General features: G+C 35.6%; 201 protein-coding genes, 3 tRNA genes, 18 pseudogenes and 1 riboswitch (2 of these 223 only partly in view). Of the genes and pseudogenes, 92 read left to right on the forward strand and 130 right to left on the reverse strand.

What is annotated here, in order from left to right; genetic code table 11:
- The 8 genes and pseudogenes from L0Z58_RS01800 to L0Z58_RS07025 form a co-directional block, all read left to right on the forward strand.
- Positions 1-783: the 3' portion of a metal ABC transporter permease gene (locus tag L0Z58_RS01800; RefSeq protein WP_010962536.1), read on the forward strand. Its footprint begins 18 nt before the window's first position; only the last 783 of its 801 coding nucleotides appear in the window; its start codon lies off the left edge, out of view; it ends in the stop codon at positions 781-783.
- 131 nt (positions 784-914) lie between these two features.
- Positions 915-1,094 (forward strand): hypothetical protein, encoded by a 180-nt coding sequence (locus L0Z58_RS01805; protein ID WP_010082539.1) that lies wholly within the window; start codon positions 915-917, stop codon positions 1,092-1,094.
- Positions 1,095-1,099: 5 nt separating this feature from the next.
- A complete protein-coding gene (gene holA, locus L0Z58_RS01810) occupies positions 1,100-2,092 on the forward strand; it encodes a DNA polymerase III subunit delta (protein ID WP_010962537.1) in 993 nt (330 codons plus the stop codon).
- Between the two features lie 169 nt (positions 2,093-2,261).
- Positions 2,262-3,308 carry a Fic family protein gene (locus tag L0Z58_RS01815; protein WP_010082541.1) on the forward strand — a complete coding sequence of 349 codons (1,047 nt, stop codon included), beginning with the start codon at positions 2,262-2,264 and terminating at the stop codon, positions 3,306-3,308.
- Positions 3,309-3,653: 345 nt separating this feature from the next.
- A complete protein-coding gene (locus L0Z58_RS01820; RefSeq protein WP_010962540.1) occupies positions 3,654-3,866 on the forward strand; it encodes a hypothetical protein in 213 nt (70 codons plus the stop codon).
- Positions 3,867-3,932: 66 nt separating this feature from the next.
- Positions 3,933-4,718, forward strand: coding sequence for a 4-hydroxy-tetrahydrodipicolinate reductase (gene dapB, locus L0Z58_RS01825; RefSeq protein ID WP_010962542.1), 786 nt, complete (start codon positions 3,933-3,935; stop codon positions 4,716-4,718).
- Complete coding sequence (pstB, locus tag L0Z58_RS01830; RefSeq protein ID WP_010962543.1) at positions 4,715-5,473, forward strand: phosphate ABC transporter ATP-binding protein PstB; 759 nt, start codon at positions 4,715-4,717, stop codon at positions 5,471-5,473. Before dapB ends, pstB begins: the two co-directional genes overlap by 4 nt.
- A 78-nt stretch (positions 5,474-5,551) precedes the next feature.
- A pseudogene (locus tag L0Z58_RS07025) lies at positions 5,552-6,638 on the forward strand (IS3 family transposase).
- 136 nt (positions 6,639-6,774) lie between these two features.
- Here the strand turns inward: L0Z58_RS07025 and prfB are convergent.
- Positions 6,775-7,879 (reverse strand): peptide chain release factor 2 gene (prfB, locus tag L0Z58_RS01855; RefSeq protein WP_179943604.1). Its coding sequence is split into 2 segments (ribosomal slippage): positions 6,775-7,803 and positions 7,805-7,879, totalling 1,104 coding nucleotides; the frame shifts between segments, so codons are not numbered across the junction.
- Between the two features lie 153 nt (positions 7,880-8,032).
- Between prfB and mgtE the strand changes: the two genes are divergently transcribed.
- Positions 8,033-9,403, forward strand: a complete 1,371-nt coding sequence (mgtE, locus tag L0Z58_RS01860) for a magnesium transporter (RefSeq protein ID WP_010962545.1) — start codon at positions 8,033-8,035, stop codon at positions 9,401-9,403.
- 255 nt (positions 9,404-9,658) lie between these two features.
- Here the strand turns inward: mgtE and L0Z58_RS01865 are convergent, their stop codons facing one another.
- Together L0Z58_RS01865 and L0Z58_RS01870 are read right to left on the reverse strand one after the other, a co-directional pair.
- Positions 9,659-10,717, reverse strand: coding sequence for a TrkH family potassium uptake protein (locus tag L0Z58_RS01865; RefSeq protein ID WP_233406923.1), 1,059 nt, complete (start codon positions 10,715-10,717; stop codon positions 9,659-9,661).
- The gene (locus tag L0Z58_RS01870; RefSeq protein WP_227738622.1) at positions 10,687-11,118 is read right to left on the reverse strand and encodes a hypothetical protein; all 432 of its coding nucleotides are present in this window, start codon (positions 11,116-11,118) and stop codon (positions 10,687-10,689) included. Before L0Z58_RS01870 ends, L0Z58_RS01865 begins: the two co-directional genes overlap by 31 nt.
- Positions 11,119-11,384: 266 nt before the next feature.
- Here L0Z58_RS01870 and L0Z58_RS01875 point away from each other — a divergent pair, with 266 nt between their 5' ends.
- Positions 11,385-12,317, forward strand: a complete 933-nt coding sequence (locus tag L0Z58_RS01875) for a hypothetical protein (RefSeq protein ID WP_010082544.1) — start codon at positions 11,385-11,387, stop codon at positions 12,315-12,317.
- 72 nt (positions 12,318-12,389) lie between these two features.
- On the opposite strand, the gene L0Z58_RS01880 is transcribed toward L0Z58_RS01875, so the two are convergent.
- Complete coding sequence (locus tag L0Z58_RS01880; RefSeq protein ID WP_010962546.1) at positions 12,390-13,406, reverse strand: substrate-binding domain-containing protein; 1,017 nt, start codon at positions 13,404-13,406, stop codon at positions 12,390-12,392.
- Between the two features lie 141 nt (positions 13,407-13,547).
- On the opposite strand from L0Z58_RS01880, the gene dcd reads away from it, so the two are divergent.
- The gene (gene dcd, locus L0Z58_RS01885) at positions 13,548-14,105 is read left to right on the forward strand and encodes a dCTP deaminase (RefSeq protein ID WP_006280485.1); all 558 of its coding nucleotides are present in this window, start codon (positions 13,548-13,550) and stop codon (positions 14,103-14,105) included.
- Here the strand turns inward: dcd and L0Z58_RS01890 are convergent, their stop codons facing one another.
- Together L0Z58_RS01890 and L0Z58_RS01895 are read right to left on the reverse strand one after the other, a co-directional pair.
- A complete protein-coding gene (locus L0Z58_RS01890; protein WP_010962547.1) occupies positions 14,106-14,465 on the reverse strand; it encodes a hypothetical protein in 360 nt (119 codons plus the stop codon).
- An 81-nt stretch (positions 14,466-14,546) separates the two neighbouring features.
- Complete coding sequence (locus L0Z58_RS01895) at positions 14,547-15,116, reverse strand: hypothetical protein (RefSeq protein WP_010962548.1); 570 nt, start codon at positions 15,114-15,116, stop codon at positions 14,547-14,549.
- 281 nt (positions 15,117-15,397) lie between these two features.
- Between L0Z58_RS01895 and L0Z58_RS01900 the strand changes: the two genes are divergently transcribed.
- The 4 genes from L0Z58_RS01900 (at position 15,398) to L0Z58_RS01915 (ending at position 22,926) form a co-directional block, all read left to right on the forward strand.
- The gene (locus tag L0Z58_RS01900) at positions 15,398-18,733 is read left to right on the forward strand and encodes a glycoside hydrolase/phage tail family protein (RefSeq protein ID WP_010962549.1); all 3,336 of its coding nucleotides are present in this window, start codon (positions 15,398-15,400) and stop codon (positions 18,731-18,733) included.
- Positions 18,734-18,790: 57 nt separating this feature from the next.
- A complete protein-coding gene (locus tag L0Z58_RS01905; protein ID WP_022626257.1) occupies positions 18,791-19,606 on the forward strand; it encodes a hypothetical protein in 816 nt (271 codons plus the stop codon).
- A gap of 355 nt (positions 19,607-19,961) precedes the next feature.
- Positions 19,962-21,164, forward strand: coding sequence for a multidrug effflux MFS transporter (locus L0Z58_RS01910; RefSeq protein ID WP_010962551.1), 1,203 nt, complete (start codon positions 19,962-19,964; stop codon positions 21,162-21,164).
- Between the two features lie 133 nt (positions 21,165-21,297).
- Positions 21,298-22,926, forward strand: coding sequence for an ankyrin repeat domain-containing protein (locus L0Z58_RS01915; protein WP_010962552.1), 1,629 nt, complete (start codon positions 21,298-21,300; stop codon positions 22,924-22,926).
- A gap of 30 nt (positions 22,927-22,956) precedes the next feature.
- Here the strand turns inward: L0Z58_RS01915 and L0Z58_RS01920 are convergent, their stop codons facing one another.
- Positions 22,957-23,163, reverse strand: coding sequence for a hypothetical protein (locus L0Z58_RS01920; protein ID WP_138264940.1), 207 nt, complete (start codon positions 23,161-23,163; stop codon positions 22,957-22,959).
- 17 nt (positions 23,164-23,180) lie between these two features.
- Positions 23,181-25,253 carry a transketolase gene (tkt, locus tag L0Z58_RS01925; protein ID WP_010962554.1) on the reverse strand — a complete coding sequence of 691 codons (2,073 nt, stop codon included), beginning with the start codon at positions 25,251-25,253 and terminating at the stop codon, positions 23,181-23,183.
- Between the two features lie 113 nt (positions 25,254-25,366).
- Between tkt and rpsD the strand changes: the two genes are divergently transcribed.
- The 8 genes from rpsD to L0Z58_RS01965 all read left to right on the forward strand — a co-directional run bounded on the left by rpsD (position 25,367) and on the right by L0Z58_RS01965 (position 30,186).
- Positions 25,367-25,981: a 30S ribosomal protein S4 gene (gene rpsD / locus L0Z58_RS01930; RefSeq protein WP_010962555.1), complete on the forward strand. Its 615-nt coding sequence runs from the start codon at positions 25,367-25,369 to the stop codon at positions 25,979-25,981.
- 9 nt (positions 25,982-25,990) lie between these two features.
- Positions 25,991-26,077 (forward strand) — tRNA-Leu (locus L0Z58_RS01935).
- 30 nt (positions 26,078-26,107) lie between these two features.
- Positions 26,108-26,308, forward strand: coding sequence for a Fe-S cluster assembly protein IscX (gene iscX, locus L0Z58_RS01940; RefSeq protein ID WP_010962556.1), 201 nt, complete (start codon positions 26,108-26,110; stop codon positions 26,306-26,308).
- 446 nt (positions 26,309-26,754) lie between these two features.
- Complete coding sequence (locus tag L0Z58_RS01945) at positions 26,755-27,096, forward strand: DciA family protein (protein WP_010082513.1); 342 nt, start codon at positions 26,755-26,757, stop codon at positions 27,094-27,096.
- Between the two features lie 37 nt (positions 27,097-27,133).
- Positions 27,134-27,448, forward strand: coding sequence for a 50S ribosomal protein L28 (gene rpmB / locus L0Z58_RS01950; RefSeq protein WP_006279619.1), 315 nt, complete (start codon positions 27,134-27,136; stop codon positions 27,446-27,448).
- Positions 27,441-28,304 carry a lipoyl synthase gene (gene lipA, locus L0Z58_RS01955; RefSeq protein ID WP_010082514.1) on the forward strand — a complete coding sequence of 288 codons (864 nt, stop codon included), beginning with the start codon at positions 27,441-27,443 and terminating at the stop codon, positions 28,302-28,304. Before rpmB ends, lipA begins: the two co-directional genes overlap by 8 nt.
- Positions 28,305-28,357: 53 nt before the next feature.
- Positions 28,358-29,074: a bifunctional demethylmenaquinone methyltransferase/2-methoxy-6-polyprenyl-1,4-benzoquinol methylase UbiE gene (gene ubiE / locus L0Z58_RS01960; RefSeq protein ID WP_010962557.1), complete on the forward strand. Its 717-nt coding sequence runs from the start codon at positions 28,358-28,360 to the stop codon at positions 29,072-29,074.
- Positions 29,071-30,186 carry an FtsW/RodA/SpoVE family cell cycle protein gene (locus tag L0Z58_RS01965; RefSeq protein WP_010962558.1) on the forward strand — a complete coding sequence of 372 codons (1,116 nt, stop codon included), beginning with the start codon at positions 29,071-29,073 and terminating at the stop codon, positions 30,184-30,186. Before ubiE ends, L0Z58_RS01965 begins: the two co-directional genes overlap by 4 nt.
- A gap of 370 nt (positions 30,187-30,556) precedes the next feature.
- On the opposite strand, the gene L0Z58_RS01970 is transcribed toward L0Z58_RS01965, so the two are convergent.
- The 5 genes and pseudogenes from L0Z58_RS01970 to L0Z58_RS06755 form a co-directional block, all read right to left on the reverse strand.
- Positions 30,557-31,297, reverse strand: a complete 741-nt coding sequence (locus L0Z58_RS01970; RefSeq protein ID WP_010962559.1) for an Rpn family recombination-promoting nuclease/putative transposase — start codon at positions 31,295-31,297, stop codon at positions 30,557-30,559.
- Entirely contained in the window at positions 31,294-31,479 is a 186-nt protein-coding gene (locus tag L0Z58_RS01975) for a hypothetical protein (RefSeq protein ID WP_084741732.1), read from the reverse strand. The genes L0Z58_RS01970 and L0Z58_RS01975 overlap by 4 nt, the downstream gene beginning before the upstream one ends.
- Positions 31,480-31,545: 66 nt before the next feature.
- Positions 31,546-32,841 (reverse strand): group II intron reverse transcriptase/maturase, encoded by a 1,296-nt coding sequence (gene ltrA / locus L0Z58_RS01980; RefSeq protein WP_227738623.1) that lies wholly within the window; start codon positions 32,839-32,841, stop codon positions 31,546-31,548.
- 37 nt (positions 32,842-32,878) lie between these two features.
- On the reverse strand, positions 32,879-33,022 hold the full coding sequence (locus L0Z58_RS01985; RefSeq protein ID WP_173862902.1) for a hypothetical protein: 144 nt from the start codon (positions 33,020-33,022) through the stop codon (positions 32,879-32,881).
- A gap of 446 nt (positions 33,023-33,468) precedes the next feature.
- Positions 33,469-33,714: pseudogene (locus L0Z58_RS06755) on the reverse strand (PD-(D/E)XK nuclease family transposase); the annotation flags it as partial.
- 1,020 nt (positions 33,715-34,734) lie between these two features.
- On the opposite strand from L0Z58_RS06755, the gene L0Z58_RS01995 reads away from it, so the two are divergent.
- The 6 genes from L0Z58_RS01995 (at position 34,735) to L0Z58_RS02020 (ending at position 39,736) form a co-directional block, all read left to right on the forward strand.
- Positions 34,735-36,441 (forward strand): ABC transporter ATP-binding protein, encoded by a 1,707-nt coding sequence (locus L0Z58_RS01995; RefSeq protein ID WP_010962562.1) that lies wholly within the window; start codon positions 34,735-34,737, stop codon positions 36,439-36,441.
- 195 nt (positions 36,442-36,636) lie between these two features.
- On the forward strand, positions 36,637-36,855 hold the full coding sequence (locus L0Z58_RS02000) for a hypothetical protein (protein ID WP_010962563.1): 219 nt from the start codon (positions 36,637-36,639) through the stop codon (positions 36,853-36,855).
- A 93-nt stretch (positions 36,856-36,948) separates the two neighbouring features.
- Positions 36,949-38,655, forward strand: a complete 1,707-nt coding sequence (argS, locus tag L0Z58_RS02005; protein WP_010962564.1) for an arginine--tRNA ligase — start codon at positions 36,949-36,951, stop codon at positions 38,653-38,655.
- 94 nt (positions 38,656-38,749) lie between these two features.
- Positions 38,750-38,974 carry a hypothetical protein gene (locus L0Z58_RS02010; RefSeq protein WP_010962565.1) on the forward strand — a complete coding sequence of 75 codons (225 nt, stop codon included), beginning with the start codon at positions 38,750-38,752 and terminating at the stop codon, positions 38,972-38,974.
- Positions 38,955-39,254 (forward strand): type II toxin-antitoxin system RelE family toxin, encoded by a 300-nt coding sequence (locus L0Z58_RS02015; protein ID WP_010962566.1) that lies wholly within the window; start codon positions 38,955-38,957, stop codon positions 39,252-39,254. Before L0Z58_RS02010 ends, L0Z58_RS02015 begins: the two co-directional genes overlap by 20 nt.
- Positions 39,255-39,580: 326 nt before the next feature.
- On the forward strand, positions 39,581-39,736 hold the full coding sequence (locus tag L0Z58_RS02020) for a hypothetical protein (RefSeq protein ID WP_167513690.1): 156 nt from the start codon (positions 39,581-39,583) through the stop codon (positions 39,734-39,736).
- A 519-nt stretch (positions 39,737-40,255) separates the two neighbouring features.
- Here L0Z58_RS02020 and L0Z58_RS02025 read toward each other — a convergent pair.
- Positions 40,256-41,551, reverse strand: a complete 1,296-nt coding sequence (locus tag L0Z58_RS02025; protein WP_006280467.1) for a Na+/H+ antiporter NhaC family protein — start codon at positions 41,549-41,551, stop codon at positions 40,256-40,258.
- 203 nt (positions 41,552-41,754) lie between these two features.
- Here L0Z58_RS02025 and L0Z58_RS02030 point away from each other — a divergent pair, with 203 nt between their 5' ends.
- On the forward strand, positions 41,755-41,922 hold the full coding sequence (locus L0Z58_RS02030; RefSeq protein WP_155975180.1) for a hypothetical protein: 168 nt from the start codon (positions 41,755-41,757) through the stop codon (positions 41,920-41,922).
- A 657-nt stretch (positions 41,923-42,579) separates the two neighbouring features.
- On the opposite strand, the gene ccmA is transcribed toward L0Z58_RS02030, so the two are convergent.
- Together ccmA and L0Z58_RS02040 are read right to left on the reverse strand one after the other, a co-directional pair.
- Positions 42,580-43,203 carry a heme ABC exporter ATP-binding protein CcmA gene (gene ccmA, locus L0Z58_RS02035; RefSeq protein ID WP_007548816.1) on the reverse strand — a complete coding sequence of 208 codons (624 nt, stop codon included), beginning with the start codon at positions 43,201-43,203 and terminating at the stop codon, positions 42,580-42,582.
- Between the two features lie 3 nt (positions 43,204-43,206).
- Positions 43,207-43,638: a hypothetical protein gene (locus tag L0Z58_RS02040; protein ID WP_010962571.1), complete on the reverse strand. Its 432-nt coding sequence runs from the start codon at positions 43,636-43,638 to the stop codon at positions 43,207-43,209.
- Between the two features lie 190 nt (positions 43,639-43,828).
- On the opposite strand from L0Z58_RS02040, the gene aspS reads away from it, so the two are divergent.
- Both aspS and L0Z58_RS02050 read left to right on the forward strand, forming a co-directional pair.
- On the forward strand, positions 43,829-45,631 hold the full coding sequence (gene aspS / locus L0Z58_RS02045; RefSeq protein ID WP_010962572.1) for an aspartate--tRNA ligase: 1,803 nt from the start codon (positions 43,829-43,831) through the stop codon (positions 45,629-45,631).
- 61 nt (positions 45,632-45,692) lie between these two features.
- A complete protein-coding gene (locus tag L0Z58_RS02050) occupies positions 45,693-46,955 on the forward strand; it encodes an MFS transporter (protein ID WP_006280528.1) in 1,263 nt (420 codons plus the stop codon).
- Positions 46,956-46,962: 7 nt separating this feature from the next.
- Here the strand turns inward: L0Z58_RS02050 and L0Z58_RS02055 are convergent, their stop codons facing one another.
- Together L0Z58_RS02055 and pdhA are read right to left on the reverse strand one after the other, a co-directional pair.
- Positions 46,963-47,886, reverse strand: a complete 924-nt coding sequence (locus L0Z58_RS02055; protein ID WP_010962573.1) for an RluA family pseudouridine synthase — start codon at positions 47,884-47,886, stop codon at positions 46,963-46,965.
- 390 nt (positions 47,887-48,276) lie between these two features.
- Positions 48,277-49,257 carry a pyruvate dehydrogenase (acetyl-transferring) E1 component subunit alpha gene (pdhA, locus tag L0Z58_RS02060; RefSeq protein ID WP_006279887.1) on the reverse strand — a complete coding sequence of 327 codons (981 nt, stop codon included), beginning with the start codon at positions 49,255-49,257 and terminating at the stop codon, positions 48,277-48,279.
- A 55-nt stretch (positions 49,258-49,312) separates the two neighbouring features.
- Between pdhA and hemJ the strand changes: the two genes are divergently transcribed.
- The 3 genes from hemJ to miaB all read left to right on the forward strand — a co-directional run bounded on the left by hemJ (position 49,313) and on the right by miaB (position 52,006).
- Complete coding sequence (gene hemJ, locus L0Z58_RS02065) at positions 49,313-49,741, forward strand: protoporphyrinogen oxidase HemJ (RefSeq protein WP_010962574.1); 429 nt, start codon at positions 49,313-49,315, stop codon at positions 49,739-49,741.
- Positions 49,742-49,794: 53 nt separating this feature from the next.
- On the forward strand, positions 49,795-50,073 hold the full coding sequence (locus tag L0Z58_RS02070; RefSeq protein ID WP_147155099.1) for a hypothetical protein: 279 nt from the start codon (positions 49,795-49,797) through the stop codon (positions 50,071-50,073).
- 613 nt (positions 50,074-50,686) lie between these two features.
- Positions 50,687-52,006: a tRNA (N6-isopentenyl adenosine(37)-C2)-methylthiotransferase MiaB gene (miaB, locus tag L0Z58_RS02075; protein WP_010962578.1), complete on the forward strand. Its 1,320-nt coding sequence runs from the start codon at positions 50,687-50,689 to the stop codon at positions 52,004-52,006.
- Positions 52,007-52,145: 139 nt separating this feature from the next.
- On the opposite strand, the pseudogene L0Z58_RS06765 reads toward miaB, so the two are convergent.
- Positions 52,146-53,611: pseudogene (locus L0Z58_RS06765) on the reverse strand (peptide MFS transporter).
- A gap of 176 nt (positions 53,612-53,787) precedes the next feature.
- Between L0Z58_RS06765 and L0Z58_RS02090 the strand changes: the two are divergent.
- Both L0Z58_RS02090 and L0Z58_RS02095 read left to right on the forward strand, forming a co-directional pair.
- Complete coding sequence (locus L0Z58_RS02090; protein WP_010962579.1) at positions 53,788-57,123, forward strand: isoleucine--tRNA ligase; 3,336 nt, start codon at positions 53,788-53,790, stop codon at positions 57,121-57,123.
- 68 nt (positions 57,124-57,191) lie between these two features.
- On the forward strand, positions 57,192-59,681 hold the full coding sequence (locus L0Z58_RS02095; protein WP_022626289.1) for a hypothetical protein: 2,490 nt from the start codon (positions 57,192-57,194) through the stop codon (positions 59,679-59,681).
- On the opposite strand, the gene pheT is transcribed toward L0Z58_RS02095, so the two are convergent.
- Both pheT and L0Z58_RS02105 read right to left on the reverse strand, forming a co-directional pair.
- A complete protein-coding gene (gene pheT, locus L0Z58_RS02100; protein WP_010962581.1) occupies positions 59,672-62,011 on the reverse strand; it encodes a phenylalanine--tRNA ligase subunit beta in 2,340 nt (779 codons plus the stop codon). The two genes, L0Z58_RS02095 and pheT, sit on opposite strands and share 10 nt — an antisense overlap.
- A 112-nt stretch (positions 62,012-62,123) precedes the next feature.
- Complete coding sequence (locus tag L0Z58_RS02105) at positions 62,124-62,387, reverse strand: hypothetical protein (RefSeq protein WP_010962582.1); 264 nt, start codon at positions 62,385-62,387, stop codon at positions 62,124-62,126.
- 229 nt (positions 62,388-62,616) lie between these two features.
- Here L0Z58_RS02105 and L0Z58_RS02110 point away from each other — a divergent pair, with 229 nt between their 5' ends.
- Genes L0Z58_RS02110 through L0Z58_RS02135 form a run of 6 tightly spaced genes read left to right on the forward strand, consistent with a single transcriptional unit; the run spans position 62,617 to position 67,211 of the window.
- Entirely contained in the window at positions 62,617-63,342 is a 726-nt protein-coding gene (locus L0Z58_RS02110; protein ID WP_010962583.1) for a F0F1 ATP synthase subunit A, read from the forward strand.
- 59 nt (positions 63,343-63,401) lie between these two features.
- Complete coding sequence (locus L0Z58_RS02115; protein ID WP_006014985.1) at positions 63,402-63,629, forward strand: F0F1 ATP synthase subunit C; 228 nt, start codon at positions 63,402-63,404, stop codon at positions 63,627-63,629.
- 3 nt (positions 63,630-63,632) lie between these two features.
- A complete protein-coding gene (locus L0Z58_RS02120; RefSeq protein WP_010962584.1) occupies positions 63,633-64,112 on the forward strand; it encodes a F0F1 ATP synthase subunit B family protein in 480 nt (159 codons plus the stop codon).
- An 8-nt stretch (positions 64,113-64,120) separates the two neighbouring features.
- The gene (locus L0Z58_RS02125; protein ID WP_010962585.1) at positions 64,121-64,597 is read left to right on the forward strand and encodes a F0F1 ATP synthase subunit B family protein; all 477 of its coding nucleotides are present in this window, start codon (positions 64,121-64,123) and stop codon (positions 64,595-64,597) included.
- A gap of 5 nt (positions 64,598-64,602) precedes the next feature.
- A complete protein-coding gene (locus L0Z58_RS02130) occupies positions 64,603-66,201 on the forward strand; it encodes a glycosyltransferase family 2 protein (RefSeq protein ID WP_010962586.1) in 1,599 nt (532 codons plus the stop codon).
- Positions 66,183-67,211: a COX15/CtaA family protein gene (locus L0Z58_RS02135; protein ID WP_022626285.1), complete on the forward strand. Its 1,029-nt coding sequence runs from the start codon at positions 66,183-66,185 to the stop codon at positions 67,209-67,211. Before L0Z58_RS02130 ends, L0Z58_RS02135 begins: the two co-directional genes overlap by 19 nt.
- Here L0Z58_RS02135 and L0Z58_RS02140 read toward each other — a convergent pair.
- Positions 67,160-69,235 (reverse strand): acetyl-CoA carboxylase biotin carboxylase subunit, encoded by a 2,076-nt coding sequence (locus L0Z58_RS02140; RefSeq protein ID WP_010962588.1) that lies wholly within the window; start codon positions 69,233-69,235, stop codon positions 67,160-67,162. The genes L0Z58_RS02135 and L0Z58_RS02140 overlap by 52 nt on opposite strands.
- Positions 69,236-69,307: 72 nt before the next feature.
- Positions 69,308-70,063 (reverse strand): ankyrin repeat domain-containing protein, encoded by a 756-nt coding sequence (locus L0Z58_RS02145; RefSeq protein WP_010962589.1) that lies wholly within the window; start codon positions 70,061-70,063, stop codon positions 69,308-69,310.
- A 149-nt stretch (positions 70,064-70,212) separates the two neighbouring features.
- Here L0Z58_RS02145 and gltX point away from each other — a divergent pair, with 149 nt between their 5' ends.
- On the forward strand, positions 70,213-71,634 hold the full coding sequence (gene gltX / locus L0Z58_RS02150) for a glutamate--tRNA ligase (protein ID WP_010962590.1): 1,422 nt from the start codon (positions 70,213-70,215) through the stop codon (positions 71,632-71,634).
- A gap of 690 nt (positions 71,635-72,324) precedes the next feature.
- Positions 72,325-74,124, forward strand: coding sequence for a succinate dehydrogenase flavoprotein subunit (sdhA, locus tag L0Z58_RS02155; RefSeq protein ID WP_010962592.1), 1,800 nt, complete (start codon positions 72,325-72,327; stop codon positions 74,122-74,124).
- Here sdhA and L0Z58_RS02160 read toward each other — a convergent pair.
- The 6 genes from L0Z58_RS02160 to ychF all read right to left on the reverse strand — a co-directional run bounded on the left by L0Z58_RS02160 (position 74,096) and on the right by ychF (position 81,231).
- A complete protein-coding gene (locus tag L0Z58_RS02160; protein ID WP_010962593.1) occupies positions 74,096-75,994 on the reverse strand; it encodes an ankyrin repeat domain-containing protein in 1,899 nt (632 codons plus the stop codon). The two genes, sdhA and L0Z58_RS02160, sit on opposite strands and share 29 nt — an antisense overlap.
- Positions 75,995-76,288: 294 nt before the next feature.
- Complete coding sequence (gene gmk / locus L0Z58_RS02165) at positions 76,289-76,894, reverse strand: guanylate kinase (RefSeq protein WP_022626283.1); 606 nt, start codon at positions 76,892-76,894, stop codon at positions 76,289-76,291.
- The gene (locus tag L0Z58_RS02170) at positions 76,878-78,683 is read right to left on the reverse strand and encodes a pentapeptide repeat-containing protein (protein WP_010962595.1); all 1,806 of its coding nucleotides are present in this window, start codon (positions 78,681-78,683) and stop codon (positions 76,878-76,880) included. Before L0Z58_RS02170 ends, gmk begins: the two co-directional genes overlap by 17 nt.
- Entirely contained in the window at positions 78,676-79,869 is a 1,194-nt protein-coding gene (locus L0Z58_RS02175; protein WP_022626282.1) for an ankyrin repeat domain-containing protein, read from the reverse strand. The genes L0Z58_RS02170 and L0Z58_RS02175 overlap by 8 nt, the downstream gene beginning before the upstream one ends.
- A 146-nt stretch (positions 79,870-80,015) precedes the next feature.
- Positions 80,016-80,144, reverse strand: a complete 129-nt coding sequence (locus L0Z58_RS06895; protein WP_348994354.1) for a hypothetical protein — start codon at positions 80,142-80,144, stop codon at positions 80,016-80,018.
- Complete coding sequence (ychF, locus tag L0Z58_RS02185) at positions 80,137-81,231, reverse strand: redox-regulated ATPase YchF (protein ID WP_010962597.1); 1,095 nt, start codon at positions 81,229-81,231, stop codon at positions 80,137-80,139. The genes L0Z58_RS06895 and ychF overlap by 8 nt, the downstream gene beginning before the upstream one ends.
- Before the next feature lie 117 nt (positions 81,232-81,348).
- Here ychF and L0Z58_RS02190 point away from each other — a divergent pair, with 117 nt between their 5' ends.
- Together L0Z58_RS02190 and L0Z58_RS02195 are read left to right on the forward strand one after the other, a co-directional pair.
- Positions 81,349-82,254, forward strand: a complete 906-nt coding sequence (locus L0Z58_RS02190; protein ID WP_010962598.1) for an OTU domain-containing protein — start codon at positions 81,349-81,351, stop codon at positions 82,252-82,254.
- Positions 82,255-82,329: 75 nt separating this feature from the next.
- On the forward strand, positions 82,330-83,505 hold the full coding sequence (locus L0Z58_RS02195; RefSeq protein WP_010962599.1) for a CCA tRNA nucleotidyltransferase: 1,176 nt from the start codon (positions 82,330-82,332) through the stop codon (positions 83,503-83,505).
- On the opposite strand, the gene L0Z58_RS02200 is transcribed toward L0Z58_RS02195, so the two are convergent.
- The 3 genes from L0Z58_RS02200 to L0Z58_RS02210 all read right to left on the reverse strand — a co-directional run bounded on the left by L0Z58_RS02200 (position 83,489) and on the right by L0Z58_RS02210 (position 85,933).
- Positions 83,489-84,736 carry a hypothetical protein gene (locus tag L0Z58_RS02200; RefSeq protein ID WP_010962600.1) on the reverse strand — a complete coding sequence of 416 codons (1,248 nt, stop codon included), beginning with the start codon at positions 84,734-84,736 and terminating at the stop codon, positions 83,489-83,491. The two genes, L0Z58_RS02195 and L0Z58_RS02200, sit on opposite strands and share 17 nt — an antisense overlap.
- Before the next feature lie 159 nt (positions 84,737-84,895).
- Complete coding sequence (locus L0Z58_RS02205; protein WP_010962601.1) at positions 84,896-85,264, reverse strand: hypothetical protein; 369 nt, start codon at positions 85,262-85,264, stop codon at positions 84,896-84,898.
- A 135-nt stretch (positions 85,265-85,399) separates the two neighbouring features.
- A complete protein-coding gene (locus L0Z58_RS02210; RefSeq protein ID WP_010962602.1) occupies positions 85,400-85,933 on the reverse strand; it encodes an HK97 family phage prohead protease in 534 nt (177 codons plus the stop codon).
- Between the two features lie 568 nt (positions 85,934-86,501).
- Between L0Z58_RS02210 and L0Z58_RS07030 the strand changes: the two are divergent.
- The 3 genes and pseudogenes from L0Z58_RS07030 to tatC form a co-directional block, all read left to right on the forward strand.
- Positions 86,502-86,582 (forward strand): annotated as a pseudogene (locus L0Z58_RS07030) (WPE palindromic element domain-containing protein); the annotation flags it as partial.
- 603 nt (positions 86,583-87,185) lie between these two features.
- The gene (locus L0Z58_RS02220; protein WP_010962604.1) at positions 87,186-88,283 is read left to right on the forward strand and encodes a type I glyceraldehyde-3-phosphate dehydrogenase; all 1,098 of its coding nucleotides are present in this window, start codon (positions 87,186-87,188) and stop codon (positions 88,281-88,283) included.
- Positions 88,280-89,041 carry a twin-arginine translocase subunit TatC gene (tatC, locus tag L0Z58_RS02225; RefSeq protein ID WP_010962605.1) on the forward strand — a complete coding sequence of 254 codons (762 nt, stop codon included), beginning with the start codon at positions 88,280-88,282 and terminating at the stop codon, positions 89,039-89,041. The genes L0Z58_RS02220 and tatC overlap by 4 nt, the downstream gene beginning before the upstream one ends.
- Before the next feature lie 53 nt (positions 89,042-89,094).
- Here the strand turns inward: tatC and L0Z58_RS02230 are convergent, their stop codons facing one another.
- Complete coding sequence (locus L0Z58_RS02230) at positions 89,095-89,550, reverse strand: arginine repressor (protein WP_010081874.1); 456 nt, start codon at positions 89,548-89,550, stop codon at positions 89,095-89,097.
- Between the two features lie 125 nt (positions 89,551-89,675).
- Here L0Z58_RS02230 and L0Z58_RS02235 point away from each other — a divergent pair, with 125 nt between their 5' ends.
- The 4 genes from L0Z58_RS02235 (at position 89,676) to L0Z58_RS02250 (ending at position 92,617) form a co-directional block, all read left to right on the forward strand.
- Positions 89,676-90,410 carry an ABC transporter substrate-binding protein gene (locus L0Z58_RS02235; protein WP_022626280.1) on the forward strand — a complete coding sequence of 245 codons (735 nt, stop codon included), beginning with the start codon at positions 89,676-89,678 and terminating at the stop codon, positions 90,408-90,410.
- Positions 90,410-91,057, forward strand: coding sequence for an amino acid ABC transporter permease (locus L0Z58_RS02240; protein ID WP_022626279.1), 648 nt, complete (start codon positions 90,410-90,412; stop codon positions 91,055-91,057). The genes L0Z58_RS02235 and L0Z58_RS02240 overlap by 1 nt, the downstream gene beginning before the upstream one ends.
- Entirely contained in the window at positions 91,041-91,682 is a 642-nt protein-coding gene (locus L0Z58_RS02245) for an amino acid ABC transporter ATP-binding protein (protein ID WP_010962606.1), read from the forward strand. The genes L0Z58_RS02240 and L0Z58_RS02245 overlap by 17 nt, the downstream gene beginning before the upstream one ends.
- 102 nt (positions 91,683-91,784) lie before the next feature.
- Positions 91,785-92,617 (forward strand): IS5 family transposase gene (locus tag L0Z58_RS02250; RefSeq protein WP_233395575.1). Its coding sequence is split into 2 segments (ribosomal slippage): positions 91,785-92,130 and positions 92,130-92,617, totalling 834 coding nucleotides; the frame shifts between segments, so codons are not numbered across the junction.
- Between the two features lie 374 nt (positions 92,618-92,991).
- On the opposite strand, the gene L0Z58_RS02255 is transcribed toward L0Z58_RS02250, so the two are convergent.
- Positions 92,992-94,191 carry a phage major capsid protein gene (locus L0Z58_RS02255; RefSeq protein ID WP_010962607.1) on the reverse strand — a complete coding sequence of 400 codons (1,200 nt, stop codon included), beginning with the start codon at positions 94,189-94,191 and terminating at the stop codon, positions 92,992-92,994.
- Between the two features lie 48 nt (positions 94,192-94,239).
- Between L0Z58_RS02255 and L0Z58_RS02260 the strand changes: the two genes are divergently transcribed.
- A complete protein-coding gene (locus L0Z58_RS02260; RefSeq protein WP_010962608.1) occupies positions 94,240-94,533 on the forward strand; it encodes a hypothetical protein in 294 nt (97 codons plus the stop codon).
- Between the two features lie 192 nt (positions 94,534-94,725).
- Here the strand turns inward: L0Z58_RS02260 and L0Z58_RS02265 are convergent, their stop codons facing one another.
- From L0Z58_RS02265 to L0Z58_RS02290, 6 genes are all read right to left on the reverse strand, one after another.
- Complete coding sequence (locus tag L0Z58_RS02265) at positions 94,726-95,523, reverse strand: hypothetical protein (protein WP_010962609.1); 798 nt, start codon at positions 95,521-95,523, stop codon at positions 94,726-94,728.
- Between the two features lie 49 nt (positions 95,524-95,572).
- The gene (gene pyrF / locus L0Z58_RS02270; RefSeq protein WP_010082622.1) at positions 95,573-96,247 is read right to left on the reverse strand and encodes an orotidine-5'-phosphate decarboxylase; all 675 of its coding nucleotides are present in this window, start codon (positions 96,245-96,247) and stop codon (positions 95,573-95,575) included.
- 30 nt (positions 96,248-96,277) lie between these two features.
- On the reverse strand, positions 96,278-97,600 hold the full coding sequence (locus L0Z58_RS02275) for a coiled-coil domain-containing protein (protein ID WP_010962610.1): 1,323 nt from the start codon (positions 97,598-97,600) through the stop codon (positions 96,278-96,280).
- 176 nt (positions 97,601-97,776) lie between these two features.
- Positions 97,777-98,019 carry a hypothetical protein gene (locus L0Z58_RS02280; protein ID WP_022626278.1) on the reverse strand — a complete coding sequence of 81 codons (243 nt, stop codon included), beginning with the start codon at positions 98,017-98,019 and terminating at the stop codon, positions 97,777-97,779.
- 41 nt (positions 98,020-98,060) lie between these two features.
- Entirely contained in the window at positions 98,061-99,275 is a 1,215-nt protein-coding gene (locus tag L0Z58_RS02285; RefSeq protein WP_010962611.1) for an ATP-binding protein, read from the reverse strand.
- Between the two features lie 66 nt (positions 99,276-99,341).
- Positions 99,342-101,936 carry a valine--tRNA ligase gene (locus L0Z58_RS02290; protein ID WP_010962612.1) on the reverse strand — a complete coding sequence of 865 codons (2,595 nt, stop codon included), beginning with the start codon at positions 101,934-101,936 and terminating at the stop codon, positions 99,342-99,344.
- Positions 101,937-102,185: 249 nt separating this feature from the next.
- On the opposite strand from L0Z58_RS02290, the gene L0Z58_RS02295 reads away from it, so the two are divergent.
- Entirely contained in the window at positions 102,186-103,295 is a 1,110-nt protein-coding gene (locus L0Z58_RS02295) for a coiled-coil domain-containing protein (RefSeq protein ID WP_022626277.1), read from the forward strand.
- A 50-nt stretch (positions 103,296-103,345) separates the two neighbouring features.
- Here the strand turns inward: L0Z58_RS02295 and L0Z58_RS02300 are convergent, their stop codons facing one another.
- Positions 103,346-103,861 (reverse strand): gamma carbonic anhydrase family protein, encoded by a 516-nt coding sequence (locus L0Z58_RS02300; protein ID WP_010962614.1) that lies wholly within the window; start codon positions 103,859-103,861, stop codon positions 103,346-103,348.
- A gap of 144 nt (positions 103,862-104,005) precedes the next feature.
- Between L0Z58_RS02300 and secG the strand changes: the two genes are divergently transcribed.
- Genes secG through L0Z58_RS02315 form a run of 3 tightly spaced genes read left to right on the forward strand, consistent with a single transcriptional unit; the run spans position 104,006 to position 106,348 of the window.
- Positions 104,006-104,326 carry a preprotein translocase subunit SecG gene (secG, locus tag L0Z58_RS02305; protein WP_010962615.1) on the forward strand — a complete coding sequence of 107 codons (321 nt, stop codon included), beginning with the start codon at positions 104,006-104,008 and terminating at the stop codon, positions 104,324-104,326.
- Complete coding sequence (locus tag L0Z58_RS02310; RefSeq protein WP_010962616.1) at positions 104,326-105,915, forward strand: CTP synthase; 1,590 nt, start codon at positions 104,326-104,328, stop codon at positions 105,913-105,915. Before secG ends, L0Z58_RS02310 begins: the two co-directional genes overlap by 1 nt.
- Positions 105,916-105,940: 25 nt before the next feature.
- Positions 105,941-106,348: a nucleoside deaminase gene (locus L0Z58_RS02315; protein WP_010962617.1), complete on the forward strand. Its 408-nt coding sequence runs from the start codon at positions 105,941-105,943 to the stop codon at positions 106,346-106,348.
- A 40-nt stretch (positions 106,349-106,388) separates the two neighbouring features.
- Here L0Z58_RS02315 and L0Z58_RS02320 read toward each other — a convergent pair whose 3' ends face one another.
- Entirely contained in the window at positions 106,389-107,651 is a 1,263-nt protein-coding gene (locus L0Z58_RS02320; RefSeq protein ID WP_010962618.1) for an MFS transporter, read from the reverse strand.
- 118 nt (positions 107,652-107,769) lie between these two features.
- Positions 107,770-108,036, reverse strand: a complete 267-nt coding sequence (locus tag L0Z58_RS02325) for a hypothetical protein (protein WP_022626274.1) — start codon at positions 108,034-108,036, stop codon at positions 107,770-107,772.
- A gap of 714 nt (positions 108,037-108,750) precedes the next feature.
- On the opposite strand from L0Z58_RS02325, the gene L0Z58_RS02330 reads away from it, so the two are divergent.
- A complete protein-coding gene (locus tag L0Z58_RS02330) occupies positions 108,751-109,851 on the forward strand; it encodes an ATP-binding protein (protein ID WP_010962620.1) in 1,101 nt (366 codons plus the stop codon).
- A 547-nt stretch (positions 109,852-110,398) separates the two neighbouring features.
- On the forward strand, positions 110,399-111,397 hold the full coding sequence (locus L0Z58_RS02335; protein WP_010962621.1) for a pyruvate dehydrogenase complex E1 component subunit beta: 999 nt from the start codon (positions 110,399-110,401) through the stop codon (positions 111,395-111,397).
- Here L0Z58_RS02335 and L0Z58_RS02340 read toward each other — a convergent pair.
- The 11 genes from L0Z58_RS02340 to pgsA all read right to left on the reverse strand — a co-directional run bounded on the left by L0Z58_RS02340 (position 111,373) and on the right by pgsA (position 122,810).
- The gene (locus L0Z58_RS02340; protein WP_006279664.1) at positions 111,373-111,747 is read right to left on the reverse strand and encodes a TrbC/VirB2 family protein; all 375 of its coding nucleotides are present in this window, start codon (positions 111,745-111,747) and stop codon (positions 111,373-111,375) included. The genes L0Z58_RS02335 and L0Z58_RS02340 overlap by 25 nt on opposite strands.
- Before the next feature lie 699 nt (positions 111,748-112,446).
- Positions 112,447-114,243: a translation elongation factor 4 gene (gene lepA / locus L0Z58_RS02345; protein ID WP_010082651.1), complete on the reverse strand. Its 1,797-nt coding sequence runs from the start codon at positions 114,241-114,243 to the stop codon at positions 112,447-112,449.
- Positions 114,244-114,318: 75 nt separating this feature from the next.
- Complete coding sequence (locus L0Z58_RS02350; protein ID WP_010962622.1) at positions 114,319-115,713, reverse strand: malonyl-CoA decarboxylase; 1,395 nt, start codon at positions 115,711-115,713, stop codon at positions 114,319-114,321.
- A 1,022-nt stretch (positions 115,714-116,735) separates the two neighbouring features.
- Entirely contained in the window at positions 116,736-117,428 is a 693-nt protein-coding gene (locus tag L0Z58_RS02355; RefSeq protein WP_010962623.1) for a thiamine diphosphokinase, read from the reverse strand.
- Positions 117,409-117,684: a SemiSWEET family sugar transporter gene (locus tag L0Z58_RS02360; protein ID WP_006280002.1), complete on the reverse strand. Its 276-nt coding sequence runs from the start codon at positions 117,682-117,684 to the stop codon at positions 117,409-117,411. Before L0Z58_RS02360 ends, L0Z58_RS02355 begins: the two co-directional genes overlap by 20 nt.
- A riboswitch (TPP riboswitch) is annotated at positions 117,673-117,775 on the reverse strand. It overlaps the preceding gene by 12 nt.
- 76 nt (positions 117,776-117,851) lie before the next feature.
- Entirely contained in the window at positions 117,852-118,697 is an 846-nt protein-coding gene (locus L0Z58_RS02365; RefSeq protein ID WP_010962624.1) for an SPFH domain-containing protein, read from the reverse strand.
- Between the two features lie 7 nt (positions 118,698-118,704).
- The gene (locus L0Z58_RS02370) at positions 118,705-119,643 is read right to left on the reverse strand and encodes a M23 family metallopeptidase (protein WP_010962625.1); all 939 of its coding nucleotides are present in this window, start codon (positions 119,641-119,643) and stop codon (positions 118,705-118,707) included.
- Positions 119,644-119,646: 3 nt separating this feature from the next.
- Positions 119,647-120,387: a YebC/PmpR family DNA-binding transcriptional regulator gene (locus L0Z58_RS02375; RefSeq protein ID WP_010962626.1), complete on the reverse strand. Its 741-nt coding sequence runs from the start codon at positions 120,385-120,387 to the stop codon at positions 119,647-119,649.
- Between the two features lie 59 nt (positions 120,388-120,446).
- Positions 120,447-121,154 (reverse strand): outer membrane protein assembly factor BamD, encoded by a 708-nt coding sequence (locus tag L0Z58_RS02380; RefSeq protein WP_010962627.1) that lies wholly within the window; start codon positions 121,152-121,154, stop codon positions 120,447-120,449.
- 60 nt (positions 121,155-121,214) lie between these two features.
- On the reverse strand, positions 121,215-122,156 hold the full coding sequence (locus L0Z58_RS02385) for a hypothetical protein (protein WP_010962628.1): 942 nt from the start codon (positions 122,154-122,156) through the stop codon (positions 121,215-121,217).
- A 120-nt stretch (positions 122,157-122,276) separates the two neighbouring features.
- Entirely contained in the window at positions 122,277-122,810 is a 534-nt protein-coding gene (gene pgsA, locus L0Z58_RS02390) for a CDP-diacylglycerol--glycerol-3-phosphate 3-phosphatidyltransferase (protein WP_010962629.1), read from the reverse strand.
- A 134-nt stretch (positions 122,811-122,944) separates the two neighbouring features.
- On the opposite strand from pgsA, the gene L0Z58_RS02395 reads away from it, so the two are divergent.
- Positions 122,945-124,267, forward strand: a complete 1,323-nt coding sequence (locus L0Z58_RS02395) for a malic enzyme-like NAD(P)-binding protein (protein ID WP_010962630.1) — start codon at positions 122,945-122,947, stop codon at positions 124,265-124,267.
- Positions 124,268-124,281: 14 nt separating this feature from the next.
- Here the strand turns inward: L0Z58_RS02395 and L0Z58_RS02400 are convergent, their stop codons facing one another.
- Positions 124,282-125,208, reverse strand: a complete 927-nt coding sequence (locus L0Z58_RS02400) for a P44/Msp2 family outer membrane protein (RefSeq protein ID WP_010962631.1) — start codon at positions 125,206-125,208, stop codon at positions 124,282-124,284.
- 111 nt (positions 125,209-125,319) lie between these two features.
- Here L0Z58_RS02400 and L0Z58_RS02405 point away from each other — a divergent pair, with 111 nt between their 5' ends.
- Both L0Z58_RS02405 and grxD read left to right on the forward strand, forming a co-directional pair.
- A complete protein-coding gene (locus tag L0Z58_RS02405) occupies positions 125,320-125,538 on the forward strand; it encodes a BolA/IbaG family iron-sulfur metabolism protein (protein ID WP_006280012.1) in 219 nt (72 codons plus the stop codon).
- Positions 125,539-125,553: 15 nt separating this feature from the next.
- The gene (grxD, locus tag L0Z58_RS02410; RefSeq protein WP_006280013.1) at positions 125,554-125,877 is read left to right on the forward strand and encodes a Grx4 family monothiol glutaredoxin; all 324 of its coding nucleotides are present in this window, start codon (positions 125,554-125,556) and stop codon (positions 125,875-125,877) included.
- Positions 125,878-126,071: 194 nt separating this feature from the next.
- Here the strand turns inward: grxD and fumC are convergent, their stop codons facing one another.
- From fumC to murC, 5 genes are all read right to left on the reverse strand, one after another.
- Positions 126,072-127,466: a class II fumarate hydratase gene (gene fumC / locus L0Z58_RS02415; protein ID WP_010962632.1), complete on the reverse strand. Its 1,395-nt coding sequence runs from the start codon at positions 127,464-127,466 to the stop codon at positions 126,072-126,074.
- Between the two features lie 221 nt (positions 127,467-127,687).
- Complete coding sequence (locus L0Z58_RS02420; protein ID WP_179943761.1) at positions 127,688-127,843, reverse strand: hypothetical protein; 156 nt, start codon at positions 127,841-127,843, stop codon at positions 127,688-127,690.
- 15 nt (positions 127,844-127,858) lie between these two features.
- A complete protein-coding gene (gene cgtA, locus L0Z58_RS02425; RefSeq protein WP_010962633.1) occupies positions 127,859-128,881 on the reverse strand; it encodes an Obg family GTPase CgtA in 1,023 nt (340 codons plus the stop codon).
- Positions 128,869-130,143 carry a phosphopyruvate hydratase gene (gene eno / locus L0Z58_RS02430; protein ID WP_010962634.1) on the reverse strand — a complete coding sequence of 425 codons (1,275 nt, stop codon included), beginning with the start codon at positions 130,141-130,143 and terminating at the stop codon, positions 128,869-128,871. The genes cgtA and eno overlap by 13 nt, the downstream gene beginning before the upstream one ends.
- Positions 130,144-130,147: 4 nt before the next feature.
- Positions 130,148-131,644 (reverse strand): UDP-N-acetylmuramate--L-alanine ligase, encoded by a 1,497-nt coding sequence (gene murC, locus L0Z58_RS02435; protein WP_010962635.1) that lies wholly within the window; start codon positions 131,642-131,644, stop codon positions 130,148-130,150.
- Between the two features lie 26 nt (positions 131,645-131,670).
- Between murC and L0Z58_RS02440 the strand changes: the two genes are divergently transcribed.
- The 3 genes and pseudogenes from L0Z58_RS02440 (at position 131,671) to L0Z58_RS02455 (ending at position 136,181) form a co-directional block, all read left to right on the forward strand.
- Positions 131,671-132,345, forward strand: coding sequence for a septal ring lytic transglycosylase RlpA family protein (locus L0Z58_RS02440; RefSeq protein ID WP_010082236.1), 675 nt, complete (start codon positions 131,671-131,673; stop codon positions 132,343-132,345).
- 849 nt (positions 132,346-133,194) lie between these two features.
- Positions 133,195-134,559, forward strand: a pseudogene (locus tag L0Z58_RS02445) (ankyrin repeat domain-containing protein).
- A 134-nt stretch (positions 134,560-134,693) separates the two neighbouring features.
- Complete coding sequence (locus L0Z58_RS02455) at positions 134,694-136,181, forward strand: type II secretion system protein GspD (RefSeq protein ID WP_022626270.1); 1,488 nt, start codon at positions 134,694-134,696, stop codon at positions 136,179-136,181.
- 7 nt (positions 136,182-136,188) lie between these two features.
- On the opposite strand, the gene L0Z58_RS02460 is transcribed toward L0Z58_RS02455, so the two are convergent.
- Both L0Z58_RS02460 and mtaB read right to left on the reverse strand, forming a co-directional pair.
- Positions 136,189-137,100, reverse strand: a complete 912-nt coding sequence (locus L0Z58_RS02460) for an outer membrane protein (protein WP_038228260.1) — start codon at positions 137,098-137,100, stop codon at positions 136,189-136,191.
- 66 nt (positions 137,101-137,166) lie between these two features.
- Positions 137,167-138,393 carry a tRNA (N(6)-L-threonylcarbamoyladenosine(37)-C(2))-methylthiotransferase MtaB gene (mtaB, locus tag L0Z58_RS02465; protein WP_010962641.1) on the reverse strand — a complete coding sequence of 409 codons (1,227 nt, stop codon included), beginning with the start codon at positions 138,391-138,393 and terminating at the stop codon, positions 137,167-137,169.
- A 389-nt stretch (positions 138,394-138,782) separates the two neighbouring features.
- On the opposite strand from mtaB, the gene gatA reads away from it, so the two are divergent.
- Entirely contained in the window at positions 138,783-140,252 is a 1,470-nt protein-coding gene (gene gatA, locus L0Z58_RS02470; protein WP_010962643.1) for an Asp-tRNA(Asn)/Glu-tRNA(Gln) amidotransferase subunit GatA, read from the forward strand.
- A gap of 361 nt (positions 140,253-140,613) precedes the next feature.
- On the opposite strand, the gene ltrA (L0Z58_RS02475) is transcribed toward gatA, so the two are convergent.
- The 7 genes and pseudogenes from ltrA (L0Z58_RS02475) to rnhA form a co-directional block, all read right to left on the reverse strand.
- Positions 140,614-141,690, reverse strand: coding sequence for a group II intron reverse transcriptase/maturase (ltrA, locus tag L0Z58_RS02475; RefSeq protein WP_233700146.1), 1,077 nt, complete (start codon positions 141,688-141,690; stop codon positions 140,614-140,616).
- Complete coding sequence (locus L0Z58_RS02480; RefSeq protein ID WP_227738621.1) at positions 141,687-141,926, reverse strand: hypothetical protein; 240 nt, start codon at positions 141,924-141,926, stop codon at positions 141,687-141,689. Before L0Z58_RS02480 ends, ltrA (L0Z58_RS02475) begins: the two co-directional genes overlap by 4 nt.
- Positions 141,889-142,017 carry a hypothetical protein gene (locus tag L0Z58_RS06615; protein WP_255324786.1) on the reverse strand — a complete coding sequence of 43 codons (129 nt, stop codon included), beginning with the start codon at positions 142,015-142,017 and terminating at the stop codon, positions 141,889-141,891. Before L0Z58_RS06615 ends, L0Z58_RS02480 begins: the two co-directional genes overlap by 38 nt.
- Positions 142,018-142,407: 390 nt before the next feature.
- Positions 142,408-142,776 (reverse strand): annotated as a pseudogene (locus tag L0Z58_RS02485) (DNA repair protein RadC); the annotation flags it as partial.
- A gap of 169 nt (positions 142,777-142,945) precedes the next feature.
- Entirely contained in the window at positions 142,946-143,884 is a 939-nt protein-coding gene (gene wmk / locus L0Z58_RS02490; RefSeq protein ID WP_010962645.1) for a WO male-killing family protein Wmk, read from the reverse strand.
- A gap of 68 nt (positions 143,885-143,952) precedes the next feature.
- Positions 143,953-145,749, reverse strand: coding sequence for a DNA mismatch repair endonuclease MutL (gene mutL, locus L0Z58_RS02495; protein ID WP_010962646.1), 1,797 nt, complete (start codon positions 145,747-145,749; stop codon positions 143,953-143,955).
- Between the two features lie 89 nt (positions 145,750-145,838).
- A pseudogene (gene rnhA, locus L0Z58_RS02500) lies at positions 145,839-146,260 on the reverse strand (ribonuclease HI); the annotation flags it as partial.
- Between the two features lie 409 nt (positions 146,261-146,669).
- Between rnhA and L0Z58_RS02505 the strand changes: the two are divergent.
- Positions 146,670-147,599 (forward strand): Rpn family recombination-promoting nuclease/putative transposase, encoded by a 930-nt coding sequence (locus L0Z58_RS02505; protein WP_010962647.1) that lies wholly within the window; start codon positions 146,670-146,672, stop codon positions 147,597-147,599.
- 319 nt (positions 147,600-147,918) lie between these two features.
- Here the strand turns inward: L0Z58_RS02505 and L0Z58_RS02510 are convergent, their stop codons facing one another.
- The 9 genes from L0Z58_RS02510 to L0Z58_RS02545 all read right to left on the reverse strand — a co-directional run bounded on the left by L0Z58_RS02510 (position 147,919) and on the right by L0Z58_RS02545 (position 164,799).
- Positions 147,919-151,281, reverse strand: a complete 3,363-nt coding sequence (locus L0Z58_RS02510) for a latrotoxin-related protein (RefSeq protein ID WP_010962648.1) — start codon at positions 151,279-151,281, stop codon at positions 147,919-147,921.
- Complete coding sequence (locus tag L0Z58_RS02515) at positions 151,196-159,727, reverse strand: RHS repeat domain-containing protein (protein ID WP_010962649.1); 8,532 nt, start codon at positions 159,725-159,727, stop codon at positions 151,196-151,198. The genes L0Z58_RS02510 and L0Z58_RS02515 overlap by 86 nt, the downstream gene beginning before the upstream one ends.
- Before the next feature lie 35 nt (positions 159,728-159,762).
- The gene (locus L0Z58_RS02520; protein ID WP_010962650.1) at positions 159,763-161,172 is read right to left on the reverse strand and encodes an ankyrin repeat domain-containing protein; all 1,410 of its coding nucleotides are present in this window, start codon (positions 161,170-161,172) and stop codon (positions 159,763-159,765) included.
- A 379-nt stretch (positions 161,173-161,551) separates the two neighbouring features.
- Positions 161,552-161,932 (reverse strand): hypothetical protein, encoded by a 381-nt coding sequence (locus L0Z58_RS02525; RefSeq protein ID WP_010962651.1) that lies wholly within the window; start codon positions 161,930-161,932, stop codon positions 161,552-161,554.
- Positions 161,925-162,757 (reverse strand): IS5-like element ISWpi1 family transposase gene (locus L0Z58_RS02530; protein WP_099606204.1). Its coding sequence is split into 2 segments (ribosomal slippage): positions 161,925-162,388 and positions 162,388-162,757, totalling 834 coding nucleotides; the frame shifts between segments, so codons are not numbered across the junction. The genes L0Z58_RS02525 and L0Z58_RS02530 overlap by 8 nt, the downstream gene beginning before the upstream one ends.
- A gap of 37 nt (positions 162,758-162,794) precedes the next feature.
- On the reverse strand, positions 162,795-163,547 hold the full coding sequence (locus tag L0Z58_RS02535; RefSeq protein WP_227738624.1) for a reverse transcriptase domain-containing protein: 753 nt from the start codon (positions 163,545-163,547) through the stop codon (positions 162,795-162,797).
- A complete protein-coding gene (locus tag L0Z58_RS02540) occupies positions 163,544-163,783 on the reverse strand; it encodes a hypothetical protein (protein ID WP_227738621.1) in 240 nt (79 codons plus the stop codon). The genes L0Z58_RS02535 and L0Z58_RS02540 overlap by 4 nt, the downstream gene beginning before the upstream one ends.
- Positions 163,746-163,874 carry a hypothetical protein gene (locus tag L0Z58_RS06620; protein WP_255324786.1) on the reverse strand — a complete coding sequence of 43 codons (129 nt, stop codon included), beginning with the start codon at positions 163,872-163,874 and terminating at the stop codon, positions 163,746-163,748. The genes L0Z58_RS02540 and L0Z58_RS06620 overlap by 38 nt, the downstream gene beginning before the upstream one ends.
- A 382-nt stretch (positions 163,875-164,256) precedes the next feature.
- Positions 164,257-164,799, reverse strand: coding sequence for a hypothetical protein (locus L0Z58_RS02545; protein ID WP_010962652.1), 543 nt, complete (start codon positions 164,797-164,799; stop codon positions 164,257-164,259).
- Between the two features lie 85 nt (positions 164,800-164,884).
- Between L0Z58_RS02545 and L0Z58_RS07035 the strand changes: the two are divergent.
- Positions 164,885-165,978 (forward strand): annotated as a pseudogene (locus L0Z58_RS07035) (IS3 family transposase).
- 46 nt (positions 165,979-166,024) lie between these two features.
- Here the strand turns inward: L0Z58_RS07035 and L0Z58_RS02565 are convergent.
- The 3 genes and pseudogenes from L0Z58_RS02565 to L0Z58_RS02575 form a co-directional block, all read right to left on the reverse strand.
- Positions 166,025-166,403: pseudogene (locus tag L0Z58_RS02565) on the reverse strand (IS4-like element ISWosp8 family transposase); the annotation flags it as partial.
- Positions 166,404-166,624: 221 nt separating this feature from the next.
- The gene (locus tag L0Z58_RS02570; protein ID WP_022626263.1) at positions 166,625-167,488 is read right to left on the reverse strand and encodes a gamma-glutamyl-gamma-aminobutyrate hydrolase family protein; all 864 of its coding nucleotides are present in this window, start codon (positions 167,486-167,488) and stop codon (positions 166,625-166,627) included.
- Between the two features lie 218 nt (positions 167,489-167,706).
- Positions 167,707-167,779 (reverse strand) — tRNA-Phe (locus L0Z58_RS02575).
- Between the two features lie 79 nt (positions 167,780-167,858).
- Between L0Z58_RS02575 and coaD the strand changes: the two genes are divergently transcribed.
- On the forward strand, positions 167,859-168,365 hold the full coding sequence (coaD, locus tag L0Z58_RS02580) for a pantetheine-phosphate adenylyltransferase (RefSeq protein ID WP_006279325.1): 507 nt from the start codon (positions 167,859-167,861) through the stop codon (positions 168,363-168,365).
- A 68-nt stretch (positions 168,366-168,433) separates the two neighbouring features.
- A complete protein-coding gene (locus tag L0Z58_RS02585) occupies positions 168,434-168,625 on the forward strand; it encodes a zinc-finger domain-containing protein (RefSeq protein ID WP_010962656.1) in 192 nt (63 codons plus the stop codon).
- A 16-nt stretch (positions 168,626-168,641) separates the two neighbouring features.
- Here the strand turns inward: L0Z58_RS02585 and L0Z58_RS02590 are convergent, their stop codons facing one another.
- The 7 genes from L0Z58_RS02590 to rpsB are packed head-to-tail and all read right to left on the reverse strand — an operon-like array spanning position 168,642 to position 173,237.
- Positions 168,642-169,268, reverse strand: a complete 627-nt coding sequence (locus L0Z58_RS02590; protein ID WP_010082212.1) for a phosphatidate cytidylyltransferase — start codon at positions 169,266-169,268, stop codon at positions 168,642-168,644.
- Positions 169,258-169,953, reverse strand: coding sequence for a polyprenyl diphosphate synthase (gene uppS / locus L0Z58_RS02595; RefSeq protein ID WP_006279327.1), 696 nt, complete (start codon positions 169,951-169,953; stop codon positions 169,258-169,260). Before uppS ends, L0Z58_RS02590 begins: the two co-directional genes overlap by 11 nt.
- Positions 169,954-169,959: 6 nt before the next feature.
- Positions 169,960-170,223, reverse strand: coding sequence for a hypothetical protein (locus tag L0Z58_RS06900; RefSeq protein ID WP_010962657.1), 264 nt, complete (start codon positions 170,221-170,223; stop codon positions 169,960-169,962).
- Between the two features lie 5 nt (positions 170,224-170,228).
- Positions 170,229-170,786 carry a ribosome recycling factor gene (frr, locus tag L0Z58_RS02605; protein ID WP_010962658.1) on the reverse strand — a complete coding sequence of 186 codons (558 nt, stop codon included), beginning with the start codon at positions 170,784-170,786 and terminating at the stop codon, positions 170,229-170,231.
- A gap of 7 nt (positions 170,787-170,793) precedes the next feature.
- Complete coding sequence (pyrH, locus tag L0Z58_RS02610; RefSeq protein WP_369800661.1) at positions 170,794-171,531, reverse strand: UMP kinase; 738 nt, start codon at positions 171,529-171,531, stop codon at positions 170,794-170,796.
- A 16-nt stretch (positions 171,532-171,547) separates the two neighbouring features.
- Complete coding sequence (gene tsf, locus L0Z58_RS02615; protein ID WP_010962660.1) at positions 171,548-172,408, reverse strand: translation elongation factor Ts; 861 nt, start codon at positions 172,406-172,408, stop codon at positions 171,548-171,550.
- Positions 172,389-173,237 carry a 30S ribosomal protein S2 gene (gene rpsB, locus L0Z58_RS02620; protein WP_010962661.1) on the reverse strand — a complete coding sequence of 283 codons (849 nt, stop codon included), beginning with the start codon at positions 173,235-173,237 and terminating at the stop codon, positions 172,389-172,391. Before rpsB ends, tsf begins: the two co-directional genes overlap by 20 nt.
- 191 nt (positions 173,238-173,428) lie before the next feature.
- Here rpsB and L0Z58_RS02625 point away from each other — a divergent pair.
- The 8 genes and pseudogenes from L0Z58_RS02625 to L0Z58_RS02660 all read left to right on the forward strand — a co-directional run bounded on the left by L0Z58_RS02625 (position 173,429) and on the right by L0Z58_RS02660 (position 179,473).
- Positions 173,429-173,505, forward strand: a tRNA-Asp gene (locus L0Z58_RS02625).
- A gap of 137 nt (positions 173,506-173,642) precedes the next feature.
- A complete protein-coding gene (gene yajC / locus L0Z58_RS02630; RefSeq protein ID WP_010081840.1) occupies positions 173,643-174,014 on the forward strand; it encodes a preprotein translocase subunit YajC in 372 nt (123 codons plus the stop codon).
- A gap of 80 nt (positions 174,015-174,094) precedes the next feature.
- The gene (glmS, locus tag L0Z58_RS02635) at positions 174,095-175,915 is read left to right on the forward strand and encodes a glutamine--fructose-6-phosphate transaminase (isomerizing) (RefSeq protein WP_010962662.1); all 1,821 of its coding nucleotides are present in this window, start codon (positions 174,095-174,097) and stop codon (positions 175,913-175,915) included.
- A 307-nt stretch (positions 175,916-176,222) separates the two neighbouring features.
- A pseudogene (locus tag L0Z58_RS06775) lies at positions 176,223-176,468 on the forward strand (PD-(D/E)XK nuclease family transposase); the annotation flags it as partial.
- A 446-nt stretch (positions 176,469-176,914) separates the two neighbouring features.
- Positions 176,915-177,058: a hypothetical protein gene (locus tag L0Z58_RS02645; protein ID WP_173862902.1), complete on the forward strand. Its 144-nt coding sequence runs from the start codon at positions 176,915-176,917 to the stop codon at positions 177,056-177,058.
- Between the two features lie 37 nt (positions 177,059-177,095).
- On the forward strand, positions 177,096-178,391 hold the full coding sequence (gene ltrA, locus L0Z58_RS02650; RefSeq protein ID WP_227738623.1) for a group II intron reverse transcriptase/maturase: 1,296 nt from the start codon (positions 177,096-177,098) through the stop codon (positions 178,389-178,391).
- A gap of 66 nt (positions 178,392-178,457) precedes the next feature.
- A complete protein-coding gene (locus L0Z58_RS02655) occupies positions 178,458-178,643 on the forward strand; it encodes a hypothetical protein (RefSeq protein ID WP_084741732.1) in 186 nt (61 codons plus the stop codon).
- On the forward strand, positions 178,640-179,473 hold the full coding sequence (locus L0Z58_RS02660) for an Rpn family recombination-promoting nuclease/putative transposase (RefSeq protein ID WP_010962664.1): 834 nt from the start codon (positions 178,640-178,642) through the stop codon (positions 179,471-179,473). The genes L0Z58_RS02655 and L0Z58_RS02660 overlap by 4 nt, the downstream gene beginning before the upstream one ends.
- A gap of 114 nt (positions 179,474-179,587) precedes the next feature.
- Here L0Z58_RS02660 and L0Z58_RS02665 read toward each other — a convergent pair whose 3' ends face one another.
- From L0Z58_RS02665 to hemC, 3 genes are all read right to left on the reverse strand, one after another.
- Positions 179,588-179,779: a hypothetical protein gene (locus L0Z58_RS02665; RefSeq protein ID WP_010962665.1), complete on the reverse strand. Its 192-nt coding sequence runs from the start codon at positions 179,777-179,779 to the stop codon at positions 179,588-179,590.
- Positions 179,780-179,875: 96 nt separating this feature from the next.
- Positions 179,876-180,763 (reverse strand): UDP-N-acetylmuramate dehydrogenase, encoded by an 888-nt coding sequence (murB, locus tag L0Z58_RS02670; RefSeq protein WP_010082163.1) that lies wholly within the window; start codon positions 180,761-180,763, stop codon positions 179,876-179,878.
- Positions 180,754-181,632, reverse strand: coding sequence for a hydroxymethylbilane synthase (hemC, locus tag L0Z58_RS02675; protein ID WP_010962666.1), 879 nt, complete (start codon positions 181,630-181,632; stop codon positions 180,754-180,756). The genes murB and hemC overlap by 10 nt, the downstream gene beginning before the upstream one ends.
- Before the next feature lie 955 nt (positions 181,633-182,587).
- Here hemC and odhB point away from each other — a divergent pair.
- Positions 182,588-183,760, forward strand: coding sequence for a 2-oxoglutarate dehydrogenase complex dihydrolipoyllysine-residue succinyltransferase (odhB, locus tag L0Z58_RS02680; protein WP_010962667.1), 1,173 nt, complete (start codon positions 182,588-182,590; stop codon positions 183,758-183,760).
- A 38-nt stretch (positions 183,761-183,798) separates the two neighbouring features.
- On the opposite strand, the gene L0Z58_RS02685 is transcribed toward odhB, so the two are convergent.
- Together L0Z58_RS02685 and L0Z58_RS02690 are read right to left on the reverse strand one after the other, a co-directional pair.
- A complete protein-coding gene (locus L0Z58_RS02685; protein ID WP_022626293.1) occupies positions 183,799-185,757 on the reverse strand; it encodes a tetratricopeptide repeat protein in 1,959 nt (652 codons plus the stop codon).
- Entirely contained in the window at positions 185,754-186,206 is a 453-nt protein-coding gene (locus L0Z58_RS02690; RefSeq protein WP_050707712.1) for an ATP-binding protein, read from the reverse strand. Before L0Z58_RS02690 ends, L0Z58_RS02685 begins: the two co-directional genes overlap by 4 nt.
- An 80-nt stretch (positions 186,207-186,286) precedes the next feature.
- Here L0Z58_RS02690 and L0Z58_RS02695 point away from each other — a divergent pair.
- A pseudogene (locus tag L0Z58_RS02695) lies at positions 186,287-187,119 on the forward strand (IS5 family transposase).
- Here the strand turns inward: L0Z58_RS02695 and L0Z58_RS02700 are convergent.
- Positions 187,099-188,067, reverse strand: coding sequence for a hypothetical protein (locus tag L0Z58_RS02700; RefSeq protein ID WP_041580627.1), 969 nt, complete (start codon positions 188,065-188,067; stop codon positions 187,099-187,101). The pseudogene L0Z58_RS02695 and the gene L0Z58_RS02700 sit on opposite strands and share 21 nt — an antisense overlap.
- Positions 188,068-188,316: 249 nt before the next feature.
- Between L0Z58_RS02700 and secA the strand changes: the two genes are divergently transcribed.
- Positions 188,317-190,977 (forward strand): preprotein translocase subunit SecA, encoded by a 2,661-nt coding sequence (gene secA, locus L0Z58_RS02705; RefSeq protein ID WP_022626296.1) that lies wholly within the window; start codon positions 188,317-188,319, stop codon positions 190,975-190,977.
- A gap of 88 nt (positions 190,978-191,065) precedes the next feature.
- Here secA and L0Z58_RS02710 read toward each other — a convergent pair whose 3' ends face one another.
- The 3 genes from L0Z58_RS02710 to L0Z58_RS02720 form a co-directional block, all read right to left on the reverse strand.
- Entirely contained in the window at positions 191,066-192,055 is a 990-nt protein-coding gene (locus L0Z58_RS02710) for an ankyrin repeat domain-containing protein (protein ID WP_010962670.1), read from the reverse strand.
- A gap of 337 nt (positions 192,056-192,392) precedes the next feature.
- The gene (fsa, locus tag L0Z58_RS02715; RefSeq protein ID WP_010962671.1) at positions 192,393-193,034 is read right to left on the reverse strand and encodes a fructose-6-phosphate aldolase; all 642 of its coding nucleotides are present in this window, start codon (positions 193,032-193,034) and stop codon (positions 192,393-192,395) included.
- Positions 193,035-193,073: 39 nt separating this feature from the next.
- Positions 193,074-193,415 carry a hypothetical protein gene (locus L0Z58_RS02720; RefSeq protein WP_010082297.1) on the reverse strand — a complete coding sequence of 114 codons (342 nt, stop codon included), beginning with the start codon at positions 193,413-193,415 and terminating at the stop codon, positions 193,074-193,076.
- A gap of 270 nt (positions 193,416-193,685) precedes the next feature.
- On the opposite strand from L0Z58_RS02720, the pseudogene L0Z58_RS07040 reads away from it, so the two are divergent.
- A pseudogene (locus L0Z58_RS07040) lies at positions 193,686-194,780 on the forward strand (IS3 family transposase).
- Between the two features lie 480 nt (positions 194,781-195,260).
- Here L0Z58_RS07040 and folD read toward each other — a convergent pair.
- The 5 genes from folD to L0Z58_RS02760 form a co-directional block, all read right to left on the reverse strand.
- A complete protein-coding gene (gene folD, locus L0Z58_RS02740) occupies positions 195,261-196,139 on the reverse strand; it encodes a bifunctional methylenetetrahydrofolate dehydrogenase/methenyltetrahydrofolate cyclohydrolase FolD (RefSeq protein WP_010082295.1) in 879 nt (292 codons plus the stop codon).
- The gene (locus L0Z58_RS02745; RefSeq protein ID WP_010962673.1) at positions 196,123-196,698 is read right to left on the reverse strand and encodes a UbiX family flavin prenyltransferase; all 576 of its coding nucleotides are present in this window, start codon (positions 196,696-196,698) and stop codon (positions 196,123-196,125) included. Before L0Z58_RS02745 ends, folD begins: the two co-directional genes overlap by 17 nt.
- Complete coding sequence (locus tag L0Z58_RS02750; RefSeq protein ID WP_010082293.1) at positions 196,691-196,957, reverse strand: DUF2312 domain-containing protein; 267 nt, start codon at positions 196,955-196,957, stop codon at positions 196,691-196,693. Before L0Z58_RS02750 ends, L0Z58_RS02745 begins: the two co-directional genes overlap by 8 nt.
- Positions 196,958-196,970: 13 nt before the next feature.
- On the reverse strand, positions 196,971-198,254 hold the full coding sequence (locus L0Z58_RS02755) for an HlyC/CorC family transporter (protein WP_010962674.1): 1,284 nt from the start codon (positions 198,252-198,254) through the stop codon (positions 196,971-196,973).
- 88 nt (positions 198,255-198,342) lie between these two features.
- The gene (locus L0Z58_RS02760) at positions 198,343-199,521 is read right to left on the reverse strand and encodes an aspartate aminotransferase family protein (protein WP_010962675.1); all 1,179 of its coding nucleotides are present in this window, start codon (positions 199,519-199,521) and stop codon (positions 198,343-198,345) included.
- Between the two features lie 275 nt (positions 199,522-199,796).
- Between L0Z58_RS02760 and L0Z58_RS02765 the strand changes: the two genes are divergently transcribed.
- Positions 199,797-200,969 carry an NADH-quinone oxidoreductase subunit D gene (locus tag L0Z58_RS02765; protein WP_010962676.1) on the forward strand — a complete coding sequence of 391 codons (1,173 nt, stop codon included), beginning with the start codon at positions 199,797-199,799 and terminating at the stop codon, positions 200,967-200,969.
- A 27-nt stretch (positions 200,970-200,996) separates the two neighbouring features.
- Here the strand turns inward: L0Z58_RS02765 and L0Z58_RS02770 are convergent, their stop codons facing one another.
- Together L0Z58_RS02770 and L0Z58_RS02775 are read right to left on the reverse strand one after the other, a co-directional pair.
- Positions 200,997-201,140 (reverse strand): hypothetical protein, encoded by a 144-nt coding sequence (locus L0Z58_RS02770; RefSeq protein ID WP_153296793.1) that lies wholly within the window; start codon positions 201,138-201,140, stop codon positions 200,997-200,999.
- A gap of 589 nt (positions 201,141-201,729) precedes the next feature.
- Positions 201,730-201,924: pseudogene (locus L0Z58_RS02775) on the reverse strand (IS256 family transposase); the annotation flags it as partial.
- 154 nt (positions 201,925-202,078) lie between these two features.
- Between L0Z58_RS02775 and L0Z58_RS02780 the strand changes: the two are divergent.
- Both L0Z58_RS02780 and L0Z58_RS02785 read left to right on the forward strand, forming a co-directional pair.
- Positions 202,079-203,407: an IS4-like element ISWen1 family transposase gene (locus tag L0Z58_RS02780; RefSeq protein ID WP_010962373.1), complete on the forward strand. Its 1,329-nt coding sequence runs from the start codon at positions 202,079-202,081 to the stop codon at positions 203,405-203,407.
- A gap of 18 nt (positions 203,408-203,425) precedes the next feature.
- Positions 203,426-203,761, forward strand: a pseudogene (locus tag L0Z58_RS02785) (WO male-killing family protein Wmk); the annotation flags it as partial.
- A gap of 92 nt (positions 203,762-203,853) precedes the next feature.
- On the opposite strand, the gene L0Z58_RS02790 reads toward L0Z58_RS02785, so the two are convergent.
- The 26 genes and pseudogenes from L0Z58_RS02790 to L0Z58_RS02920 all read right to left on the reverse strand — a co-directional run bounded on the left by L0Z58_RS02790 (position 203,854) and on the right by L0Z58_RS02920 (position 225,085).
- Complete coding sequence (locus tag L0Z58_RS02790; protein WP_010962679.1) at positions 203,854-204,762, reverse strand: patatin-like phospholipase family protein; 909 nt, start codon at positions 204,760-204,762, stop codon at positions 203,854-203,856.
- A 15-nt stretch (positions 204,763-204,777) separates the two neighbouring features.
- A complete protein-coding gene (locus L0Z58_RS02795) occupies positions 204,778-204,993 on the reverse strand; it encodes a hypothetical protein (RefSeq protein WP_022626301.1) in 216 nt (71 codons plus the stop codon).
- 54 nt (positions 204,994-205,047) lie between these two features.
- On the reverse strand, positions 205,048-205,569 hold the full coding sequence (locus tag L0Z58_RS02800; RefSeq protein ID WP_010962680.1) for an ankyrin repeat domain-containing protein: 522 nt from the start codon (positions 205,567-205,569) through the stop codon (positions 205,048-205,050).
- 56 nt (positions 205,570-205,625) lie between these two features.
- Positions 205,626-206,570: a contractile injection system protein, VgrG/Pvc8 family gene (locus L0Z58_RS02805; RefSeq protein ID WP_010962681.1), complete on the reverse strand. Its 945-nt coding sequence runs from the start codon at positions 206,568-206,570 to the stop codon at positions 205,626-205,628.
- A complete protein-coding gene (locus L0Z58_RS02810; protein ID WP_010081876.1) occupies positions 206,571-206,780 on the reverse strand; it encodes a tail protein X in 210 nt (69 codons plus the stop codon).
- On the reverse strand, positions 206,777-207,124 hold the full coding sequence (locus tag L0Z58_RS02815; RefSeq protein WP_022626303.1) for a phage tail protein: 348 nt from the start codon (positions 207,122-207,124) through the stop codon (positions 206,777-206,779). The genes L0Z58_RS02810 and L0Z58_RS02815 overlap by 4 nt, the downstream gene beginning before the upstream one ends.
- Positions 207,124-209,388 (reverse strand): annotated as a pseudogene (locus L0Z58_RS02820) (phage tail tape measure protein). Before L0Z58_RS02820 ends, L0Z58_RS02815 begins: the two are co-directional and overlap by 1 nt.
- Positions 209,389-209,497: 109 nt before the next feature.
- Positions 209,498-209,755 (reverse strand): phage tail assembly protein, encoded by a 258-nt coding sequence (locus tag L0Z58_RS02830; protein ID WP_010962685.1) that lies wholly within the window; start codon positions 209,753-209,755, stop codon positions 209,498-209,500.
- A 340-nt stretch (positions 209,756-210,095) separates the two neighbouring features.
- Complete coding sequence (locus L0Z58_RS02835; protein WP_007303020.1) at positions 210,096-210,296, reverse strand: hypothetical protein; 201 nt, start codon at positions 210,294-210,296, stop codon at positions 210,096-210,098.
- Between the two features lie 61 nt (positions 210,297-210,357).
- Positions 210,358-210,855 (reverse strand): phage major tail tube protein, encoded by a 498-nt coding sequence (locus L0Z58_RS02840; RefSeq protein ID WP_010082216.1) that lies wholly within the window; start codon positions 210,853-210,855, stop codon positions 210,358-210,360.
- 11 nt (positions 210,856-210,866) lie between these two features.
- Positions 210,867-212,053 (reverse strand): annotated as a pseudogene (locus L0Z58_RS02845) (phage tail sheath subtilisin-like domain-containing protein).
- Positions 212,046-212,597 carry a hypothetical protein gene (locus tag L0Z58_RS02850; RefSeq protein ID WP_010962686.1) on the reverse strand — a complete coding sequence of 184 codons (552 nt, stop codon included), beginning with the start codon at positions 212,595-212,597 and terminating at the stop codon, positions 212,046-212,048. The pseudogene L0Z58_RS02845 and the gene L0Z58_RS02850 overlap by 8 nt, the downstream one beginning before the upstream one ends.
- A gap of 6 nt (positions 212,598-212,603) precedes the next feature.
- Complete coding sequence (locus L0Z58_RS02855; protein WP_022626305.1) at positions 212,604-214,034, reverse strand: hypothetical protein; 1,431 nt, start codon at positions 214,032-214,034, stop codon at positions 212,604-212,606.
- Positions 214,031-214,225, reverse strand: a complete 195-nt coding sequence (locus L0Z58_RS02860; protein ID WP_010962688.1) for a hypothetical protein — start codon at positions 214,223-214,225, stop codon at positions 214,031-214,033. The genes L0Z58_RS02855 and L0Z58_RS02860 overlap by 4 nt, the downstream gene beginning before the upstream one ends.
- Positions 214,226-214,229: 4 nt before the next feature.
- Entirely contained in the window at positions 214,230-215,408 is a 1,179-nt protein-coding gene (locus L0Z58_RS02865; protein ID WP_010962689.1) for a hypothetical protein, read from the reverse strand.
- 9 nt (positions 215,409-215,417) lie between these two features.
- The gene (locus L0Z58_RS02870; protein ID WP_010962690.1) at positions 215,418-217,346 is read right to left on the reverse strand and encodes a DUF4815 domain-containing protein; all 1,929 of its coding nucleotides are present in this window, start codon (positions 217,344-217,346) and stop codon (positions 215,418-215,420) included.
- 16 nt (positions 217,347-217,362) lie between these two features.
- On the reverse strand, positions 217,363-218,064 hold the full coding sequence (locus L0Z58_RS02875) for a hypothetical protein (protein ID WP_010962691.1): 702 nt from the start codon (positions 218,062-218,064) through the stop codon (positions 217,363-217,365).
- An 82-nt stretch (positions 218,065-218,146) separates the two neighbouring features.
- Entirely contained in the window at positions 218,147-220,195 is a 2,049-nt protein-coding gene (locus tag L0Z58_RS02880; RefSeq protein WP_010962692.1) for an AAA family ATPase, read from the reverse strand.
- A gap of 17 nt (positions 220,196-220,212) precedes the next feature.
- On the reverse strand, positions 220,213-221,097 hold the full coding sequence (locus L0Z58_RS02885; protein ID WP_022626306.1) for an AAA family ATPase: 885 nt from the start codon (positions 221,095-221,097) through the stop codon (positions 220,213-220,215).
- Entirely contained in the window at positions 221,015-221,440 is a 426-nt protein-coding gene (locus tag L0Z58_RS02890) for a hypothetical protein (RefSeq protein ID WP_010962694.1), read from the reverse strand. The genes L0Z58_RS02885 and L0Z58_RS02890 overlap by 83 nt, the downstream gene beginning before the upstream one ends.
- Positions 221,425-221,925 (reverse strand): hypothetical protein, encoded by a 501-nt coding sequence (locus L0Z58_RS02895; RefSeq protein WP_010962695.1) that lies wholly within the window; start codon positions 221,923-221,925, stop codon positions 221,425-221,427. The genes L0Z58_RS02890 and L0Z58_RS02895 overlap by 16 nt, the downstream gene beginning before the upstream one ends.
- A 37-nt stretch (positions 221,926-221,962) precedes the next feature.
- A pseudogene (locus L0Z58_RS02900) lies at positions 221,963-222,202 on the reverse strand (AAA family ATPase); the annotation flags it as partial.
- Positions 222,203-222,213: 11 nt separating this feature from the next.
- Positions 222,214-223,046, reverse strand: a protein-coding gene (locus tag L0Z58_RS02905) for an IS5-like element ISWpi1 family transposase (protein WP_099606204.1) whose coding sequence is annotated in 2 segments (ribosomal slippage) — positions 222,214-222,677 and positions 222,677-223,046 — 834 coding nt in all. Because the reading frame shifts where the segments join, the coding sequence is not laid out codon by codon here.
- 60 nt (positions 223,047-223,106) lie between these two features.
- A pseudogene (locus tag L0Z58_RS02910) lies at positions 223,107-223,664 on the reverse strand (AAA family ATPase); the annotation flags it as partial.
- 11 nt (positions 223,665-223,675) lie between these two features.
- On the reverse strand, positions 223,676-224,497 hold the full coding sequence (locus L0Z58_RS02915; RefSeq protein WP_010962698.1) for an ATP-binding protein: 822 nt from the start codon (positions 224,495-224,497) through the stop codon (positions 223,676-223,678).
- Positions 224,498-224,590: 93 nt separating this feature from the next.
- Entirely contained in the window at positions 224,591-225,085 is a 495-nt protein-coding gene (locus L0Z58_RS02920) for a sigma-70 family RNA polymerase sigma factor (RefSeq protein ID WP_010962699.1), read from the reverse strand.
- Positions 225,086-225,667: 582 nt separating this feature from the next.
- Here L0Z58_RS02920 and L0Z58_RS02925 point away from each other — a divergent pair.
- The 5 genes from L0Z58_RS02925 to L0Z58_RS02945 all read left to right on the forward strand — a co-directional run.
- Positions 225,668-226,117, forward strand: a complete 450-nt coding sequence (locus L0Z58_RS02925) for a crossover junction endodeoxyribonuclease RuvC (RefSeq protein ID WP_038228276.1) — start codon at positions 225,668-225,670, stop codon at positions 226,115-226,117.
- 113 nt (positions 226,118-226,230) lie between these two features.
- Entirely contained in the window at positions 226,231-227,457 is a 1,227-nt protein-coding gene (locus tag L0Z58_RS02930; protein ID WP_010962700.1) for a DNA modification methylase, read from the forward strand.
- 13 nt (positions 227,458-227,470) lie between these two features.
- Positions 227,471-227,950: a hypothetical protein gene (locus L0Z58_RS02935; protein WP_010962701.1), complete on the forward strand. Its 480-nt coding sequence runs from the start codon at positions 227,471-227,473 to the stop codon at positions 227,948-227,950.
- 3 nt (positions 227,951-227,953) lie between these two features.
- Positions 227,954-229,435, forward strand: a complete 1,482-nt coding sequence (locus tag L0Z58_RS02940) for an ankyrin repeat domain-containing protein (RefSeq protein WP_010962702.1) — start codon at positions 227,954-227,956, stop codon at positions 229,433-229,435.
- Positions 229,432-230,686 carry the 5' portion of a phage terminase large subunit family protein gene (locus L0Z58_RS02945; protein ID WP_010962703.1) on the forward strand. 569 nt of this gene lie beyond the right edge of the window, so the window shows 1,255 of its 1,824 coding nt (coding positions 1-1,255); it begins with the start codon at positions 229,432-229,434; its stop codon lies beyond the right edge, outside the window. Before L0Z58_RS02940 ends, L0Z58_RS02945 begins: the two co-directional genes overlap by 4 nt.

Below are 230,686 nucleotides of genomic sequence, written 5' to 3' on the forward strand. Positions count from 1 at the left end.
TTCATCAACAGTCTAGTTGCAGTAGTTGTAATTAGCCTAGTAACAGGCGCTTTAGGATCGTTTATGATATGGCAAAGGTTATCTTATCTTGGTGATAGTTTGTCCCATTCTTCGTTGCTTGGTGTTGCACTTGCTTTAATCTTTAAGATTAGCCCATCGCTTAGCATAATGCTCATTGCAATTACATTTGCTATACTACTTTCTCTTAATTTTAACAGATTATATTCTGCTGATACGATATTGAACATTGTTACCAATGTAGTTTTATCATCGAGTTTAATACTTATGTCTTTTCTTCCATCTGGCAATAATAGTATTATTAGCTCACTGTTTGGTGATATATTAACGCTCGATCAAAGTGATATAGTATTGATTTTTTTAACCTCTGCAGTAGTTACTTTGATATTAATATTTAGATGGCGTTATTGGTTAATGATTTCAATTAATCAAGATTTAGCAGTAGTTGAAAAAATTAATGTTACCTTTGTTAGACTAGAATTTTTAATCACTCTTGCTATATTTATAGCAATTGCTGCCCAACTAATAGGAATATTACTCATTGCTGCATTTTTGCTAATACCAGCAGCATCTGCAAGGCTCATTTCGAAAACTCCAATGCAGATGATTATTGTTGCAACAGTTTTTTCTGTGATCTCTGGGATATCAGGTCTCATGTTATCTGCAAGTTTTGATTTGTTAACTGGACCTGCAATTATACTTGTTGCAGCGGTATATTTAATTATCGCTTATTTTATAAGGCTAGTATTAAGCAGGTTGGCTTAATTTTGATCTCGAATGTTAATAATTTTGTAATATACTCATTATAAAACATCACTATCTTAGCACAAAATAGTTTTTGCTATACTATTATTTGTATGCTAATGATAAGTTGTTAATTTTATGGAGTAAGCAATATGAGCGAAGAAGGATTTTTTTCCAAATATATATCTCAACCTGTGAAAAAATTTTATAATTATATTACAGGAAAAACAGAAGAGTCAGATGATGTAGCAGGTGATGTGCATAATATTGCACAAGGAGACTCAGAGTCTTTGGATACTCATGTACAGTCAAATGAGAATGATATCATATAGATAGCATGAGGGTCACACCATCCAAAGTTAAAAAATTCCTAGAGAAACCTGATGCTTTACGTGGTGTGTTAATTCATGGAAGTGATAACAGTAGGGTTGATTTTTATGTACAAGAAATAATTGCTAATTTGGGTGAGTATTCAGTTCAGGTGATGGATTTTGCAATAGTGAATAAGTCACCCAGTTTACTGTTTTCTGAATTGGCAAACGTTTCGATGTTTACCAGCAAAAAATTAATTAAGCTGATAAATGTGAGTGGAGGTATATCCAAGGAGTTAAAAAATGTATTGGATTATAACGCAAGTGGTCATTATGTAATGATGGTAGCAAATGATCTTCCATATAATTCTGCGACTAAAAGTTATATGGAGAGTTCAAAAATTTTTGGTGTGATTGCTTGCTATAAGGACAGCAACAGCAATCTTTATGACATTATATCAAGTTACTTAAAACAAAATGATATAAAATGCACAAATGAGATAATCTACCATTTGCAATCTTACTTTAATCATAGCAAGCTGCCTATATGTTCAGAACTTGAGAAGTTAGTTTTATACTTAGGGGAGAGAAAAGACCTAAAACTTACTGATATAGAATTATGCTTTTCAACTTCCGGCAACGACTATGCTACACTTGATGATCTATGCTCTGCCATAGCAAGTAAAGATATGTCGCGTTTCATTAGAATTTCTGATGCATTGATATCGCAAGAAAATTTTTCACCGATAGCACTAATTCGCATTATATCAAATTATTTCCTACGCCTTGAAAACGTTTTGCTGTCAGTGCAAGGTGGAATGAGTGAGCAGGCTGCGATTGATCAGCTAAGCCCTCCATTGTTTTTTAAACAATTGCAGAGTTTTAAATCTCATTTGAAAAGTTTGCAACTTTCAGAACTTAAGAAGATCTTGGAAAAATTGATAAGCTTAGAAGTTACCTGTAAAAAAACTGATTTAGATCATAAAATGATTTTTCAACATGCACTGACAGGTAGCTGACTACTCGGATCCAGCCTTTCTTATAATTTCATCAAAATGTTGTATTTTAACATAAAATAGCTGCTTTTATGCCTACCAAAATTCATTCTTTAGTGTGTGTCTCATAAGTATTCTTTGCTAATAGGATATTTTCGAATATAATTGAATATAACTAGATAAAAATACAGATATGTTTGACATTTCAAAAATTGTAATAACACCTGAAATGTTAAAATTAGTTGCTGAAATTGATGAATTTAAAGGAGCATGGCAATTGTTTGGTAATTTAGCTCCAGAACGTTTACAAATGCTCAAGAAAATTGCAACAATTGAAAGTATTGGTTCTTCTACTCGTATTGAAGGGGCAAGATTATCAGACCGTGAAGTTGAGCAATTACTATCCAAACTTGATACACGCTCATTTCGTTCTCTAGATGAACGAGAAATAGCCGGATATGCGTATGTGTGTGAAGAAGTATTTCAAAACTTTAACAAGATGCCATTTACAGAAAACACTATAAAACAGTTTCACATCTGGCTTTTACAATTTTCATATAAAGATCAAAGGCACATGGGAGAATATAAAAAATTCCCCAATCATGTTGAAGCGTTTGATGAATCTGGAAAAAGCTTGGGCATAGTTTTTGAAACAGCCTCTCCATTTGAGACAGCAACACAAATGCAAGAACTTATTTATTGGACTAGCCAGCAATTAGAGGTGAAATCGTTACACCCTCTATTAATTATTGGCATTTTTATAGTTACTTTTTTAGCTATTCATCCCTTCCAGGATGGAAATGGCAGATTATCACGCATTCTCACAACTTTCTTGTTACTAAAGTTAGGGTATATCTATGTACCTTACAGTTCCCTTGAAAGTATAATTGAAAGTAATAAGGAGAGTTACTACTTAGCTTTGCGTCGTACTCAACAATCCTTGAAGACGAGCAGCTATGATTTTAATCCATGGCTTATATTCTTTTTAAGGTCACTACAAAAGCAAAAATTTCATCTTGAACAAAAGGTGTCACATGAAAAAGTGTTAAATCTCTATTTACCACCACTTTCTGCTAAAGTATTAGCACTACTCAGCAAACATGGACGTCTTACAATTAAGGATTTGGAAAATATTACTAAAGCAAACTGCAATACCTTAAAGAAGCACGTATCTAATCTCGTAAAGAGTAATCACATCACTCAGCATGGAAAAGGCAAAGCAACCTGGTATGTAATATAGAGCTCAATAGGATATGTATTCATTTTGAATTGTTAAATTATTCAGCTATAGAATATAGATCACAGCTGTACAAACATTGTAGTTTGAGCCCACTAGATCCCAGTGCCCTATTCTTGTCATCCCAGTGCCCAGACACTGGGATCTCATTTTACTTTATAATGATGTCATGAAAGTAGCTGACACTGGGATCCAGAAAACTTAATTTCAACCAAATAATAAAGGCTAGATCCCAGTGTCACGCACTGGGATGACAAAAAAAGGAGCACTGGAATGACAGTAGTCCTACGTCATACCGCGATTCATTCGCGGTATCTTTTAGCATAGATCCCGCTAACAAGTAGCGGGATGACGGTTGTCAGGGTGTCATCCCAGTGCCCAGACACTGGGATCCAGAAAAGTTTGCTTGTAAGCAAGCAAACTAGCATAGAAAAACGTTTTCGATTAGATTGCAGAAAGGCTAGATTCCAGACTGGAATGACATCGTTCACTATGTACCATATTGCAATAGTTGTGGTCAAGGCACTGGGATCTGAAATTGCAGTGTTCGTACAGCTATAGAATATAGATCAGAAGTGACAGAGCTTAAAAAAAGGCCTAACATTCTTAATAAACGTAAAAAGCTTTATGAAAATCAGAGTTGGAGTAATAGGCTGCTTAGGCAGAATGGGCAAAAAAATACTCAATGAATTAATTACAAATACCAAAGTGGAAATAGCAGGTGCTGTTGCCCGTTCAGGTAGTAAGTACATAGATTCAGATATTGGACCAATTATAGCCAATCTAGGAATTAAAGTTACAAGTTCTATTAGTGGCATATTTGAGTCATCTGACGTTGTAATAGATTTTACAACTAAAGAATGTATGTTAGACTGTCTTAAAGCAGCTGTAAAATTTAAAACACCGCTGGTTAGTGGCACAACTGGAATAGAAGGTGTCGATTTGAAAGAATATGCTGCTGAAGTTCCAATATTATGGTCAGCAAATATGAGTGTTGGGGTTAATGTGTTGCTGAAATTGGTAAAAAAAGCTGCTGAGCTTTTAGGTAATGAATATGACGTTGAGATTTGGGAAATGCATCATAACTTAAAAAAGGATTCACCATCTGGAACAGCTATAGAACTTGGCAAAACAATTGCTAACGCTTCAAAAGTGGATTTTCAGTCCAATCAATATTTACATAGTGGTTCAAACATAAGGAAAAAGGGGGGAATAGGTTTTGCAGTATCTCGTGGAGGTGGAGTAATAGGAGATCACAGCGTGATGTTTGTTAATTCTGATGAACGGATAGAACTAAACCACAAAGCAATTGATCGCACAACATTTGCTAGAGGAGCTGTTCAAGCAGCAGTATGGCTATACGAAAATAAAAGAGAAATTCCGGGGCTCTATTCAATGCAGGATGTGATATGAGCAATACACGTGCCTCTGTTAAAGATTTAAATCTCTGGTACGGCTCTAAGCAAGTTTTATTCGATATAAATTTGAATATTTATAAAAGAAAAGTTACTACTTTTATCGGACCATCCGGGTGCGGTAAATCAACATTTTTGCGTTGTTTTAATCGTATGAATGACTATGTACCAGGTTGCAAAACTGTTGGTGAATTAGATATCGATGGGCTGGGTGATATATATTCACGCGATATGGATGTTGTACTACTTAGAGCAAAAGTTGGTATGGTATTTCAAAAGCCAAATCCTTTTCCAAAATCAATATATGATAATGTTGCTTGTGGGCCAAAATTGCATGGTATGGCGAAGGATAAGCAAAAATTGAATGAGATGGTGGAAAATAGTTTAACCAAGGTTGGTTTATGGGAAGAATTGAAGGACAGATTGCAAGATAGCGCACTCAATTTATCCGGTGGCCAACAACAGAGGCTATGCATCGCTCGCGCAATTGCAGTGAAGCCAACTATTTTATTAATGGATGAACCGTGCTCTGCTCTTGATCCAATGGCAACCAATGCAATCGAAAATCTTATACAAGAGCTAAAATTAAGATTTACTATAATTATGGTGACTCATTCAATGAAGCAAGCTAAAAAGTTATCTGATAGTGTAATTTTCTTTCATAATGGCAGAATTGTTGAGTCTGGAAGCACTCAAGAAATATTCGAAAATGCTCAATCTCTCTTAACAAAGGAGTATATCCTGGATCATTAAATTTCTGACCTTACCCAGAAAAAGTGGAGAGAAAGAAAAGAGTTTTTTTGGGTAAAATAAAATTTTGGAGGATTAGAAATGGTAAGAGAATATACAGCAGAATTCAAATTGGAAGCTGTTAAACTGGCAAATGAACAAAAAAAGGTAGGTCAACCAGTTGCAAAAGTAGCAAGAGATCTAGGAATAAGGGATAGTGTATTAGGAAAATGGATGAAGAAATATAACGAAAAAAAGTCAGCGGCAAATGCATTTCCAGGTAGAGGTAACATGGCTCCTTACGACAAAGAGAGGTTTGATTTACAAAGCAAGAGTAACAAGGGAAAGAGACATTTAAAAAAAAGCCCTGGCCAGTCAAAAAGAGTAAAATATTTTTTTATATAGTAACTGCTATAAAGTACAGGAATTATGTAGGATTTTCTGCTAGTGGCTACTATAAGTGGACCACAAGAAAAATAAGCAGTAGAGAATCAGCAAATAAAGAGCTACTCGCAGCTATTCAAAAAATATATCAAGTTTCTAAATGTAGATATGGAGCTCCTAAAATTCATGCTGAATTGAAGGCTTTGGGTAAAAGTTGCAATTTGAAAACGGTGCAAAGTATTATGCAGAAAAATGACATCAGGGCTATACTGAGAAGAAAGTTTAAAATTAAAAAACAACAAACAGATAATAGAGCTGTAGCTCCCAATATACTAGATCAAAACTTTATTGTTGATCAACCAAATAAAGTATGGGATTACTTACATCAAAACCAAGGAGGGATGGCTATATTTGGCAGCAATAATTCTCACGTATGGTAGTTAATGAGTAGTGCAATAAATAAACAATTGGTTATGAACTCTTTATTAATGGCCATTAATAGGCGTAAACCTGTTAAAAATCTACTGCTGCACAGTGACCAAGGTTCACAATATACTGCGCAAGGGTATCAATATCTCTTAGCTGTAAAGAATATAGATGAGTAATAAAGGCTGTTGTTACGACAATTCTGTTGCAGAAAGCTTCTTTAGCTCATTGAAAAGAGAAATACTTATTGATACTTCACAACACTCTGCTCAACAAACTAGAACTGCAATATTTGAATACATAGAAATTTTTTATAACAAACAACGTCACTATTAACTATTGCATTCCAGAACAATTTGATGCATCATTCTTTTTGTAAAAAACATTCCACACTTTCTCTCCACTTTTTCTGGGTAAGGTCACTTTTCCACTGATCATATTTAATCGCCATAACTTTACTCCTACTTTAACAATATTTTAATTATCATATATTATGGCAAGAAAGTCAACCCTACCTAATTTTGCTTAGTAAGCACACTAACTATGAAACAATCTATATTACCATCAAAAACAGAATTTATATTGCCCACTTCATGTCCGGTTCTTAAATCCTTCACCATTTGATATGGATGCATAACGTACGATCTGATCTGATTGCCCCAGCCTATATCGCATTTTTTACCATATTCTTCAGCCATTTTCTGTTCTTTTTTTTCCAGTTCAATTTGGTATAAACGTCCTTTAAGTAATTTTAACGCCTCATCTTTATTTCTGTGTTGAGAACGACCATTTTGGCATTGAACTACAACACCAGTTGGAATATGCGTAATGCGTACCGCACTTTCAGTCTTGTTCACATGCTGACCGCCTGCTCCGGAAGCACGATAGGTGTCGATCTTTAGATCCTTTTCATCCACAGCAATATCAATTGAATCTTCTATCACTGGAGTTACTCCTACACTTGCAAAACTGGTATGACGTTTACCATTTGCATCAAATGGCGATATTCTAACCAGCCTGTGAATTCCACTTTCACTTTTTGCCCACCCATAAGCTTTTTCTCCAACGATTTTTATCATTGCAGACTTTATACCAACTGACTCTCCTTCTAATTTTTCTACAACTTCAACTTTAAAGTTGTGATAAATTTCTGCCCACCTTATATACATGCGCATCAGCATTTCAGCCCAATCATTGCTCTCGGTTCCGCCAGCTCCTGAGTGGATTTCTAAAAAGCAGTTATTATTATCTGCTTCACCAGTAAATAAGGACTCTGTTTCTTTATACTTGATTAATTTCTCTAGCTTAGCTAATTCATTTTCAACTTCAGAGAAAAATTCTTCATCATTTTCATCAATAGCAGACTTCATTAAGCTGATGGCATCGTTGTAATCGCTTTCCAGCTTTAAAAACGACTCTACGTCATTCTTAATTTTAGAACGTTCTTTTAAAACTTCTTGTGCTTTTTGGTTATCTTGCCATAGGTCATCATTCGACGCTTGGGAGTCAAGCTCTTCAAGACGCAACTTTAATTTTTCTATGTCAAAGACACCTCCTGATAAGAGAAATACTTTTATTTAAGCTTTGAAGGTGTTCAAGAATTTCTGGATAAGTTTTCATTATACTTTAGATTTTAATATATTTACTATCAATAACAATAACAGTAAACAAAATAGAAATTTAACCATATGATAGTTAATTTAAATAATTTCATTATACTTTAATGTTTAAGGAAATCAAGCGCGTATATTTATTAAAAAACAAGGTAAAGTAATGAATATTGAAATAAGTTCCCATTATGGCTTATACAAAAAGGCTATTGATGACTTAATAGAGTCACTTGATAACGAGGAGCTAGAGAATGTTCGTAATATTGTAAAAACGATAGACAGTGTTCAGTTAGCTTATTTTTTATCTACTTCGATCAGTGATCACAGGGAGAAATTAGTTAATATCCTCGATCAACATTTGTTAAGTGATGCCCTAGTGCATGTAGTGCCAGATTTACAAATAGAGATCATAGAAACATTGGGAATAGAAAATACAGCAAAGTTACTAATGCTCCTTGATGTAGAAGATATAGTAACCATAGTGAAAGATTTAGATAGAAAGTCTGTAGAAAATATACTTTACTATTTGCCCAGCAAAACTCAGAAATCGGTAGAGGAGTTGCTATCATATCCAGAAGAAAGTGCAGGAAGGTTAATACATAAAGATATGGTTATAGCTCCATATTATTGGACAATAAATCAACTGACAGAATTTGTGTGCAACTATAAAAAAATACCAGAAAAATTTCACCAGATATTCATTATCAACTCAAAATTAGAGCCTATAGGCAGTGTTAATTTAAATAAGGTAATATCTCACTCAGGAGACACAATAATAAAAGAGATAATGGATCATGACATAAAAATCATTAAAACTGGAATAGACCAAGAGGAAGTAGCAAGAATATTTAAAGATTACTCTCTATTATCGGCTCCGGTAGTAAATAAGAATGGTAAAATTATTGGTGTGATCTTAATTGAAGATGTGATAAAAGTTGTTCAACAAGAAACAGAAGAGGATGTACTCAAAATAAGCGGTGTATCTTCTAAAGCCGATATAAATGCCCCTATACATAAAACTATAATTAAAAGGCTACCTTGGTTACTGTTTAACCTCTTAGCTGCAACAATGTGTTCCATAGTAGTTGGCTTTTTCGATGATGTAATAAAAAGTTTTATAGTGCTGCCAATAATCATGCCGATAATTGCATCAATGAGCGGAAATGCAGGATCCCAAACAGTAACGCTAACCATCCGGGCAATCGCAACAAAATATCTAACTGAGCAAAATGCAAAAAGAATACTGATGAAAGAATTTTTAATAGGTCTTATAAACGGGGTGATCTTATCTACTATTTCATTAGTAGTGTTAGCAATAAGGTTTCACAACTTCAAAGTGGAGATGATTTTTGTGGTCTCCATGATTATGATGTCAATTATTGCAACGTTCATCGGAACTTTCATTCCTATAATGCTTCATCGCTTAAAGTCTGACCCTGCCGTTTCTTCTTCAATCCTAACATCGGCAACAACTGATATTCTCTCAGCTTTTATATTTCTTGGTTTAGCTACGATCTTTTTATTAAATAGCTAATACTATCTATAGCTATACCGCCGCGAACCGTCATGCCGCGATTCATTCGCGGTATCTCTTAGCATAGATCCCGCTAACAAGTAGCGGGATGACGAGAAAGGGGCTACTTGGATGACATTCTTCTTGGTGTGCCCAAATCACAATGTTCGTACATCTGTGGATTTATTCGCGGTATAGATATCGCTAACGAGTAGCGGAATGACGGTTTTTCAAATTGTCGTAAGTCAGTTTAGCTATAATATCAAGTTTCACCAACTATTTCTCTCTATTAAATAAGAATAAATTACCTATACAAAAATAGATTGGCAATATTTCAAGTCTGCCAAGCAGCATTAAAAACGATAGAAATAATTTTACTTCATTACTGAAAGAAGAATAGTTACCTGAAGGACCTATTAAGTTGCTGAACCCTGGACCAGAGTTTGTAAGCGTTGCAGAGACTGAACTGACGCTAGTTATAAAGTCTGCATTGCTTAAGTAAGACATCACTATTGATGAAATGGTAAACGTTAACATGAAAATTGCAAAAAATATAAAGACAGAGTGAATTTCATCATTCTCCAGGGTTTTTCCATTGAATTTTACTCCATTGTCTGCATCAGGGTTTAATAAAAGGTAAAAGTAATTTCTTATAGACCTTAAAAGAACAATCAAGCGGAAGATTTTGACACCACCACTTGAAGAACCACTACATCCACCAACAAAGGTGAGAAAAAAAGCTAAGACTGAAATGAAACTCCAATCTATATGATTACAGATTGCATAACCAGTTGACGTAATCAAGGAAGTGATGGTAAATGTGCTGCATCTAAATGATAATGACACTCCTAAATCAACATTTTTATACAACCAAAAACAAGCAAATAAAGATGAGATAGTAGCTATCTTAACAAAGTAAGAGACCTGTTCATCATAGCAAATGTCTAACCGTCTTATAATTTTTAAATAGCTAAGAAAAGGCAGAGAACCCAAAATCATAAAAATGATCGTTATGACTTCTAACATAGGGTTATTATAGTGCCCTATAGAATCATTATAGTTAGCAAATCCACCAGTTGATACAGAGGACATTCCGTGGCATATTGCATCAAACAGTGGCATACCAGCTAGATAATAGGAAAATATACATAACAAAATTAAGCCATAATATATTGCCGTAACATGAATCACTACGCTTCGCGTATTCGGCAACTTCCTTTTGGTAGCATCTGAATACTCAGAATAAAGTAAATTATTTAGGCTGAGAACCTTAAACATAGGAAAAACTGCAATTCCTAAAGTGATTACACCAAAACCCCCCATGCCATGTAGCATTGCTCTCCATAGCAGTATTCCTGGAGATTGTTTTTCAATATCATTAATATAGTTGCTCCTGTGGTTGTGATGCCAGATATCGTTTCAAACAATGCATCAACATAGCTCAGATTATCAAAATAGAAAGGAATAGCTGCAAACAGAGACAAGGCAATCCAGGTGCAACTAGTAATCGCAAAAATTGCTGGCATTCCATGCAATCTACTTAATTTACCGAGTAAAATAAAAATTGCGCCAGATGTGCAGGTAATTATGAATCCAGCGAGGAAATTTTTCCATTTGTAGCTGAGACATTTATTAGTAATAGCAGGAATAAGCATTGCTAAGCTAAACAGCAATAGGAATATTCCCACAATAAATACAATTGAACGCAAATTTTGTAAACGTTGATGATTTTTCATAGAATTACTTCCTCGCTATACAAAGCCATAAAAGCTACTCTAACGTCAAGCATTTTGTTGGCCTTTATTAACAGTTATTAACAATATACTTGATTTACTTGTAAATATGTGTGATAATTAAATTTTTATTAGAGGTAAGATATGGTTGAATTAACTGATATACAAAAAAAATTCGAGCTTCATTAATTATAGCAATTAGCAATAACTACCCTCAAAAGGTCCAGGGCATATTCGACAATAATGAATGTGATAATATACAAGCAGTTTTGAACCACGAGGGGATTGGGGCTGGTTACAAAGATAATTTTTTAGATTTTGCTATTATTGGTCTTGACGCTGGAGTTAAAGTTCAAGGAGAAATTGGAGAAAACGTAGAGATCATTAAACAAATTTGGAAAGTTGCTAATCAGAAAACTCGTGATTTTGTGTGTTGTCGTGCAATAGAGAGTTTTCGAGGATTTGGCCTTTATAACATACCTGCTCTTAAAACAGTTATTCAAGAAATAGAAGAGCACAAGAGGGTAATGGATCTTGATATGGCACTAAGGCGTGCAATAAGAAGTCTTAATGTTGATCAAGTTAAAACAGCACTAGAGAATTGCGGTGAAGATGTAGAAAGTGTTTTGACGCGAAATGTATATTGGAGTGATGCTACTGATATTGATTGCTTGTTAATTTATCCTCTGATGGTTGACTATGAAAGAAACCTTGGCAAAGAAGAATTTGAAAAGATAAAAGAGATCACTAAACTTCTTTGGGATAAAGCTTCCCCTGATGTTCGTAACTTCTGGCTTGAAGACCACATGGTTAATAGAGAAGGTCAAAATACAGAAGATAACTATATAATAGGTTCTCTTGAAAAGCAACAAAAAGAGTATGCTAATATAGCTGGTGAGGGATGGCTTGAAGACTTTATTCAAGAAGTTAAGGGTTATAAAAAGGACAGAGAAATAAAGCTTAATGAATACAAAGGGAAGATCGCTCTAGGCGTTGTTGGACTATGCGTAGTTGGTGCTATTGCAGCCTATGTGCTGGCATATCCTGTAGTTGCATTAGTTTTAGAAGTTTCAGCAGTTTCAGCATTGGCTGTACTAGCTTATATTGGAGGAGTTTGTGAGAAATCAGAAAGTCCAAATACGAAAAGTTTGAACCCGGTTGTTTCTGGGTGTTGCAACAACGCAGAACTGCCTAATCAGTAATCCATTGTCATCCCAGCGCGCCGCGCTGGGTCTGACTACGCTAGAACAAAGAATATAAAAGAAACGTTGCCGTCACGTTATATCATAAACCTTTGCTGAAGCTTTCTTTATATCTTCACTTGAAAGTGGAATTAGACCAAGCCTAGATAGGTACCCATCTTCAATGCCGATCGAATCTATAATTTCTTTTACGAATTCTCTTAATCCATCAACAGTATCCAAGTGTTTCCTCTTTATGTAAAGGTATAGAGGTCTTGCTAATATATATTTTCCCGATGATATATTTTCGTAAGTTGGCTCAATTCCTGCAATTGTGCTCCCTTGTATTTTATCTTGATTCCTCATTAAAAAGCTGAAACTAAATATCCCTAAGGCGTTCTTGTTACTTTTCAATTTTTGTATTATTATATTTTCATTAATTCCAACTTCTATATACCTTCCGTCATCCCTTATATTACCACATGCTTTCTTTCTTTCTTCCTGATCTTTATAATTCTCTTTGAAAATTCTCGAGTTCATGCATGAATATTGATCAAGCATAATAGAATTAACCAAAGTTTCGTATGTACCTGTATTTTGATGTGGACCATAAATTTCAATTTCTGTTTTTGGTAAGGCTTGATTGACATTAGACCAAAACTTCTTATTATTTTTTACTAATTTATCATTTTCTTGAGAATATGCAGATAAAGTTTCAAATAAGTCCTTCTTTGTGAAATCAAATCTATGGCTTTGATTTGAATTTGCAATGACAACTCCATCATAGCCAATGATGATTTCTATCACTTCATTAATTTTATTCCTTTTACATAGTTCTCTTTCTACTTCCTTCATAGGGCGAGATGAAGTGGTGATGTCTGGAGTGTCTTCCCCTATTCCTGAGCAAAACATTTTGAATCCTGATCCACTTCCTATCGATTCCACAACTGGAGTCTTAAAGGAGAATACACGGTTGAACTCTTCGGCTATAAACGAGATAAAAGGAAAAACAGTTGAAGATCCAACAATTCTGATGTATTTCCTGGCATCAGCATTTGATAGCGGCGTGAATAATACGAATACAAAAATCAGGAGAAAGTTTCTAAGCATTATTTTTAGTTAAGAACATAAATCTAATTATTGTAATAAAAAATCAAACTGAAAAGCTTTAATTGCATGACAAAAGCTACAGTTTACATTTAAATTTTATTTTATATTATTGTAAGTATTACACAACTTTAAGGGGCAATTATGGCAGTTATGCCAGATAAATGGATAAGAGAAAAAGCTGAAAATTTTGGAATGATAGAACCTTTTGTGAACCACAAAAGCAGCAAAGGTGTTATATCTTTCGGACTATCATCTTATGGTTACGATGCAAGAGTGGATAATAAATTTAAAATTTTTACTAACGTTAATTCAGCCATCGTGGACCCTAAAAATTTTTCTGAGAATAGTTTCATAGATAAGGAGACAGACGTATGTATAATTCCACCAAATAGCTTTGTGCTTGCAAGTACAGTGGAATATTTTCGTATACCAAGGAATGTACTGGTCATTTGTGTTGGTAAATCAACTTACGCAAGATGTGGAATTATAGTAAACGTTACTCCCTTAGAACCTGGATGGGAAGGTCATGTCACACTCGAATTCTCAAACACCACTCCACTTCCTGCGAAAATTTACGCTAATGAAGGCGCATGCCAATTCGTATTTTTAAGCGGCGAAAGTGAATGCGAGAAATCATATGATGATATGAAAGGAAAATATATGAATCAGCATGGTATTACTTTGCCGCTGGTGAAATAATTACTGCTTTCGTTGTGAGCTACCAAACTGCTCTATAGACAATATTCCACTATCACCAGACAGCAAAGTTCGCGCTGATTCACTTTGCTTAAGATGTTTAATTGCTTGCTTTTTGTCAGTTCCAGTGCGCATACTGCAGCCAAGTTGGAAATCTATTCCATTTTCAACAATGTTACATGAAAACCCCATAGCAGTAGCGAAACCTTCTTGTTTATTAGTAGCATTTCCGGTAACAACACCACAAGCAGTGAAGTTACGATCATTTCCAACTGTTCGCATCATCATTCCACCATCTCGTATACCATCATTATTTATATCCTTTGCTATAACAGTCTGGTCTACAAATCGCGTATTACCCACTTCTCGAGATATTACTTCTACAGTCGGTTGATTATGTAGTTGACCATTACTTACTAATGCTTGATTATATGCTGAATGGTGTTATTCTGAATTACTTTGACTATTACTCCTTAGTTCATTTTGCTCGTGCTCTTTATTATTTTGATGTTGGTCAGTTCCTGATATTCTAGCTTCTTTTTCAACACGCTCATTGTATTCTTTATCATTACTTATCTCAACTTTATTTACTGGTTGACCTTGACTGTTTTCTATGTCTTTTTGACTAAACATGTCTTTATTAATGTAATAAAAAATAAGACCAGGTATCAGTGAAATTATTAGATTTAATACAATGCACGGAATTAAAACCACGGTAGCAGCTATATAGATTAGAGAGCTAACTATAAACTTTATTACTTTAGATAATTTAGAATCATCTTTTTGAACATTAACAGCATTCAAAAAAAGCATAGTTAAGCTAAGAGATAATGCTGTTATAGCAGTAGGCACGATGATTGGAACAAGTAAAAAAGCATTGATTAATTTTTTTCCAGAACTAGTTGGTTTAGTGCTATTATTCAGTGATGTAAGATAGTTTTGACCAACATTAGTAATCCATTTTGTACCAGACAAGACTCTTTTACTATTTTCTTCCGACATTTCAAATTTCATTGGCACCCCCAGATTATAATGCTAAATTGTACTAAAAATTAATATAAAATCAACATAAATTTTTCACTTCCGCACTTTTTCATTGTTGCTTACAATAACTATAGCTACACGATTTACTTGTGTGCTTTTCTTAATTAAAAACTTCAACTATCCATTGTAAGCTACTGAATTTCTTATCATAGTATCTGTCATCCCAGTACCACTTTCTTGTCATCCAAGTAGCGTGACACTTGGATCTTCTCTCAACAATTTCAAAAAAATCTATCAAAAGGAGGATTACCATGTCTACAATAATTTTATCATCAATTTTTGGTCAGGCAGGCAGCATTTTTGGTCCAATTGGCCGGATTATCGGCTCAGAACTCGGTGCTCTTCTTGGTGCACAGCTAGATGGGGCAATGTTCGGCCTTGATGCCGAGCAAAAAGTAACGCATGGTGCGAGACTAAAAAATCTGCAAGTTCAAACCTCAACCTACGGCAGAACGATTCCAATTATCTATGGCACTGCTCGTGTTGCAGGGAACATTATTTGGTCACAGCCAATAAAAGAAGAGGCGATAACCACCAAAAGCAAAATTGGAAGAGGTATGAACGTTACATATAATTACTACGCAACGCTTGCAATTGCGATCTGCAAGGGGAAAGTAGAAAAATTAAACAGAATCTGGGCAGATACAACATCACTTAGCTTTGATGAAATAGATTATACTTTTTACAGCGGCAGAGAAGACCAAAATCCTGATCCATTTATGTCATCAATTGAAGGAGAGGGGAATGTGCCGGCTTATAGGGGAATATCTTACATAGTCATCAAGAATTTTCCTTTAGCAGACTATAACAATCGCGTCCCGATATTTACATTTGAAGTGCGAACTACATTAAAGCCCGTTGGGTTTTCAATAGCGGAAAATATTCGGAATATCAATATCATACCAGGTTCAGGTGAGTTTGTATATGATACAAAAATACAGAAGAAAATCGCGCAAGAGAAAATAAGCAGCAACCAATATATCCCATATGGGCTGGCGCAAAGGGTAAATCACAACAACCACACTAAAAAGAGCGATGCAATGCTTTCTTTGGATCAATTAAAAGAAGATTTGCCAAATGTTGAGTTGGTGTCGGTGGTAGTCAATTGGTTTGTGAATGATCTGAACATTAAAGATTGTAAAATATATCCTGCAGTTGAATTTCAAGATGATTCCGCAATATTACCTGATGATTGGCAAGTAGGGGGTGTAACCAGAGATAATGCTCAGCTAATTTCAAAAGATGCGAGTGGAAACCCAAGGTATGGTGGCACAGTTAGTGATGCAGCGTTGATAAGATATATAGAAGAGCTACACAGCAGAGGCTACAAGGTGATGCTCTATCCAATGCCCTTACTTGACACAAAGAACAAAGAGTGGCGAGGAAAATTGAGCGGGACCCCTGGGGATATAAGTGATTTTTTTGAGAATCAATATAACAAATTTATAGAGCATTATGCAAGCATTGCCAAACAAACTAAAGTGGAAGGGTTTATCATCGGATCTGAATTTGCGCAACTTACCAAAATCAGGGATGAACAAGGGAATTACCCTGCCGTTATAGAGCTAGTTAAGCTTGCAAAGCGAATAAAACTTCAGCTTGGAAAAGAAGTAACGGTAACTTACGCTGCTGATTGGAGTGAATACCATTCATATGATGGTTGGTATAATATGGATGAGCTTTGGTCTTCAGAGTACATCGACGTTATTGGCATAGATGCTTATTTTCCACTGACTGATGGTCCAGAGCCTCCTTTTGGTTATTCCGTGGAAGATGTAATGGGTGGTTGGAGCAGTGGAGTGGGGTATGATTATTTCTATGATTACTCAAAGAGTGAACCTGAAAAAGTAAAGTATAACGACAGCAGGTATGCGTGGAAAAATATAGAGAAATGGTGGAGTGAAACTCACATAAACCCCAGTGGTAGTAAAACGAAATGGCAACCAAAAATGAAAAAAATATGGTTTACTGAGTATGGATTTCCCAGTATGAACGGCTGCACTAATGAGCCAAATGTGTTTGTTGATAAAGGCAGCATAGAGAGCAAATATCCACGATATTCAAACGGAGAGGTGAGCTTTCTTTCGCAAAAAATTGCAATTGAAGGAACGCTAAAGAAGTGGCAAAGCTCGGAAATGGTAGAAAAAATGTTTCTCTGGGCATGGGATGCAAGGCCATTTCCTTATTTCCCCAATTTGTGTGATATGTGGACTGACTGCCATAATTGGCAGACAGGACATTGGATTCAGGGAAAGCTTTCACAGCTTAATATTTCCAATGTTTTATCGGATCTATTACAAAAAGCAGGTTTAAAAAGCGATCAGTTCGATACGAGTGATGTTAAAGGATTATTGTCTGGATATGTAATAAATGACCAGCAATCGGTACGTTCAATTATTAAAATGCTGCAAAGTTGCTATTTTTTTGATGTGGTTGAACAGGACTCTAAACTGAAATTTGTCCAAAAGGGCAGGGGAGTTACGACTGAAATACCAATTGGTGAAACGGTTTTCAGTAACAATTCAAAACTTGCTAATATCAGTCAATTAGATTTAAACAATAAAGTTAACGTCGTTTATTTTAATCGCAATTTTGGCTATCCAATTGATGTTAAATATGCTGAGTTGCCAAAGCAAGGCGCTGCTATAACAGTTGAAATACCGCTCATTATGGAGGAGGGAGAGGCGCAAAATATCGCTGAGGTTTTACTTTATTCTTCGTGGCAAGAGAGAAATATATACAATTTCAAGCTACCGATAAAATATGCGTGGCTTGTGCCAAGTGATGTAATAACGATTTTAGACAGTGAGAAAAAACATACGGTGAGAATTATAAAAACGAAATTTGAAAGCATGTCCATTCAAGTAATTGGCGTTGGTTATGATCACTCTATATATAAGCTTTCTTTTCCTTCAACAAGGTCACTTATGCTGAAGGAATACCCTCCTTCTCATATCAGCAAAATCATCGTAGAAATGATAGATTTACCGGATATTAAAGGTAATAGTGCAAGCTTTACTTTAATTAGTGAGGAAAAGAATTGGAAAGGAGCAACACTCTTTATTTCGTACAACGATAAGGATTATAAGCCTATCGCAAACACAAACAAGCAGTCTACTTACGGATATGTAATGGAATCTACCGACGAGGGGCTTATAGTAGTGTTACGTTTTGGTGTATTGAGTTCTTCATATAACCATTATTTAAGTGATGGTGTCATTCCAGCGCTTGACCATATTTCTCCTGGATCCCAGTGTCTGGGCACTGGGATGACAGAAGAGGGTTTTACAAGCACTAATGTTAGTACTATAAATGTAAGCAATTTAGCACTGGTTGGAAAAGAGATAGTAAAATTTCAGAGTGCCGAACTTATAGATAAAAATAAATATAAGCTTAGCAACCTAATTAGAGGGCAAGAGGGCACCAAAGAGTATCAGCACACCGCAGGTGAAAAATTTACTCTGCTTGATGATTCAGTAATATCTTTCGAAGTGCAAAGGGGAAAAAAGTTTTACCTAAAAGCAGTGACTTACGGTGACTCGCTGGAAAATACGGAAGTGAAAGTGATAAATTCATTTAGTAATTGAAATTTAATAAAGTAAGTGCTAGAATTAATATACAGGTATTAATGGTAGAGATATAACATGTCAAAGGAGATGGTCAATGCGTTGAAAGCTGAAGTGAAGAAGCTCAAATATGCTGATTTCAAAGCTAACACTTGGGACGAAGTAATTTCTGGTGAGGGAACATATAAGGATCTTAATAGAACACACGGCCTTGCTATTAACGGACAAAAAATAACTAACGAATTTATTAACAATCTGTATTCAAAACATAAAAATCTAATTCTACGGGATGAAAACGGAAAAGGGAATTATCGTCCATTTCTCAGACAAATTTTTACAGAAATGTTTAAACACGTTGGTGCAACAATTCCCAATAACTCTATTATTGAGGAGTTAATAAATAACTATTATCAGGGCGGATATACTCATTTTCTTCCTAATGATATGAGTCAAGCTCTTGGATCTTTTCATTTGTCAACGCAAAGCAACTGTATGACAAGAGAGTATATTATGGATTGTCGTGAACCCAATTGTATAAAGCTTAGTTTTAGCATGAAATATACAAAAATGCTTAACTATGATGATTGTACATATATCGAAACACCAGGTTTTTGCAGTTCAGCGGAGTTTAAACTGAAATGTGAAGATAAAAATGTAACATATGAAGATGGTAAAGTACTTCTTACCATTCCTAAAGAGCTAAAAAACTACAAAGTAAGTGGTAAGAATTTGTTTGATGTTATTGTTGAATATTTTCAGAAGCTTTGCGAAAAATTGGGCTTTAAATTTGAGACAAAAGTGGAACATAGCCTTGGTGAACCACTAAAGGTAGTAAGTGAGGCAAATGCATCTTCTGTTGAAGACTTAAAGCTTAAAGTGAATAATCAAAGGTAAGATATTGAAATTCGTGCTTTTCATGATTTTAGCTTAAGATTTCAGTGTCAAAGCACATAACTGTACGAACATTGTGATTTGAATCCACTAGGAGGGTGTCATCTAAGTAGCCTCCTTCTCCTGTCATCCCAGTGCCATGACTACTTGGATCCAGAAACTTAATTGCAAGTAAGTAAACTGCTTTGATGAAATTGTATAATGGAAACTAGATCCAAGTAGTCATGGCACTGACCTACTGGATAGAGCCTTCACAGGCTTTTTCTTGAATAGCTACTCTTAATTTCAGTAGTTAATTTAATATACTAATGAAAAAAATACATTATAATTAAGTATATTTAATCCAGTAAATCATTAAGTGAAAACAGCTCTTTCGCAAAATATCATCTCTCTTATTATGATATTGTCTGTAGCAATTGTCGATATGGCAACTGACCTATACTCAGTTGCACTACCAAGCATTGCCAATTATTTTAAAGTAGAAGGCAGTGTAGTGCAGCTTACAATTAGCTTAAATCTAGTTGGATTTGCGGTATCTGGCTTAATTTATGGTCCATTATCGGACCATTATGGTAGGCGTCCAATGATGCTGATTGGTATGACAATTTTTACTTTGGCAAGTGTCATGTGTTATATAGCCGACAGTATTATGCTCTTGATACTAATTCGCTTCATACAAGGGGCAGGAGCTGGTGTTGCAGGTGTTGTTGGGTATGCAGCAATAAGGGATATGTACTCGGGTAGTGAATACTCGAGAGTAATTTCAAAATTAAATATGGTTGTGGCACTCTCACCTGGAATAGCTCCAGTGGTGGGCAGTTATATAATTTCACATGGGTATCATTGGAAATTTTTGTTTTTTATTATGTCACTCGCGGCAATTGCTATACTTATTTTTATCTACTTTAAGTTACAAGAAACACTCACTGTAAATAAAAATGAAACCAGTATAACTAACATAACTACTAATATCTTCAAGCAATATATATCAATATTTAGAAATTATCGTTTCCTTGGGTTTTCAGCCATTCATGGATTAACTTTCATGTGGCTTTGGGCATATATTGCTAACTACCCGTTCATATTTGAATCGATGGGCATTGAAGTACAGTATTTTGGCTACCTCATATCGATCATAGTCATATTCTACATAATTGGAACTTTAATTAATAGAAGGTATGTACCAAAAGTAGGGGTTAGCAAAATGCTAATAATAGGTTTGGTGTTACCGATAATATCCAATAGTTTATTGGTATATTTTTATTTCGCGGACAAGTTGAATATATTCATTCTTCAAACTGCTTGGATTCCAGCCAATATCGGACTTGCATTAATAATAAGCAATAACGTAACTTCTGCTTTAGAAACGATCAAAGGTATAGGGCTTGGTAGTGCAGTCCTCTCATTCTGCAATATGATGTTTGGGGCTATTGGAATATATATAGTAGGAAAATTTTTTCGCTATGGTATTTTACCAAATTTACTATTAACAATAGCATGCTCTACAATTGCGATTCTTATGTACAGCCAGCTCAAATGTACTGAAAAACACAGGGAATAATCATTATTTGCGTGATCCAGAGCTCATGGGTTATTAATGACTTTATCATGATAATATAATTTTACAGGGGGTGAGAGCTCATAGATTATTAACGACTTTATCATAACAATATAGTTTTACAAAGAGGTGTAGGATGAGTAGTTCACAAAGTAGAAATAATTTTTTTAAGGCTGTTGAAAGAGGTGATATTGATGCAGTAAACCGTCTAATAAGTGAAGGAGCAGATGTTAAGGTAGAAAATGATAAAGGAGAGACTCCTTTACATATTGCTGCTGTATGGGGCCATAAAGAGGTAGTAGAAGCTCTATTGGACAAAGGGGCAAATGTTAATGCAGAAGATGAAGAGGGAAACACTCCCTTAGTTTTAACTACTGACGAAGAAATAAAAACTCTATTACAAAGCACAGCTAAATTACTTGAGGTTGCTAAAAGCGGTAATATTCAGGAAGTAAACAGTCTAATAAGTGAAGGAGCAAAGGTTAATGTAAAAGATCAAGATAACAAGACTCCTCTACATTGGGCTGCTGAAAAGGGCCATAAAGAGGTAGTAGAAGCTCTATTGGACAAAGGGGCAAATGTTGATGCAGAAGATGAAAATGGAGACACTCCTTTAGATTTAGCCACTACTCAAGACATACGAACTCTATTACAAAACACAGATGAATTACTTAAGGCTGCTGGAAGAGGTGATATCGATACAGTAAACGATCTAATAAATCAAGGAGCAAGTGTTAATGCAACAGATCAAGATGGCAAGACTCCTCTACATTGTGCTGCTAAAAATAGCCATGAAGAGGTAGTAGAAGCCCTATTGGGAAAAGATGGAATCGATGTTAATTTAGCAGATAAGAATAAAGATACTCCTTTACATTCTGTTCTTAAAAAGGGCAACATAGATATAAATGTATTGAACGCTCTACTTAGAAAAGAGGGAATTGATGTTAATTTAGCAGATAAGAATAAAGATACTCCTTTACATTCTGTTCTTAAAAAGGACAACATAGATATAAATGTATTGAACGCTCTACTGGGAGCAAAAGAAATCAATGTTAATGCACAAGATAAAGATGACAGGACTCCTTTGCATTTGGCTGCTAAAAAGGACAACATAGATATAAATGTATTGAACGCTCTACTGGGAGCAGAAGGAATCGATGTTAATATAAAAGATAAACTTGCAGAACAGACTCCTTTACATTGGGCCGTTGTAAAGGGCCATAAAGAGGCAGTAGAAGCCCTATTGGGAAAAGATGGAATCGATGTTAATATAGAAGATAAACATGGAAACACTCCTTTCAAATTAGCCACTGATGAAGGAATAAAAACTCTATTGCAACCCGCAGAAAAATCTGATGATGGTTCAGCGGGTGGATCATCGACAGATAGTGAAGGGGGTCAAGAGGAAGAAAAACGAGTAGGTGATGATACTGAACTACAATCAGATAATAGCAAAGAAGGGGAAAAAACCAGCACCACCAGTGCAGAACAAGGAACTGATGTACAAGACAACGATGTAGGTCCTGTTGCTTCCACAGAACCTGCACAAACAGAAGAACAGCCGAGCTCTTTTTTTGGTAGTTTGTTTAGTATACTTATGAAGCCTTTTTCATTAATTGCATCATTTTTTGGTGGTTTTTTTCATGGTTGTTTGGGTCTGACGAAGAAAAGTCTGACACACAACCTTATGATGATTCTTCTTCACCTGGGGTCGATCAATCAGTTGAACAAAATAATGGTGATCATAATGACCAGAGCAATGTGATTTGATAGTGATCTTCTACCGGAAAAGGTGTCATCCCAGTGCTTGACACTGGGATCCAGGAAACTTAATTGCAAGTAATGCATTGGGTTTGGTGAGTATGGGTTTTGCGTTATAGAATGAAGCACTTTTGGTGAATTTGTAAAGAAAACTAGATGCCAGTGTCAAGTGCTGGAATGACATCATCTTGGATGGAAATAACGTCACGTACTGGGATGACAAAGAAGAGTGGGCTTTCATATGGTTATGCAAGAAGTCTACTGAATGTAAACCAGTTTCTCACACACACATTTTACCACATGATCTGCGCTGATATTAAAATGCTCATAGAGTGTTTTATAAGGTGCTGATTCTCCGAAGCTTTTCATGCCAATAAATATACCGTTTGAACCTATATATTTATGCCAACCCATTTCACTTCCGGCTTCAATTGCAACTTTAATGCTGTCATTATTTAATATTGCCGCTTTATATTCATCGCTTTGCTCGTCAAAAAGCCTCCAGCATGGCATAGAAACAATCCTTGTACCTATACCCTTTTCCTGCAATTTCTCCCTTGCTTCAACTGCAATTTCAACCTCGGACCCCGTAGCAAATATCGTCACTTTTAATTCTTTTGAACATTCACACAAAATATATGCACCAAACTTCGATAAATTAGCAGATTGATCGATATCAGAGTAGAACTTGCGCATGTAACTTACGTTTTGCCTTGAGAGCGCAAACAGTGCTGGAGATTCTTTCTTTTCGAGTGCAATGCTAACACACTCCAGAGTTTCAACTGCATCGGCTGGCCTAAAAACATATAGATTTGGTATAGCACGCAAAGAGGCTAAATGCTCTATTGGCTGATGAGTCGGGCCATCTTCTCCCACTCCAATTGAGTCGTGAGTCATGACATACATAACCTGCTGCTTCATCAGAGCTGAAAGACGTATAGCAGGACGACAATAGTCGGAAAATACCAAAAAAGTGCCGCCATAAGGAAGAATCGCGCCGTGAAGTGCCATACCATTCATACATGCTGCCATAGCGTGCTCTCTCACTCCATAGTGGACATAAGAGCCACTATAATTATTGCTATTTATTACCTGCATGTGCTCATATTTAGTGCAATTTGACCCGGTAAGATCAGCAGAACCGCCGATTAATTCCGGCATAGACTCAGTTAAAAGTTCCATTACTCTGCCGAAAGAAGATCGAGTAGCTTCGTTTGGCATTAGCTCACATATTTGTTTCTTCAGGTCAGCTAAAACACCAGCGATATTATCTGGTAGATGTTTATCTAACCGTCTTTGAAGTTCTGCATGATACCCTGTCATCCCAGCATTCTCTTCTGTCATCCCAGTACTCTCTCTTGTCATCCCAGTGCTTGACACTGGGATCCATTCTTTTTCTTCTTTCCTGGATTCCAGCGTCACGCGCTGGAATGACATCGTGTAGTTTTGTTTTGCTCTCTCAACAGTTTTCTTCCAGGCATTTTTCACATCTTCTGGTACATGGAATGGTTCATAATTCCAGTTTAATTTCTCTCTCATCTGTTTTATGTCTTCCTCCGAAAAAGCACCACTGTGAGCAGAGGATGTGCCAGCACGGCTTGAAAATTTTCCGATAATAGTTTTGCAGCAGATCATTGTAGGTTTATCAGACTTTTTTGCTTGCTCTATTGCAAGGGATATGGCATCAAAATCATGGCCATCAATTTTGTCAACATTCCATCCATACGCTAAGAAGCGTTTCTCTACATCGTCAGAACAGGAAAGGCAAGTAGCGCCATCTATAGAAATATCATTATCATCAAAAAGAGCTATAAGCTTATTCAATTTAAGATGCCCAGCAAGTGATGCTGCTTCATGGCTTATTCCTTCCATAAGAGAGCCATCCCCTAGCATCACATAAGTGTAGTGATTGATTCTAAACTGCTTTTCAAGTATCGATTCAGCAAGTGCCATGCCAACAGCAGCGGCAAACCCCTGACCGAGCGGGCCTGTTGTTGCCTCTACCCCGGAAGTCAAGCCGAACTCTGGATGACCTGGGGTCTTGGATCCCATTTGTCTGAAGTTTTTTAGCTCATCTACGCTAATATAACCTGTCAAATATAATATTGAGTATAGTAACATTGACCCATGACCGTTTGATAAAACAAAGCGATCTCTATTGAACCATTTAGAATCATCAGGATTATGATTCAGATATTTAGCAAACAAAACAGTTGCAACATCTGCCATGCCAAGTGGCATACCTGGGTGTCCAGAGTTTGCTTTTTGTACTGCATCAATTGATAAAAAACGGATGGCGTTTGCCATAGATTTTAAATGTGAATGATTCATGTGTTAATAGAAAAACTTAAAAATGAAGTATAAAAGATTATATCAGCAAAAACAAGTTGACACTGAGTGCTAAAATCCTTAATAATCTAAAGTTAAATCGTGAGAGTTTTTATATGACAACTGTTATCACTAGAAAGTATAGGATTAGCCGTAGACTTGGTGTAAATTTATGGGGTAGAGCTAAAGACCCAGTAAACAAAAGGAAATACCCTCCAGGTCAACATGGTATTCTTGGATTCAAGAAGTTATCCGACTTTGGTAAGCAGTTTGCTGCGCATAAGAAATTTAAGTTTTACTATGCGATTTCAAGTAAGCAGCTCAGACGTACATTTTTAGATGCTTATAACAGAAAGGGTTATACGGCTGATAATTTTATCGGTATCTTAGAATCGAGATTAAGTTCTGTTTTATACCACTCTGGTCTTGTTCCAACAATTTACTCAGCAAAGCAGCTCATATCTCACAAGCACGTTACAGTTAATGATAAGGTGGTTAACATATCGAGTTATCGAGTGAAGCCAGGTGATATAATAAAAATAAGAGAAAGGGCAGCAAAAATCCCTGTAGTAGTAGAGGCTGAACAAAAACAAGAGCGCAAGGCTCCGGATTATTTAGAAGCAGATAGTAAAGAGCATTCAGTGAAGTATTTGAGGTCACCTCAATATTCTGAGGTTCCTTATTCAGCAGACATGGAAGTCAATTTAGTAGTAGAGTTTTACTCTAGATAGATAAAAAAAGCCCGTGTGGCGGAATCGGTAGACGCAGCGGACTTAAAATCCGTGGGTTTTGCGACCTTGGGAGTTCAAGTCTCCCCATGGGCACCAATTTAACTTAGCAGATAAATACAAAAAAGTATGAAATGGCTTGATATAGAAGATATTGTAGAAGCTCTGGAAGAAAAATTTCCAGATGAGAATATAATTAGTATTAGATTCACTGAGCTTAAAAAAAAGGTATTGAGTTTAGAGGAATTTGATGATGATGAAAAACGCTGTAACGAAAAAATACTCGAAGCTATTCAAGCAGCTTGGATTGAGGAAAGATTAACTGCATAGCAATAAACCATACGCAAACGTGATTTCTATTGCAATTTGCATATTGATTATGCTATTTTTTGGATCTAACCTGGCAAGTTAATAATAATTTAACCAATTACAATTAAAACAGCTATAAGGTTAATTATGAGGCAAAACAAAAATTTTTGAATGGAACGATCTTGACAAGTGCTACGTTGAGATAAGTTTTGCATAAAAATACTGCTTTTACGTTGTGAGGCCAGAGGGTAGAGCCTTTGTAAAGCAGTTAGAAGGTTGTCATCTAAGTAGCGTGACCAGAGCTAGATTCCGCGAACACGCCGCGGAATGACGACTATGCAATATGCGTTGCGGAGTGACGATTATGGTCATACCGTCACGGTATCTCACAAACATGTAGCAGTAATGACAAAATCTCAAGTTATATGTATACTTTTATATTATCTACTTACTAAAAAAACAGAAAAATGCTCAAACGTAGCGGTCCAAAAAAATTAAAGTCTATAATTGAAAACTATGCATTAAAATGCATGAAAAATAAGATTAGTAAAAATGAAATACGTCTTATTTTAAACTGGCGAAATATAGTAGGGAAAGAAATAGCAGAGTGTACAAAACCGAAAAAGATCTCATATGCACAGAATATAAATTCGGGTGTGTTGCATCTGGTAGTAACAAATGGCAGCAAAGCATTGGAAATTCAGCATATGATTTCTCTTATAATAGAAAAAATTACGATATTTTTTGGTTATAAAGCAGTATATGGTATAAAAATTAAGCAAGAGAGTATTGACTATTTGACTATATAAGGTAATCTAAGTACATAGAATAATTTGGTATATTGAAGTGAGTAGAGTTTGTGAATTAACAAATAGAAAAAAATCTTTTGGTAATAAGGTATCACATTCGAATCGTAAAACAAAGCGTACCTTTCTTTTAAATTTACATAAGGTTACGTTGACAAGTGATATATTGAATAAAAAGTTTAGATTTCGTGTGGCAACAAGAACTTTGAGAACTATAGATTACAAAGGTGATTTAGATGCTTTTTTGCTCAACACAAGAACGATTAAACTAAGTGAGAAAGCGCAGAAGATAAAAAGAAGGTTGAAAAAAGTTTTAGTAAAGCAAGAGGTAGAGTTAGCAGTTTCAGATGCATAGCAAACCTCAATGGCTCAGAGCAAAAGCTCCGACCGGTGAAGTATTCAATGAGACCTTAAACATCGTTAAACTGCATAACTTGCATACAGTGTGCGAAGAGGCTGCATGTCCAAACATTGGTGAATGTTGGAATAAACGTCATGCTACTGTGATGATTCTCGGTTCTGTTTGCACTCGTGCTTGTGCATTTTGCAACGTTGCAACTGGCATTCCTGATAAACTAGATCCTCATGAACCAGAAAATTTAGCAAAAGCAATAAAAAAGTTAAACTTAAAACATGTTGTCATTACTTCCGTTGATCGTGATGATTTGCCAGATGGTGGCGCAAATCAGTTTATACAGTGCATAGAAGAAATTAGAAAGATAACTTCAGAAACAACAATAGAGATTTTAACTCCTGATTTTTTAAATAAGAAAGGAGCATTTGAAGCAATCGCTGTTGCATCACCTGATGTCTATAACCACAATATTGAAACAGTGCCGAGATTGTATGCAAAAATAAGACCACGAGCTCGCTATTTTCATTCACTATATTTGTTGAAGATGGTAAAGCAGATTAATCCTAAAGTTTTCACAAAGTCAGGGCTTATGGTTGGTCTTGGAGAAACAAAAGAGGAAATACTTCAGGTTATGGACGATTTGCGCAGTGCTGAGGTTGATTTTATTACAATTGGTCAATATCTACAACCAACTCCAAAACATGCAAAACTTGATAGGTATGTTACCCCAGAAGAGTTTGAGCATTATAAATACATTGCTTACTCCAAAGGTTTCTTAGTGGTTGCATCAAGCCCACTAACTCGGTCATCATACCACGCTGAAGAAGATTTTAACAGGCTCAAGGCCTGTCGTTGACATTTGTGTTAATTCAAATTAATTTTTACTAATTATAAAGGAGTTTTTACGTAATGTCTACTATAAAAATCGAGAAGAAATCACAATTAGTTAAAGAGGTATTCGATTCCGTGGCAAGTCGCTACGACACCATGAATGATATAATGAGCCTCGGAATGCACAGATTATGGAAAGATAAGATGGTAAATAGTGTGCATTTTACAAAAAACTCTAAGGTTTTAGATGTTGCTGGAGGAACTGGAGATATAGCAATAAGAGTAGTAAGAAAAGAGCCAAGTGCTAAGGTTACAGTATGCGATATAAATCAAAACATGCTAAACAGAGGACGTGATAAAGCTATAAATTCAAACCAAATTAATTTTGATTGGGTATGTGCAAGTGCAGAAAGTTTACCATTTGAAGACTCCGAATTTGATTATTGCACAATAGCTTTTGGCATTCGAAATGTTTCTGACCGCAAGAAGGCTTTAAATGAGGCGCACAGGGTATTAAAACCACATGGGAAATTTATCTGCTTAGAATTTGCCCCTATGCACTATCAAAATGAGATATTTACCAAACTTTATGACTTATATTCATTTAAAGTAATTCCTAAAATTGGCAGCATAGTTGCTAAAGACAAGAGTTCTTATGAATATTTAGTGAGGAGCATTAGAGAGTTTCCAACTCAGGCTGATTTTAAAATGGAAATTGAAGAGGTAGGCTTTAAGAATGTTGAGTTTCATAATATGAGCTATGGAATAGTGGCATTACACATTGGAACAAAATGAATATTAAACTCTGGTATAGAACGCTGGATTATTATCTCATCCTTCCAGTGTTTTTTTTGCTCACTATAAGCTTCATTCTTGTTTATTCAGCAAGCCCTGTAATTGCGCAGCGTCTTTCTCTACCACAGGATTATTTTATACGGCGCCATACAATTTATATAGTCCTGTCACTAATTACCTTGGTGACATTTTCTTTTCTCAACACAAGAACTATACTTAACCTCTCATTCGCAGGTTTCGCTTTATTTACTATTCTAGTAGCAACTGCGATAATACTTGGTATAGAGGTAAAAGGTGCGAAACGATGGTTACATATTGTCAAAATTTCTGTTCAACCATCTGAGTTCGTAAGGCCATTTTTTTCTGTTGTTATAGCTAGTATCTTGGCCAGCGAAATGAAGTTTAAAATACACATATCAATCATAATATTTCTGTTAGTTTTTGTGTTGTTACTTTTGCAACCTGATTTCAGTATGTCTATGCTTTTAACATATTCTTTTATCGGTCAAATGTTTATTGCATGTATACCATTTTTATACTTTCTATGCATAATAGGAATGGCCACAACTGGAACTACAATAGCTTACTTATGCCTCCCACATATAAAGCAAAGGATTTACAATTTTGTCTTTTTTACGCAGCGCGATAACTTTCAAGTCACAAAATCATTAGAAGCATTCAAAAGAGGTCAATTAACTGGAGTTGGACCTGGTGAAGGTAGCGTAAAAGCCTCTCTTCCTGATTGTCATACAGATTTTGTGTTTTCTGTTTTAGCAGAAGAATTTGGTTTGATTACGTGCTTAGCCACATTGATGTTATTTGGCATCATTTCCGCCCGCTTGCTTTACATTGCATATAGGGAAAATGAATTATTTAATCTGTTGGTGATTCTCGGTATCTCAATGCAATTCATTACACAATTCATAATAAACATAGGGGTAACATTGAGTGTTTTTCCTACCACCGGCATAACCCTGCCGTTACTTAGCTATGGTGGTTCTTCTCTTTTATCTTCGAGCATCGCACTTGGCATAATGCTGTCTTTCAGTAGAAACCAAGCTATCGCATTAAAGTTTCGTGAGCGTGTTATGCTTGGAAGGTATATGGACTAAACTTGTACCGCTCACAACTATTATTGGTATCCCTCCAAAATGGGTATCTGTTCAGATGAGTGGCAAAATAAGGTAGACGAGAAAAGCAACTATAGGAACAAATGGGTGTCATGCAAGTAGCTGACACTGGTATCCAGTCCTTTTGCACAGTTCCATCAAAAACGTTGTAAAGCGCTTTCGTGTTTACCAACTTAGTGCCCAATCTGGATCCCAGACTGGGATGACAAAAAAAGGAGCACTGGAATTTTTGTTTCAGCATTAGCCATGCATCTGAACAGATACCAGAAAATATTCCACTGACATGCTGAACAACAAATACATCACTATGTCGTTTATCGCAAAAACTTATATTTTTCGTAACCATTCACACTTAATTCTGCAATTCTTTGATCTCACTCATAGAAAGACCAGTAGTTTGAGCTATAATATTAAAAGAAACACCTGCTTTAAGTAGATTCTTTGCGACTTCAATTTCCCTCTCTTTTCTACCTTCCTCTTTAGCAAGATCAAGTCTGTATTCAAGAATGGCTTCTTCTTTGCGCAGATCCATTATTCTTTCTTCATAAGTTATTAGATCTTTTTCATTCCAGTGAAACTTATCTAATTCATCATATGCTAGCTTTATTATTGGTGATTTTTCCGCAATTTTTCTGAGATCTTCGTCCGTTGTTTCATCTGCATATTTGAAAAAAAATAGCCAACGGTCTACTACACTTTCTAGTTGTTCTTCTCTACTCTTAGGAAATTTTGGCAGCTCTATGAAGATAAATTGAAAATCTTTTAAGTCATGCTCATTGGTTTTTTCATCTCTTATGGTATGGCTAGATATATAGTCAAGCTTATCAGGGAATAAGGTACAATTTGAAATCGCGATAAAGAAAATCTTCTTTAAATCAACGTATTTACCAGATTTATCAGCTTGTCTTGAGTAAGCCTTAGCAGCATAAAGTTGTGCGCGTTTTTCAAAGCCTTTAGTTTTGGCAACTTGGTTAGGTAAGGAAGTAGTATTGCTACTACTCCCTCCCTTAGAAACGCAGCATGCAGGTTTCCCCACACTACGCTTGAGCCCCTTATCTAAGTCCTTCTTTTCTCGAACCGGCTTGTCCTTCATGATTCCTCAGAAAACATCATTCTTAATGGTGACACCAACAGTAGAGAACCTTCTCTTGAGAAAGAGCTTGCTAACATTTTTGTTTGTTTCACTCTTTCATCAAAATACTTTTTCCATTTTAAGTCAAGTGGATTTGCATCCGCCCTGATTTTAACATGTCGTCTGATAGGTATATCAATCAACCTCAGCAGTCTTAAATACCTTATCTCTTTCGGTTTGTTCTTGCATATGGGTGCAGCAAAGACCCATTAGCGTTGTTTCATTACCTTGAAGTAACGATTCTTTATCCAACGTAATCCTTTACGAGGATGTCTTTTCTTTGCCCATTTCCATAGAGCACACATAATTTCATGGTCTATTTTGTTAAAAGCTCTTTTCGCACACACATGGCTGTAGTAATTTCCCCATCCCCTTAATAGGGAATTGAGCAACTTGATTAGTACGGCCTGAGTGTTCGCTATGTTTGCCTTTATCAATGTACGTGCTTTATTAAGAAGTTTCTTAATACTTTCTTTTGAAGGTTTTATAATTAACTTCTTATTATACCTGCGTACATTACAACCAAGAAAGTCAAACCCTGTTGTAATAGATGTAATTTTTGTTTTCTCTTCGGAAAGGATAAGACCTCTCTCCTGAAGAAAGGACGATACTAGAGGTTTTACTTCATTTTCCAGTACTTCACGTGTGATTCCTGAAATGATAAAGTCATCTGCGTACCTGATTACATTTACTCCACTTCTGATTTTGCTTCTTCTTTTACTGCCAAGTTTACCAAATTGACTTTCCAATGATTTTTCAAGTCCATTTAGGGCTAGATTTGCTAGTATTGGAGAGATGATACTACCTTGTGGGGTACCTGCAGTTGTGGAATACAGAGTTTTTGATTCTAGGAAGCCAGCTTTTAACCAGCTATGAAGAATTTTCTTCTCCATAGGAATATGCTTCATGAGCCATTCATGGTTAATGTTATCAAAACACCATTTAATATCACCTTTGAGTATCCATTGTAGTTGGTTACGGCTTGCCAGTAACAAGTGACAAGCCACAGTAGCGTCTGCGCAGGATCTTTTTGGTCTAAAACCATAAGAGTGACGATCACTGATCGTTTCAGCTATCGGTTCCAAAGCAAACAAGTATAATGCTTGCATGGCTCTATCTTTTATCGTAGGGATTCCAAGAGGTCTTCTTTTGCCATTAGACTTACTGATGTATATCCGTTTTAGCGGAGAAGGTTTGTATCCTCTTTGTTTTAATAGCTTTATTCCTTGAAATTTTGTGTTGCAAGTTGACCATATTTGACGATCTACACCTGCTGTGTTTTTTCCTTGGTTTTCAGTTACTCTCTTAACCGCCAAAGCTTTGCCGCTAAAAGAGCGTGTGAGAAGGTGTTGTAAAGTTTTCACCTTACCCCATCTGCCTTGTTGGACAGCCTTAACAATACGCCTCTGTAGCCTCATAACAACTTTTTGGCATTTCTTCCAGGGTAACTGGTTCCATGCTTCGGAGTTATTGGTAGGTGCACTTACAGTTGTACTTGTAATCATCTGCTTTCCTACCTTAAGTGGTTAACAAAGTTTCTTGTCATGAGGGACCAAATGGAAGTCTGCTCGTTTTCACGCGAATTAATGTTACAAATTCTATCCATTTCGTTACAAAATGGCATTCGCTTTCTCCATTATCCTTTACCTGCACATCCATCAGCATTCCTTGCGGGTTGCCTGCCATATAGGCGAAAATACAGGCTTATCCTGTTCCTTTTGTCATACAATAGTGGGTTAGGTGGCTTCTCTATACCGGTGGAATTATTATTTGCGTACATCCAGAAATGAAAAATGTCACATTACCTTTTGGTCGGAGCTTATCAGCATCTTTAGCTCTTTAATCGTTACGATACTTATGAAGCTTCACTTACGTTCACCATACCACTAAGCCTAGCCCTCCAACCACATGATGCTTGTAGTTTATGCTTTCTCTCACGATTGAGCATCTTCTTTATCAAGAGGAGGTTCATTGTCCGCGTCGCTCGGCACCAACTGGTTACCCAATTCGCACTGATGCGTAGACTCAGATGGCAAAACATCTGGTTCAATAAGCTTTAGAATCCTTTCAGTTTCTTTCTGAATGAATTCCTCTCCTTTTAAACAATATGACCGAAGGCTTTCAGGTCGCACCATCTCAATTATATACCTGTTCCCACTAGAATCTCTGCAAAGAACATCAACAATGCTTTGTTTATCAGAAGCAATTTCAGGGTCCATAATGGTGCTTAAGAATTCTACTTCTTGTATAGTGTTGACTTCAGTACATCCTAAAATATCGTTTAAAAAATGGATAAGAATATTCTTATTTTTTTCAGTGCCAAAGATTTTCTTAAATGTTAAATCTAACTTTGGATCGAGAAATTTAGAAAGAGCCATAGTAAAAATACTGAGAAAAGATTAATAATTATACACTATTATTAACAACTATTCAACCATATTTTTAAGTATAGCTATACCGCCGCGGCGCTAACACGTAGCGGGATGACGAGGTTATCGTCACGCTGCCACGAACCGTCATACCGCCGCGGCGCTAACAAGAGATCCCGCTAACACGTAGCGGGATGACGAGCTTATCGTCACGCCGCCACGAACCGTCATACCTTAACATAGATCCCGCTAACAAGTAGCGGGATGACGAGGTCATGCCACCGCGCGAACCGTCATACCGTCACGGTATCTCTAGATCCAGCTAACACGTAGGGGAATGACGAGGTCATGCCGCCGCAAACCGTCATACCGCCGCGGTATCTCTTAGCCGCTAACACGTAGCGGGATGACGGTTGTCGTTTAGCTACAAACGTTAAGAAATTTACCAAATGAAAAAAAAGGCAAAAGAAGCCCTGGGGTTATTATCCGCTTTAAAATATTGGCGTTTTTTATGTTTTAAACGCTTGACAAGCAAGATTAAGCTGCTTTTAATTGCAACTAACTTACGCTGCAAATGTTTAAGAAGTTTACTAAGCAGAAAAAAAGACAAAGAATCCCCGAGTTAGCTAGTCTTTTACTATCTCTGTCGAGTATTGGCATTTTTTGATGTCTTGTAACGCTTTATAAGCGCGTTCAGCTTATTTAGATAAAAATCTAGATGTAGATGAAGTTTTGTAAAGACATACAGTATCTATGTACTGCAAAAAATTAAACATAAGACGCCGATACATTAAGTAATCCTTACCTTTTAATCTGCAGATTGGCGAAAGCAAATACAATAGCTTCAATTTTATGATAAGGGGGCTGGCGGAGTTTGTCAAGTAAGTTTTTTGTTTCTGCGAGCTACTACCCTTTCTTGGTGGACTAAAATCACAACAGCTGCAGAACCTAAATTGCTTCATACTACACCTTTCCCCTTTCCCCTGAAACTAAAATCTATATACTTAACTTTAGAAACTTTAAAATAAGATGCGATCTAATATTAGGCAGTTATTTTACTATATAAAGCCTAATCTATCCTATTTTGTCATAGCTTTTATTGCAGTTTTATTTTCAGCCTTAACGATCCTCCTCTTTGGCAGAGGCTTAAGCAATATAATTGATTCTGGCACAGAGCACGATTTTACTACCAAACTATTAGTTGCAATACTTATAGTTTTAGCCATTTCTCTCACTGCATTTACTCGGTTATATTTCATTGGCATTGGCAGCGAGAAAGTTATCGCAAGAATCAGATATGACTTATATAGCAGTATCACTAACTTGCAACCAAGTTTCTTTGAGAACACAGGCGTACAAGATGTTATCTCAGCGTTAATTACTGATACCTCTGTGCTGCAATCAATAATAAACAGCAGCTTACTAACCATATTACGAAATTTTGTGATTCTGATTGGCAGTGTTGCTATGTTATTATATACAAATATACAACTAACTGCGTATGCAGCCGCAATAATACCTATACTACTCATTATCATGACCTCACTTGGAAAAAAAGTGCGTAGCTATGCACGCTTTGCCCAGGATAAATTAAGTGAGCTTGCGTCATTTAGTGAGGAAAATTTTAGATCTATAGTGACTATCAAATCGTTTGTACTTGAAGAAAATGAAAAAACCCGTTTTAAGGAGTATTTAAACTCAGTATCAAAATCATACGTAAAATTAGTACTCTTGCGTGCTATTCTAGTAACTCTAGTTATCACGTGTGTGATAGGTTCACTAGTTGTTTTGCTCTTTTTTGGTATTAAAGAAGTCTTAAGCAATAATATAACTATTGGAGAACTCTCCTCATTTGTGTTTTATTCAGCGCTTGCGGCAGGAGCTATAAATAATTTGAGCGATAATATCAGTGATTTACAACGAGGTCTTGGAATAGTAGAGCGTTTATTTGAATTTAAAAATATGAAAAGCTCTATAGTAGATGCCGATGATCCTATAAAAATTTATAGTGTTCAAAAAGGAATTTCGTTTAATGGTGTAACATTTTTTTATGCTGATAAGCCAGCATTAGATAACGTATCATTTTCTATAGAGGCAGGTCAAGCAGTATCAATTGTTGGACCATCTGGCAGTGGTAAAAGCACCATTTTAAAGCTTCTGCTCCGTTTTCATGATCCAAACAAAGGTAGCATTACTATCGATGGGCACAATATTAAGTCAATTGCGCTAAATGACCTCAGATCGTTGTTTGGCTTAGTGCCACAAGATCACATGATATTTTCTTGCTCAATAATGGAAAATATACTATATGGCAAACCAGGTGCCGAATATGAGGAAGTGAAGCAAGCAGCCATCAGCGCTTATGCGATGGAATTTATTGATAAGCTGCCTGATAAATTTGATACATTTGTAGGAAAAAGAGGATTAAAACTTTCTGAAGGACAAAAACAACGTATTGTAATAGCAAGGGCCATACTCAACAATCCTCAGGTTTTAATACTGGATGAAGCAACCTCTGCCCTTGATTACAAAAGTGAGAACCTCGTGCAAAAAGCATTGAGCAAGTTAATGCAAAACAGAACAACAATCGTAATTACACACAGGCTATCAACCGCACTCAAGACTGACAAGATTATAGTAATTAATCATGGAAAAGTAGAAGAAGTAGGAACTCATGACTTTCTAATGAGTAAAGACGGGCTGTATGCAAAACTGGCGAAGATACAGTGGAATTGAAAGAAAATTTAAATCATACCGTTAGTTGATATGCTAGATTTATAATTAAAATTATTAAATTTTTAATTTTATTATTTTATAATGGTTCCATAGTTATCCGGAAATTTCGTGATCTGTAGTTTCTTTCATTCACGTTATATTCATAGCTTGTTCTATCTTAATGTAATTCCAATTTTGACTGTATAGGAGGTCTCTATGTTAAAACATAACTATAGTGATAAAATCAATAATCGCTATTCATATACTAACAAATTTTCTTATAGTGATGAGGGTGTAGACGAGACGATCAAGGATAAAATCACAACTGAAGATCAGGTAGTAACTGATGATGTTGAAGAGCCTGATGCTGGTAATGATGGTTACAGCGAAGGTATGGCTTTCTCTTACCATGGTTACGGCAACGACTTAATATAAACTCTGATCCAGGAAGATAAAATAGTTAAGATAAACCTTCAACTAGTCCCACTTATTCACTATACTGCTATAGATTTTATAGCAATATAGTGAATGAACATTTTTAAGCAGATTTCCTCTCTAATCTTTAGTAAATTGAATGAGTTGAAACAAAGGGGTGTTATAAGCACAAGTGCAGCAAACTTTATCATAGAGCCTCCAAGCAATAGAGTCCATGGAGACATTTACACAAATGTTGCTATGGTGCTTGCAAAGCATGAAAAGAAGAATCCCATTGAAATTGCAGAGGTTTTAGCCAAAGAATTTGAACTTTTTGATGAAGTTGCAAAAGTGGAAATAGCAGGCTCTGGTTTCATCAACATGCACTTAAAAATAGAAGTGTGGCATGGAATTTTAAAACAAATAAATGAGCTAAAAACAGAGTTTGGCACCCTAGATATAGGGAACAATCAGGCCATTAATGTTGAATTTGTATCTGCAAATCCAACTGGTCCACTGCATATTGGTCATGCAAGAGGGGCAGTATTTGGTGACGTTCTGGCAAATTTATTGAAAAAAGTTGGTTATAAAGTTACTAAGGAATACTATATTAATGATGCTGGAGCGCAGATAGATACGCTAATTCGGTCAGTATATTTGCGGTATAAGGAAGCTCTGGGAGAAAAAATCAGCATCGAAAAAGGTTTATACCCAGGTGAATATTTAAAACCAATAGGGACTGGGCTGGCCAAAAAATATGGCGCAGAGCTTCTAGAAAAGCAAGATAATCAAGTGATTAGAGACTATACTTTAAGTTCTATCTTAGAAATCATAAAGGAAGACATGAACTTACTTGGAGTAAATCATGATGTTTTTACTTCAGAGTATGAGCTACAAAAAAGTGGCAAAATTGAAGAGAGTATAAAGATATTGTCTGACAAGGGTCTAGTGTATGAAGGGTACCTGGAGAAACCAAAAGGCAAAGAAAGCGAAAATTGGACTTCCAGAAAAGAGATGCTATTTCGCTCTACAAAATTTGGTGATGACGTTGACCGTGCATTGAAGAAAGAGGACGGCAGTTGGACTTATTTTGCCTCGGATATCGCTTACCATTTTGATAAGATATCGCGTGGTTTTAACAATATGATCGTAGAGCTTGGTAGTGACCACGGCGGTTATGTCAAAAGACTCAAAGCAGTCGTCTCTGCGCTCAGTGATGATCAAGCAAAAATAGAGGTAAAACTGCATAATATTGTGAATTTTTTCGAGAACGGCAAACCTGTTAAGATGTCCAAAAGATCAGGAAACTTCCTAACAGCAAGAGATGTAGTGGAAGAAGTTGGCAGGGACATAACTCGTTTTATAATGCTAACACGCAAGAATGATATGGTCTTGGACTTTGATTTTGCTAAAGTTAAAGAACAGTCAAAAGACAACCCTATTTTTTACGTGCAATATGCGCATGCTCGTGCTCATTCGTTAATGCGTAATGCTCCAAAAGAGCTCCCAACAGCAGATCCTTCACTTTTAAGGACAGGTGGAGAGCTCTTCCTCATAAAAACCTTAGCAAAGTGGCCAGATGTGGTAGAAATTGCAGCAAGGCTTTGTGAGCCACACAGAATTACTTTCTACTTACTTGAAGTTGCAGAAGCGTTTCACGTTTTATGGGGGTATGGCAAGAGTGATTTAAACATGCGTTTCATACTGGAAGACAACTTAAACCTCACCGCTGCAAGAATGTTTCTCGTGCAGGCCTTAGCACACGTCATCGCTTCTGGACTTTCTATCTTCAATATAGAGCCTTTGGAAGAGATGAGTTGATTTTTTTATGCAAGATTGTTTTTTCAACGAATAGAGAAGTTGACAAAATTAAGTAAAAATGTTATAGTTTATAGTAGTATTTTCTGGTTAATATATGGCTCACAGTCAAAAAAAGCTCAATGTTAATGTAAGTTTTGACAGTAAATTGGCTCAGTATCTTACAGAAATGGCAGAGACTCAAAATAAAACTATTCCTGAAGTTTTAGTAGATTTAGTGGAAGAAGAGTTCGAAGAAGATGTAGAGCTATCCAAAATAGCTGACGATCGCCTCTCTGAAGGTGAAGAAGAAGTAGAGGATGATGAAAACATCTGGAAATAAAACTTACACTATAAAATTCTTAAAAAATGTTATTGAAAAAGAAATTCCAGCTCTTCCGGCAAAGATTAAATTAATGGTTCAGGAGGCCATAAAGAAACGCCTTACAGTTGATCCTTTTAATCTAGGAAAGCCTTTATGTCATAGCTTTAGAGGGCAATATAGGATAAGGGTTAGCAACTACCGTATAATTTACATCATAAATCATTCAGAACGTAAAGTACTTATTACTGCAGTGGGGTATAGAAAAAACATTTACAAACACAGAAGATTACACAATTAAAAATATAAGAAAGATCTCACCGCTGCAACTTGTCCAAGCCTTAGCACACGTCATTGCTTCTGGACTTTCTATCTTTAATATAGAGCCGTTAGAAGAAATGAGTTGATTTTTTTTTGTTACAATATGTAATGATCAAAATATTATTCAAAGTAGGGTAAAGTTATGACGATCAGTTTTAGGGAGTATTCAACTGTATTCACTGAAGTTGCGGAACAGACAGATTTAAATGGAAATAACATAATTGAAAGAATAAAAGGGCATTAGCATAGATCCCGCTAACAAGCAGCGGGATGACGGTTGTCAGGGTGTCAGGCTAGTACCTTCTCTTGTCATCCCAGTGCCCAGACACTGGGATCCAGAAAAGTTTGCTTGTGAACAAGCAAACTAGCATGGAAAGTGGTTACAACATTTTCGATGAGATTATATGGAAAACTGTATTCCAGTGTCAAGCACTGGAATACATCACAGGGGCACTGGAATGACACCCTTTACGGGCTCTTAAATTGCAACTATAAATGTTTAAGAAATTTACCAAATGAAAAAAAAGGCAAAAGAAGCCCCATGGTGGTTGGCTATTTACTATGTACTAAAATATCGGCGTTTTTTTTATTCTAAAACGCTTGATTAAGAGCGATTTAGCTGCTTTTAACTTGCAACTAACCTACACCGCAAGTGTTTAAGAAATTTACTAAGCAGGAAAAAAGGCAAAGAAACCCCGTAGTAGCTAGCATTCAAATTCTCCCTTGTCAATTTGACGTTTTTTGCTGTCTTAAACGCTTTGTAAGCGCGTTTCGGCTTATATAGGTAAAAACCCAGAAATTTTTAAAGACATGCGATGCACGTAGTGCGAAAAATTAAACATGAGACGCCAAATACCCTAAGTTTTTTGTCATTAACCTGCACAGATTGCGAAGATAAATAAATAGCTTCAGTTTCATGATAAGGGGGTTGGCGAAGGATGTCAAGTAATTCCGTTCCTTATGGGTAAAAAAAGAGAAACTCTAAGTTGCAGCCGCACAATGTTTCTCTTTTCTGCTGTTGATGATTATTTCGCCTATTGTAACTGCCGCTAGAATAAAGCAATAATATACCTGTGTTAATAAAGAAATAGGTGATACAGAGGCGATGCTACCTGCTAGCAATAGTTGGGAACCATAAGGTAAGATACCTTTTGTAGCACAAGCAAAAACATCTAATAAGTATGCGCTGCGATGTGGCGCAATACTGTGTTTTTGTGCAAGCCTTTTTGCAATGCCACCACTTAGTAAAATAGCAATGGTATTATTGGCAACTAAGGTAGTAAACATAGACGCAATTCCTGCTATCACAAATTCAGCTTTAGTTTTTGTGATATTGCTTTCATCGATGAGTTTATGCAACGCTTTTTGACCTTGCTTGTACATTATATGGCTCAATCCACCGATAAATAGAGCAAATATCACTATTTCGTTTACTTTTTTGAAACCGTCATACACGTCATGAGGAAATTGAATGATAGCATAGTCAAAAAAAGTTATTCCTAGCACACCAGCAATAATTATGTTTATAGTTATTGTTACTAAAGTGGCGACTTCAAGCAGCCCCATGATTATTAAAGAAATGTAAGGAATAATTTTTATTATAGAATAATAATCTAAATTTGATATAGAAATAATTTTTGTACTATTTGAGGCAACTGCTAGGTAGATGAGTGTTATAATGCTGGCAATAAGTGCAACTTTAGAGTTCATTTTAAGTTTATCTTTTGCTGAAGCTTCCTGTGAAGAAACAGATGCAATGGTGGTATCAGATATCATCGAAAGGTTATCGCCAAACACGGCACCACCTACTACAGTTGCAGTTCCTATTTCGAGACCAAAAGCTCCACTTTTTGCCAGATTAACAGCTATAGGTACCATCAGCGCAACAACTCCCATAGATGTGCCAATTGCAGTTGAAATAAAAGCAGAAGCCAAAAATACTCCAGGCAGCAGTAATCTTGCTGGAAGGAAATTAAGAATTAAATTAGCAACAGTGTCTGCGCTACCGATTGATTGAGTCACCGCAGAAAATGCTCCAGAAAATAAAAAAATTAAACACATAGTAAGGGTGTTTTTGTCACCCATGCCCTTGATAACAGTATCGATGTTATGCTGAATTTTATTTGTACCACGTGAGACAGCAAAAAATAGTGCTGGTAATAAGCAGATTACTGGTGAAACCTGATGAAGTGGATTATCAGTTCCGATAAAAGAAAAATAAGCACCACTTCCAAGATACAAGATTAAAAAAATAATCAAGGGGACAAAAGCTGTCATTTTACTGTACCTAAACTTATAACTATAACTAATTAAGTGGTTTTAAGCAAGTTTGGTTTTCACTAGTTCTACAGGAAGTCAATAGCAGAGTTTTAAACTTCATATTTAATCTACTAAATAAATAGCACATGTAGCTTATTGCTTGACAATAGGATCTAATTGTTGTCTAGATTCCAGCATCACGCGCACAACTGTACGAACATTTGTTTGCGAAGAAATGTTATAGCTGGTTTTGCCTCAAACACAAAGATGTCATCCGAGTAGCTGACTACTTGGATCCAGAAAATTTTGCTGCGAGTAAGCAAATTTGTTTGGTGAGCATAGAAAGTGGAATGTGTAAGCGCAGCCTCAACAGGTTGTCATCCAAGTAGCTGACTACTTGGATCCAGATTGGATACTGAGTTGGTGAGTATAAAAGTATAGCTAACGCGAGCTCTACGTCATACCGCCGCAGAATAGTTAACCGTCATACCGCGATTCATTCGCAGTATCCCTTCGCGGTATCCCTTAGCCGCTAACAAGCAGCGGGATGACGGTTGTCGTTTAGCTATAAATATTTAAGAAATTTACTAAACAGAAAAAAAGGCAAAAGAAGTCCCGTAGTTGGCTAATTACTTACATTATACTTTCAAGTATGGCGTTTTTTTATTCTAAACGCTTAATAACCGCGACTCAGCTGCTTTTAAATGCAACTAACCTTAGCTATAAATATTTAAGAAATTTACTAAACAGAAAAAAAGGCAAAAGAAACCCTAGGGTAGCTAGTTATTCACTATCCATTTTTTAAGTTGGCGTTTTTTTATGTTTTAAACGCTTTATAAGCGCGTTTCAGCTTATGTAGGTAGAAGTTTGATAAAGACATAAGGTGCACATAGTGCAAAAAATTAAACATGAGACGCCAGATACGTGAGTTTTTTTGTCATTTAATCTGTACAGAGAAGATAAATAAATAGTTTCAGTGTTTATGATAAGGGGGCTGGCGGAGTTTGTCAAGCAAGTTTTTTATTTCTAGCGGTTGTTGCCAAAAACTATACAAGAAGTCTATTGAAATTACGTATATCAATCGTTGTAAAATCACACAATTGCTCTGTAGAGCTATGCCCTGTAATAATTACTATACCATTTTGCTCAGAGCGTATTGAGATTAGGTTCAGCACTAATTCACACGTTGCACTATCAAGATTACAAAATGGTTCATCTATCAGCCAAACGTTTGCATTAGAAATCAAGAGGCGAGCAAGCGCAACTCTCCTTTTCCAGCCTGCAGAAAGTTCGCCATATCTAATATTAAGTACAGGTTGCAACTGCAAGCAACAAATAGCTGCCACAATCAATTCTCTAGTATTTCGTATTCCTGCCCAGAATTCTACGTTTTGAGCAACAGTTAAGCTATCTTTACAGGCATTCTTATGGCCTATATAGACCATAGAAGATATATAGGATTTTGGATCATCATATATATCTTTTCCGCAGTGCCTTATATTGCCTGATACCGGCGGTAAAAGTCCAGATAAACTTCTAATTAAGCTGGTTTTACCACTACCATTTGGACCAGTGATTAGAATCTTTGATTTTAGCTCAGCTTTAAAACTGAGATTCTTAAATAGTACCTTATTATTACGAGTGCAGGATAAATTTTCACATTCAAGCATGGATTATCTGCCCTTTCCCTTATGTTTACCTTGAGTTGAAGCCTGAGCTTTTACAAACAGCTTCCAAAATCCTTTCTGTCCGCCTTCTCTATGTATCAATTGTGCAAAACGCTGCATTAAACCATTACCCATCATAACCATCTTTGTCCATTTACCTACCGGTTTTGCTATGTCAACTATTTCTGGATCTTCTTTATAAACTTGCACATCTTTTTGCTTCTCACGCAGTATTTCCTGTTGTTTCATCAACTCTTTTTGCTTATTTTTTTGATATAATTCATTGAATTTTCTGTCTTCTTCCCACTCTTCTTTAAAAACTTTTCTAGGAAATATGATTTTTCTAATGCGATTTTTGTATATTTTTCTCAAAAAGAGAAATACTTTGACTATAGCAAGTAATGCTATACTATATATAATAATTTGTCCGAAAGACATTTTCTGTACTCAGCTTACGCCACATTATATTATACCATAATTATAGAAATTGTGCAATTTTTGTGTGAGTAAAGACAGTATAAAAGTAATACTGCTCTATTTCGTAAACTGGACAAATATCTGACGAATGGGCTTGTATGTGGTAAGGTTTATTTCTATACTTTTTAAAGAATTTAGAAGTGAAACAAATATGAACTGCTACAAGACTCACACGTGTGAAGAATTAAGAAAGAATGATGTAGAAAAGGAAGTTACCCTTTCTGGATGGTTATATCGTAAGCGCGACCATGGTAACCTAATTTTTGTTGATTTAAGAGACTTCTACGGAATCACTCAGCTAGTATTTAATAATGACAAAGACTTTTTTGATGAGATATCAAATTTAAAATTGGAGAGTGTAATTACTGTTACAGGAATAGTTGAAGCTAGAACTGAAGATACGGTAAACAGCTCTATTTCTACCGGAGAAATCGAGGTGATAGTCAACAATTTGCGCGTTGAGTCGGAAGTTGAGTTCCACTTTGATGAAGAAATAGCAAAAGAAGAAAGAAGTATATTGGTAAGCATTACCGGCGAGCAAGAATACCCAGAAAACATGAGATTTAAATATCGATTTCTTGACTTAAGACGTGAAAAAGTCCGCAACAATATTATTTTGCGCTCACAAATTATTGCAGAGCTCCGCAAGCTCATGATAGAGCGAGGATTTTTAGAGATTCAAACTCCAATACTCACTGCTTCCTCTCCTGAAGGAGCACGCGACTACCTAGTGCCAAGCAGGCTAAATCCTGGCAAGTTCTATGCATTGCCACAAGCTCCGCAGATTTTCAAACAGTTGCTCATGGTTTCAGGGTTTGATAAATATTTCCAAATTGCACCGTGTTTTCGTGATGAAGACGCAAGGGCTGACCGTTCTCCGGGAGAGTTTTATCAGCTAGATCTTGAAATGTCTTTTGTAACTCAAGAAGACATCTTTCAGATTATTGAGTCTACCTTATATAGAGTGTTTGCTAAATTTTCTCGCAAGTCTGTCGATAAAGATTTTCCACGCATTACATACAAAGAGGCAATGCTTAAGTATGGTTCTGACAAGCCAGATTTGCGTAATCCACTATTAATCAGCGATGTTACAGAAATTTTTCGTGATTCAGGGTTCAATATTTTCAAAAGCAATATTGAGCGTGGTATGGTAGTGAGAGCCATCCCTGCACCTAAAACAGCAGAGGAACCACGCAGCTTCTTTGATAAAAAGATAGAACATGCGCAAAAAGAATTCGGTGCTAAGGGTCTCGGATATATAACGTTTGATAAAGATGGAACTGCGAAAGGCCCAATTGCTAAATTTCTTGATGAAAATAGGCTAAACCACATAAGAGAAGCAACAAACATAGAGCCAGGAGATAGTGTATTTTTTGCTTCTGACAAAGAGAATGAGGCGGCAAACATTGCAGGAAAAGTACGCACTCTTTTAGGGTCAGAACTCAGTCTTATAGATGATAATATCTTCAGGTTTTGTTGGATCATTGATTTTCCATATTTTGTATATGACGATAAAAGTAAAAAAATCGATTTCTTTCATAACCCATTCTCCATGCCACACGGTGGTCTGAAAGATTTAGAGGACAAAAATCCACTGGATATCCTTGCTTACCAATATGATCTTGTTTGCAATGGAATAGAACTGTCAAGTGGGGCGATTCGTAATAACAAACTGGATATCATGTATAAAGCTTTTGCCATTGCAGGTTATAGCCGGGGAGAAGTTGATACAAGATTCGGTGCACTTGTACGTGCATTCAGATTTGGTGTTCCTCCTCATGGTGGAATAGCACCAGGAGTTGATAGAATAGTTATGCTGCTTGCTGATGAGCCAAATATTCGTGAAGTAATCTGTTTTCCTATGAACCAGCAAGGTGAAGATGTTCTAATGGGTGCTCCTTCCAAGGTGGAGGATAAGCATTTACGTGAATTATCCTTGAAGGTTATTGAATGAAAAATTTTATAGCAAGGAGCACCGGTTAATGATATATTAGGTTATGTTAAATTGAAAGACCATGAATAATATCCAAAAAGCAATACTATCGGGCATGATCTGTAACATGATTGTGTGGTATGAACTCACTCTTTTTGGAGTATTAACAGATACAATCATCAACGTTTTTTTCCCATCAGAAGATCATTATTTGAGTACACTCAAATTCCTTGGTGTTTTTGCAATTGGTTTTGCGTTTAGACCAATTGGTGCAGTAATTTTTGGTTATATGGGAGATAAGTATGGCAGAAGAAAGACTTTACTTACTTCAGTAATATTAATTTCAATATCATCCACAATTATGGGAATTATACCTGGGTATAAAGAAATAGGGTTGCTTTCACCTGTATTGCTTGTGTTTTGTAGAATAGTGCAAGGAATAACTGCAGGAGGTGAAACAAGCATTAATACAGCATTTACGATAGAGCATTCAAAAGATAAAAAAAATCTAGGTTTCTTAGGAAGTATGAAGCCCTTTAGCGGAGCCCTTGGAACGCTCTTATGCATAACAATGATATTTATCTGCAAAAGAGTTACAGGTGAGAACTATGAAATATGGGGATGGAAGTTGCTTTTTTATTTTTGCTTTTTTTTGGGGACAATAGGTTTTTTAACTAGGTACATATTAAAAGAAAGCTTAGCATATAAAACTAATAAGTACGCTAATAATTTAGCACATTCACCATTGTTAGAACTAGTAAGAAACTATAAAAGACCGCTTATTATTTCAATCAATCTGGGAATTGCTCAGAATGCAATTGTCTACGCAGCAATAATGTTTTATAATATATCAATAAAAGAGCTAGTTATTTTATCTATTAGTGTTAAAGATTTAATGAGGATAGTAATACAGGTTGTATTTGCAGCATCTGCGGTACTTTTTGCAATTTTATCTGATAAAGTTGGAAGAAAACGCGTAATGATTCCTGTACTGATTATGCTATCTCTGATTGGTACATGTGTATTACCATTATTATCTTCCGTTAACCACTATGTCGTAATAATAACTTACTTATTGATTACTATACCAGTAGGTGCATCTTTTGGAATATATGGTTCTGTTATTTGTGAACTGTTTCCAACAAAAGTAAGATGCACTGGCGTAAGCTTAGCAAATAATATATCTGCAGGAATTTTTGGTGGCCTTTCTCCATACATATGCATGTGGCTTATAGAAAAAACCGAAACAAAACTTGCAGCAGGCATTTATCTTACTGCCTGCGCATTAATTAGCCTAATATCTGTGCTTCAAATTAAAGCCAAAGACAGAAAAGTTGATTGGTGAAATCGTTTCAGTCGAAAAATAGCGCTTCAATGGATTTTTCGATGTGTTTAGTGATAGGAGCGGTGATAGTGATTTCTTTATTGTTTGGCAGTTTTAAAGATAAAGAATGCGAATGAAGGTGAATTTTATTTGCTATCCCATCAATAAAAGCTTTTTTACCACCATATTTACCGTCACCAAGAATAGGGCAATTTATATGAGCTAAATGTGCACGTAACTGATGGGTTCTGCCGGTAATTGGTTGTAATTTTAAATAAGCAACATTGTGTTTGGATTTTGCTATAATTGAAAAATGCGTAGTGGCATTCTGAGGTGAATTTTCATCAACGACCACTTTTTCTTGACCTGAAACATATTTTTTCACCAATGGATAGTCTATTGTTCCACTATCCTTGCTCGGTATGCCAGAAGTTAATGCTAAATAAGTTTTTTTTACTCTTCGTCCTTTAAATTCTTCCATAAGGTATCTGGCAACATTAGCGTTGCGTGCGAATATTATCACTCCACTCGTATCTCTATCTAGCCTATGGACAATTTTAAATGTTTCTCCCTCTCTTATTTGGTCAAGCAAATCACTCATGCTAATCTTTACTTTTACGCCACCTTGAACGATGACCCCTGCGGGTTTGTTTATAGCTAGTATATATTCGTCTTCATATAATATGTTCTCTCTTAGTAGATTCACTAACTTTTCATTATATTTGCGATCAGAATTAGCGTTTTCAATATAATTCAAGTGCTTCAGCGTTATAGTTTGCCCAGAATTTACTCTATCACTGGACTTTGCTTTGCAATCATTAACTTTGATTAATCCTTTCCTTAAAGATTTTTCAATTACAGATTGCTTTAGATCAGGAAAGATTCTTCTGATGTACCTATCCAGCCTAACGTTATCGTCTTCTATTAATATGGTTTTTATACTTTGTAGCATTCCATTATTTATAATGAATATCTAGTGAAATGTCAATTATTGGTGTCATTCCAGTGTCAAGCACTGGAATGACACCGAAGGGGCTACTGCCGTCATAAAGGAACCAGTGTCAGCTACTCGGATGACAGGAGAAGGAGACTACTGAGATGACAGCTAGCCTGACAACCGTCATCCCGCTGCTTGTTAGCGGGATCTAGAGATACCGCGAATGAATCGCGGCATGACGTAGAGCTTGCGTTAGCTATACTTTTATACTCACTAACTCAGCTGGATCCAAGTAGTCAGAGCACTGGGATGACAAAAAAAGGAGGGCACTTGGATGACGGGAGAAGGAGCTATTTGGATGACATCGTTTACTATACAATGTTTGTACAGTTCTGGATAAAAAAATTAGCTAACAAATTTATAAACATCAGTATACAGCTCATCAACGCTTGGTTCTTTACTATTTTTGGCAAAATCTTCCGACTTTTTTACTAAATCACGTATTTCCTTATCAATTACTTTGCACTCTTCTTCTGAAGCCATTTTATTATCTGTCATGTATTTCTTTAAAGTGCTTATAGGGTCATGATTTTGCTTCATATCTTCAACTTCTTCTTTTAAGCGATAAGTAGCAGGATCTGACATTGAGTGACCGCGATATCGATATGTCTTCATTTCAAGCAGGATAGGCCCTTTTCCGCTGCGTGTGTGTTCCGCTGCTTCGCTTGTAGCCTCATAAACAGAGAAAAAATCCATTCCATCAACTTGTTTTCCAGGAATACCAAAACTTTCTCCTCTTTTATATAACTCTGTTACTAAAGTTGACCTTTGCACGGAGGTTCCCATTGCGTATTCATTATTTTCTATGATGTAAACCACAGGCAACTCCCACAAAGATGCCATATTAAACGATTCATATACTTGTCCTTGATTTGCAGCACCGTCGCCAAAATATGTAAATACCACATTATCTTTTTTCTTATATTTATTAGCAAATGCTATTCCTGTGCCAATTGGAACTTGTGCTCCCACTATTCCATGCCCGCCGAAGAATTTTTTTTCAACGTCAAATACGTGCATCGAACCACCTTTACCTTTTGAGCATCCTGTTTCTTTGCCGGTAAGCTCTGCCATTACAACATTTGGATCAGAATCACATGCGAGCATTAAGCCATGGTCTCTATAACTTGTGATAAAAGCGTCACCTAATTTTGATGCAGCTTGAGTTCCAACTGCAACTGCTTCTTGTCCTATTGATAGGTGACAGAACCCGCCTATTAATCCCATCCCATATAATTGTCCTGCTTTTTCCTCAAATCTGCGTATGAGTAGCATTTTCCTGTAGAATCCAATTATCTGTTCTTTAGTGAAATTTTCTGCTTTCATATCGATTTCTTTTTCATTAAACTAACACAATACCAGGAATTTTAAATTTTTGCTAATGAACTATTACCACTGGCTTGAGGCTTTTCACGTTATCTCTGTTATCATGTGGATGGCAGGTATGCTTTATTTACCCAGGCTTTATGTCTACCATGCAACTGTAAAACCGGGATCGGAAAATGATAGCTTGCTTCAAACAATGGAAAAGAGGCTACTTAGATATATCATAAACCCTGCAATGCTTTTCTCACTTGGTCTTGGAATTACACTAATGGTTATTAGGGAAGCATATCGTGAAGGATGGTTTCATGTAAAAGCATTTGCAATACTTTTGATGTTAATTATTCATATGCTACTTGCAAAATATAGGAAAAATTTTGCAATGGGTTCGAATAAGAAGTCACATATTTATTTTCGCGTTTTAAATGAAGCAGTTACAGCATTGATAATAGTTATAGTTATTATGGTTGTTGTAAAACCTTTTTGACTGACCTTACCCAAAAAAAGCAGAAAGCTCGTATCTGTTCAGATGCATGGCTAATGTACAATACTGAAATAAAAATTCCAGTGCTCCCTTTCTTGTCATCCCAGTGCTTGACACTGGGATCCAGCTTTCTTTACAAATTCACCAAAAGTGCTTCATTCTATAACGCAAAACCCATACTCACCAAACTCAATGCATTACTTGCAATTAAGTCTCCTGGATGCCAGTGTCAAGCTACTCGGATGACACCATTCTTTTTCCTGGATCCCAGTGTTAGCTACTTGCATGACACCATTCTTTTTCCTGGATCCCAGTCGGCTTTGTTGCATCGCTAGCTATGATGGATAAAGATAAAAAAGGTAGAGAATATCAGTAGCTTATTATTCTAGTATTTATAACAAGAACGGTCAGTGAATACCTAAATTTGAGTAAAAGAAATTTCACTACCACTCACTAATCCGGCTAAAATTCAAGAATTTCAATGCTTTAGCTATTTTCAATAGAATTAAATTTATTAATATAAATAATAAATTACTATTCTTAAATTTGATCAGATTGATTGCAAAAAAACAAGATTTTCAATAGGTTGCTTATAATCCTAACTATAGTTAGCCTTTCATAAGTAGCGATGCAACAAAGCCATCCCAGTGTCAAGCACTGGGATGACAAGAAGAGGGCACTGCCCTCTTGGATGGAAGCCAGTGTTAGCTACTTTCATGACACCCTGACAACCGTCATCCCGCTACTTGTTAGCGGGATCTAGAGATACCGTGATGGTATGACGTAGGGGTTGCCGAGAACTTGTCATCCCAGTGCTTGACACTGGGATCCAGTTTTTTGTATAATTTTGTCAAAATCTATTGTGCTAGCAAGTTCACTAGCGTCACGCGCTGGTCTGTTAGACATTTACGTGTAGGGTGAAGAAATTTTGAAAAAGACATACCAAATATGAAAGGCCTATATATTAAAACTTACGGCTGTCAGATGAACGTTTATGACTCCGTTTTAATGGAAAATGTAATTAAACCTTTGGGGTTCAACGTTGTTAGTGATGCAGGGAAAGCCGATTTAGTGATACTGAATACTTGTCACATTAGAGAGAAGGCAGCAGAAAAACTTTACTCAGAGCTTGGGAAGATTCATTCGTTACGAAAAGAAATGACTATAGTGGTGGCTGGGTGTGTAGCGCAAGCAGAGGGAGAAGAAGTGTTCAGAAGGGCTCCTTTTGTTGATATTGTTGTTGGTCCGCAGAGTATCGCTACCTTACCGGAGCTGATAGTCAAAGCAAGCAGAAGTAAAGGTCATGTAATAAACACTGATTTTCCTGAAGTTGCAAAGTTTGATAAATTGCCAGATGAATGCTATGGCAATAGCCAGGGGTCTTCTGCGTTTCTTGCCATACAAGAGGGTTGTGATAAATTTTGTACGTTTTGTGTAGTGCCCTATACTCGTGGAGCTGAGTATTCACGGCCAGTGAATGAAATATTTCGTGAAGCATTGAAATTAGTTGCAAATGGGGCAAATGAGATCAATTTGCTTGGTCAGAACGTCAATGCTTACCATGGGGAGTGCGAAGGGGAAGTGTGGGATTTAGGAAAATTAATTAGTCATATTGCTAAAATTGAAAAGCTAGAGAGGATTCGTTATACAACTTCTCATCCAAGAGATATGCATGAATCTCTCTACTTGGCACATGCGGAAGAGCCAAAGCTCATGCCGTTTGTTCACCTGCCTGTGCAGTCTGGTTCGAATAAAATATTGCACGCGATGAACAGGAAACACACTGCAGAGGAGTATTTGGAAATAATAGACAGATTTCGCAAATTGAAACCTGAAATCGAATTTTCTTCTGATTTTATTGTTGGTTTTCCTGGAGAAACCGAAAAAGATTTTGAAGAAACTATGAAATTAGTAGAAAAAGTTAGATATGCTCAGGCTTATAGTTTTAAATACAGCCCAAGACCAGGCACACCGGGAGCGGAAAGAAAAGATCAAGTACCAGAAGAGGTTAAAACAGAGCGCCTTCTTCGTTTACAGAAATTAATTAGTAAGCAACAACTTGAGTTTAACCAGAGTATGGTAGGTAAAACTATACCTGTTCTATTTAGCGATAAAAAAGGTAAACACCAAAACCAAATTATTGGTAAAAGCCCATATATGCAATCAGTGTGCATTGATGATTCTGAAGATAAATACAGGGACAAAATAGTAAATGTGAAAGTGTTGGAAGCTCGGCAGAGTAGTTTGCTGGGGTGTGCATTTCACTGATTTTAAGCAGCGTTAAATATAAATCTTAAGCAAAGAGTATTGAAAAAATGCAATCATAATCTTTTTCAAAAGTTACAAAGTTTAATTGCTACCTCTGCTGAACGGGTACCTTAAACCTACAAATTTGAGCTTACCTATATCAATTTTTTGTACAAGATGAGTTAGTAACAACTTTATGTATAAAATTGAAGAAGAATAAAAATACAATAACGAGCATTAAATTAAATATTCCCACCTTTAAAAAACCCTCTTTATATATTTCTAAAGATTCTAAATAATTTATTTTACCATTTACTGAAGGAACTGACATAAATTTTGATATTGCAACTCCGGCTAGGTTAGAAAACGCTAATGACAGCATTACTATACCCATCACTACTCCTCTAAGGTTTTTGGGGGCTAGTGTAGTTGCTTGTTCTTGGACTAATGGAGCAATACATAATTCTCCCAGTCCCATAAAGGAGATAGCAATTATTAAATATAAGTATTCTACTTTACCTTCAATGTTAGAGTTTAAACATCCTATGTACAGTGTGAAAAAACACATAGCCATTGTCAGAAGGCCAAGGGTAAACATGAAAGTTGCATATTTTTGCTTAAACTTCATGTATGTTCCAAAAAGAAAGCCAAATATTATAATTGACAAAGGATTTATGGCTTGAGAAACTGAAGCTGGGATTGTTATACCTAATACATTGTTAATAACGTTTCTTTCGGTGAATAAGTTAACCAAAGAGCCAAGCTGCATTTCTAAAGCAAAAAAACACAAGAAAAATACCACAAGAATAGATAATGCCACTAATTTTCGTCTTTGTTCTGCTGATAATTTAGATATTATATAAATAAATATGCCCAGAGCTGTTATTCCAATAAGTATGAGCATATTAGTAAAAAATTCACTATGTATAAGCATTTTAGCAATTATTGATGATGACAGAAAGCTTCCTATCAATACTATACCAAAAATTTTAATCCCTAATATGCGCTTATTCATAAGCTCTGGATAAGGAGAAAGGCCGCTATCTCCTAAAAGATTCTGAAATTTGAGAAAAAAGATTAGCCCTATAGACATCCCAATACCAGCTAAACCAAACCGTAGTGCCAGCCAAACAAGTGGGCTACATAACCACATGAAATAGAAGCCAATATTGCTCCAATATTCACACCTACGTAAAATAAAGTAAAGCCTCTGCTACGTTCAGGATCGTCTTTGCCATAGCATGAACTAAGTAAGTTAGTTACGTTCTCTTTAAACATACCAGTACCTATGGCTATTAGAGATAAACCTAAATATAATAAACCTGGTTCAAACTTAACCAATGACATGCAAGCATGACCTGCTATCATCACTATCCCTCCAAGCAACACCATGTTGCGGAATCCCATCAACTTATCAGCTAAAAAACCTCCAAGTATTGGTATAGCATAACCTGTTGCAGCAAATAATGAGTAAATAGTAAAGGCCCTCTCATCAGTGAAACCTAAGTGAGAAGTCAAAAATAGGACCAAAAGTGCCCTCATTCCATAGTAAGAGAAACGTTCCCACATTTCAACAAAGCACAACATTTTTAAAAATTGTGGAAACTTATCTGTCTTCTGATCCATAAAATACCCCTAAAGCTTGGGTTAATGTTAAGTAAAACAATAAAAACTGCAAGTAAAACTTAAAAAAAGGTATTGGAAGCTCGGCAGAATAGTTTGTTGGGGTGTGAGCTACGGAAATATTTTTGAATTTGTAATTTTTCAGAAAGCCCTATATTCTTTAATTTTACATAGCGAACATGAAGTCAAAGCATTATCCTGATACAGTAAGTAGTCCTGATTTTTTATCGTTAGAAAAGGAAATCATAAAATTTTGGCAGGAAAACAAAGTTTTTGAGCGGTCAGTTGAAGAACGTTCCAAGGATAATTGTTTTGTCTTTTACGATGGGCCTCCGTTTGCAAATGGACTTCCGCATTATGGACATTTACTCACTGGTTTCATCAAAGACGCATTTGCAAGATATCAAACTATGCTTCAAAAAAGGGTTGAACGTAGATTTGGCTGGGATTGCCATGGATTGCCGGCTGAGATGGGTGCAGAAAAAGAACTTGGAATATCTGGTAGAACTGAGATAGAGAAGTTTGGTATAGATAAATTTAACGATCATTGCCGTACTTCTGTGATGAAATTTTCATCAGAGTGGGAGAAGTATGTAAATAGGCAAGCAAGGTGGGTAGACTTTCACAATGACTATAAGACTATGGATAAATCATTCATGGAGTCGGTCATGTGGGCATTCAAGCAGCTTTATGATAAGGGTCTGGTGTATGAATCAGTGCGCGTTGTACCATATAGCTGGGCATGCGAAACTCCATTATCTAATTTCGAAACAAGGCTTGATAACGCGTATAGAGAAAAAGTTAGCAAAGCTGTAACTGTTGCATTTGAGCTTTTAGAAAACCCACAGCAATTTAAAAGTGTTAAACGAAAGTGTAAATTACTTGCTTGGACTACAACTCCTTGGACGTTGCCGAGCAACTTGGCTTTAGCAATAGGAAAAGATATTAAGTATTGTGCAGTGTCAGTCCACCCTTTGATGTCATTCCAGCGCGTGACGCTGGAATCTATTTCTGGATCCCAGTGTCTGGGCACTGGGATGACAGGGAGTAGTGAAGGAAGTTCAATGAATGGTGAAATATACATTTTTGCTGAAAGCTACTTAGAGAAATTTATCAGCCACTCTGAACAAAACAATATTCCATATGAAAACTGCAATATAAAACTTAAAGCGAATGATCTTGCAGGTCTTTCTTACAAACCACTGTTTGACTATTTTAAAGACACAAAAAATGCATTTCGCGTTTTTATTGCTGATTATGTGACGGAAGAAGACGGTACTGGCGTTGTGCATACTGCTCCTGGATTTGGTGAGGAAGATTTTTACCTTTGCCAAAGCCATGATATTCCAGTTATTTGTCCAATTGATAACAGTGGAAAATTTACTGCTGAAGTTTCAGATTTGGCAGGGGTTCATGTTTTTGATGCCAATGATACAGTAATAAAAAAATTGAAAGGGCAGGGAAGTTGGTTTAAGACTGAGCAATATATTCACAATTATCCACACTGCTGGAGAACTGACACTCCTTTGATCTATCGAACTATGCCTTCTTGGTATGTTGCTGTTACAAAATTCAAAAGCAGAATGGTAGAGCTAAATAAGAGAGTTAATTGGATACCAAACCACATTAGAGATGGTCAATTTGGAAAATGGCTTGAAGGGGCACACGACTGGTCAATTTCACGCAATCGATTCTGGGGTACGCCAATCCCTGTATGGAAATCAGATGATGCGAGATATCCAAGAGTAGATGTATATGGTTCAATAGAAGAACTGGAGAGAGATTTTAATGTTAAAATAGACGACTTGCACAGACCATTTATCGATACTTTAACAAGACTAAATCCTGATGATCCAACAGGAAAATCAGTTATGCGCCGTGTACCTGACGTGTTTGACTGCTGGTTTGAATCTGGCTCGATGCCATTTGCGCAAATCCACTATCCGTTTGAAAATAAGGAGTGGTTTGAATCTGCGGATTTTATCACTGAATACATAGCGCAAACCAGGGGGTGGTTTTATACGCTCTTTGTATTGTCCACTGCTTTGTTTAATAGGGAACCATTTAAGAACTGCATATGCCACGGTGTTGTTTTGGATGTAAAAGGGCAAAAATTGTCCAAACGTTTGAATAACTATGCAGATCCAATGGAGGTTTTTGATAGATACGGTTCTGATGCACTGCGTTTTCTTATGCTTTCTGGATCTATTATTTGTGGTGGTAATTTGCTACTCGATAAAGAAGGAAACTCAATACGAGATGTTCTGAAAAACGTAATAAAACCTATTTGGAACAGTTATCACTTTTTTACTATGTATGCAAATGCAGATGGAATTAAAGCTGAAGTTTGTAAGGATTATCAAAGTACTATTGATCGCTACATGATTTCCAAATGTTTTGAAGCTGTAGAAAGTATCCAAGCTTCTATGAACAGCTATAGCTCCCAAGAGGCTTGCAAAATTCTGATAGATTTTTTTGAAGTGCTGAATAACTGGTATATTCGTCGCAGTCGCGAGCGTTTTTGGAAAAGTGATTTGGATCAGGATAAAACTGATGCTTATAATGTTCTATATACGGTTTTTTATTACATACTAAGAGCTGCAGCTCCTTTGTTGCCACTTATAACAGAGAATATATGGCAAGGGCTTAAGTATGAAGAAACATCTGTTCATTTGGCTAATTTTCCACAATTAGAGAAGTTTGATAGTCAGCTCATTGCCAAGATGGATCTAGTGAGAGAGGTGTGCAACTCTGCACTTTCGATCAGAAACACTTTTAATATACGTATCAGACAGCCGCTTGGCAGTATGATCATTTATCATCAGTCTTCCTGTAGTTTTCTTGAAGGTGAACCGCTTTCTGTCATCCCAGAGTTCTTTCCTGTTATCCAAGTAGCTGACACTGGGATCCAGTGTGCTGCAGATTCAAATGAGTACCAGGAGATGATAAAAGATGAGGTGAATGTAAAAAGCTTGGAATTAGTAAACAGACTTGAAGGTATTGCATCACTAGAGTTAAAGCTAAATTTCCCACTGCTTGGGAAAAGAATTCCAGACAAAATCAAGAAGCTAGTTCAATATGTCAAGGAGGGAAAATGGAAGCAAGTTGAGAATGAGCAGATATTTCTAGGAGACGAATCAGAGAACTATATTATAGAAAAAGGCGAATATGAACTATTGTTAAAAGCAAACAGTGAATATTCCTCTGTATTTGATAACAATAAAGGGATTGTCATTCTAAATACTGAACTAAATGATGAATTAATTCTAGAAGGGTTAGCGAGAGATGTCGTGAGGCTCATTCAAGAAACCAGAAAACAAGCTGATTTTCATATATCAGATAGAATCAGAGTAATAATCAAAACAGAAGAAGAGAAAATTAAGGAAGCAATAAATACGTGGTTTGAATATATAAAAGAGCAGACCCTTGCCTTATCTTTGGACATTAATACAGAAATTGGAACTAACTTCTATTCTAAGGAATATCAGGATTTAAGTGTTAGTATTGAGCGTTAAATTTTTAATAAAGTTGCAAGATTGTCAGTATTTATGCTATACTTAAGGTAATTGGATAAGGTTATAATATGAATAAAGCTGTTGCAGATGATTATGAAGAAGTTGTTAACAATAGTGGTGGTTTAGGTAAAGCAGAATCTGTTGTTACTTTGGAGGAGGAAGAAGAGTTTTTTGATGCTATGGAAGCTGTTTCTAATGTAGAAGAAGGGAATAATTTAGGTCTTGCTACTTCAGAAGAGGAAGAAGAATTTTTTGATGCTGTGGAAGAACAAGAGCCGTTAGCTAATTTTAACGTTCCACTCAGTATATTTCATTATAAAGATTATAACTCTGATTTTTTTACTTCCTGGTATAATATATCAAGCGAAATATTTAAGGAAATAAATAGAACTTGCCCAGAAAAGAAAATATTAAATTTAGCTCTGTCAGTTTTAATGCTTCCTTATATTGCTTTTACTGCACTGGGATTAGTCGTATGCAGTAGATTTCAAGCAAACAGCAAGACACAAGACAGTGTAGGGGAAGATAAGACAAAAAAGAGTGAAACTGGCGTGCCAAAAAGATTGGCATATGGTGTTCTTGCTACAATAGCAATTTTTGTTAATATGGCTGTACTTGTAGCCTTAGTTGTTCCTGCAACAATTGCTTTGGCTACTTTTTATCTTTTAAATAGAGATTTATCTCACTCTTTAGTTACTGCTCTTAAAATAAGTATGGGGCGGTATTCTAATAAGCATCAAAATATTGAGGTGTCTTTTCATGAAAAGGAAGTTACTGGACCAAATATTGCGTGGGATATGGAAATAGAATTTCCACCGCAATTTAAACGATTGCTTAGAGATTTGTATGAAAATGAAAATAACAAGTGGTTTGATGTGACGCGGAATTCAGAGCATAGCATCGTACTGAAATTGTCAACTAACATCAATTTAAAAAATGGTCTTAAGCCCTTACGCAATGAAATCAAGGATGTGCTTGCAACTTCTATTCAGGAATTTGCGAAGACTATGGAAGAACTGATAAAGCTAGAAAAGAAAGAGATTACATATGATAAATTGAAGGAATTATTGAACGAATTCAAGTCGAAAGTGGTAGATAGTATAGGTCCTAATTTGACAAGTCACTTAATACAAAGTGCTTATCAAGTTGCCTTTATACAAGCAATTAAGTTTCAGCGAGATAGACGGGGAGAAGATTTTTCGCTGGAAGATGAGATAAAAAATTCTTTAGTGAGACAGGAATTAGAGAGTTTAAGAGGAATAGGTCAAACAAGGTGTAACAATATATATAAGAAATTAAAAGAAATACATGAAAACAGTAGCTTAACAAATGACACCTTAAAAAGGGGGTTAGAAGACCTTTTTAAATTCGAATATGATGATCAAGAGATTGAGCGCAGGCTGATAAAATCAGTAATGAAAAAAGTTCAAGGTAAGTTAAGTCAATCAGATATACCGGATAAGGAGAAGCAAAGCCTAAGGAAGCAGCTTGAAGATTTAGAAAAAAAAGTAAAGGTTCCATCGGATAAGGAAGCTTCAGCTAAAATAAATGACTTTATAGAAAAGATGTATTTAGAAATAAAAAAATATAAAGTGCAAAGGTTACTTCGAGAACAAAAAAAGGGTGTTTTACGTTTATGCAAGAAATTAAGAAAATATGGTGAATCAGGTCTAGCAGAAATAATTGAAGCTTTTCGCGTGCAAGATGAAGGACATTTAGAAAAATCTACATTAGAACAAACACTCAAAGATCAAAATAAGCGTTTACAAGCTGAACAAAATAACAGGGAAAAAGGGCATCCGGGTACAAGATCAATAGAAGTGCTCTTAAAAAGGAATGAAGAAATTCTGAAAGCATTAAAACAGTTAGAATTAGGCAAAAAAGAATTATTGATAAATGAAGAAACAAAAAATGATTATAAAGAAGAACTAACGTCTCGTGAAAAAATAAAATTTGCAGTAATAGAAGATGATTTACTGAAGGTATTCAAGCTTGAAACTTTTGATGAAAAAGAAATCAAGAAGTTATTAGAAAGAGCAGAACTGGAGTACTGTTTAGCAGAAAAACGCATCAAATATCCTGTAATTAAAACAAAAGATAATATCAAACATTTTAGTCAAAATTTATTGTCTCCTTTGATAGACAATTTGACAAAAAATATAATAAATAATATACCAGGAAATAGTGAAGGTTGTATACAGAAAGTTAAGAACTGGAGTAAAGTTATGTTTGGTGCAATAAAGATTGGAGCATCAAATGCTTATAAAGAGACTACAGAGAGAAAAGCGTTAAATGTGGCACATAATACTTATAAAGAAGGAGAGACATTTCTTCAATGTTTTCAGTCAAATTATGAAGGTATTGGAGCCTTTTTAGGTAATTTATTTTCTGATGATGGGGTAACATTTAAAAATGATGTGTGGCCTAAAATAGAAGAGCATTTGCATGGAATGTGGGATAGATTTTTCAAGGATATTGAATTCAATATTGGAAATAAATTGGATGAAGTAAGTGTGACACAGCAACGGCAGGAAACTATGATTGTGACTCAACGATAAGTTCTCAAAGTTCCTCCGGTATTTTCACATACTAAATTAACTATAGCACTTGATTCTTTTTGGATCTCTTTTTCAGTTAAAGTGTGGATTGGAGAGCAAAAAGTAACTGACAACGCTATAGACATCTTATTCGGTTCTATATTATTTCCATGGTATACATCGAATATCAAAACTTCTGTGATGAGCTCTGAGCTTTTTTTTATCACATTGATTATGTTACCTACTTCCACATCCTTATTTACTATAAATGCAAAATCACGTTTTACACTTTGGTATTTATAATCGATAAATTTCTTTCTACTTACAGGTAAATTTTCAATATTTTCTAGTATTACCTCAAAACCTACAACTTTTTGCTTGATATCAAAAAGATCTAATATATTAGGATGCAACTCTCCAAAATAACCTGCTACTTTATTCTTAAAAGAGAGAGTGCCTGACTTTCCTGGGTGGTAATGTTCTTTTTCTGCTTTCTCTATCGTTAAATTATCACAATTAACGTTAAAAAACTCCAAAGCTGCTATGCAATCAGCCTTTGCGTCAAAAACATCTACTTTCCTATCAGTATTATAATGGTTTCGCGGTAAATTATTTCCTGACCTAATTCCACTTAAAACATACTTAGACTGAGCTTCACCATCGTAAATCGGCCCGATTTCGAAGATTGCAAGATCAGATATTCCATGGGCAATATTATCAGCAGTAACTTGCAATAAATTTGGCATAATACTTGGTCTCATTATATTAAAGCTATTGTTAAACGGATTATCGATGATAAATAACTTATTCGAGTAACCAAATTTTTCAGCTGTTGATTCACTCATAAACGACCAGGTTAGCACTTCATGAAACCCTCTGTTTGTCATCAAAATACGCAGATTGTCGTATGTACTATCTACTTCTTCAACATTATTTGGTAGTGGTTCTTCTTTTATTTTGTCATAGCCGTATATCCTTGTTACTTCTTCGATTAGGTCAGCCGGTATTGTCACGTCTGGTCTCCAGCTTGGTACTTGTACATTCCAATTGCCTTCGGTTTTTTTATCAATACTAAACCCTAGTTTCGTTAAGATATCAAGCACCTCATCAGGCGATACAGACACACTTCCAAACTTGTTCACATCCTGATAATCAAAGCTCACCTTGGTGTCAGCACTATCTAAACTGCCAGCAGACACTACGCTTGAGGTTTCTCCACCACATAAGTCCAGAATCATTTTAGCTGCAAGGTTGAGTCCATCAAAAGTAAATTCAGGATCAACTGAACGTGCAAATCTGTAACTAGCGTCTGTGGAGATGCCGAGCTGCCTTGAAGATTTAGTAATAGAGATGGGATCGAACCAAGCAGACTCTAAAAAGATATCAGTAGTTTCAAGAGTACATTCACTGCACTTACCACCTATAATTCCAGCAATTCCATGAATATTTTTATCACCTGCAATAACGCTTATGTCTTTGTTTAATAAGTATTCTTTACCGTTCAAACCAGCAAATTTTTCTCCGTCGTTTGCTTTGCGTACTGTGAGCTCTCCTTCTATTTTTTTTGCATCATACGCGTGCATTGGGCGGCTGAAAGATATCATAATATAGTTCGTGATATCAACTATTGCAGAAATGGAGCGCATTCCTATCGATTCCAGCCTATCTTTTAACCATTTTGGGCTTTCTTGATTTTTTACATTGGCGATGTATATTCCACTAATAAAACTTTCCCCGTCAGTAACTTCAACATCGATTGGTGAATTTATGGAGCTGGTAAGTTGTGGAATGCTTAAAGTCTTTAATGTCCCAATTCCAGTTGCAGCAAGGTCGCGAGCTATTCCATAAATGCCTAAGCAATCTCCACGGTTTGGAGTAACATTTATATCAATTACAGGGTCACAATTGAAAAATTTATCCCCTACTTTATAATCATCGGAAAGCTCGATTATTCCTTCACTTTCCTCTTGAACCAGCGCAAGTTCAGAAGCAGAGCAGAGCATCCCTTCACTTAGCACTCCTCGTATTTTTGTGGGCTTGATTGTGAAATCACTTTCTGGCAATGTGCTACCAAGAGATGCAAGCACAGTTTTCATACCTTCTCTAACATTGTTTGCTCCGCAAACTATTTGTAGAATTTTACTTCCGTCATCTACTTTACATAATTTTAATTTATCAGCATTTGGATGAGGTACGACTTCTAATACCTCTGCAACGATAAACCCAGTCAATCTGGAATTATCGATCACATCTTCTACTTCTAACCCTATGTGAGTTAATTTATCGGTAATTTCTTCTAAACTAGCATTGGTTTCTAAGTACTCTAATAACCAAGATAATGTGAATTTCATGGACCTAAAAAGAAGTGAAAAAGTTATTGTAATATAAAATGTAGTGCTTTTAAAGCTTGTTGTAGTGGAATACTTCTACATCATTGTTTATGATGTAGAAGCTTTTGTAACTTTATATCTTCTTGCGAAGAGAAAGAATTTTTTCTATATCACCTTTTAAATCTATCTCCAGAAAGAATTTAAGACTTTCATAATCCCAGGCATCCTCATCAATGTTACCATCAAAAAAGAAGTGTATTATTGCATTGTTGAGTCCTATGTAATAATCGCGAGTATCTTCGTCAAGGAAACAATCTACTGATTCGATGTATCCGTTACCAAATTCCTGCTCCAAATTTAAAGGATGATTAGTGTTAATAAAATCTATTTCGTTCATTATATACCTCACTAAAAATTAAATTATAATCAAAATAAGATATTAAGTTAAGATATTGAATAATTTAACAAGATTAGTAAATTTTAAAATACAGAGCTGACTGTAATTAACATTCTAATTACATATTTTGTTAATATGTTAATGTTATAATAATACAGAGCCTTATCTTAATTCTTGACTTTGTCCTATAAAATTCATACTTTATTTACTGTTTATAATTCAGATTAAAATGGCACTAAATCCACTGGAACAGTTTAAGGTATATACAATAATAGAGTTACCTAGGTTATTTGGGTATGACGTAAGCTTTACCAATTCATCTTTTTTCACGATGATTTCGGTGATATTGATGATACTCTTTTTGCTTTTTGGAATAAAGAAGGGGTCAGTAATACCAGGATATTTGCAAGCTGCAGTTGAGTATGTATATGATTTTGTTATTTCAATAATAGAAAATAACACTGGAAGCAAAGGCTTGCAGCACATTCCATTGATATTCACAGTATTTATTTTCATTTTATCGTGTAATTTAGTTGGTGTTCTTCCTTATAGTTTCACGGTCACAAGTCATGTGATAGTCACCTTCGCTTTATCGATGGTGGTTTTTATTTATATAACGATTGTTGGATTTAAAGAAAGGGAAGTAGAATTTTTACGCATATTGCTACCAAAAGGAACTCCTTCGTGGCTTGCACCTATAATAATTATTATTAAGTTGTTTGCTTATTTAGTAAGGCCGGTTAGCCTATCAATAAGGCTTGCAGCAAATATGATTGCTGGTCATACAATCATCAAAGTGATAGCAGGGTTTATTGTAAATATGAACATATTTTTCACTCCTGCGCCGTTTTTGTTCATAATTGCATTGATAGGATTTGAAGTATTTGTTGCAATTTTACAAGCTTATATATTTACTATATTAACATGTGTATATTTGTCAGATGCAGTAAAGTAATTGACTTCCTTGTAGAATATTTTACAATTATATTATAAAGAAATAATTAAAGGTAATATATGGATTTAGTAGCTTTAAAATTTATAGCAATTGGTTTAGCTGTGTTTGGAATGCTCGGCGCTGGTTTAGGTATAGCTAATATCTTCTCTGCTATGTTAAATGGGATTGCGAGAAACCCTGAATCAGAAGGTAAAATGAAAAGTTATGTTTATATTGGTGCTGCCATGGTTGAAATCATGGGATTGCTTGCGTTTGTACTTGCAATGTTATTAATATTTGCTGCTTAACAGATGCCACAGCTTGATGTTTCAACCTTCTTTTCTCAAGTTTTTTGGTTTTTAATTTTTTTCTCTTCACTTTTTTTCGTAGTAAGTTGTTTATTTTTGCCAAAGTTAGATGAAATAATAAGCACTAGAAGTAAAGAAGTATTGGGTTCTTTTAATAGTTCTGTTCATCTTTTAAGACTTACGGAAGATCAGATTACCAAGTATAACGCAGCTTTAACCCAAGCTAGAATACAGGCAAAAAAAATCATAGATGATGCACTTGCTCAGGTAGAAGAAATGAGAGCTAATGTTAAGAATATATTAGAAGAGGAAGATAAAAAAAAGAGCAAGCTTATTGAAAAAAAAGTGGCAGAATTTAAATCTGAATATACTGATCAGTTAAAACAAATGGCTACTAGTATTGCTTTAATTTATTATACTAAATTGACTAATTCTGAAATTGAAGAGGAATTTATTGCTGACTTGGTGTCCAAAGAATTTTAGGGGTTTTTATGTCTACATCACTGATTATCGGTCTTGCCTTCTTGGTAAGTTTTGTCCTTTCGTATAAATTGCTAAAGAAAGTGATAAAAAATGCGCTTAACAATAAGCGTAACAAAAGCAAATTTTCAAGTGAAGAAACTGAAAAATTCAGGAAAGATATGTTGGAGTATTACAAAAAATCTTCTAAAAAATACAAAGAATTAGATGCAGAAGTTAATAAAATGATGAATGAAGCACTTGATAAAGCTAATAGTATCATTAAGCACAATAGACAGCAGCTAGATCAGACATTAGATGACAATGCCCATTCTAACTTGAAGAAAGTCACTGACCAAGTTGAAAAAGCTCTTCGAGATTTACAGGCTAACACAGCGAGTATAGCTGCTGATGCTGTAAAAAAAATAATGCATGAACGTAAAGATGATAAGCGTAGTAGCGAGGTCATATCTTCATTTTCACGTGACTTAAATAAAAAATTGCATTAGGTTTAATGCCTATACTTCAAGCTGATAATGTAGAAAAAATTAAGTTTGATTCTAGTTTGTGCAAAGAGCAAGAGAAACTTTTTTACTATAAATTTAATATAATTCCTTGGCAAAAATTAAATGATACTACTTTTTTTATGGTTGAAGACACAAGCCGAGATATCAACCGTTGGGTCGAAGCTCATTACGGCATTGACTATGTATTAATAAAAGTGGATAGCGAACAGATTTTAAATCTTCTTAACTCGCACTTTGGTATTTCAGAATTTGCAAGCAACTACTTATATTACAAGAATCCTAATTTTTCAGCTAAAAGCATTAAACTAAGCTCAATATTTTTTGCTTCTTTCTTTATTGTAACTTCAATTTTAACACTAACAGAGAAATATACATATTTTGCTTTGATGTTGATATTTATAATCGGATGTTCTAGTTATTTATTCAAGTTTATAGCTACAGTTTTTAGCTTATGTGAAACCTCTAATCAAAAAGTGGATTATAGTAAGCTGAATGAAGAAGATTTTCCTATATATACTATTTTATTGCCTGCTTTTAAAGAAAGTGCAGTGATAGAGCAATTGATCGAAAGCATTGAAAGTTTGGATTATCCAAAATCAAAATTAGATGTGAAGCTTCAGGTAGAAAGTGATGACCAAGAAACGCTAGCAGCTATAGAAAAGTACACTTTACCGCAGTATTTTGAAGTAATAAAAGTGCCTCATTCTTTGCCTAGAACAAAAGCCAAGTCATGCAATTATGCTATGAGCTTTGCTAGAGGAAAGTATGCAGTAATATATGATGCGGACGATAAACCAGACCCATTGCAGTTAAAAAAAGCACTGATTGAATTTAATAAGGACGACGATAAGCTTGCCTGTGTACAGGCGAAATTAAATTACTACAATTGTGATTATAATTTTCTCACAAAATTCTTTTCTCTGGAGTATATGAACTGGTTTCAATACTTATTGCCTGGATTCCAAAAAATGAACATGCCGATACCTTTGGGTGGTAGCAGTAATCATTTTTCAGTAAAAATTCTAAAAGAAGTGTTTTTCTGGGATACTTATAGTGTTACCGAAGATGCTGACCTTGGTTTGAGACTTGCGCAAATGGGATATAAAACCAGGATGATTGACTCAGAAACATTGGAAGAGTCACCAATTGCTGTATTTGCTTGGATTAAGCAAAGAGCGCGCTGGATCAAAGGCTATATGCAAACTTATATTGTTCATTTAAAAAATATAAAGTCACTTTATAAACACACTGGATTTAAGGGAATTTTGCTATTGAATCTTTTTGTTGGCTCTGCAGCTTTTATATTTTTTACTACTCCATTTTTACTGCTTTCATTGATATTAACTAAAGTTTTAAATGAATTATTTTTGTACTACTTTGTAGTGGTATACGTTACTAACCTGATTCTTTTGGTAATAGCTGTCAAACAGCAAAAGATGCCTTTTTATTTTTATATAGTATCGATATTTTTTCCGGTCTATAGTCTGCTACATAGTGTTGCAGCTTTTCTTGCCTTATGGGAATTTATTCTTTACCCTGAGCGATGGAACAAAACTCAGCATGGTTTATGGAAGCAAAACCTGTAGCTATTTGGCTTTTTCTCTGCTCGGTCATGGTAATTCTCATGGTAGGGATTGGTGGATTTACCAGACTTTCAAAAGCAGGATTGTCAATCACGGAGTGGAAACCCATTACTGGAACATTACCACCACTGAGTGAACAAGACTGGCTACAAGAAAAATTAAAATACGAAGCTACACCTGAATATAAAGCACTTAACTATGGTATTAGTATGGAGGAGTTTCGCGCTATATACTTAATAGAATATGTACACAGATTGGTTGCAAGACTAACAGGTTTAGTTTTTGTCCTGCCATTTATATATTTTACATTAAGAAGAAAAATATCTAAAAAGGTAGTAATAAAGCTATTTGTGGCATTATTATTTGGAGCTTTACAAGCTTTTGCTGGTTGGTATATGGTAAAAAGCGGCTTGGTAGCCAAGCCTCATGTTAGCCACTATAGGCTCGCACTTCACTTATTATTAGCATTAATTATCTTTGCATTATTTTCATATCAATTTTTTGATTACCAAATCAGGCCAAAGCAAACTAAACTTAAGATTAGTTGTAACACCAAGTACTACGTAGGAATTATTTTAGTTCTGATCATGATACAAATAATTTTCGGCGCATTTGTTGCAGGATTAAATGCTGGTCTAATTTACAATACCTTTCCACTAATGGACGGACAAATCGTTCCAGAAGATTTATTTTTCTTACAGCCTACATGGCTGAATATCTTTGAGAACAGAGCGACAGTGCAATTTATACATCGAGCACTGGCATTGCTAATACTAACTTTGGTAGTAATACTCACAGTAAAAAATGCTAGCATAAAACCGGTATATATTATGCTGCTCTCCGTCATCATTCAGATCATTTTAGGTGTAATTACTCTATTATTGCACATACCAATAGCCATTGCCATAGCTCATCAAGTGTTTTCATTTATCTTGTTTGGGTCAAGTTTGTACTTCTTATGTTATTTAAGAAAGCAGACTACATCACCAATCTGCACATTTTTTCCTTCTTGAACGGGAATATTTTTTATCACCATTGCTGCTTCAGCACATATGATATTTTCCATTTTCATTGCCTCCACCACAAATAAAGGTTGTCCTATTTCCACCTGATCTCCTACATTTACGTGCAATTTAACTAATAAACCAGATATTGGGGATTTTACAGCATCTGCTGAAATCCCTTCTGTTTCATTATTTAGCATTAACCTACTTAATTCAGCTACATGAGGCTTAAATATACAACACTCAGCTTTCATGCCTGCATGCCTTATGAAGTACTTGCTGCCTTGTCTTTCTATTTTAAGTGCTATATTGGTATCGTCATTAATTGTGATATATAGCAATCTATAACTTGATTTCCACTTGCCTATAACGGAGTATTTATTGTGATTATATACCGTTATTAATATATTATCTTGGTATTTTGCATTTACGGAGTACTCATTGTCATTTATATTCACTATGAATAAATCTCTTGCACGGTCACCTGCCATCCGAGTAGCTGATACTGGTGCCCCTTCTTTTTTACTAGATTCCAGTGTCACGCACTGGAATGACACCTGAGATGTTTCATTCACTGCTTTATGATGGTACCTTTCTTCATTTTCCAAATGAACATATAACGCAGTGAAAATAAATATTTTAATATACTCCTCTGTAACAAAATCGCCGTGAAACCCACTAGGGTAATGATCTGGAATGAATCTCGTATGGAGCTTTGCTGCGATAAAATTTGGGTGATGGAAGATGGATTCTAGAAATTCTATATTATTTGTTACTCCTTCTATATAGCATTCAGACAATGCTTTTTGCATTCTGCTGATCGCTTCTACTCTATCTTTTCCATATGTTATCACTTTGGCAATCATCGAATCATAGAACATGCTAATTTCTGAACCTGCAGCAACTCCATCATCTATTCTTACATAATCATTTTCACCCGGTTTATCGTAATATTTTATTCTTCCGCTGGAAGGGAAAAATTTCTTCGATGGGTCTTCAGCGCAAATTCTACTTTCTATTGCAGAACCAGTAAGTTTAATATCATCCTGATTGAATCTCAATTTCTCTCCACAGGAAGTTCTAATCATTTCTTCTACTATGTCTATTCCAGTTATAAATTCTGTTACTGGATGCTCAACTTGCAATCTCGTATTTACCTCAAGAAAATAGAAGTTTTGGTCTTGATCTACAACAAACTCAACAGTGCCTGCTGAAAAATAGCCAACTTGCTTTGCCAGAGAAACACATTGAACATACATTTTTTGTCTTACTTCTTCACTAATGAATGGACTTGGCGTTTCTTCTATTATTTTCTGATTATTCCTTTGTATCGAGCATTCTCTTTCTCCAAGACAAACTATATTGCCATATTTATCTGCTATGATTTGTATTTCAATATGTCTTGGCAACTCTATATATTTCTCTATAAAGATACTGCCATCCTTAAAACTTTTCTCTGCTTCATTTGTGGCTGATGTAAATGCTAGTTCAATTTCTTTTTTGGAGTTTACAATTCGCATTCCTTTGCCACCACCGCCTGATGCAGCTTTGAGCATAACGGGAAAACCGACCTCTTTAGCAACTTGAGCTGCGTGGGCAGCATTGCTGATCTTACCCATATATCCTGGCACTACATTCACTCCAGCTTTTCTTGCAGCTTCTTTTGCTGTTATTTTGTTGGCTGTAACTTCTATTGTTTCTGCACTGGGACCGATGAAGTCTATATTATGTTTTTGAAGAGCACGTGGAAAATCTGGATTCTCTGCTAAAAAACCATAGCCAGGATGAACTGCCTCAGCACCTGTTTCAACTGCTACTTCACATATTTTTTCAATGTTTAAATAACTGAGGCAAGATGGCGAAGGGCCGATATATCTTGACTCATCTGCTTGTCTTACATGCACAGAATTTACATCTGCATCCGAGTATATGCACACACAAGATATACCCATCTTATGGGCAGTTCTGATAATCCTGCAGGCAATCTCTCCTCTGTTTGCTATTAAAATCTTACTGTACTTCTTTTCTATCATCGTATGAGTATACTTTCTGAAGTTAAGAAAGTAAATTTCTATATCATTGCCTGCAAGTAATTTCTAGCTTCATCAAACACCTAAACTTTCTCCTGCAAGTTGTACATTAGCATTTTCCACTAAAGTGCTTTCGTTATGCAAGGCATGTATCTCGCTACATGCTTTAACTGACAGGTATGTGACTCCGCCAGAAGCTATTGCAACCATCGAGCTTAGTGCAAAAGATTGAGAAACTAAAAATAAAAAGTATAAAGACAAACATAAAGCAGCGATACATGCTATCGCTCCTATTATATATAAGCACAGGTGAAACTTCTGGTTACATATAAAGCTGTCTTTTATGCCTGCGATTTGCTTAATTTCTTTCTGTTGTGCAGCATTTAAGTAATAAAGAGGAGTTTCCCTCTTCTTATTAAAAGCATAGCCTTTACTGCAGAGCGCATCTTTAATATATTTTTTATTACATTTGAGTTCCTCTTTCAATCTGCTTACTTCTTTCCGATCTCCAGCTTCTTCTGCTTTCGTAATTTTGTTATTAGCTTCCTTCTCTAAGTCATTCACAATCTCTTGTACTGCAGGCAGCAAAATTCCACTTCTTGCTGCTTCATGAAATGGATTATCTCCATATTCATTATGCGCAGTTACAGAAGCAATGTTCTTCTTACAAATGTCTACAAATTTACCTTTGTTTTGTATTCTTGCAGCTAAATGCAGGAGATTACCTGCCTGTACTCTTTGTTTTGTTTTATCAAAAGGGCCGGTGTAACGCCAATTGATATTAGCTTCATTATCTGAAAGCAATTTTGCTATATCTACAAGTCCATCCATAACTCACCTTGCTATATTCAACCAATACTAAATTATACAACACAATTTATGAAAAACAAGTAAATTTTATCTCTCAGAACAAATAAATTCTAAATTGTTACAAACATAAATTTTAGCTATCATCATTTACATTACTGTAACAGACAAATATGCCAGGTATAGTCACGAGATTTGCTCCATCACCAACAGGATTTTTGCACATTGGAGGAGCTCGTACTGCGTTATTTAATTGGCTCTATGCAAAGCATCATGGTGGCAGGTTTTTGCTAAGAATTGAGGACACCGACAGAAAACGTTCAACACAAGAAGCAATTGATGCAATTATAGAAGGGCTAAGATGGCTCGGTATGAGCTATGATGGGGAAATAGTATATCAGTCAAAAAGAATAGAGCGGCATAAAGAAGTAGCAAACCTTTTAGTTGAAAAGGGTAGGGCGTATCACTGTTACTGCCCTGAAGATGAAGTTGCAGAAAAGAAGGCAAAAGCAAGAGAAGAGGGCAAGATATACAAGCATAAATGTACTACAAAACCTCCTTCTTGTCATCCAAGTAGCCGACACTGGAAAAATATGTGGTCACGCGCTGGAATGACATCGGGTGTGAGGTCAGTTGTCCGCTTTAAAGTGCCAGATTCGCAAGAGATCGTCATTGATGACAAAATATACGGCCAAATCAAAGTAAATAGCGACCAGCTTGATGATATAGTGATCTTACGCTCTGATAACACTCCAACATATATTTTTGCCGTGGTAGTTGACGATCATGATGCTGGAATAACTGATATAATACGTGGTTCTGACCATCTCACTAATACCTTTAAACATCTGCTAATATACCAGGCTCTTGATTTTGACATTCCACGCTTTGCACATGTGCCGCTTATCCATGGGGAAGATGGGAATAAGCTATCCAAAAGGCATGGTGCCACAAGCGTTTGCGATTATGAAAAGATGGGAATATTGCCAAAAGCGATGCGTAATTACTTGCTGAGACTTGGCTGGAGTCACGGCAACGATGAGATTATTAGCGATGAGCAAGCAATAGAGTGGTTTAATTTAGAAAGTATTGGTCGTTCACCTGCACGGCTCGATTTCAAAAAACTGGAGCATTTGAATAACCACTATATTAGTAACATGAGCAATGAAGATATTCTGACTCTAATGCTTAGAGAAAATACTCTAACTGACAAAAAAAAGGGCTATTTACTGCAGGGACTGACAGAGCTAAAAAAAAGAGCAAACTACCTGACCGAATTATTGGATTTAGCAAAATTTTATATTCAAGATCCGCCACTTGATTTAAGTGAAGAGGCTGAGCAAATTGTCAAATCTAACCTCGATATAATCAAGTTACTTGCGTCATTTCTGTCAAAGATCGGTGATGAAAATTGGAATAAGGGTTTTTTATCTTCTCAGATCAAGGAATGTGCAAAATTGCACGATATGAAAATAAGCGATGTATACCACTCATTACGCGCCCCTATAACTGGAGTAATGGATGCACCTGGAATCATTGATATCATGGTGATTCTTGGTAAAGATGAGTGTATAAGAAGGTTACAAGCAATTTAAATGAAATAAGAAAATTTCTTGACAAGCTTTGCCAGCCCCTTTATCATGACAGTGAAGCTATTGTATTTGCTTTCGCCAATCTGCAGATTAAAAGGTAAGGATTACTTAATGTATCGGCGTCTTATGTTTAATTTTTTGCAGTATATAGATACTGTATGTCTTTACAAAACTTCATCTACATCTAGATTTTTATCTAAATAAGCTGAACGCGCTTACAAAGCGTTACAAGACATCAAAAAATGCCAATACTCGACAAAGATAGTAAAAGACTAGCTAACTCGGGGATTCTTTGTCTTTTTTTCTGCTTGGTAAATTTCTTAAACATTTGCAGCGTAGGTTAGTTGCAATTAAAAGCAGCTTAATCTTGCTTTTCAAGCGTTTAAAACATAAAAAACGCCAATATTTTAAAGCGGATAATAACCACGGGGCTTCTTTTGCCTTTTTTTTCGTTTGGTAAATTTCTTAATGTTTATAGCTAAACGACAATCGTCATCCCGCTGCTTGTTAGCGGGATCTAGAGATACCGCGAATGAATCGCGGTATGACGGTTCGTGGCGGTATGACGTAGGATTGCTGTCATCCCGCTACTTGTTAGCGCCGCGGCGGCATGACGTCTTAACTATAGAAAACTTGTATAGATTTTTTCTACTTCTGTGATATCATAAGCCTGTAATGATAAAATAAGTAAATATGGATAAGTCAGCGTATGAGATCATAGAACATGAGTATGACGTGGTAGTAGTAGGTGCAGGTGGAGCAGGGCTCAGAGCAACGCTTGGGATGGCTGCAACTAATTTTTCAGTTGCCTGCATTTCTAAAATTTTCCCTACACGAAGTCATACAGTTGCAGCACAAGGCGGAATTAGTGCAGCTTTAGGTAATATCGGTGAAGACGATTGGCGCTGGCATGCATATGACACAATAAAAGGTTCAGACTGGCTTGGTGATCAAGATGCAATAGAATATATGTGTAAAAACGCTGCTAAAGCTGTTATTGAACTTGAAAATTTTGGCGTACCTTTTTCTCGTACAGAAGATGGCAAAATATACCAGCGTTCCTTTGGTGGAATGACAACTCACTTTGGTAAAGGAAAATCAGCGCAGCGCACTTGTGCGGCAGCAGATAAGACTGGGCACGCAATCCTTCACACTCTATATCAGCAGTGTCTTAAATTCAACGCTGAATTTTTTGTTGAATACTTTGTGATTGATTTAATTATGGATAGCGAAACATGCTGCGGAGTTCTTGCTTGGTCGCTATGCGACGGCACATTACATAGATTTCGTGCGCATAGAGTGGTGCTAGCAACAGGTGGATATGGACGTGTTTATTTCTCTGCAACAAGTGCGCATACCTGCACAGGTGATGGTAATGGCATGGTAGTAAGGGCTGGATTACCACTTGAAGATATGGAATTTGTACAATTTCATCCAACAGGAATATATGGCTCAGGGTGCTTGATGACAGAAGGATGCCGTGGTGAAGGGGGGTACCTCGTTAATTCTCAGGGCGAGAAGTTTATGGAACGTTACGCACCAAAAGCAAAAGATTTAGCTTCCCGTGATGTGGTAAGTCGCGCAATAACAATTGAAATTAGAGAGGGAAGGGGGGTTGGACCAAAAAAAGATCATATGTATTTAACTATAGCGCATCTTGATCCGGAAGTAATAAAACTCAGATTGCCGGGCATCAGCGAAACCGCAAGAACTTTTGCTGGAGTTGATGTCACTAAAGATCCAATACCGGTCATTCCGACTGTTCACTATAACATGGGTGGCATTCCAACCAATTATTATGGAGAAGTGATCACGCTGAAGCAAGGTAAGGAAGAGGTAGTAGATGGACTATTTGCAATTGGAGAAGCTGCGTGTGTCTCTGTGCACGGTGCAAATCGACTTGGCTCTAACTCGCTTCTTGATCTTGTGGTTTTTGGTAGAGCTGCAGCGCTCAGAGCAAAAGAGAAGCTAAAGTCCGGTACACCACATAAAAAATTGCATTCAGACTGCACAGACTGGATAGTAGATAGATTTAATAAAATGCGATTTGCTTCCGGTGGGCTAAAAGTAGCAAAAATACGCGGTGAAATGCAGAACACTATGCAAAAATACGCATCAGTTTTCCGTGTTGCTGAAGTTTTAGAAGAAGGCAAAAAAGCTATAAAAAAGGTAGCAAAAATGATGCCTGATATTTCACTTGAGGATCGCAGTATGATGTGGAACAGTGATTTAGTTGAAGCGCTGGAGCTTGCTAACATGATCCCACAAGCGGTTATTACCATGGAATGCGCAGCTAATCGCGAGGAAAGCAGAGGTGCACATGCTCGTGAAGACTTTCCTGAACGTGATGACAAAAACTGGATGAAGCACACTATAGCGTGGCTTGAAGAAAAGAAAGGGCAAATTAACGTAAAAATTGATTATAAAAAAGTGGCTGAAAAAACTCTGAGCGGTGAGATTGATTTCATAGCGCCAGAGAAGAGGGTTTATTAGTCAGCCCATCTAGCTTATTCATGAATTGACGTAGTATTGATACATCGCTCATTTTAGTAGCTGGGTTTTCTGTATGCTCTGATTGATCTGATGATCTAGCATTAAGAGCATTTTCTAACTTTAAGTAAATAGGGTAACACATTGCACAAACCGCTATGGTCACCGATAAAGCGGCTGCAGCTATCATGTTTCCTGCTAAAGCACTAAATACTGTTGCAAAAATTAAACCTCCGAGTATCCATTTTACTGGAAGACTTATATTCTTACGAGCATTCTTCTTAGAAAAATGCTCTTCAAGTTCTTCTTGTGTTTCTGGGTCAGGGCTAACACCTGTTATATCTTTGATTCTTTTTGTAGTCTGATAATATTTTTGCTTACGATGCTCTTTAGGTATTGTTATATGGTCACTTTTATTCTCAGCACCATTTTGTAACAATTCTGCACAAAATTCAGCAGTATAATAATGTTTTGTGGGCCTTGATCTAACCCACCTAGAAAAGTCTTTTAACTTACTAGATATCTTCTCTGTTTGTCTAATTAAAGCAACTTGCGCTGGATATTTATCATCTTTATTTTGAGCGTTTATAGCCTTATGCAATTTTTCTGAAGATATTACTCCTTTTTTTTCAAAATCTAATATTAACTTCAAATATTTGATTTTATATTCTCCTTTAAGTAAAGCAATGTGGTGTAAGGCATTATTTTTATTTGCACCTTCAAGGCTAATGTTCGCCCCCTCTTGCAATAGTTCTTTAAAAAGTTCTTTATCATTATTTTTAATTGCTAAATGTAACGGATAATCACTATTACTATTTGGAGTGTTTACAGTATGTGCCACAATTTCTTTAACTTTTGCTTCTGTCTTGATTTTTATTTCCTGCTTTAGCTCAGCCTTTTTAGCTAATTTCTTTAAAAATTTACAATAGTATTCATTTTGCCCCTTAGACAATTTTTTTAAGCTTTCCTCAGGTAATTCTAACTGATCATGGCTGGCTCCATGCTCTAACAATTTTCTAAGAAACTTAAGTGTGTTATCGTTATCTTGGATTGTGTGAGACTCATGTTTTTCTTTTGTTATCTTGTTAATTAGTGCCACCTGAAGAGGGGTCTGATTTTCACTATTAATGAGTTGTGCTAGATCTTTCTTGGTGACCATTTTTATTAGAATACCTAGAAACTTGCGTTTCTGTTTCTTTTCCAACGATACGATAAGGTGTAAAATATTGTTTCCTTTTTCATCTTTTATGCTGCTAATATCCGTACAATCTTTTAGATATTTTTCAAATTTCCTGTTATTTCCATTTTTGATCGCTTTTAGTAATAGAGCATTGCTATTTGTTATTTCGTTGCTTTTCTCTACTTCTTGATCTTCATTTGCTGTATTAGGGTTACTGATTGAATGTTTCTCATAATCATCACCAGCATCGCTACTGTAGTCACTTTCAATTCCACTGTCCCTACGATCATTTTGGTTACAATATTTGCTATTATAAGTAATTTCTGAAATTGCTTGCTTTACTCGCTCTTTTGTTTCATTTGATATTTTTTTCGATCGTTCTATTGCTTTATCTAGCACTGGAAGGAAGCATTGGACATAATACCTATAATATTTTTCTTGTTCTCTAAGTGATTCTTCTAATTTAGTTAATACTTCAGGACTAGCATCTTTTTCAAATAACCTTTTACACTTCTTGAGGGTTCCATCTTGACCTCTTGGTTTTTCACGCTTGTGTTCTTCTTTTTTTACCTTTCTCTCTATAATGCCATACAATTGCTCGTCTTTTCTATCCTGCTCTTGCTTTTTATTTTTATCTATGCATTCACCTAATTTATCTGCATTAGTAGTTAGTGCAGTTATATCTATACCCATACTAAAACCTCAATATTAAAAGCTATTTAAGTTGTCAGCACTAAACTAACAACCAAGAAGTTTGACTTTTAAATTGAGCTAAACGTTGTATATGTGATCAAAATATAGGTGGAAAGGCAGAAAATTAATTTCTGTGAGAAAATTTGCCGTCATAGTTAAACCTCACTTGAACAGTTGCTACTATTTTAACCATTTAATCTTAAAAAATAATAAATATAGCTAAACTGTGAAATGTGCTATTGGCTAAAATAGGATAAGAAACTATAGCTGCAAATATCCAAATTGATGTTTTTATCAGTCTTCCAGACTTGGTTTTTCTTTTAGTTTTTTAAGTCTTTCTTTATTTAGTATGGAGCTTATCTCTTCTACACTTTTATCAATATCATCATTGATTATTACATAATCATATTTATCACGTTTGCTTATCTCTTTTTGAGCTTCGGCTAATCTGCGCTCTATTTCGCTTGCATCATCACTATTACGCTTTTGCAAACGCAACCTAAGCTCTTCCATTGAAGGGGGAAGTATAAAAACACTCACAACTTTTTTTCTCATGAGCTTGAATAAGTGAAATGCTCCTTGCCAGTCTATGCTGAGTAAAACGCTTATTCCACTGCTCAGGTTTTGCTCTATAAAATCTCTTGGTATACCATAAAAATTCTCAAAAACTTTGGCGTATTCAAGCATTTGGCCAGCTTTGCATAACTCGTGAAATTTTTCTTCGGTAACGAAAAAATAGTCTTTTCCATTTATTTCGCCGGGGCGAGGCTTGCGTGTAGTCATAGAAACAGACCTAACTAAATTAGTTGATTGCTCAAGTAATTTTGCTGATATAGTAGTTTTTCCAGCTCCAGAAGGGGAGGATAGAACCAATAATACGCCCTCACTTTTTACGGTCATTTTTCTTTGCATTTTTTAACATGGTGCTTTTTGGATCAGAGTTTAAAAAGCTAGAACCTTCTAAATTAGAATTTGATAAGTTGGTGCCAATGAGAGAAGAGTTATCAAAGACAGTATAGCGCAAATCGGTTTTTTCAAAATTTGCCTTATTCAAATTAACGTTTACAAACTTTGCTCTACTCAATGTTGAATTAGAAAAATCGGCATTTTCTAAATTCATATTCTTAAATTCAAAGTAAGAATAATTTACATTAAATTTTTCACCCTGTGATATTTTCTCTTGCAAATCTCCAATTGAAGTTATAGCATTTTCTAACCCTGCAAGTTTTTTCTGTCCTTGATTGTCAATCAAAATCGAATTATCAAACTTGCAATCTGTTAAATGAACATCAGCAACTGAACTTTTATATATGTTTGAAGAGTGAAAAGACATATCACTAATTGTTGAATTACTCAAATTGCTAAGAAAAAAACTAGTTTTCCTAAAGGCATTAGCGTGAAGCAAAGAAGATCTGAAATCGCTTTCAATAAAATTTGAATTAGTTACTTTTAAATTGGACCAACTCGAATTATCAGCTAATAAATTAAAGAATGTTGAATTTTCTATTTCACTGGAATCAATATTATGGCGAGAAAGTGTACTGTTATAAACTTGAGAGTCTTGGATTTTTATCTTATACATTGAAGTTGTAGAAAGGTCTGAATCTTCTATCTTCACATAGGTGAATAGTGAATGGTCAAAAAATGAGCCATTCATGTTAGAATTTGCAACTTTAGTATTATGAAACTTTCCGTGACGAATGTCAGCATTAGAGACATTAACTTGATGCAGTTCACTAAAACTAAAATCAATATTGGATAAATCAGCATCATGAAGATTTGCTTCAGAAACATATGCATGTTTTATCTTGGAACCATTTAGTATAGATTGAACAAAACTTGAATTATCGTCATTCACATAGGAAATTTGTGTGTTGCTTAAATCAGTTTCGTCGAAGTTACTGTTAATTATGATAGAAGAATTAAGGCAAGCATCGGAAAGATTGCTACCTGTAAAGTCTGATTCTTTTAACTCTGCACCATATATGTTAGCATTTTTTAATGAAGAAAATTGTATCTTTAATTTATATGCATCCACTCCAAAGAAACTTGCATTATCAAGGTTGTTTTTCTGCATAACAGTATCGTTTATTTCACTATCACTAAAATTTACGTGGCTAACATTCGAGTTTGATAAGTTGGAGAAATTCATTTTCACATTCGAGAAATTAGTATGCAAACCAATTACGTTGTGCATACTTACTTTTTTGAGATCGGAACTGATAAAATCAGCATAACTAACATTAGACTGATCAAATACGATATCTGTTAAGTTTGCAGAAACAAATTTTGTAAAACTCAAATTTGTACCTTTTATTTTAATGCCATGTAAATTAGCATTGGAAAAATTAGCACCACGTAAATCAACATCAATGAAAGACACATCGGATAAATCGGTGTTAGAAAAATCGGCACCAATCAGACTTACTCCATCAAAAACAGATTTACTTAGGTACAGTTGGTTAAAATTAGCTCCATTTAAGTTAGAACCAAAACCTTTCTTAAAATCTTCTGGCACGCCCTCTTTGTGGCACTGCACCAAAAATTCAGCAAAGTCTTTTTTACTGTAAGATACGTATTTTGCATCACGCAAAGCGTTTAAAAAATCACTAATCTGATTTTTTTCATCATTTGTTTCATTTCCATAACATAAATGACCAACTAAAATTAATATCAAAAATCTAATCATCTTGCTTATCGCACTGTATTTCTTTCGTTTTCACAGCCCAATCGTACATTGCTGAGCTTTCTTTATTGTCTATTTTTCTATCCTCCAAAAGATGTGGCATCATTTCGGCAATCGCATTTATTATATTGATCTGCTTTTTTTCGATTGCTATATCAATTGGGGATTGAAAATTATTGTTAACTACTCTAAGATCAGCACCTTGTAATAAGAGAAAGCGCACTATGTCTACCTCACCTTGTTTAACTGAATAAATGAGAGGAGTATCACCCAATTTGTTTCTAAACCTTAGTATCTCTTGAATTGTTAATCCAATTTTTTCTAGCTTACTTATTACTCCTCTTAAGCAAGTTAAGTTGTTCTTCTTAATGCAGTAAAAAAATTGCTTACTGTAATCATCAATAAACACAGTTGTAGGAAGATGCTCATTAAGGCTATCATATTGTCGTTTATATATTGACTTGCTTTGTATGTCTTTATGACCCCATTCTTTTATTGGTTCTCTGTTTAGCTTTGTCCATTTTTGTAAACTTTTCTTTTCACTTTGCTCTTCTTCATCTTTTTTAGTTATAGGTTTTACTCTATTGCGGTCCTTGGAATTACTGTTTGTTTCTTTCACTTTTTTTTCTTCAGACTGATTCTCTACTTTTTCTTTTTTTCCCTCTAATAATTGACTCGCATCACTTTTTGAAAGTTCATTATCTTTTATATCAATCTTCTGATCAGCTTGTAGATTTTTTTGCGGGTTAGCTGTATTCTCATTTAAATCAGCACTTAAAGGCAAAGGCTCTGGTTTCAAATCTTTATTCACTTCTTTATTGGCCACATTTGGTAAATTTTGAGCAAATTTGTCTGTGCTTCCTTCTAGCTGGTCATTTGGCAAATCTTTATCAATCCTTTCACCTTCACTTATAGTTTTTTCAACCACGAAAGCTTTGTTCTCGTTGTGTTGCAGTTTCTCTTTATCGGTAGTGCCGTCTAATCTTTTGCTCTCAGCCTCTTGTGTTTGTTTAGCATCGACGTTGCTTTTTAACTCATCTTTTTGATTTGTGCTATCTTGCTTCCTTACACATACATTTTCGTTTTTATGAACTGATTCAATTTTCTTTTCTTCAAGCTGCTCTACGGCAAACAGGATGGGTGATCCGAATACGACAGCTAATAATATAAAATATAAAATATTCTTCATAAATATCCCAAGCATAAGCTTAATTAAAATGATACTATAATCAAATGATTAATCTACAGTAAAAAATGCCTTAGGATTTAATTTATAAAAAAACAATAGATTTTTTGTATCTGTTCAGGGGCATCGCAAATATTGAAGCAAAGTGGTCAGTGCTTACTGTACGAACATTGTGGTTTGAGAGCAATCTCCGCTAGGGAGGATGTCATCCCAGTGCCCAGACACTGGGATCCAGAAAACTTAACTTTAAATAAGTGGCTGCATAATAAACTACACATTAAACCTAAAGTGCATTATATCGCCATCTTGCACGATATAATCTCTGCCTTCAAAGCGAATTTTTCCTGCGTCTTTGCAAGCTGATTCACTTCCATACTTTATGTAGTCTGCAAAGCTTATTGTCTCTGCTTTTATAAAGCCTTTCTCAAAATCAGTGTGGATTACACCTGCTGCTTTATCGGCTGTTGACCCTATTTTTACTGGCCATGCACGTGCTTCTTTGGGGCCCACAGTAAAGAAAGTTATCATACTCAGCACTTCATACATAATACGCGCTACTCCATCAAGGCCTGATTCTTGTAAGCCAAATTCTGATAAAAAACTCTGTTTTTCCTCTTCACTATCAAGATTTGCAATATCTGCTTCGAGTTTTGCTGAAATGCAATAAAATTTGCTTTTATTTTCCTCCGCCATCCTCTCTACCTTTTTAGATAATTCATTGCCAGTTATAACATTTGTATCTTCAACATTGCAAACGTACATAACGGGCTTTGTTGTCAGCAATTGAAGCAACTTCATCTCATCTTCATTGATATTCTCCAAACTTCTTGCAGGTTTACCTAATTTTAAAGTAGCTAATACCTCTTGCATTAATTCAAGTTGTCTCTTTAGCTCTTTATCACCTTGCTTTGCTTTCTTTTCCAATTGAGGAAGCCTTTTTTCTATGCTATCAATATCAGCTAGGATTAATTCCATTTCTACCACTTCAGCATCTGATATTGGATCTATTTTACTGTGTATATGGCTGATATCGTCATCCGTAAAGCACCTGAGCAGATGAACGATGGCATCAACTTCTCTGATATGGCTTAAAAATTTATTGCCAAGCCCTTCGCCTTTGCTCGCACCCTTTACCAGACCTGCAATATCTACAACTTCTAATTGGTTGTAGATTACCTTCTCTGAGCCTGCAATTGCTGCGATTTGTTTCAAACGTTGATCTTTTATCGAAATCTTGCCTATATTTGGCTCGATTGTGCAAAAAGGATAATTTGCAGCTTCGGCTGCACTTGACTCTGTAAGCGCATTAAATAAGGTTGATTTTCCTATGTTTGGTAACCCAACTATACCGCAGTTAAAACTCATATTTGCTATGTAAAATTATAACTATTGCATAATTTAAAAATTTCTGCTATACTTAATTAGTCGCTTATTGACAATTTTGTTGGTATAGTAATATATAGCTTAAATTAAGGTAAAACTATGACTACAGCTAAGAAACGGAAACTACCAAGTGACCTTCATGATGTTGAGGTTGGAATAAAAAGGCCCAGGATCTCAGGGCAAGAAATAACTCTTTTAAATAGTAACCCTTACCCTGACAATTTCTATGTAGGACAAGCAATTGGTAATGGAAGCTGTTTTTTTGACTCGTTCAGGCAAAGTCTAGAACAACAGACAGGAGAGCAAGTTACTGCCGAAAAATTAAGAAATGATTGTAGGGAATTTGCGCAAAAGAATCCACCAAAGTGGTTTACAAATGCAATTGTCAATAGTCATGATAACAATGGCCAGCACCGTAGTGAAACTGTAGATAATTATACAGCAGACATTATGCGTAACAGTAGGTGGGGTGATCCTGACGTTGAAGGCAGAATACTTTGTGAAAAGTATAAGGTAAAGCTACATGTTATAGAGAACCAGACTGTTGATAACCAAGATCTGTCTTTGCATGAATTAATAGACAATTCAGGTTCAAAAAGTGCAGGTGAATACAATAAAGTTGATTATGATGATAGTAGTACTGTGCATATAATAAACAAAGGCGGATTGCATTTCGAACCATTGCTTGATAGAAATAAAAGTTCAGCAAAACAACTGCAAGAACAAGAAGATTTCCTATTAGCAAAAAAACTGCAGCTAGACGAGATCTTAGAATATTGTAACCTTTCAAAGGATATCTCTGAGAGAGCAGAGGTTGAAAAGGGATTTGATAAGTTATTGGCAGAAAATGCTGATGGAAAAATTGGTGATGTTGTAGGGCAGTGCGTTAGTGATATAAAGCAGCGCATAGAGCAGCAAAACCCTTCAAGTTTACTAAGATGTGGTACGGAATCGATGGCAGAACCATTTCATCAACAACGAGCACCACAACTTGTAAAATCTTAATAGCCCTGTATATTTTTATATAGGGCTTTTGCAAGCATTTCATATAATATGAACTTGCAGTACGTACTAACCTAAATGCAAGTTGACCATGAGACTAGTTTAATTATTGATGCCATAGAGGAATTTGGTGGTGAGGCTAGGCTTGTCGGCGGGTGTGTGAGAGACTCAATTTTGCAGCGTGATGTCCACGACATCGATTTAGCTACTAATTTGCTTCCCAATCAAACGATTAAAGCGCTAAAACTCCGTAATATAAAAACTATTCCAACTGGCTTAAAACATGGAACTATCACTGCGGTTCTAAATCAGAGGTCTTTTGAAATTACGACACTAAGGCATGATGTGAAATGTGATGGTAGGCATGCAAAAGTAGAATTTACCAATAATTGGCAAGCGGATGCTTCAAGGCGCGACTTTACATTTAATGCTCTGTATGCAGATAAGCATGGCCATATATATGACTACTTTGGTGGTATAGAGGACTTAAAAGCGCGAAGGTTAAACTTTATAGGCAACGCTGAAGATAGAATTAAAGAAGACTATCTACGTATTCTAAGAGCTTTTCGTTTTCATGCAAAAATATGTGTCGGAGATTTGAGTGATGAAATACTAAGCGTATGCAAAAAGCATTCGCATATGATCCAAAACCTCTCTGGAGAGAGAATAAGAGATGAAATACTTAAATTGCTGGAGTGCAATGATCCTTTTCCAACACTTAAGAGCATGCAAGAATCTGATGTTTTGCAAAAGATTATCCCAAAAGAAGTAAAATGCGAAATTCTGTCTTCGCCACTTCTTTTGGGCACTGATGCACTAGTAAAATTAGCGTTACTCCTTAGGGCTACTAAAAAAAATGACAGGTTAAGTCTTGGAGAATATGTAAGCAAATTTTTACGTCTTTCGAACAAGCAAAAGAAAAAGCTGCTATTTTTACTATCCAACGATATCAAAACAGAACTCTCAGAAAAAGAGCAAAAAAAATACATATCTTTATTTGGTAGAGAATTATATTGTGATTTAGTGAAAATTTGTGGTGTTGAGTCTGGAGAAAATGTTGATGAATACATTTCATTTGCTAACACATTCAATATTCCAAAATTTCCTTTATCTGGCGATGATTTAATAAGTATAGGTCACCAGCCAGGAAAAAGTTTAGGTAGAAACTTGGAATTGCTAAAACAACATTGGGAAGATAGCTCCTACACTTTAACAAAAGAGGAGCTGGTGCTTTATGCTAAGAACCTATTCTAACTGCTTTCTGACTGTTCAATGAATGTATGCTTGCAATATTAGGGGAACTCATAGAGGAATTAGGTATATGTTCTTTTTTAGCTTTTTCTGTTAATTGATATTCGTTTACTCCTCCTTGAGTTTGATTACACATTCCCTGATCTGGAGATAAAAATTTATCTCTTATGCTTAATGCCAGTTGTAACTCTTGAATCTTATTTGAAAAACATTTCATTTTAGCCTCTGTTAATTTTCCTGTAACAATTTCTTTAAGCAATTCTCCTGAGTCGTTATTATTATTATTCTTGCTATTAAAGCTGTGCAAGATAGAGTCTACAATCTTATTTACCCCTTCTTGTTTGTTAAATTCTAATTTTTTTACGCATTTTCTAGCAGAAGGTGACAACTTGGCTTTTAACGTGTCATCTCGTAGTTCTTTACCCATATTTTTTCCAATGTTACAATGTCCGTTGACAACTTCTTTAACATTAGCTTCTATGATCTCCCTTGCGGATTGTTTCAAATTACTTTCTAATAATTCAAGCAGCTTACTGCTTTCAAATTTGCCATCATCTTGATTTGATAGAGACTTTATAGTTTCATTAAGCACGTTATGGCAAAAGTGTTTCTCTTTAAATTCAGGAAAACCTTTTTTTAACTCCTCGTTTTTCCCAGATAAAAAGTTATTGAGACCCTTATCCCTAGAAAGCTTATTGGGCAAGTTTCGTAATTTTGAAAGAGTTGATTTTGCAGTAGATACTGTACTCACTGCACCTGCCTTTTTAGCCAATTGACCTTCTTTTGCTTCCTGTAGTTTCTTAGTGTCAGCTTTCAATTGACCTTCTAAATCAATCTCCAATTGTTGTTTAGATTCTTGAACACTTTGTAATTGCTTCCCCAAGTTCTCCATTTCACCCAATTGAGCAGTCAATGTATTCACACTTAATCGTAGAGCTTTGTTTTCATGACCTAAGTCACTGACTTTATTTTCTAATTCAGTATTTTTGTCTTTAGCCTGACACAATTTATCAGTCTGTGATTTAAGTAAAGCCACTAATTTGCTAGCTTGCCATTGTTGATTCAATTCAATTAATTTATCCTCCTTGTCCTTTAACCTACTCTTAAGTTCTATTATTTGTGCTTGCAGACTTTCATTATCTTTCCTAGTAGCTTCAATTTCTTCTCCTTGCTCTCTTATTATCATGTATTGATCAAATATAGTTTTCTGTTGTTCATCAACTTTATCCTGCATTGCTTTTTTATCTTGTTTGTATTTGGTTAGTTCCTCTTCTCGTTCGCCTGCATCTTCTGTAAGTCCCTTATAACTCTTTTCAAGTCCTTCAATTGCAGATCCTAATTCTCTATTTTCTTCTTTTAAGGAAGCATTTTGTAAACGTTCAAGTTCTAATTCCTAATTTATGCCCTCCAGCTGTTCTTCTAATGCTTCATCATCTTCCTCTGTTATCAATGCTACTCCATCAGTCTGAACCCCTCCATCTTTGTTTATCACTACACTTTGGCTCTCTTTCTCTACAACTTCAGGTTTTAAGTCAACTTGAACACTTCCATCTATTGTCTTAAAAGCATCAGTTTGAACTTCATTGTTTGCAGTAGTTTTATCGTAGTACAAAATATTTTCTGCCCATCTATTCCATCTCTTGGGCAATATTCGTCCAATCGTTTTTAGATATAACCAAGCAAATACAGTAGACCAGCTGTATTTTTTTTCCTTTCGCTTAATATTAATTTCATAATTAACCTTATTATTAATATTTAGCATAAAATTACCTTATTTTTTAACTTTAATTTACAGAAAATTTTAATAGTAATAAAATTATATATATTAGTATAAATGTTAAACAAATACTAACGCAGGTGTCAAATTATGGTAAAGTCTTTGCCCGCCTAATACACTTTAAGCAGAAATGTACATGTCTGCAAGTACAGCATTTGCTTTTTCTATCGCTCTTGCTAACACTCCCTGTTCATTGTTCTGATTTTTCACATTGATTACCTGAGCAGCCAAGTTTGCAGGAAAAGTGACCAAACTGACTTTCCATAATTCCACTTGTTTTAACACTCTAGCTCCACTTTTATGATCAACATCATACTCTATAGGTATATAGCCGATGGAAAGTCCGTTAATTGTCCCAGTTTTGAGCATCAAATACACTTCTTCTGCTTTCTGAATACCCAAAAGTAAATGTGCGGTTATATACAGGCCAACATCATTTTCATAAATATCTATGATACTACCTATAGGTTCGTCAGGATTATGCTGCCAAAGGAGTTTTATTTTATTTCTGTTTAAATTTTCCTTAAATGCTCCGGGCAATATCAGATCATTTTGTTTATCAACTATGTTAAAAACGCTCGCATAACCAGAAAATACACCGTTTTCTCCTATACTTTTTATTGACAATGGTGAATAGAGAAATTTCTTATTCATAAAGCCTCCTGTAGTATTGGGAATTTTGTTTCGCAATGCACTGCGATATAATTCTATTATATGCAGTGCTCTAAAAGGGGGAAGCACTTTCTTAGTTACTAAAAACGCTAAATTGTAATATGGTACAATGTTACAACGATGTCATGAAAGTAGCTGAAACTGGTTCCTTTATGACGGCAGTACCTTCTTCTGTCATCCGAGTAGCCTCCTTTTTTTGTCATCCCAGTGCTTGACACTGGGATGGCTTTGTTGCATCGCTACTTATGAAAGGCTAACTATAGTTAGGATTATAAGCAACCTATTGAAAATCTTGTTTTTTTGCAATCAATCTGATCAAATTTAAGAATAGTAATTTGTTATTTATATTAATAAATTTAATTCTATTGAAAATAGCTAAAGCATTGAAATTCTTGAATTTTAGCCGGATTGGTAAATGGTAGTGAAATTTCTTTTACTCAAATTTAGGTATTCATTGACCGTTCTTGTTATAAATACCAGAATAATAAGCTACTGATATTCCCTATCTTTTTTATCTTTAATCCATCATAGCTAGCGATGCAACAAAGCCCACTGGGATCCAGAAGACTTAATTTCAACCAAGTGGCTGCATAATAAAGGCTGGATTCCAGTGTCAAGCACTGGAATGACATCACAGGGGCATTGACCTCTCTTGGGCTCTTTTAGCTATAAACATTAAGAAATTTACCAAATGAAAAAAAGGCAAAAGAAGCCCTGGGGTTATTATCTGCTTTAAAATATTGGCGTTTTTTATGTTTTAAACGTTTGACAAGCAAGATTGAGCTGCTTTTAATTGCAACTAACCTACGCTGCAAATGTTTAAGAAATTTACCAAGTAGAAAAAAAGACAAAGAATCCCCGAGTTAGCTAGTCTTTTACTATCTCTGTCAAGTATTGGCATTTTTTGATGTCTTGTAACGCTTTATAAGCGCGTTCAGCTTATTTAGATAAAAATCTAGATGTAGATGAAGTTTTGTAAAGACATACAGTATCTATATACTGCAAAAAATTAAACATAAGACGCCGATACATTAAGTAATCCTTACCTTTTAATCTGCAGATTGGCGAAAGCAAATACAATAGCTTCAGTTTCATGATAAGGGAGCTGGCGGAGTTTGTCAAGCAAGTTTTTAGCCCTGTCTCCTTGCTATAATGTTCATATCGATAGAAAAGCAAAAGAATAAAATGAAATATCAAGTGATATCCTCTATAATTAAATTTTTTGAATGAAGAGATGACGATTCGTGTAGGAATTAATGGTCTGGGTAGAATAGGCAGAGGCGTATTGCGTGCTATTTTCGAAATAGAAGAATATAGCAAACAAATAGAAGTTGTAGCTGTCAATGGATCGCTCAGTGCAAAGCAGCATGCACATTTGATTAAATATGATTCTGTTCATGGCAAATTCAGTGGTGATATTGATTTTAATGAGTCTCAAAATTGGATTTCTATAAATGGCAAAAAGTTTTCTTTATATAGAGAACGGAATCCTGAAAATATTCCTTGGAATGTTGATGTAATACTTGAATGTACTGGTGCATTCAATAAACGTGAAGAAGCAATAAGGCACAATGCAGAGAAAGTAATTGTCTCTGCTCCAGTTCCGGATGCTGATGTCACTATAGTTTATGGTGTGAATGACGATATGCTCGAAAAAGAGCATAAAGTGATATCAGCAGGTTCTTGCACTACAAATTGCCTTGCTCCGATTGTGAAAGTCCTACACTCCAGTTTAGGTATAAAAAGCGGTTTTATGACTACTATACATGCCTACACGAATGATCAAAATGTTCTTGATGGTAATCATAAAGATTTGCGTAGAGCAAGGGCTTGCGGATTATCTATGGTGCCAACTACAACCGGGGCAGCAAAAACAATTGGTTCTATAATTCCTGAATTAAAGGGCAAGCTAGATGGCACTGCCGTCAGAGTTCCGGTTAGCAATGTTTCTATGGTTGATTTTACATTTACGACTGATAAGAAAGCGACCGTTAAAGAAATCAATGAAATGTTTAAGGATGCAGCTCTCTCCTCTACGTCATTCCAGCGCGTGACGCTGGAATCTAATTTCTGGATCCCAGTGTCAGCTACTCGGATGACATCAGAGGGTACTAGGATGACAGAGGGTTATCCAATGTCAAATGTACTTTCTATATGCGAGGAACCTTTAGTCTCAATAGATTTTGTGCATAACCCTTATAGTGCAATTGTGGATTTAACTGGTACATATGTTACAGGTGATATATGCAGGGTTGCAGCGTGGTATGACAATGAGTGGGCTTTTTCGCTGAGAATGTTAGACATAGCATTATTGAGCTATAGTAAAGTATGAACTGGAACTCAAGCAAATACGCCTCATTTTATGAGCACTTTGCGGAACTCAGAAAAAGAGTTATCTTTTGCTTTCTATTTTTTTGCGTTGCTTTTGGTTTTTGTTATTACTTTAAGGAAAATATATACCGTTTTTTACTCGCACCTTTAATAGAAGCAACAAAAGGTAGCGAAGGTTTTTCTTTAATTTACACAGACTTAACAGAGGCATTTTTTGTGTATCTCCAAGTTGCAATAATGAGCGCACTTTTGTTTTCTTTTCCTGTGTTTGCATGGCAATTTTATATGTTCTTAGCACCTGGGTTATATAAAAGTGAAAGGGCAGTGTTGTTGCCATACTTGATTGCAACACCGGTTTTATTTGTAACGGGAGCTACTGTAGTCTATTACTATATATTTCCTTTAGCCTGGAAGTTTTTCATCACTTTTGAACATAGTGGGAAATCTTTCGGTATACCAATAGAGTTTATGCCATCAGTTAGCGAATATTTAGACCTCGTTCTCCAATTTATGTTTGCTTTTGGCACTGCATTTCAAATTCCAGTAATACTCACATTAATGGTGAGAGTAGGGTTACTCACTACACAAAGTTTGTCAAATAAACGCAGAATCGCGATAGTGGTAATTTTTATTATCGCTGCAATCTTAACTCCACCTGATGTATTAAGCCAAGTAGGGCTTGCAATACCTATGCTGATTCTATATGAATTGTCCATTCTGATATGTAGGTATATTGAAAAAAAGAAGACAAAGATTTAAACAAAGAAATCCCTCTTATCTCCTTTATATCACATTTTTAACTTACAACATTCTTATTCAGGACTTAAATATGGAAATGTTTCATAAATTGATTGTAATACTTTGTTAAGTTCAGCCTTACTTTTGATGATCAATAATACTGTATCATCACCTGCTATAGTTCCTATAATTCCTATGTTTTTGCTATTATTTAATGAATAAATAACATACTTCTGATCTAGAAAGTAAGCTAGGCTGCTAGCTTGTCCTGGTTGAGTGTGTAGTACTATTAAACCAAAATCCGAAATTTGCATATTAAGTATTAATGGTAATCGATATTGGTTGATGTCAATTACTTTATACATACCAGCAACTTTGGCAATTTTAAGTTTTTTTAATTTTCTTGATAAAGTAGCCTGAGGAATGTTGTGCCCTCTTTCTTTAAGCAAGGTCTGTAAATCGCTCTGCTCTAAAATTTCGTGATTTTGAATAATATTTAAAATATGTTCACCTAGTGTGTTGTCATGCATTATGCATTTTCCTCATATTGAATATGTAATAAGTATATTTGAAATTATATTCATTATTTCTTGACTATTCAATTTTTAATGTCTATATTCATAAGATGAATAAAATATGAATATAAATTAGTAATATGAAAAAATATATTTTAAATGCTATTATAGTGATAAGTATTCTATTAACAGGATGCAAGGAAAATAAACACGATAATATCATTAGATTTGCAATTTCTGCAGATTATCCACCTTTTGAATATTATGAAAATGGTAAATTTACTGGCTTTGACATTGAGCTTGCTCAATTAGTAGCAAAAGAGTTAGGTAAAGAAGCGATATTTAAAGATATGCAGTTTAGTGCTATATTTGCAGCATTGCAAAGTAATTCTGTAGATGCTGCTATATCTACTATTGGTAGCACAGAAGAGCGTGAAAAAAATTTTGATTTTTCAAATAGTTATTATACAGGGGAATTTGGTATTCTATATCACAAAAATAAACCCATAGCCGGTATAAACAACTTAACTCACAAGAAGATAGCCGTTCAACTAGGAACTGTCATGGAAATTTGGCTAAAAGAGCATGTTCCTACAACAGCTCAAATTATTGCTATAGACAATAATAATCAAGCTGTAGAAACATTAAAGTCTGGTCATGTTGATGGCGTCCTAATTGATGAATTCCAAGGTAAAGTATTTAGCAAAAAAAATCCTGGTCTATCATGGTCAGCCACTGCCAAGTTAGATGGTGGTTATGTTATTGCTGTGAATAAAGGATCTGCTTTAAAGGATAAAATAAACGAGGCATCAAAAAGTTTAGAAAGTAAAGGTGTAATACAAAAAATAGCAGAAAAATGGCTAGGAGATAACTGATGCAGGAATTAATTTCTAATTTCTTGTTTGTTGGAACAGGCCTTGCCTTTACTTTAAAATTATTGATTGGAGGACTGCTTTTAGGTGTGAGTCTAGGGGGATTATTGTCAGTACTCAGATATAATAAGATCTGTATTCCATTAATTAATGGAATTATATCTGTAATACGTGGCACCCCCCTTATATTACAGTTAAGTGTTGTTTATTTTATGACCCCAACCATTGCAGGAATTAAATTAAACATATTTAGTGCTGGCATTATAGCATTTGGTCTAAATAGCTGTGCTTATATTGCTGAGATTTTACGAGCTGGTATTGAAACTATATCAAAAAACCAGTTTGAAGCAGCTAAAACTTTACAAATACCTAGTTTCTATATGTGGAGAGATATTATATTACCACAAGTTATTAAAAATATTCTTCCTGCAATGATAAATGAGATCATTGCACTCCTTAAAGAAACGGCATTAATCTCTACTATTGGTGGTGTTGATATTATGCGCTCTGCGCAAATGCTTGCAGCAGAACAATTTACTTATTTTATACCACTTTGTCTTGCTGGGGCTTATTATTACGCTCTTGTATTACTAATTGAATATATAGGCAAAAAGATTGAACAGAAAGGTATATATGATAAAAATGCATAATGTTTGTAAATTATTTAATAATGTTCCAGTACTTAATAATATTAACCTGATTATAGAGCAATCTATAGTTGGTCTTGCTGGTCCTTCTGGTAGTGGTAAATCAACATTGTTACGTTGTATACAAAAACTCGAAGTTTTAGATTCTGGTAGCATTGAATGCAATGATAGTACTGGTTTTGTATTTCAGGATTTTCAACTTTTCTCACATATGACTGTCTGGGAAAATCTTACATATGCTCCCAAACTTAAAAACAAAACTCAGGATCAAAGTGATTCACTACTTGAGTCTTTGGGTATTGCCTCTAAAAAAAATGATTACCCTAGTAATCTATCCGGTGGGCAAAAACAGCGGGTTGCGCTTGCCAGAAGCTTAATGATGAATCCAAGGATTCTATTATGCGATGAGCCAACGTCTGGTTTAGATGTAGCAACAATAGTCGACGTTGTGGAACTACTACAATCAGTTAGAGATATGGGTATTACTATGATTATCGCTTCTCACAATTTGGATTTTTTAACAAAAATATCAGATCGGATTATTCTGTTAAAAAACGGAAAAATAATTGTAGATATCAATCCTAAAGAAATTGATGAACCAACAAACTATTTAAAAAATAATTATTAAAAGAGAATCACTCATATCATACTGAGAGCTATAACAGATCTTAGAGGTTGTCCGGAAACAAGTAAAAGGCTATAATATCTGAAATTTTAGTACGGGGTAAAGATGAGAAAAAAGTATCCAACAGATCTAAGCGAAAGGGAATGGTCAAGAATAGAAAAACACTTCAGAGTATCATACAAGAAAGGAGGAAGGCCGCCAAAGTATAGCAAAAGAGAAATATTAGAAGCAATTTTCTATGTATTGCGTACAGGGTGTCAATGGCGGTATTTACCAAATGATTTTCCGCTATGGAAGACTGTGTATGAGCAGTTCAGGCAATGGAAGAAGCAGGGAATTTTTGAGAAAATGAATTATGAAATTACAAAATATAGTAGAAGAAAAATAGGAAGGAATGAGCAGCCGAGTGCCTGTATAGTAGATAGTCAATCTGTAAAGACTACAGAAAAGGGGGGATCAAAGGCTATGATGGAAGTAAAAAAGTAAAGGGTAGAAAAAGGCATATAATTACAGACACTCAGGGTTTTATACTAGGTTGTTACGTAGGCGCTGCTAACGAAAATGATAGAGATGGTATTAAAATAGCATTAAACAATATGAGAACAAAATATACTAAAGTTAAAAAAATGTGGGCTGACATGGGATACCAAGGAAGAAATTTAAAGAATCACATAAAGGAAGAATATGACATAGATATTGAAATTGTTAAAAGGCCTCCATGTAGATTTTGGGTGCACAAAGATACGCCACCTGAGCTACTACCAACAAGAGAACAAGGGTTTAAAGTACAGCCAAGAAGATGGGTTGTAGAAAGGACTTTTGCTTGGGTTAATAGGAATAGAAGGCTATCGAAGGAGTATGATTTACTCACAACATCCACTGAGAATTTCATATACCTAGCTATGAGTAGGGTTATGTTAAAGAGGGAATATGCTTGAATTTACTAGTTTCCGGACAACCTCTTAGCATCGAAAATTACATAATATACATTATGGAAAACAAAATTACATAATGTAAGAAGCAATGCTGAAAATAAAATCACATAATATAGCAAACTATAGCTAACCCAAGAAAGGTTTTCCTACGTCATACCGCCGTGATATCTCAGCATAGATTCCGCTAACAAGCAGCGGAATGACGAATTTTTGTTTTTCAAACTGTCGGTAAATCTAAGTCAGTTTAGCTATATGTGTCAAGCACTGGGATGACACCCTCCTGATGGGCCAAAATCACAATGTTCGTACAGTTATGGAATGAATCGCGGTATGACGTGTTGCTTTGATCAGCTATAAAGATGATGCTGCGGAAGTTTTTAGTACTTGCTCGCAATTTTCAACAATTTAATAGCACTGGTGTTTACAACCTCTCCGCCGACACGCTTAGTGACAAAAAACCTCACATAAGGTTTATTCGTATAAGGGTCTCTTAATATTCTCATTCCTCTGTTATCTACAATCTTATAAGCTTGTTTGAAATCTGCCATCGCAATTACTGGTAGCTGATTGTTTGGCGCTGGTGGCATATCGGCAGATTGATATACTGGTATTCCCATTAAAGTATCTGGAGCTTCAAGCGACAGACTTGGCTGCCAGAGATACTGACCTGTTTGAGATTTTAGCAGCCTGATATCCTTCAACGTACTCCTGTTCATCAAAAATGACGCATTTTTGGAATAATATTCGTCCAGAGAGTAATACAACATCATTATTGAATCACTATCTAATTTTTCAGTTTTAACTTGCTCTATTTTATTATAACTGTTTCCATTTTCATAAGCTAAAATTCCTTTTGGTTGAAAAGTGCCCTCACCCTTAATGAAGGCTTCGCTTTCTTCCTTACTAAAAGTCTCGGCAATCTTTTCCACCAGCCAACTCTCAACATCGACAAACGCATCATCGAGTAACTTTTGTGATATTTGTGGTTGAGCATATAACTCGTAAGTTGTGACGGAAATCTTTTGGATTTTGGGCGTGTCCGTATCTTTTGCAAAATCATACTTAGACTTATTGCCACCGTCCTCATCATCTACTGTTTCACTGCTCCAACCTGCACCGGCGCGGTCAAAATCTTCTATAATGTAATCCAATGTTTCAGTAGAGATTCTTTGACTGGAGCATATTTGTCGCATTGGGGACGAATCAGTTACGCGCTTGTTTATGCGTTTTACAATATGCGGAGTAACTAGATACCCCCCGATATCACTGTCATCTCCACTGAGGGTTTTGTGTGATAAACCGCTTTCCATTCCCTTGCGGATATAATCAGAAAAATATTTATCGCTTGTGCTAAAATCTGTATTTACTTCTGGGCGTTGAGCTGCAGTTTCGATCAAGTCTAAACGCTCTTTGCAACTATCAATGGCATTATTTACCTTGCATAGCTGCTCAATTGTTGCAGAATCAGCACGCCCTTTGCTTTCAATTTCTTTTAGTTTGCGATCATTTATTAATTTAAATTGCTCCCATGATGAAGCGAGTTCATTGATACGGTGAGCGATATCGGTAAGTGACATAATAGCCTCCTTTGAAAATGAAATAAAAATGGAAATAAGGTAATAGGAATGGCATCCATAGATGTTTCCCACAGTTGTACGAATATTGCAATATGGTACATAGTAAACGATGTCATTCCAGTGCTTGACACTGGGATCCAGCTTCTATGCAACTTAATTAAAAACGTTTGTTTTAGCGTAAGACAACTACCTTTAGCTCATCAGCTCAGTTATAAGCAAAATTTCTGGATTCCAGTGTCAAGCACTGGAATGACATCATCTGTTGTGCAATTTACCTTTAAAAATGAATATCCGTACAGTTATGTGCTTGGCACTGAAATGGCATCATTTTTTATCTGTTGAAAATGTAAACCGAAAAATAGCGTGGCACTTTGTGCCACGCTTAGTACTGTAAGCTTAATCCAGTAATTAAATTAAGCGAGGTAAAATAAAAGATAATGACACTATATAATGTTCGTTCTTTTATGTCAAGCACTTTTTTGAATTTTTTTGGTGATAATTTTTATCCAGTTATTTTATTATTGTAGTATAATTTCAATGCCAGGTACTATCATTATGATCACTATCTAAATTTAAATCGTAATTATCATCAAATTTATATATCCCCTCCATCTCTTCTCTATGCAATTCATGTGAATCACCTAAAGCTTTTTGATTAGAAACGTCAACACAATACTGTAACAGTGCTCTTAATGCTCCAGCACTATCTTGATCTAAATTAAAATTGCTAAAATCAAATTTCTGCATATTCTCAACATGTCCTTCTCTACATAACCTACATATCTTAGCAAAAGCCCTTTCACTTTCTCGACTCCAAGCATTAAGAAAGTAAGGATCTACTACTTTGCTAAATTGTTTCTCTATCTCTTCAAGAGAGCTCTCTGGATTAAGTTCTAATATTACTTTGAAAATCCTACTGCCATGGAATCCATAAAATTTACTAGATAAGCTATCTTTTACAAAATTAACTGCATCATCTATTGTAACACCAGAGCGAGATTCAAATATCATCTCAAATGCTCCATAACAACTATCAATACCAAAATTAATTATTTTTTCCATAAAATCAATTACCTCTTCTAAGGAAATTTGTGGCTTATTCCTCAAGATAACTTCTAAACTCTTGACAAAATTATGCCCATGCTGACCCATAGCATGGGTTTTCCCATTTATTGTATAATGATATAGCTTCTTATTTTCTATTATATGCTTATTGCACTGGTAGATATGTAGCTTATTCAATTTGCCAGAATATTCCTCTATTTCCTTATCTGGTAATTTTGAGCGGAATTCCTTGATTACTTCGCGTATTATTCTATTGATATTACTCATGCTTATTCCTAATTAATATGTTAGTATTTTTATAAATTAAGTTATTATATTAAAATTCTTTCATGGATTTCAATATTAGCTCCGCACTACTTGTAGTTTTTGTAATGGGTCTGCCAATGACGATATAATCAGCTCCTGAATTTATTGCTTCTTTTGGTGTTGCTGTTCTTTTTTGGTCGTCATGACCTGGATCTATACGAATTCCTGGAGTAATAATTTTAAAGTCTTCACCGCATTCTCGGCGCACTTCCTGAGCTTCCAATGCAGAACAGACTATTCCATAGAGTCCAATCTTTTTTGCAAGCTTTGCAAGCAAAATTACCTGTGATTTTACTTCTCTTGCTACTCCAAGCTCGTTTAAATCCTCATTGCTCATACTAGTTAGCACTGTCACTCCAATCAGCTTTATTTTTGTGCCTTGCACTACACTTAGCGCTTCTTCAAGCATTTTTGTCCCACCGCTGATGTGCAGAGTTAACATTTCAACGTTCAGAACTTTTATTACTTCAACTGTTTTAGCTACAGTGTTTGGAATGTCATGCAATTTCAGATCTAAAAAAATTGGTACATTGCATTTTGCAACTTCTTGCACTCCAGAAAGACCTTGAGCAGCAAAAAATTCTAATCCCAGCTTTACCATGCCAACTTTACCACGCAGAGCATTAGCTAGAGAAATAGCCTTATTTAAGTCTTGTGTATCCAGTGCGCATATTATTGGGTTCATTATCTTGCATGATTTATCTTATAATAAGACTCATTGTTGTGTTTTGCAAATACTTTCACTCTGATTGAACTGACTGCGTTCATAAGATTCTGTCAATAGTGAATTTGGCAACTTGGTCGGGGTGGATGAGCGACTGACAAATAATGATTCATATCCAAGATCTTCCAGCGAAGAAGAAGGCGTTTCGTCTGGCAAAAGCCGTGCAATTTCTCCTTGTAACGCAGACTTTAATATTTGAATCGTATCTAATATTGCTTTTCCATCATTATTTCTTATTGGTTCTTCTATATTGTCTGTTACGCATCTTATCAACAGTTGCGCAAAATTCACTTGTTTTTCTTTCTCTTTCAAAAAATCTTCTATTTGACTGTCTCGTTCTAAAAGTGAATTTCTTAAACTTTTTACTTCATTATTACAATCTTTTCTTATCCCATCTAACTCAAAAGATTGATTTTTAATTAAACCATTTGCTTCATCTAACTCTTCAAATTTCTCTTTTAATTCTTTAGATAAATTTTTCTTTTCTTTGTTGACCTCTTTAATTTTACATTGTAGCTTATCTAAGTTTGCATGCAGCCTTTCTTGTTCTTCACGTAATTCCTCTACTTCTTTAGAAAGTTTATTTTTTTCCTTATTCAATGCCTCTACTTTTTCACTAAGTTCATGTTTTTTCTCACGTAGTGCCTTTTGTACTTCACGTAACGTTTCTATTCTATCATTTAACCCCTTATTCTCTAGCTCTAAATGTTTATTATCATCCACTTCCATCTTCAGCTTTGCAATAAATCTACTTCTTTCTTCCAACTGTTTCTTTAAACATGAGATTTCAAGTTTTAATTTCTCTTCCTGCTCATTAAGCTTACCTATTTCCTTTCTTGTTTTGTCCAATTCATTGTCTATTTCAAACGTACGATTCTTTGCTGTTTCTAATTTTTTCTCTAAAGATTTTTTTTCTTCAAGAAGAGATTCTCTCTCAACTTCTGACTCATTTACTTTCTGATCCAATCTTTTTGCTCTCTTGTCTAAATTTTGCTTTTCTCGAGTTAATTCATGTTTTAATTTTTCCACTTCTTTGTTTGCAGCTTTTTCAGCTTCCTTTCCTAGAGTTATTTTATTTTCTAACTCTTGCTCTTTCTGAGCGAATTTATTTCTCTCAACCTCTATTTTTTTATTATTACTAATTATTTTATACGAAAGTGCAAGCACCAAAACAGATAATGTAGCTAAAGCAAGAATTAGAGGAAGAGGCACATTAGAAGTTACAATAAGCGCTAAAGATGTAAGTAACGTAAGAGTAGCTAAGGAACTAGCTATAAAATAAAATGTGTTAGCCTCACTAAGCAAATTGCTCATTACTCCCCTCCTCCCCCCACGTTCAGCAGTCTTGTATATATTTATTAAAATTCTCTTATCTGTGGAGGAATTATAGTGCTGCACCTACAACAAACTTCCCATCTTCAGTCTGCTAGCTAAAAAATGACTTAGACCTTGTGTATCGAGTGTACCATTGTACTTATAAGTCTAGTTAGCTATTGATCGGGGTAGAACATACTGGTATATCCAGAATCACATAAAGCGTCATTCAGCTTATGTGATGGTCTGGATGTGTATTGCTGTGATTCTCCTATAGAATTTTCAATTTTCCTGTTAGTCTGCTTATTCGACACCTCTCCAATATTATATTTAATACAAAAATCTTTAATTATAGTATAAGCAGAAGTTCCAATCTTGTTGTTTAACTTTTCAACTATATAATTTATAAAACATTCCACATCTACTGCTGAGATAGAGAGTGTTGTAAGTCTTGTTTCGTTTAAAATTCTTGAGATAGCATGCTTGTACTTTTTATTTTTTCATTCAGACCATCCTTCAGTATATTCTTAAGTATACTTCCTTCTATCATAGTAAACTTGAGTTTACTACTCAAACGACTTCCCCTAACAAGTGATGCATCTAAATCTTGCAGACTAACATTAGTTGTAGCAAACACCGTCACACCTTTATCAGCTTCATCGAATCTAGTGAAAAAATAATTTAAAGGTACTCGATTGGCATCAGTGCGTCCCTTGCCAAAGCTGTCGATTTCATCTATAAGAACTATACAAGGAGCGTTTTCGTTTGCTTTATTAAAAAGCTCATTTATATTTGATTTTTCAAGCAAATCAGCTCCAGAAACTTTTATAAATGTAGTTAGAGATATCAGCTGATCCCCAATCGCCTCAACAATTGAACTCTTACTAGTTCCTCCTGGACCGTGAAAAATGAATCCTCTTTGTATTTTTTCTTGCTCTTCTTCTGAATCACCTGATTTTGCTGAAGACACTATATTAATATTATTTTTTATTGATTCATAAATATTTACTAATTTTGTTTTTATCTCTTTTATAAATATAAAATCCTCAAATGCTTTCTTCCCTCTTTTTTCACCTTTTGCGCAAAATTTCATAAAAATCTTTTCTTGTGTTTTACTTTCTGTTGCAGCACTAGCAATCTTTGCCTTTAGCTCTTCCATTTCATCTTTTGTTGCAGCACTACCAATTAGCTTTTCAACTTCATTACTAAGCTTATTTATCTCTTCTTTTGTTGCAACACTAGCAATCTTTACCTTTAGCTCTTTCACTTCATTGTTAAGCTTATTTAGCTCCTCTTTTTTTGCAGCACTAGCAATTAGCTTTTCAATCTCATTGTACTGACTACTAAGCCTCTTATTTAGCTCTTTGATTTGAGGCTCTAAGCTTTGTATTATATTTTCTTGCTCTTTAGCTAATCCATTTTTTTCATTAGGTTCTGCTTTTTGTGCATCAAGCTTTTTATTCTGGCTGATCATTTTACATGAAAGTACAAGCACCAGAACAGAAAGTATAGACAAACTCAAAGCAACAGGAAGAGCTACATTAAAGGCTGCAACTGAAGACAAGAACTCAACATAAGGGGCAACGGCAAGTGTCCCAGACGCAAGCAATACCAAAGTAGCAAGAGCACCAGCTATAAGATACGGTGCATTGGCTTTATTATATAAATCCCCCATTATTATTCCCTCATACTAATAATGATTACAATAGCATGGATATTAAAGGAAGTAAAGCTATAAAAATCAATATAAATCTATATTCACTATGTATTTCTCGTCTTCAGTTTCAAGCTCAGACTGCATCCACTCTATCGTTTCCGCATTGCAAACTGCCTGCAAATCATTCTGTGCGGATTGATCCAACTTATCCTTTCGTAGATCTGCTTTTATCATCAACTTTTTTATCAGATGCTTAACTGATACATTATTATCTGCCTTTATCTTTCTGATAATGTTTAATATCTGAATAACATTATCTCCCATTTCCTCTGAATATTTATCGTAGATAAGTTCTTCTTTGCTTGGCCAATTACTTTGATTGTGTACAGAATTATAACTATACAACTGGTGGTATATCTCTTCTGTAATGTATGGCAAGAAAGGTGCAAATAACCGCAAAATAACATTTAACACATACGCCAAGCTTTGTTTTGCGCTTAAGGTTGCTTCACTGCTTCCGTACGCACGTTTTTTTACTAACTCCAAGTAACTATCACAAAAATCCTTCCAAAAAAATTCCTCTATTGCGCCCAAAGCTTCGCAGTATTCAAACTGTAATAGGTTATTTGTTGCTCTTTCTATAACTTTGTATAACTTAGACAATATCCACTTATCCATTGTCTCGTGAGCAGAATTTATGCTCATCACTTGATGCTTTTCCATGAACATGGAAACGAACTTGCTAGCGTTCCAAAGTTTTGTAACGAGGCGCTTGCCAATTTTGAATGTATTTTCAGAGTAGACTGTATCAACTCCAAGCCTTGAGTTCGCTGCCCAATAGCGCACTACATCAGCTCCATAAGTTTCAAGTATTATATGAGGAGTGATGATGTTACCCTTTGATTTACTCATCTTTTTCTTATCATCTGCTAAACACCAACCGCTGATCATAATGTTTTTCCAAGGTAAAGAATTTGCATGATAATGTGCCTTTAAAATAGTATAAAAAGCCCAAGTTCTTATTATCTCATGGCTCTGGCTGCGCAGATCTGCAGGAAATATCGTATCATAGCGATGATTTGGTAAGCTAAACTCACTGTTTACTGCCAGTGCACTTAGTTGAGGAGTAATTGAACTTGTGGCCCAAGTATCCATTACATCTTGATCTGGGATAATCTCTTCTTTGCTATACCCTTTTGGTAAATCTTTCGATGGATCTATAGGTAGGGCCTTTATTTCAGCTAGGATGATTTTGCCCTCTTCTCCTTTACGCTTGGAATACCACGCTGGAAATGGCACACCAAAATAGCGCTGCCTTGAGATGCACCAGTCCCAATTTAGCCCTTCTATCCACACTTCCATGCGTTTACGCATATTGCTTGGGTGCCAATTGCATTCTTTTACTTTATCTAATATTTGAGCTTTTTGCTCTAAGGTCTTGATAAACCATTGATAAGTAGGCAATATCTCAAGTGGTGCACCAGATCTTTCTGCACACTTAACAGAATGAGAAATGTTAGTGCTTTCTACCAAAAGTCCTTTTTCAGTTAGGATTTCGATTATCCGCTTTCTTGCTGCTGTAACTTTCAATCCATTTATTTCATTTAGTATATCGTCTGTCATCCGAGTAGCTGACACTGGGATCCATTCTTCTTTCTGATCACACCCACCTTCCTTTGTCATCTGAGTAGCCCTTTCTCCTGTCATCCCAGTAGCCCCTATGGTGTCATCCCAGTGCCCAGACACTGGGATCCATATTTCTTCCTTCTGACCATGTACTGAATGAAGGCTCATCCTCCCATCCTGATCGATGATAATTTTCATCGGTAGATTATGCTTTTGCTGCCAATATATGTCGAGTTCATCACCAAACGTACAGCACATAACAAGCCCAGTGCCTTTATCTATTTTAACCTTATCATCAGCTATTATTGGAACTTTTGTCTCTGTGATCGGCACCACGGTTGTTTTTCCGATCAGATGGGTGTAGCGCGCATCCTCTGGATGACAAAAAACTGCAACACATGCTGGAAGTAACTCAGGTCGCGTAGTTGCAATGTTGATCTGCTCATTTTCTTCAGTAGAGAAAACTATCGTATTTAAGGATGACTCAAAAACTTTATCTTCTATTTCTGCTTGCGCAATTGCTGTTTTATCAACCGGGTCCCAAAGGATGGGCTGCATTTTTCTATATGCATATCCTTTATTATATAGATCAATAAACGACATCTGTGAAAGCGTCACAGTTTCCTTGCTGATCGTGTGATATTCCAAATCCCAGTCATAACTAATGCCGACCGATTTAAATAGTTCCTTGAATTCTTGCTTTGATTTTTCAATAACCTCATGGCACATCTCTATCAATTTTTCCCTGCCAACTTCTTTTGCGCGGGTTTTATAGGTTTGCTCAACCAATCTTTCAGTGGGAAGCCCATTATCATCAAACCCAATTGGGTAAAACACATCTTTTCCCAGCATGCGCTGAAACCTTGCAATAAAGTCCGTGTGGCAATAGCTAAATATATGGCCAATATGCAATTTACCCGATATTGTCGGTGGAGGTGTGTCTATAGTGAAAGTGTTATCCTTTTCACCATTCCACCTGTAAACTTTACTGCCTTCCCACAATATGTTGCATTTGTCTTCAACTTCTTTAAAGCCGTATTTTTCTTTTAACATAAATATTTCTCAATTTTAAACTTTAAGCTAGCAACGTCATACCGCCGCGGTATCTCTAGATCCCGCTAACAAGCAGCGGAATGACGATGGTCGGTAAACCTAAATTACTTTAGCTATAGCACAATTACGGCAATTTTACGCCAAAATTTTTTGTTTACGAACATAAATTTTCTATGCTATGATAAAAATATTACTTGACCTTAGGTTCTAAGGGTATTATGTAATGTTAAATTATAATTAAGGTTCGTTATGCTAAGCTTAGAGAATGGTACAATACATGTTGCCGATGATAAAATAGTGCTTATTATAAAAAAAGATGATTGTGAAGAATTTAAAAAGTATAAAAACGTAGATAAGAGTGGTGCTATAATTGATGACAAGTTTTATGTGGGCTGTACGCTAAATGATCAACAACTATATATTACTGGTTCTTATCCTCAAGAAGGACTAGGAGATAATACAATCATGAATGTAAAATCCGTTAAGAAAAAGGGTGGCAAATGTTTTAGTCGCCTAGAAGAAATGAAAAATCTGTTAGGCTTTAACGATGGGAAAGAGGGGATTATGGTAAAAGCCCTATCTTTCCATCCCACAGTACAATTGTTAGAAGAGAAAAATGTTAAAATAACAGAATTGGAAGCTGCAAAGAAGAAAGCTGAGAAGGAATTGAGAATTAAAACACAAGAATTACAAGATCAATTGGACACAGCTCAGCAGGAAAAACAAGACTTAGAAGCTGAAGTGGAAAAACTAAAGGCAATAGATTCTACAGCGTTGCAGCAGCAGTTAGAAGAGAAAAATGCTAAAATAACAGAATTGGAAGCACAGTTAAACAACCAACCAAATGCTGCTCAGTTAAAAGCCAAAGAGGATGAAATAAATAAACTAAATGATGAAGTTGCGCAGTTAAAGGCAGCACCAAATGATACTGCTGCTCAGTTAAAAGCCAAAAAGGATGAAATAAATAAACTAAATGATGAAGTTGCGCAGTTAAAGGCAGCACCAAATGATACTGCTGCTCAGTTAAAAGCCAAAAAGGATGAAACAAAAGACTTACAAAATCGATTGACTGAAGCTGAGGAGAAAAATAGAAAACTAGAAGATAAAAGCAAAACAACTGAGCAACCAAAACAAGGCAATGGAGCACGGTACACTGCTACTGTTGGTATGGGTCTTGCTGCTGGACTGATAGCATTTACTGCACTTGAACGTACAGTTAAGTTAGAGATGTTAGTAATGATTGGTGTAGCAGTAGCATCTGCACTCGTAGCCGGTGGTATTACATATGCAGTATTACCTAGTACTCAAGTAGATGGGGCAAAAGCACAAGAAGTAAATGAGAATGGGAAAAAGAAGTAACAAGGGTTAAGCCGAAATGTACGTGTCAAGTAAAACACTTGACGCGAACTTCAGTTTTTATATTCTTTCATTAGCATAATATAATTTTGTGCTGATTGTGTAATATGTTTAATTTCTTCATTCGACATTTTTTTGAAGAATTTTGCTGGCCTGCCAGCCCATATTTCCCCACTTTTTATCACTTTTCCGTGTGTTACCAGTGAGCCAGCAGCTACCATAGCTTCAGGCTCCACAACTGCATGGTCCATCACGGTAGAGCCCATACCAATAAACGCCTTATCATGCACCGTGCATGCGTGCAACACACAAAAATGTCCCACTGTTACCATGCTGCCAATAATTGTGTCACCACCTGGGTTTCTATCCACATGAATTACCGTTCCATCTTGAATATTTGTTCCATTACCTATTTTTATTGATCCAACGTCCCCTCTGATTACACAATTAAACCAGATGCTTGCATCTCTTCCTATTTCAACCTTACCTATGATATGCGAACCACCTGCGATGAAAGCACTTTCGTCTATTTTTGGTTCATAATCTTTATATTTTAAAATGTGATACATATTAAGCCCAAAGTCTTATGCATATGTTAATCAAAATAAGGTAAGCAGTAAATACATACTTAGATTTCAAGTTATTTGGGTGACAGATGTTCTTGACTTACGTGCTTTGTACTGCTAAGATTTTTATTTTCAGCCCTATCTATAATGTCAGTAGCGGTATTAAGTATATTTCAAATAATATTGGTTGTTGTGTTAGTAATTTTAGTGCTCTTGCAGCCGCCTGGAAGTAGTTCGTTAAGTGGTTTTAGTAATACACAACAGGGGGTCAATTCGATGATTCCAGTGAAATCTTCTGAAAACCCGCTCAGCAGAATAACGGCTATTGTTGCTGGATTGTTTATTATAAACACATTGCTATTGTCAGGATTATATTCAAAAGACGTACATAAAAAATCGATTGCAGAGAAAATTATATTAGAAAAAAAGCAAGAAAGTGAACCTACTTCTGTTCCATTTGAAAATTAATGAAGGAAGCTAAATTTATCTTTGTTACAGGTGGAGTTGTGTCATCGCTTGGTAAAGGCTTAGTTGCTTCAAGCGTTGGTGCGCTTCTTCAAGCTCACGGTTTTAAGATCCGTATCAGAAAACTTGACCCGTATCTCAACATTGATCCTGGGACAATGAACCCAACTCAGCACGGAGAGGTATTTGTGACCGAGGATGGTGCTGAAACTGATTTGGATCTTGGGCATTATGAGCGTTTTACTGGAATTAAAGCAACAAAAGATGACAATATAACAACTGGTAAGATATATCATGAGTTATTGAAGAAAGAGAGGCGTGGTGATTATCTGGGCAAAACTGTGCAAGTCATTCCTCATGTGACAGATTTGATCAAATCGTTCATTTTTAATGGTACGGAAGGTTTAGATTTTGTAATATGTGAAATAGGCGGAACTGTAGGTGACATTGAAAGCCAACCATTTTTGGAGGCTATACGTCAAGTTAACTACACATTAGGAAAACAAAGAGTTATCCTTATTCACTTAACTTTAATACCATATCTTGCCGCAGCGCAAGAATTAAAGACAAAACCAACGCAGCATTCAGTTCGAGAGTTAAATTCCGCGGGGTTACAACCAGATATTATATTATGCCGCAGTGAGAAAGAAATTTTCGATAATCAAAGAGAGAAAATAGCTAAGCTTTGCAATGTTTCTTTATCCAATGTGATACCTGCCCCTGATGTGAGTCATATATATGAGTTACCGGTGTTGTATAGCCAATGTGGGCTTGATACGCAAATTTTGGAGCACTTTCATTTAAGTAAGCCAAAACCAAGCTTGACTGAATGGGATCAAATAGTGCATTCCATAAGGCACCCAACACAGGAAGTTACTGTATCTATAGTGGGAAAATACACCGAATTCCCTGATGCATACAAATCACTGGTTGAAGCATTAAATCATGGTGCAATTAGTAATAAAGTCAAAGTAAAGATAAATTGGGTTAACTCAAGAGAGAAGGAAGAAAAACCTATAGGAGAGAAATTACAGAATTCTCATGCAATCCTTGTTCCAGGGGGGTTTGGTGATGACGGAGTAGAGGGTAAAATATTAGCAATAAATTATGCCCGTACAAATAATATCCCATTTTTCGGAATTTGCCTTGGTATGCAGCTTGCAATTATTGAATTTGCTCGTAATGTTGTTAAGCTTGAAGATGCACACTCTGAAGAATTTCGTAACTGTAAACATCCAATCGTTAAGTTAGCTGGCGATCAAGATGACGATCTTGGTGGAACCATGAGACTTGGGGCATACAAATGTAATATAAATGCAAACTCTAAAATGATGGATGCATATAGTAACACTACTATTTCAGAAAGACACAGGCATAGATACATAATCAATTCAGATTATAAAGATGATTTGGAAAAAAATGGGCTGCTATGCAGTGGCATATCAGAAGATGGAACGTGCATAGAGGCAGTGGAGTTAGAGAGTCATCCGTGGTTTATTGGTGTGCAGTTTCATCCAGAATTTCAATCAAAGCCGTTTTCTCCTCATCCTCTTTTCGTGTCGTTCGTTAAAGCAGCAATTGATAAGAAATAAGTGCCTAGTGTTTAAGTATCAATATATGGAGCTTGCCATAGAGCAAGCCAAACTCGCTCAAAAAAATGATGAGGTGCCCATAGGTGCTGTAATAGTGAGTGGAGACAATATCATTTCTTCTGCACACAATATATCCAGCGATCCAACTGCACATGCAGAGATGTTAGCGATCAGACAAGCATTTTCAACTCCCACGCTTTGTGATGCTGATATGTACGTAACATTAGAACCATGTCCGATGTGTGCTCAAGCTATTTCCTTTGCCAGAATTAAACGATTGTACTTTGGAGCTTATAATCCAAAAGGTGGAGGAATTGAAAATGGTGCTAAGATATTTCAATTTTGCAGCCATATACCTGAAGTTTATGGTGGGATATTAGAAATAGAATGCTCTTTTTTGTTAAAGGATTTTTTTGAGAAACTAAGGACCTAATTTAGGTTACGGTATAAATCTAAGAGAAAACTGAGAACTTTCACAAATCAAAATTTTTATCTTGCGGTTTTATTTGCAATATTGCTACCACACTGATCAACAAGCAGAAGACTATATAAAGCCCAGCAGCAAGGTTTGTTTGAGGAAATGTTACAGTCAACCAAATACAAACCATAGGAGTAAATCCTCCATGTAACGCATAAGAGATATTGCGTGATAAGCTCACACCACTAAATCTAACATTGGTAGGAAAGAGTTCAGATGCAACTATTCCTATGGGAACTATACCCCTTTCTGTTATAGAGAGAACCATTACGCTCAACGCAATCACAAGATAATTTTTATAGTAATATGCAATAGATAACGCAGGACAACACAGTGCCATTGTAATTGCTATAAATAAGATTGCAGTGCGCTCTTTTCCAACTTTATCAGCCAACATTCCAAACGCTATTGAAGATATCGGCATTAATACACTGGTTATAATCAATACAATTTCGTTGATATATGTTGTTACATAAACATCCACTGATGCTATTTCCTTTGCGAGAGTTCGAAGAAATATGGTAAATCCAACAGCAACATTAACAGGTACAGATATTAAAATAGCAAGTATAAGAGCTCTCTTGTGGCGTTTTATAAGCTCTATTATTGGCAAATCAGGTAAATTTCTTTGTTTTCGATTTTTTTCATATGCTGGAGTTTCTCCCAATGTGTATATGCTATACGCGCTAATTAATCCTAAAATAGCTGAGAAAATAAATGGCAATCTCCAACCCCAGGTACAAAAATCAGTAGTTTTTTTGCAGATAATCACTATCACCGCAGAAAGCAAGACGCCAATGGAGCGACCAAAACCCATCATTCCAAAATACATCCCTAAGTTCTCTTTCCTACTGGATAAATGCTCTATAAGATAAACAGAACTTCCTTGTTCACCACCAAGTGCAATTCCTTGTGTTATATGGATTGCAAGAAGCAATATAGTAGAAATTATACCTACTTGATTGTGACTTGGAATAAATGCAATGAGACTTGATGGTATCGATATTAGCAAGATAGTAATTATTAATGCTATCCTCCTTCCATACCTATCACCAACGTGACCAAATATGAATGCACCAAGTGGCCTTACAATTGCACCTAGCCCTACAATTCCAAATAATTGCAGTATGTTACTGTAGACATCTTTTGCAAAACAAAACTCTCTGCTGATTATGTTAATCAAATCAATAAAAAGCATGTAGTCATACCATATTGCGATTCTGCAGAGTATGGTTGATATCAACACCCTTGTTTGCACTAAATTCAATTCGTAAATGTTTGCTTATTCTATTCTGGCTGCTTTTTGGGATTTTACAACCTAAACATATGGAGTTGACTTTTTTATTATGGTGTGTGATAATTGCAATGAATATAGCTTATTTAGCAGCACTTATAGCAGCAACTATAATAAAAATAGCAGCAGTAATACTTTGTGCTATAATGTGTATAAGCATTTTCTTTATATTATTTAAGGGAATTAAAGAACACTTAGATTCAAAAGGATTTCTATCTCTTCTGAAAACAGTAGGTGTAATTTCTATAATACTATCAATTATATCTCTCCCACTTATTATATTAAGCCTTACTACTCCGTCACCTCTGGTAGTAGGTATAGTAGGTGGTATCGTTGGTGCTATTTCCATAATACCATTAATAGTAGCTTACATTTTGCTTGTGGCTATATCGAATATCTTTATTACCAAGTCTTTATAAATTTGAGCTAATGTTACTGTCTTCATTTCTTCTTGGTTGTAATATTGCTGAAAGTTATCTATTTCCATAGGTATAACATATAATCTGATTTTATAAGATATTCTACCGGGATTAAAATATCGTAAATCTTAGGCGTTATAAACAAAATTTACAGGAAAAATAAGATGATACTACTCAAAAAGGCAAACAAGACGGTATTTTTCTGGCATAAGTTAGCGTTCAGCTTTACCTTTCCTTGCAAGACATTTTAGAGCTATTATGTCTTACTTCTTGAAGATACAAGTTAGCGTTTTTAACCCGAATTCTGGATTGGAGATTAAAAAAAACAAGAATATCAATAGCTTATTGTTTTAGCATTTACGATAAAGCAGTAAGCATTTTAAGACTAGTTACTAATTTAGTAAAATTCAAGACTTTCAATAATTTACCTAAAATCTAATCCAGAATTCGGGTTAATAATAAAATCTTGTTTTTTGAAAATGAATTTGGTAAACTTTAAAGATGTATGTGACAATATGGTGATATATTGTTTTTAGTATTTAATAAAGTACGTACTTGATAATTTTTCTGAACGCTCTAATCAAGCTAAAATAGGTAAGCTAGATAAAATTATTCTTAGTTTAAAATTGGTATAAGGTATTAAGATGAAAAAAATTGAAATTTCAGAATTACTAAAAAGAATTTCAATCTGTTTACTATGCGTGGCAACTATTGTCTCTATCGCTTTTTTGTTTGCCTATATGCATACAATGTTGCTTAGTAAAGGGTATGAGTTAGCTGCACATTATGTTAGTGAAGCTATGCCTTGTGTGTTACTTGTCGTTCTCCTTTTTATTGTTTGGTTTGTATATGATCAAGTATTCAGCAAACTAAAGGAAGTAGAGCTGCCTATATCGATAGAATTAGCTAATTCAGATGATAAAAGAATAACATTTGCTGATGCTATAATTGATGACTCCTTAAAACAACGGTTGCAGATGATTTGCTGTGACCAAATGACAGAAGAAATGCGCAAGCTGTTTGGAAATAAAAGTATTAATTCACTAAGAGGTTACATATTATATGGCCCTCCTGGAAATGGTAAAACACTTATCGCTCGTGCAATTGCAGGTGAATCAAATATGAATTTCATAAGCATCTCAGGTCCTGAACTTATTGGAGTATATATTGGTCATGGTGCACATGCTGTACGCGAGCTTTTTAAAATAGCAAAAAAATATTCTCCTTGTATAGTCTTTATAGATGAAATAGATGCAGTTGCACAAAAAAGAAGTACCGCTAATAACTCAGCTTACCATTGTCGAGAGAGTTTAACACAGTTGTTAACTGAAATAGATGGATTTAAGAGCAGAAAAGATATAATAGTAATTGGTGCAACTAACCTTATCGGTGGTATAGATCCAGCACTTATTAGACCTGGACGTTTAGGTCAGAAGGTTTATGTCCCTAATCCAAACATAGAGGTGAGACAAAAGATATTGGCACTTTATATGCGAGGTACAAAAACTGATGAAAAGCTAAGCCTCCAAAACATTGCAGACAAGACTGAAGGCTATTCTGGGGCTGAGTTAGAGCAATTAGTGAATGAAGCAAAAATTAGCGCTGGTGCGCAAAGACGGCTTATAGTGAGTGAGGAAGATTTCAGTTACGCGCTTCACAGGTTAAGTCCAGAACAAGAAAGAGATAGAATAAAGTTAGTTTCAAACGCGAAGACACAGATAGAAGAAACTTCTTTTATACGGTAAACATAAAAATTGAAATTATAGAAGTGTAGCTGAGCCAACCTTCGTTATTCTTATTATTACCCACAAATAAAGACATGGTATTGCATTTACTCAAATAATTTAATTTTATTAACCTGAAAGCTTATTGGATTAAAATTATTAAATTAAGAGTTATAATTTTAGCAACTAAAAGCTGTAAATTGCACCATATAAACAGTTATTTCAAGCAAAAGTTATACTGACCTTAGCCAGAAAAAGTGGTGGAAAAGTTAGGAATGTTTTTTACAAAAAAAGACAGTATCAATAAAAAGGATTTTATTCTATTTGAAATATAAAATTATCATGTATTTTTCTGTTATTCCCAAGTGAATTATTATTAACTTAGCAGTATATATTATTAAAAACACAAGCAATACAATCATTTTTAGCAACCAAAACCAGCAAGCGTGAGAAGATTTTTTTTTGGAATGAGTTGGTCATGATGTTTGTAAAACTTAATTTGTACACTTTACTTACCCCCAGTAATTCTGATATAGTTACTTTAGTTAAAGTCTATAAAAGTTTATAAATGGCAACCTTAAGTGTAAGAGAAGCTTTATGCACAGCAATTAGAGAAGAAATGCAAAACGACTCTGATGTGCTTATCATGGGTGAAGAAGTTGCAGAGTATGATGGTGCTTATAAAGTAACGAAAGGATTACTGAAAGAGTTTGGAGAAAACAGAATAGTTGATACGCCTATTACCGAACATGGATTTGCTGGCCTTGCTGTTGGAGCGGCATTTGCTGGATTAAAGCCAATAGTCGAGTTTATGACTTTTAATTTTTCTATGCAAGCTATTGACCAAATTGTGAATTCCGCAGCAAAAACAAATTATATGTCAGGCGGACAACTTGGATGCCCTATAGTATTTCGTGGACCAAATGGCGCTGCAGCAAGAGTTGCTGCACAACATTCTCAATGCTTTGCAGCTTGGTATTCGCATATACCGGGGTTAAAAGTAATAGCACCCTATTTTGCCTCAGATTGCAGAGGTCTGCTTAAAGCTGCAATTCGTGACCCTAATCCGGTAATATTTCTAGAAAACGAAATAGCTTATGGACATGAGCATGAAGTTTCTGACTCTGAGCTATCAAACAAAGATTATCTACTTGAGATAGGCAAAGCTGCTGTTATACGGGAAGGAAAGGATGTAACTATCACTGCTTTTTCATTAAAATTAATGGATGCCTTAAATGCAGCAGATTTACTTTCGAGTAAAGGTATAGAAGCTGAAGTTATTGACCTCAGAACCTTAAGACCACTTGACACTCAAACTGTTATTAACTCTATTCAGAAGACTAATAGGTTAGTTAGTGTAGAAGAAGGATGGCCATTTGCAGGAATAGGAGCAGAGCTGTCAGCCGTTGTTATGGAACAAGGATTTGACTACCTTGATGCTCCAGTTGTACGTGTAACTGGCAAGGACATCCCCTTACCTTACGCTGCAAATCTAGAAAAAAAAGCATTACCGCAAGTGGAAGATATAGTTGAAGCCGTGCATCAGGTCTGTTTTAGAAAAAAATAGTTCTTTTTTGTGTCTCCTGTTCCGCATTGGTCCATCAAAGAAGTATTTCCAGTGCCGCCTATACCACCCATTACTTTTATGACGATAGTTTTAGCACCGAAAAATACAGCACAAAATATACCGAGTGCAAAAAGAGCTGGCCATGGCATTCTACCAAATATCGCAAGCAAAGCTGCACCTATTATCACTACGGTCATAAGCGGTCCGCCTATTCCCCAAACGTAGCCAATAATGTTACATATTACTTGAGCAGTTGTATCAGTATTAGTGTCAGCGGCAGCACTCCCAACATGAGAAAAAGAAATAAATAATACTATAAAAAGAATATTAAAAACTTTCCTAGGGTTCATCTCTATACCTTAAATTTAGATATTGCAATTATACCTAAAATACTATAATTTTTAGTAAAACTAGCATAAAGATTGAATAACAAACGGTGCCACAAAAGTAGTTGACACACAACTGCACAAATATTGTAATATAGACATAGTAAACGATATTATTCCAGTGCTTGACGCTGGAATCCAGACTTTAATTGTTATATTTATAAATAAGTCTGGAACGTTCATCTCAAATGCAGTATTTTTGTTGAAATAGCTCAACTGGATCCCAGTGTCAAGCACTGGGATGACAGCAGTCCTACGTCATACCGCCGCGGTATCTCAGCCGCTAACAAGTAGCGGGATGACGGTTGTCGTTTAGCCATAAACATTAAGAAATTTACCAAATGAAAAAAAAGGCAAAAGAAACCCTAGGGTAGCTAGTTATTCACTATCCATTTTTTAAGTTGGCGTTTTTTTATGTTTTAAACGCTTTATAAGCGCGTTTCAGCTTATGTAGGTAGAAGTTTTATAAAGACATAAGGTGCACATAGTGCAAAAAATTAAACATGAGACGCCAGATACGTGAGTTTTTTTGTCATTTAATCTGTACAGAGAAGATAAATAAATAGCTTCAGTTTCATGATAAGGGGGCTGGCGGAGTTTGTCAAGTAAGTTTTTTCGTTTCTAACGGTTGTTGCCAAAAACTATACAAGAAGTCTTTTAAGATCAATCACTTATCTTCAAGGCTTGAATAAAAGCATTCTGTGGAATATTTACGTTCCCTATAGAATGTAACCTTTTTTTACCCTTCTTTTGCTTTTCAAGTAGTTTCATTCTTCGCGTTACATCTCCACCATAGAGTTTAGCTGTTACATCTTTTCTGTATGGGTTAATCGTTTCTCTGGCAATAATTTTTCCGCCCACTGCCGCTTGAATCGCGATTTTATATTGCTGACGTGGTATTAAATCCTTCAAGCGTGCACATATTTCACGCCCCCTTTTTTCTGCCCTACTTTTGTGAACGATACAAGCCAGTGCATCTACGGGCTCTCCATTAATTAAAAAGCTTAATTTATCTATTTGGCTTACCAGATAGCTGGAAATTTCCCAATCCAAACTTGCATATCCTTTGGAAATTGATTTTAATCGATCATAAAAGTCAAAAACAACTTCAGACAGTGGTAATTTATATCTTAACAATGCTGTTGTTGTGTTACCAATGTAAGATAAATCCTCCTGTTCTCCCCTCCTTTCTTCACATAGAGATAGAATATCACCTAAGTATTGATCAGGAACCATTATGGTTGCGGTAATCCACGGTTCTTCCACAATTTCAATTTTCGTTGGATCTGGCATATCACTTGGGTTATGAATATTCAAAACTTCACCACTTCGTGTTGTAACCCTATATATAACACTCGGTGCAGTTGCTGTTAGATCTAAATCAAACTCTCTCTCGAGTCTTTCTTGAATAACTTCAAGATGCAACATTCCCAAAAAACCACAACGAAATCCATAGCCTAGTGCATTTGAAGTTTCAGCTTCGAAGGTAAAACTTGCATCATTTAAATGTAACTTCTCTAGAGCTTCCCTTAGATATTTAAAATCATCCGTTTTGTGAGGGAAAATGCTACAAAATACCACAGGATGCACTTCTTTAAATCCAGGAAGTGCTTCACTACAAGGTCTCTTTTCCTCAGTGATAGTGTCTCCTACCTTGCAGTCTGCTACTTCCTTCATTGAAGCAGTTATAAAACCAACTTCACCCGCTGAAAGTTCACCCGTCATCACTTTTTTAGGGGTGAAAATACCGATATTATCTATCTGATATGTAGCATTATTAGACATCATAACAATTCTCATGCCTTTTTTTAGCACTCCATTTTTAACTCGCACTAAAATTACTACTCCTAAGTAAGTGTCATACCAACTATCAACCAAAATTGCTTGCAGTGGAGCATTTACATCACCTTGAGGAGCTGGAAGTTTTGCTACTATTGCTTCCAGTACATCTTTTATTCCAAGTCCAGTTTTTGCTGATATTAAAACTGACTCACTTGCGTCAATGCCAATTACTTCCTCAACCTGGAGTTTTACCTTTTCTGGATCTGCAGCAGGAAGATCAACTTTATTGAGCACAACTATTATTTCATGGTTGTTGTCAATAGCTTTATATACATTTGCAAGGGTTTGTGCTTCAACGCCCTGGCTACTATCTACCACTAAAAGTGAACCTTCACATGCGGCTAAGCTTCGGCTTACCTCGTAAGAAAAGTCAACGTGACCTGGGGTGTCCATGAGATTTAGGCAATATTGATTACCGTCGTTTGCCGTATAATTGAGTTTTACCGTCTGTGCCTTAATTGTAATCCCACGTTCACGTTCTATATCCATTGAATCGAGTATTTGATTGATCATTTCTCTTGCTTCAAGGCCGTTACATTCCTCTATTAAACGGTCAGCAAGCGTTGACTTACCGTGGTCTATATGCGCTATTATTGCAAAATTTCTTATGTTGTTCATTTATGGCTATTTTACTTAAGTAGAACCATTTTACATTTTAAGTGTTGTGAGGGCAATCCTTTATTAAGAGACTATTTACTCCTTCAACATAGACGACACTTTTTTCGAGCAGGAAATCACTTTATTAACCATATAGTTTTCATGATTATTATCTATTTTAGGCAACTCATACAGATAATTTACCATCATTCCAGCCGACTGACTAATACCTTTTTCAGAAGTATCCGCCATCCAGTTTAATTGTTTTATCGATGCACCATTGCTTAAATGAAAATGCGCCACCGGATCATAAGCATTCCCATTACTATTATTCACTTTTAGTAAATAATATGCACATAGTTTAAGCATGCATTGTTTAGTTTCATTTATACATTCAACGTTAATTTTTAATTGCTCTGCACTTTCTAAAATTTCTGCACTAGATTGTTTTATATTTAGTTTGCCCAATAAAGTGACATCTTGGTTTAGATTGTTTTTTAGCCATTTCGTAAAGCCAGGTATTGGAGAAAGAGTTGCATATGTTTTTATACTTTTAAACTCCTGTGATAGCTTTTCTACAACCCTTTTGATCAAAAAATTACCAAGGCTGATTCCAGATAACCCTGCTTGAGTGTTTGATATTGAATAGAATATAGCAGTGCTTGCATTACTCGGATCATTTGAAGGTACTGACTCATCTAAAAGGTGTTGAATACTATCTGCAATCTTATCCACCAATGCAACCTCTACAAAAATTAGAGGTTCGTTTGGTATCTTGTAATGAAAAAAAGCAAAACAGAGACCCAGCCTGTTTTTTAAGTCATCCCAAGAGGAAATTTTATGCACAGCTTCATATTTTATAAGTTTTTCTAGCAATGATGCAGGTGAATCCCAGATGATTTGACGAAGATCAAGTAGATCAACATCAACCCAAGTATAGAGTATATTTTTTAATTCGCTTTCTAGTGGATTCAAGCTTCTATATTGGTTCTTTAGCTTAAGCACGTCAGAACGCATATCAACAATAAACTTAAGGCCTTCTGGTAAAGAAATAAATTGCTTCAATATTTTAGAACGCGGTGATTCAAGAATTTTTATTAAATCCTGTTCAAATTTATAGTTTAACTCGGGATCTTGGTTTTTCTTATACTCTCTAATTTTCTCATCTATTTCCGCTTTATTCGGATTAAATTTTTCTGCCAGGGTTTGTAGAAATTTTATTTTACCTTTCTCTGATAAGCTTAAGTACAAGTTACCAAGAGATACAGCGTTTTTACGTGCTGAAACCTCCCCTCCCTTTGGATTTAAGCACTCGTTCATCTTCAAGACTAAACTATCGATATCGCGACTGTTGCTTAAATCAGGACTGATGTTACCAATCCACGATCTTACAGCATCTGCCACTCCACCTAGTATTTTAAAAAAGCTTCTTACCGCCTTTTTGTCTTCAACTTTCACTATATCAGTTTTTACCAATGATTCTTTTGTCATAGATTCCCTTTATTATACATAGCTAATGCAAGTCAGGGTCATACCGCTGCGATATCTCTAGATCCCGCTAACAAGTAGCGGGATGACGAATTTGTCGTTTGTCAAATCGTCGGTAAACCCAAGTTATTTTAGCTACATATAGCTTAAGTTAAAGGAAAATTTTAGCTACATAGCAGGCACTATTACTAGATTATTAATAATTCAGTAATACAATAGACTTCTTGCACTACCTCCCAAGCCACAACTGTCATTCAGTAGAAACGAAAAAACTTGCTTGACAAACTCCGCCAGCTCCCCTATCATGAAACTGAAGCTATTGTATTTGCTTTCGCCAATCTGCAGATTAAAAGGTAAGGATTACTTAATGTATCGGCGTCTTATGTTCAATTTTTTGCAGTATATAGATACTGTATGTCTTTACAAAACTTCATCTACATCTAGATTTTTATCTAAATAAGCTGAACGCGCTTATAAAGCGTTACAAGACATCAAAAAATGCCAATACTCGACAGAGATAGTAAAAGACTAGCTAACTCGGGGATTCTTTGTCTTTTTTTCTGCTTAGTAAATTTCTTAAACGTTTGCAGCGTAAGTTAGTTGCAATTAAAAGCGGCTGAATCTCGCTTTTCAAGCGTTTAAAACATAAAAAACGCCAATATTTTAAAGCGGATAATAACCTCAGGGCTTCTTTTGCCTTTTTTTTCGTTTGGTAAATTTCTTAATGTTTATAGCTAAACGACAATCGTCATCCCGCTACGTGTTAGCGGGATCTATGTTAAGGTATAGTAGGGGATCTATGTTAAGAGATACCGCGAATGAATCGCGGTATGACGGTGTAGATGATGGTTAAGCAATTCGTCATCCCGCTGCTTGTTAGCGGCTAAGAGATACCGCGGCGGTATGACGTAGGACTGCTGTCATTCAAGTAGCTGAAACTGGAATGACACGTCATAAAGGAACCAGTGTCAGCTACTTGGATGATACCTTTTTTCTACTTAGTTTGGGTTATGCAAGAAGTCTATTTACTTCTTAACTTGACGCACATGATGTCTTGCAGCATCATCTACTGTCTCTAAATAAATCATTGCTAGACATATACCACTGTGTACTTCTACGGATACCTTATTGCCTAAACTTCGATTAAAGCAAGAATTTTTTCCCGGAAAAGCAAGATTACTAAGGTGCAGTTCCCATTTTAATCCTTTAGTTGATATTTGAGCTCTCGGTATACCAAGTAAAGATATTTTAGTATTTTTTGGCAAAGAAAAAAAATGGGTAATACCTTTTTGTAAAGTGTAACCTACCATGGGAGGTGAAGGTGTGTAAAAGATACTGCCCGTACTTAGAAAAATGTTAATATTCTGTAGTATGTGATCAATTGCTCCTCCAGTAATACCCGTTACTATTGATGGCAATAACTTTACTGTTTTTAAGTGAGCCATTGCTTTAGAAAAGTCGCAATAATCTTGATCAGGTAGATATATCGTATTCAAATTAGCACGTAAATCCAGATTTACGCTATCCAAATCTCCTACTACAAGATCAGGTTTTACGCCAATTGATAGAAGCTTGTTTGCTCCTCCATCTACAGCAATAATAGGTATATCTCGTTTAAAAAACGATGAGCTCGGTATTTTTCCATTTAGCACTACAATAGAACGATATTGTTGTTGTGTACTGCAGTGCAGCACATGATCATGGTGCAGGTTTTGCATCGTAGTAACATTTTTGAATAATTGATATTATGCTAATCACTAATCCAGCAATATTGCTAAGCACCACAAAAATTGAGCTCTGGTAAAGACCATAGCCAATCCAAGACAATGAACAAATAAGATAGTTTACTAACATTAACATCGATACATCACGAGTAACTTTAGTGATATATGCTTTATATACTTGAGGTGATAATCCAATTAGAGATGCAATTAACGCAATGAAGCCGAAGCATTCTTCAATATTTATATACATATATTTCCCTACGCTTGCTTTAACAATATCAGGTTCAAAGGGTTGTACTTTATGTACTCTCAGCTTTTCTAGAGCACCCCTAATGCGTGTAATTTATAACATCATTTAGTCTATTAATCAAGAAATTAATAGTGACTTGCATTTATGAAACCCAATCGGCTTCTATGCTAATTATTATCTAAACTAATCGTCGGTTGTGCATCTTGCTCAGAGATTAGGGCAACCAACAAATTATTTATCAATTGAACCTTTTGCTTGCCATCTAATTGTAAGCTTTTGTTTTTTTCAAAATGAGCTATTACTTCCTCGACAATTCCTATTGCATTTTGCACTATATGCCTTCTTGCCGAAGTGATAGCATGTGCTTGTTGACGCCTTAACATTGCTTGTGCAATCTCGGACGAATACGCCAAATGCGATATTCTTGCTTCTGTAATCTCAATTCCTGCAATATCTAATCTTTGTTGTAACATTGACCGCAATTCATCTGAAATTTTATCAGAATTTTTACGTAAAGATTCCTCATTGCTCTCGCTGTCATACGGATAATTGCTCGCCAATTCTCTAATTACCGAGTCACTTTGTACAAAAACAAATTCGTGATAGTTGTTAACATTATAATACGCCTTTGCAGGACTGCTCACTCTCCAAACAATTACTGCAGAAATCTCTATTGGACTTCCATTTGCATCATTAACTTTTATTTTTTCTGTGTTAATATTCTGAAATTTTAGGGAAACTATATATTTGCTTGAAAAGGGAAGCGTTACACATATTCCAGACTTAAAATAAGTTCCAATATAATGACCAAAAAATTCTATCACTCTTGCTTCATTAGGGTCATTAATAAAAAATCCTTGAAGAAAAGTCAAAATTGAAACGGCAGCAACTCCAAGTGCAATTGTGCTGTCATATGCCAAAAAAAGCAGCGATAAAATTAATCCTAGCGCTATTAGTACAGGAAAAGCCCGAATTTGACTCAAATTTCTATCGTTTATCGTATTCTTATCCATATTGTCTTTAAACTTCTTTTTCACTTGAACTCTCTCTGTTGATCGTTTTATTTATCTTATTTACAAATAGTTTAAACTCTCTTAATTCATGATCAGGCAATTTTACTTCAGTTTTATGTGCTATCGTAAGCGGATCGATGTGTTTGCCGTTATATATAACTTCGTAATGTAAATGAGGGCCTGTTGCAACACCAGTGCTACCAACATAGGCGATGACCTGCCCCTGCTTTACTTTAGAGCCTAACTTTATATCGCCACTAAATCTACTTATATGCGCGTAACAGGTTGAATATTCATTTTTGTGTTTTATTTTGATGTAATTTCCATAGCCACCATTCTTTCCTATATATTCTATCACACCCTCTGCAGCAGCGTATATGGGAGTGCCAAGTTTAGCTGCATAATCCACTCCTTTGTGAAAAGCAATTTTACCGCGAACAGGATGCTTTCTATTGCCAAATTTTGAGGATATGCGATAATCTCCATTTAAAGGATTTGCAAAAATTTCGCCATTTTTTAAGCTTATTCCTTCTTTATTAAAATACCTTTCTTTGCCGTCTTGCGATTTATAATGATATAAACTAATAGCTTTCTTGTTTATTATCAGTGAAGCATATAAAATTTTTTCTTCAGTCTTCTGATTATTAGGCAATCTCTCAAAAAGAACCTCCAATTTACTCTTCGGCACAATGTCTTTTTTAAAATCAACACCGAAATCTTTATATATGTTGATCAATTTCATCACTGTATTTGGCGCCAACCCTTCCGTGGCAAAAAAGGAAGATTTTATGGTACTGGATATGAATAACAACTTTCTATCACTTTCTGTCGTCAAAGTAGCTTTTTTTTTTCTGATTCCATGCTGGAATGGCTGTGCAAGATCTGTTGATGTTTCAGCGGTATATAACGGTAAGATAAAGAGCAGCATAAATACAATCAGCTTCATCATTTAAACAGCATCAACAAAAGTAAAATTACCTTCCACATACTGTACATCATCATTATCTTCTAATTCTTCAACCAATGCAGATAATTTATCAATTAACTCTTTATCGCTAATTTCAATCAGATCTTTTGGCTGCCATGAAAGACGAGCAAGTTCTGGTTCTCCGAATTTTGCATAAAAGGCATCGCGTACTTTACCAAAATCTTTTATTTCACAAGTTATAACGTGTAATCCTTCTTTGTCATTTTCCTCAACATTCAATACTTCTAATTCGATTCCATGACTGAATAAATCATCAAAATTCACACCCTCTGCTTTATAGACGATTAAGCCTACATGATCGAAAAGGTAACTAACACTTCCTGTTTCTCCCAAGTTTCCACCCTTGCGAGAAAATATATAACGTACCTCAGAAGCAGTTCGGTTGCGATTATTAGTCAAAACATGGACAATGAGTGCAGTGCCAGAAGGCCCATGACCTTCATATTGGATTTCCTCGTAATTTTCTCCAGCAACGTTACCAGTTGCATTTTTTATTGCTGTTTCTATTTTATCTTTTGGTAGATTTTCCTTGCGTGCAGCAAATATAGCAGAGCGAAGGCGCGGGTTGAGTTCGGGATCGGGCAGCCCTTGCTTTGCAGCAACTGTTATTTCTCTGATCAGCTTCGTAAATTTTTGAGAGCGCTTTGCATCCTGAGCGCCTTTCCGATGTTTTATATTTGAAAATTGTGAATGACCAGCCATATTCAAATAGTTAAAAACCTAATTATATATCAAAGCATAGAAAAAGCTAAAGCAAATTTTCAAGCCTCTGGCTTGGCATCTTGCAGGTTTTCTGCTAATAACATACTTTCATACTGCTCAGCTTCTAAGTCAAGGCCAAGAGCTGAATGGGCTGCTATTAAATGGTTAATAGACTTAGAAAAATATTTAGAATCCTTATAGCTTGCCATATTCTGGAAACGCTTAATTGCTGCTAAATATTCACCACGCCTCAGGTAAAATTTACCGATAGAATACTCTTTTGTTGATATATGTTCTGTGATTAATTTTGCTCTTTCCTTTATCTCGTCTACATATTCGCTGCCTGGAAAGAGATTAATGTACTCAGTGGCTAGCTCTAAAGTTTTATATGCAGTTTGCTGTCCAAGTTGCACTTTATTAATTTGCATGTAATAAGATAATACTCTTAAGTAGTATACATATGGTAAATCTTCACCATTTGAATAAACATATATATAATCAGCCATATCACTTGCAGCACTGCTATAGTTACCCATATTATAGTGAGAGACCCCAGATAATAATTTTGCTTTCATTGCCCAATAAGAAAAAGGATACAAATCCTCTATCTTATGAAATGCCCTAATAGCTTGTTTATATTTTTTCTGGTCAAAAAGTTCAACTGCTTCTTCATATAGTTCAGTTTCAGTTTTTTCAAGATCATCCGCATACGATTGTGTAAAGGAGCAAATTAGGAAAATAAAGCACGTGATTAAAGTCTTATACATAAGATTTTTTTCGATCAAAATAAAGTATAGACCTAAATATTACTTAAATAAATAAATTTCTTAGGCAATAGCCGGTCCTTCTTCTTTATAACTACGGTCAGAACTACCTGCATTTCTTGATTCACCTCGTCCTTCCACTTTTGGATCTTTCAGCGTCTTACTGTAGGAATGTATAGTTAAGACCTGTACAGCCATAAAAATTGCAATACCTACCAAGCCTAAAGTAGGTCCAACAGCAGGATTTAAGGACGATGCTAATGCTATTAACATTATCCTTCTTATTAAAAATACAGAAGAACCAGCAAGCGCCAATCCGGCTACAGATATATTGCTAGTTTTCTTGCTAGATTTCTCATCAAGATCAGACTTTTCTGTTTCCTTTTTCTTATTTTTTTCATGCTTATCAATATAAGAAACAAGAGTTGCAAGAAAAGCAATTGCATTGGCAAGAAATAAAATTGCATCCTCTGCTGCTTCAAGTGAAGATGTTTCACCCATTATCATACCTACAATAACCAGTGCAGTTGTTATAGCCTCAATATAGATCAAACACTGACCTATATCAGAAATATTGTGCTCTTTTTCCTTTACTTCCTCTCCATTTTCAATAATCTCCAACTCTCGTTCTTTTTGTGCTATCTTCCTATTATTGTAAATTAAATATAGCGTACAAATAAGAGATAAGACTGTAAAAGGTAATATAGTGTGGCTTAGCGCGCCACTTATCACGCCAAGTAATACCTGATCGCTATATGTTTTTTCCAGTTCAATCGCCATCAGCAATGTAAATGGGACCATTGTTGCCAATGATGCACATTTTCTATATAGCTCTCTTTTTTTTAGTGCTAATAGTTCTTGTTCTAGCCTTTCTCTTTTGACTTCTTTATCAACTGTTGGCCAAAAATCCCAAAAAAACTCTTCTAATGGTTCAAAATCTCTTTTTTTCTTATTCTTTCCTGGAACCTTTTTAGTAGAAGAAAATTTGCCACTAGGTATTTTCATAATATTAACCTAATTAGTAGTAAGTTAATACAATTATACACCTTTTTGCTTTCTGAGTCAATATCACTAAGATATTAACTACTCTTGTCTATTAACTATTTCCTAGGAGATTTAATCAATCTATTTGATGCCGGCTAGGATATAATTATAGCCTGACCACATAGTTATAATAGCTGCAACCCATAAACAAATCGCACCTGTATATTGAATCATATAATAATCGTTCATTATTAGCGCTACTACAGCAACCATCTGCAAAAATGTTTTAATTTTTCCAGCTTTGCTTACAGGTAGACTAACATTTGTAGCTATCAGAAACTCCCGTAAACCCGAGACTAATATCTCCCGACAGATGATGATAATCGATGGTACTATTGTAAAATCATTTATCTTATGCTTATAAACTAGCATAATTATCGTTGAAACCACTATTAATTTGTCAGCAATTGGATCAAATAGCTTGCCAAACTTTGATTGGACTTTCCACGCACGCGCCAGGTAACCATCAAAAAAATCCGTAATGCACGCAAACACAAAGATTGATATTGTTATCAGGCCTGCATATTTATTTTCTATATAAAAACTTAATATTATTGCTGGTATTGCAAGTGCACGAGAAATTGTAAGCAAATTAGGCACGTTTTTTTTAAGCATGTAATATCATCTTACGTAATAGGTAAACTTATACAGAAGTACAACAGAGTTCACAAGTTAATAGTTTACAATTGAACATTTATAAAAACTCCATATACTTAAAAAATACAAGCTTAAAATATAAGGATGTAATGATGAACGATGATTTAGATAGTACCACAAAACAAGAAGCGCTTAAGTATCACAGCAGAGGTGGTAACCCTGGTAAAATTTCAATCATGCCAACAAAACCTTTATCTACCCAGTATGATTTGTCACTTGCTTATTCCCCTGGTGTTGCAGCTCCGTGCCTTGAAATAGCTAAAAATCCTGAGGTTGTTTATGATTATACAGCAAAAAGCAACTGTGTTGCTGTCATTTCAAATGGCACTGCAGTGCTTGGACTTGGTAATATCGGTCCTCTTGCTGCAAAACCTGTCATGGAAGGCAAAGCTGTTTTATTTAAGCGTTTTGCTGATATTGATGCAGTTGATATAGAAGTTGGTACAGAAAATATAGAAGATTTCATCAATGCAGTAAGGTATCTTGGGCCAAGTTGGGGGGGGATAAATTTAGAAGATATAAGATCTCCCGATTGTTTTATAATAGAGAAACGCCTGAATGAACTGATGGATATTCCAGTGTTCCATGATGACCAGCATGGAACTGCGGTGGTTGTTGCAGCTGGCATAGAAAATGCTCTTGATATTGTTGAAAAGAAATTAGAGGACGTTAAGATCATTATGAATGGTGCTGGAGCAGCCGGTATTGCATGTTTAGAAATACTAAAGTCCATGGGCGCTAAAAATATAGTGCTGTGTGATAAGCAAGGAGTAATATACAAAGGTAGAAACGAGGATATGAATGAGTGGAAGGAAAAGTATGCAATTGATACTTCCGAACGTTCTCTACTTGATACAATAAAAGGCGCTGATGTATTCATCGGACTATCTGCAAAAGATGTGTTAAATGAAGAGATGTTAAAGAGTATGGGCAAAGACCCGATTATTTTTGCTCTTGCCAATCCCGATCCAGAAGTAAGGCCTGAGTTTGCAAAATCTGTGAGGCCAGATGCAATAATTGCAACTGGTAGGTCAGATTACAACAACCAAGTCAACAACGTAATGGGTTTTCCTTATATATTTAGAGGGGCACTTGATGTACATGCAACAACAATAAATGATGAAATGAAAATTGCAGCTGCAGATGCAATAGCAAAGCTTGCCCGTGAGCCAGTACCAGGTGAGATATCTGCAGTCTATGGCAGTCGTAAAATGGGCTATGGACGTGAATATATAATACCTACTCCATTTGACCCAAGATTAATTTCTATAGTAGCTCCTGCTGTTGCAAAAGCCGCAGTTGATTCAGGTGTTGCAAGAAAGGCAATACAAGATTGGAGTAAATATGAAAATCAATTAAAATCTCGTCTTTCTAATGTTCTCAGCACGCTGAATTTACTATCTTCACATATGTAATTTATTGGATAAAGTTAAAAGTGATAAACCAACCCAAACTCTAAGCCATATATGCCAAACCTATTGGTAATGGTTGCAGTTGTTGATTCAACACGTGCAGTTTCATCAACTTTACTTCCTCCACCGGCAGGAATATATCCTTCACCAGCTAGTATCTTTATTCCTGGTACAATATCTTTAAATTGGTTATCAAGGATACCAAAATAGCGTAAACCAGCAAATGCTTGAGTTTGTGCTGTAAGTTGGTGATTGATACCAAGTTTTGCTTGGTAAGCCAAGGCATATCTGGTTTTTCCTAGAAATTTAACCCTAGTTACACCTGCACCAATACCAACATATGGGGTGAATGGCATTTTTGCTATATTAAAATCACGATATACATTGACCATTCCAGCTAAGTTATTAAAACCTTCATTTTTCATCTTAAATGCAGCTCTGAACTCTGCTTCAACACTACAATTTTCTTGAATGTGAATATCAACCTTTCCACTTCTCCAAGGTGAATTGCATTCCGCTCCAGTAGACGCATCATTGTGACGACGAAGTTCAATATATCTTGCTTTTTTCTTATCTGAATAATCTTCATCATATAAGTTAGTCTGAGAATATAAGCCTTCAAACTCAACTCTCATATTTTTGAATAAATACCCTATTGCAGCACTACCGGCAAACCCTGGAACATATTTAGGACTGTATCCAGCTTCAATTCGCTCCTTCTTATTAAAACTAAAAACCCCCTCTGTTATATTGTCACCTGCATCTTCTTTTCCTTCTAGAGAACCTATTGCATTGAAGAATGCTCCAAAATAGTTAGCTTTGATGTAAACATTCTCTAAGTTATTTATTTTATCATCGTAAGATAAGCACCTAAATGAAAAAGTTAGCAAAACCAATAGATATGTGAATTTAAATCTTTCGCCCACCACAAAGCCTCCCTGCATAATTTGTCATTCCATTATTATAGTATGCTTCTATTTTTTATGATAGCAACTTTTTATTGCGCTCAATCGTTTTAGATTTATAATGAAAGTATTGTAATTTAAAGCAAATCAATGACTATTGCAATTCACGAATTAGAGAGGATCATCAAACAATCGTTCCCCGACGCTGATATAAAGATTCATGATCTTGCTGGAGATGATGACCATTATCATTTAAAAATAAACTCCAAGTGTTTTCTTGGAAAGACAAAAATAGAACAGCATAAAATGGTATATAAAGCTCTGGAAGGTCAGTCTATACACGCCTTGCAACTGGAAACTAATACTTAAAAATAAGGTGAATTTATGAGCAATTTTGAACAAATAAAAAAAGATATAACAGAAAATGATGTGGTATTGTATATGAAAGGCACTTCTGATTTTCCTCAATGCGGATTCTCTGGACTCGTCGTGTCAATCCTAAAAAAATTGAACGTGAAGTTTAAGTATATTAACGTGTTGGAGAATGATGAAATACGTGAATCTATAAAAAAGTTTTCTGATTGGCCAACAATTCCACAATTATATATAAAGGAAGAGTTTATTGGTGGTTGCGACATCACTCGCGAGATGTACGAAAAAGGCGAACTGCAAAGTTTATTGAAGGAAAAAAAAATTATTGCGGAATAAGTACCAAGAAACCAGTGCCCAGACGCTGGATAACGTAGTATAGCTATGAAAAAGGATCTTATGTCTTAAACCGTATCCGTTCAGGGGAGCGGCAAAATAAGGTAGACAAAGCAAGATAATAATGTTGATGTTAACACTATTGTCAAGTTTACTGGCCTTTCTATTAGTGAGATTGAAGAATTAAGTGTGAGCGGTTACAAATAATTTACCATTTCTTCTGGTTTCACTATCCTTTCAAACTCTTCCTCAGTGAGCAGTTGAAGTTTTGCTGCTGCTTCCTTTAGAGTGATATTTTCTTTATAAGCAAGCTTCGCTATTTTTGCTGCATTGTCGTACCCTATATGCGTATTTAATATAGTGACCAACATCAACGACTGATTCAGTAAATCTTTTATCCTCTCTTCATTTGCTTTAATACCAACTACACATTTTTCTGTAAAATTTAAACTTGCGTCAGCTAAAAGTCTTATAGACTGCAAAACATTGTAAATTATCACTGGCTTAAACACATTCAATTCAAAATGACCGTTTGAACCACTAATGGTTACAGCAACATGATTTCCCATAACTTGAGTGCATACCATAGTCACCGCTTCACACTGAGTTGGATTCACTTTACCTGGCATAATTGAAGAACCAGGCTCATTTTCCGGTAACATTATTTCCCCAATTCCGCATCTTGGACCAGAACCAAGCAACCTTATATCATTTGCAATTTTCATTAAACTGACTGCTACTGTATTGAGTGTTCCACTGAGCTCAACTAAAGCATCATTTGCTGCTAGCGCTTCAAATTTATTGCCTGCTGAAGTAAATGGAAGGTTAGTAATTCCTGCAACTTGCTTTGCAAAATCTTCAGCAAAACCCTTTTTAGTATTGAGTCCCGTGCCAACCGCAGTGCCACCTTGTGCAAGCTCGTATATACCACTTAAAGTTGATTTTACTCTCTCTATCCCCTTTTTAATCTGGGCTGCATAGCCAGAAAACTCCTGTCCTAGTGTTAGGGGCGTTGCATCTTGCAGATGAGTACGTCCTACTTTTATTATATCTTTAAATTCCTGAACCTTATTATCCAGCACCTTATGCAATTTTTCAAGATTTGGAATAAGCAAGCAGTTTATTTGCTCTGCTGCTGCTATATGCATTGCTGTTGGAAAGGTGTCATTTGACGACTGACCATAATTCACATGATCATTTGGATGTATTGGAGATTTACTACCCAAATTACCACCTAAAATCTCTATTGCACGATTGCTGATCACTTCATTCATATTCATATTAGTCTGCGTTCCGGATCCGGTTTGCCAAACAACAAGCGGAAATTCATTATTAAATTTGCCATCTATTACTTCCCTCGCGGCTGTGCAAATTGCGTCCCCTACCCTATCATCTATAACACCATGTTTCATATTAACACGCGCTGCTGCAAGTTTTACTATTGCTAATGCTTTAATCAGAGGCTCTGGCATTTTTTCTGTGCCAATCTTAAAATTTTCTAAAGAACGCTGAGTCTGTGCTCCCCAGTAATGTTCACTTGGTACTTTTACTTCCCCTAAGCTGTCTGATTCTATTCTCGTCTTTCTATCCATATTTTCCTCCTGGTGTTATGCAAACTGGTTCACTACATAATTTTTTCATGCCTACTTCTTTGTTAATTAAATCATACTAGATCCAAGTAGTCAAGTGTACGAACATTGCAATTTTCAGTTAACTTGCATGGTAGATGCAAGTAGCTGACACTGATTCACTTTATGATGGTGTCATTCCAGTCTGGAATCCAGCCTTTTCATAATCATCAAAACGTTGTATTTTAACATAAAACGGCTACTTTTATGCTTACCAACTTAATAAAATTCCTGGATCCCAGTGTCTGGGCACTGGGATGACACCCTTCTGGTGGACTCAAATCACGATGTTTGCACAGCTGTACGCTTAGTTCTGGTTGCACGCTACCATTCTTGTACATCCATAAATAGAAAATTTACGCTTTAAAAGGATCATATACATCGATTTCCTTAGAATTACTCTTTTTCAATTTTTCACTTAATAATCTTAAAATAGGCTGTAAATCACCATTAATTGATAAGCACAGCACTTCTTTATTGAGATAATTAGCTAGGTGATTCTTCTTTTCCAGAATTTCTGCTTCCCTCAATAAGTCGCATTTGTTTAATACTACAATCTCTTCTTTTTCAACAAGATCACTATTGTAAAGTTCCAATTCATTATGGATACAACTATAAGCCAAAACAACGTCATCGTGAGTTACATCGATTAAATGAAGTAAAATTTGACACCTTTCTATGTGCTTTAAAAATTTATGCCCGAGCCCAACTCCAAGGTGAGCATCAGTAATTATTCCAGGAATATCTGCTATTACAACTTCGCTATCATCCACTTTTACCATGCCTAAATGAGGTCTTACGGTGGTAAATGGATAATCGCCTACTTTTGTATCGGAATTTGAGCAGCGAGTCAAAAATTTTGATTTACCTGCGTTTGGCATGCCAATAATTCCAACATCTGATAAAACTTTTAGTTTTAATAATACATGTTTTTCTTCGCCAGGCTGACCGTAAGTAAAATGTCTTGGTGCCTTATTAGTAGAAGATTTAAAATTAGTATTTCCAAGTCCACCTTTTCCACCCTGTGCTACTTGAAATTCCATACCAGGCTTGTCAAGGTCTACTATTATCTCTTCACTTTCTTCATCAATTATTTGTGCACCGACTGGAACTTTAAGTATAACGTCTTTCCCTGCTGTGCCAGATCTATCCCTGCCTGCACCATTTTTTCCACTATCTGCTTTAATGTGTCTTCTATAACGAAAATGAAGCAAAGTGTTGAGATTAGCGTCGCTGATGAAAACTATGTTTCCACCCTTTCCTCCATTACCACCATTTGGACCACCAAATTCAACGAACTTTTCTCGACGAAAACTTGCACAGCCATCACCACCGTCACCAGCTTTTAAACACAATTTTACTTCGTCTATAAAACCCATGCTAACCCACGATAATATTTAGCATCCTTTCCTAATGCGCTTTCTATTCTGATTAGCTCGTTATACTTCGCGAGTCTATCAGAACGCGATAGCGACCCGGTTTTTATTTGCCCGCAATTTGACGCAACTGCTATATGAGATATTGTTGTGTCTTCTGTTTCACCTGAGCGATGAGAAACAACAGCTTTATAGCCATTTGATTTTGCCATTTCAATAGCAGCAAAAGTTTCTGTTAACGTCCCTATTTGATTTGGCTTGATCAGTACAGCATTTGCCATTTTTTCCTCTATTCCTTTGCATATCAGTTCACAATTTGTAACAAACAAATCATCCCCAACCAATTGAATTTTACTCCCCAATTTTGCAGTAAGTAATTTCCAACCTTCATAGTCGTCTTCACTCATTGCATCTTCTATAGAAATTATTGGATATCTTTCCACAAGATTACAATAATATTCAGTCAACTCTTCTGAAGTAAGATCTCTGTGTTCAAATTTGTAAATTCCATCTTCATAAAAAGTAGATGAAGCAACATCAAGGCCTAGTGCAAAATCACTTTGCGCTGAATAACCTGCTGATTCTATAACGTATATGATCAAATCAAGTGCTTCTTCAGTACTTTCAATATTTGGTGCAAAACCACCTTCATCCCCTACATTTGTGCTATAACCTTTTTTCTTAAGAATGCTACGTAAGTTGTGGAATACCTCCGCAGATATTCTAATCGCTTCGCTGAAAGTCTCAGCACCGACCGGAAGAATCATGAATTCTTGGAAATCGAGCTTATTGTCTGCATGTACTCCACCATTAATTATGTTAATGAGTGGAACCGGCATAACACTCGTCTGCTTTCCTCCCAAATATCTATATAGCGGCATTTTGAAACTGTTTGCTGCTGCTTTTGCAACTGCAAGAGACACACCCAAAGTTGCATTTGCTCCAAGTTTTGATTTGTTTTTTGTTCCATCCAGTTCAATTAATGCTTTATCAATTGCATTTTGGTCCGCTGCATTCATTCCAATGATTTCATCTGCTATTATCCCATTTACAGCTTGAACAGCTTTCAGCACTCCCTTACCACAATACCTTTTCTCATCTTGGTCCCTGAGTTCCAAGACTTCTAATTTACCGGTTGAAGCTCCAGAAGGTACAGATGCCCTGCCTATTGCACCATCACAGAGCTCAATTTCTACCTCAATAGTGGGGTAACCCCTGCTATCTAAAATTTCTCTTGCAAATACGTTATTGATTACCTTATTCATTACATTAAACCTTAACTTCCGCAATAAGTGCTGCAGTTTCCTTTGCCAATTTAGCTATATTACTACCAGCACCAATAAATAATACTATATTACTTGGACTTGTCGAATCACTAATAAAATGTGAAATGAGCAAAGCATCATTCATAATTTTTGTGTTATTAAATCCATTACTGATTAAAGCTTTTTGTATATCATCAATCCCACAACCAGGAATAGGCTTGTCTTCTGGGGGATGAACAGGAGTGAGGATGACATAATCAAACATCATGAAAATGCGTATGAATTCATCAAAAAAATTACGAATGCGGGCAAAACGAAGTGGTTCGATAATTCCTATTACTTTTCCTTTAGTAATCGAACGTGCAGCCGTTAAAGTTGCATATATTTCATTTGGATGATGGGCATAATCCTCAATTAACTTAACACCTTTAATATCGGCAATCAAAGAGAATCTTCTTGCTACTCCTTGAAATTCCAAAAGGCCTTTTTTAATATCTGCATCGCTAATTCCGAGCTTTATCGCAACTGATATTGCAGCTAGGGCGTTGCTTACTTTGTGAATTCCAATTGCATTTGATAGTACTATGTTTTTTAAAGGGCTGGATCCCAGTGTCACGCACTGGGATGACATCTCTGTACACTTTCCTTTTGTCATTCCAGCACGTAATGCTGGAATCCAGTTGTTCAACACATCAAATTCTATGCTGTTAGCATGCTGTTTAATGTTGCTGGCTCTTATGCTACCATTCTCAAACCCAAACGTTATAGAATTACCCGCATCATAATCGATGTCTACAGAATCAGGTAAAACTGCAGAACCTGCATTATTCACGAATTGGGAAAATGCATTTTTGATATTATCAAATGTGCCGTAATAATCTATGTGGTCATTGTTGATACTTGTTATGACAGCAATCTTTGCAGGGATTTTTAGCATAGTTCCATCAGACTCATCAGCCTCGATCAGAAAAGTGTCACTCCCTCCAAGTTTGAAGTTGCTCTTATAGGAATTTAATATCCCTCCTACAGTTACAGTCGCATCAATGCCAGAATGATCAAAAATGGAAGCAATCATAGCGGTTGTTGTTGTCTTTCCGCTTGAACCTGAAACCGCTATCACATATTTACCTTTCATAATTTCAGCAAGTATGTCTGATCTATGCAAAACGGTTTTATTGTTATTTTTTGCCGCAATTAACTCCACATTATCAAATTCTATTGCAGAAGAATGTACAACTATTTGAGCTTGGCTTATATTATTAGCATTGTGACCAATAAAAACCTCTATACCTAGCTTTTGTAACTTATTTATATTGTCGTTTGATTGTGCATCACTGCCTTGAACTTTGCAATTGGAATTGTGAAGAATTTCAGCAATGGCACTCATTCCGATTCCACCTATACCAATAATATGTATTATTCCTTTTTGAGTTTTGTTAATATTTAGCAGTAGATGTTTACTCATTACTAAATTTATTATAGTATAATTTAAAATCCTCATAGTATCGAACCCTCTTACCGAATACAATGATAAAAAACCTAACCTTTCTATGTCTAATATTTGTTTTGATAAGTAGCTGCAGTTTTAGCAACAGGTTTAACTGCACTGCAGGTCATTATAAAATTGGCAGCAGCTACACAATAAATGGTATAACTTATTATCCAAAAAACTGTAAACACTATGAAGAGATAGGGATAGCATCGTGGTATGGAATAGAAGATCATGGCACACTTACAGCAAATGGTGAAGCGTTTAACCGTCACTTGATCTCTGCAGCGCATAAGACTTTGCCCTTACCCTGCTTTGTTCTTGTCACTAATTTAGAAAACGGAAGAAAGCTTGTTACAAGGGTTAACGATAGAGGGCCTTTTATTGAAGGCAGAATAATAGACTTATCAGAAAAAGCAGCTCAAGTCTTAGGATTTCATAAATCTGGGCTTGCAAAAGTAAAAGTTCAATACCTAAGAAAGATGTCAGAACAATTGATACAAAATACTCCTCATTACAGAAAGCAATATGAAAAAGAAATGCAGAAACGTCATCCGAAACAAGACAGTGCAGAAAGTAAGGGATATGTTGCATTTTTTAAAAGTGCTCAGGCTGCTAAATCAGCTGCATCAAAGCTTCGCAATCAAGGAATAAAAAATGTTAGATTGCTTTTTAAGAACGATCAATATTGCGTGAAAGTGAGTTATAGGTAGTGGTGAGTGCAGAATTTGAAAGATTTGGTTAATGTAAGGAACGCTGGCTAACTATTGTAAGTTAAAAATGTGATATAAAAAAGATATCAACAATTTATAGCTATACCACCGCGATATCTCTTAGCCGCTAACACGTAGCGGAATGACGAGCTTATCGTCACGCCACCGCTAACCGTCATACCGCGATTTATTTGCGGTATCTCAGCCGCTAACAAGTAGCGAAATGACAGCAATCCTACGTCATGCCGCCGCTAACCGTCATACCGCGATTCATTCGCGGTATCTCAGCCGCTAACAAGTAGCAGAATGACAGCAATCCTACGTCATACCGTCACGGTATCTCTAGATCCCGCTAACAAGTAGCGGGATACTTGACCTTTACAGGAATGACAGTTGTCGTTTAGCTATAAATGTTAAGAAATTTACCAAATAAAAAAAAAGGCAAAGAAACCCTAGGGTAGCTAGTATTCAAATTCTCCCTTGTCTATTTGACGTCTTTTACTGTCTTAAACACTTTATAAGCGCGTTTCGGTTTGTATAGGTAGAAACCTAAAAGTTTTATAAAGACATGAGGTGCACATAGTGCAAAAAATTAAGCATGATTTACGCCAAATACATTAAGTTTTTTGTCATTAATCCACTGCAGAGATTGCGAAGATAAATAAATAGCTTCAGTTTCATGATAAGAGGGCTGGCGGAGTTTGTCAAGTAAGTTTTTCGTTTCATCCAATGCGCTGCCAAAAGTTTGTTATGCAAGAATGCACTAGCCATTTCTCACAGATTCATTTAAACTTAATCAAGTAGGAGTATTATTAACGCGAAAAGAGTTTAATTAGAGATTTAAGTGATATGGCGCGTGAGGAAGATATAAACCAATTAGTAGAAAATGGATTTGATATTAACTCAAAAGATGCAAGTGGAATCACTCTCTTGCATAAGTTCACAAAAGAAGGCGATTTAGTTGGAGTAAAGTCATTACTAGAGCACGAAGCTGATTTCAATGTCGTAGACAACGAAAATAGAAACCCTCTGCATTACGCCATTATGCATGGACACAAGAAAGTTGCTAAACTTTTTGTTAACCAACTGACAATTAATTCCAAGGATAAAAATGGATTCACTCCACTGCACCTTGCTGCACTACAAGATGACACGGAATTAATAGATTTTTTGATAACAAAAGGCGCAAAAATTAATGAAAAAGATGCCAAAGAGGGCTATACTCCTCTTCATATAGCTTCACTATACGGTTCTAAAAAAAGCGTCCAAATTTTAATTGATAGCGGAGCAAATCTCGAATGTGAAGATAACAATTTTCGTACTCCTTTGTTTTTAACCATTTATCAATGCACCGCACATTATGACAGCAGAGCAGAAATTATAGAATATCTGATAAAGAAAGGTGCAAATATAGAAGCCAAAGATGCAGAAAATAACACTACGCTTTTCCTAGCAGCGTATAACAACAAAATGCAAATAGTAAAACTTATTGCAAAAAAACAGCAAGCAAGTAACGATAAAATTAAACTTAAAGAGTTTTTTTGCACAAAAAACAACCATGGTTTTGATGCGTTAGATTGCGCTATTGAACATAATAATAGAAAAATGGTAACATTTCTTGTTTCAAAGGGAATAGAAGCAAACGATCAAGATTTTAATGGTAACGCTAGGCTGCATAAAGCTAGCCATAATGGTAACACTAAAACAGTTAAGCTCTTATTGAAGCTTAAGGTAAACGTTAATGCTGTTACTAAATGTAACAGAACTCCCTTGCTACTCGCAGTTAAAAAAGGCCATACACAAATTGTGAAAATGTTATTGGAAGTTAGAGCCAATATGAACATTTGTGAGCAATAAGGTTTTGCACCTCTACATCTTGCTGTTCAAAAGGATTATTTTGATATAGCTCAGTTGTTAACAGAAAAAGGTGCAGACCTTAACATTAAGTGCAATAACGGTCATACCGCAATAGATATGTTCATTAGCAAGGCTCATAGCAAAAAAAACATCGAAGAAAATTACAAAAAATTTTGTAGATTTTTGATGCTTTATCTGAAAGAGCTACATAGTAAACACAAAGCCTGTTGTATACTTTCAACCCTAGCTCTAAGCTTAACAATTATAGGCTTACCATTTATTTTCAAGCCTATTATTAAATACAGAGAAAGAAGTACAATATATAAAAAAATTAGGGCTATGCTGGTCTACATTTAAGTACAAGAAGAGTATACAAAAAATACATAGCCAAAGCTAATACACGACAATTATCTGCTCGATGAAAATGAGATTAAATACATTTTTAATATTTTTATAGAAATCTATTAGTATAGATTTTGTATGCTGTTCTAATGGCTATTTTTAAATGCTTAATACTCCTCTTCATTATTTCTTGCACACATCTACCTACCAAGCAATATCCTATTAACATAGACAATTATAAGCACGATTATCCGTTGCAACAATATAACACCTCTTTGGAGATTAATGAACCGGCAATACCAGAAATTATGCCTTTACCAATAGAGTTTCCCGATCTCACAATCAGTAATCAGCTTATTTCTATTAATGTTAGTGAAGAAGTATCAGTAAAGGATTTGCTGATTGAGATAGGAAAACTTTCTGACGTTAACTTGGATATGGACCCAAAAATATCAGGTAATATTATTTTAAAGCTAAAAGATAAGGATATAAACGAAGTAATTCAGAGTATAGCAAATAGCGCCAAACTGCGTTACTCAACAAGTAATGGTGTAATTAGAATTGAGCAGGACTTGCCATACGCACAAAATTATTACGTAGACTTCATCAATATTCAACATTCTGCTCAAAGCAGTTTCGTCATTAATAACAATATTACTAACAGTGATGGAAGTAACGTTGATAGGGACTATAACAATGTTATGAAGTCTCAATACAGTAGTGACTTATGGAATTCATTAGAAAAAGGCTTGAATGCAATAATGGATGTTAACGGGGTGGATGATGGCGAATTCCTTTCATCCAACAGAGAAGCTGGTGTTATTATTTTGAATGCTAGAAAAGATATCCACAAAGCTGTTGAAGAATATATTAATAAGGTTAAGAAGTTAGCGTCTTCTCAAGTAATGATAGAGGCAAAAATAGTTGAAGTTGTGCTAGATGACAAATACCTTTCTGGTATGAACTTAAATGACTTACAAGATGGAACTAAGTCTATAATAAATCAAGATAACTCCATTATTAACCTAGCAATGAACTTTGGTGCAAATGATCTAGGAGATTTAGTAAAAAATTTAGACAAATTTGGCACTTCAACTGTAATTTCAAGCCCCAGAGTACATGCTATAAATAATCAGCAAGCGATGATTTCATTTACTAAAAACCATATTTATTTTACCTCCGATATACAAAAAGATACTAGAAACTCTAATCAGACCTTAATTACCAAGATGAATAGCGTCCCAATAGGTGTTGTGCTAATAATCCACCCAAGCATTAACATTGATACTAGTGAAATATTCATGGATATACATCCAACTTTATCAAGAATTAACGGCTACACTAAAGATCCAGATATAGAGTACGTCGCACAGCAGAGTAAAATGAAATTAAATAGCGACATTCCAATTGTTGAAATCAGAGAAATGAACTCTATGTTAAAAATTAAGAGCGGTGAAATTATGGTAATCGGCGGGCTTATAGAACATAGAGAAGATAAGCAAAGCTTATTGCATCAGAAATCAAAAAGGCTAGCGAATAATATTAGAACAGTAGAAACTGTCATTTTTTTAAAAGCAACAACCGTACCAACATTTGGTTTGTTAGATAGAAAAGATAAGAATTTATATATATATTAAATTATCACTAAAAATTAAATATCAAACCAACTTCAATATTGTGAGTAGATATGTCATCTGCAACAGGTATCGGAACGCTAAAGTAACGATAGCCGAGAAAGGTTTTGATTTCTGGGATTATTGAATAATCAACACCAAGTTTTATTTGATAAGCAAACCAAGGAACATTCAGTGGCATTGAACTTTGGGGTGACCCATTAATCCTTTTTAATCTAAAAACTGTTGGTCCTATACCAAGACCGATGTACGGAGCAAATTGTGTATCCTGAACGCTGGGATTATAATAGAAGTTTAACAAAAACGCAAATATACTTGCTGATTTATCAAATACCGGAGGAGAATTACTATCTTCAATATTGGCTATAGAATACGCGGCTTCAAAATCAATTTTACCATTTTCTCCAGCATAGTAACCTAAAGACATGCTGCTAAACCACTGGAAATCAATTTTACCATCAAATTGCTGTATACTTTTCATTTCATCTGCCACTATATTTTTTATTATAAAACCATAATGACTTTCAACTAAAGTTAGGACTCTTTTTCCTATTTCTTGTATACCCTTTACAAATATTTCTGAATTATCATGGTATACCTTACCACCGTTAGCGCTAACATAAAAATCAAGTTTTTTTGATTTTTCTTTTGTAGGCTCAGCTTGATCTGCAATACGTGACCACATATTTTTCTGATCAGCTACTTGGAAAACAGAAGGTGGACTACTTTCAAGTTCTTGATATTTTATTGGTATTTCTTTTGCAGTAACCTCCTCAGAACGTATCACACTTTTATTATTGTCTGTTTCTAATTTTAAGGGTTGTACTTGCTCAATGTGTGTATCATTACTAATATAAGTAATAAAAAAATAGACACATGAAATGAAAATCAAAAATAAAGTAATAGATATTCTAGTTATCATAAATGAATTCACAATTATCATTTACAGTATAATTACTATATCGTATATTTCTTCAATGTACAAAAATTAAGAAAAAATATTTCCAATTAGATAATTATTTTCCACTCCTTTAACATTAACTTTCACAATACTCTTGGCTTGAGCTTTTGATTCAAGCTTTATTAATGCAAAATTTTCTGTTCTACCGACATTATTTTGCTCAACCAGAACACTTTGCTTAGTGTTGATCAAGGATTGACAAAAACTGCTCATAATTTCTTTATTTACTTCTCTTAAATTTTTTACTCGTTCTTTACGCACATTCTCTGGTACTTGTGGCATTCGTGCAGCAGGTGTATTTTTCCGCTCTGAATATGGAAAAGCATGTAGGTAAACTATATTTGTTTTTTTCAGTAAATCAACTGTATCCTGAAACATTTCATCAGTTTCTGTTGGAAATCCAGCAATAATATCAGCGCCAAATGCTATATTAGGCCTCAAGCTCTTCATTTTATGACAAAATTCTATCACTTGTTCTCTGTTGTGACGACGCTTCATTCTCTTTAGTATTAAATTATTACCAGATTGTAGACTCAAATGTAAATGAGGCATAAGTCTTGACTCATTAGCTATTAAATCCATTAATTCGTCGTCAACTTCAGCAACATCGATAGAGGAAAGTCTTAGCCTCTTCAACTCTGGTATATCCTTTAAAACTCTCCTAATCATTGAACCAAGTGATGGCTTACCCAACAAATCTGTACCAAAGTCAGTAATATCAACCCCTGTAAACACTACTTCTTGATATCCATTTTCTACAAAGATCCTGATTTGCTCTATAATACTGTTTATTGGCACAGATCGATTATTCCCTCTTGCCTCAGTAATTGAACAAAATGTGCAGCTATGATTACAACCATTTTGAATTTCAATAAATGCCCTTGACTTATCTTCAAATCCATTAATTAGAACAGGTTCTACTTGGTTATCACTGACCAAGATTTTATCGTCATTTAGTAAGTAATTTTCAGCTTTTAGCTTATCTTGATTACCGAGCACTTTACTTACACCAGGAATGCTACTGTAAACTTCTGGATCCAACTGAACAGCACAACCAACTACGATAATTTCTTTATTTGGATCATTTTTGTAAATCTTACGTATCTTTTGCTTTACCTGACGTTCTGCTTCGTTTGTCACTGCACAGCTATGCACCACAACAACATTTTCTCTCTTTGCTTTTTTTAATGCTTCTTTGATTAACTCGCTCTCGTAAAAATTTAGACGACAACCAAATGTTATCACTTCATTCATGTTAGTATTTTTTGCTTTAATAGACCTAAATTATATCAAATATCCAAGCAAAGTCTCTTGCATGACTATTTTTTTGTAAATAAATGCTATGCAAGCAGCAGACACTGGGATCTCAACGATTTTCACTCAGACACAGTATCACTCCTTTGCTGATTATAGTCTTTTGACCTTTTTAAGATACAATCCGGATTGGATACTGAGTTGGTGAGTATAAAAGTATAGCTTCTACGTCATACCGCTGCGGTATCTCTTAGCAGCTAACAAGTAGCGGGATGACGATTGTCGGTGAATCTAAGTTACCTTAGCTACATTTCTAGCTGTAACTATAAATGTATGGATTTTTTATCGTGCCATGTTATAATTAACGTCTTGCTAAAAATTAAATATTGATGAATGAACTAAGAAAGTTAAGTATTACACAAATGCATGACGGGCTCAAAAAAAAGAGTTTTTCTGCCGTTGAACTCGTAGAGGCGCACATCAGTGCGGTTGAAAATGAGAAATTAAATGCATTTATAACAAAAACCCCAGAGATAGCAATGAAAGCTGCTAAAGCTGCAGATGAACATTTCTCTAGGCAAAAGGATGATTTAATCTCGCCGCTCATGGGTGTACCAGTTGGCATCAAAGATCTATTCTGTACAAAAGGAATAAAAACAACAGCATGCTCAAAAATGCTGGAAAATTTCGTTCCGACTTACGAATCTACGGTGTCTGACTTGCTTTTAAAAAGTGGAGCAGCCATGCTCGGTAAGCTTAATATGGATGAATTTGCTATGGGTTCTGCGAACACAAATAGCTATTTTGGCCCTGTTGAAAATGTGTGGATTAGAAAAAGCGATGGGGAAAAAGTTGTTCCTGGTGGATCATCTGGTGGATCTGCAGCATCGGTGGCTGGATTTTTATGCGCTGGAGCACTAGGGAGTGACACCGGTGGATCTGTGCGCCAACCAGCAGCTTATTGTGGAGTGGTTGGAATAAAGCCAACTTATGGAAGATGCTCGCGTTTTGGTATGATTGCATTTGCGAGTTCTCTAGATCAAGCAGGAGTCATTACTCGTTCTGTCTCTGATTCAGCATTAATGCTGGAAGCAATCTGTGGCTATGATACAAAAGATTCAATATCAAGCGAAAAGCCAGTGCCTAAATTTTCTAGCTTTATAAATGGTGATGTCAAGGGTAAGCGTATTGGTATACCAAAAGAATATAGGATGGATGGAATTTCAGAGGAAATAGTCCATAATTGGGAGAAAGTTGCTTCCTATTTAAAAGAAAATGGCGCTGAAGTTGTTGACGTTACTCTGCCACATACTAAATATGCAATACCAGTCTATTATTTAATTTGTTCTGCTGAAACTTCATCCAATCTTGCTCGTTATGACGGTGTGCGTTATGGGTTCAGGGTTGATGCTGATACCCTTGAAGAAATGTATTCACTAACAAGAGCAGAAGGTTTCGGTAAAGAGGTGAAAAGAAGAATTTTAATTGGCGCTTATGCGCTTTCCTCAGGTCATTACAATGAATATTACGAAAAAGCACAGTGTATCAGGGCATTAATCAGAAATGATTTTATAAAAGCGTTTGAAAAAATAGATTACATACTTGTGCCATCTGCTCCAACAGAAGCTTTTGGCTTAAATGAAAAGCCAGATCCGCTAATTATGTGCATCAATGATGTGTTTACTGTGCCGGCAAGTCTGGCAGGATTGCCTGCTATTTCTGTTCCTGTTGGGCTCTCCAATGAGGGTTTACCACTTGCCTTGCAAGTGATTGGAAATTATTATGATGAAGCTGGAATATTAAATGTGGCAAGTGTGATAGAGCAAAATTGCGGCAGAATAATTAGACCTCTTGCATAATCTATTTTTTGATAGTAATTTTTGCATTAAAATTTGCTTACGCTCCTCAACGTACTCTATGGTTCCATTTTTAGATGAATAGCAAAAACAGGGTATATTAATCTGTTTACAAAATTTTCGTGTAACAGTTCACACTTAATTAAACAGACTGAATTCTGTAATTTTGGGATGTTGAAAAATTTACCTCACGTTGTCATTCCAGCGCATAACGCTGAAATCCAGATTTATAGAAACGAAAAAACTTGCTTGACGTCTGGTAGAGACTCATGACCTTGAAACCAGCGATTTGGTCTCATAACCATAGTCTCCCCAAAAGAACCGTGCTTGCGGATTTCCCGCACACGGCTCCACAATACAGCGTTCACACTAGTGCTCCTGTGTATAAAGAAACATATACCTTTGGTTTTGGTAATGGATTTACTTTTAAATAGTGTATAAATTGTTCCCAATCCATACTTTTCTTTTGACTACGTCGGTTTATCCACTTAAATGCTAACTTTGTTACCGGTCGATAGAATTGAATCAAACACCGATAATTTCCGCTAACTCCGAAGTAGCTATAGTGTCCTGTTAGTTTGGCTTTAAGTTTCTGCCACCAATCTTTGAGACAGATACGACTTCGTACCATCTTCAACCATTCTTTGATTTCTTTAATCTTTCTGGCTAGGCTTATTTTTGAAGTTTTCTGCTTCATCATAAGTTTACCATTACGACTTTTTCCACAATAATGTGTAAATCCTAGAAAGTTGAAGCTAGCCGTCCTACGTTTCTCTCTTTCTGCTTGATACCATTCTTTCTTACCAAACTTTACTATTTTTGTTTTATTTTCAGCTATTTCCAACCCAAATTTACTTAGTCTTTGTTTCAGTAATTCTAGAAATTCTTTTGCGTCTTCTTCCCTCTCGCAGCCAACTACAAAATCGTCGCAAAACCTTATTAGCTGTAAATATCCTCTGGCTTTTGGCTTAAATTTCTTTTCAAACCATAAGTCCAGCACATAGTGTAAGTATATATTAGCTAAGACAGGGCTTACTATACCACCTTGTGGTGTGCCTTGATCGGTTGCTTTATAACATCCAACTTCGACTATTCCTGCCTTTAGAAATCGTTTTATTAACCACAATAAATTTGGGTCAGCTATTCGTTCCCTTAGACAATTCATTAGCCATTTATGTTGAACATTATCAAAGAACTTCTTGATATCCACTTCTACAATATAGTTAATTGGTTTGTGCATAACTGCTTTATCTAGAGCGTTTATCGCCTGATGACAATTTCTTCCTGGTCGAAATCCATACGAGCTGTCCATAAAGTTTGCTTCATAAATATTTTCTAATATCTTCTTTAGCATTACCTGTACCAACTTATCTTCCGTTGATGGTATTCCGAGACCGCGCTTCTCTTTGCTCCCGGCTTTGGGTATGTATACCCTTTTCACTGGTAGCGGTGATATTGTTTTCTCTTCATACTATCCACTAGTGTTTTAAGTTTCTCTTCTAGATTTTCTCCATAAGCTTCCACTGTCACACGATCTATACCACAAGCCTTGTTGCGTTTTAGTTCCTTATAACACTCTGCAAGATTCTCTTCATTAATCAAATGAACTAATGATGTAAATTTTACTCGCTTATCTTGCTTAGCCCTTACTGCTATCTGGTTTAGTTTTCCTTGCATACTCCTCTAATCTCTGTTGTATTGGTATAGCAATCCCTATACCAGTCACTATATTGCTAACCGCTTCCCCTTGTATGTGGCTTTCCCACACTCCGAGTACTATCAGTTAGTCCGACTTCCTTTGCATCTTCCTCCAGTCCTCGCCTTTATTGACTTGTTCCAGAGTACCCTTACAGGAATACAAAGGATCTCCCAAGTTCACGTAAGGTCCATCTCAACATATGACGCGGCCTTCGATCCCGATGAGGTGAGTAATATCTTGCCTTAGCGTTATTACCCATGTTGCCTTCCACCAAATGTAAAGTGTCAGCCCCCATGACGCGTGAATTACGGGACTCAATACCTTCACTTTCGTTGCACCCTATGTTGTCCATTCCATTAGCTTTACTACGCTCGTTACCTTACGCAGCATAATGGTTTGTTCCAGGTTGCCGGCTAAGCTTTACCCGTGTTGGATTTTCACCAACTGTTCCTTACGCACTTCTTGGCGCACACCAATACTCACCCTCAAATATTTTACTATGGTTTCCAAGTTATCCATTACAGGTCCTTTCTTTAACTCTTCTCTTGGTACTCTCTTTGCAGCTTCCTTTAGGCATAAAACTACTGCTACTGTAGAGTCAGTTATCCCTTCTATAGTTTTCAAGTCATCTATTTCCTGGCCTAAAACTCCTCCTATTCCAAAACTATCTATTAGCTTTCTAGCAATAATTCGAGCTTCTTCCCTGTCATGCACTGCACTTAGAAACGTTTCTATTACTTCACGATCAAGTAGTGCTTTACCGTTGCTTTCTAATGCTCTGAATTCTATTTCTTCTCTACGATCTTTACTGTTTTCCTTATTATTCATAAAAATTACCCTTCACTAATAACAAAATGTTTTTATATATTTACTGCTGTTTTTTATCAGCATTGGCATAAGGCCATAGCTTTTGAGTGAAGTCAAATCAATTTTTCAATCTTTTTTACTTATTTTTTCATCAAAAAGTAAAGATATTAATAGATACTGATTTTTTATTTTAAATTTGTTGAATTTCGTCTAAAGAGATGCCCACTGTTTTTAAAATAATATTGATAGAAATTCCTTCCTTAACTAAGTTCTTTGCAATTTTTATCTTTTCTATTTTCTTTACTTTCTCTTTGCAAATTTGTATGCTTTCAAGCAGAGACTTTATTAGTACATCACGTAGTTCTTGGCTTTTAATCTTTTTGTATTCTTCTATTAACCTTGATAGCTCTGCTTCACTATTCTCATTTTCTCTTGTTTCTGGAAGCAGATCTGTAATATTAATTAATAGTACCTTTGCTATTTCATTCAACATTTCAAGTGAAACAGCAGCTCGTCCTTGTTCATATTCATATATTCTTTGATTTATTATGCCCACTTTACTTGCTAAATCTTCTTGAGTGTATCCTCTTCTCAATCTCCATTCTTTTATTCTTTGACCTACTTTATACGGAATGGAAATTTTTTTCTCATCATTATCATATTCATCAATAGATAAACTGGTCGTTTGAGAGATAACATGAGCAGAAACTCCTTCCTTAACTAAACCCTTTGCCACCTCTACTTTTACTGCCTTTCCACTTTCTTCCTCACTAATACGGATGAATTTAGTTAATAAATAAAACGTTTCTCGTAATTCTTGGTCCTTAATCTCTTTATGTCTTCTTACTAGATTTAATATCTCTTCTTCCTCATACCTTTCCTCATTTGATACTTCTTGTCCGCAAGCTAGATCTCTAGCAGTTGTTGATAATGCTTCTGCTAATTCATATAACTTCTTAATTGAAATTCTGCGTGTTCCTTTTTCATATTGCAGTATTACCTGATATGTTGTATCGATTTTTTTTGCTAAATCTTTTTGAGTATATCCCTTTGCTAACCTACGATTTCTTACTTCCTGTCCTATTACTTTGTAATCTAAAAAATTAGAGCATTTATTCTCTTTTTTCACATTTTATACTCCATAACCAGAAGAGCTGTTACGTATACTTAATTGGGAACCTTTTTGACAAACTGAACTCATCTCCTTTCAAACAATTTTTCTATATCAATTAGTTTCATTTCTATATAAGTTGGTCTTTCATGACCAGAATATGGAGTTTTCTCAATTTGTCTTAGTATCTCATTCATCTCTTCCAATTTCATTTTTCTTCCTGCTCCATGGCAAGCGATTGTGGCTGATATTTTATTCACCTTATCCTCTATTGGCAACGTATCTTCCATTTCCATTAACTTATCTACTATATCAACTAGCATCTCTTTTATATCTATTGTTCCCAAGATTGCAGGTATTTCTTTTATCGTTACTTTATCTTCTGATTGTATTTCAATATCAAAACCCATTTCAAAAAGCTCATCTTTATAAGTTTTAACCATCCCCATTCCAGCTTGGTTTTTAATTTCAACTGTTTCAGGAAGAAGTTTTTGTCTTTTTATGCTTGATTTTTGCTTTAAGCACTCGTATATCAACCTCTCATAGGCTGCATGTTGATCTACTATAATCAGCCTATCTCCAGCCTCAGCAATAATGTAAGTATTGTGGACCTGACAACGTGCATATCCTAGGGGATGATCCTCTACCAAATCAATTTGCTTCCTTTCTAAAACCATCGTTCCCTTTTGGGGTAGGGATTCTCCATACTTAAAAGTTTCTGGTAAGCTTTGTCTTCTTTCATCTGGTGCATTGAATTCTTTCATTAGACGATTTTCTAAAAGACTTGGTCTCTTTTCATAAAACTCTTTTTGATCTTTTTTCTCTTGACTATCAACCTGCTCTTGGCTTTTACTATCATTAAAAATTAGCTCCTCTTCAATACCTTGATCACCCGCTGCAAATCTCGTTGATAGTGTTTTTATTATCCCTCTTCTCACTATTTCATATATTAGCCTTTTATTCTGAAATCTTACTTCCGATTTATTTGGATGCACATTTACATCTACTTGGTCATATGGTACTTCTAAATGCAACACTGCAAAAGGATACCTATTGTTTGGAATAAAATCGTGATACGCATATCTAATTGCACCAACAAGTAGATTGTCTTTTATTGGCCTTCCATTAACAAACGTATAAATCTGAGTTGAGTTGCCACGATTGACATTAGGTTTACAGATGTGTCCCTTAAGTTTGATGCCTTCTTCTTCCTCTTTAACTTCCAGTGAATTGCTTTGAAATTCTTCTTCTATTTCACATAATCTGTTGAACAGCGAAGTTTGCTTAACATATTTTAAGAGCTTTTTATTACCAGAAGTGAGAGTAAACCCAATACTATAATTAATCATCGCTAAGTTATTCACAATATCAACAATACTTTGTGTTTCTGCCCTTTCGGTTTTTAGAAACTTTAGTCTATTTGGTGTAGCAAAAAATAAGTCACGAACTTCAATATATGTACCTTGCAACAAAGAACAAGGGGTAATCTCTCTTATTTTTTCTCCTCCCTCATACCTTATAGACCATGCTTCCTTTGCTCCACTTGCCTTAGACGATAATTTCATTCTGCTTACTGCTGCAATTGAAGGCAGAGCCTCTCCTCTAAAGCCAAGATGTCTGATCTCTATTAACTCACTATCACTTAATTTTGAAGTGGCATGCCTCATAAGTGCTAGTTCCAGATCGTTCTTTTCTATTCCATTTCCATCATCTATCACAGTTATAAGGTTACGTCCACCACTTTCTATTTTAATCTCTATTTCTGAACTTCCAGCATCTATTGCATTTTCTACTAATTCCTTTACTAAACTCGCTGGCCTTTCTATTACCTCTCCTGCTGCTATACGGTTTATAGTTTTTGTGTCTAAAAGAATTATTGCCATAACACTCCCTCCAATCTATGAAACTTAGAGCTCCCTCTATTTTTTTGTGATTTCTTGATCTCACAATCTCTATATTTTAGCTTTTTAGATTCCTTTCTAGCAAGTCTATCTGCCTCTTCATTATAGGTATTACCACTGTGAGCTCTAACCCACTTCCAATTAACATCATGCTGTAAAGCAACTTCATCTAGCTCCTGCCATAATTCCCTGTTCTTTACTGGCTTTTTATCAGCTGTCTTCCAACCATTTGTTTTCCACTTGTTGATCCATCCTGTTATACCTTGTTTAATATACTGACTATCAGTGTGTACAATAACTTTGCAGGAAATTTTTAACATCTTTAGTCCATTAATTACAGCCTTTAGCTCCATCTTGTTATTTGTTTTCACCTCCAGAGATACGTTTTTTGATAAAGACACTTTTATTTTCATACATTACCACGGCTGCCCATCCACCAGGCCCTGGATTTCCATCCATCTGTATATATTATAACCTTCTTTTTTTCGCCCATACTTACAGGATATAGATCCAACGTAAATTTGCTACCAAAATATGTTGATATTATTTTTTGAATATTTTAAAATATAAGGTGTGAGAGATTGACAAACCTGTCCTCACGATGTTAGGTAAATCGTAATTGAGCTTTTAGGCTCGTATTTTTATTAGGAGGTTAGTCTCTCACACTGAAAATAAATATTTTTAAGCTCTTAATAGCTCATCAATTCATTTGCTGTGGTTTTAAGGCCTTTTATAAGGCAACTATAAAAAGATGATATCCCCTCTTTCATCTAAAGCCTTAAATGCAATTCTCAGATGATCTCTGACAGACGTTTTTTCATCAACACATTTAAAACAATAAAAAGATTGAACATTTCCTCACAATTGTGTATAATAATTAATGCTTTTTATCTTACTTTCTCATGGCTCTTTCCAAGTTTCTTGACGCACGCAACGATTATGCCTTCAAAAGAATATTTGGCACCGAGAAGAATAAAGATATCCTCATTCATTTCTTGAACGATATTTTAGGCTTTACTGGCTTGGCTGCTATTCACGATGTTGAATTCTTAGCTACCATTTTGGATCCTGAGATTGCCGCTAAAAAGCAAAGTATTGTCGATGTTCTTTGTAAAGACTCTCAAGGTTCAAGATATATTATAGAAATGCAGTTCACTAAGACCAAGGGCTTCGAAAAGCGTGCTCAATATTATGCTGCCAAAGCCTACTTAAGTCAAGCTGATCAAGGTGATGATTATCATAACCTCAAAGAAATTATCTTTATTGCTGTTGCTGATTGTATTATTTTTCCAGATAAGTCTGAGTATAAATCTAATCATGTCATTTTAGATCAAAATAGCTTTGAACATGACTTAAAGGATTTTTACTTCGTATTCATAGAATTACCAAAATTTACAAAGACAAAAGAAGACCAACTAGAAAATATAGTAGAAAAATGGTGTTATTTTTTCCGATATGCAGCAGAAACAAACGAAGAAGACCTAGATAAAATAGTTGGTAGTGACGTAATAATAAAACGAGCTTATGAAGAGATGAATAAGTTTAATTGGTCAGAAGAAGAGTTACTAGCATATGAGCAAATGAAAAAACGCATAATGGATGAGATTGCTGCTTTCGCTCAAAAATTTGATGAGGGTCTTAAAGTTGGTCACGAAAAAGGTAGACAAGAAGGCATCCAAATCGGCCATGAAAAAGGTAAAATTGAAGGTAAAATTGAAGGTAAAATTGAAGTTGCAAAAAACTCACTCAAGGCCGGTGTCTCTATAGATGTTATCGCTCAAATTACCGGTCTCTCTCATTCTGAAATTTTACAACTCAAGGAAAAAACATAATTATTCACTTCAACATTTATGAAAACCTTCTCTAAGTTCGACATATCACCTAATTAAGAATCTAGTGAACTATCTAAAACAGCTATGAAGATTGCACAAAGAATTATATAAATTACTATCATAACGTTACCCAAACTTCTATATCAAAGCTACGTGCTGTAAGTTCAATATGGAAAATACATTAATCACTTAGCATTTAATGTCTACTTCATCCATTTTAGCATTAAGACCATCAAACTTGGTCTGGTATCCCTAATTATTTTGGCTACCTTCACTTTAAATTTTCCACTACTTGGCATATTACCTCTTATATTATAACCTACCTATTGAGATTACCTCCAAGCTTAGTTACTCCTATCTCAGAAAGACAAGTTGATACTTTGTCCTTTGAATGGCCTTGAACGGAAGCATTACTTAAATAACTTTGAGGCTCTAAATTCATTTGCTTTGCATCATCAACTTCTAATCTACCATCTCCGTTGTGTAATATCCGTTGTATTGATCGATTTAGTACAACATTTAGCCTGCTATTAAACTCTACCATAAACTTGTCAAACTTCTTCGAACTTAACTTACCAGGACATCCTGCTTCTCTACTAGGACATGCTTTCTCTAAATACGAACTTAAAACTCCTGAGATCTCATCAAATTTACCACTCATGATTTTTCCTGTAACTTCTTTCTGTATTTCCACAAAATCAATATTTAATCGATGCATTGATATGCCACTTTTTAATCCAGCTTGTTCTACTACTTTCTCAAATCTCTTTGTAATATTGAGTGCATATCCCTGTGCTTCTAGTGGAGATATAGACTGATCTGCTGTAGAAATATACTTTTGATCTGTAACCTTTCTAATTAATAAGTCAAGTAACATTATCGTACCGTTTACATCCATTTTTGCATCAACTTGTGAGATTGGACTTTTAGTACTTGATACTACTTCAGGTAACTCAGAACCTAATAACCCACTCACAGAGCTTCTTATCCAACCAAATAAATCATTTATCCATGAAGACGTTCGAGTAGCACTATTTGTAATTTTTTTGTTTATATCAATAACACTTTCCCTACTTAGTTGATTTGAAATGGAAGTTACTCTACCAGCTCTAATTTTAGAGTTAGATATCGTCTCTACTTCACCAAGTTCAAGAAATACCGACCTTTTCTTTCTGATGGAACTAGAATTTTCTTCCTTCACTGACCTGTTAGTCATGTGTATGGAGAAATTTGGAACCTTTCCATAAATAGCTATCATGTTATCAGCCTTACTTTTTCTCTCTTTATGCCAGTTGCCCCATTCCTCTTCTGTTATAATAGCATAATCAATCACCATTGTCGATTGTACACAATGAGAACACCTATCAAAAGCTACTAAAGATTCTCCTGAATTTAGTTCTTTGTAAGTGGCTAAATATTTTATTAGTACTTCAACTTGGTGACCAGGGAAAACTTCTTTAGCTCTAGTAAGTGCTGTAATAACGTGAGCTTCAGCACAGTTATTGTGAACCCAAGGAGCCAATTTTTTATCAAGCTTTTCGACTTCTTCCAAAAGACTACTCTCTTTTAAAAACTCTTGAACTTCTTTTTTTAAATCCTTTGTTTTTTTTGCTATATCTTGTTCCAGTTTATTGACTTCTTTGTTTAAATCATCAAATTCCTTCGATAATTTTTGCCTTTCAGACATACTTTTTTCGGCTTTATTTTTTAATTCATTAATTTCCTTTTCCAATTCGTCTTTTTTACTCTTATCCTTTTCTTTACCTTTCTTCTTCAGTTCAATAATTTGTTCGTTTAACTTTAGAAGTTCCAATCTTTTCCTATTATCTTGATGAATATTCTCATCATGTTCTTTGTTTTGAATTTTCTCTTCTAAAATCTTAATTTCCTCCTTCGGTATCTTTTTTTTATTATTTTTTTCTAGACTCTTTTTTTGTTCTATTAAATTTTGATATTCATCCCACCATTTAGTAACACTTTTTTCTTCTTCCGGAATGGATTTAAGTTCTTCGTTATACTTTGATGCCTCAGTTACTTTTTGTTCTTTCTTAAGTAATAAATCCTTTAAACTGGAGTCGGATTTTAAGTAAATTTCTACTATTTTTGCTCTTAAAGAATCTGGACTCATCCACTCACCTTTTTCTCGATTTTCCTGTAAAAAAGCAAGTACTTTTTCATTCACCTTGCCATTTCTGCTTAATTCATCACCTAACATCTTGTCTAAACTCTCTGTATTAATTTTCTCAAATAATTCTTCTAAATTATTCTTTTTGATATTTTCTTGGTTCTCGTACATATGACGAGCCATAACTTCATTAAGTTCAGGACTATCAGCTACAACGATTCCTTTGCCAGCAATCTTTGAATTATCTTTCTGAAAAAAATAATCAACCAATTTATGACCCTTGAAGTCTTTATGAGTATACAATGCAATAAGTCCAGTATCTTGGTTTCCTGAAAATCCAGCTACTATATGTGTATCAGTTATTCCTATTGAAACTGCTCTGTTGGATATATTAACATTACTAACATCACCAACTTCTGGTAATTTGGTCAATTTATCTCTATAAAACTCAATGACATGGCTTACAATTTGCTCAGTGCGAACCTTAATATCGTTATAAATACTTGATCCTGCTACATTAGCACTACTGGGTCCTGGTACATCAATAGATCCTCTCTCATACAAGTTAATAGTATCATCCACAATTCTCTCAGTTAGAATACGCTCATCTCTACGTGTTTCTGCTACCTCTTTCAATTTATAGCTATAGTCCATAACAACATCCTTTACAGTTTTCTGAACAAGAATCTTATTACCATCAGCACTACTGCTTCCCGGTAGACTCTCCAATTCTGATTCAATTAATCTATCTATATGTAATCTATTACGCAACTCATCTTTATACTGTGAAACAGCACTCTCTGCTATTTCCTTAGAAAACTGTCTTTTTGCATCATTATCCTTCAATACTCTACCCAACTTGTGTTGTCTATAAGCATACTTACCAGTAGAGAAAATCTGATTGATTGTCATTGCTGTACCAAATACTTCCCTATAGGAGTTGGGATCACCCATATCTAGATCATGACTTAACCCCGCAAATGCAATCGGTAACCCAACTATTCCAACTGCTTTCATAAAATATTTCAGTTCACTAAGATGAAGAGAATCAGCAATAGGAAAAAAGCCTGTTTTTCTTTTGATAGTCTTCCAAAGAGGACCGTCTTCAGGAAAGTCGATATAATGATCGCTATGAGAAGGCAATCGACCATACTTGCGATTATGTAATCCTGCTTTTACTTTTGTAAAACCTTTTCTCAAAAACTTATTACCGCTATATGCAAGCATTGGCAGATCAGAAGCACCAGTAACTGCATCCAACAATCCATAGTACATTCCAGGCTTTGACCAGTCCCAATTAGCAGCATGTCCATTCATAGCAAATAATCCCCCACCAGTAACTGTACTACCACCAATAAAAGCACCTCTACTCAAACTAGAACTTAACTTTCCGTAAGCTATTCTAGCACCATGGATTCCAGCTGGTATGCTAGAACCTAATGCAAACCCATGAAACCCTGCATTCCACGTTTCAGGTGATCCATAAACCAAGCCAAGTCTCTTTACTTTTAAAATCCCATACTGTAGGATCCCATCTATTATTTGCTGCAGCTCCACCTAAATAACCTCCTGCCATAGCCCCAGCTATTATAAATGGTAGAAGAACCAAAAAGGCAAGCTCTCCATCTGGATCAACCATTGATACCGGTGAGTTACCAGCATATTTGTATGGACTAAAGTACTGCTCCTTCGGATCAATCTGATAAAACCTTCCAATATTTGGATCATAAAATCTTGCATGGTAGTTATATAAACCTATTTCTTCATCCCATTCTTGACCTGTATAACGATATGAAATTTGACCTTCAGGATCACTTTCGTACTTACGCATTAAATTATCATATGGTAGGTAATCATACGCTGCTACAACTTCATCACCCTTTACCACTAACCTTATTGAGCCTTCATGGTCAGTTATTACACTATAAAACTCATTATTCCTAATAAACCCAAACAACCCTCTAGGACCATAAATGTATGCTGTTACTGATACGTCTGGTCTCAAACCTCCAGCAATATAAGTAACTTCCCTTTCTACTAATGCTCGACCAAACTCATCTCTTATATAGTGTATTTCTTTTATTGTTTCCCCTGCTTTGTCATATACTCTCTTTAGTACACGTTCACCACGTGCATCATAGTAAAATTCTAATGCTCTACTGTCTATTAATTTTATTTTAGTAGCACGATTTGATACTGGATGATAATCAATCTGCTCAATGCCTTTGTGAAGAGCCTGAATTACATTTCCTCGACTATCATGTTTCACTAAAAAATTTTGTTCCATTTTAGATAAAGCAAAAGATTGAAACTTCACATTGCTAACTTGGTTGGTATTATTACGATAGTCAATCTCATAACGATCAAATCCAGTGTAAAAATGCCCATGATTACCGTTTGCATCTATACTATAAGACTCAACATCAAACTCCGCTTCACCAAGAGGATTAGCAAAATGTTCCGACAACACACTAACTATTTCGTAAACATATGGCTGATACCGCTCCAGTACCTCATTAAATTCTTTTGCAAAAGGATTCTTTAAGTATCCCTTCTCTTCTAACATTTTCACAATCTTATTTGCATTTGCTTCCTCAATACTACCCCACCTTACAAATGCATCTCGCAAACTTACCTTCAATGATGATAAATCCCGCTTTTGAGCAAAATACTCAATCAATACCTCTTCTAAAGGTAATTTATACCGTTCATAATCAGCATTAACACTTTTAAGATCATCAAGCAGTGTGCCTTTAATAAAAGATTTTCCCCTTTTACCATGACCTAAAGATACATCAACCTTTTCATTGTCTTCAACTAGATAACAAGACTCTTTCAATCTCTCCCAAATATCACGTGAGGCCGTTTCATTCATTCTAGGAATTTCTCTAGCAAAACTATCACGCTGCAGCGGCATAGGCACTTCCTTACCTACAAAATACTTGGCCTTAGTTAACTCTTGATAATTACCATAATCATAGCTATGTCCATATTCTCTAGGAAATCCTTCTCTTCCCAAGGTGTTTTGAATGTGACGACCAGTCGAACCATACCTGCAAATAATTGGGAGCTCGCCCCTCATGGTAGAAGAAACTTTTGCTTGATGCCCATTGTCATTCAGATAACCTCCTTTCTTTAGCTCGCGAAAACAAAGTGCTGATTTTTCAGAAGTGACATATTCACTTACAAAGGACTTCTCATTCAATCCAAGTTTACTATCATCACAATTTTCATGCCAGTCTGCTTGAAATTCAGTGCGTGTAATAGTCCCATCACCATATCCATAACCACCATAACTTCCATTGGTATAATAAACCTTCTCCGTTAAAAATTTATCTTTTAGTTCAATTAAAAAGCCTGCAGAATTATAACTATATTGACGCGTAAAGTTCTTTTCTAAATCTGGTAAGTGCACCTCACTACTGATCTGCCCATAAGCATTATAGGTAAAACTTGCAAACAGGTCTTCTTTTCCCCTTACACCAATACCTTCAATCCTACCAAGCTTGTCATACTGATAGTTAATCCTCAAAGGTCTATCCTGAATATCAATTGGATATTCTACCTCCCTTAATTTCCCTGCTCCATATCTCTTATTTACTGCAATCAATACAGGCTTTTCACTATCTTTAGTTGGAATAACGATACGTTTGCTTATAGTTTCTTTATCTATATTTAATACTGATTCTTCAATAAGAGGTTCTCCACTATTAAACGTAATAGCTCTTGCTATCTTTCCACGCAGAACAGGTTGATGTTCAGCATCGCTATAGTAAAATTCCTGATATGCTCTTGTATTATTACCAGAAAGCTCTAAACTCAGCAGCTCTTCCTTAGGCGTTGAAGAAATTACTTCACCCGTACTTCGCAGTCTTCCTAGTTCGTCATAATCAAAATATACAGTATTATCAATCTTCTCATTATTAGAATAGTGTAAAACAAATCTTAGCAATCCATCCTTATCGTATAAATTCTCTACTTTCCCTGAATCTGGCGTTGTTTTATTAATGATTTTTCCCCTTTGGTCATAACTTATATTTACGCCTAAAGAATCTTGCAAAGTCTTTTCCTCTCTAGACGTAGAATTAAGCTGTGAATTCATTTTGTAAAAAGTACCCACCTTCTCATGATAAATAGGCGGTAAACTCTTTACTAGCTTGCCATTCTCACCATATTCATAAGTGCTTAATAAACTTTTACTTTTTGGAGTGGAGATATACCAAGCTACTCTGTTATCCTTGCTGTCAAAAACAGAAACATCTTTCACGTTTCCAGGTTTATGCTCTACACGGTAACTATAATTTTTGCTGGCAGGAAAGAGATTGCTGATAAACAAATTATCTAATGAAGAAGAAAAACGTTTGGCATAAGGACCTGAAATAGAAAACTCTTTGCCAGGTAAACCTACTACACACTCCTCATTCAGTGGATTATCGCAATATTTAACCTGACTGTAACCATATTCTCCTACAATTCTTGCAGCATCACCCTCCAATTTGCCAGTTTTCCACACCGAATTTGCTTTATAAGGATTACCATTCGTAACAAAATCAGAATAGTAAGCTAAAACATTAGTTCTCTCTATACACACTGGTTGTGTAATAATAGCTTCTCTACCAAGCTCATCATACAGATATTCCTTCACTATTGCAGCATTTTCACTTTCTAATACAATTTCCTGTACCTTTTCATTCAGTTCATTAAAATAAGTTACCTCAACGCTTGGCTTACTAAAGACAATCACATCACTTATTCTTGCTTTACCGCTAATTTCTAAATTGAACAGAGAAGCATTCAAAAAACCATCAAAATATAGACCTCCATCTACCCATACGAATATCCGCTTACCCTCAGCAACTATTAGTAGTTCACCATCAAGTGGTATAGATTGACCTCTCCCCGAGAATGCAATTTCCGCTTTACTTCCTGTGCGGATTACTTTTAGATTATTATTAAAATTGATCACACTACCATCTGACTGTAGTGAGAAATAAAACCTCATTCCATATGAAGCACGATCTATATCACTTGAATTTAACTGCAAGGTATGTGTACCACTAGTTAAATGTTGCAACCTTCCAGGAGAAATTTGCCAAGCATCAGCACTATCTATTTTCCAACGCTCGTCAAATGAGTCAGAAGCAAAATCCTCATAAAAACCATTTTCAGGCTGAATTATAACACTACTCTTTAGCTCTGTTATTTTACCGATACTTGAGGATTTAGTATAAGTACTAAGCTCTTTAAGCTCACCATATCCACTGATGCTTCCTACTTGCTTTTGATATTTATCATAAATCTGTCTCTCAACCAATCCGCTAGCACTTATCACTTCTGTCACCTGTTTGGTATATACATTAGCTTTAAAACTACTCTTGAGTGGAGAGAAACGAACATGATCTACATCAACAGTAGTGTTTGTACTAGGAGCTACAATAATAGATGTTGTTAATTTAACATTCTCTTCTTCTACTAGAGTTTTATTTGTCTGTACTTCATTTACATTTTTCAAAACCTCTTTCGCATAAAATAAATCTACAATTACCTCTAAATAGAACCAATTACCAACCTGTAACTTAACTTCACCAAGTGGTAAAACCGTCTCATTTTTGTTTTCAGTTGAAACAACTGCTTTTAGATAAGGAACAATATCACCAAGTTTAAACATTTCGCTGTGTGGCCTTACCCAGCATGATGCTATGTATTCCTGACTTTGATCATTTGGCTGAAACTTCCCTACCAAGGACTTTCCTGATAAGCTCAAATAGTTCCTTCCAGTAAATGAAAAACCTTCTCTTATTATATCCTTCTCATCAAATACCCATTTCTTTTCAAATGTGGAGTTTTTTTCACCAATTCTATTTACCTCATAACCTTCAAAGCCATAGTAACCAACTTCTTCATCTGCTATTTCGTAAGGAAAAAACTGTGCTATTTCTAGTCTTCCTGTTTTATCCAATAAGGTAGTGTTTAAGTATAAATTCTCCTTATCTACTGTGGTGGCATTAGCTTGCTTATTTTCAAAATTTACAATTTTTATCAACTCTTTTTGTGAGTTAAAAATTCTTTTTTCTGTTCTAGATTGGTTGCCAAAATCTCTGGTTTCTTCTATCCAACCAAAAGATTCCTTATCATTGCCTGGAACTACAGAAACATTTTCATAATATATAATATTACCTAACGCTTTTGCTTTACTATATTCATATCCAGTAATACGCTTATTACCATCATCAAAACTCACTGTAACTTGTGTAATAACAGGATCAGGAAATAAATGTCCAGCCTGTTTGCGAAAGACCAAAGTCTTACCACTATTTTCACTCGTTACTAATGTTTGATAATTACTGAATGGACTTAATTTCTCTGACCAAGACAATTCATCAGTTCTACTAATATTGCCATCATTTGCAAACTTAATCACGCTTACCCGTTGATCCCTTGGCTGATAAGCCAAGTAAATCGGATATCTTATCACAGTCTGATTGAATTGATTGACTCCTAGCTCTTTAACCAGCTCCTCTTTATCATTTGACTTCTTATTATACAGCTTGATGGAAGAATTTAGATCTTCCTTTTTCAAAACAAACTTTTCATCAAGTGGAACAGAAAATTTCTCCTGTTTCAGCTCTTCTTCAGATACCGTACCTTCCTTCCAATTATCACCAGTAAAAGTGAGCTTGGTGTTGTTACATATCACCACTTGTGAATTTAGAAATGCAAGATACTTATAAGGATTTAGCAGAAAAGGCTTTTTTGCACGATCTTCTAGAGATTTAGTGACATCCTTGAGAACTTCATCTTTTTGATCATTTCTTCGATTAGAATTATCAGTTTGCTTATGTATTTCATCAACAATACTACCACGAACATCCTTAGCAACAACCTTCAATTTATCGTTAACAATTTGATAAGCAAGTTTGAAAGAACTTCCACTACCATTTTCCAACCAATCTGAAATTTGATTTAAATCATCTTGTAGAATCTTTTTTTGTTCGCGTTTAGCTAATTTGTAACTACTATCCAGAACAAATAAGTCTATTACAGAATAAAGCTTCATTCCCTCCGTTTTCCATCTATTTAGAAACAACAAATTATTACTAACTTGCAATGCATTACTTTTGAAGAATGCGAAAAAATCATCACGCCGCTTGCTATCTAAATCAAATTTATCTAATGTTTCCTCTATATCATTAATCACTCCGGGTATTGCTTCAATTGTATTATACCGCCACCGGTCTTCATAATCCTTATATCCTATTGACAAAAGATCGTTATCATAAAAGATAAACCCTCTACCAAACACTTTGAGCAATAGTGGTACTTCTGACTCAGCAAAAGGTTTATCCTTTCTCCACTCTTTTGAATCTTTATTCCAGCTAATCACTTCTATAGCAGAGTCACGATCTACTACAACCATAAAACCCTTGCCAGGATTGATTGTTGTTTTTTCACTAAAAGTGTAAGATTTGGATAACCATTTACCTTTTTCTTGACGTAGTAAATGTAACTCTTGATCAGTACTATAAGATAAAACAACAGCAAGAAAACCACCTGTAAGAACAACCCCATAAGATTTTGCTCCACCCCTTCCTAACAGCGGTAATTTTGATGAATCTTTCCGTGCTAGAGAAGAGTACAACTCCTCTGTCATCTCTTGATTAAACATTCTGAGGACTACTTTCTCTTGTCCATCCATATAACTCACAAGTACGTAATCATCAACATAATCTACTCTGTAGTCTTTCCCTACATCATACTTTTGCGCAATCCTCTCATTAACTGAAATTGAGAAGTCTTTTTCCAGCAATTGGTAGTCAAATTGAACACTTGCACCAGTTGGTAAAATAACTTTCTCCAACATATGTGATTTACTGTAAGAAAATTGTAGAATCGGCTGATTAGTGGAATCACCTTCTTGCTTAATTTTAGATAATAAACGCTTTCTGTCTTTTACTTCATAAACGAAACTGATATCTTGTTGATAGTTTGTAGTACTAACCTTATAGCCACTAAGATAACGAGTTTGCACCATTTGTGTATTGATATTGCCTTGCTTATCTACTATAGGAGGTAAATCATACTCACTTTTGTCTTTATCAGAGTAATTGAAGGTAATATTATTGCCCTGATCATCACTAATGGTCTTTAAGTAAATTTCCCTGGTAAAGTTTTTACCACTTGCTACTTCAACGTTAATTGCGTCATACGTACAATGCAGAACATTATTATTTTCATCCTCTATTTGAGCTAAATACCAGACATTGGCAAATTGCTCTTGTCCTGTGGAGCTACTACCTACACCTCGCCAATTTTTCCATTTCAATCCCCAACCAACAGCTCCATTTTGAGCACTACCGTAACTCTGCTTAACACCCTTGCTATCTATTTCCCATCTTTCTTTGTCTCTATAATAACGCACCTGTACATCAGATTGTTCATTCGATAATTTAAAGGAATAAACGTTATCAGTTGAATTTTTAGAATCAAATACTAATTGCTGTGGCAAATCTTGCAGAATAACATAATACTTTTTATCTTCAGGAAAAATACTTGCTTGGTGATCCACCATTATAAAATTTTGTGGTAAGGACCAACCAAGACCCAAATTACCGAATATTTGACTATTGCCATCATAAAACACATCTAACTTGAGATCAGATGAAAGGTTTGATAAATCAATTAATGGCAGTTTAAAATTTAGCTTTCCTGTATTTTTATTAACCGCATCGATAATCGAAGAGTCATCTAATTGATCCCTAAGTAAAAGATGAGGCTTTTCTTCTTCAAGATGAACCTTAGATACTTGTGGCACTACCTTTGATGTTGTTACCTTAGATGAAGCATTATCTATCTCAAGTTCCTCTTCTAATGATAGTGAATCTTCAATTTCTACAATATTTGCTAAGTGCAATTGATTCTTATACTTTGTAAACACTATCGGATGTTTTGTAGTTGGAGGGCTAGCAGGCAAAACTTTCATTACACGACTATGACGCTGAGAAATAGTAAGCTCAGAATTATCCAACAAGGACTGCCATTGATTAGTACGATTATTAAATGAAAGTAAGTTTATTCCACTCGGGCCAGTAAAGAGCATGTCCTCTCTGCCATCTAAATCTATGTCTTCAAATTGAATGGAATTTATATATTCTTGTTCCCAGCCCTTTAACTTTGAGAATGAAGGCTGATAATCAATCAGTCCATAATTATTGATGCTACTATTATGTTGATAGACAAATAGTCCGCTGGAATTTAATACAACAATATCACGATAAGACTGGCCGGTTAAATTAGGAAAGAATAACTCCTCCTCAGAATCATCAGACTTGGCACTACTTGGTACTTGTATCAGATGTTCTAGTCGGTGAGTTTGATTGAATGAATATATATTAAAACCATTATTACCATGAACAATAATATTTTCCTGGCCATTTTGTTTTAAATCAGATAAGGCAAACTTGGCTTGAGAAAAATTACCAGGAATAGTATAATCATACTTAGGTGTATGAATTGGATATTGCTGTTTCTGAAGCAAATCCTTCACAACCACAAAGAGCTTTGTGCCATAGTTTCTTCGATAAGTTAATATTCCAACCAAGCCTTGATTACGGTAAAAATGGCCAAACTTTATAATACTGCCAGGTTCATTCCAGTCACGAACGCTACCAAAACCATTGTTCCTAAAATTCTCAGTTCTATTTAAGAGACTAAACTCGTTATTCTTATGCTGGTAAAAACTAATTCCTTCTTTGGTTTTTGCAATCAACATCAGTTCTCCATTTCCTAACACGTCAGCAAAATAGATTTGTTGAGCATGAAGACCTCTCATGGAGAGTGTCTCTTTCCAAGTATTGTTGTCATACCGATAGCCATTCAGTCCTTCCTTATGAAGAGCATACAATTGTAAAGGGTCACCACTTCGAGAATTATCTTGATAGAGTTGTACCCCTTCATCAAAAGGAAGTACTTGCTTGGCAAAGCTTAACTTATAAAAATTTGGCATAGAAAACCTCCTGAAAAATCTACGGAAATAAGTAATTACTTCAAAACGAAAGAAGAATTACTTTCCTTTGTTTTCTCTAAAACAATATCGCTAACGTAGGAAGAAGGCTTAACGCTTTCTTGTAGCGACCCCAGAGTGGAGTTACTTACATTTCCTAACTCTTTTACATCACGCCTACTACGTAAACCTTGTTTTTCTTTAAGAAATTTCACTACATCGAACCTGCTATTACTAGTAGCATATTCCAGAGCTGTTCTTGATTGCTGGTCCCGATGATTAACATCAGCGCCCTTATCTATAAGTAATCTCACCACATCTAGTTTGCCCACCTTAGCAGCAAGTTGCAGAGGTGTTTCAAAGTATTTGCCTTTACTATCAACATAAGCACCACTATCTATAAGTAATCTCACCACATCTAATTTACCCATCTCAGCAGCATAATGAAGAGGTGTTTGAAGGTATTCGTCTTGATGATTAACATCAGCGCCCTTATCTATAAGTAATCTCACCACATCTAGCTTGCCCTCCTCAGCAGCAAGGTACAAAGGTGTTTGAAGGTATTCGTCTTGATGATTAACATCAGCGCCCTTATCTATAAGTAATCTCACCACATCTAAGTTGCCCATCTCAGCAGCATAGTACAGAGGTGTTTTAAGTTGCTGATCTTGATAATCAACATAAGCACGCCCATCTATAAGTAACCTCACCACATCTAAGTCACCCATCTCAGCAGCATGGTGCATAGTCGTTGCATGGCATAAGTCATTAGCACCAACAACTAAACTTCTCAACTTTTCAAAAATACCACGTGCTTTTCCCCTTATATCATTCGGAACGTTTGTTCGATCAATACAACCTATCCGCAAAGCTTTAGCTAACTCAGCCGTTTTAGGCAAATCTATAGGTTGAGTATTTTCCATTTCGACACTTAGAGATTCGTAAACCCAAAATTTTAACTTGGCATCCCCGATACTCTTGCCAAACTCAAGCAACAAAGGAAAGTTATTTATCCGGCCACTGTATACCTGCTTTACCACATTAGAAGTTTCAGTTTCATTGTTAATCTGCTTTAGCTTTTCTTCTGCATCTTTAAACTTCCTTGCTTCTATATCCTTAGTACATTCAACATATAGGTACTTTCGCTCATTTTCTTGAATTTTTTTGTTCAAGTCTTCACCTTGTTTACGAAGGTTTTTCACAATTGCACTCAACCTTTTTATCTCATTAGCTTTTTCTGATAGTGTTTGACTGGACTGTCTTTTCATATCATTAAAAGATCGTTGTAAAACAATCAGTTGCCCTTCAAGCGAGGAGATTTGTTCTTTGTAACTTTCATCAGAAGCAGAAGAAGAATTCTTTATCTCCTCAATCTCCTTTTTTAACTCCCTCACTTTATTTTCAAGCCCGATAATGATTTCCTCTTGATTCTCAGGCACAGTCTCCATCTCTGAGAGTGACTCGTTAGTAGAACGTTTAAAGCGTTGGCTCTTTACATACGTTGAAACTTCTACCAGCTCACCGGTGTCTCTTAAATCTTTGAACTCATCTCTTATTTCTGTAAACCTACCATCAAGGTCTCTTTCAACAACTTCAATTTCTTTTCTTACATTGTTACTATTCCTAAAATTGCTACTTTTGGAAATACTATGGAGAGAAACATTTTCATTTATTCTCCCTTCAAACTCAGATAAATTAGAAAGATTATTATCAAAAGGTCTGGTAGAGACTCATGACCTTGAAACCAGCGATTTGGTCTCATAACCATAGTCTCCCCAAAAGAACCGTGCTTGCGGATTTCCCGCACACGGCTCCACAATACAGCGTTCACACTAGTGCTCCTGTGTATAAAGAAACATATACCTTTGGTTTTGGTAATGGATTTACTTTTAAATAGTGTATAAATTGTTCCCAATCCATACTTTTCTTTTGACTACGTCGGTTTATCCACTTAAATGCTAACTTTGTTACCGGTCGATAGAATTGAATCAAACACCGATAATTTCCGCTAACTCCGAAGTAGCTATAGTGTCCTGTTAGTTTGGCTTTAAGTTTCTGCCACCAATCTTTGAGACAGATACGACTTCGTACCATCTTCAACCATTCTTTGATTTCTTTAATCTTTCTGGCTAGGCTTATTTTTGAAGTTTTCTGCTTCATCATAAGTTTACCATTAGAGGTTGTCCGGAAACTAGTAAATTCAAGCATATTCCCTCTTTAACATAACCCTACTCATAGCTAGGTATATGAAATTCTCAGTGGATGTTGTGAGTAAATCATACTCCTTCGATAGCCTTCTATTCCTATTAACCCAAGCAAAAGTCCTTTCTACAACCCATCTTCTTGGCTGTACTTTAAACCCTTGTTCTCTTGTTGGTAGTAGCTCAGGTGGCGTATCTTTGTGCACCCAAAATCTACATGGAGGCCTTTTAACAATTTCAATATCTATGTCATATTCTTCCTTTATGTGATTCTTTAAATTTCTTCCTTGGTATCCCATGTCAGCCCACATTTTTTTAACTTTAGTATATTTTGTTCTCATATTGTTTAATGCTATTTTAATACCATCTCTATCATTTTCGTTAGCAGCGCCTACGTAACAACCTAGTATAAAACCCTGAGTGTCTGTAATTATATGCCTTTTTCTACCCTTTACTTTTTTACTTCCATCATAGCCTTTGATCCCCCCTTTTCTGTAGTCTTTACAGATTGACTATCTACTATACAGGCACTCGGCTGCTCATTCCTTCCTATTTTTCTTCTACTATATTTTGTAATTTCATAATTCATTTTCTCAAAAATTCCCTGCTTCTTCCATTGCCTGAACTGCTCATACACAGTCTTCCATAGCGGAAAATCATTTGGTAAATACCGCCATTGACACCCTGTACGCAATACATAGAAAATTGCTTCTAATATTTCTCTTTTGCTATACTTTGGCGGCCTTCCTCCTTTCTTGTATGATACTCTGAAGTGTTTTTCTATTCTTGACCATTCCCTTTCGCTTAGATCTGTTGGATACTTTTTTCTCATCTTTACCCCGTACTAAAATTTCAGATATTATAGCCTTTTACTTGTTTCCGGACAACCTCTTACGACTTTTTCCACAATAATGTGTAAATCCTAGAAAGTTGAAGCTAGCCGTCCTACGTTTCTCTCTTTCTGCTTGATACCATTCTTTCTTACCAAACTTTACTATTTTTGTTTTATTTTCAGCTATTTCCAACCCAAATTTACTTAGTCTTTGTTTCAGTAATTCTAGAAATTCTTTTGCGTCTTCTTCCCTCTCGCAGCCAACTACAAAATCGTCGCAAAACCTTATTAGCTGTAAATATCCTCTGGCTTTTGGCTTAAATTTCTTTTCAAACCATAAGTCCAGCACATAGTGTAAGTATATATTAGCTAAGACAGGGCTTACTATACCACCTTGTGGTGTGCCTTGATCGGTTGCTTTATAACATCCAACTTCGACTATTCCTGCCTTTAGAAATCGTTTTATTAACCACAATAAATTTGGGTCAGCTATTCGTTCCCTTAGACAATTCATTAGCCATTTATGTTGAACATTATCAAAGAACTTCTTGATATCCACTTCTACAATATAGTTAATTGGTTTGTGCATAACTGCTTTATCTAGAGCGTTTATCGCCTGATGACAATTTCTTCCTGGTCGAAATCCATACGAGCTGTCCATAAAGTTTGCTTCATAAATATTTTCTAATATCTTCTTTAGCATTACCTGTACCAACTTATCTTCCGTTGATGGTATTCCGAGACCGCGCTTCTCTTTGCTCCCGGCTTTGGGTATGTATACCCTTTTCACTGGTAGCGGTGATATTGTTTTCTCTTCATACTATCCACTAGTGTTTTAAGTTTCTCTTCTAGATTTTCTCCATAAGCTTCCACTGTCACACGATCTATACCACAAGCCTTGTTGCGTTTTAGTTCCTTATAACACTCTGCAAGATTCTCTTCATTAATCAAATGAACTAATGATGTAAATTTTACTCGCTTATCTTGCTTAGCCCTTACTGCTATCTGGTTTAGTTTTCCTTGCATACTCCTCTAATCTCTGTTGTATTGGTATAGCAATCCCTATACCAGTCACTATATTGCTAACCGCTTCCCCTTGTATGTGGCTTTCCCACACTCCGAGTACTATCAGTTAGTCCGACTTCCTTTGCATCTTCCTCCAGTCCTCGCCTTTATTGACTTGTTCCAGAGTACCCTTACAGGAATACAAAGGATCTCCCAAGTTCACGTAAGGTCCATCTCAACATATGACGCGGCCTTCGATCCCGATGAGGTGAGTAATATCTTGCCTTAGCGTTATTACCCATGTTGCCTTCCACCAAATGTAAAGTGTCAGCCCCCATGACGCGTGAATTACGGGACTCAATACCTTCACTTTCGTTGCACCCTATGTTGTCCATTCCATTAGCTTTACTACGCTCGTTACCTTACGCAGCATAATGGTTTGTTCCAGGTTGCCGGCTAAGCTTTACCCGTGTTGGATTTTCACCAACTGTTCCTTACGCACTTCTTGGCGCACACATTTTGCCAACCCCCTTATTATGATGTGTAGTACAATGATACAAATTAAGAATTCCCCCATCCTGTGCTGGTTCTTCGATCTGAAATCCTACTTCTACCTGATCACAACCAATGTTAATTTGTCCTATTAATGCTTTAATAATGCCGCGCTTAGTTTGCCAATCTAGCTGTTCCAGGTTCGATTTTACACTAGAATAAAAATTCTTTATGCTATTTATAATAAGACTTATTCCTTTTTCTACTGCCTTCTGATCAACTACCTTTTTTTTCTCTTCTTCTATCCCTTGTAAGCGTTCTTTCATTTTTCTCATTGTCTGTTTAAATTCTTCCTCGCTTATATATCCTTTCTCTCCTGCATTTTCTTGACTATAATAATCTTCCATTAATTTTTCGATACCTTCTCTTATTTGATTTTCTCTTCTTGCAAACTTTTTCTCTGATGATTCATCATTTTTATTTTCTAATACTCTACGTTGGTATTCCTTTTTTATCATCTCTGGGTTTTTTAGTACATCTTTCACCTTTTCCCATACTGACCTTACCCAGAAAAAGTGGAGAGAAAGAAAGGAGTTTTTTCGGGTAAAATAAAATTTTGGAGGATTAGAAATGGCAAGAGAATACACGGCAGAATTCAAATTGGAAGCTGTTAAGCTGGCAAATGAACAAAGAAAGGTAGGTCAACCAGTTGCAAAAGTAGCAAGAGATCTAGGAATAAGGGATAGTGTATTAGGAAAATGGATGAAGAAATATAACGAAAAAAAGTCAGCGGCAAATGCATTTCCAGATGTAGCACCTTATGACAAAGAGAGATTTGATTTACAGAAAGAGTTAGCAAAAGTAACAAGAGAAAGAAACATTTTAAAAAAAGCCCTGGCCAGTCAAAAAGAGTAAAATATTTTTTCATAAAAGAGCATAGTAAACACTATAAAGTGCAGGAATTATGTAGGGTTTTCTGCTAGTGGCTACTATAAGTGGACTACAAGGAAAATAAGCAGTAGAGAATCAGCAAATAAAGAGTTATTAGCAGATATTCAAAAAATATATCAAGCTTCTAAATGTAGATATGGAGCTCCTAAAATTCATGCTGAATTAAAGGCTTTGGGTAAAAGTTGCAACTTAAAAACAGTGCAAAGTATTATGCAGAAAAATGGTATTCAGGCTATATTGAGAAGAAAATTTAAAATTAAGAAACAACAAACGGACAGTAGCTCCCAATATATTAGACCAAAACTTTATTGTCGATCAACCAAATAAAGTATGGGATTACTTATATAAAAACCAAAGAAGGATGGCTATATTTGGCAACAATAATCGATCTATATTCACGCATGGTAGTTAATGAGCAGTTCAATAAATAAACAATTGGTTATGGACTCTTTATTAATGGCCGTTAACAAGCGTAAACCTGCCAAAAATCTACTATTACATAGTGATCAAGGTTCACAATATACTTCGCAAGGTTATCAATATCTCTTATCCATAAAAAACATAGATGAGTCATAAAGGTTGTTGTTACGACAATTCTGTTGTGGAAAGCTTCTTTAGCTCATTGAAAAGAGAAATACTTATTGATACTTCACAACACTCTGCTCAACAAACTAGAACTGCAATATTTGAATACATAGAAATTTTTTATAACAAACAACGTCACTATTAACTATTGCATTCCTGAGCATTTTGATTCATCATTCTCTTTGTGAAAAACATTCCAAACTTTCTCTCCACTTTTTCTGGGTAAGGTCAGTTTCCATTTGGTTCAAACTCGGATACAATTTCCCCAGAGCTGGGTAATCTCATACCAGAACCATCTGCTGCAATAAGTCTATAGCCTCTCCAACTCAGGTTCATCCTGATAGGCTGTTTGGATGCTTAAATTCTTGAAAGCCTGTATGGCAAATCTTATACCTTGCTTTAGAAAAAGCTTGCTTTGAGGGTACATGTCAATGGCTCCATAAGTTCACATTCTATTCCCAAACTTTTTTTAACTAACTTTAAAATCATAGAAAATACTGTCGAAAAAGGAAGTTTTCTTGTTCGTGTAAAACTCAACACAATGGATTTTCTGAAAAGTTTTCGAGTATATTGCATTTTTAATTTGTAAGATAAGATCTTTTCCTTTTTGCATGCCTCACCTAAAAAAGACACATTTTAAACTTTTTTGTTGCAATAAAATAGAAACAAAAGTGCTGTCCCTTGCACTCTTTGGATAATTTAATGATAAAAAATTTGGAGAGAAATTTTATACACTATCGCTGATATTTTTCCTTAAGTTGACGCCATTGCCTGAACGGATACATGACAAATCTATCGTTTATCAAATCGTCGGTAAGCCTAAAGCTATAGCCATTAAGCACGATAAAGAAAATCATTCATAATCGCTATAGCAACTAGTGTAGACACTTGACGTTCCTTGTGATTTGATAAATAGAGGTTTTTATCTGACTTCACAACAAGGGCTTCTGGATGACTTTGAAAGTGAACATTACCATGCTTATCTTCAATAGCCTCTATTACCCCCTCACTGGAAAATGCTGCAACTTTATATCCAAGTGACTCCAATTTTCTTCTATTTTCTGGTGTATTACTTACTGCTCCTGAATGAGCATCTGGAAAATATGTTGAAAACCAGCCATTTTCATTAGGTATTAGGAATTTGGCTACTACTTCTGCTAAACGACTATTTGGAACGATCTTTATCTGCTGGAGAGGTAGATCCTCTTTCTGTGGATTAGGTGCTGATTTTAAATGAGATCTTCGTTTCTCTTCATCACTCACAACACTCACTACTTCAATTCCCTTTGCATTCATTATGCCTTCACATATGCCAAGTAAATGAATTGCAGGGTTATCATCCACTATTTTTACAATTGCTTCAGTAACAAGCTGGCGACAAGGAGTGGGTGCTGAGTGTAAATTATCCGGAATAAATATTCTATTTATTTTGTGCTCTTTAACAAACTTTGCAACTTCAACTTTTATTCGGTCTAATGTTAGCTTCTTTGCCAATGTTTCATCTTGTTTTGCAAAGATAAGCGACTTTTCTTGGATTTCTTTTAAGTTAATTATTTTATTGTAGTCAATAAGTACGGTTTTAACTCCAAAGTTATTAAACATCTCGTAGATATTTTGAGATAGCCCAAGCTCATGTGCTTCTTCCGTTTTCAACAAACCAACAACTATGTCATTATTTACTGTATTTTCTGCCGTCAAGACAGTTGACGCTGGTTCTTCTTTTCTGGTTACATGTTGAGATGCCGGTTTTTCACTAACGCCAGCATAAGTAATATTGCTTAATAATAGAACTATAATTAATAAGATATTAAATAGTTTATTATAATATTTATATACTATGACTTGCCTCCCTAATATTTATATTACGATATAGAGTATTTTATAACAAAAAGGCAAGTTTGCCAAGAAAGAGAAGGTGGCCTGAGCAGGAATCGAACCAGCGACACAAGGATTTTCAGTCCTTTGCTCTACCAACTGAGCTATCAGGCCAACTGTATACTTTTATTTTTAGATAAAAAATGTTATTATGTCTATCAAAAGTTTTTAAAGTAGTTTATAAAAATAAAGGATGAACATTAATGACAAAATAGGAATCTACCCTGGCACATTTGACCCTATAACTTTTGGGCATCTTGACATAATCAAAAGAGCGTGTAAACTAGTCGATAAATTAATAATAGGAGTTGCAGAAAACGTTAATAAGCATACTGCCTTTGACACAAAGCTACGCACAAGCATGGCTGAAAATGAAATCAAAGGGCTAGGAATTGATGCAGATGTTATATCTTTTAATGGGTTGCTAGTGAAGTTTGCCAAAGAGCAGAATGCTTCTGTTATTATTAGGGGATTAAGAGCAGTATCGGATTTTGATTACGAGTTTCAAATGAGCTGGGTAAATTATAAACTTCTTCCTGAAATCGAAACCATATTTCTTCCTGCTTCTGAAGATACTCAATTTATCTCATCAAGCTTTGTAAAGGAAATAGCAAGATTAGGAGAAGATGTTAGCAAATTTGTATCAAAAGGTGTTCAAAACGAATTGATTAACCTGAATAGGATAAAAAATGGAGAATAGTGCTTGTTGTTTTTTATTTCTGAATGGGTATATTCAATATATAAAATGTTATAAGCTAAAGGAGCAGCATGTCAAAAGTGAGGGTTAATAATAGAAAAGTTTGTTGTCATGGTGATGAGAATGATGAGGGTTCCGGCCATCCATTAATATCTTTAGATATGGGAGAAGAAGAGGAAATAGCCTGCCCTTATTGTGAAAAGACGTTTGTCCATGACTGCACTGTAGAAGCGGTTGGGGAGCTGACTAGGGATGAGCTCTAATGGCACTTCTGCAGACTTAGCTTATGTAAATAGCAATAAGAGGGGCAGTAAAAATGAAACTGTCCATACGGTCGAGCACTCCCCCATGGCCAGGTATCATATTTCCACTATCTTTAACACCGTAAGCTCTTTTAACAAGCGACTCAGTGAAATCGCCAAGTTGCGCTAGAATAGCAATTGCAAGGCCAATGATTGGAGAATAAAAAATTGAAAATAGACCAAAAAATATTGATCCAAAAATTGTGCACACTACTCCAGCTAAAATCGCACCAAGAAGTCCTGCCCAAGTTTTTCCAGGGCTAATAATTGGGCAAATTTTAGCTCCACCAAAATTCTTGCCAAACAGGTAGGCAGTAACGTCAATTCCCCAAATGGTTAAGACGAACCATACTAATGCGTATTTTCCCTGTGGTAGATTATATAAATATATTAATGAGGCGCTTGGTAGTGCAATCAATAATAATGCAAAAACGTATAAAATTTTGTTTCCCTGGGTTAGATTATACCATTCAAAAGAAGATAAAACTGCTATCGAAAAAATCAATAGGTAAAACGATAAATCACTGAAATATGTAGCAAAGGAAAATATGAATAATATTACTATTGAGGACAACATTCTAATTATAAAATTATTATCTACCATATTTTTTCTCTCTTTTTGTATAATCTTCTAATGCTTTACTCAAATCTTGACAAGAAAAATCAGGCCATAAAGTATCACAAAAATACAATTCAGCATAAGCTGCTTGCCATAATAAAAAGTTGCTTAACCTTTTTTCGCCGCCAGTGCGAATTAATAAATCCAATTTTGGCAAATCTTTAGTATACAGAAATTTTTCAAATTCCTCTTCTGATACATAAGCAATATTTTCTTTTATAATATTGCTTATAGCTTGTGTAATTTCTTGCTTTGCTCCGTAACTGACTGCCACAGTGAGTAATAAACCATCGTTCTTATGTGTCATTTCTTCTGCTTTTTTAATTTGATCCAATATTTTACTGGGTAACAGACTTAAATTGCCAATAAAATTCAACTTAATGTTACAATTGTAAATGAAATTGACTTTATCTTCATTAGTTAAAACGGAGTAAAATAAATCAAATAGACAGTCAGTTTCGTTTTTAGGTCTAAGCCAATTCTCCATAGAGAATGCATACAAAGTTAAGTAGGGTATAGTTAAGTCCGTACAATACTTGGCAATATCGTATGCAACTTCACTGCCCTTTTTATAACCATCAATTTTTACCCTTCCTTGATTGTTCGCCCATCTACCATTACCATCCATAATAATTGCTAAATGTTTCGGTAAAGATTCTTGATTCAACATTTAAATTTAACCTAATTTTGACTTGAGTGAAATTTTTTGGATTTCAATGGACACCTGGAAGGTGTCAGCTACTTGCATGACAGGAAGAGAGTTACTGTAGTGACACCAATAGTTGATACTTGAATGCAAAATTGGTGTCATCCCAGTGCTCCGACACTGGGATCCAGGAAATTTGATTTCAAACAAGTGCATCAGATAGTTGTATAGTAAAGACTGGATTCCAGTGTCAAACACTGGAATGACATCATTTGCTATGTAAGCTTTCTCCATATCATTTAGTGATTCAGTATATCCTTTTCTTTGATGGACAATTCACCATCAATCTTTTTTATATTATCATCAGTAATATTTTGTATTTCCTTCTTAGCACCATGAAAATCATCTTCTGAGATTTCTTTATTTTCCTTCATTTTTTCTGTTTCTTCCATAATATCTCTACGTATATTTCTAATGGCAATCCGTGCATTTTCAGCAAACTGATGCAATAATTTCACTAATTTTTCACGGGTTTCTTGTGTCAAGTCCGGAAGAGCTATACGTATGGTGCTACCCTCGACAACAGGATTTAAATTCAGGTTAGCATTTAATATAGCGTTTTTCACTTCACCTACAACACTAATGTCCCAAACTTTAATTGATAGGGTTTTGTTATCTATAACCGAAACGCCTGCAACTTGATTTAACTTTTGATGCCCACCATAGATGTTTACAACTATACCATCAAGCAAAGATGCACTAGCTCTACCAGTGCGTACGCCTTTAATATCATCATGAAAGGACTGAATAGTTTTTAGCATTCTTTCTTTTGTTTTAGCTTTTATTTCATTTAACATAAATTACCTACTGTTTACAATCTGAAACTATAGTATAAGTACCTTGACCCTTAATAATATTGACTATTTTTTCTCCCTTCAAAGAAAAAACTATAATTGGAATAGAATTCTCACGAGCAAGTGAAATTGCTGATGCATCCATAACTTTTAAATCACGAGTCAATAAATCCGTGTAAGAAAGCCTATCATACATTACAGCATCCTCATTTTTTTTCGGATCAGCGGAGTATACACCATTTACTTGCGTACCCTTTAGAATAACATCACAATTCATTTCAACAGCACGTAAGGCTGCAGCTGTATCTGTAGTAAAAAATGGGTTGCCTGTGCCTGCTGCAAAAATTACCACTCTACCTTTTTCTAAATGACGAATAGCTTTCCTTCTGATGTAAGGTTCGCATACAGTGGCCATGGGTATTGCAGATAATACCCTAGAAGCTACTAAATTTTTTTCTAAAAAGTTTTGTAAAATTAAAGCATTGATTATAGTTGCAAGCATTCCAATATAATCACTGCTTGCTCTTTCACAACCACTTAAAGACGCAGATGTGCCACGAAAGATATTACCACCACCAACAACAATACATACCTGAACTCCAAGATTACAAACTTCAACTATGCCTTTAGATAACTCACCTATAGCCTCCATATCGTGACCAAATTGCTTTGATCCCATCAAAGCCTCACCAGAGATTTTAAATAACACCCTGGAATATTTTATTTCGCTTTTTTCATTTGTTGAAATAAACATTTTTTGCTATTTAATCTGCATCACCCAAAACAAGTAACTCGTAATTAGAGAGTTTAACAGCACTCAACTCGCTTGATTTTATAAAATCAGAAATCTTCATCTTATCATCCTTTATAAATTTTTGCTCCAGTAAAACAACTTCTTCATAGTACTTAGCCATTCGTCCATCTACTATTTTTTTTGCTACTTCTTCAGGTTTATTTAAGCTCCTCACTTGCTCTTCAATTATAGAACGTTCGTTGTTCAACTTCATTTGATCTAAATCATCTATAGACAAAGCTTCAGGCTTCATAGCAACTACATGCATAGCTATTTGTTTCCCAATCTCTTGTAGCTTCGCCTTATCACCAGATGATTGCAATGCAATTAAAGCACCAATCTTACCTAAGCCACACACATCACCATGTACGTAGCCAGCAATAACTCCATCCTTAGCTTCTAAGTAACAAAGCTTACTTAACTCTAGCTTCTCACCAAGAACTGACGTACCATTCATAATAGCTTCCTGCACTGTGCCAATGCTTTCATACTTGGCATTTTTTAACTCATCAACGCTAGTACAGCGTTCTTGATGAGCAATTGATGCTAAATTTAAAACTAACTCTATAAATTTCTCATTCCTTGCGACAAAATCGGTTTCGCAATTGAGTTCAATCAATACACCACAATTTTCAGTCAAACACATAGCAACGAGCCCATCTGAAGCTACTCTATCAGATTTTTTGTCAGCTTTAGCAAGACCTATTGTACGTAACTTATCAACGGCTTTCTTAATGTCACCATCACATTCTTCTAATGCTTTTTTACAGTCACTTAAGCCAAGCCCTGTTCTATCACGTAATTCTCTTATATCATCTGGATTCATCTTCATTTGTTACTACCTCCCTTTCTTCTTCTTTGTAAACTTTACTACGTCTCCTTTTAGTTTGCACAATACCATCTTCTTTTTCTTGAATAAACTCATCACCCCTTATATCATCAATCTTAACTCCAGATTTTGCTAGACTAGACTCTATTCCAGCTAATATAGAGTCGGTAGCTAATTTACAATAGAGCTCTATTGATTTTCTTGAGTCATCATTTCCAGGTATTAGATAAGTAATACCATCTGGATCAGAATTAGTATCAAGTATTGCAACTATTGGAATTCCTAACTTCTTAGCCTCCTTAACCGCTATATGCTCTTTATTAGTATCAATGATGAATAAGATATCAGGAATTGCTCCCATTTCTCTAATACCGCCAAGCGCCTTATCAAGCTTTTGCTTTTTCTTTTCAATGTTTCCCAATTCTTTCTTTGTTAAAATGCTATCCTCGTCATTTAATATTTTCTCATATTGCATCAAGGTTTTTATCGAAGAAGAAACAGTGCCCCAATTAGTAAGCATACCACCAAGCCAACGATGATTCACATAATATTGACCACAACGAATCGCTTCACTTGCAATAATATCAAAAGCTTGAAACTTTGTACCAACAAATAGAATGCGACCACCTTGAAATGCAACGTCATATAAAGCCTTCATGGCCACCTGTAGCAATGGTAGTGTTTTTCGCAAATCAATTATATGTATACGATTTTCTTGATGCACTCCATATATGTATGGAGCCATTTTTGCGTTCCAGCGACTAATTTTGTGACCAAAATGTACACCAGATTCAGCTAAATCACGCACAGTGACTTTAGGCAAATTTGTCATATATCATTCCTCCAAATAGTTTATCTTCCATGGCATAACCCTAATGGGACTACTTGTACAAGCCATGTGTGAAATTAAATTATTTACATAGTAATAGAAAAGACAGCAAAGCGCAAACAAAAAATATTGACAAAGGGCAACATGTTTATTAGCTTTAAAGTTGAAGCCCGAAAATGCTAAAAAGAAATTAGGGGGGTGTAGCTCAGTTGGTTAGAGCGCATGCCTGTCACGCATGAGGTCGTGAGTTCAAGTCTCATCACTCCCGCCATATTAGTTTTAGCATAACTTAGAATTCGCAGTATTATTGCCGGTATTGAGAAACGCCTTCACCAAACTTGACATGGCATGGTATTGTAATTAATACTTAAATAGGTTTGTTTTTATCATTAACAATTAGGATTAAATATGCTCATTTCTGAAGTTTTTGCAGCAGATGCAACTAGCAATACATCAAGTATCGGCGCATCTTTTGCTAGTTTTATTCCACTGATTTTAATATTTGTGGTATTTTATTTTCTCATTATTCGCCCGCAACAAAAAAAACTAAAAGAACATAGAAAGATGATAGATCAAATAAAACGTGGTGATACAGTCATTACTTCTGGTGGAATAATAGGTGAAGTTAATAAAGTTGATGAGGCAAATGCACAATTTATAATAGAAATAGCACCAAAAGTTGAGATAAAAGTTCTAAAGTCCGCTATATCTGAGGTTTTAAGCAAAGAAACTCAAAAAGTAGCAGCTAAACCAATTAAAAAGGTAAAATCGAAAGAATGATAAAAAGAATATAAATCAACCAGTAATAAAGGCAAAAATGCTTAACATGTTTAGAAAAAAGTTTGTTTGGTGATCCATTTGTGTGTGGAATATTTGGTGTAGTAAGTAGCGGTGATTCAGTAATACCAACCTTACTAACTGGGTTACAAAAATTGGAATATAGGGGATATGATTCCTCAGGTATAGCAATCATAAATAACGAAGGTAAGATAGAAGTCAAAAAATCAGAAGGTAAAGTCGAAAGGTTATGTGAAGTTGTTGATGACAGCAAGATGTCTCACAGTACAGTTGGTATAGCACATACTCGCTGGGCTACACATGGAGTCCCAGGCCTTAAAAATGCTCACCCCATTCGTACAAATAATGTTGTTGTTGCTCATAACGGCATAATTGAGAATTACAATCTGCTAAAAAAGGGTCTAGAAGAAAGGGGCATGTCATTCCATACTGACACTGACACAGAGATCATACCAAACATGCTAACCTTATATCTTGATGAAGGATTGTCGCCAATTGATTCTCTATTTAAGTGTTTAAACAACTTACATGGCTCATTTGCCTTGGTCTTATTATTTGCAGAATATCCAGACGCCTTATTTGTTGCGAAGAGAAATTTGCCTTTAGCAATAGGCTATAACTGTAACACAGTGTTTGCTGCATCTGACTCTAATGCTTTAAGTGCATTTGTGGAAAGAATATCGCATTTGGAAGATGATGACATTGCAGTGATAAAATCTAGTGGAGTTAGTATATACAACAATGGTACACAAGTTAAACGCAGTATAGAAAATAGTAGTCCAAGTGATTTTCTAATTAGCAAAAATGGTTACCCTAGCTTCATGTTAAAAGAGATTTTTGAGCAACCGCGTGCATTAAACAAAACAATAAATCAATTTTACAAGCAATATAAAGAGGTAATATTTGCTAACAAAAAATTGTTTTCTGAGCTGAGTTACATTACTATAGTTGGATGCGGGTCATCTTATTTTGCTGGGCTAATAGCAAAGTATTGGCTGGAAAATGTCGCTCAAGTTCGAGTATATCTAGAAATCTCATCAGAATTTAGGTATAGCAACGTCAAGCTGGAAGAAGGCAGCATTGGGTTATTTATCTCTCAATCTGGTGAAACTGCAGATACCATAGAAGCGCTGCGTTATGCAAAATCACAGAAGCAAACAATCATTAGTATAACTAATACATTTAGCAGCAGCATTGAAAAGATCTCAGATATTGTGTTACATACTCTTGCTGGGCCAGAAATTGGTGTTGCTTCAACAAAAACCTTTTCTGCGCAACTTGCAACTTTAGCATGCTTTGCCGTGGAGCTTGGAAAAATAAAAGGTGTACTGGGTGGAGAGAGAATAAAACAGCTAAGCAACGCTATTAACTCTATTCCCGAGTATGTTGAGCACGTTTTGAATGTGATGAAAATACAACATATATCGGACAGTATATTAGAACACAATAACGTTATTTTAATCGGCAGAGGAAGTTCATACGGAGTTGCAATGGAAGGCGCATTGAAAATAAAAGAGCTTTCATATATCAATACAACTGGTATTGCAGCGGGAGAAATGAAGCATGGTTCTATTGCTTTAATAGACTCTACTGTGCTTGTTATAGCAATTATCCCTTATGATGATTTATTCTTTAAAACGCTATCTAATATACAAGAGATTATTGCAAGAAAAGGCAAAGTAATTGCCTTCAGTGATAAACAAGGAGCGCCATTCCTAAGGGGAGTTTGCGCAGATGTGGTGCAACTTCCAGACACTGATAATTTTATCTCTCCAATCATCTACAGTGTTGCTATGCAATTCCTTGCTTACTTTACTGCAGCAAAAAAAGGGTTAGATGCAGATTGTCCAAGAAATTTAGCTAAGTCTGTCACGGTTGAGTAGTCCATTTAAAGTTAAAGCTAAACTTCTAATTAAGTTGACCAGACTGCATTCTGTGATTTTTAGCAAAACACGATACACAATCGTCATTCCGCTACTTGTTAGCGGAATCTATGCCGAGATACCGCGGCGGTATGAAGGTTCGCGGTGGTATGACGGTTAAGTAATTCGTCATCCCGCTGCTTGTTAGCGGGATCTAGAGATACCGCGGCGGTATGACGGTTCGCGGCGGCATAGCTATCTTCAAAAATATGGTTGAATAATTGTTAATAATAGTGTATAATTATTAATATTTTTAAGCACTTTGGCTATGGCTTTATCTAAGTTTCTCGACCCTAAGCTGGATTTAACCTTCAAAAAAATATTTGGCACTGAAAAAAATAAGAATATTCTCATACATTTTTTGAATGATATTTTAGGGTTTACCGAGATAAATACTATACAAGAAGTGGAATTCCTCAGCACTATTCAAGATGCTGAAATTGCCTCTAAAAAACAAAGTATCGTTGATGTTCTTTGCAGGGATGAAAATGGGGTGCAAGTAATAGTCGAAATGGTGCGACCTGAAAGCCTTCGGTCATATTGTTTAAAAGGAGAGGAATTCATTCAGAAAGAAACTGAAAGGATTCTAAAGCTTATTGAACCAGATGTTTTGCCATCTGAGTCTACGCATCAGTGCGAATTGGGTAACCAGTTGGTGCCGAGCGACGCGGACAATGAACCTCCTCTTGATAAAGAAGATGCTCAATCGTGAGAGAAAGCATAAACTACAAGCATCATGTGGTTGGAGGGCTAGGCTTAGTGGTATGGTGAACGTAAGTGAAGCTTCATAAGTATCGTAACGATTAAAGAGCTAAAGATGCTGATAAGCTCCGACCAAAAGGTAATGTGACATTTTTCATTTCTGGATGTACGCAAATAATAATTCCACCGGTATAGAGAAGCCACCTAACCCACTATTGTATGACAAAAGGAACAGGATAAGCCTGTATTTTCGCCTATATGGCAGGCAACCCGCAAGGAATGCTGATGGATGTGCAGGTAAAGGATAATGGAGAAAGCGAATGCCATTTTGTAACGAAATGGATAGAATTTGTAACATTAATTCGCGTGAAAACGAGCAGACTTCCATTTGGTCCCTCATGACAAGAAACTTTGTTAACCACTTAAGGTAGGAAAGCAGATGATTACAAGTACAACTGTAAGTGCACCTACCAATAACTCCGAAGCATGGAACCAGTTACCCTGGAAGAAATGCCAAAAAGTTGTTATGAGGCTACAGAGGCGTATTGTTAAGGCTGTCCAACAAGGCAGATGGGGTAAGGTGAAAACTTTACAACACCTTCTCACACGCTCTTTTAGCGGCAAAGCTTTGGCGGTTAAGAGAGTAACTGAAAACCAAGGAAAAAACACAGCAGGTGTAGATCGTCAAATATGGTCAACTTGCAACACAAAATTTCAAGGAATAAAGCTATTAAAACAAAGAGGATACAAACCTTCTCCGCTAAAACGGATATACATCAGTAAGTCTAATGGCAAAAGAAGACCTCTTGGAATCCCTACGATAAAAGATAGAGCCATGCAAGCATTATACTTGTTTGCTTTGGAACCGATAGCTGAAACGATCAGTGATCGTCACTCTTATGGTTTTAGACCAAAAAGATCCTGCGCAGACGCTACTGTGGCTTGTCACTTGTTACTGGCAAGCCGTAACCAACTACAATGGATACTCAAAGGTGATATTAAATGGTGTTTTGATAACATTAACCATGAATGGCTCATGAAGCATATTCCTATGGAGAAGAAAATTCTTCATAGCTGGTTAAAAGCTGGCTTCCTAGAATCAAAAACTCTGTATTCCACAACTGCAGGTACCCCACAAGGTAGTATCATCTCTCCAATACTAGCAAATCTAGCCCTAAATGGACTTGAAAAATCATTGGAAAGTCAATTTGGTAAACTTGGCAGTAAAAGAAGAAGCAAAATCAGAAGTGGAGTAAATGTAATCAGGTACGCAGATGACTTTATCATTTCAGGAATCACACGTGAAGTACTGGAAAATGAAGTAAAACCTCTAGTATCGTCCTTTCTTCAGGAGAGAGGTCTTATCCTTTCCGAAGAGAAAACAAAAATTACATCTATTACAACAGGGTTTGACTTTCTTGGTTGTAATGTACGCAGGTATAATAAGAAGTTAATTATAAAACCTTCAAAAGAAAGTATTAAGAAACTTCTTAATAAAGCACGTACATTGATAAAGGCAAACATAGCGAACACTCAGGCCGTACTAATCAAGTTGCTCAATTCCCTATTAAGGGGATGGGGAAATTACTACAGCCATGTGTGTGCGAAAAGAGCTTTTAACAAAATAGACCATGAAATTATGTGTGCTCTATGGAAATGGGCAAAGAAAAGACATCCTCGTAAAGGATTACGTTGGATAAAGAATCGTTACTTCAAGGTAATGAAACAACGCTAATGGGTCTTTGCTGCACCCATATGCAAGAACAAACCGAAAGAGATAAGGTATTTAAGACTGCTGAGGTTGATTGATATACCTATCAGACGACATGTTAAAATCAGGGCGGATGCAAATCCACTTGACTTAAAATGGAAAAAGTATTTTGATGAAAGAGTGAAACAAACAAAAATGTTAGCAAGCTCTTTCTCAAGAGAAGGTTCTCTACTGTTGGTGTCACCATTAAGAATGATGTTTTCTGAGGAATCATGAAGGACAAGCCGGTTCGAGAAAAGAAGGACTTAGATAAGGGGCTCAAGCGTAGTGTGGGGAAACCTGCATGCTGCGTTTCTAAGGGAGGGAGTAGTAGCAATACTACTTCCTTACCTAACCAAGTTGCCAAAACTAAAGGCTTTGAAAAACGCGCACAACTTTATGCTGCTAAGGCTTACTCAAGACAAGCTGATAAATCTGGTAAATACGTTGATTTAAAGAAGATTTTCTTTATCGCGATTTCAAATTGTACCTTATTCCCTGATAAGCTTGACTATATATCTAGCCATACCATAAGAGATGAAAAAACCAATGAGCATGACTTAAAAGATTTTCAATTTATCTTCATAGAGCTGCCAAAATTTCCTAAGAGTAGAGAAGAACAACTAGAAAGTGTAGTAGACCGTTGGCTATTTTTTTTCAAATATGCAGATGAAACAACGGACGAAGATCTCAGAAAAATTGCGGAAAAATCACCAATAATAAAGCTAGCATATGATGAATTAGATAAGTTTCACTGGAATGAAAAAGATCTAATAACTTATGAAGAAAGAATAATGGATCTGCGCAAAGAAGAAGCCATTCTTGAATACAGACTTGACCTTGCTACTGAAAAAGGCATCCAAATTGGTGAAGAAAGAGGCATCAAAATCGGTAAAGAGGAAGGAAAAATCGAAGGAAAAATCGAAGGAAAAATCGAAGGAAAAATCGAAGGAAAAATCGAAGTCGCAAAAGCAATGCTGGCTAACAATGTTGATGTCAACACTATTGTCAAATTTACTGGCCTTTCTATTAGTGAGATTGAAGAATTAAGTGTGAACGGTTACTAATTAAGAACTTTAATTATCAATCATAAATCACTGAATTTCGCTAGTAAATTTGTTGCCATTGTCCATATTGCACAATTGTATATAAGATATAGTATAACAATAGTGTCCGTTCAGCTAATACCAATTCCCACTGCACAATAAACGGATAGATAACAATAGAAAAAAAGCCATACTATTGCCTTTCTTTCTCACTCCACAATTAAATAACTCTACAATATCGCTTATTTGATTCACTAATAATGAGAATTGGTATAACTTTGCTATTTTTCTCTCTAGATTCTTGCAAAGTTCTACAAGATTAACCACATTACCTCACGGTTTCTCTATGATTATTTTTTTAGATTACTTGTTTACCTTATTTGCCGTTCTCCTGAACGAATATACATAAGCTATAAAAACTATCTAATAGCTACCCAAAACCCTTATTTCCCACTCAAGTTCAACATTAAATTTATCCTTTACTGCATCTTTTACTTTGTTGCCAAGGTTTTCCAAGTCAGATGCAGTTGCATTATCGTAATTGAGCAAGAAGTTACAATGTTTCTTAGAGATTCTAGCTCCACCAATATTTAACCTTAGGCAGCCAGATTTATCAATTAACTCCCATGCTCGGTAGTTTTTTGGATTTTTGAATATGCACCCAGCAGTTTTTCCTCTTATTGGCTGGCTTTTATTTTTCCTCTCAATAACTTCCTTTAACCTTTGCAGTATAAGCTCATACTCTGAGTTTACTCCTTTAAACTCAGCTTCAACAAAAATCCAATTTCCTTTTAGGCTATGTCCACGGTAAAAATACCCCATTTCTTCGCTGGAGAACTCATATAGGTTTCCATCCTCTAGATTCACTGCTTTTATGGATTGTACAACACTTGCGATATCACTACCATATGCACCTGCATTCATTTCTATTCCGCCACCAACTGTTCCTGGAATTCCAACTAGAAACTCCAACCCACTAATCTGCTGATTTCCCGCAAAGTGAGCAAGGTTGCTGAGCAGCACAGCTCCCCCAGCTACAATAGAGTTGTTACCCTTACTTTTAATATATGCAAACTCCTTACCTAATTTTACTGTTATTCCTCGAATGCCACTATCTCGCACTATTATGTTGGATGTTGCACCAATAACGCTAACTGGCAGTTCAGTATTTTTAATCAAGTATGTTAAATCTTCAATATCACATGGTTTAAATAATACATCAGCTCGTCCACCAACATTTAACCACGTCGCTTTAGACATTAAGACATCATAACGATAGATTCCACGTACTTTAGGTAAGCTTATAAGCATTTTGATTTCAACTCTAATCCTGCATCCATACCCATTTTCTCCGCATCTTCTATAAATGAAGTGCGCTCAGTGAAGTATATATTTTTTCCACTTGCTAACATACAACGAAGGTGTAGCATATTTTCGCTCACATATTCAGCCAAAGCTGCAAGTGGTGTAAAACATGAACCATTCACTGTCTTCATAAAACTGCGCTCTGATTTCACTCCTATAAAAGACATATTATTATTAATTTTCTCTAAAAGATCGATAATTTTTACATCATTCCTTCTACATTGAATACAAACCGCCCCCTGCCCCACTGCACTTAACATAACTTTTGGTGGCAATACCTCTGTAATCAAGTGATGTTTTTCTAATCTTATGAGTCCTGCTTCAGCTAGAATTATTCCATCAAAACTTTGATTTTGCAATCTGGTTGTTACATTTCCACGTAGCGGTACTATATTTAAATCTGGTCTAACATTTAACAACTGAACTTTTCTTCTTATTGAAGAAGTGGCAATAGTAGCCTGCTGTGGCAAAGACTCAAGGCTATTGTGTTTATGAGAAATAAACGCATCGCATGAACTTAGCCTTTCTAAAACACAAGGAATTGTTAAACCCCCTGAGAAAAACGCAGGCATATCTTTTAGCGAATGAACTGCCATGTCTATATTATTTTCGAGCAATTCAGTCTCAATTTCTTTAATGAATAATCCTTTGCCTCCTATTTCAGCAAGATTTGCGTTTGCATACTTATCTCCAGAAGTTTTTATTTTAACAATTTCAATAGATAAGTTAGGAAAAGAATCCAGCAACTTTTGTTTTGCTTCCAAAGCCTGGGCAACTGCAAGCTTGCTTCCTCTGGTACCTATTTTGACTAGCATGTGTACGATTGTTTGTCTGATGTCATTCAAGTAGCTGACTACTTGGATCCAGTTTATATAAACCTTTGCATTTATTGTACTTTAACTTAAAACCAAAAGCAACTTTGACTTTACAAAATAATAACCTTTTATATGCATAAATAAGCTTACTGGATTCTAGTACTTGCATGACAAGGTATAAACCTTATCGTCATACCACCGCGAACCGTCATACCGTCACGGTATCTCTAGATCCCGCTAACACGTAGCGGGATGACGAATTATTTAACCGTCATACCGCGATTCATTCGCGTTATCTCTAGATCCCGCTAATAAGCAGCGGGATGACGGTTGTCGTTTAGCTATAAATATTAAAAAATTTACCAAGCGAAAAAAAAGGCAAAAGAAGCCCCGTGGTGGTTGGCTATTTACTATGTACTAAAATATCGGCGTTTTTTTTATTCTAAAACGCTTGATTAAGAGCGATTTAGCTGCTTTTAACTTGCAACTAACCTACACCACAAGTGTTTAAGAAATTTACTAAGCAGGAAAAAAGGCAAAGAAACCCCGTAGTAGCTAGCATTCAAATTCTCCCTTGTCAATTTGACGTTTTTTGCTGTCTTAAACGCTTTGTAAGCGCGTTTCGGCTTATATAGGTAAAAACCTAAAAATTTTCAAAGACATGCGATGCACGTAGTGCGAAAAATTAAACATGAGACGCCAAATACCCTAAGTTTTTTGTCATTAACCTGCACAGATTGCGAAGATAAATAAGTAGCTTCAGTTTCATGATAGGGGGGATGGCAAAGCTTGTCAAGGAATTTTTATGGCCTAGCGTCACGTGCTGGAATGACATTTGGGAATATGTTATCCGTTTGTCACTTCTAAATGATAAGAGCCTCAATGAATTTATTAGTTTATTACATGTCTCTTTTCATGTATAAATCTATAGAAAGTTTTATACGGAAGTTGTTTTATGAGCAAAATTATAGAAATCAGAGCACCAAAAACTCTTGGTGGTGAATCAGTTACAGAAGGTATAGTAAAAATAAAGAAGGGTATTGGAGAAGCAGTAAAAGTAGATGACTTGATCTTTGAAATTGAAACTGACAAAACAGCACTCGAATTAACTGCAGAAGCTTCAGGGCAAATAACTGAATTTCTTATAAAAGAAGATGATGTAATAAGTCCTGATCAATTGTTAGCGAAGCTTTCCATGGGAGAAGTAAAAGAGGAAGCGAGAAAAGAAGATAAAAGCGAAAGTGCTGCTAAAAAAGATGCTCCATCAGCTCGTAAAATTATGGAAGAAAATGCAATCAGTGCAGAAAGCGTCAAAGGAACTGGCATGGGAGGCAGAATAACAAAAGCAGATGTGATAGGCCATATGAACAAAGCTGAACAACCTGCAATAAAACAATATGAATTGCCAAAAAGTGTAGTAAATGGAGAGCAAAGAGAGGAACGAGTAAAAATGAGCAAAATAAGGCAAGTAATTGCCGCTCGTTTGAAAGCATCGCAAAATACTGCTGCAATACTGACCACGTTCAATGAAATTGACATGAAGAATGTCATGGATCTAAGAGCAAAATATAAGGACGCCTTTGAAAAAAAATATGGAATAAAACTTGGTTTTATGTCGTTTTTTATAAAGGCAGCGGTGCAAGCATTGAAAGAAATTGCTGAAATTAACGCTGAAATCTCAGGCGATGAAATCATATATAAACATTACTATGACGTAGGTGTTGCTGTTGGCACCGATAAAGGTCTTGTTGTACCAGTTATTCGGGGTGCCGATCAGATGTCATTTGCAGAAATTGAGTTGACTTTAGTTGCTCTTGGCAAAAAAGCTCGTGAGGGTAAATTACAAGTATCAGAAATGGAAGGTGCAACATTTACCATCTCAAACGGTGGAGTATACGGTTCACTTCTTTCCACTCCGATAATAAACCCTCCGCAATCTGGAATACTTGGAATGCATTCAATACAAAACAGGCCAGTTGCTGTTGGTAATGCAGTAGAAATCAGACCTATGATGTACATTGCTCTCTCTTACGATCACAGAATAGTTGACGGCAAAGGAGCAGTAACTTTCCTCGTTAAAATAAAAAATTATATAGAAGATCCAAATAGATTAGTTTTGGAAGTGTAGCTCAAATGAATTGTTGTTAATCCAGTATTGCTAAAAACCTAAATGTCATCTAGTTCTGCCAGCAGTTTAGCAACTTCTGGATGATCAGGGCCATAATGTTTCTCAAAAATAGGCAAGGCCTGTTCAAGCAATTCCTCTTGTTTCTTGTGATCGCCCAAAGCGCCATAGGCAATACCAAGATTTGCCAGTAGTTTGGCAACTTGAACATGACCAGAGCCATAATGTTTCTCAAAAATAGGTAAAGCTCGTTCAAACAACTCTTTTGCTTTCTGATGATCGCCAAAAGTGCCATAAACGATACCGAGGGTTGCCAGTAATTTAACAACTTCAAAATGGTCGAGGCCGTAATGTTTCTTTCGAATTGCTAGAGCCTGTTCAAGCAACTCTTTTGCCTTCTGGGGATTACCTAAAACCCTATAAGAATTACCGAGGTTTACCAGTGTTCTAGCAACTTCAAAATGGTCAGGCCTGTAATGTTTCTTTTTGATTGCTAAAGCCCGTTCAAGTAACTCCTTTTGTTTTTTATAGTCACCTAAATCCACATGAGAGATACCAAGGTTTGTCAGAGTAATAGCGACTTCAAAATGATCAGAGTTGTAATATTTTTCTTTAATTGTTAAGGCCTGTTCAAGCAGCTCCTTTTCTTTCTGAGGATCACCCAAAGCACCATAAGCGATACCAAGGTTTGCTAGTAGTTTAGCAACTTCAAAATGATCATAGCCATAATATTCCTTAAAGATAGGTAAAGCCCGTTCAAGCAACTCTTTTTCTTCCTGAGGATCACCTAAAGCCCTATAAGCGGTGCCTAAACTTATTAGTGTTCTAGCAACCTCAGGATGACCAGTGCCATAATGTTTCTCAAAAGTAAGTAAAGCTCGTTCAAGCAATTCCTTTTGTTTCTTATAATTGCCTAAATACCCGTAAGCGTTACCTAGGTTTGCCAGCAGTTTAGCAACTTCGAAATGATCAGGGCTATAATGTGTCTTCAAGATAGGTAAAGCCCGTTCAAGCAACTCTTTTTCTTTCTGAGGATCACCTAAAGCACCATAAGCAATGCCAAGGTTTGCTAATGTAATAGCAGCTTGAAAATGATCAGAGCCATAATGTTTCTTGATGATAGGTAAAACCCGTTCAAGCGACTTCTTTTGTCTTCTAGGATCTAAATCAAAATATCCATCGCCTATCCATATTAACAAATTTACAAGATAATCCTTTTCTATTGTTTGTTTTTCTGAAGGATTTTTTGTTAGCCAATTATCTACATGTGATAAGAACGCTTCTAAATGCGGCAATAATTGTCGTTTCTTAGCATAATCTTCTAATTTATCACTGCCGTAAGGAAAGCTTTCTTCCAGTAACTCAAAAGTCTTTTTCACAACTTTGTCTTTGCCTTGTTTTTCTAACTCTATTCTTGTTACTTGCTGTACTAACCTGTGGATATTGACTGAGCTTTGCTCTTCTCCTGGGTTGATCATTGAATATTGTTTAAGTAGTTGGATAGCATCACCTAACTTTTCTTCATTGCGTTCTACCCCTAAAAACATTTTTGCAGGAATGTTGTCAGGAGCAATATAGGCAATGATATCCAAGATTTCTTTGGCTTGCTGACCATACTCTGGGTTATCTTTGATTTTATCAATAGTAATTCTCCAGGTTATAAAAGTTGTCTTGGTGTAGCTATTGTCGCTGTCTTTAGGAAACTTAAAATCAAGTAATTTTTCTGCTTCCTCTTTGTATCTCTTTAAATAATCACTAATTTCAAACTTCAAGCCTACATTCTTTAATGCTATATCCCTTTCTTTTATGTATGCAACTGCCTGCTGCAAAGCTAAAGGAAAATGCTGTAATGTTTCTGCCAAATTCTTTATTTCATTTTCTTGTGACCCATCTTTTATACCTAATGCTTTTCTAATAAAGTCTATTGATTCTGGTTCAGTAAATGCACCCAATGTTAATGATTTTATATCTCCCCATTTCTGATTACGAGAGGTAATCAAAACACTAGGTTTATTATCATCAGATGATAAAAAGTGGGACGGTAAGAATTGACTAATACCAGCATCTTGACCTTCACTTCTATATTCTTCTGCATTATCGAAAACAAAGAGACTTTTCTCTTGGCGAAAAAAGCGTATATGTCTCTTACAATAGATTCAATATCCCTATCTTCTGTAGGAATGCCTAAAGGATCTCTAGCTAACCTGAGAAAAGACTGCACCATGGTTTCATGGGTTTCAGCTTTTATCCATATAATATTGTTGTCATAATCTTTACTGTGTTCTTCAATATATTTTTTGGCCAGCTCAGTCTTACCTATTCCTCCCAACCCACTAATAGAAACCAGTTGCGATATTACTGTGGCTACACCTTGACTTTTTTGTATTAATTTGTGTAGTTCTCGTAATTCTTCTGTCCTTCCAGTGAACGATCCTACTGGATTTCTCACCTCAAATCGAAAGCCTCCTAAGAGGTTGTCCGGAAACAAGTAAAAGGCTATAATATCTGAAATTTTAGTACGGGGTAAAGATGAGAAAAAAGTATCCAACAGATCTAAGCGAAAGGGAATGGTCAAGAATAGAAAAACACTTCAGAGTATCATACAAGAAAGGAGGAAGGCCGCCAAAGTATAGCAAAAGAGAAATATTAGAAGCAATTTTCTATGTATTGCGTACAGGGTGTCAATGGCGGTATTTACCAAATGATTTTCCGCTATGGAAGACTGTGTATGAGCAGTTCAGGCAATGGAAGAAGCAGGGAATTTTTGAGAAAATGAATTATGAAATTACAAAATATAGTAGAAGAAAAATAGGAAGGAATGAGCAGCCGAGTGCCTGTATAGTAGATAGTCAATCTGTAAAGACTACAGAAAAGGGGGGATCAAAGGCTATGATGGAAGTAAAAAAGTAAAGGGTAGAAAAAGGCATATAATTACAGACACTCAGGGTTTTATACTAGGTTGTTACGTAGGCGCTGCTAACGAAAATGATAGAGATGGTATTAAAATAGCATTAAACAATATGAGAACAAAATATACTAAAGTTAAAAAAATGTGGGCTGACATGGGATACCAAGGAAGAAATTTAAAGAATCACATAAAGGAAGAATATGACATAGATATTGAAATTGTTAAAAGGCCTCCATGTAGATTTTGGGTGCACAAAGATACGCCACCTGAGCTACTACCAACAAGAGAACAAGGGTTTAAAGTACAGCCAAGAAGATGGGTTGTAGAAAGGACTTTTGCTTGGGTTAATAGGAATAGAAGGCTATCGAAGGAGTATGATTTACTCACAACATCCACTGAGAATTTCATATACCTAGCTATGAGTAGGGTTATGTTAAAGAGGGAATATGCTTGAATTTACTAGTTTCCGGACAACCTCTAAGATTTCTTCTTTCATCTTGCGAAAGAATTCTCTTCCGTCTTCATGTGTAAGAAAACGTCTCCCTTTTTCTTTCAACCAATCTAGCATTTTTTCTTGGAAGCAAGCGTAAACATTCTGTCTATCAATATCATTAAATTGCTCGCCTAGCTCACTTTTGATAATATCCGCTAGTTTTATTTCATTGGGCTGATTTACTGCAAATACTAACTTATCAAAAAATTCTTTTATATTGTCTTCCAACCTACCTTCATTCATCATTCGTCCAAATTCACGTTGCCACGTCTGATTTCTTTCCAATTTCCTTTTTGAGTTCTGATCTGGCTTGTTTTGGAGTTTTTTTATCTCCTCTTCTAATTCTTCCATCGCTTCTTCTACAGCACTTTCAAATGCTGGTTGCACTACTGAAATCATGTTATTGTGAATATAAGAGAACTTATATCTAGTGCCACCATCTTTAAAAAAGACATCACTAGTGTCGATTACTTCAACTAAAATTTCTATTTCCTCGTTTGGTCCTAAAGTTTTTACCCTCAACTTCTTCACTGTGTTTCGTGCTGTGCTTTGATCCAGATCAAAATCGATATTAGTACAGATAATAAAATCTTTCAGGTTACCATCTGCAAAATCTTGATTATTTTTGATCTTTAGGTAAGAAACAAAATACTTTGCTAATCCAAACTCACCACTTTTATCTTTTGTAAGTAAGTTCCCTACTCCTATTTTCTTGTTATCTTCATCTTGTGTGTGTTTAGCCTGCAAAAAACGGTATACTTTCTTACTACCTTGGGTACATTCAAATACTAAATCATCGAATTTTCTGGCCTCTTCTATTTCTGTACCTAAGCGAAAAGAGTGCTGATAGAGCACTCCTCGATGCAAAAATAGCATCAATACCTTTAGCTGGTAGATATTACCGTGCATAACTAGTTACCTCATACAGGCTGCTATAAATTTGTTTGATCTAGAATTAAAGATTACCAAACACCTAAAATAATGCAATAGAGTCTTTATGTGTTGATAGAAAGGCCTTCGAGGGTAGGAATTGCCTGGCAAATTCTTAATTCTTGATTTAAAAAAGACTTTCCAAAGACTCCCCAAATCTAATATGTAATTGCTGTAGGCTGCATTTAGTAATATAATCTCATATTAAATAAGACTTTACTTAAGTTTATGCTAGATTCTCCGCTAATTTTGACAGCCATTCTTATATTTTTCATTTTTACGTTGTCATTCTTTTTTATAAGAAAGATATTTGGGTCAACAAATAAGAAGATAATAAAATCCTTTAGGAAAATTGTTCAGCAAATAAATGCATTAGAAACAGAAATGCAGAGTTTATCTGATGAGGAGCTTGCTGGTAAAACTGAAGAATTCAAACAAGAATTGAAAAATGGGAAAACGTTAAATGATCTTCTCGTACCTGCATTTGCAGTTGTGCGTGAAGCCTCTCGAAGGTTTCTTAACATGAGGCACTTTGATGTTCAACTGATTGGTGGAATGGTGCTCCACAATGGTATGATATCAGAAATGAAAACAGGAGAGGGAAAGACACTCGTTGCAACTTTAGCAGCATATCTAAATTCCTTAGAAGGGAAAGGCGTACACGTCGTAACTGTTAATGACTACCTTGCAAAACGAGACACAGAGTGGATGAGCAAATTATATAATTCTCTTGGGGTTTCTGTTGCGTTTATTACGAATAACTTGACAGACGAAGAGAGGAAAGAGGCTTACAGTGCAGATATCGTGTATTCCACAAATAACGAGCTTGCCTTTGATTACCTGCGAGACAATATGAAATTTTCTCAAGAAGACATGGTTCAGAGAGGCTTTCACTACGGAATAGTTGATGAAGTGGACTCAATACTCATTGATGAAGCTCGCACTCCGCTTATTATTTCTGGCCCGGTTGAGGAAAACAATCAGATATATAAGCATATCAATAAAATAGTAACCAAATTAGTTGACTCCGATTATGAAGTAGATGAAAAAGGTAGAACGGTATTCTTGACTGAAGATGGTATTTCACGAGTGGAGGAACTACTAAGGTCATACAATCTCATTCCTGAAAATTCCTCGCTCTATGATACTGACAGCATGATAATGACTCATTATATAGACCAAGCATTACGTGCATATAAGCTGTTTACTGCTGATAAAGATTATATAGTAAAGGATGGCAAGGTAGTGATTATTGATGAATTTACTGGGCGTATGATGGAGGGCAGGAGATATTCCGATGGTCTTCATCAGGCACTTGAAGCGAAGGAGAATCTTGAAATTCAGCATGAAAACCAAACTTTAGCATCGGTCACATTTCAGAATTACTTTCGTATGTACAATAAACTTTCCGGAATGACGGGAACAGCAGCAACAGAGGCAGAAGAGTTTCGTGATATATACAGATTAAATGTAGTAAAAATTCCAACCAATGTACCTGTAAAAAGAGTTGATATTGATGATGAAATTTACGGTACAGAAAAGGAAAAATTTAATGCTGTGTTGAAGTTTATAGAAGAATGCTACAAACGCCTTCAACCGGTCCTTGTTGGCACGGTGAGCATCGAAAACTCTGAGAAGCTTTCTGCGCTTTTGCAAAGCCATTCTCTTAAGCATTCAGTATTGAATGCTCGTTATCATGAACAAGAGGCGTACATAATAGCGCAAGCTGGGGTGCCAGGTAGTATCACTATAGCAACTAACATGGCAGGGCGTGGAACTGATATTCAACTCGGTGGAAATGCTGAAATGATCGCAAAGGTAGAGCTAAAGAAGATAAAAAATGCTGATGAAAGAGAAAAAAAATACCAAGAAATAGTTGAAAGAGTAAAAAAAGATAAGGAAATTGCTATAAAAGCTGGTGGTTTATGTGTGGTTGGAACCGAAAGACATGAAAGCAGGAGAATAGATGATCAATTACGCGGCCGTTCTGGTCGTCAGGGGGATCCTGGACTTTCTAAGTTCTTTTTATCGCTCGAAGATGACCTAATGAGAATATTTGGCTCTGATAGAATGAGAAGCTTTTTACAAAAAGTAGGGTTAAAGAATAACGAAGCTATTCATCATCCATGGATCAATAAGGCACTCGAGAAAGCGCAAAAGAAAGTTGAAGCTAGAAACTATGACGTGCGGAAATCTCTACTTAAGTTTGATGACGTAATCAATAACCAACGTAAAGTTATTTTTAAACAGAGAAACAATATCTTAGGCAACGAAATTAATGATTTACTTGAAGTATATAGCGAAGTAAATGAGAGCGTAGTAGAAGGTATAATCCAAAGTGGCTATTATGAGGATTATATTGAAAATATAGTCAAAGAATTCCATACAAGGTATGGAATAACGCTTGATAAAGAAGACTTGGCAAAGTTTTTGAATAAACAAGAAGCTTTGAATTATATAAATGATAAGATACAAGAATTTTTTACTGAGAAAGAAAAATATTTCAACAGTCAGCACACTACAGATTTGTGGAATACGATCGTGAAGCAAATGATGATAATGACACTTGATCATTTATGGAGGGAACACCTTTCAGTTCTAGAGAGCCTAAGACAAAGCATAAGCTTACGTGCTATGGGGCAGAAAGATCCACTGAATGAATTTAAACGCGAAGCTTTCTTGATGTTTGAGTCAATGCTTGAAAAATGGAAGGAACTCACCATTCACCGCTTAGCACACTTTAAGTTGGCAGACAACCAAGAGATAGGCAATAGGTTACATTCTGCTAGAAATAGCAGACTTCCCAAAGTCTCAAGAAACGACAAATGTCCTTGCAACTCCGGAAAGAAATACAAACACTGCCATGGTGCGGTTACTGTGGTGAGCTAATAATTATGGTTATACAGTTTGTTTATTTCCATCAACATTACTGCATCTAACCTCACTTAGCTTACTGTTTAATGAGTGCTCTGATGACTTATACGCAGCCCCATAGGAAATTCCACCAACTATCAGTGCAGGATGCTACAGTAATTCCAATTATTGCTAGTGCAGGTAATGCAGTAGCGTAAACGAGTGCTAATGGAGTAACAATGGCAGCTAATATACCCACAGCAACTCCTGCTGTTATAGCTTTAGATCTATGAATAAATGATGGATCTGCACCATCATTTAGTAGAAGTTTTGCTAGCTTTGGGTATCGACGCTGAACAGCGTAGTGTAAAGGAGTTCTTCCTCCTCGATCTTGTATATTAACATCTGCTCCTTTTTTTAGTAAAACTTCTACTACTTGTGTGTGTCCATGCTTAGCAGCATTATGTAAAGGAGTTCTTCCAACTTTACTTTGCACATTAACATCTGCCCCTTTTTTTATAAGATGTTTTACTACCTCTATATGACCATTATTAGCAGCATCATGTAAAGGAGTTCTTCCAACTTCACTTTGCACATTAACATTAGTGCTTCTTCCCAATAGATTTTCTAATACCTGTGTATGTCCATACTTAGCTGCATAATGTAGAGGAGTTTCCCCATACCTATTTTTCAGATCGATATCTGCTTCTTTTTTTGACAAAATTTCTACTATTCGTATGTGTCCATGTTTAGCAGCAACATGTAAAGGAGCTTCTTTGCAATATCCATTTTTTATACCGGTTTTCGCTCCATTGTCTAATAGATTTTCTACTATTTGTATGTGCCCATGTTCAGCAGCAACATATAAAAGAGTCCTTTCATATTCTATAAAGAACCCTGTTAATTTTGTATCTTTAGCTATCATACGCAACATGATACCTGGTAAAAACAGGTGATCTATATCAAACTTGTTATCTTTCCACCCGTTGTATACGCGTGGGTCCTTTTCCTGCAGCTTATCCTTAATTTTATCAATTATATTATCTTTATTGAAGCCTTGATCATTAATTTCTTGTAATATTTCCTTTAGCATTTCTTCAAATTCTGATCCCACTATTTCCTACCAAGCTATAAAACTTTATTAAGGCATATGAAGTGGATTATGTCAATGAAGAACTAAGAAACTGGTTCTTCTTTTTTTCTATAGCTTTAGGTTTACCTACAATTTGAAAAACAACAAATTCGTCATTCCGCTACTCGTTAGCGCCGCGGCGGTATGATGTAGGGAAACCTTTCTTGGGTTAGCTATAAAGTTAAAATTCGACCAGGGCAGCCGCAATAAGGTAGCAAACGCCATCATGTCTTTAGGAGAGTTTGCTAATGAAGGCTCTTAAGTTGACGCCATTGCCTGAACGGATACGCCAATTTTTATGTTCATTTGTAACCGTCTATTATTTTACACCCCAGTCTTTTTCAAATATTGCTAGCCCTTGGTCAGTAAGTGGGTGATTAACTAATTGTCTAAGTACTTTTGCTGGCACAGTAATTGAATCAGCACCAAGCCTTGCAGCTTCTATTACATGCGCTGGGCTTCTCACTGATGCAACAAGAACTTTAGTATCAAAACCGTAATTAGAATATATAGTACATATATCTTCTATTAGCGATAAGCCATCATAGCTTATATCATCAAGGCGACCAACAAAGGGGGAAATAAAACAAGCACCGACCTTAGCGGCAAGCAGTGCTTGTCCAGGAGAAAAACATAATGTGATGTTAACAGGTATTTTATGCTCTGTCCATAACTTTTTACAAGAAATTAATCCTTCATGTGTAAGAGGTAATTTGATCACAACATTATCAGCAATTTTTGCTAAATTCAGACCTTCTGTGATCATCTCTTCATGGCTATCTGCAACAACTTCAACACTAACAGGCCCTTTTATAATAGAGCATATTTCACGCACTAAATCCTCGTATTTATCTTTACGCCCGGACTTTGCTATTAAAGAAGGATTAGTTGTTATGCCGTCAATGAACTCCTTTAGTCCTTTAATTTCATTTAAATCAACGCTATCAAGAAAAATTTCCATATTAATCTCCTATAAAAAAAATACCCTTGCAAAATCTTGTCATCCTACCGCTTGACTTACAACCTTATGAACTTTCTGCGTTGTAAACATCAAACAGCCGATAACACAACTGTACAAATATTGAGACATAAGAGTAATTTGTACCAAGAAAAAAGATGTCATCCCAGTGCCCAGACCCCTTAGACAATGTACCATCTTTTGATTTTGTCCATTCTGGGCGGGGTTTTCAAGTTCTTTGATCTTAAATACTACATCTACTTTATCAAGATCAATGTTGACTTCTTTTACTAATGTTCTAATAAGACTACGTTTGGCTTGCCAATCTAGGTCCGATTTAACACTAGAATAAAAGCCCTTTATGCTATTTGTAATAAGATTCATTTTCTGCCGTATTCCCTTTTACCTTTTTCTTCTCTCCTTCAATCTCTTTTAAACGTTACTTCATTTTTTTTATTGCCTGCTTAAAGTCTTCCTTACTTATAGTTAGTGCATACTTTGTTGCCGTAAAAACTTCTGGTACCCAAACAATTGTAATAAGTATACACAATCTTTGTCAACTATTTTCGGCACTGGTATATTGACCTTACCCAGAAAAAGTGGAGAGAAAGAAAGGAGTTTTTTCGGGTAAAATAAAATTTTGGAGGATTAGAAATGGTAAGAGAATATACGGCAGAATTCAAATTGGAAGCTGTTAAGCTGGCAAATGAACAAAGAAAGGTAGGTCAACCAGTTGCAAAAGTAGCAAGAGATCTAGGAATAAGGGATAGTGTATTAGGAAAATGGATGAAGAAATATAACGAAAAAAAGTCAGCGGCAAATGCATTTCCAGGTAGAGGTAACATGGCTCCTTACGACAAAGAGAGGTTTGATTTACAAAGCAAGAGTAACAAGGGAAAGAGACATTTAAAAAAAAGCCCTGGCCAGTCAAAAAGAGTAAAATATTTTTTCATAAAAGAGCATAGTAAACACTATAAAGTGCAGGAATTATGTAGGGTTTTCTGCTAGTGGCTACTATAAGTGGACTACAAGGAAAATAAGCAGTAGAGAATCAGCAAATAAAGAGTTATTAGCAGATATTCAAAAAATATATCAAGCTTCTAAATGTAGATATGGAGCTCCTAAAATTCATGCTGAATTAAAGGCTTTGGGTAAAAGTTGCAACTTAAAAACAGTGCAAAGTATTATGCAGAAAAATGGTATTCAGGCTATATTGAGAAGAAAATTTAAAATTAAGAAACAACAAACGGACAGTAGCTCCCAATATATTAGACCAAAACTTTATTGTCGATCAACCAAATAAAGTATGGGATTACTTATATAAAAACCAAGGAAGGATGGCTATATTTGGCAACAATAATCGATCTATATTCACGCATGGTAGTTAATGAGCAGTTCAATAAATAAACAATTGGTTATGGACTCTTTATTAATGGCCGTTAACAAGCGTAAACCTGCCAAAAATCTACTATTACATAGTGATCAAGGTTCACAATATACTTCGCAAGGTTATCAATATCTCTTATCCATAAAAAACATAGATGAGTTATAAAGGTTGTTGTTACGACAATTCTGTTGTGGAAAGCTTCTTCAGTTCTCTAAAAAGGGAGTTACCAATAGACACCTCTCGGCACTCTAAACAGCATATCAAAACTGCTATATTTGAATATATAGAAATTTTTTATAACAAACAACGTCACTATTAACTATTGCATTCCTGAGCATTTTGATTCATCATTCTCTTTGTGAAAAACATTCCAAACTTTCTCTCCACTTTTTCTGGGTAAGGTCAGATACTATAAACTATAAAAAAATTTCTCCGATAGTTCATATAGCAAGTAAATTCACAAAATGAAGACTATTATTTTTATTACAGGTGTATCTACGGTTGGAAAATCAAGTTTGGCTCATATATTAGGTTCAAAGCTTTTTATGCCTAGAAACTTTGCAATTCCACTAACTATAGCTAACCCAAGAAAGGTTTCCCTACGTCATACCGCCGCGGTATCTCAGCATAGATTCCGCTAACGAGTAGCGGAATGACGAATTTGTTGTTTTTCAAATTGTAGGTAAACCTAAGCCACTTTAGCTATACTTGTAGAGAAAAAAGAATAGATGATGATCCTAAATATTTAATAAATTTGACTACTGAGGAATTTCAAAAATCTCAATTTTTTATTAATTGTGATATGGTACATTCTATCTTCATATAGCTTTCCTCTTCATACCTCAACTAATGAAATCAGAAGCATCAACTCCCTTTTGCAAGCAAGCAGCAATAACAGTGTTCATCATTAGAAATGCAATGGTCATTGGGCCAACGCCCCCGGGTACTGGGGTCATAGCTTTGGCTTTCCCTTTTATTCCTTCAAAGTCAACATCACCTACAAGCTTTCCTACGTTAACGCTATTTATGCCAACATCGATCACTATTGCACCTTTCTTTATCCAGTCTGCTTGAACAAAATTTGGCTTTCCGACTGCTGCAACTACTATATCCGCTTTAGAGCAATATTCAGCTAAATCCTTGCTTTGTGAATGCAAGATGGTGACAGTGCAGTTTTCTTGCAATAGCAGGTAAAACATTGGCTTGCCCACGATATTTGACCTACCAATTACCACTGCGTTTTTACCGGAAAGGTTCTCTTCAATTGACTTAATTAAATGCAAAGAACCTTTAGGAGTGCAAGGTATAAGGCAGTTTTTTTCACCTTTAACTAATTTGCCAACGTTTTCATCATGAAAGCCATCTACATCTTTTTCAACACTTACTGTGTTAATTACTCTGCTTGCACTAATATGATTTGGTAAAGGCAATTGCACTAAAATGCCATGCACAGATGGATCTTCATTTAATTCATTGATTTTTTCAATTAATTCATCTTCTAAAATATTATTAGGCAAAACAATGGTCTCAGAACTTATGCCTATTGATTCTGCTTTTTTCTGTTTGTTGCGAACATAAACCTGACTTGCTGGATTGCTACCTATGAGAATTACTTTCAGGCAAGGAAAAATGTTATACTCTCTCTTTAAAATATCAATTTTTTGTGATAGCCTCTCACATAGGTCGTTTGCTATTTTTTTACCATCAATAATAATTGTCACTTCCTTGCCACTCCTTAAAGTCGGGTAATTTGATATCAAATAAATCCAATACTTTGCCAACAGAATGATTAATAATATCATCCAACGATTTCGGTTTAATATAAAAAGCAGGCACTGGTGGAGCAATAATTGCTCCCATCTCCGTTAATTTTAACATATTTTGTAAATGCCCAAGATGCAGTGGTGACTCTCGCACCATAAGAACTAACTTTCTTCTTTCTTTTAGCATTACATCTGCAGCCCTTGTCAATAGATTGGAAGTAACACCTGATGCGATTTCAGACATTGTCTTCATAGAGCATGGTGCTACAATCATCCCTGAGGTTTTAAATGAGCCGCTTGCTATTTTTTCTCCAATCTTTTCTTCAGAATAGTAAAAATCTGCAAGTGATGTAATATCTTCAAGTTTTTCTTTAATCTCGTGAGCTAAAGTTACTTTCCCAGCACGACTTATCACTAAATGAGTTTCATAATCGACGTCTTTCAACGCTTCTAAAATACGCACACCGTAAATAGAACCAGATGCTCCACTTATTCCAATTACAATTCTGCTATTCACTTAACTCTTCTTCGTAGCTCATTCCCAATGCACGTTTATAGGTATCAAGCAATATTTCTTGTTCCTCTCTGTCATCATCATCCATCTTCCTCAGCCTAATAATTTGTTTCATCACTTTTATATCCCAACCTTCATCTGCGGCTTTTGCATATACATCACGAATGTGATCTTGCACATCCCTCTTTTCTTGTTCAAGTTTTTCGATTCTCTCTATGTAACCCTTCAACTCTTCAGCCGTTATTTTTACTGTATCTTCCATGAAACTCCACTAATTAATTGCTGCCACTAATATTACCAATTTTTACTTGCACTTCAACAACAGTAATAATATTTTTATCTTTTTTTAAAATCTTAAAGCGAAAACCATACATGGAAAACTCCTCGCCTTCGTCAGGAATGCGCTCTATTTCATTCACAATCATACCTGCTAGAGTTGTAGCTTCTTCATCAGGGAGATTCCAGTATAACTGCCTGTTAATGTCCCTAATAGTAGATTTTCCTTCTATGTGATACATATTATCAGATATTTTCTTTATAAAATTCTCCGTAATCAAATCATGTTCATCCGAAATTTCTCCAACTATTTCTTCCAGTATATCCTCAAGAGTTACAATTCCCTGCAGTGCTCCATACTCATCAATAACAAATGCAAGGTGTTTCCTGTTCTTACGGAAGTTGTGAAGTTGCACGCTGAGCGGTGTACTTTCTGGTATGAACCAAGGCCTTGACATAACTTGGGTAATGTCAACTTCTTCCGCTTTATTATTCTTTTCACGCAAAGCATTTATTAGAGCTTTCACGTGAATTACACCTACAATGTTATCTGGTTCCTTCTGCCATAAAGGTACTCTACTGTGACTGCTGGTTAAAATCTCTCTTATTAACTCTTCTTTATTCCGATCTATATCAAGAGAAAATAGGTTTCTTCTATGGGTCATAATTTGTGATATCTCTGTCTCAGCCAAATCAAGTATGCTGCTTAGCATATCTAAATCCTGTTGCAACATAGTTCCTTCACTGCGGTGAAGAGTAATCATATTACGCATTGCATCCGCTGCAGATATCACTTCCTTATCTTTATGCAGCCCACATAATTTTAGGATGAGGTTAACAATAAATTGAATACCTAGTGTCAATGGAGAAAAAATCTTTACAAAAAACAATACAAAATAAGCAGAAAATGATGCAAATTTTTCAGGATTTTGAATAGCATAAGTTTTTGGTAGAACTTCGCAGAACAATAAAATACAAAATGTCATTATAATTGTTGATAGGAGAATGCCCTCATTTCCAAAAAGATTGATAAATATTGCTGTAAATAAAGCAGAGCAAGTAATATTAATAATTGTATTGCCGAGCAATACCGTTCCTATTGTCAATTCTTTCCTATTTAATAAGCGATCTATTACCCTGGCTTTTTTGTTACCGTCTAGCTTTAGCTTATTAACTCGAGAACGGCTAATTGAGGTTAAGCCTATTTCTGCTCCTGAGAACAAAAACGATAAAACTAACAAAACAAAAATTGCTGATGATACTAAGACCAATAACCAATCCATTAAAGTACGATGTTATTGTGATAAAAAATAAAATTAATTTTACATGTTATGAGAGGCATTTGCAAGCCTGAATTTATATTGCCGAATTTTATATACCTTTAATCTTTAAAAACAAATCATAAAGCATATTACACGCTGCGTTCACATGCTCATCCTCAATGATAAGTGGTGGGGTTACCCTTACTACTTTGTTGTTTAAAACCCTAGTTATTATTAAACCTTTATCAAGAGATCGACTAATAATTTTATCAGCTACAAGAGTTGCTAGTTCTATTCCCATTAGTAACCCTTCTCCACGAACTTCTAAAATCATCTCAGGAAATTCTTTAGCTAAAAGCAACAGCTTTTCTTTTAAATATTTACTAATTCTTTTAACATGATCAAAAAAGCCTTCTTTTAGCATTATATCGAGCACTGCATTACCAACAGTCATGGCAAGTGGATTGCCACCATAGGTTGATCCATGAGTTCCTGGAGTAATTGCTTCTGCTATATAATCTTTCACTAAACATGCAGCTACAGGAAAACCGTTACCCATAGCCTTCGCACAGGTTAGCATATCAGGTTCAATGCCGACATTTTGATAATGAAATAAAGAACCGATGCGTCCATATCCGCACTGCACTTCATCAAAGCACAAAATTATTCCTTGAGCTTTTGTTATTTCCCTTACTTTTTGAAGATATTCTACGTCTAGTGGATATACTCCACCTTCGCTTTGTATGGGCTCTAAAAATACAGCAGCTATTTCATTGTTGATTTTTTCTTCTAATGCTTTAATGTTATTTCTTGGCACTTTATCAAAACCAGAAAGGAGCGGAGCAAAACCTTCGCGTGATTTTTCATTGCCTCCAGCAGAAATTGCAGCAATACTGCGGCCATGAAAGCCTCCTTCAATTGTAATAATACGATTACGTTTTGCTTGCCCTTTTGAATAAAAGTAACGACGAATAAACTTAATTGCAGCTTCTGTTGCTTCAAGCCCACTTGAGCAGAAAAAAACTTTATCTGCAAAAGTAAGGGTTGTTAAATGCTCGGCAAGCCTTTCTTGCTCGGGAATAGTGAAAATGTTAGAGCAGTGCCATAATGAGCTCGATTGCTCTTTCAGCTTATCTGTAATGTATGGATGACAATGCCCTAAAGAAGTTGTAGAAATACCTGCAGCAAAATCTAAATATTTTTTACCATCTTTATCAAAAAGATATGCCCCTTCTCCCCTGACTATAGGAGTGTCAAGTCTATTATACGCATTAACAACATGATCCATTTTATAAGTATTGTGGTATTATCTATACTATACCTGAAATGAATCCATTAACACAAAGCTTTTCCTTTAACCTCTTATGCTACTTCAACTAAAAATTTGGCTAATGCAAACCTTTTTTGTCATTCTATAGCTAAAGTGACTTGGTTTTACCAACACTTATTAGCCATTGTAAAAGTTTTTGTTTCTATTGAATGATAGTTGTAGCCTATGCAAGAAGTTTATTGACTTTGAGCGCACTTTAGCCTATACAATTTTAATATCTTAAACTACTGGACATGCCCGATCTAAAGACAATGATGTTAAATTTTGGACCTCAGCACCCAGCTGCACATGGAGTGTTGCGTCTTGTTTTAGAGATGGATGGTGAAGTGATCGAGAGGGCAGATCCCCATATTGGGCTTTTGCACCGCGGTACTGAAAAATTAATAGAACATAAAACGTATCTTCAAGCTTTGCCTTATTTTGATCGCCTTGATTACGTATCACCAATGTCACAAGAGCATGCATATTCACTTTGTGTGGAGAAATTGTTGCAATGTGAAGTGCCAATTAGGGCAAAGTATTTACGTGTCTTGTTTTGTGAACTGACGAGAATACTAAATCATTTACTGAACGTTTCTTCTCAAGCACTTGATGTTGGAGCAATGACCCCTCTTTTATGGCTCTTTGAAGAAAGAGAAAAAATACTGGAATTTTACGAAAGAGCTTCAGGTGCAAGGTTTCACGCAGCTTACATCAGGCCAGGTGGAATTGCAGCAGATGTTCCAGAAGATTTGATTGAGGATATTGCAAAGTTTATAGAGCAATTTCCAAAATATATAGACGATGTTGATGAACTTTTAACAGAAAATAGGATATGGAAGCAACGCACTGTAGGAATTAGTGAAATATCAATTAAACAGGCACTTGATTGGGGCTTTAGTGGCCCAATGTTGCGCGCTGCTGGGCTTGCTTGGGATTTGCGAAAAAGCCAGCCATATGAGATATATGATCAACTAGATTTTGATATACCGATCGGCCAAAATGGCGACTGTTATGACCGTTATCTAGTTAGAATGGCAGAGATTAGGCAATCTATCAGTTTGGTGAAGCAGTGCATAGAGAAAATGCCTGAAGGGCAAATAAAAACTGAAGATAGAAAAATTTCTCCACCGTCAAGAGCAGAGATGAAAAAATCTATGGAAGCTCTGATTCACCATTTTAAGCTCTATTCAGAAGGATATCACGTACCAGAAGGTGAGGCTTACGCAGTTGTTGAGGCACCAAAAGGTGAGTTTGGAGTGTATATAGTTTCAGATGGTACCAATAGACCTTATAGGTGCCGAATAAGAGCACCTGGCTTTGCGCATTTACAAGCCTTAGACTTTATGGCAAAAGGACACATGCTTGCTGACGTTGCAGCAATTATTGGCTCACTCGATATAGTTTTTGGTGAGATTGATAGGTAATCATTGGTACCCGTTCAGGCAATGGCGTCATGCAAGTAGCTGACACATAACTGTACGAACATTTGTTTGCAAAGGCAGTATGTTAAGTGTTATAGCCGATTTTGCCTCAAACACAAAGGCAGTGCCTTGACTACTTGGATCCAGAAAAATTGATTGTGTACTATACAACATTTTTGATCAAAAGCGTAACCGTTCACTGTTAGACTGCATTCTGTGATTTTTAGCAAAACATGATCTTTCATTTGAGCTTCCTTCAATTTAAAATAAATACAGAAAATTGCTGCCTATAGCTAAACTGACTTAGATTTACCAACAATCGTCATCCCGCTACTTGTTAGCGGCTAAGAGATACCGCGGCGGCATAGCTATCTTCAAAAATATGGTTGAATAATTGTGTGTATAATTATTAATATTTTTAAACACTTTGGCTATGGCTTTATCTAAGTTTCTCGACCCTAAGCTGGATTTAACCTTCAAAAAAATATGTAGGGTCAAGAACTGGCGCGCCTACTTTAGGGTTTGGTGGCTGATCCATTGTTTTCACAATAGGCCTCAATCCAAATTCCCATGTTAACGTTTCCAGCTCCCGCCTCGTCAAACGCAGCATCCGCACTACGCTTTCCTAGCAGATTCTTTACCAAAGTTTATAACATATTGTGCTGGTGATGCTTTCGGTTTGTAATACCTTATTCTATAGTCTGAATATAGACCCAGCGTTTTGTATATCCATTCGCTACTCCACTTCTTCCAACCAAACCCTCTCTTCACTTTCAGCTAATAAGTGATTTTCTATTTCACCTTCCAAACTTGCCTCCAGCAGCTTTTTTATAAATGGTGTAAATGCTCCATCCCTTCCTGTTAATGGTCTGCCTTCCCTTATTGATGACAGTATATTTGCTTCCAGTTCTTTGTAATCTACCAAACCGGTAGTTCTGTTTACTACTTTCTGACTCATTGTCAAACCTCCATTTTTTTTATATCAATTTATTACTTTTTTTTTGGTTTGACACACTTTTTTGCATACGCGTCAAGTTAAGGAAATAAAGGTATGAAAGAGATAGAATAATAAGGTATAAGTTCTCCCAGAAATACTTTTAGTGAGAGAACCAATGAATAAAATAACTAGCTTATCAAAAAAGCTCAAAGAATTTTTTAATGAAAAAGCAGACAAAATCTCAATTACAACAAGGTTTATAAAAAGAAAGAGAAAGCTAAAAGGTTCATCGTTCGTAAAAGCCATGGTCTTGGGTAATATAGGGGTTGATAATTGTAGCGTAGAAACAATGTGTCAATTACTAAACGAGGACTCGATAGATATAACAAAACAAGGTTTGGATTTTAGATTTACTGAAGAAGCAGTGGAATTTATGAAAAGGATGTATAATGAATCTGTGCTTCTCTTCAAAAATATCTTGCAAGTTGATTGCAAAATCTTACAGCAATTTAATAGTGTTAAATTATTGGACAGTAGCTATATTACTCTACCTAACAGTATGGAAGAGATGTATAAAGGTTATGGTACTAGCTACAGTGGCTATGAAAGCAATACTAAGTCTGGAATAAAGTTACAATTAGTTTTCGACTACATGAATCAGATAATAGACCAACTTAATTTAACGGAGGGAGTAAGATCAGACCAGGGATATAGGAAACATTTAAGTAATATATTAAGCAATGATTTGCTAATATCTGATCTCGGTTATTTTGTGCCAAGTTCTTTTAAACAAATCAATGAAATAGGAGCTTATTTCATAAGTCGTTATAAATCCGATACCAACATATATGATGTAGAAACAAATCAAAAAATGGAGTTATTAGAATGTTTAGAGGATAAGTTATTTTTAGAAAACGAGGTATTGTTAGGAAAAGAAGCAAAAATTAGAGTAAGAATTATATGTCAGAAACTAACTGAAGAACAGTCTATGGCCAGAAGAAGGAAAGCTAATAGATTAGCAAGATCGCAGGGATATACATCCTCTAAAAGAAATCAAAAATTGTTGAACTGGTCAATATTTATAACTAATGTTCCAGAAAATAAAATTAGTGCTGAGCAAGTATTAACGATTTACAGAGTAAGGTGGCAAATTGAGTTATTATTTAAATTGTATAAAAGCCATATCAGACTTGATAAGCTAAAAGGAAAGCCATGCAGAGTATTATGTGAACTATATGCTAAATTGTGCGCAATTCTTATATTTCACGGCATAGTTGGTTGCACAGAAGTGAAAAAGAATACAGAACTTAGCTTAACAAAGGCATTTATTGAGCTAAAAAGGCGGGTTATAGAGTTATTTTTAGCACTAAAGAATAAAGTTAATAGTTTGAAAGTTTTTCTTAAAAAGCTTACCATAACTTGGTCTCGATTTTCATTAAAAGACAAGTACAGAAAAACTAGAGTATCTACCTTAACTTCCCTGAATTTACTTACAATCTCTTAACTTGACGCGTATGCTTCTTTGAACGTTCCCGAAATACACGAATATGAAATAGGATACACTGCCATATCATTTGATAAATTATATCAAATAGCAGAAGGATTATCAGTGAATATTAAAGTTCTGCTACCTAAAACAAGAGAAAGCAAAAAGCTATTGAGTTTAATGGATGAGTACAGAGAACAAGAATCATTAGTCAAATCTCTATCTGAAGATATGAAAAGTGGCAAGGAAAAAGTTAAAAAAGCAGAGAAAATCAGGGTTGCAAAAAATCTAGTGAAGGCGGGTGTTTCTACTGATGTTATTTTGCGAGCAAGTGGCCTAACTGTTGATGAGTTAGGTGAGTGTGAAAATTGAATTGTGTTTAAGATATAAGTAAAAGTAGTTAATATATTAACTATTCTAAACCCTTATTTAGCTCTGCAGAATTTTTTTGGCATTTCTACGTATCAAGATAAAACATCACAGAATTTATCTATCAGTTCCTGATTGTCCTCTATCATTGCATTTGCCTCTTGCTGAAGAGATTTGATATTTTTTGATGTAATATTATCCATGTCAGGTGATGCTATTTTCAATTGCGATTGTATGCGTATATATTTATCAGCTATAACTTGATCAAGTTGGTAATTTACTGCATCTAAACTTGAGGCAAACATTACGTTCAACAGAGGTTTTATCCAACCTATCTTTCCAAATCTCCTTGAATTAGCTATGCTTCTATCTGTTCTTCCAGTACCTATCGATAACAGTAGAATATCATCATTTGGAAATAACCTCTTACCACTTGCATATGCACAAGCTGCTGGATTATTGGCAAACACCCCTCCATCCACTAATACCATTTCCTTTTGGTTGACTTTTAAATATTTAGGTGCAAAGTAAGTAGGTGCTGCAGTTGCAGCTCTGAGTGCATCTTTCAGCTTAATATTACCTTCTTTCCAGCTTTTAAAGAAAAATGGGCAGTTATTCTGAATATCGTAACTCGTAATCAACACATTACTTAAAGTGTTTTTTAGAATATCCTCTCCAAAATATTTATCCAGTACAGATTCAATATTTTTATGTGGATATTGTGCGCAGTTAAACCAAGATAGTATTGATCGCCTAAAAAATGAAGACTTAAAAATATATGGTCCATATTCCCGATAGAACTCGACTAAATCATTAGCAGAATATTGAGGTTTATCTTTTTTACATAATCCTGCTACAACAATCCCACCGGTTGAAGTACCTGCCATAAGATCAAAGATTTCAGCAATCGTTTTTCTTGTCCTTTGCTCTATTTCTGCGAGAATAATGGCAGGAATGATTCCTCTAATTCCACCTCCATCAACGGATAAAATGTATTTTACCACTGTGAAATTTAGTTGTTATTTGTGTTTTTGCTCAAGCTCATTAACTTCTTCAATGAGGTTTTTTACCCGCTCCTCGAGGCGATAAACTGTTTCCATTAGTCCGTGATTTCGTTCTATAAATTGATCGTGAATTTGTACTCTTAAATCAAGCTTAGCGAGCCACCAAATTGTTGCTACGGTCTGTATTACCATAGTGATAATTACTGCTAGTGGGATTTTTTGATTTTGCATGTTTCTCCTAACTGTGTAATCTTTCAACTACTTCTTGTTTCCGGTTACGAAATATTACTGCTCAGATTCATGTTCTTTTTCAGCATTATAGAGCAAGTGTATAATTTCATCGTATGGTTTATCTTTATTGTGCCGTGATCTTAGCACAGCTACATCTCTTGGGTTTTTTCCATCTATATCTCTAATATTAGGATTTGCGCCTTTCTCCAATAAAAACTTAATAACTTCTAGGTGTCCTTCACCTGCAGCGTGATGTAAAGCTATTCTTTTAAATGCATTTCTATCAAGTGCGTTTATATTTACTTTTTCCTCTTCTATTAAAAATCTGATAATGTCTAAACATCCTTTTCTTGCTGCACAATGTAACGTTGTTCCACTCAAGTTTGGAGCCATATCCTTTACTAAAAGTTTTACTATTCCTAAGTTGCAATTACTAGTAGCCACTTGTAATGTTTTGTTATAATTATCTGTAGCTTTAGATTTTTGATAGCAATAAGTAATAACAACGCATACTATTAATAGTATGAACCATACGAAATGTAGTTTATCTCTTTCATTATACTTTATTTTTTTCATATTTGGCACACAGTTTCTTAATATTAAATAGATCATTACTCATTTTTTTCTTAACATTACTTACTCAAAGATGCTGACAACATAGTAAGGTAACCCGAGCTATTTAAAGTATGCTCCGCTCTATTAATTATCCATTCACCATCTAACGCTTGATTAAAACCTAGAAGATTAAGTTTAGCTTCTGCAAAAATTTGAGGATTACCAGGCATAGTTACATCTAAAGTTTCATTGTTAAGCTTCAATTGTTTCAACTTGGCATTTGCTGCACTTAGTGCTGACTCTGCATTTGAGTAAAGTTCCAGCATAATATAACTTGGCTCACCGCTACCAACTGTTTCTTTAATAGTTTCGCCCTTTTCATAGCTATGCCACTTTGCCACTACTGAATTATACTTATCACGTACGGTAAAATGCACTTTCCAGTTAATTGTATCTTGAGGTCTAATAGTCGTTGTTCCTAAAGCTTTTCCTGTGGCTGATTTTGCCATGTTTTTTGAAATAAATAATATATACCCACTAGCTAATTTTGCCATTGCTTCACGCTCTGTTGCGATCTTTGTTAACAGACTTATATCACTTTCATCTGCCTGATTAATATGGGGTATCAATACATCCTTAAATTCCTCAGCGACTTTGTATCCATATCCATGTTTTTGGGCTATTTCTTTTACTAAGTTTTCTATGGTAATTTGGCGCCATTCTTTTGATACTTTTGCCTTCAAAGATATTCTTAAATTTGTTGCATGAGCTTTGATTAGTAGAGTCTTAGGTGGACCCTGTATAGTCACTTCGTTGACTGTATATATACCCATTGGAAAGATTCCAAATTCCTTATAACCTAGTGCTATGTTCAATTCATTCGGAATATCTATGTCTTCATCCCTGTAATCAACACACACTTCAACTACATCATCTATTATTCCTGATTCATCTGTAAGGTGCAATGATATAACTCTATCTTTAATTGATTCACATTTATCTATTATAAAATCTGGCTGCATTTATTCCCAGACCTTTAATTTTGACTTTTGTACTATTTTCTTAATAGTAGGAAGCTTTATCTTTAATCCTGCGGGCAAAAAGCTTCCGTATTCTGCCAAACCCAAGTTCTCTGCTAGTACTAATTCCACTACTCCATCAGTAAATCCGTAATGTTTCCAGCAAATCAGATCTAACATCTCATTTTCTTTACTCACATAGTATATAGTCATCTATAGCTTTTTAAACTCAAACTAAATTCAATTTTTCTCGGTAGTCCATTAGGTAAAAAATACATCTGCTTTTCTTCTAACCTAGTAATTACGAATTGTCCTAAAATATTACCTAAACTATCTACTAAAATATGTGGTTTTTCAGTTTCTTTCACACTCTTTAATTGATTTAGCACGTTGAGATTATGCAGATAAATCATTCCTTCTAAATCTATATTTTCTACACCTTGACCGATATTTTGTAATAGTGGCATATTTTCAATACACTCAATCGTGCTCCAACGATTTTCTCTGCTATACTTTAAACTTGTGGGAGCAAACTTATACGGACCAAGAGATAGCATCAATAAAATGTCTCTACCGTATCAAATAAAACATCACGTGACTTTTCTCTTATCCTTTTTATTACTTCATCTGCAAGACTACGAACATCTTGGTTAGGTTCTGCTTTAATGCTGATAGTGTAATTATTAGTGATGTTCTGAGTTTTATTTTGTTCTTTATTTTCAAACTTACTCCTTGCAAATATCTTATCGCTCTCTGTCTCCTCAATAAGGCTTTTGACTCTGAAGCTATTTTTATTTCTCTTTGAAAATTCTTTAATTATACTGTTACCTAGCACAGGATTTCCACTGTTGAGAATATTACTTTTTAGGGGAGTGTGCACTGCTTTTACTTCAGTTTTTCTTTTTTCAAACTCTTTCAGTGGGCTATTTCCCAATACTTTTCCAAATATACTTTCACCTATCCATGAAAAAGCTTCTTCTATGGGTTTTATTATCGATTTCCAAAAGCTAGAGAAAAAGTCTTTTACCTTTTGCCAGTTAGTTATAACAAGTGCTGCGCCAGTGACAAGTCCAGTAATTAAAAGTCCTATAGGGTTAGCGAGTGTTACTGCTCTTAGTCCTGTTACTACTGCAGGAAAAACTGTAGCTGATAAAAATGAAAATACTCCAAGTAGGTTTGCTTTCAGACTAAAAATCGTACTTCCTAGCAATGTAAATCCGTATCCTAGTCCCACTGCTACAACTTTTAAACTTATCAAGGCTGCTACAGTACCCATGATTGCTTTGGTTAAAGTTGGATATTTTTCTGCAAATAACGCTATGCTTCTAGTTTTTTCTTGTAAAAATTCAGCTATAGATTTTAAAGTAGGCAGCATCACTGAACCCAGGTTCATACCAACTTCAGCTATTGCGTTGCGAAGAAGTCGTAATTTACTGGCTGTGGTGTCTACACGGTTTTGAAATTCTTTCTGCAACGAGCTCTTGTACTCTTCTGTGTCAGATAGTAACCTTATAGCATCTTCGTATTTGTTAAAACTTCCAGCTAATAATGCAATATCATCTTGATATTCCTGACCGAAAAGTTTCATAAGGATTGTAGAACGTTCCTGGTTATCCATTTTCTTTAGAGCTTGAAAAAAGTAGAGTAATGCTTCTTCGCCGTTTTCGCTTATTCTTTGTACTATTTCTTCTGCAGTTATGCCCATTTGCTCTAATGCTGCTTTAAAATCCCCTCCTTGTTCTTCAGCAGTCTGAAGTTTACTAAGTAGAGCATTTATAGCAGTTGCAGCTTTTGCTGGTTGTTTACCTAAACTAACGAAGGCATTTACTAAACTACTTGTTTCCTTGATGTCAAGACCAAATTGTTTTGCAGTACCACCAACTATTGCTAGAGCTTCAACCATATCTTTTGCTTTGGCAGCAGTGTTATCTGATAAGTGATTGATTACATTACCAACGTATTCCATTTTACTAACATCAATTCCATAAACGTTAGAGAGTTTAGCTATAGAATCACCTGCTTGCTCTGCAGACATATCAAATGCTGTAGACATTTTTGCCACTGTTTCTGTAAACATAAAAAGATCTTCTTTCTTGATACCAAGTTGACCACCACTTGCAGCTATTTGTGCCAGTTCTGCGGCTGATAATGGTATAGTACGTGACATCTCTTTTAACTTCTTTGCAAATTTAGTTGCTTCATCCGTTCCTTTTTTAAAATCTACCACTTTTGTAACATCAGCCATAGCACTTTCAAAGTCAATTGCAACTTTAACTGGAGCTGCAAACGTTAGCCCTAGCCCAATAGTCTCTATAATTTGTGACTTAAAATGTGCTTTGCTTGCTAAAAAACTTTGGTGACTACGTATTGCAGATCCAAGCTTACCATACTTACCTTTTAATACTTCAATAGAAGAGCCAAGTTTATGTTGGTCACTTACTAAGTACTTAATATTTCTTCCACTTTTTCTTACTTCTTCATTAAATGAATGCAAAGCATCTCTCTTTTTCAAATATGCTTCTTTTGCTTTTATTGCAGAGGTTTTGGCCTTGTCAAATTCTGCTTTTAAAGTTTTGCTCGGTTTCTCTATTGCCTTCATTTGTTTAGCTCAAGATTTTACTTGATCTTCAAAGCCTTTCCATGACCTCTTGCTAGTCAAAACATCATGACCTAACTGCTTAAACTTTGATACTGATTTTAAAGATGAGTCAAGCTTTCTTATATTCTCACCAAGATGAGTAAGTTGACTGCTACTTCCTTTTATTACAGTACTGAAACTGCCATCTAAAACTGCTCCGATTTTTATAGATAATGTTGACATTGTACCTTCCTCGCTGCTTTATGCCATAAGATAAATTCATTAATCTCCATATCAAGTATTTGTTCAACCCCGCCTCCTACAACAGAGCTGAACATTAATACTTCTAATCTCAAGTTTTTTGGATAATCGGTGAAAAAAAATCCTTTAATACCTCTTGAATTTTCACATAATCAGCAATATCTAACTCTTCAATTGCTTCTTTTGCAACTGATGTCAAATTGGCAGTCAAAGTTACTTCTTTACTAAGGTCACTACCATTTAAGCTTTCAATTGCAAGATAGTCTCTAACTTTTGGACGTCTAACAGTAAGTTCTGAGACAGAAATTCCATCAACTGTTATTGGGTTATTAAGTGTTATAGCTTGCATGTTCCTCCTTAAAAAGTTAATTAAATAAAAGTCTATATCGGCTTTTACATAACTAATTTCTTTGTATGGTGCTATAAATAGGATTAGCTTTGATAAGAATCTTTTCTGTGTTCAATTGAAGTAATAACTACTGTATGTTCTGGTACATCTATATAATAAAGTATACCTCACCCGTAGACTACGTTGTCCACTTAAGTTATGCTTTAATGGCTTTCCAAGTCCAATTGGATCAACTGTTAGACGCTCCATTATTGCCTTCTTAATCATTAACTTTACTTTTGCTGGAAGAGCCGGAATGTCTTTCTTTATAACAGATTCTGAATAGTCTATATTGTAAGGCTTAATCCCAGAAGGCATCTTGATGTTTAACCCTCTTTTCTTTATAGCGTTCGTCAGCAATCTTAGATAATTCCATATCTTCAATTTCTTCTTCCATTAATTCAGTTAATAACTTTAAAACGGACTTGTCTTGAGATTGTGCTACACTAACAAGTAAACCAGTTAGCTGCTCTATGGAATTTGTATGAGCTTTAGAATCCATATTAACTATATACCTACAACTTCTTATATTTTAACATTTTTATGTAATTTTGTCAACCATATTAGATCCCTAGAATCGTTTGTAGCAAGGCCATTTGATCAACGCCATTTATCTTTCTAATCATATTTTCAGCATCGATCTCTATTAATTCATTACCACCTATAGTAAGTTTATAATAATGGGCAGCTACAGTACACTTCAGCGTTGCTTTCTCAGCAGGTTTCCAGTTGCCAAAGTCAAACTCTTTAAAAATGCCTCTTAAATTGATTATTACTGCTTCAATATCATTACCTTGCATTCCTCCACGGAGCGTTAAAGATACTGAGTTTCCATCTATCAAGCCAAAAAGTCTAAATAGTTCTGAATCATACTCAGCAAAAGTAAAGTCTGCTTCAAGCTTTTCCATGCCCATGTCAATATTTATTGGAATATCCATACCACCAGCTCTGTACTCTTCGGTTTTTATGGTAAGCTTCGGCAAGGTTATTTCATCTATTTTTCCTGCATAACCACGACCATCTACAAATACGTTAAAATTTCTCAGTATTTTGGGTAACACTTCGCTTTCTCCTAACTTATTACACTATTATTTACAAGATGGGATCTGAATATTATTTGCTCAGCTGGATATGGCGGTGTAAACTCAAAATCAAAAGACACTTTTCCGCTTGCAATATTTGCCGGTGTATTGAGTTCGGGAGTTGCATAACATTTTCCACTGATAATTGCTCCTTGCGCTTTTAAACTTGCAAGGTAAGAATTCACCCCCTCAATCACATCATCTATATAAGTTTTGGTGATATTGCGATCAACTGCCCAGAGATGAGCTCGAAGTAAACTATCGTTAATTAAATCTGCAGTGCGCCTTACTGATAGAAAAGCCCATTTTGAGTCATTTGAACATGTTCTATTTCCCCAAAGCCTATAGCTGTTTTGATGAATTATCGTTGTTACTTCATTTTCATTTAAGTGGTTTGCTCTGCAATTTGCATAACCTAAGCTAAAATCAATAGGCCTGCTTGTTCCAACAATACCATTTATCTCTTTATTTGAAGGTGAGTGCCAAAATCCTTGTTCGCTATCTACTTTTGCTATTAAACCAGCTACAAATGTGCTTGCTGGCAAGGTTCCTTCTTTTCCTTCAATAAATACCTTAACCCATGGATCAACAACGTAAACTCTTGAGCTGCCTACACTTTTTCTCCATTTTATTGCTTCTTCATCATTAGTATTTGGTCCGTCTGCAACAATAATTGCTCTTAATTTTTCTGCTATGGAAATTAAAGCACTCACTACTGAATTTACTCCATCTATTTCAGGTAACTGATGAGTAAACTGAGGTGCAATTAATATTCTTGGAGCAACATGAACTATACTTTCACTACTGAGGAATGCCTCTATCCCTTGATATTCTCCAGTCTCTTTATCAACTCCACCGATTATACTTTGAATAGTTCACTTTCTTTGAGCTTTGGATCGCTGTTTTCACTTTCTTTAACTCGAATAACTACTACTGTTGCACCAATCTGGGAAAATATTCCATTTATTGCAGAAGGTAAACTGCCACTCTTTCCGAGCTTTGCTGCTTCCTTTAAGCTTCCTGCAACTAACACTGGTTTATTTAGCGGAAATTTTTGCTCATCTGCTTCAGGTGCAGTACCAATTACACCTATCACTGATGATTTAGCTGTACGTACTGTCTTTGCTCCTGAGGTTACCTCAATAACATTTACGCCATGTAAAAATTCTTCAGCCATTTCTTTGTATTTTTTTCCTGAAATCATCTAGCAAAGTCTGTAGCTCATTTTCACTTTTGGCTTCTTCAATCTTTCTTTTGGCTAAATCTTCAAGCTCTTCACATTTAATTATTGCTTTTACTGCTTTTTTCACTTTTTCCTCAATTATTCTTGCCATTTCAATAACCGTAATACCACGGACTTTTGCTAAAGGTTCTATAATTTCTTTATCCTTTTCATCCTGGTCTGCTAGAATGCTTTTTGCGGCTTCCGCTTGAATCTCATAAGATTTAGCTTTTTGGTGAGAATGACCTGCATATTGGTGAGTATGATTATCATAATAGAAACGCATACTATCAAATGCACAAAGCTTCGCATTATCCAGTAACTCCTTTTGTATATCTTCTTTAGTACGCTGAGCAATTTTTCCTCCTTCTGTTAAACAATAGCTTTTTTGCCAATCAAAATCTTCTGGTGCTTCATACCAATCATTTTCAGTTGGCTTGCTTTCAAGTGTTGTTGTTTCTACTTGTTTATCATTTTCAAATCTAATGTAGATAGACATTGTTTGTTACCTCCAAATCTCATACGTGTTAGATAATCCTGGACATTGCCAACCCCTGAGCGTCCTTTCCACATCTACCTCAAGCCCTGTGGTGAGAAAATTGCTACGTATGTTATAAATCCCCCACTGAATAAATTGACCATAGTTGTGTACATAATTTGATGCAAGCATACCTTGACTAACTTGTGTTCTGGAATACAGATAAGATGATGTGTAAAGTAATATTGCAACTGTTTTTCCTGCTGGAATCTCCACATTACCAGATCCGGCTAACTTGCTATCAGAACTCGTGTATTGGTAAACATTTTTCCATACTATTTTTGAAATACTTGATTTATTAGAATTAGTGTTATCAGGAGTTCCCACAAATAATCCTGCTCCCCCATACTCCGTACTCGAATACGATGATCCAACAAATTCCATTGTCTTATTTATGTTCACATTGGTTGTATTTTTTACAAATACTACTCCAAGTGCAGCATACGGGTAATAGTATATCTCATCATAACTACCCGAAAAACTTTTTGTGCATAACTCTCCGTAAATAAATGTTCCTTTACTTCCCTCTATAAAACTTAGTTGTCTTGGCCGATAAAAACTAACGTAATCTGTATTGTACGTATGGCTACCTGCTAGTAGTTGTAACATATAGTCAGTTTTTGTTATATCACTACTCCACTTTCCAAGCTCTGTCGTAAAAGTTCCGTGGCCAAAATAATTATTTTTTCTGCCAAGTACACCAAATAAGAAAGGTAATGACCCTGGTTCAACCATGTTGCGCTTTCTTATTTCATTTATAAGAGACGCTTTTAACTGTTCATCCCGAGTTTTTACCTCATTCAGGATGTTTTCAATTCGAGTTTCTATTTCCCTAATAATTGATGAGCCACTTGGCACATCATTAACAGTACGGAAGTTATTCACTAAACCTTTAAGACCATCTTTATGACTGTTACTAATGCTATTTATTGCTGCAATATTGGCATTCTTTCTCGTATCAAGTAGCGATAAATTTGTTGTTCCTTTTTCATCAATTCTCTTTAATAACTGCTTCTCTGATTCAGAGATCACTGCTAAAGAACTAGCTTTTTTATTATCCAGATCAGTTAAGTGTTTTTTTGCACTATCAAGAAGTTCTTTTAGCTTACCATCTGTCATCTGTACAATTTCAGAAACTGCACTTTTGTCGATTATTGATTCCAATGCTTTAGCAAGATATGCTAATTGATCTGGTGTACTGTTTTCTGCTAAATCCTTAAGCCTCTTTTGTAGTGCATCAATTATTTCTTTTACTTTAGTCATTTGCGCAATATCAGAAATAGCTTTTTTATCTGCTATCAATTCCAGCGATTTTGCAAGATATGCCAGTTGATCAGGTGTGCTACTTACTGCTAAATCCTTTATCCTTTGATGTAACGCTTCTATTGCTTCTTTCATTCCCAAAAATTCAAAAAAGTTTCAAATCTAAATCGTTCAAAATTACTTTTAAGTTGATTATGTTTATTTTCTCTATTACTCATATCCTCATCTACTTTTTCTATAGCTCTGCGAATACGTACTACATCTTCCACTGCAATATTCTCTGGGTGTGGCAAAGGATATCCGCGCCTCGTTTCATCATTTGGCATTTTCTTACGTTATAACAACCCGCAAGTTTTTTACCTTTGGCCGATAAATAACCGTTCCACTTAAAACCAATTTTACCCTTGTTTCATTGCTATTAAAGTTTGTTAGTACATGAGTTCTCTCCACCCAATTTTCCCCAATAGGTTTTCCTGATGTTAAATTTACTAATTGCCATCCTTTGACGCTTTGTTCCACATATGCTTTAACATCTGCAGTGCCAGGTATTAGCGCATCATAGGTAATTGTTATCTTAGTGTTAGCTCCTGCTGTAATGCTCCTTGTAACATAATCTCCGGACTCTGAAAGATTACCTAGAACTAGCTGTAACCCAGGATAGAGGACAGGACTTTTTTCTTTTGCACCTTTTAAATTTGCCTTTACTGTTAACTCTCCAGATAGTCTTTCACGCAGCGCGAGCGGCAAATTATCAGACAAAAAGTTTTCTTTCCCTTCTTCATCTGTTAAGATAAATTCTACATTGGTATCAAATGCTACTTTTTCAACATTTGTTAAAACTATTAAATCTGATACGTTGTTTGCAGTGACTTTACCAAGATCAATAACATGAGAATTTTCACTAAATTTTGCAGCTAGTAGTCGAAACGTTAAATCTAAATTTTGATGCGGAGTCCAGGTACTTGCATTACTTGATGATAGTAATACTCCTACTTGATATGGCTGACTCGTTACCCAGCGGCTATTTACTACATCATATTCGCCAAGCTCTGCTATTTTTACTGCTGTATCTGCATCATCGGTTAGCAAAACTATTGCATATTCTCTGCTAGATTCACACCAGACAGGAGACCAAGTTATACGTGTTGCTGTGCCATCTATCTTTATATCTTTTGGCTCAATATAGCTTTCAGCAATGACAGTCTGCGAGGGCATTCCCACTGCTGTTTCTCTAATCTGAACAACAACACGTTTTTTGCCTTTATTTACAAACCATAGCTCCACGCCTCCTATGTGTCTGCTCTCATTTAGCGTAAATGTTTGGGCTAAAGGATCAACTCGTCTTGCTGCGATCACTCTTCTTCTTTCTTCTATGGTAATAGTTTTTTTACCAGTATAAGTTGCCTCTCCATAGCTTCCTTTATCCCCATAAAACTGTACTAATTTAGTACCTGCTGGAATGTTTGCTGGGATTTTTATCTTTCCACTTATTCGTCCTTGATTTTCCACTTTTTTCCTCTATGGTATGGGTTGAATGCTTAGGCCATCAAATTTTACTTCCTTAAGCTTTTCACCAGTTGCAAAACCTTCAATCTCAAAATTTTGAGTTGCTTCTCGCATAAATTCAGTTTCGTATGAGGTACTTGACAGCAGCTCTGTTGTTTCTTTAACATTAAACACTCTGGTTACTGGACTTTTCCAATTCGTAGTAACCTCCGTCCAGTGATCTATATTTTTGTTCATGGTAACTTTTGCCGGGACTGGGTCAAAAGCTTGATATGGATTGATCTTTTCTCCTTTGGTCTGTAAAAGCTGCTCCAGTACCGGTTCAAGTTCATATGGCAACAAATAAGTTTTTTCTCCTCCATCAATATCAGCAATCGTTACATCTATTGGTAAAATTAGTTCCTTATTTACTATTGCTGCAGACTGCAAAATTCCTTGATCGCGCATATCATCATCAAAGAATGAATCAACAAATACTCCTTTTTTGGTGGTAGGTTCTCTTGAATTTGCATCATTGCGTAGACGTTCCTCTGCAACCAGCGCATAAAGATCATTTATTCCTTTTTTCATTGCTTCAAGCTCATTCATCGGTACAGCATGAATAGCATTATTCACTATTTTTACCCCTTCGCCTTTTTTCCACGTCTGATGAATGTAGCAGAGCAAAAGTTGTCCACTAGGCGCTCTAGGCATTGATGGTCGCCAAGGGTGAGAAATTCCTTTTATTCTTCTTACCACTCCTTTGCTATCGATAGTAATTAAATCATAGCGGGGCATTTTCCAGGTGTAATCAATCAGAACCAAGCTGTTATCAACTGCTCCTTTTACTTTGCATCCCTGTTCACTTATATCTTCAGGGCTTACATGAGTACGACAGCGGTAGGTTATTTGATAACTACTTCCAGGAGCTGGTTCTTTACCTGGTAATGACCAATCAACGTTTCCTGCGTTTAATTTGTAATCTATACTATTTTCATAAATAACATTGCCTTGTTTAACTTGAATAATCTCAAGTACTGCAGAGTCAGGTATCGGATCAATAGCTCCAGAGTATGAACCATGAGTAACAGTAATGGTTTTCTGAACAGTTATATCTACTTTTTTAATTTCACTTATTGGAAAATCATTAACCTTCAGTTCCATTACTCTTTGGCTATTTGGCTGAAAAGTATGTGGTTCTGATTCAACTGATTTTATATCCGGATCTTCATCAAAAGAAACACGAATACTGTGAGGAAGTTCAATCTCATAGCCATCAACATGAGCTTTGCCCTCATTAATCACAAATATTTTTTTTCCTCCTTCTCCCTCTTCCTTTTGCAGGAACATTACTTCAAGACCATTTACGACGTAGGAACCATTTGCTTCTTTGTCATAACGAGCAAGAGCAGTAGTTACTATGTTTGCTTGTGGAGGTGGTGAATGTTCTATTAATACTCCATTTTCAATTTTATAGATTGGATAAAACTCTCCTTCAGAAAAACGTGGAGAAAGACCTTCTGCTTGATAACCCCAAATGGTGGAAACTTTAAGCCTTGCAGCTCCTACTTCCTGATAATTTCTTGTACCAATAGCAGGATCACGAAGGTTTTCATCCTCAAGTTCTGTAATCGTAGATTCTACATAATAAACACCTATGCGAACTGTGGTACTCAGTGGAATAACAAATTCTTCTTTTTCAACTTTTCTAACTGCACCGCGCAGATAGATTTTTCCTCCCTCAAGTGTAACTTTACCAGTTTCTCTATCTATAATACAATTGCTTCCTGTTATAACATCACCATCACGAAATATTGCATCGCCTATGCCTTTAATCTTAGAGAGAGCATACTCCTGAGTCTCGTTTAGTTCTGCAGACTGTAGACCTCTTCCTGCTAGAAACAAGCTTTTTTCGTATTCTTTGTCAGGATTAAAGCGGTTATAATAGGCGTTTAAAGTCATTTAATGCTAGAAAAATTCAAAAAGTTACAACAAATGAAAAAGTTTCCCGAGTTGCAGCAGTTCTGATAAGTGGTACGGTATGTTCCAAAATCAATAAAATCCCATGTTCTTCTACATCTTGAGGTTCAAAATATCTCTGTCCTTCAGGTAATTCTTCTTTTATTTTAGTACCAACCATAACCCCTAGCTCTCTGATTACTTGATTTGCTGCATCCGTGAAATCGAAAGTAAATTTGAGATAGAGATTATTAGTTGGTACATTTGAGGGCCTAAACCTTCCAGATGGAGTTATAAGTTCACCGTTTTCATCACCTGTGCAGAATAGCACTTCGTCTGCAGTACGTCTGCCAAGTTCATTGAGCAGTTTTTCAGAAGTTATCAGCTCTGGTGGTGTGCTTTCACTATACTCTACAGTAACTTTATCACTTACTGGAATAGAGCTATTTTCCGTAAGTTTTATTACACCAGTACTGCCATTAACTGTATAGTCAATACTTGGCTGATAAGTTGTTTGCCCTGTAAAAACCTTCACATCTTTAATAGGTTGACGATCAAAAATAGGTTGATGATCAAATTTTATTTCACCCTTAACGAAAGTTTTTTCTACTTTGTGGCTACTTTCCCAACTTGAATCACCTGTTCCCCAAGCAAGATGGATAGATTGCTTTTTGATGCTGGCTGCTATTGCTGCTCTTCCTGACTGTGTGAGTATTGACATTTTCCCCCTATATTATATATGTACGGTGAGTTCAAAATTCGTCCGCAAAAATCAAAATATTTTTTTATATCAGAAAAATTTTTTAGGAGAATAGCTCAGCTCCACAGCTAAACTTTCCAACGCCGCGAGCAAATGGTCCGCTAGGAATGTCAAGCCATTTATCTTCTTTTGAACCAGTAGCCATTCCCTTAACCAGCTTCCGTGTTTGTAACAGCTCTTGAACTATACGCTCCATTCTATCTCTTCCTATACTGTGAAACTCCTCAGGTAGTCTATGCCGCTGTTTATACACTCCTGTACTTCCTGTATGGGTAAATGGATGTCCAGAAATTGCTGCTCGTGTAATTGCAGTTATAAGATGCTGCTTTGAATCTTTTTCGTTCATATTTTTTATTCTTAATCTTTCAGTTATGTCCTCTAACAATCCTGTTTCTTCATTTCTTAAATAAGTGCGTAAAGTGCGATCAGCCAAACCGTTTGCTTTAACAATTGCTCCATAAAATAATGCGTTCTGTCTTACAGATTCTCCTATTGATTTAAAAATTGTCGGTTTAGCTGCATCTTCCACAGACCAAAAAGCGTATGAACACCTAACACCATTAACAAGAGCAGATGTACCTCTAATGGCATCACGTGCTTGCTCAACAGTCGATATAGGTTTTTCACTTTTTGGCTTTCTCATATGATGAGCAGTAATTATTGATGCTCCAGTGCTACCTGCTAAATCAGATAATAAAGAGATCAAATAATCGCCTACGGCTGGGTCAGTATTTAAATCAGCGTGCACAAATGATGCAAGTGGATCAAATACGATTAATTTTAAGTTTTTTATTTTATTAAGTTGTTTTGTTATCAATTCAAATTCAGGAGAAGTCTCTATAACTTTACCTGAAACACTCTTTATGATTGTAAGTGATCCACTAACATTTGGTAATGGTACAATAAAGAGCCTATCCTTATATTTTAATCTCTCGCATTGTGAGTCAAGACGCTCTAAACGACGATGTATTTCACTCATATCATCTTCTGCAGAGAATATTACAACAGATCCATGTTCAGTAACCAAAGGACCAAAACCACATGGCTGATCTTTTCTACTCGCAACTTTCAGTGCTAAATCAAGCAGAAGCATACCTTTACCAGTATCTCCCATTGCAGCTAGAATAGATGTCACTCCTAAAGGAAATAACCCTTCAACAAGAAACTTTTGCTCCGGTACTGGACCTATAAAACGTTCTACGCTCCATTCTTGAATATTAAGCAATTGCTTAACGATGATTTTTTTCGAGTTATTTTCAATGAATTCAGGAATATTCATCTTTTCTTCTATACCATCAGCTGAATCCCATCCCTTTGGTTTATTCTCCGGTATTTCAAGAAGAGTAAGTGATAAAACACCAAGAAAAGTAAGCTTTTTCACAACTTTCTCAGCATATTGTTTACCTGGTTCATCATTGTCTGGCCAAATAATAACATGCTTGCCCTTAAGTGGTGACCAGTCTGTTTTTTCTATTGGTGCATTTGCTCCTAACATTGCAGTTGTGGCAGTCATACCTTGCTCTATCAGAGCATCTGCACACTTTTCACCTTCAACTAAAATCACCTTATCAGATTTCACGATACCTGGAATATTATATAAAGGCCTGGTCTCTGGTAGAGTAAAACTAGACCTTTTTACATCAAAAGGAAGATATCTTTTTCCTGAATCAGTGTTATAACGATAAACTGTAACAATCACTTGATCACTTTCATCGTAATAGTTCCATGATGCCGTTGGTTGCCCCAGAGTGTTATTTTTTTCCGAATAACCAATCCACTTAGCAATATCTTCTATCGTATCAGTAAATTGATTTTTTCCAGTAACAGCAGCCCAAAGATCAAAAATATCTCCTCCTTCTCCGGTAGAAAAATCATGCCATAATCCGGCTTTACTGCCAGTTAACTCCACTATCATACTTTGTCCTTTATTGCCTTGTAGATCACCTACATAGAACTTATCACCACGAAAAGTTCCTCTTGGCAGTAAATAAGAAAGACATGACCTTATATTTGATAGGAGTTGAGTTCTTAACTGTTCTTTCTTCCCTAATAATTTATAATGTCCATTTCTTTGTGAACAATAAATATCCATACCTACCTGAAGAATTTTTATGTTCTAGCTATAACGTTAGCAGATTTCCAACATCCATTAATCTTGTTGATGAATTTTGTTGGTATAGATCTACCGTTTCTAAGTTCATATACTACTTGCAAGATATTTGTACGTTTATTGGGTTGAAATATTACTATTCCAGATGTATAAAAACTTCTTAAAGCATTAGCACCAACGAGAGCTTGAAATGGATTCTTTTCCAATGTAGAGGTAGATACTTTTTTGGTGTGATTTGTGATGATTATTCCAGCCATAGTATTAATCTTGGAACGTAGTTTTTCTATTGCATGCTGTAGACCATAGTTAACGTAATTATAAGGAGAATCAATCACAACTAAATCAAACTTTTCCTCTACCATATTTTTTATTTTTTCTATACCTTCTTCATTTAAGGTCAAATTCATCTTGTTCGTCACAACTAAGTTTTCTGTTGCTAAATGAGGAAGTTTATTGAGTTGTTGTATACGTTCTCTAATATAATCATATTCCATTTCATTTTGTAGATAGAATATTTTTAGCGGTCTTGTAGGTTTCATGCCAAGAAATGATCTTCCTGCTACCAGATGTACTAATAGAGAAAGAAGAAAATGACTTTTGCCAATCTTTGGAGTACCACCTATGACCAAAAGACCACCTGGTGTCAAAATTCTTGGGCCTATTATATCTTGTGGCATTGGTGATTTGTCATTTAAGTAATGATTTACAGAAAATGCTTTTCCTTCGTTTTGTTTTTCTTGTAATATGGAACTTCTTTCATCTTTACCGTTCAACCATGTTTCAGCAGAATCTATATTACCTTTAACTAAAGTCCAAAGGTCTATTATATTTCCTTTCTTTTCTTCGATCAGGTTGTACCAATTTCCTGCATTTTCTCCTTCCATTTCTACTGCCAATATAGAATTTATTTTGGTAAGATTTGCCTTCAGGTAACAAATAAGATAAACAATCTTTGATATTATTAATTAATAACGATTTTATTTTCAAAGCATTTTTAGATGAAAAATCCATAAAGTTCTCCTTGTTTATTCCAAATTTGTTCAACATATTTTTTAGACGTTTAAAGTCAAGATTAGCCAGCTCACAAACAGTTTCAAAAGATCGTGAGCGAATCCATTGACAAGCCTCTTTTTTAAGTTTAGGGTTTTTTCCTGCTGCATCCTGAATAGCTCTAGTAATAACAGCAGCCCACAACTTTCCTTCGTCATACTTCAAAATGGCAACCAATCATCTTGAAAATTTTTTTGTAATTCTGGAGTAATAACTGTAGTAATCCTATTTCTATCTCCGTATGTATTATTAGTTTCAACGCCTACTTTTGCTGTAAACTCTAAATCGTTGAAATCAGCTATAGAGTTTATTCTTCTAGCAGTAACTGCTTTCTCTGAAGTGTCATTTGCATGAATATTTCTGGATGATTCCAAAATACTACGCAGCATAGAACGTCCAGATTCTCCCCAGATGTCTTCTTCACCTTCTGCTTTGCCATTTTTGATACCTATAATCTGAAAAATCTTGCGTTTTGCATATGGGCCTTCAGTGACGGTAAATTCTACATTTAAATAGATACTGCCAGTAGTGTAGTTTTTAGTGAACCAATTTTCATAACCTCCAGGCTTTATTGCCATTTTTACCTTGACTATTGTACCTTTCGGTATTAAACTGCTCTGCAGTTTTGCATTATTAAAATCAGTTAAAAAATCTTGTAGCATACGCTCTCCTATAAGTTGACTTTAAAGTGAAAGTTAGCTATTCCATTAGCTGCCAATGACCATTTATCTTATCGACAAGTTTGTTTGGCACGCGTTCACCATTGCGAAGCTCAAATACTATCTGGCGTGCACTGCTTTCTTCATCATGAGCAAACATCACCATACCAGTACTGTAAAATCCACGTAAAGATCCAGCACCACTTAGGCCTTGAAATGGATCTTCTTCGAGCATCTTTTTCGATAATTTTTTTGTATGATGAGTGAGAGGTTGTCCGGAAACTAGTAAATTCAAGCATATTCCCTCTTTAACATAACCCTACTCATAGCTAGGTATATGAAATTCTCAGTGGATGTTGTGAGTAAATCATACTCCTTCGATAGCCTTCTATTCCTATTAACCCAAGCAAAAGTCCTTTCTACAACCCATCTTCTTGGCTGTACTTTAAACCCTTGTTCTCTTGTTGGTAGTAGCTCAGGTGGCGTATCTTTGTGCACCCAAAATCTACATGGAGGCCTTTTAACAATTTCAATATCTATGTCATATTCTTCCTTTATGTGATTCTTTAAATTTCTTCCTTGGTATCCCATGTCAGCCCACATTTTTTTAACTTTAGTATATTTTGTTCTCATATTGTTTAATGCTATTTTAATACCATCTCTATCATTTTCGTTAGCAGCGCCTACGTAACAACCTAGTATAAAACCCTGAGTGTCTGTAATTATATGCCTTTTTCTACCCTTTACTTTTTTACTTCCATCATAGCCTTTGATCCCCCCTTTTCTGTAGTCTTTACAGATTGACTATCTACTATACAGGCACTCGGCTGCTCATTCCTTCCTATTTTTCTTCTACTATATTTTGTAATTTCATAATTCATTTTCTCAAAAATTCCCTGCTTCTTCCATTGCCTGAACTGCTCATACACAGTCTTCCATAGCGGAAAATCATTTGGTAAATACCGCCATTGACACCCTGTACGCAATACATAGAAAATTGCTTCTAATATTTCTCTTTTGCTATACTTTGGCGGCCTTCCTCCTTTCTTGTATGATACTCTGAAGTGTTTTTCTATTCTTGACCATTCCCTTTCGCTTAGATCTGTTGGATACTTTTTTCTCATCTTTACCCCGTACTAAAATTTCAGATATTATAGCCTTTTACTTGTTTCCGGACAACCTCTGAGTACAATACAAGCATCTGGATTGACAGCACTGCGTAGCTTCTCAAGAGTCTTTTGCAGAAAGAACAGCATAGCACTATTATCATTTTCATTCCCATATTCACTGCTAAAGATGTTACGTAATGGATCTATGGCCAAAACATCAGGTTTAAAGCGTTCATTTACAATCTCCTTAATTCCACTTATTTCATCATGATTAAATGATAAGTGCACTTTTGGCGTAATGATTAAGTTGTTAGCAGCTACATTCAAAAGTTCATTATCAAGTTGTTGCAAACGTTCTTTCATATATTCAATTTCAGTTTGCATGTAGAAAATTTTTAAAGGTCTATTTGAAACCATACCAAGAAAAGGAACACCTGCAGCCATATGAACGAGCCATGAAATCAAAAAGTCACTTTTGCCGATTTTAGGTGGGCCACCCAGTACCAATAAGCCTCTTTTTGTTAAAATTCTTGGTGAGATTATATCCTCTGGTATTGGCGATCGATCGTCCAAGTATTCTTTCACACTGAAAAAAGGAATTTTTTGACCAATAGTTAAAAAGTTTTGTAGCATATAATAACCTCCTATATGTTGGGCGTGACAGGTTGAATTGCAAAAGCTTTAGTTTTAATTTTTGTAAGAAGTTTTCCTAGATGCGGTTCTTCAACCATATTAAGGCAACCACTTCGATCTTTAGCAGGATATCCCCAAGAATTAATCGTCTGACAGACAAATGAACGAACCTCTGTACCATCATCTTTCTTGATTCCAACCATACTGATTACCTCATCAACAATACCTGGAATTTCACTTGCAGTTTTAGCTCCTTCACATTGAGGTAGCCAAGTTGAGCGATTGAAATCATCGAGGTATTGTCCAAGAGTTCCAACTGTAATGATGTCTTTATTTGGAATATGTTGAAACTGATTGAGCCAAGCCATCATTTCTTGAGCAAGTAACCCGTAAGCAGCTCTCATATCTTGTTTTCCTGATCTTTCAGAAAAAGCTTCAGGTTGCATTTTTGACCATAAAAGACATAAACGCGAGGCTACTGTAATACTATTGATAAAAACACATCGATACTTGAGAAACTCCGAAGCAAGCTCTTTGTATTTACTGGATACATGCTCATAGTGTCTTTGGCTATATGCTGAGTCAGATTTTAACGCAGGATTAGGACCACCTATGAGACATGCAATATCTCTTGCCTCATTCCCAGTACGAATACTTACAGAATCCCCTTGCCAATCTTGAACAGCAAGTAAACCTGCCTCAAAATCAAGACAAAGTGTTGGTTCATTTATGGTCTTTAAGAGACTAGTTTTACCTATACCATAAGGACCAAAGATGACCATTTTTATACCTGTTTGAACTTTTAGCCGTTCATTGCTGTTCATTATTTTCATTTTTCTCCCAGTACCTAAATATATATGTACGATGACCTAGGCAATTCGTCCGCAATTTGCAAAAAAAAATTTTGAGCAAATATAATCGAGAGCTTATAACTTCTCTAAAACTGAGAATTTATTGCGTATTCGTTCTAGTGTGCGATAGATAGTTGTCTTTGGTATTTTGGTTATTACAGAAACTTCAGTAATAGTAAATACCTTAAGTAATTGACATAAATTACTATCTTTTTCAGACAAAGTTGAAATTATATTATTTATATCAGTGCGAATTATCGCCTCGATTTCCGAGTTCCTATGATCTGGAATATCGTCGTTTATATCATCAAAAGTTATATTACGTTTTAGACATAACTGATTGCGTAACATATTGCGAGCACAATAATTAGCTAATCTAGCAACGAAAGTACTAAAACTACTTCTTTTCTCATCGTGCTGGTTAAGATATTGCCAAACCTGACAAAAAAGCTCTTGTTCTATATCTTCGAGACTTTCGTTAATAAAACAGCTTTTGGATTTAAGGCGCGAAGCTTGAAATCTCACATGTTTAACAATTGTAGAATCGATTCCTTGATAAGAATTCTTCATAAAAACTCCAAAAGTTTCATGAATAGAGATTTTTACCAAGACTTTGTATGACTAATTTATTATAAAAAAGTAGTAATAATTTTTTTATCTAAAAGAATAAAATCTTTAAAAATTAAAATAAGATTTAAACGTTTTGATACACTACTGAAGCTACTTTTTCATAGGTAAAAAACTACCAATTTCGTACCTAATTTCTGAATTACTAATTAGTATTTCAGAAAGCAGTAATCGTTAAGTTATTGATAATATTGTCTTTTTTATGTTCTATTCCTAAAAGCCGTTTCTAAAGTTAAGTGGCTAAAATCGGCCAGTGAAGAGGATTTACGGATTACTGAAGTCTTATATATATTATATATATATTTAAATACAGGTAAAATATAATATATGATAATATAATAATATAAATATTGGCGTAATATAAGTTATGTAAAATAGTTATTAAGATAAGTAAAAACTCAAATGGCAGGATATGAAATTTTTTTTAATTTTTTTTCAAAATTGCGGACGAATTTGCGAGTCATCGTACATATATATTATACAGGGCATTGAACTTTAATTACACAAAGGAGTTTTTGTACGTCAATCTTAACGCTAGATCTCGGCAAGCAAACAGGCTGGGCAATTCTAACAGATGGAATAATTGAAAGTGGGAGCAAAAGCTTTCATGGTAGTCGTTTCAGCGGAGGTGGAATGTGTTTCTTAAACTTTTGCAATTGGCTCAATTCTTTGAAAGACATTTCTGCAGTGTACTTTGAGGAGGTGAGAAGACATTTAGGAACTGATGCAGCCCATTGCTACGGTGGGTTTCTTGCAGTGCTGTCTGCTTGGTGTGAAGAGAACAATATTCCCTACCAAGGTGTTAATGTTAAAACTATAAAACGCTTTATAGCAGGCAAAGGCAATGCAAGTAAGAGTGAAGTTATTGAAGCGATACGTGAAAAAAGTTTTTCACCTAGAGATGATAATGAGGCCGATGCTTTGGCATTAATGTTCTATATTAGTAAAGATATTAATAAGACGAAAAATCCATAAAAAGTGGGTCCTTTCAGCCAGAATGGCGGATTTGGTGAGTTCAACCCCAGGCCTTCTTTAGCGTCAGAGATATTTTGAATATTAACTTTTTAATTATTAAGGATTTAAATTATATGAATTTAGCAATCCACTACTATCCTGTTGAAAACCTCGTCGAATATAAGCGTAATCCTCGTAAAAATGATGATGTAGTAAATAGAATGTATGCTTCAATCAGGGAATTTGGCTTTCGTATACCAATAGTTGCAAAAAGCGATGGAACTGTGGTTGATGGTCATTTAAGACTTAAAGCAGCAAGAAAACTTGGTATGGAGAGTATTCCAGTGGTCTTAAGTGATAATTTAAATGAACCACAAACTAAAGCTTTTCGGTTACTGGCAAATCAATCAGCTAACTGGGCAAAGTGGGACGATGAGCTTTTGAAAGTGGAAATTCAAGAGTTAGAAGATTTGCAGTTTGATCTTAAAATGACTGGATTTGAATTGGAAAAAGTTCAACGTTTTCTCGATGATTTTGATGGAAAAGAAGAAGTAGAAAGAGGAGTTTTGGAGTTAATTGATAAAAAGGTAGAAATAGCAAAACCAGGGGATTTATGGATTTTAGGTGATCATAGAATCTATTGCGGTGATAGCTGCGTAGTTGAATCATTTAAAGCAGTATTAGATGATAAAATGGCAGATATTACTGTTTGTGATCCTCCATATAACGTTGATTATGGTAGTAGCCAGGAGAGAGAAGATAAAAAAATATTGAATGATAATCAAGGTGAAAAGTATGAGCTTTTTCTCTACGACATCTGTTCCAATATTTTAGCATATACGAAAGGAGCAATTTACATCTGCATATCATCATCAGAGTTTTCAACGCTGCAAAAAGCATTTGAGGAAGCAGGAGGAAAATGGTCAACATTTATCATTTGGGCAAAGAATCATTTTACGCTAGGCAGGTCTGATTATCAAAGACAATACGAAGCAATGCTCTATGGATGGAAAAGCGGCAATAAACGTGAGTGGCATGGAGGTAGAAATCAAAGTGATCTATGGTTTTATGATAAGCCAATACATAACTCACTGCACCCAACAATGAAGCCAGTAGAGCTAATGGAGAAAGCAATAGTTAATAGCAGCAGACCTGGGGATACTGTACTTGATCCATTTAGCGGTTCTGGCAGCACACTGATTGCATGTGAGAGAACAGGAAGAATTTGCAGAACAATAGAGCTAGATTCAAAATTTGTAGATGTAACGATAAAACGTTGGCAAGTATACACAGGTAGGGAAGCAATTCTTTCTGGTACTGGCAAAACTTTTGCACAAATTCAAGAAGAAAAACAGCAATAAAGGGGCAAAAGAAGTGGAAAAGATCACACAAACGGAATGGGCAAGAGAGATAGGAGTTTCAAATCAATATGTCTGTTATTTAGTAAAAAAAGGAATAATTGAGTTGGAGAATGGTTTGGTAAATAGAGAACAAGCAAATGAAGCAGTAGCGGCAATAAGAGATCCAAGTCAGCCACTTAGGAGGAAAAATCCAGAAAACGAAAATACAAGTAACCTTTCCACGATGTTGCTAAAAACTCGAATAAAAAATGAAATGGAACGAGGTAAACTTCTTGAGGCGAAAGCTAAGGCTGAGATTGGTGAACTTGTAGCAGTAGAGGAAGTAAAGCGCGATGCATTTAATGTAGCAAGAGTTGTACGTAATAATTTGCTTAATATTCCAAATAGAGTTTCAGCACTGCTTGCATCACTGAGTGACACTGAAAAGATTCATATGGCGCTAACCGAAGGGATTACAAACTCATTACAAGAATTATCTAATATTAAGTTTTAAATAATGTCTGCTAACTTAAGTTTAGAATTAATAAAGTGTCTTATTAATCAACCAGGAGTGGATGTAAATGTTAGAGGATTAAATGGGAAAACCCCACTACATTATGCAGTAGAAATTAACGAGCTTAGTATGGTTGCTCTCTTACTAAATAGGAAAAATATTAATCCACTGATCACTGATGATAATGGTAAAAGTGCGCTGGATTGTGCAAGAGAAGAGATATTACAAGCACTAATCAATCACAAATATGGATTGGAGAAAGATAGCTTACTTCACTTAGCTGCGATGTTGAATGAAGCAAATGCTGTAAGGTTTTTACTCGACAAAGGGACTAATGTTAATGAGCAGAATGCTTTACTACATACACCGTTACACTTAGCGGCAGGAGCTGGGCATGAACAAATAGTAGAAATTTTAATTAGAGAAGGAAATGCGGACAAAGATGTTCTTGATGCGAGAAATCATGCAGCAATTCATTATGCAGTAAACAACAAGAAGCTAGGAGTAGTAAAATTACTTTCAAATCTTGGTGCGAATGTTAATGTAGTTGGCAGCGGCAGAAATGCAATGAAATTATCTTCTTTGCACGTAGCTATAAGTAGTAGTAATTACGACGAAAGGGACTTATGTTTAGATATTGTAAGATGCTTAATAAATGTTCCTAATGCTGGGGTTAACTTACAAGATTATGAAAATAAAACGCCACTACATTATGCTGAAAGGCTGAAAACAATAGAAGTTTTACTAACGCGAGAAGATATAGATCCTTTAATTAAGGATGATAATGGCAAGACACCATTTTGTTATGCAAAAGAAGCAAATAGATTAGATATAGTAAAGATTTTAGTAAGTAATAGATACGGAGCTGATAAAAACAGTTTGCTTCATTTAGCTGCCAGAAAAGGATATGAAGACCTAATAGACGGTATTCTTGGTGAAGGAGTTGAAATAGATGCTGTAGATGAGAGTGGAAAAACGGGAATTTATGTTGCTGTAAAGCATGGTCACTTTAACGTAGTAAAGTTGTTGCTAAAGAGAGGAGCAGATGCCACGGATGTTTTTCAGTATGCAATAATAACGAACAACGCAAAATTAATAAAATTACTGAGCAAAGAGAAGGAAATAGTGTTATTTGGAAGACAGAAGAACTTTCCAACATTTCATTTATTGAGCAATAAATATTTTGAAGAAAGGAAAATAGCAGACAAAAAAATAAAGAAATATATCAATATCGTCTGTGTTTCTATAACAGTATGTGCAATAGTGATAGTGGGAATTTACCCTAACATTATAGCTGCGGTAATGGTGGGAATAGTTGCGCTCATAGCTGCAATAGCAATGAGTAATTTAACTCAGAAGTACATAGAAGAAGCACTTGAAAAGAAAATGTTTATTGAACTCGAAAGTGAGAAAACAAGTGAGTGCAGTTCTATTTTAAGTGATGTTGAGGTATCATCTAATGATGGTGAAGAGCTAGCGATATGATATATGCTACATCTTTTTCTGAAGGTTTAAAGCCAGATCCACTACTTAAAGTGTCAGAGTGGGCGAATGAGTATCGAGTTTTAGCGCCAACTGCAGCATCAGAGCCAGGTAAATGGAGAACAGAAAGAACTCCTTATTTAAAAGAAATCATGGATTCACTTTCTCCGTCCTCACCAGCAGAAAAAGTAGTATTCATGAAAGGAGCGCAGATTGGAGGAACAGAAGCTGGTAACAATTGGATAGGCTATATTATAGATCAGACTCCTGGTCCAATGTTAGTTGTGCAGCCAACAGTTGAAATGGGAAAGCGTTGGTCAAAAGGAAGATTTGCGCCGTTAATAGAGAGTACGCCATGTTTAAAGAGTAAAGTAAAAGACCCAAGGTCAAGAGACTCAGGCAATACTGTACAAAGTAAGGAATTTCCAGGTGGAATAGTAGTAATAACCGGAGCAAATAGCAGTGTAGCACTGAGATCTATGCCAGTAAAATATCTCTTTCTTGATGAAATAGACGCCTATCCAGGAGATTCAGGTGGTGAAGGAGATCCAGTGCTGCTCAGTATTGCTCGAACTAATACATTTGCACGGCGAAAGATTTTTTTAGTATCAACACCAACGATTCATGGAATAAGCAGAATTGAGAAAGAATTTGAAGCAACAGATAAGCAGTACTTTTTTGTACCATGTCCGTATTGTAATTACTATCAAGTTCTAAAATGGTCACAAATTAAATGGGAAAACAACGACTCAAGAACAGCACATTATGTCTGCACTGAATGTAGCGGCAAAATAGAAAATCATCAAAAGACAGAGATGCTTGAGCGTGGAGAATGGAGACCTACTAATAGAGTAAAAGGTGAGAAAAAAGGATTTCATCTTTCAAGTCTTTATAGTCCAGTAGGCTGGTATAGCTGGACTCAAGCAGTAGAAGATTTTCTTCATGCAAAAGAAAGTGAACAATTACTAAAAGTATGGATAAATACTACGCTTGGAGAAACCTGGGTAGACAAAGGAGAAGTACCAGATTGGAAGCAATTATTTAACAGGAGAGAATTTTTTCCCGTAGGCACAGTACCTAGGAGAGAAGTGGTGCTTACTGCAGGAGTAGATGTCCAAAAAGATCGTTTAGAAGTAGAAGTTGTAGCATGGGGAAAAAGCCGCGAAAGTTGGTCAATAGAATACCGAGTATTTGAAGGTGATACTGGAAGAGGAGAAGTATGGGGAAAACTCTCTGAGCTCTTAAATCATCATT

It is taken from the genome of Wolbachia endosymbiont of Aedes aegypti, from assembly GCF_021496215.1.
In the GTDB taxonomy this organism is placed as follows: domain Bacteria; phylum Pseudomonadota; class Alphaproteobacteria; order Rickettsiales; family Anaplasmataceae; genus Wolbachia; species Wolbachia pipientis.

Coding starts and splice junctions, on each gene's coding strand:
- L0Z58_RS01945 (WP_010082513.1), top strand. CDS start 26,755: ATGCTCAAACGTAGCGGTCCAAAAAAATTAAAGTCTATAATTGAAAAC.
- L0Z58_RS01880 (WP_010962546.1), bottom strand. CDS start 13,406: ATGCTTAGAAACTTTCTCCTGATTTTTGTATTCGTATTATTCACGCCG.
- L0Z58_RS02645 (WP_173862902.1), top strand. CDS start 176,915: ATGGCAGGCAACCCGCAAGGAATGCTGATGGATGTGCAGGTAAAGGAT.
- L0Z58_RS02255 (WP_010962607.1), bottom strand. CDS start 94,191: ATGTCACTTACCGATATCGCTCACCGTATCAATGAACTCGCTTCATCA.
- hemC (WP_010962666.1), bottom strand. CDS start 181,632: ATGCTAGTCAAAATAGGTACCAGAGGAAGCAAGCTTGCAGTTGCCCAG.
- L0Z58_RS02310 (WP_010962616.1), top strand. CDS start 104,326: ATGAAGGAAGCTAAATTTATCTTTGTTACAGGTGGAGTTGTGTCATCG.
- L0Z58_RS02160 (WP_010962593.1), bottom strand. CDS start 75,994: ATGGGTATAGATATAACTGCACTAACTACTAATGCAGATAAATTAGGT.
- uppS (WP_006279327.1), bottom strand. CDS start 169,953: ATGTTGAATCAAGAATCTTTACCGAAACATTTAGCAATTATTATGGAT.
- L0Z58_RS02090 (WP_010962579.1), top strand. CDS start 53,788: ATGAAGTCAAAGCATTATCCTGATACAGTAAGTAGTCCTGATTTTTTA.
- gatA (WP_010962643.1), top strand. CDS start 138,783: ATGAATGAACTAAGAAAGTTAAGTATTACACAAATGCATGACGGGCTC.
- L0Z58_RS02885 (WP_022626306.1), bottom strand. CDS start 221,097: ATGGAAGGAGAAAATGCAGGAAATTGGTACAACCTGATCGAAGAAAAG.
- L0Z58_RS02010 (WP_010962565.1), top strand. CDS start 38,750: ATGGCTCACAGTCAAAAAAAGCTCAATGTTAATGTAAGTTTTGACAGT.
- L0Z58_RS01820 (WP_010962540.1), top strand. CDS start 3,654: ATGACGGTTGTCAGGGTGTCATCCCAGTGCCCAGACACTGGGATCCAG.
- L0Z58_RS02190 (WP_010962598.1), top strand. CDS start 81,349: ATGACTACAGCTAAGAAACGGAAACTACCAAGTGACCTTCATGATGTT.
- L0Z58_RS02760 (WP_010962675.1), bottom strand. CDS start 199,521: ATGGATCATGTTGTTAATGCGTATAATAGACTTGACACTCCTATAGTC.
- aspS (WP_010962572.1), top strand. CDS start 43,829: ATGAACTGCTACAAGACTCACACGTGTGAAGAATTAAGAAAGAATGAT.
- rpsD (WP_010962555.1), top strand. CDS start 25,367: ATGACAACTGTTATCACTAGAAAGTATAGGATTAGCCGTAGACTTGGT.
- L0Z58_RS02015 (WP_010962566.1), top strand. CDS start 38,955: ATGAAAACATCTGGAAATAAAACTTACACTATAAAATTCTTAAAAAAT.
- cgtA (WP_010962633.1), bottom strand. CDS start 128,881: ATGGGTTTTATAGACGAAGTAAAATTGTGTTTAAAAGCTGGTGACGGT.
- L0Z58_RS01900 (WP_010962549.1), top strand. CDS start 15,398: ATGTCTACAATAATTTTATCATCAATTTTTGGTCAGGCAGGCAGCATT.
- L0Z58_RS02805 (WP_010962681.1), bottom strand. CDS start 206,570: ATGCAGCCAGATTTTATAATAGATAAATGTGAATCAATTAAAGATAGA.
- L0Z58_RS02940 (WP_010962702.1), top strand. CDS start 227,954: ATGTCTGCTAACTTAAGTTTAGAATTAATAAAGTGTCTTATTAATCAA.
- L0Z58_RS01805 (WP_010082539.1), top strand. CDS start 915: ATGAGCGAAGAAGGATTTTTTTCCAAATATATATCTCAACCTGTGAAA.
- fumC (WP_010962632.1), bottom strand. CDS start 127,466: ATGGATAGAAAGACGAGAATAGAATCAGACAGCTTAGGGGAAGTAAAA.
- L0Z58_RS02870 (WP_010962690.1), bottom strand. CDS start 217,346: ATGACTTTAAACGCCTATTATAACCGCTTTAATCCTGACAAAGAATAC.
- L0Z58_RS02660 (WP_010962664.1), top strand. CDS start 178,640: ATGAAGGACAAGCCGGTTCGAGAAAAGAAGGACTTAGATAAGGGGCTC.
- L0Z58_RS02315 (WP_010962617.1), top strand. CDS start 105,941: ATGGAGCTTGCCATAGAGCAAGCCAAACTCGCTCAAAAAAATGATGAG.
- holA (WP_010962537.1), top strand. CDS start 1,100: ATGAGGGTCACACCATCCAAAGTTAAAAAATTCCTAGAGAAACCTGAT.
- L0Z58_RS02055 (WP_010962573.1), bottom strand. CDS start 47,886: ATGCTACAAAGTATAAAAACCATATTAATAGAAGACGATAACGTTAGG.
- L0Z58_RS02120 (WP_010962584.1), top strand. CDS start 63,633: ATGCCACAGCTTGATGTTTCAACCTTCTTTTCTCAAGTTTTTTGGTTT.
- L0Z58_RS01970 (WP_010962559.1), bottom strand. CDS start 31,297: ATGAAGGACAAGCCGGTTCGAGAAAAGAAGGACTTAGATAAGGGGCTC.
- L0Z58_RS02110 (WP_010962583.1), top strand. CDS start 62,617: ATGGCACTAAATCCACTGGAACAGTTTAAGGTATATACAATAATAGAG.
- gltX (WP_010962590.1), top strand. CDS start 70,213: ATGCCAGGTATAGTCACGAGATTTGCTCCATCACCAACAGGATTTTTG.
- tatC (WP_010962605.1), top strand. CDS start 88,280: ATGAACTGGAACTCAAGCAAATACGCCTCATTTTATGAGCACTTTGCG.
- L0Z58_RS02130 (WP_010962586.1), top strand. CDS start 64,603: ATGCCTATACTTCAAGCTGATAATGTAGAAAAAATTAAGTTTGATTCT.
- mtaB (WP_010962641.1), bottom strand. CDS start 138,393: ATGAATGAAGTGATAACATTTGGTTGTCGTCTAAATTTTTACGAGAGC.
- L0Z58_RS02260 (WP_010962608.1), top strand. CDS start 94,240: ATGGCATCCATAGATGTTTCCCACAGTTGTACGAATATTGCAATATGG.
- L0Z58_RS02405 (WP_006280012.1), top strand. CDS start 125,320: ATGACTATTGCAATTCACGAATTAGAGAGGATCATCAAACAATCGTTC.
- L0Z58_RS02915 (WP_010962698.1), bottom strand. CDS start 224,497: ATGAAAATAATGAACAGCAATGAACGGCTAAAAGTTCAAACAGGTATA.
- L0Z58_RS02480 (WP_227738621.1), bottom strand. CDS start 141,926: ATGCAAGGAAAACTAAACCAGATAGCAGTAAGGGCTAAGCAAGATAAG.
- L0Z58_RS02765 (WP_010962676.1), top strand. CDS start 199,797: ATGCCCGATCTAAAGACAATGATGTTAAATTTTGGACCTCAGCACCCA.
- frr (WP_010962658.1), bottom strand. CDS start 170,786: ATGTTAAATGAAATAAAAGCTAAAACAAAAGAAAGAATGCTAAAAACT.
- L0Z58_RS02875 (WP_010962691.1), bottom strand. CDS start 218,064: ATGTCAATACTCACACAGTCAGGAAGAGCAGCAATAGCAGCCAGCATC.
- L0Z58_RS02300 (WP_010962614.1), bottom strand. CDS start 103,861: ATGTATCACATTTTAAAATATAAAGATTATGAACCAAAAATAGACGAA.
- L0Z58_RS02850 (WP_010962686.1), bottom strand. CDS start 212,597: ATGTCTATCTACATTAGATTTGAAAATGATAAACAAGTAGAAACAACA.
- lepA (WP_010082651.1), bottom strand. CDS start 114,243: ATGAACAACATAAGAAATTTTGCAATAATAGCGCATATAGACCACGGT.
- tkt (WP_010962554.1), bottom strand. CDS start 25,253: ATGAATCATTCACATTTAAAATCTATGGCAAACGCCATCCGTTTTTTA.
- L0Z58_RS02880 (WP_010962692.1), bottom strand. CDS start 220,195: ATGGATATTTATTGTTCACAAAGAAATGGACATTATAAATTATTAGGG.
- pgsA (WP_010962629.1), bottom strand. CDS start 122,810: ATGCTTAAAAAAAACGTGCCTAATTTGCTTACAATTTCTCGTGCACTT.
- L0Z58_RS02350 (WP_010962622.1), bottom strand. CDS start 115,713: ATGACAAAAGAATCATTGGTAAAAACTGATATAGTGAAAGTTGAAGAC.
- L0Z58_RS01905 (WP_022626257.1), top strand. CDS start 18,791: ATGTCAAAGGAGATGGTCAATGCGTTGAAAGCTGAAGTGAAGAAGCTC.
- L0Z58_RS02195 (WP_010962599.1), top strand. CDS start 82,330: ATGCAAGTTGACCATGAGACTAGTTTAATTATTGATGCCATAGAGGAA.
- argS (WP_010962564.1), top strand. CDS start 36,949: ATGAACATTTTTAAGCAGATTTCCTCTCTAATCTTTAGTAAATTGAAT.
- L0Z58_RS02420 (WP_179943761.1), bottom strand. CDS start 127,843: ATGTACAAGAATGGTAGCGTGCAACCAGAACTAAGCGTACAGCTGTGC.
- L0Z58_RS02175 (WP_022626282.1), bottom strand. CDS start 79,869: ATGAAGAATATTTTATATTTTATATTATTAGCTGTCGTATTCGGATCA.
- L0Z58_RS02385 (WP_010962628.1), bottom strand. CDS start 122,156: ATGAAAATACCTAGTGGCAAATTTTCTTCTACTAAAAAGGTTCCAGGA.
- L0Z58_RS02720 (WP_010082297.1), bottom strand. CDS start 193,415: ATGAATCTTATTACAAATAGCATAAAGGGCTTTTATTCTAGTGTTAAA.
- secA (WP_022626296.1), top strand. CDS start 188,317: ATGCTAGATTCTCCGCTAATTTTGACAGCCATTCTTATATTTTTCATT.
- mgtE (WP_010962545.1), top strand. CDS start 8,033: ATGAATATTGAAATAAGTTCCCATTATGGCTTATACAAAAAGGCTATT.
- L0Z58_RS02860 (WP_010962688.1), bottom strand. CDS start 214,225: ATGCCAAATGATGAAACGAGGCGCGGATATCCTTTGCCACACCCAGAG.
- L0Z58_RS02235 (WP_022626280.1), top strand. CDS start 89,676: ATGAAAAAATATATTTTAAATGCTATTATAGTGATAAGTATTCTATTA.
- L0Z58_RS02460 (WP_038228260.1), bottom strand. CDS start 137,100: ATGATAACTAGAATATCTATTACTTTATTTTTGATTTTCATTTCATGT.
- L0Z58_RS01865 (WP_233406923.1), bottom strand. CDS start 10,717: ATGCTACATGGCATGGGGGGTTTTGGTGTAATCACTTTAGGAATTGCA.
- L0Z58_RS02295 (WP_022626277.1), top strand. CDS start 102,186: ATGCTAAGCTTAGAGAATGGTACAATACATGTTGCCGATGATAAAATA.
- L0Z58_RS01870 (WP_227738622.1), bottom strand. CDS start 11,118: ATGAAAAATCATCAACGTTTACAAAATTTGCGTTCAATTGTATTTATT.
- dapB (WP_010962542.1), top strand. CDS start 3,933: ATGAAAATCAGAGTTGGAGTAATAGGCTGCTTAGGCAGAATGGGCAAA.
- secG (WP_010962615.1), top strand. CDS start 104,006: ATGTCAGTAGCGGTATTAAGTATATTTCAAATAATATTGGTTGTTGTG.
- L0Z58_RS02920 (WP_010962699.1), bottom strand. CDS start 225,085: ATGAAGAATTCTTATCAAGGAATCGATTCTACAATTGTTAAACATGTG.
- L0Z58_RS02365 (WP_010962624.1), bottom strand. CDS start 118,697: ATGGATAAGAATACGATAAACGATAGAAATTTGAGTCAAATTCGGGCT.
- L0Z58_RS02140 (WP_010962588.1), bottom strand. CDS start 69,235: ATGATAGAAAAGAAGTACAGTAAGATTTTAATAGCAAACAGAGGAGAG.
- L0Z58_RS02265 (WP_010962609.1), bottom strand. CDS start 95,523: ATGAGTAATATCAATAGAATAATACGCGAAGTAATCAAGGAATTCCGC.
- L0Z58_RS01815 (WP_010082541.1), top strand. CDS start 2,262: ATGTTTGACATTTCAAAAATTGTAATAACACCTGAAATGTTAAAATTA.
- rpsB (WP_010962661.1), bottom strand. CDS start 173,237: ATGACAAATTTGCCTAAAGTCACTGTGCGTGATTTAGCTGAATCTGGT.
- L0Z58_RS02835 (WP_007303020.1), bottom strand. CDS start 210,296: ATGGATTCTAAAGCTCATACAAATTCCATAGAGCAGCTAACTGGTTTA.
- odhB (WP_010962667.1), top strand. CDS start 182,588: ATGAGCAAAATTATAGAAATCAGAGCACCAAAAACTCTTGGTGGTGAA.
- sdhA (WP_010962592.1), top strand. CDS start 72,325: ATGGATAAGTCAGCGTATGAGATCATAGAACATGAGTATGACGTGGTA.
- tsf (WP_010962660.1), bottom strand. CDS start 172,408: ATGAAGATGAATCCAGATGATATAAGAGAATTACGTGATAGAACAGGG.
- L0Z58_RS02040 (WP_010962571.1), bottom strand. CDS start 43,638: ATGTCTTTCGGACAAATTATTATATATAGTATAGCATTACTTGCTATA.
- L0Z58_RS02220 (WP_010962604.1), top strand. CDS start 87,186: ATGACGATTCGTGTAGGAATTAATGGTCTGGGTAGAATAGGCAGAGGC.
- lipA (WP_010082514.1), top strand. CDS start 27,441: ATGCATAGCAAACCTCAATGGCTCAGAGCAAAAGCTCCGACCGGTGAA.
- fsa (WP_010962671.1), bottom strand. CDS start 193,034: ATGGAAATTTTTCTTGATAGCGTTGATTTAAATGAAATTAAAGGACTA.
- L0Z58_RS02335 (WP_010962621.1), top strand. CDS start 110,399: ATGGCAACCTTAAGTGTAAGAGAAGCTTTATGCACAGCAATTAGAGAA.
- L0Z58_RS02770 (WP_153296793.1), bottom strand. CDS start 201,140: ATGTTGTATAGTACACAATCAATTTTTCTGGATCCAAGTAGTCAAGGC.
- L0Z58_RS02340 (WP_006279664.1), bottom strand. CDS start 111,747: ATGAACCCTAGGAAAGTTTTTAATATTCTTTTTATAGTATTATTTATT.
- L0Z58_RS02930 (WP_010962700.1), top strand. CDS start 226,231: ATGAATTTAGCAATCCACTACTATCCTGTTGAAAACCTCGTCGAATAT.
- L0Z58_RS02125 (WP_010962585.1), top strand. CDS start 64,121: ATGTCTACATCACTGATTATCGGTCTTGCCTTCTTGGTAAGTTTTGTC.
- murC (WP_010962635.1), bottom strand. CDS start 131,644: ATGAGGATTTTAAATTATACTATAATAAATTTAGTAATGAGTAAACAT.
- L0Z58_RS02375 (WP_010962626.1), bottom strand. CDS start 120,387: ATGGCTGGTCATTCACAATTTTCAAATATAAAACATCGGAAAGGCGCT.
- L0Z58_RS02330 (WP_010962620.1), top strand. CDS start 108,751: ATGAAAAAAATTGAAATTTCAGAATTACTAAAAAGAATTTCAATCTGT.
- dcd (WP_006280485.1), top strand. CDS start 13,548: ATGGCAGTTATGCCAGATAAATGGATAAGAGAAAAAGCTGAAAATTTT.
- L0Z58_RS02275 (WP_010962610.1), bottom strand. CDS start 97,600: ATGAGCAATTTGCTTAGTGAGGCTAACACATTTTATTTTATAGCTAGT.
- iscX (WP_010962556.1), top strand. CDS start 26,108: ATGAAATGGCTTGATATAGAAGATATTGTAGAAGCTCTGGAAGAAAAA.
- L0Z58_RS02070 (WP_147155099.1), top strand. CDS start 49,795: ATGTACAATACTGAAATAAAAATTCCAGTGCTCCCTTTCTTGTCATCC.
- L0Z58_RS02325 (WP_022626274.1), bottom strand. CDS start 108,036: ATGGAAATAGCACCAACGATACCACCTACTATACCTACTACCAGAGGT.
- L0Z58_RS02395 (WP_010962630.1), top strand. CDS start 122,945: ATGAACGATGATTTAGATAGTACCACAAAACAAGAAGCGCTTAAGTAT.
- ubiE (WP_010962557.1), top strand. CDS start 28,358: ATGTCTACTATAAAAATCGAGAAGAAATCACAATTAGTTAAAGAGGTA.
- ychF (WP_010962597.1), bottom strand. CDS start 81,231: ATGAGTTTTAACTGCGGTATAGTTGGGTTACCAAACATAGGAAAATCA.
- grxD (WP_006280013.1), top strand. CDS start 125,554: ATGAGCAATTTTGAACAAATAAAAAAAGATATAACAGAAAATGATGTG.
- L0Z58_RS02440 (WP_010082236.1), top strand. CDS start 131,671: ATGATAAAAAACCTAACCTTTCTATGTCTAATATTTGTTTTGATAAGT.
- L0Z58_RS02105 (WP_010962582.1), bottom strand. CDS start 62,387: ATGAACGAAATAGATTTTATTAACACTAATCATCCTTTAAATTTGGAG.
- miaB (WP_010962578.1), top strand. CDS start 50,687: ATGAAAGGCCTATATATTAAAACTTACGGCTGTCAGATGAACGTTTAT.
- L0Z58_RS02370 (WP_010962625.1), bottom strand. CDS start 119,643: ATGAAGCTGATTGTATTTATGCTGCTCTTTATCTTACCGTTATATACC.
- L0Z58_RS02230 (WP_010081874.1), bottom strand. CDS start 89,550: ATGCATGACAACACACTAGGTGAACATATTTTAAATATTATTCAAAAT.
- pstB (WP_010962543.1), top strand. CDS start 4,715: ATGAGCAATACACGTGCCTCTGTTAAAGATTTAAATCTCTGGTACGGC.
- L0Z58_RS02810 (WP_010081876.1), bottom strand. CDS start 206,780: ATGACTATATACTATGTGAGTAAAGAAAATGAGATGTTAGATCTGATT.
- L0Z58_RS02355 (WP_010962623.1), bottom strand. CDS start 117,428: ATGCAAAACCTGCACCATGATCATGTGCTGCACTGCAGTACACAACAA.
- L0Z58_RS02360 (WP_006280002.1), bottom strand. CDS start 117,684: ATGTATATAAATATTGAAGAATGCTTCGGCTTCATTGCGTTAATTGCA.
- L0Z58_RS02290 (WP_010962612.1), bottom strand. CDS start 101,936: ATGTTAAAAGAAAAATACGGCTTTAAAGAAGTTGAAGACAAATGCAAC.
- L0Z58_RS01995 (WP_010962562.1), top strand. CDS start 34,735: ATGCGATCTAATATTAGGCAGTTATTTTACTATATAAAGCCTAATCTA.
- L0Z58_RS01965 (WP_010962558.1), top strand. CDS start 29,071: ATGAATATTAAACTCTGGTATAGAACGCTGGATTATTATCTCATCCTT.
- L0Z58_RS06900 (WP_010962657.1), bottom strand. CDS start 170,223: ATGGAGAAAGCTTACATAGCAAATGATGTCATTCCAGTGTTTGACACT.
- L0Z58_RS02590 (WP_010082212.1), bottom strand. CDS start 169,268: ATGGTAGATAATAATTTTATAATTAGAATGTTGTCCTCAATAGTAATA.
- pyrF (WP_010082622.1), bottom strand. CDS start 96,247: ATGAACCCAATAATATGCGCACTGGATACACAAGACTTAAATAAGGCT.
- ltrA (WP_227738623.1), top strand. CDS start 177,096: ATGATTACAAGTACAACTGTAAGTGCACCTACCAATAACTCCGAAGCA.
- L0Z58_RS02135 (WP_022626285.1), top strand. CDS start 66,183: ATGGAAGCAAAACCTGTAGCTATTTGGCTTTTTCTCTGCTCGGTCATG.
- L0Z58_RS02050 (WP_006280528.1), top strand. CDS start 45,693: ATGAATAATATCCAAAAAGCAATACTATCGGGCATGATCTGTAACATG.
- L0Z58_RS02830 (WP_010962685.1), bottom strand. CDS start 209,755: ATGCAAGCTATAACACTTAATAACCCAATAACAGTTGATGGAATTTCT.
- coaD (WP_006279325.1), top strand. CDS start 167,859: ATGAACATTAATGACAAAATAGGAATCTACCCTGGCACATTTGACCCT.
- ccmA (WP_007548816.1), bottom strand. CDS start 43,203: ATGCTTGAATGTGAAAATTTATCCTGCACTCGTAATAATAAGGTACTA.
- L0Z58_RS02245 (WP_010962606.1), top strand. CDS start 91,041: ATGATAAAAATGCATAATGTTTGTAAATTATTTAATAATGTTCCAGTA.
- L0Z58_RS02505 (WP_010962647.1), top strand. CDS start 146,670: ATGGCTCTTTCCAAGTTTCTTGACGCACGCAACGATTATGCCTTCAAA.
- yajC (WP_010081840.1), top strand. CDS start 173,643: ATGCTCATTTCTGAAGTTTTTGCAGCAGATGCAACTAGCAATACATCA.
- L0Z58_RS02520 (WP_010962650.1), bottom strand. CDS start 161,172: ATGGAGACTGTGCCTGAGAATCAAGAGGAAATCATTATCGGGCTTGAA.
- ltrA (WP_227738623.1), bottom strand. CDS start 32,841: ATGATTACAAGTACAACTGTAAGTGCACCTACCAATAACTCCGAAGCA.
- L0Z58_RS02170 (WP_010962595.1), bottom strand. CDS start 78,683: ATGATTAGATTTTTGATATTAATTTTAGTTGGTCATTTATGTTATGGA.
- L0Z58_RS02115 (WP_006014985.1), top strand. CDS start 63,402: ATGGATTTAGTAGCTTTAAAATTTATAGCAATTGGTTTAGCTGTGTTT.
- L0Z58_RS02795 (WP_022626301.1), bottom strand. CDS start 204,993: ATGCAAAATCAAAAAATCCCACTAGCAGTAATTATCACTATGGTAATA.
- L0Z58_RS02285 (WP_010962611.1), bottom strand. CDS start 99,275: ATGGGGGATTTATATAATAAAGCCAATGCACCGTATCTTATAGCTGGT.
- L0Z58_RS02750 (WP_010082293.1), bottom strand. CDS start 196,957: ATGGAAGATACAGTAAAAATAACGGCTGAAGAGTTGAAGGGTTACATA.
- L0Z58_RS02205 (WP_010962601.1), bottom strand. CDS start 85,264: ATGCTAAATATTAATAATAAGGTTAATTATGAAATTAATATTAAGCGA.
- L0Z58_RS02455 (WP_022626270.1), top strand. CDS start 134,694: ATGGCTATTTTTAAATGCTTAATACTCCTCTTCATTATTTCTTGCACA.
- L0Z58_RS01920 (WP_138264940.1), bottom strand. CDS start 23,163: ATGAAAGCCCACTCTTCTTTGTCATCCCAGTACGTGACGTTATTTCCA.
- pdhA (WP_006279887.1), bottom strand. CDS start 49,257: ATGAAAGCAGAAAATTTCACTAAAGAACAGATAATTGGATTCTACAGG.
- L0Z58_RS02240 (WP_022626279.1), top strand. CDS start 90,410: ATGCAGGAATTAATTTCTAATTTCTTGTTTGTTGGAACAGGCCTTGCC.
- L0Z58_RS02095 (WP_022626289.1), top strand. CDS start 57,192: ATGAATAAAGCTGTTGCAGATGATTATGAAGAAGTTGTTAACAATAGT.
- L0Z58_RS02210 (WP_010962602.1), bottom strand. CDS start 85,933: ATGAATAAGAAATTTCTCTATTCACCATTGTCAATAAAAAGTATAGGA.
- eno (WP_010962634.1), bottom strand. CDS start 130,143: ATGAATAAGGTAATCAATAACGTATTTGCAAGAGAAATTTTAGATAGC.
- L0Z58_RS01915 (WP_010962552.1), top strand. CDS start 21,298: ATGAGTAGTTCACAAAGTAGAAATAATTTTTTTAAGGCTGTTGAAAGA.
- L0Z58_RS06895 (WP_348994354.1), bottom strand. CDS start 80,144: ATGTGTAGTTTATTATGCAGCCACTTATTTAAAGTTAAGTTTTCTGGA.
- L0Z58_RS02200 (WP_010962600.1), bottom strand. CDS start 84,736: ATGCAGGATAAAGTTGATGAACAACAGAAAACTATATTTGATCAATAC.
- murB (WP_010082163.1), bottom strand. CDS start 180,763: ATGCTTATAAGCTTACCTAAAGTACGTGGAATCTATCGTTATGATGTC.
- L0Z58_RS02700 (WP_041580627.1), bottom strand. CDS start 188,067: ATGCACGGTAATATCTACCAGCTAAAGGTATTGATGCTATTTTTGCAT.
- L0Z58_RS02525 (WP_010962651.1), bottom strand. CDS start 161,932: ATGCTTGAATTTACTAGTTTCCGGACAACCTCTAATGGTAAACTTATG.
- L0Z58_RS02780 (WP_010962373.1), top strand. CDS start 202,079: ATGAATAAAATAACTAGCTTATCAAAAAAGCTCAAAGAATTTTTTAAT.
- L0Z58_RS02025 (WP_006280467.1), bottom strand. CDS start 41,551: ATGACAGCTTTTGTCCCCTTGATTATTTTTTTAATCTTGTATCTTGGA.
- gmk (WP_022626283.1), bottom strand. CDS start 76,894: ATGACCGTAAAAAGTGAGGGCGTATTATTGGTTCTATCCTCCCCTTCT.
- L0Z58_RS02895 (WP_010962695.1), bottom strand. CDS start 221,925: ATGCTACAAGATTTTTTAACTGATTTTAATAATGCAAAACTGCAGAGC.
- L0Z58_RS02585 (WP_010962656.1), top strand. CDS start 168,434: ATGTCAAAAGTGAGGGTTAATAATAGAAAAGTTTGTTGTCATGGTGAT.
- L0Z58_RS02145 (WP_010962589.1), bottom strand. CDS start 70,063: ATGGATGGACTTGTAGATATAGCAAAATTGCTTTCAGATAATGAAGCT.
- L0Z58_RS02540 (WP_227738621.1), bottom strand. CDS start 163,783: ATGCAAGGAAAACTAAACCAGATAGCAGTAAGGGCTAAGCAAGATAAG.
- L0Z58_RS02400 (WP_010962631.1), bottom strand. CDS start 125,208: ATGCAGGGAGGCTTTGTGGTGGGCGAAAGATTTAAATTCACATATCTA.
- L0Z58_RS02815 (WP_022626303.1), bottom strand. CDS start 207,124: ATGCTATCTCTTGGTCCGTATAAGTTTGCTCCCACAAGTTTAAAGTAT.
- L0Z58_RS01895 (WP_010962548.1), bottom strand. CDS start 15,116: ATGAAATTTGAAATGTCGGAAGAAAATAGTAAAAGAGTCTTGTCTGGT.
- hemJ (WP_010962574.1), top strand. CDS start 49,313: ATGAACTATTACCACTGGCTTGAGGCTTTTCACGTTATCTCTGTTATC.
- L0Z58_RS02000 (WP_010962563.1), top strand. CDS start 36,637: ATGTTAAAACATAACTATAGTGATAAAATCAATAATCGCTATTCATAT.
- pheT (WP_010962581.1), bottom strand. CDS start 62,011: ATGAAATTCACATTATCTTGGTTATTAGAGTACTTAGAAACCAATGCT.
- L0Z58_RS02800 (WP_010962680.1), bottom strand. CDS start 205,569: ATGAAAAAAATAAAGTATAATGAAAGAGATAAACTACATTTCGTATGG.
- L0Z58_RS01985 (WP_173862902.1), bottom strand. CDS start 33,022: ATGGCAGGCAACCCGCAAGGAATGCTGATGGATGTGCAGGTAAAGGAT.
- L0Z58_RS02755 (WP_010962674.1), bottom strand. CDS start 198,254: ATGGATTGGTTATTGGTCTTAGTATCATCAGCAATTTTTGTTTTGTTA.
- mutL (WP_010962646.1), bottom strand. CDS start 145,749: ATGGCAATAATTCTTTTAGACACAAAAACTATAAACCGTATAGCAGCA.
- L0Z58_RS02515 (WP_010962649.1), bottom strand. CDS start 159,727: ATGCCAAATTTTTATAAGTTAAGCTTTGCCAAGCAAGTACTTCCTTTT.
- L0Z58_RS02380 (WP_010962627.1), bottom strand. CDS start 121,154: ATGTATAAGACTTTAATCACGTGCTTTATTTTCCTAATTTGCTCCTTT.
- L0Z58_RS02855 (WP_022626305.1), bottom strand. CDS start 214,034: ATGAAAGAAGCAATAGAAGCGTTACATCAAAGGATAAAGGATTTAGCA.